This is a genomic window from Candidatus Amarolinea dominans, from assembly GCA_016719785.1.
Lineage (GTDB): Bacteria > Chloroflexota > Anaerolineae > SSC4 > Amarolineaceae > Amarolinea > Amarolinea dominans.
Map to the genome: position 1 here is coordinate 1 of JADJYJ010000004.1, position 230,686 is coordinate 230,686.

The 230,686-nt window shown below is 62.6% G+C and carries 198 protein-coding genes, 1 tRNA gene and 5 pseudogenes (1 of these 204 cut by a window edge); 68 read left to right on the forward strand and 136 right to left on the reverse strand.

The annotated features are described in order from the left end of the window. Positions 1-87: 87 nt before the first annotated feature. Positions 88-1,344, reverse strand: coding sequence for a PD40 domain-containing protein (locus tag IPM84_06540; GenBank protein ID MBK9092426.1), 1,257 nt, complete (start codon positions 1,342-1,344; stop codon positions 88-90). An 805-nt stretch (positions 1,345-2,149) separates the two neighbouring features. Between IPM84_06540 and IPM84_06545 the strand changes: the two genes are divergently transcribed. From IPM84_06545 to IPM84_06575, 7 genes are all read left to right on the forward strand, one after another. Next, the gene (locus tag IPM84_06545) at positions 2,150-4,774 is read left to right on the forward strand and encodes a right-handed parallel beta-helix repeat-containing protein (protein MBK9092427.1); all 2,625 of its coding nucleotides are present in this window, start codon (positions 2,150-2,152) and stop codon (positions 4,772-4,774) included. Beyond that, positions 4,771-9,426, forward strand: a complete 4,656-nt coding sequence (locus IPM84_06550; protein ID MBK9092428.1) for a right-handed parallel beta-helix repeat-containing protein — start codon at positions 4,771-4,773, stop codon at positions 9,424-9,426. The genes IPM84_06545 and IPM84_06550 overlap by 4 nt, the downstream gene beginning before the upstream one ends. Then, positions 9,347-10,060, forward strand: coding sequence for a CRTAC1 family protein (locus IPM84_06555; protein MBK9092429.1), 714 nt, complete (start codon positions 9,347-9,349; stop codon positions 10,058-10,060). The genes IPM84_06550 and IPM84_06555 overlap by 80 nt, the downstream gene beginning before the upstream one ends. Further along, on the forward strand, positions 10,047-10,946 hold the full coding sequence (locus IPM84_06560) for a hypothetical protein (protein ID MBK9092430.1): 900 nt from the start codon (positions 10,047-10,049) through the stop codon (positions 10,944-10,946). Before IPM84_06555 ends, IPM84_06560 begins: the two co-directional genes overlap by 14 nt. Before the next feature lie 29 nt (positions 10,947-10,975). Next, complete coding sequence (locus tag IPM84_06565; GenBank protein ID MBK9092431.1) at positions 10,976-11,425, forward strand: hypothetical protein; 450 nt, start codon at positions 10,976-10,978, stop codon at positions 11,423-11,425. 158 nt (positions 11,426-11,583) lie between these two features. Beyond that, the gene (locus IPM84_06570) at positions 11,584-12,582 is read left to right on the forward strand and encodes a peptide ABC transporter substrate-binding protein (GenBank protein MBK9092432.1); all 999 of its coding nucleotides are present in this window, start codon (positions 11,584-11,586) and stop codon (positions 12,580-12,582) included. Beyond that, positions 12,543-13,625 carry a hypothetical protein gene (locus IPM84_06575; GenBank protein MBK9092433.1) on the forward strand — a complete coding sequence of 361 codons (1,083 nt, stop codon included), beginning with the start codon at positions 12,543-12,545 and terminating at the stop codon, positions 13,623-13,625. The genes IPM84_06570 and IPM84_06575 overlap by 40 nt, the downstream gene beginning before the upstream one ends. Before the next feature lie 349 nt (positions 13,626-13,974). Here IPM84_06575 and IPM84_06580 read toward each other — a convergent pair whose 3' ends face one another. The 7 genes and pseudogenes from IPM84_06580 to IPM84_06610 form a co-directional block, all read right to left on the reverse strand. Continuing rightward, positions 13,975-14,349 carry a hypothetical protein gene (locus tag IPM84_06580; protein MBK9092434.1) on the reverse strand — a complete coding sequence of 125 codons (375 nt, stop codon included), beginning with the start codon at positions 14,347-14,349 and terminating at the stop codon, positions 13,975-13,977. A gap of 551 nt (positions 14,350-14,900) precedes the next feature. Continuing rightward, a complete protein-coding gene (locus tag IPM84_06585; GenBank protein ID MBK9092435.1) occupies positions 14,901-16,133 on the reverse strand; it encodes an MFS transporter in 1,233 nt (410 codons plus the stop codon). Beyond that, positions 16,114-16,577: pseudogene (locus IPM84_06590) on the reverse strand (chromate resistance protein). Before IPM84_06590 ends, IPM84_06585 begins: the two are co-directional and overlap by 20 nt. A 91-nt stretch (positions 16,578-16,668) precedes the next feature. Then, a complete protein-coding gene (locus tag IPM84_06595; protein ID MBK9092436.1) occupies positions 16,669-18,267 on the reverse strand; it encodes an AAA-like domain-containing protein in 1,599 nt (532 codons plus the stop codon). A gap of 250 nt (positions 18,268-18,517) precedes the next feature. Beyond that, positions 18,518-18,862, reverse strand: coding sequence for a DUF2442 domain-containing protein (locus IPM84_06600; protein ID MBK9092437.1), 345 nt, complete (start codon positions 18,860-18,862; stop codon positions 18,518-18,520). Positions 18,863-18,979: 117 nt separating this feature from the next. Beyond that, positions 18,980-19,336: pseudogene (locus tag IPM84_06605) on the reverse strand (transcriptional regulator). Between the two features lie 85 nt (positions 19,337-19,421). Next, positions 19,422-22,230: pseudogene (locus IPM84_06610) on the reverse strand (class I SAM-dependent DNA methyltransferase). Positions 22,231-22,448: 218 nt separating this feature from the next. On the opposite strand from IPM84_06610, the gene IPM84_06615 reads away from it, so the two are divergent. Further along, positions 22,449-23,858, forward strand: coding sequence for an ATP-binding protein (locus IPM84_06615; protein MBK9092438.1), 1,410 nt, complete (start codon positions 22,449-22,451; stop codon positions 23,856-23,858). Positions 23,859-23,919: 61 nt separating this feature from the next. Here the strand turns inward: IPM84_06615 and IPM84_06620 are convergent, their stop codons facing one another. From IPM84_06620 to rsmD, 14 genes are all read right to left on the reverse strand, one after another. Next, positions 23,920-24,495, reverse strand: a complete 576-nt coding sequence (locus IPM84_06620; GenBank protein MBK9092439.1) for an HAD family hydrolase — start codon at positions 24,493-24,495, stop codon at positions 23,920-23,922. Positions 24,496-24,531: 36 nt separating this feature from the next. Next, positions 24,532-26,019: a CHAT domain-containing protein gene (locus IPM84_06625; protein MBK9092440.1), complete on the reverse strand. Its 1,488-nt coding sequence runs from the start codon at positions 26,017-26,019 to the stop codon at positions 24,532-24,534. Continuing rightward, on the reverse strand, positions 25,989-26,981 hold the full coding sequence (locus IPM84_06630; GenBank protein MBK9092441.1) for an SIR2 family protein: 993 nt from the start codon (positions 26,979-26,981) through the stop codon (positions 25,989-25,991). Before IPM84_06630 ends, IPM84_06625 begins: the two co-directional genes overlap by 31 nt. An 11-nt stretch (positions 26,982-26,992) precedes the next feature. Next, positions 26,993-28,246, reverse strand: coding sequence for a glycogen debranching protein (locus IPM84_06635; GenBank protein MBK9092442.1), 1,254 nt, complete (start codon positions 28,244-28,246; stop codon positions 26,993-26,995). A 142-nt stretch (positions 28,247-28,388) separates the two neighbouring features. Next, positions 28,389-29,288, reverse strand: a complete 900-nt coding sequence (locus IPM84_06640) for an ABC transporter permease (GenBank protein MBK9092443.1) — start codon at positions 29,286-29,288, stop codon at positions 28,389-28,391. Then, complete coding sequence (locus IPM84_06645; protein ID MBK9092444.1) at positions 29,285-30,220, reverse strand: ABC transporter permease; 936 nt, start codon at positions 30,218-30,220, stop codon at positions 29,285-29,287. The genes IPM84_06640 and IPM84_06645 overlap by 4 nt, the downstream gene beginning before the upstream one ends. A gap of 251 nt (positions 30,221-30,471) precedes the next feature. Further along, entirely contained in the window at positions 30,472-32,205 is a 1,734-nt protein-coding gene (locus tag IPM84_06650; GenBank protein MBK9092445.1) for a peptide ABC transporter substrate-binding protein, read from the reverse strand. A 142-nt stretch (positions 32,206-32,347) separates the two neighbouring features. Continuing rightward, a complete protein-coding gene (locus IPM84_06655) occupies positions 32,348-33,412 on the reverse strand; it encodes an SPFH domain-containing protein (protein MBK9092446.1) in 1,065 nt (354 codons plus the stop codon). A gap of 116 nt (positions 33,413-33,528) precedes the next feature. Then, positions 33,529-34,044, reverse strand: a complete 516-nt coding sequence (locus IPM84_06660) for a hypothetical protein (GenBank protein ID MBK9092447.1) — start codon at positions 34,042-34,044, stop codon at positions 33,529-33,531. Between the two features lie 87 nt (positions 34,045-34,131). Beyond that, entirely contained in the window at positions 34,132-34,761 is a 630-nt protein-coding gene (locus IPM84_06665; GenBank protein MBK9092448.1) for a hypothetical protein, read from the reverse strand. Continuing rightward, a complete protein-coding gene (locus IPM84_06670) occupies positions 34,715-36,643 on the reverse strand; it encodes a DUF2207 domain-containing protein (protein ID MBK9092449.1) in 1,929 nt (642 codons plus the stop codon). Before IPM84_06670 ends, IPM84_06665 begins: the two co-directional genes overlap by 47 nt. Before the next feature lie 146 nt (positions 36,644-36,789). Then, a complete protein-coding gene (locus IPM84_06675) occupies positions 36,790-37,605 on the reverse strand; it encodes a universal stress protein (GenBank protein ID MBK9092450.1) in 816 nt (271 codons plus the stop codon). A gap of 175 nt (positions 37,606-37,780) precedes the next feature. Then, entirely contained in the window at positions 37,781-38,818 is a 1,038-nt protein-coding gene (locus tag IPM84_06680; protein MBK9092451.1) for a hypothetical protein, read from the reverse strand. A gap of 20 nt (positions 38,819-38,838) precedes the next feature. Next, a complete protein-coding gene (gene rsmD, locus IPM84_06685) occupies positions 38,839-39,402 on the reverse strand; it encodes a 16S rRNA (guanine(966)-N(2))-methyltransferase RsmD (protein MBK9092452.1) in 564 nt (187 codons plus the stop codon). A 265-nt stretch (positions 39,403-39,667) separates the two neighbouring features. Here rsmD and IPM84_06690 point away from each other — a divergent pair, with 265 nt between their 5' ends. From IPM84_06690 to IPM84_06715, 6 genes are all read left to right on the forward strand, one after another. Then, positions 39,668-40,237, forward strand: coding sequence for a hypothetical protein (locus IPM84_06690; protein ID MBK9092453.1), 570 nt, complete (start codon positions 39,668-39,670; stop codon positions 40,235-40,237). A 44-nt stretch (positions 40,238-40,281) separates the two neighbouring features. Next, positions 40,282-41,637, forward strand: coding sequence for a glycoside hydrolase family 1 protein (locus IPM84_06695; GenBank protein MBK9092454.1), 1,356 nt, complete (start codon positions 40,282-40,284; stop codon positions 41,635-41,637). Between the two features lie 36 nt (positions 41,638-41,673). Further along, positions 41,674-42,519 (forward strand): sugar ABC transporter permease, encoded by an 846-nt coding sequence (locus tag IPM84_06700; GenBank protein ID MBK9092455.1) that lies wholly within the window; start codon positions 41,674-41,676, stop codon positions 42,517-42,519. After that, on the forward strand, positions 42,512-43,336 hold the full coding sequence (locus IPM84_06705) for a carbohydrate ABC transporter permease (protein MBK9092456.1): 825 nt from the start codon (positions 42,512-42,514) through the stop codon (positions 43,334-43,336). Before IPM84_06700 ends, IPM84_06705 begins: the two co-directional genes overlap by 8 nt. Positions 43,337-43,370: 34 nt before the next feature. Then, positions 43,371-44,663, forward strand: a complete 1,293-nt coding sequence (locus IPM84_06710) for a sugar ABC transporter substrate-binding protein (GenBank protein ID MBK9092457.1) — start codon at positions 43,371-43,373, stop codon at positions 44,661-44,663. A gap of 164 nt (positions 44,664-44,827) precedes the next feature. Continuing rightward, the gene (locus IPM84_06715) at positions 44,828-47,617 is read left to right on the forward strand and encodes a proprotein convertase P-domain-containing protein (protein MBK9092458.1); all 2,790 of its coding nucleotides are present in this window, start codon (positions 44,828-44,830) and stop codon (positions 47,615-47,617) included. A 319-nt stretch (positions 47,618-47,936) separates the two neighbouring features. On the opposite strand, the gene IPM84_06720 is transcribed toward IPM84_06715, so the two are convergent. From IPM84_06720 to IPM84_06830, 23 genes are all read right to left on the reverse strand, one after another. Beyond that, positions 47,937-48,149 carry a heavy-metal-associated domain-containing protein gene (locus tag IPM84_06720; GenBank protein ID MBK9092459.1) on the reverse strand — a complete coding sequence of 71 codons (213 nt, stop codon included), beginning with the start codon at positions 48,147-48,149 and terminating at the stop codon, positions 47,937-47,939. 31 nt (positions 48,150-48,180) lie between these two features. Continuing rightward, a complete protein-coding gene (locus tag IPM84_06725; GenBank protein ID MBK9092460.1) occupies positions 48,181-49,371 on the reverse strand; it encodes a sulfite exporter TauE/SafE family protein in 1,191 nt (396 codons plus the stop codon). An 84-nt stretch (positions 49,372-49,455) separates the two neighbouring features. Further along, entirely contained in the window at positions 49,456-51,210 is a 1,755-nt protein-coding gene (locus tag IPM84_06730; protein ID MBK9092461.1) for a substrate-binding domain-containing protein, read from the reverse strand. Positions 51,211-51,399: 189 nt separating this feature from the next. After that, the gene (locus IPM84_06735; GenBank protein ID MBK9092462.1) at positions 51,400-51,822 is read right to left on the reverse strand and encodes a type II toxin-antitoxin system VapC family toxin; all 423 of its coding nucleotides are present in this window, start codon (positions 51,820-51,822) and stop codon (positions 51,400-51,402) included. Further along, a complete protein-coding gene (locus IPM84_06740; GenBank protein MBK9092463.1) occupies positions 51,819-52,070 on the reverse strand; it encodes a hypothetical protein in 252 nt (83 codons plus the stop codon). Before IPM84_06740 ends, IPM84_06735 begins: the two co-directional genes overlap by 4 nt. A gap of 117 nt (positions 52,071-52,187) precedes the next feature. Next, entirely contained in the window at positions 52,188-52,370 is a 183-nt protein-coding gene (locus IPM84_06745) for a hypothetical protein (GenBank protein ID MBK9092464.1), read from the reverse strand. 317 nt (positions 52,371-52,687) lie between these two features. Next, the gene (locus IPM84_06750; protein MBK9092465.1) at positions 52,688-53,089 is read right to left on the reverse strand and encodes a hypothetical protein; all 402 of its coding nucleotides are present in this window, start codon (positions 53,087-53,089) and stop codon (positions 52,688-52,690) included. 210 nt (positions 53,090-53,299) lie between these two features. After that, entirely contained in the window at positions 53,300-55,342 is a 2,043-nt protein-coding gene (locus tag IPM84_06755; GenBank protein ID MBK9092466.1) for a hypothetical protein, read from the reverse strand. Between the two features lie 624 nt (positions 55,343-55,966). Beyond that, a complete protein-coding gene (locus tag IPM84_06760) occupies positions 55,967-56,359 on the reverse strand; it encodes a hypothetical protein (protein MBK9092467.1) in 393 nt (130 codons plus the stop codon). Positions 56,360-56,387: 28 nt separating this feature from the next. Next, positions 56,388-56,840 carry a hypothetical protein gene (locus tag IPM84_06765; protein ID MBK9092468.1) on the reverse strand — a complete coding sequence of 151 codons (453 nt, stop codon included), beginning with the start codon at positions 56,838-56,840 and terminating at the stop codon, positions 56,388-56,390. 251 nt (positions 56,841-57,091) lie between these two features. Continuing rightward, on the reverse strand, positions 57,092-58,324 hold the full coding sequence (locus IPM84_06770) for a hypothetical protein (protein MBK9092469.1): 1,233 nt from the start codon (positions 58,322-58,324) through the stop codon (positions 57,092-57,094). A 251-nt stretch (positions 58,325-58,575) separates the two neighbouring features. Continuing rightward, positions 58,576-58,887, reverse strand: coding sequence for a hypothetical protein (locus tag IPM84_06775; GenBank protein ID MBK9092470.1), 312 nt, complete (start codon positions 58,885-58,887; stop codon positions 58,576-58,578). 102 nt (positions 58,888-58,989) lie between these two features. Next, complete coding sequence (locus tag IPM84_06780) at positions 58,990-59,724, reverse strand: hypothetical protein (protein MBK9092471.1); 735 nt, start codon at positions 59,722-59,724, stop codon at positions 58,990-58,992. Between the two features lie 41 nt (positions 59,725-59,765). Further along, positions 59,766-60,032 carry a hypothetical protein gene (locus IPM84_06785; protein ID MBK9092472.1) on the reverse strand — a complete coding sequence of 89 codons (267 nt, stop codon included), beginning with the start codon at positions 60,030-60,032 and terminating at the stop codon, positions 59,766-59,768. A gap of 6 nt (positions 60,033-60,038) precedes the next feature. Further along, positions 60,039-60,590, reverse strand: coding sequence for a hypothetical protein (locus IPM84_06790; protein ID MBK9092473.1), 552 nt, complete (start codon positions 60,588-60,590; stop codon positions 60,039-60,041). A 586-nt stretch (positions 60,591-61,176) separates the two neighbouring features. Continuing rightward, complete coding sequence (locus IPM84_06795; GenBank protein ID MBK9092474.1) at positions 61,177-63,258, reverse strand: SH3 domain-containing protein; 2,082 nt, start codon at positions 63,256-63,258, stop codon at positions 61,177-61,179. Positions 63,259-63,331: 73 nt separating this feature from the next. Further along, positions 63,332-65,482 carry a protein kinase gene (locus tag IPM84_06800; protein MBK9092475.1) on the reverse strand — a complete coding sequence of 717 codons (2,151 nt, stop codon included), beginning with the start codon at positions 65,480-65,482 and terminating at the stop codon, positions 63,332-63,334. Positions 65,483-65,497: 15 nt separating this feature from the next. Continuing rightward, a complete protein-coding gene (locus IPM84_06805; GenBank protein ID MBK9092476.1) occupies positions 65,498-69,304 on the reverse strand; it encodes an SBBP repeat-containing protein in 3,807 nt (1,268 codons plus the stop codon). A 90-nt stretch (positions 69,305-69,394) separates the two neighbouring features. Next, complete coding sequence (locus IPM84_06810) at positions 69,395-71,374, reverse strand: PD40 domain-containing protein (GenBank protein MBK9092477.1); 1,980 nt, start codon at positions 71,372-71,374, stop codon at positions 69,395-69,397. Positions 71,375-71,414: 40 nt separating this feature from the next. Then, on the reverse strand, positions 71,415-72,086 hold the full coding sequence (locus tag IPM84_06815) for a zinc ribbon domain-containing protein (GenBank protein ID MBK9092478.1): 672 nt from the start codon (positions 72,084-72,086) through the stop codon (positions 71,415-71,417). 73 nt (positions 72,087-72,159) lie between these two features. Then, complete coding sequence (locus tag IPM84_06820; GenBank protein ID MBK9092479.1) at positions 72,160-72,474, reverse strand: hypothetical protein; 315 nt, start codon at positions 72,472-72,474, stop codon at positions 72,160-72,162. 30 nt (positions 72,475-72,504) lie between these two features. Next, the gene (locus tag IPM84_06825; protein ID MBK9092480.1) at positions 72,505-76,887 is read right to left on the reverse strand and encodes a carboxypeptidase regulatory-like domain-containing protein; all 4,383 of its coding nucleotides are present in this window, start codon (positions 76,885-76,887) and stop codon (positions 72,505-72,507) included. A gap of 19 nt (positions 76,888-76,906) precedes the next feature. Next, positions 76,907-78,163 carry a hypothetical protein gene (locus tag IPM84_06830; GenBank protein ID MBK9092481.1) on the reverse strand — a complete coding sequence of 419 codons (1,257 nt, stop codon included), beginning with the start codon at positions 78,161-78,163 and terminating at the stop codon, positions 76,907-76,909. A 534-nt stretch (positions 78,164-78,697) separates the two neighbouring features. Between IPM84_06830 and IPM84_06835 the strand changes: the two genes are divergently transcribed. Beyond that, positions 78,698-79,090, forward strand: coding sequence for a hypothetical protein (locus IPM84_06835; GenBank protein ID MBK9092482.1), 393 nt, complete (start codon positions 78,698-78,700; stop codon positions 79,088-79,090). Between the two features lie 356 nt (positions 79,091-79,446). On the opposite strand, the gene IPM84_06840 is transcribed toward IPM84_06835, so the two are convergent. Further along, complete coding sequence (locus tag IPM84_06840; protein MBK9092483.1) at positions 79,447-79,938, reverse strand: hypothetical protein; 492 nt, start codon at positions 79,936-79,938, stop codon at positions 79,447-79,449. A gap of 148 nt (positions 79,939-80,086) precedes the next feature. After that, complete coding sequence (locus IPM84_06845; protein MBK9092484.1) at positions 80,087-80,872, reverse strand: zinc ribbon domain-containing protein; 786 nt, start codon at positions 80,870-80,872, stop codon at positions 80,087-80,089. Positions 80,873-81,043: 171 nt separating this feature from the next. Between IPM84_06845 and IPM84_06850 the strand changes: the two genes are divergently transcribed. Then, on the forward strand, positions 81,044-81,520 hold the full coding sequence (locus tag IPM84_06850; protein MBK9092485.1) for a PIN domain-containing protein: 477 nt from the start codon (positions 81,044-81,046) through the stop codon (positions 81,518-81,520). Next, positions 81,517-81,747 carry a hypothetical protein gene (locus tag IPM84_06855; protein MBK9092486.1) on the forward strand — a complete coding sequence of 77 codons (231 nt, stop codon included), beginning with the start codon at positions 81,517-81,519 and terminating at the stop codon, positions 81,745-81,747. Before IPM84_06850 ends, IPM84_06855 begins: the two co-directional genes overlap by 4 nt. A gap of 123 nt (positions 81,748-81,870) precedes the next feature. Here the strand turns inward: IPM84_06855 and IPM84_06860 are convergent, their stop codons facing one another. Next, on the reverse strand, positions 81,871-82,461 hold the full coding sequence (locus tag IPM84_06860; GenBank protein MBK9092487.1) for a hypothetical protein: 591 nt from the start codon (positions 82,459-82,461) through the stop codon (positions 81,871-81,873). Positions 82,462-83,056: 595 nt separating this feature from the next. On the opposite strand from IPM84_06860, the gene IPM84_06865 reads away from it, so the two are divergent. From IPM84_06865 to IPM84_06885, 5 genes are all read left to right on the forward strand, one after another. Continuing rightward, positions 83,057-83,464 (forward strand): aspartate 1-decarboxylase, encoded by a 408-nt coding sequence (locus IPM84_06865; protein ID MBK9092488.1) that lies wholly within the window; start codon positions 83,057-83,059, stop codon positions 83,462-83,464. Positions 83,465-83,472: 8 nt separating this feature from the next. After that, complete coding sequence (locus IPM84_06870; GenBank protein ID MBK9092489.1) at positions 83,473-84,387, forward strand: DUF2520 domain-containing protein; 915 nt, start codon at positions 83,473-83,475, stop codon at positions 84,385-84,387. Positions 84,388-84,534: 147 nt separating this feature from the next. Further along, positions 84,535-85,470 (forward strand): 3-methyl-2-oxobutanoate hydroxymethyltransferase, encoded by a 936-nt coding sequence (gene panB / locus IPM84_06875; protein MBK9092490.1) that lies wholly within the window; start codon positions 84,535-84,537, stop codon positions 85,468-85,470. Continuing rightward, positions 85,467-86,300 carry a pantoate--beta-alanine ligase gene (locus IPM84_06880; GenBank protein ID MBK9092491.1) on the forward strand — a complete coding sequence of 278 codons (834 nt, stop codon included), beginning with the start codon at positions 85,467-85,469 and terminating at the stop codon, positions 86,298-86,300. The genes panB and IPM84_06880 overlap by 4 nt, the downstream gene beginning before the upstream one ends. 87 nt (positions 86,301-86,387) lie before the next feature. Next, a complete protein-coding gene (locus IPM84_06885; GenBank protein MBK9092492.1) occupies positions 86,388-87,161 on the forward strand; it encodes a type III pantothenate kinase in 774 nt (257 codons plus the stop codon). Positions 87,162-87,273: 112 nt separating this feature from the next. Here the strand turns inward: IPM84_06885 and IPM84_06890 are convergent, their stop codons facing one another. The 11 genes from IPM84_06890 to IPM84_06940 all read right to left on the reverse strand — a co-directional run bounded on the left by IPM84_06890 (position 87,274) and on the right by IPM84_06940 (position 96,442). Beyond that, positions 87,274-88,068: an enoyl-CoA hydratase/isomerase family protein gene (locus IPM84_06890; protein ID MBK9092493.1), complete on the reverse strand. Its 795-nt coding sequence runs from the start codon at positions 88,066-88,068 to the stop codon at positions 87,274-87,276. Between the two features lie 31 nt (positions 88,069-88,099). After that, entirely contained in the window at positions 88,100-88,789 is a 690-nt protein-coding gene (gene rpiA, locus IPM84_06895; GenBank protein ID MBK9092494.1) for a ribose-5-phosphate isomerase RpiA, read from the reverse strand. An 8-nt stretch (positions 88,790-88,797) separates the two neighbouring features. Continuing rightward, a complete protein-coding gene (gene zwf, locus IPM84_06900) occupies positions 88,798-90,264 on the reverse strand; it encodes a glucose-6-phosphate dehydrogenase (GenBank protein ID MBK9092495.1) in 1,467 nt (488 codons plus the stop codon). Beyond that, entirely contained in the window at positions 90,264-91,226 is a 963-nt protein-coding gene (gene gnd / locus IPM84_06905) for a decarboxylating 6-phosphogluconate dehydrogenase (protein MBK9092496.1), read from the reverse strand. The genes zwf and gnd overlap by 1 nt, the downstream gene beginning before the upstream one ends. Next, positions 91,198-91,509 (reverse strand): zf-HC2 domain-containing protein, encoded by a 312-nt coding sequence (locus IPM84_06910; GenBank protein MBK9092497.1) that lies wholly within the window; start codon positions 91,507-91,509, stop codon positions 91,198-91,200. Before IPM84_06910 ends, gnd begins: the two co-directional genes overlap by 29 nt. A gap of 11 nt (positions 91,510-91,520) precedes the next feature. Beyond that, positions 91,521-92,177 carry an RNA polymerase sigma factor gene (locus IPM84_06915; protein MBK9092498.1) on the reverse strand — a complete coding sequence of 219 codons (657 nt, stop codon included), beginning with the start codon at positions 92,175-92,177 and terminating at the stop codon, positions 91,521-91,523. A 364-nt stretch (positions 92,178-92,541) separates the two neighbouring features. Then, positions 92,542-92,802 carry a GlsB/YeaQ/YmgE family stress response membrane protein gene (locus IPM84_06920; protein ID MBK9092499.1) on the reverse strand — a complete coding sequence of 87 codons (261 nt, stop codon included), beginning with the start codon at positions 92,800-92,802 and terminating at the stop codon, positions 92,542-92,544. 37 nt (positions 92,803-92,839) lie between these two features. Then, positions 92,840-93,196 carry a hypothetical protein gene (locus tag IPM84_06925; protein ID MBK9092500.1) on the reverse strand — a complete coding sequence of 119 codons (357 nt, stop codon included), beginning with the start codon at positions 93,194-93,196 and terminating at the stop codon, positions 92,840-92,842. A 216-nt stretch (positions 93,197-93,412) separates the two neighbouring features. Then, positions 93,413-94,078 carry an SOS response-associated peptidase gene (locus IPM84_06930; GenBank protein MBK9092501.1) on the reverse strand — a complete coding sequence of 222 codons (666 nt, stop codon included), beginning with the start codon at positions 94,076-94,078 and terminating at the stop codon, positions 93,413-93,415. Positions 94,079-94,121: 43 nt separating this feature from the next. After that, positions 94,122-94,844 (reverse strand): glucose-1-phosphate thymidylyltransferase, encoded by a 723-nt coding sequence (locus IPM84_06935; protein MBK9092502.1) that lies wholly within the window; start codon positions 94,842-94,844, stop codon positions 94,122-94,124. A gap of 65 nt (positions 94,845-94,909) precedes the next feature. Next, positions 94,910-96,442, reverse strand: a complete 1,533-nt coding sequence (locus IPM84_06940) for a DUF348 domain-containing protein (protein MBK9092503.1) — start codon at positions 96,440-96,442, stop codon at positions 94,910-94,912. Positions 96,443-96,581: 139 nt separating this feature from the next. Between IPM84_06940 and IPM84_06945 the strand changes: the two genes are divergently transcribed. Continuing rightward, positions 96,582-98,186 carry a LysM peptidoglycan-binding domain-containing protein gene (locus IPM84_06945; GenBank protein MBK9092504.1) on the forward strand — a complete coding sequence of 535 codons (1,605 nt, stop codon included), beginning with the start codon at positions 96,582-96,584 and terminating at the stop codon, positions 98,184-98,186. Between the two features lie 176 nt (positions 98,187-98,362). Here IPM84_06945 and IPM84_06950 read toward each other — a convergent pair. The 9 genes and pseudogenes from IPM84_06950 to IPM84_06990 all read right to left on the reverse strand — a co-directional run bounded on the left by IPM84_06950 (position 98,363) and on the right by IPM84_06990 (position 111,805). Then, positions 98,363-99,941: pseudogene (locus IPM84_06950) on the reverse strand (ABC transporter ATP-binding protein). Between the two features lie 578 nt (positions 99,942-100,519). Next, entirely contained in the window at positions 100,520-101,527 is a 1,008-nt protein-coding gene (locus tag IPM84_06955) for a BMP family protein (protein MBK9092505.1), read from the reverse strand. Positions 101,528-101,646: 119 nt separating this feature from the next. Then, entirely contained in the window at positions 101,647-102,576 is a 930-nt protein-coding gene (locus tag IPM84_06960) for an ABC transporter permease (protein ID MBK9092506.1), read from the reverse strand. After that, the gene (locus IPM84_06965; GenBank protein MBK9092507.1) at positions 102,572-103,720 is read right to left on the reverse strand and encodes an ABC transporter permease; all 1,149 of its coding nucleotides are present in this window, start codon (positions 103,718-103,720) and stop codon (positions 102,572-102,574) included. Before IPM84_06965 ends, IPM84_06960 begins: the two co-directional genes overlap by 5 nt. Positions 103,721-103,811: 91 nt before the next feature. After that, positions 103,812-106,397, reverse strand: coding sequence for a selenium-dependent xanthine dehydrogenase (gene xdh, locus IPM84_06970; GenBank protein MBK9092508.1), 2,586 nt, complete (start codon positions 106,395-106,397; stop codon positions 103,812-103,814). Between the two features lie 239 nt (positions 106,398-106,636). Next, complete coding sequence (locus IPM84_06975; GenBank protein ID MBK9092509.1) at positions 106,637-107,857, reverse strand: ABC transporter permease; 1,221 nt, start codon at positions 107,855-107,857, stop codon at positions 106,637-106,639. Between the two features lie 24 nt (positions 107,858-107,881). Further along, positions 107,882-109,537 carry an efflux RND transporter periplasmic adaptor subunit gene (locus IPM84_06980; GenBank protein MBK9092510.1) on the reverse strand — a complete coding sequence of 552 codons (1,656 nt, stop codon included), beginning with the start codon at positions 109,535-109,537 and terminating at the stop codon, positions 107,882-107,884. 28 nt (positions 109,538-109,565) lie between these two features. Continuing rightward, positions 109,566-111,047 carry a biotin/lipoyl-binding protein gene (locus tag IPM84_06985; GenBank protein MBK9092511.1) on the reverse strand — a complete coding sequence of 494 codons (1,482 nt, stop codon included), beginning with the start codon at positions 111,045-111,047 and terminating at the stop codon, positions 109,566-109,568. Then, the gene (locus IPM84_06990) at positions 111,044-111,805 is read right to left on the reverse strand and encodes an ABC transporter ATP-binding protein (protein MBK9092512.1); all 762 of its coding nucleotides are present in this window, start codon (positions 111,803-111,805) and stop codon (positions 111,044-111,046) included. The genes IPM84_06985 and IPM84_06990 overlap by 4 nt, the downstream gene beginning before the upstream one ends. Before the next feature lie 411 nt (positions 111,806-112,216). Here IPM84_06990 and IPM84_06995 point away from each other — a divergent pair, with 411 nt between their 5' ends. Next, entirely contained in the window at positions 112,217-112,450 is a 234-nt protein-coding gene (locus IPM84_06995) for a DUF2892 domain-containing protein (protein ID MBK9092513.1), read from the forward strand. A 1,171-nt stretch (positions 112,451-113,621) separates the two neighbouring features. Here IPM84_06995 and IPM84_07000 read toward each other — a convergent pair. From IPM84_07000 to IPM84_07055, 12 genes are all read right to left on the reverse strand, one after another. Beyond that, positions 113,622-114,920: a 6-phospho-beta-glucosidase gene (locus tag IPM84_07000; protein MBK9092514.1), complete on the reverse strand. Its 1,299-nt coding sequence runs from the start codon at positions 114,918-114,920 to the stop codon at positions 113,622-113,624. Between the two features lie 138 nt (positions 114,921-115,058). Beyond that, the gene (locus IPM84_07005) at positions 115,059-116,039 is read right to left on the reverse strand and encodes a hypothetical protein (protein ID MBK9092515.1); all 981 of its coding nucleotides are present in this window, start codon (positions 116,037-116,039) and stop codon (positions 115,059-115,061) included. Further along, positions 116,036-116,875, reverse strand: a complete 840-nt coding sequence (locus IPM84_07010) for a ChbG/HpnK family deacetylase (protein ID MBK9092516.1) — start codon at positions 116,873-116,875, stop codon at positions 116,036-116,038. The genes IPM84_07005 and IPM84_07010 overlap by 4 nt, the downstream gene beginning before the upstream one ends. 87 nt (positions 116,876-116,962) lie before the next feature. Continuing rightward, a complete protein-coding gene (locus tag IPM84_07015; protein ID MBK9092517.1) occupies positions 116,963-117,721 on the reverse strand; it encodes a prolipoprotein diacylglyceryl transferase in 759 nt (252 codons plus the stop codon). Between the two features lie 34 nt (positions 117,722-117,755). Beyond that, a complete protein-coding gene (locus IPM84_07020) occupies positions 117,756-118,316 on the reverse strand; it encodes a TlpA family protein disulfide reductase (GenBank protein ID MBK9092518.1) in 561 nt (186 codons plus the stop codon). 2 nt (positions 118,317-118,318) lie between these two features. After that, a complete protein-coding gene (locus tag IPM84_07025; GenBank protein ID MBK9092519.1) occupies positions 118,319-119,632 on the reverse strand; it encodes a GAF domain-containing sensor histidine kinase in 1,314 nt (437 codons plus the stop codon). A 318-nt stretch (positions 119,633-119,950) separates the two neighbouring features. Further along, positions 119,951-120,334 carry a holo-ACP synthase gene (locus IPM84_07030; GenBank protein ID MBK9092520.1) on the reverse strand — a complete coding sequence of 128 codons (384 nt, stop codon included), beginning with the start codon at positions 120,332-120,334 and terminating at the stop codon, positions 119,951-119,953. 73 nt (positions 120,335-120,407) lie between these two features. Continuing rightward, a complete protein-coding gene (locus IPM84_07035) occupies positions 120,408-121,682 on the reverse strand; it encodes an insulinase family protein (GenBank protein ID MBK9092521.1) in 1,275 nt (424 codons plus the stop codon). 19 nt (positions 121,683-121,701) lie between these two features. Continuing rightward, the gene (locus IPM84_07040; GenBank protein MBK9092522.1) at positions 121,702-122,988 is read right to left on the reverse strand and encodes an insulinase family protein; all 1,287 of its coding nucleotides are present in this window, start codon (positions 122,986-122,988) and stop codon (positions 121,702-121,704) included. Next, positions 122,988-124,277, reverse strand: coding sequence for an insulinase family protein (locus IPM84_07045; GenBank protein ID MBK9092523.1), 1,290 nt, complete (start codon positions 124,275-124,277; stop codon positions 122,988-122,990). The genes IPM84_07040 and IPM84_07045 overlap by 1 nt, the downstream gene beginning before the upstream one ends. Before the next feature lie 18 nt (positions 124,278-124,295). After that, entirely contained in the window at positions 124,296-125,297 is a 1,002-nt protein-coding gene (locus IPM84_07050) for a flippase-like domain-containing protein (protein ID MBK9092524.1), read from the reverse strand. A 232-nt stretch (positions 125,298-125,529) separates the two neighbouring features. Then, on the reverse strand, positions 125,530-125,799 hold the full coding sequence (locus tag IPM84_07055; GenBank protein ID MBK9092525.1) for an SWIM zinc finger family protein: 270 nt from the start codon (positions 125,797-125,799) through the stop codon (positions 125,530-125,532). Positions 125,800-126,234: 435 nt separating this feature from the next. Here IPM84_07055 and IPM84_07060 point away from each other — a divergent pair, with 435 nt between their 5' ends. The 4 genes from IPM84_07060 (at position 126,235) to IPM84_07075 (ending at position 130,081) form a co-directional block, all read left to right on the forward strand. Continuing rightward, a complete protein-coding gene (locus tag IPM84_07060; GenBank protein MBK9092526.1) occupies positions 126,235-126,660 on the forward strand; it encodes a phasin family protein in 426 nt (141 codons plus the stop codon). A gap of 166 nt (positions 126,661-126,826) precedes the next feature. Beyond that, positions 126,827-127,450 carry a pesticidal protein Cry15Aa gene (locus IPM84_07065; GenBank protein ID MBK9092527.1) on the forward strand — a complete coding sequence of 208 codons (624 nt, stop codon included), beginning with the start codon at positions 126,827-126,829 and terminating at the stop codon, positions 127,448-127,450. Beyond that, entirely contained in the window at positions 127,447-128,736 is a 1,290-nt protein-coding gene (locus tag IPM84_07070) for a patatin-like phospholipase family protein (protein MBK9092528.1), read from the forward strand. Before IPM84_07065 ends, IPM84_07070 begins: the two co-directional genes overlap by 4 nt. 43 nt (positions 128,737-128,779) lie before the next feature. Continuing rightward, positions 128,780-130,081, forward strand: a complete 1,302-nt coding sequence (locus IPM84_07075; protein ID MBK9092529.1) for a hypothetical protein — start codon at positions 128,780-128,782, stop codon at positions 130,079-130,081. 104 nt (positions 130,082-130,185) lie between these two features. On the opposite strand, the gene IPM84_07080 is transcribed toward IPM84_07075, so the two are convergent. From IPM84_07080 to IPM84_07115, 8 genes are all read right to left on the reverse strand, one after another. After that, on the reverse strand, positions 130,186-130,413 hold the full coding sequence (locus IPM84_07080) for a hypothetical protein (protein ID MBK9092530.1): 228 nt from the start codon (positions 130,411-130,413) through the stop codon (positions 130,186-130,188). Positions 130,414-130,773: 360 nt separating this feature from the next. Next, complete coding sequence (locus IPM84_07085; protein ID MBK9092531.1) at positions 130,774-132,969, reverse strand: serine carboxypeptidase; 2,196 nt, start codon at positions 132,967-132,969, stop codon at positions 130,774-130,776. A 453-nt stretch (positions 132,970-133,422) separates the two neighbouring features. Next, on the reverse strand, positions 133,423-133,839 hold the full coding sequence (trxA, locus tag IPM84_07090) for a thioredoxin (GenBank protein ID MBK9092532.1): 417 nt from the start codon (positions 133,837-133,839) through the stop codon (positions 133,423-133,425). 144 nt (positions 133,840-133,983) lie between these two features. Continuing rightward, positions 133,984-134,391, reverse strand: a complete 408-nt coding sequence (gene trxA / locus IPM84_07095) for a thioredoxin (protein ID MBK9092533.1) — start codon at positions 134,389-134,391, stop codon at positions 133,984-133,986. 72 nt (positions 134,392-134,463) lie between these two features. Then, positions 134,464-134,775 (reverse strand): metal-sensitive transcriptional regulator, encoded by a 312-nt coding sequence (locus tag IPM84_07100; protein ID MBK9092534.1) that lies wholly within the window; start codon positions 134,773-134,775, stop codon positions 134,464-134,466. 164 nt (positions 134,776-134,939) lie between these two features. After that, on the reverse strand, positions 134,940-144,788 hold the full coding sequence (locus IPM84_07105) for a DUF11 domain-containing protein (protein MBK9092535.1): 9,849 nt from the start codon (positions 144,786-144,788) through the stop codon (positions 134,940-134,942). A gap of 159 nt (positions 144,789-144,947) precedes the next feature. Continuing rightward, positions 144,948-145,514, reverse strand: coding sequence for a hypothetical protein (locus IPM84_07110; GenBank protein MBK9092536.1), 567 nt, complete (start codon positions 145,512-145,514; stop codon positions 144,948-144,950). A gap of 527 nt (positions 145,515-146,041) precedes the next feature. Beyond that, a complete protein-coding gene (locus IPM84_07115; protein MBK9092537.1) occupies positions 146,042-147,124 on the reverse strand; it encodes an alanine--glyoxylate aminotransferase family protein in 1,083 nt (360 codons plus the stop codon). A gap of 305 nt (positions 147,125-147,429) precedes the next feature. Between IPM84_07115 and rlmN the strand changes: the two genes are divergently transcribed. Continuing rightward, positions 147,430-148,515 (forward strand): 23S rRNA (adenine(2503)-C(2))-methyltransferase RlmN, encoded by a 1,086-nt coding sequence (gene rlmN, locus IPM84_07120; protein MBK9092538.1) that lies wholly within the window; start codon positions 147,430-147,432, stop codon positions 148,513-148,515. Positions 148,516-148,582: 67 nt separating this feature from the next. Here the strand turns inward: rlmN and IPM84_07125 are convergent, their stop codons facing one another. Further along, positions 148,583-148,765 (reverse strand): 50S ribosomal protein L28, encoded by a 183-nt coding sequence (locus IPM84_07125; protein ID MBK9092539.1) that lies wholly within the window; start codon positions 148,763-148,765, stop codon positions 148,583-148,585. Positions 148,766-149,021: 256 nt separating this feature from the next. Here IPM84_07125 and IPM84_07130 point away from each other — a divergent pair, with 256 nt between their 5' ends. From IPM84_07130 to IPM84_07225, 20 genes are all read left to right on the forward strand, one after another. Continuing rightward, the gene (locus IPM84_07130; GenBank protein ID MBK9092540.1) at positions 149,022-149,384 is read left to right on the forward strand and encodes an Asp23/Gls24 family envelope stress response protein; all 363 of its coding nucleotides are present in this window, start codon (positions 149,022-149,024) and stop codon (positions 149,382-149,384) included. Between the two features lie 34 nt (positions 149,385-149,418). Further along, positions 149,419-151,131, forward strand: a complete 1,713-nt coding sequence (locus IPM84_07135) for a DAK2 domain-containing protein (GenBank protein ID MBK9092541.1) — start codon at positions 149,419-149,421, stop codon at positions 151,129-151,131. 21 nt (positions 151,132-151,152) lie between these two features. Continuing rightward, complete coding sequence (locus IPM84_07140; GenBank protein ID MBK9092542.1) at positions 151,153-151,998, forward strand: DegV family protein; 846 nt, start codon at positions 151,153-151,155, stop codon at positions 151,996-151,998. 1 nt (position 151,999) lies between these two features. Further along, positions 152,000-154,960 carry an ATP-dependent DNA helicase RecG gene (recG, locus tag IPM84_07145; GenBank protein MBK9092543.1) on the forward strand — a complete coding sequence of 987 codons (2,961 nt, stop codon included), beginning with the start codon at positions 152,000-152,002 and terminating at the stop codon, positions 154,958-154,960. A gap of 4 nt (positions 154,961-154,964) precedes the next feature. Further along, entirely contained in the window at positions 154,965-155,444 is a 480-nt protein-coding gene (gene coaD, locus IPM84_07150; GenBank protein ID MBK9092544.1) for a pantetheine-phosphate adenylyltransferase, read from the forward strand. Between the two features lie 169 nt (positions 155,445-155,613). Then, a complete protein-coding gene (locus IPM84_07155) occupies positions 155,614-156,072 on the forward strand; it encodes a hypothetical protein (protein MBK9092545.1) in 459 nt (152 codons plus the stop codon). Positions 156,073-156,234: 162 nt separating this feature from the next. Continuing rightward, on the forward strand, positions 156,235-156,777 hold the full coding sequence (locus tag IPM84_07160) for a DUF177 domain-containing protein (GenBank protein MBK9092546.1): 543 nt from the start codon (positions 156,235-156,237) through the stop codon (positions 156,775-156,777). A gap of 18 nt (positions 156,778-156,795) precedes the next feature. After that, positions 156,796-157,002, forward strand: coding sequence for a 50S ribosomal protein L32 (rpmF, locus tag IPM84_07165; GenBank protein ID MBK9092547.1), 207 nt, complete (start codon positions 156,796-156,798; stop codon positions 157,000-157,002). A gap of 150 nt (positions 157,003-157,152) precedes the next feature. Further along, positions 157,153-158,097, forward strand: coding sequence for an ACP S-malonyltransferase (gene fabD / locus IPM84_07170; protein ID MBK9092548.1), 945 nt, complete (start codon positions 157,153-157,155; stop codon positions 158,095-158,097). Between the two features lie 26 nt (positions 158,098-158,123). Next, on the forward strand, positions 158,124-158,873 hold the full coding sequence (gene fabG / locus IPM84_07175) for a 3-oxoacyl-[acyl-carrier-protein] reductase (GenBank protein MBK9092549.1): 750 nt from the start codon (positions 158,124-158,126) through the stop codon (positions 158,871-158,873). Between the two features lie 46 nt (positions 158,874-158,919). Further along, the gene (locus IPM84_07180; GenBank protein ID MBK9092550.1) at positions 158,920-159,369 is read left to right on the forward strand and encodes an Asp23/Gls24 family envelope stress response protein; all 450 of its coding nucleotides are present in this window, start codon (positions 158,920-158,922) and stop codon (positions 159,367-159,369) included. Positions 159,370-159,404: 35 nt separating this feature from the next. Further along, entirely contained in the window at positions 159,405-159,842 is a 438-nt protein-coding gene (gene nusB, locus IPM84_07185) for a transcription antitermination factor NusB (protein ID MBK9092551.1), read from the forward strand. A gap of 84 nt (positions 159,843-159,926) precedes the next feature. Beyond that, positions 159,927-161,231: a GTPase gene (locus IPM84_07190; protein MBK9092552.1), complete on the forward strand. Its 1,305-nt coding sequence runs from the start codon at positions 159,927-159,929 to the stop codon at positions 161,229-161,231. 12 nt (positions 161,232-161,243) lie between these two features. Then, a complete protein-coding gene (locus IPM84_07195) occupies positions 161,244-161,888 on the forward strand; it encodes a hypothetical protein (GenBank protein MBK9092553.1) in 645 nt (214 codons plus the stop codon). Beyond that, entirely contained in the window at positions 161,824-162,795 is a 972-nt protein-coding gene (gene rocF, locus IPM84_07200) for an arginase (GenBank protein ID MBK9092554.1), read from the forward strand. The genes IPM84_07195 and rocF overlap by 65 nt, the downstream gene beginning before the upstream one ends. Positions 162,796-162,897: 102 nt before the next feature. Next, positions 162,898-164,769, forward strand: coding sequence for an AMP-binding protein (locus IPM84_07205; GenBank protein MBK9092555.1), 1,872 nt, complete (start codon positions 162,898-162,900; stop codon positions 164,767-164,769). 21 nt (positions 164,770-164,790) lie between these two features. Continuing rightward, positions 164,791-165,048: a DUF2442 domain-containing protein gene (locus tag IPM84_07210; GenBank protein MBK9092556.1), complete on the forward strand. Its 258-nt coding sequence runs from the start codon at positions 164,791-164,793 to the stop codon at positions 165,046-165,048. Between the two features lie 196 nt (positions 165,049-165,244). Continuing rightward, positions 165,245-165,589 carry a hypothetical protein gene (locus IPM84_07215; protein ID MBK9092557.1) on the forward strand — a complete coding sequence of 115 codons (345 nt, stop codon included), beginning with the start codon at positions 165,245-165,247 and terminating at the stop codon, positions 165,587-165,589. Positions 165,590-165,621: 32 nt separating this feature from the next. Beyond that, positions 165,622-165,861 (forward strand): DUF4160 domain-containing protein, encoded by a 240-nt coding sequence (locus IPM84_07220; GenBank protein ID MBK9092558.1) that lies wholly within the window; start codon positions 165,622-165,624, stop codon positions 165,859-165,861. Further along, a complete protein-coding gene (locus IPM84_07225; protein MBK9092559.1) occupies positions 165,858-166,253 on the forward strand; it encodes a hypothetical protein in 396 nt (131 codons plus the stop codon). Before IPM84_07220 ends, IPM84_07225 begins: the two co-directional genes overlap by 4 nt. A gap of 220 nt (positions 166,254-166,473) precedes the next feature. Here the strand turns inward: IPM84_07225 and IPM84_07230 are convergent, their stop codons facing one another. From IPM84_07230 to modA, 5 genes are all read right to left on the reverse strand, one after another. Further along, positions 166,474-167,232 carry a hypothetical protein gene (locus IPM84_07230; protein MBK9092560.1) on the reverse strand — a complete coding sequence of 253 codons (759 nt, stop codon included), beginning with the start codon at positions 167,230-167,232 and terminating at the stop codon, positions 166,474-166,476. A 237-nt stretch (positions 167,233-167,469) separates the two neighbouring features. Further along, positions 167,470-169,695 (reverse strand): hypothetical protein, encoded by a 2,226-nt coding sequence (locus IPM84_07235; protein ID MBK9092561.1) that lies wholly within the window; start codon positions 169,693-169,695, stop codon positions 167,470-167,472. A 14-nt stretch (positions 169,696-169,709) separates the two neighbouring features. Then, positions 169,710-170,384 carry a DNA alkylation repair protein gene (locus IPM84_07240; protein ID MBK9092562.1) on the reverse strand — a complete coding sequence of 225 codons (675 nt, stop codon included), beginning with the start codon at positions 170,382-170,384 and terminating at the stop codon, positions 169,710-169,712. Between the two features lie 94 nt (positions 170,385-170,478). Next, complete coding sequence (gene modB / locus IPM84_07245) at positions 170,479-171,258, reverse strand: molybdate ABC transporter permease subunit (protein ID MBK9092563.1); 780 nt, start codon at positions 171,256-171,258, stop codon at positions 170,479-170,481. A gap of 45 nt (positions 171,259-171,303) precedes the next feature. Then, positions 171,304-172,101, reverse strand: a complete 798-nt coding sequence (gene modA, locus IPM84_07250; GenBank protein ID MBK9092564.1) for a molybdate ABC transporter substrate-binding protein — start codon at positions 172,099-172,101, stop codon at positions 171,304-171,306. 353 nt (positions 172,102-172,454) lie between these two features. Here modA and IPM84_07255 point away from each other — a divergent pair, with 353 nt between their 5' ends. Continuing rightward, positions 172,455-173,807, forward strand: coding sequence for a VCBS repeat-containing protein (locus IPM84_07255; protein ID MBK9092565.1), 1,353 nt, complete (start codon positions 172,455-172,457; stop codon positions 173,805-173,807). An 80-nt stretch (positions 173,808-173,887) separates the two neighbouring features. On the opposite strand, the gene IPM84_07260 is transcribed toward IPM84_07255, so the two are convergent. The 21 genes and pseudogenes from IPM84_07260 to tatA form a co-directional block, all read right to left on the reverse strand. Next, positions 173,888-176,434, reverse strand: coding sequence for an efflux RND transporter periplasmic adaptor subunit (locus tag IPM84_07260; GenBank protein MBK9092566.1), 2,547 nt, complete (start codon positions 176,432-176,434; stop codon positions 173,888-173,890). Positions 176,435-176,671: 237 nt separating this feature from the next. Then, positions 176,672-177,601: an ABC transporter ATP-binding protein gene (locus IPM84_07265; protein ID MBK9092567.1), complete on the reverse strand. Its 930-nt coding sequence runs from the start codon at positions 177,599-177,601 to the stop codon at positions 176,672-176,674. Beyond that, a complete protein-coding gene (locus IPM84_07270; protein MBK9092568.1) occupies positions 177,598-178,581 on the reverse strand; it encodes an ABC transporter ATP-binding protein in 984 nt (327 codons plus the stop codon). The genes IPM84_07265 and IPM84_07270 overlap by 4 nt, the downstream gene beginning before the upstream one ends. 3 nt (positions 178,582-178,584) lie before the next feature. After that, positions 178,585-179,682, reverse strand: a complete 1,098-nt coding sequence (locus IPM84_07275) for an ABC transporter permease (protein ID MBK9092569.1) — start codon at positions 179,680-179,682, stop codon at positions 178,585-178,587. 57 nt (positions 179,683-179,739) lie between these two features. Then, positions 179,740-181,056 carry a 4Fe-4S binding protein gene (locus tag IPM84_07280; protein ID MBK9092570.1) on the reverse strand — a complete coding sequence of 439 codons (1,317 nt, stop codon included), beginning with the start codon at positions 181,054-181,056 and terminating at the stop codon, positions 179,740-179,742. Between the two features lie 105 nt (positions 181,057-181,161). After that, positions 181,162-182,574 (reverse strand): aminotransferase class V-fold PLP-dependent enzyme, encoded by a 1,413-nt coding sequence (locus IPM84_07285; protein MBK9092571.1) that lies wholly within the window; start codon positions 182,572-182,574, stop codon positions 181,162-181,164. Between the two features lie 120 nt (positions 182,575-182,694). Then, positions 182,695-182,997 carry a hypothetical protein gene (locus IPM84_07290; GenBank protein ID MBK9092572.1) on the reverse strand — a complete coding sequence of 101 codons (303 nt, stop codon included), beginning with the start codon at positions 182,995-182,997 and terminating at the stop codon, positions 182,695-182,697. 36 nt (positions 182,998-183,033) lie between these two features. Further along, complete coding sequence (purH, locus tag IPM84_07295) at positions 183,034-184,560, reverse strand: bifunctional phosphoribosylaminoimidazolecarboxamide formyltransferase/IMP cyclohydrolase (GenBank protein MBK9092573.1); 1,527 nt, start codon at positions 184,558-184,560, stop codon at positions 183,034-183,036. Beyond that, positions 184,557-185,192 carry a phosphoribosylglycinamide formyltransferase gene (purN, locus tag IPM84_07300; GenBank protein ID MBK9092574.1) on the reverse strand — a complete coding sequence of 212 codons (636 nt, stop codon included), beginning with the start codon at positions 185,190-185,192 and terminating at the stop codon, positions 184,557-184,559. Before purN ends, purH begins: the two co-directional genes overlap by 4 nt. A 137-nt stretch (positions 185,193-185,329) precedes the next feature. Beyond that, positions 185,330-186,358: a phosphoribosylformylglycinamidine cyclo-ligase gene (locus IPM84_07305; protein MBK9092575.1), complete on the reverse strand. Its 1,029-nt coding sequence runs from the start codon at positions 186,356-186,358 to the stop codon at positions 185,330-185,332. Between the two features lie 234 nt (positions 186,359-186,592). Then, positions 186,593-187,873, reverse strand: coding sequence for a phosphoribosylamine--glycine ligase (gene purD / locus IPM84_07310; GenBank protein MBK9092576.1), 1,281 nt, complete (start codon positions 187,871-187,873; stop codon positions 186,593-186,595). Further along, positions 187,840-188,223 carry a nucleotidyltransferase domain-containing protein gene (locus tag IPM84_07315; protein ID MBK9092577.1) on the reverse strand — a complete coding sequence of 128 codons (384 nt, stop codon included), beginning with the start codon at positions 188,221-188,223 and terminating at the stop codon, positions 187,840-187,842. Before IPM84_07315 ends, purD begins: the two co-directional genes overlap by 34 nt. Before the next feature lie 61 nt (positions 188,224-188,284). Continuing rightward, complete coding sequence (purF, locus tag IPM84_07320; GenBank protein ID MBK9092578.1) at positions 188,285-189,772, reverse strand: amidophosphoribosyltransferase; 1,488 nt, start codon at positions 189,770-189,772, stop codon at positions 188,285-188,287. A 32-nt stretch (positions 189,773-189,804) separates the two neighbouring features. Beyond that, a complete protein-coding gene (locus tag IPM84_07325) occupies positions 189,805-190,287 on the reverse strand; it encodes an AIR carboxylase family protein (protein ID MBK9092579.1) in 483 nt (160 codons plus the stop codon). A gap of 379 nt (positions 190,288-190,666) precedes the next feature. Further along, positions 190,667-191,416, reverse strand: a complete 750-nt coding sequence (locus tag IPM84_07330) for a phosphoribosylaminoimidazolesuccinocarboxamide synthase (GenBank protein MBK9092580.1) — start codon at positions 191,414-191,416, stop codon at positions 190,667-190,669. 196 nt (positions 191,417-191,612) lie between these two features. Further along, positions 191,613-193,037, reverse strand: a complete 1,425-nt coding sequence (gene purB / locus IPM84_07335; protein ID MBK9092581.1) for an adenylosuccinate lyase — start codon at positions 193,035-193,037, stop codon at positions 191,613-191,615. Further along, positions 193,034-194,300 (reverse strand): annotated as a pseudogene (locus IPM84_07340) (adenylosuccinate synthase). The gene purB and the pseudogene IPM84_07340 overlap by 4 nt, the downstream one beginning before the upstream one ends. A gap of 115 nt (positions 194,301-194,415) precedes the next feature. Next, positions 194,416-195,774, reverse strand: coding sequence for a TrpB-like pyridoxal phosphate-dependent enzyme (locus IPM84_07345; protein ID MBK9092582.1), 1,359 nt, complete (start codon positions 195,772-195,774; stop codon positions 194,416-194,418). A 96-nt stretch (positions 195,775-195,870) separates the two neighbouring features. Beyond that, positions 195,871-196,704, reverse strand: coding sequence for an endonuclease/exonuclease/phosphatase family protein (locus tag IPM84_07350; protein MBK9092583.1), 834 nt, complete (start codon positions 196,702-196,704; stop codon positions 195,871-195,873). Continuing rightward, complete coding sequence (locus tag IPM84_07355) at positions 196,689-197,462, reverse strand: endonuclease/exonuclease/phosphatase family protein (protein ID MBK9092584.1); 774 nt, start codon at positions 197,460-197,462, stop codon at positions 196,689-196,691. Before IPM84_07355 ends, IPM84_07350 begins: the two co-directional genes overlap by 16 nt. A gap of 51 nt (positions 197,463-197,513) precedes the next feature. After that, a complete protein-coding gene (gene tatA / locus IPM84_07360; protein ID MBK9092585.1) occupies positions 197,514-197,693 on the reverse strand; it encodes a twin-arginine translocase TatA/TatE family subunit in 180 nt (59 codons plus the stop codon). A 219-nt stretch (positions 197,694-197,912) separates the two neighbouring features. Here tatA and IPM84_07365 point away from each other — a divergent pair, with 219 nt between their 5' ends. From IPM84_07365 to tatC, 4 genes are read left to right on the forward strand one after another with little or no spacing between them, the layout of a single operon-like run. After that, entirely contained in the window at positions 197,913-199,319 is a 1,407-nt protein-coding gene (locus IPM84_07365) for a lactate utilization protein (GenBank protein ID MBK9092586.1), read from the forward strand. Further along, positions 199,312-200,007 (forward strand): LUD domain-containing protein, encoded by a 696-nt coding sequence (locus tag IPM84_07370; GenBank protein ID MBK9092587.1) that lies wholly within the window; start codon positions 199,312-199,314, stop codon positions 200,005-200,007. The genes IPM84_07365 and IPM84_07370 overlap by 8 nt, the downstream gene beginning before the upstream one ends. After that, positions 200,004-200,357, forward strand: coding sequence for a twin-arginine translocase TatA/TatE family subunit (locus IPM84_07375; protein MBK9092588.1), 354 nt, complete (start codon positions 200,004-200,006; stop codon positions 200,355-200,357). The genes IPM84_07370 and IPM84_07375 overlap by 4 nt, the downstream gene beginning before the upstream one ends. Next, complete coding sequence (tatC, locus tag IPM84_07380; GenBank protein ID MBK9092589.1) at positions 200,335-201,072, forward strand: twin-arginine translocase subunit TatC; 738 nt, start codon at positions 200,335-200,337, stop codon at positions 201,070-201,072. The genes IPM84_07375 and tatC overlap by 23 nt, the downstream gene beginning before the upstream one ends. Before the next feature lie 392 nt (positions 201,073-201,464). On the opposite strand, the gene IPM84_07385 is transcribed toward tatC, so the two are convergent. The 15 genes from IPM84_07385 to IPM84_07455 all read right to left on the reverse strand — a co-directional run bounded on the left by IPM84_07385 (position 201,465) and on the right by IPM84_07455 (position 212,766). Beyond that, positions 201,465-201,677, reverse strand: coding sequence for a DUF2283 domain-containing protein (locus tag IPM84_07385; GenBank protein MBK9092590.1), 213 nt, complete (start codon positions 201,675-201,677; stop codon positions 201,465-201,467). Continuing rightward, entirely contained in the window at positions 201,665-201,979 is a 315-nt protein-coding gene (locus IPM84_07390; protein MBK9092591.1) for a DUF4258 domain-containing protein, read from the reverse strand. The genes IPM84_07385 and IPM84_07390 overlap by 13 nt, the downstream gene beginning before the upstream one ends. Before the next feature lie 235 nt (positions 201,980-202,214). After that, entirely contained in the window at positions 202,215-202,508 is a 294-nt protein-coding gene (locus IPM84_07395) for a helix-turn-helix domain-containing protein (protein MBK9092592.1), read from the reverse strand. Positions 202,509-203,226: 718 nt separating this feature from the next. Then, positions 203,227-203,703: a hypothetical protein gene (locus IPM84_07400; protein MBK9092593.1), complete on the reverse strand. Its 477-nt coding sequence runs from the start codon at positions 203,701-203,703 to the stop codon at positions 203,227-203,229. Between the two features lie 553 nt (positions 203,704-204,256). Further along, a complete protein-coding gene (locus tag IPM84_07405) occupies positions 204,257-204,424 on the reverse strand; it encodes a pentapeptide repeat-containing protein (GenBank protein MBK9092594.1) in 168 nt (55 codons plus the stop codon). Next, positions 204,406-205,269 carry a pentapeptide repeat-containing protein gene (locus tag IPM84_07410; protein ID MBK9092595.1) on the reverse strand — a complete coding sequence of 288 codons (864 nt, stop codon included), beginning with the start codon at positions 205,267-205,269 and terminating at the stop codon, positions 204,406-204,408. Before IPM84_07410 ends, IPM84_07405 begins: the two co-directional genes overlap by 19 nt. A gap of 147 nt (positions 205,270-205,416) precedes the next feature. Continuing rightward, complete coding sequence (locus IPM84_07415) at positions 205,417-206,352, reverse strand: pentapeptide repeat-containing protein (protein ID MBK9092596.1); 936 nt, start codon at positions 206,350-206,352, stop codon at positions 205,417-205,419. Continuing rightward, entirely contained in the window at positions 206,349-206,708 is a 360-nt protein-coding gene (locus IPM84_07420; GenBank protein MBK9092597.1) for a pentapeptide repeat-containing protein, read from the reverse strand. Before IPM84_07420 ends, IPM84_07415 begins: the two co-directional genes overlap by 4 nt. Before the next feature lie 634 nt (positions 206,709-207,342). After that, positions 207,343-207,564, reverse strand: coding sequence for a hypothetical protein (locus tag IPM84_07425; protein MBK9092598.1), 222 nt, complete (start codon positions 207,562-207,564; stop codon positions 207,343-207,345). A gap of 235 nt (positions 207,565-207,799) precedes the next feature. Then, positions 207,800-208,543, reverse strand: a complete 744-nt coding sequence (locus IPM84_07430; protein MBK9092599.1) for an FRG domain-containing protein — start codon at positions 208,541-208,543, stop codon at positions 207,800-207,802. A gap of 153 nt (positions 208,544-208,696) precedes the next feature. Beyond that, positions 208,697-209,197, reverse strand: a complete 501-nt coding sequence (locus tag IPM84_07435; GenBank protein MBK9092600.1) for a hypothetical protein — start codon at positions 209,195-209,197, stop codon at positions 208,697-208,699. Positions 209,198-209,583: 386 nt separating this feature from the next. Then, positions 209,584-209,655 (reverse strand) — tRNA-Arg (locus IPM84_07440). A 64-nt stretch (positions 209,656-209,719) separates the two neighbouring features. Next, positions 209,720-210,901: a sigma-70 family RNA polymerase sigma factor gene (locus IPM84_07445; protein MBK9092601.1), complete on the reverse strand. Its 1,182-nt coding sequence runs from the start codon at positions 210,899-210,901 to the stop codon at positions 209,720-209,722. 88 nt (positions 210,902-210,989) lie between these two features. Next, entirely contained in the window at positions 210,990-211,433 is a 444-nt protein-coding gene (locus IPM84_07450) for a hypothetical protein (GenBank protein MBK9092602.1), read from the reverse strand. Continuing rightward, on the reverse strand, positions 211,423-212,766 hold the full coding sequence (locus IPM84_07455; protein ID MBK9092603.1) for a S1 RNA-binding domain-containing protein: 1,344 nt from the start codon (positions 212,764-212,766) through the stop codon (positions 211,423-211,425). The genes IPM84_07450 and IPM84_07455 overlap by 11 nt, the downstream gene beginning before the upstream one ends. A gap of 351 nt (positions 212,767-213,117) precedes the next feature. Between IPM84_07455 and IPM84_07460 the strand changes: the two genes are divergently transcribed. The 4 genes from IPM84_07460 to IPM84_07475 all read left to right on the forward strand — a co-directional run bounded on the left by IPM84_07460 (position 213,118) and on the right by IPM84_07475 (position 217,423). Next, positions 213,118-213,681 (forward strand): GNAT family N-acetyltransferase, encoded by a 564-nt coding sequence (locus tag IPM84_07460; GenBank protein MBK9092604.1) that lies wholly within the window; start codon positions 213,118-213,120, stop codon positions 213,679-213,681. 82 nt (positions 213,682-213,763) lie between these two features. Beyond that, entirely contained in the window at positions 213,764-214,810 is a 1,047-nt protein-coding gene (locus IPM84_07465; GenBank protein ID MBK9092605.1) for a homoserine dehydrogenase, read from the forward strand. A gap of 81 nt (positions 214,811-214,891) precedes the next feature. Then, complete coding sequence (gene fbp, locus IPM84_07470) at positions 214,892-215,938, forward strand: class 1 fructose-bisphosphatase (GenBank protein ID MBK9092606.1); 1,047 nt, start codon at positions 214,892-214,894, stop codon at positions 215,936-215,938. Positions 215,939-216,037: 99 nt separating this feature from the next. Further along, a complete protein-coding gene (locus tag IPM84_07475) occupies positions 216,038-217,423 on the forward strand; it encodes a tryptophanase (GenBank protein MBK9092607.1) in 1,386 nt (461 codons plus the stop codon). A 3-nt stretch (positions 217,424-217,426) separates the two neighbouring features. Here IPM84_07475 and IPM84_07480 read toward each other — a convergent pair whose 3' ends face one another. Further along, positions 217,427-218,020 carry a hypothetical protein gene (locus IPM84_07480; GenBank protein ID MBK9092608.1) on the reverse strand — a complete coding sequence of 198 codons (594 nt, stop codon included), beginning with the start codon at positions 218,018-218,020 and terminating at the stop codon, positions 217,427-217,429. A 185-nt stretch (positions 218,021-218,205) separates the two neighbouring features. Here IPM84_07480 and IPM84_07485 point away from each other — a divergent pair, with 185 nt between their 5' ends. Then, positions 218,206-219,465: a DUF1730 domain-containing protein gene (locus IPM84_07485; GenBank protein ID MBK9092609.1), complete on the forward strand. Its 1,260-nt coding sequence runs from the start codon at positions 218,206-218,208 to the stop codon at positions 219,463-219,465. A 45-nt stretch (positions 219,466-219,510) separates the two neighbouring features. Continuing rightward, entirely contained in the window at positions 219,511-220,140 is a 630-nt protein-coding gene (mog, locus tag IPM84_07490; protein ID MBK9092610.1) for a molybdopterin adenylyltransferase, read from the forward strand. A gap of 172 nt (positions 220,141-220,312) precedes the next feature. Here mog and IPM84_07495 read toward each other — a convergent pair whose 3' ends face one another. From IPM84_07495 to IPM84_07515, 5 genes are all read right to left on the reverse strand, one after another. Further along, positions 220,313-220,666 carry a nucleotidyltransferase domain-containing protein gene (locus IPM84_07495; GenBank protein MBK9092611.1) on the reverse strand — a complete coding sequence of 118 codons (354 nt, stop codon included), beginning with the start codon at positions 220,664-220,666 and terminating at the stop codon, positions 220,313-220,315. Next, positions 220,659-220,889 carry a type II toxin-antitoxin system HicB family antitoxin gene (locus IPM84_07500; protein MBK9092612.1) on the reverse strand — a complete coding sequence of 77 codons (231 nt, stop codon included), beginning with the start codon at positions 220,887-220,889 and terminating at the stop codon, positions 220,659-220,661. The genes IPM84_07495 and IPM84_07500 overlap by 8 nt, the downstream gene beginning before the upstream one ends. Positions 220,890-220,953: 64 nt before the next feature. Continuing rightward, positions 220,954-221,229 (reverse strand): hypothetical protein, encoded by a 276-nt coding sequence (locus IPM84_07505; protein MBK9092613.1) that lies wholly within the window; start codon positions 221,227-221,229, stop codon positions 220,954-220,956. Between the two features lie 538 nt (positions 221,230-221,767). Beyond that, positions 221,768-222,871 (reverse strand): formylglycine-generating enzyme family protein, encoded by a 1,104-nt coding sequence (locus IPM84_07510; GenBank protein ID MBK9092614.1) that lies wholly within the window; start codon positions 222,869-222,871, stop codon positions 221,768-221,770. Positions 222,872-222,878: 7 nt separating this feature from the next. Continuing rightward, positions 222,879-223,790: a serine/threonine protein kinase gene (locus IPM84_07515; protein MBK9092615.1), complete on the reverse strand. Its 912-nt coding sequence runs from the start codon at positions 223,788-223,790 to the stop codon at positions 222,879-222,881. A 359-nt stretch (positions 223,791-224,149) separates the two neighbouring features. Between IPM84_07515 and IPM84_07520 the strand changes: the two genes are divergently transcribed. The 8 genes from IPM84_07520 to IPM84_07555 all read left to right on the forward strand — a co-directional run. After that, positions 224,150-225,784 carry an iron-containing alcohol dehydrogenase gene (locus tag IPM84_07520; GenBank protein MBK9092616.1) on the forward strand — a complete coding sequence of 545 codons (1,635 nt, stop codon included), beginning with the start codon at positions 224,150-224,152 and terminating at the stop codon, positions 225,782-225,784. Positions 225,785-225,923: 139 nt separating this feature from the next. Further along, positions 225,924-227,768, forward strand: a complete 1,845-nt coding sequence (locus tag IPM84_07525) for an aldehyde ferredoxin oxidoreductase family protein (GenBank protein ID MBK9092617.1) — start codon at positions 225,924-225,926, stop codon at positions 227,766-227,768. 60 nt (positions 227,769-227,828) lie between these two features. After that, on the forward strand, positions 227,829-228,608 hold the full coding sequence (locus tag IPM84_07530) for a patatin-like phospholipase family protein (protein MBK9092618.1): 780 nt from the start codon (positions 227,829-227,831) through the stop codon (positions 228,606-228,608). A 374-nt stretch (positions 228,609-228,982) separates the two neighbouring features. After that, positions 228,983-229,321, forward strand: coding sequence for a nucleotidyltransferase domain-containing protein (locus IPM84_07535; GenBank protein ID MBK9092619.1), 339 nt, complete (start codon positions 228,983-228,985; stop codon positions 229,319-229,321). A gap of 3 nt (positions 229,322-229,324) precedes the next feature. After that, positions 229,325-229,633: a hypothetical protein gene (locus tag IPM84_07540; GenBank protein MBK9092620.1), complete on the forward strand. Its 309-nt coding sequence runs from the start codon at positions 229,325-229,327 to the stop codon at positions 229,631-229,633. A 263-nt stretch (positions 229,634-229,896) separates the two neighbouring features. Further along, complete coding sequence (locus IPM84_07545; protein MBK9092621.1) at positions 229,897-230,217, forward strand: nucleotidyltransferase domain-containing protein; 321 nt, start codon at positions 229,897-229,899, stop codon at positions 230,215-230,217. Between the two features lie 17 nt (positions 230,218-230,234). Next, positions 230,235-230,609 carry a HEPN domain-containing protein gene (locus IPM84_07550; protein ID MBK9092622.1) on the forward strand — a complete coding sequence of 125 codons (375 nt, stop codon included), beginning with the start codon at positions 230,235-230,237 and terminating at the stop codon, positions 230,607-230,609. Continuing rightward, a protein-coding gene (locus IPM84_07555) for an SLC45 family MFS transporter (GenBank protein ID MBK9092623.1) crosses the window boundary here: on the forward strand, positions 230,599-230,686 show its start. The gene runs 1,115 nt beyond the window's last position; the window shows 88 of its 1,203 coding nt (coding positions 1-88); it begins with the start codon at positions 230,599-230,601; its stop codon lies off the right edge, out of view. Before IPM84_07550 ends, IPM84_07555 begins: the two co-directional genes overlap by 11 nt.

Below are 230,686 nucleotides of genomic sequence, written 5' to 3' on the forward strand. Positions count from 1 at the left end.
AGTGGTGATCGCATGTCCATCCAGGGCGACGTATCGCGGCCAACCCGCCCCCGGCGCCTGGTGAGGCACAGGCAAAGAAACTAGACTTCATTCCAACCCCAACTGCCGCCGTTCCGCATCCGTCAGCAGATGCGCCGGGCGCTGGATACGCGCCTCGGCCAGCGCTAACAATTCCTCGATCGTCGAAACCCAAATGCGCACGCTGCCGTCGTTACTGGCCGAGACGATGCGTTTGCCATCCGGGCTGTACGCCGCTGACCCGACCACGTACGTGTGGCCCGCCAGCGTAGCCAGCAGCGCACCCGTCTCACCATCCCAAATGCGCACGCTCTGATCGTCACCGGCCGAGACGATGCGTTTGCCATCCGGGCTGTACGCCGCGGACCTGACCCGGCCCCAGTTGGCCTCAAGAGTGCGCAGCAGGTCACCCGTCTCGCCATCCCAAATGCGCACGCTCCGATCGGCACTGGCCGAGACGATGCGACCGCCATCCGGGCTGTACGCCGCGGACCAGACCCCGGCCGTGTGGCCCTCCAGCGTGCGCAGCAGGTCACCCGTCTCGCCATCCCAAATGCGCACGCTGCCGTCGTCACTGGCCGAGACGATGCGTTTGCCATCCGGGCTGTACGCCGCGGACAAGACCCCGGCCGTGTGGCCCTCCAGCGTGCGCAGCAGGTCACCCGTCTCGCCATCCCAAATGCGCACGCTCTGATCGTCACTGGCCGAGACGATGCGACCGCCATCCGGGCTGTACGCCGCGGAACTGACCCAGCCCGTGTGGCCCGCCAGCGTGCGCAGCAGCGCACCCGTCTCGCCATCCCAAATGCGCACGCTGCCGTCGTCACTGGCCGAGACGATGCGTTTGCCATCCGGGCTGTACGCCGCGGACCTGACCCCGGCCGTGTGGCCCGCCAGCGTAGCCAGCAGCGCACCCGTCTCGCCATCCCAAATGCGCACGCTGCCGTCGTCACTGGCCGAGACGATGCGTTTGCCATCCGGGCTGTACGCCGCGGACCAGACCCCGGCCGTGGGGCCCTCCAGCGTAGCCAGCCGCGCACCCGTCTCGCCATCCCAAATGCGCACGCTCTGATCGTCACTGGCCGAGACGATGCGACCGCCATCCGGGCTGAAGTGGGCGCTGTTGACCGCACCTTGATGGCGCTGCTGCGCCGACGGCAGCGTCATGCGCCAGGTGGCATTGTCCACCGCCGTGCGCAGGGCGGCATCAGCGTTGACAGTGACATAACCATCCAGTGTCAGGGTGGTCAGCACGGCATCGCGCGCCACGATCAGTGCCGCATCGCTGGTATTGCGTTTGGGGTCAATCAGATTCTGAGCCAGCACGGAAAGCTCACTGACTATTCCTTTTCCAAACCTGCGCCGTACCACAGATCGCTTGCGCCACCGCACGGCATATGCTTGCAACTGCGGTAGTCGGGATAGGCGTCAGGTGCCCCGGCGCCAACGCTAACTCCTTATCCAGGGGGAAAAACCCGGTTCCACACACCGGGCATACTCCGTACCGCCGCTCCCCCTTGCCTCGCGGCTTCAACACCTCATGGCAGTCCGCACACCGCGGCCCATCCGCACTCGCCTCCCACTCCCGGGCCTGGCTCGCCAGTGCCGTATCCTCCAGCATCCTCCCCCGTAGCCGCGCCAGCCGCGCGTCCAATGCTCCTTCAATCTCCCGCATCGTCGCCCGCGAATGTTGCACCCGCCACTCCGCCATCCCCATGATCACTTCTACACGCGCTTCTTGCCACTTCTCCTTCAACTCCTCAGCCTGCATCTTCCTATCCCCTTTCTCTTGATCTCCCCCTATTTTACTCCTTCCTCCCAATTGTAAAAAAATGACGCCCACCCCACCACATGCGATCCCTTGACAGGCAAACAGGCTGCTATTATAATTGTAGCATATTTCACAATTGTCTCGTTGTTTTTTCTGGCGTCACTCTCAGTGTCCAACCACGGATTCCTGCCTGTGATCACTCCGTCATCTATACCACATAGATGCGCACAAAGTAACGGTTAGGCCACGAGGGCGGGAAGAAACACTCGTACCGCTCTGGCCCAATTCATCATGACGTTGCGCATCATCTGCGCATCCACAGCCTATAATCTGCTGTTTTGTCCAAAGGAGGACAGACCAATGAATCAGCGCATCATTTCCCGAACAGTGGGTCTGACCATCATCGCGGCGTTGGTGGCGCTTGTAAATACCCCGTCGAGTCTCGGCGCTCCGATTGAGCAAGTTTCCATTACCGACGCTGAACCGGGCGCAACACTTGTTGTCACGAGTACGGCTGACAGCGGACCCGGAACCCTGCGTCAGGCGTTACTAGACGTACACACCGGCGATACGGTCACCTTCTTGCCCCTGGTGTTCCCACCAGCGAATCCGGCCACCATTTCTCTGACCAGCGGCCCGTTGCCCGATCTGGACGACGGTAATGTGACCATTGATGCCAGCACAGCGGGCGTGATTGTGGACGGCATCGGGCTCGCTGACCCCGAGGCCGACGGGTTCATCGTTTCGTCAATTGGCAATACGATTCGTGGTTTACAGGTGCGGGGATTTCCGCGCATCGGCATTCACCTGGACTCAGGCGCCGACAATAACACGATTCGCGACAATACGATTGGGGACAACGGCGACGCAGGTATCTACATCGGCGGCGGCCAAGGAAACATCATTACGGGTAATCGGATCGGGACCGATGTTGCGGGAACCATCGCTCGCGGCAATCACATCGGGATTCTTCTTAGTGAAGGAGCAAGCAGCAATCGAATTGGCGGAGTTGCCTCCGGCGAACGCAATATCATTGCCGCCAATCAGACAAGCGGAGTCCAGATCATGGACGCCGGCACGACGCAGAACCTCGTATTGAGAAACTACATTGGCACCGATACCACTGGGCTTGCTTCGTTGCCGAACGGCGGTGATGGGGTTGCCATCTTCGATGGCGCCCATCACAACACCGTCGGCGGGACGACGGCGGCCGAACGCAACGTCATCGCCTACAATGGCGGTAGCGGCGTGTTGATTTCAGGGAATGGAACGACTGGCAACACGGTGAGTGGAAATTGGATCGGCTTCGGCCTGGGGTCGGTGCGGCAGGCTTACCCGGTTGACCAGGCTGTGTCTCCGGCCTATACCACTGACTGCACGATGTTCGTCGCCAGCCTGACGACAGGCGTCCACAAGACGACCGATTGCGGCGCGACCTGGTTGGAACGCAATTCCGGCCTGAGCGAAGCACGCCTGCTGCAAATCGAGATCCCCCCCGACGCCACGAATGCCTCCGTCGCCTATGTGCTGGCCGAGAACGGATATCTCTTTTCGACCAGCAACAGTGGGGCGTCCTGGAGTCTGAGCAGCACCGTACTGGAGCAAATCGATCGCCAGAACCTGGTGCTGTCGACCGGGTTCAGCGCAGATCAAACAATGTACGCTGCGGCGCGCAACTGGAGCTGGGACACGCTTGGCGGCGGTCCGGGCATCTTCAAATCGACCGACGCAGGGGTGACCTGGACGCGCCAGGTCACAGGAATGAGTGATCCGCACGTCTGGAAGGTCATCGCCTCGCCTGACGCAGCGCTCAAGAGCACGCTCCTGGCCCTTACCAACAGCGGAATCGAGAAAACGACCGACGCGGGCGTCACCTGGAGTTCAATACCCAGCCCCGATTCAAGCCTGATCGACCTGGCGTTTTCTCCTGCGTATGCCATTGACCAAACCTTCTTTGCCAGCGCCAATTCAGGCCGGATCTACCGATCCACGAATGGGGGCGTCAGTTGGACCGGCTTCGATGCCCTGCGCTGGGATCCGCGCTTCCTGGCGGTTTCACCCGATTACAGCAACGATCATGAAGTCTATCACGGTGGCGGCTGGAATGACACGGTCTACAGGTCAACCGACAGTGGCGCCACCTGGACCCAAGCCAGCACCGGCCTTCCCGGATGGCTGCACGACGCGGGCAGCGGGATTGTGTTTTCGCCGGCGTTTGCTTCCGATGGCACTTTGTGGGTCGTCAGTGTTAGTGGCATGGCAAGATCCACGAACCGTGGCGCCACGTGGGAAGTGATGCGCAGTCTGCACAGCCCGGGCAATACCCAGGGTATCGTTATCAGGGATGGGGCAGAGCAAAATACCATTGGTCCGGACAATGTGATCGGAAACAACGGTAACGGCGTCGTTCTCGAGTCAAATGTCGGCTATAACGTGATCACCGGCAACCTGGTCGGTACTGATACGACCGGCACGGCGGCGCAGGCCAACGTCCAAGACGGCCTCAGCATTTCCGGTCACCACAACACGATCGGAGGCAGCAACGGCGGCAATCTCGTGAGCGGAAACCTGATTGACGGAATTCGCCTGGCCGGCGATCAGGCCACAGCCAACATCGTTGCGGGCAACACGATCGGAACCACGCTCGACGGTGCTGCGGCCCTCGGCAACCGTGGAGCCGGCGTGTCCATCCACAGCGGCGCGTTTCTGAACCTGGTGGGCGGCATGACCGCAGACGAGCGCAATCTCATCAGTGGCAACGGTTACGGCGTTGGGCTGTGGGATACGACGACGATGAGCAACACCGTATCCGGCAACTATATCGGCACAAATCGTACCGGGACGGCTGCACTGGGCAATGGTAGGGGATCGATATTCACGGCGGCGCTCACCATAATGCAATCGGCGGCACGACCGCCGGCGAACGAAATCTCATCAGCGGGAACAACGAGCGCGGTGTCTCGATTGATAACAACGACACGATGAGCAACACCGTTAGCGGCAACTACATCGGCGTGGATGCGACCGGCCTGCAAGCCCTGCCCAACAGGCAGGAGGGCGTGACAATCGGTGACCAAGCCAGCTACAACCGCATTGGCGGACCCACGCCCGCAGAACGCAACGTCATCAGCGCCAATGGAATCGACTGTCCCTGGTGCGACGGCATCTTCCTAAGCGACGATGCTCATCATAACACCGTTGAGGGCAACTACATCGGAACGGACGCGAGCGGAACCGCGGCCCTCGGTAACTCGAGCCAAGGGGTTGACCTGTACAATCGCGCCAGCGACAACCTCATACGAGGGAACCTGATCGCGGGGAATCGCGAAAATGGTGTTACGATCTGGAACAGTGCCAGACGCAACCTGGTCGAAGGCAACCTGATTGGTACTGACGCCAGTGGGTCACAGCCGCTGCCCAACGGCACATCATCCGAGAAGGTGGACGACTCCGCGAACCTCGTGGCGACCCTGGCATCGCGGGGTCTTTCCTGCTCGCCGCCCGAGCGCTATCCGCCGAACCTGGTCGCGCCCGGTACGGAGCCAGCCGAGCCCCGCACCGTGTCGCCGTTCTGCACCCGGGTGTCGTCGAACGCCAGCCAGGCGCTGGCGGTGGAAGCGAACGATCAGAAACAAGAATCGGCGGTGCAGCCGAGCGATCAGAAAGAGTTGCGGTCGAACGGCGACGGGGGCATCTACATCGCGTGGGATGCCAGCGACAACACGGTGGGCCCCAACAACACCATTGCCTTCAACGCTGGCCACGGCGTGCAGGTGCAAGGGAACGATGCTGTCCGCAACCGGATCACGCACAATAGCATCTTCCACAACGATGGCGCCGGCATTGCCCTGACCGATGGCGGCAACAGCAGCCTGGCCGCGCCGCGCGTCACGGCGGTTAATCTGGCGGCCGGTACGGCCAGCGGCGCCGCCTGCGCCAACTGCACGGTTGAGGTGTTTTCCGACGACGACGAGGAGGGCCGCACCTACGAGGGAAGCACCACCGCCTCTGCCGGCGGGCAGTGGGCGTTCAACGCAGGTCACGCATTGATCGGACCGAAAGTTGCGGCGACGGCCACCGATGCAGCCGGCAACACCTCGGCCTTCTCGCCGCCGTTTAACTTGCTCGTTTTCGACCTGCACGTACCGAACACGCTGCAGGCCCTGGACCGGCTCGGGATCGCGTATACGCTGGTGGATGCGACCCAGTTCGCCACTGTCACCCTGGCCGACTACGACGTGCTCTTTGTCGGCTTCACCGGCAACGATCCGCAGCCGCCCGACCTGCTGCAGCCGTTGCTCGACCGCCAGGCCGATATCGCAGCCTTCGTGCAGAACGGCGGCGGGCTTGTCGTCAACTCGGAGGACGGCGTTGTTGCGACGCCGCTCGACTGGTCGTGGGTGCCCGTGCCGGTGACCCACCGGCAATCAGAGGGGAGAAGACTGGATCTGCCGCACCCCGCGCACCTGCTGATGCAGGGCATCACCCAAGACAATCTGCATGCCTGGCCGACGTTCCATAACATCTTCGTATCATGGACCTGGCCAGCTGCGGAAATCCTGCTCAGCGATGCCGAGACCGGGGAAGCCGTTCTCCTGGCCGGCAACCATGGCGCCGGTCGGATGATCTTCAGCGGCGCCGATCCCGATTATCACGGCGATCCGGGAGCGGTTCAGTTGCTGTCCAATGAATTGGCCTGGGCAGCCGGCGTGCTGACAGACACGCCGCCGCAGGCAGACCGAGTGCTGCCACAGCCCAACACCGTCACGGCGCCCCAGGCGATCGTCAAGGTCACGTTCAGTCAACTGCTCGACCCGGCTACGGTGACGCCGGGCATCATCACGGCGAGCGGCAGTACCAGCGGCGCACACACCGGTGTCAGCCAGGTCGTAACCACGACCGCGCAGGTGCTCTTTGTGCCGGACATCGGCTTCAGCCCGGGCGAAGAGGTCACAGTGACGGTGCATGCCACGTTGGAAGACCTGACCGGCCACGGGCTGGACGGCAACCGGAACGGGATCAGCGAAGGATCGCCGCTCGACGATGTTTCCTGGAGTTTTACCGTGCGCGGGGGTCAGGTGCTGGAAGTAGTCACAACTGCCAACGAGGGACCCGGATCATTGCGCCAGGCGTTGCAGGATGCCCAGCCCGGCGACACCATCACCTTCAACCTGCCCCCGGTTGACGACACACAGGCGGCCACGATCGTCGTAACCGGGAATCCACTCCCGTCGCTGTGGCAGGGCTACCTGACGCTCAACGGTGGGGGTGTCACGTTGGACGGCAATGGGCTGGCCTGGGGCAACGGGTTGGAGATTGACGCCGATCGCAACGTGGTCACGGGTCTGCGCATCACCGGCTTTCCCGACGCGGGCATCGCCTTGCGCGGCACGTACAATACGATCGGCGGCGCCAACGCGACACCCGGCGGGGCATGTAGTGGCGACTGTAACGTTCTGAGCGGCAATCAGCGATGGGGCTTGACGTTGGGGTCTCCCGGGACGCAATTCAACCGTATACGCGGCAACTACATCGGCACCGATGCCGCCGGGCTGGCTGCCTGGCCCAACGGGGAAGACGGCATCCGTTTCGACTTCGGCGCGGAGCAAAACACGATCGGCGGCGCATCCCCCGGCGCCCGTAACCTGATGAGCGGCAACAACTATCGAGGCCTGTTCGTGGCCACGGCTCGATCTAACACGATCATAGGCAACTTCATTGGCGTGGATACAACCGGCCTGGCGGCGCTGCCTAACCTACAAGGTGTTCATTTGTACGCGGGCTCCCATGGTAACCAGATTGGGGGCGCTGCTGCAGGCCAGGGCAACGTCATCTCCGGCAATCCGCAAGGTGGAGTCTATATCTCAGGCTCGAGCCAGAACCGGCTCGAGGGTAACGTGATCGGTCTTGACGCGACCCGATCGGGGGCGCTGGGCAGCAACGACGGCATCCGTATCTATGTGGAGAGAGACGCGCCGTCGGTCGACAATGTGATCGGCGGTGCGGCAGCCGGCGCCGGCAACGTGATTGGCGGCAACGGCAGCGGGATTTTTGTGCAGAGCGCGGCCAATCAACGCAACACCATCAGCCGTAACAGCATCTACGGCAACGGCAACCGTGGTATTGATCTCAACGAGGGCGGCAACGCCTCGATCCCGCCGCCGGTGGTCGTGACTTTTAACCCAGGTGCAGGGACAGCCGCGGGCACAAGCTGTGCCGGCTGTACGGTGGAGATATTCTCGGACCAAGACGATGAAGGACAATGGCTCGAGGGCGCGTCGGTGGCCGATGGGGCCGGTCACTGGTCGCTGGCAGCCGGCCATTCCTTCACTGGCCCGAACGTGCAGGCCACCGCGCGTGATGCCGCCGGCAACAGCAGCGAGTTCAGCGGCCCACCGCCGGTCGTATCGGGGGTCGCACCTGATAGTGCCGCGCCCGGCGCCACAAATTTGGTGATTGCGGTGTTCGGCGCCAATTTCCGCGACGATGCCCCGCTCACGGCGAACTTCGGCCCGGGAATCACCGTTTCTGGCGTCCACTTTTCACACCCCGGCCAGGTCGAGGCCACGGTGATCGTACCTCCGGGCGCGGCACTCGGCCCGCGTGATGTGACCGTCACCAACCAAGATGGGCAGAGCGGCACGGGCAGCGGGATCTTTCAGGTCGTCGCGGTCACGCCGTTTGGACCCCCGACCCTTCAGCGTATTCTCCCCGACCGGGTCGCCAACCTCGACCAGACCGTACGACTGCTGATTCATGGTAGCCAATTCGTGAACCAACCGGTGGTCGCACTATCGCCCGCAGTCCCTGGGCTCAGTATCGACAATGTGCAGTTCTTCGGTGACAATTATCTGGAGGCCGATCTCCACGTGTCCGCCGCCGTGCCCCTGGGTTCGGTCAGTGTGGGGATTACGAACCCCGACGGACAGGGCATGGTCCTGAGTCACGCCATCACCATCGTGCAGCCACTCTTCAGCGATGTGGCCCCGACTGTGGGGCTCGCCGTCAGCAGCGGCGAGCATGGCGCGGCGTGGGGTGACTGGAACGGCGACGGCTGGCTCGACCTGGCCATCGGCAACGGCAGCCTGTATAGCAGCGCGGCTGGCGCTGCGTTCACAAACGTGACCGCGTCGGCCGGGCTCGACTTGGTTTGGTATCGAGGCGGCGTCGCCTGGGGCGACTACGACGACGACGGCGACCTCGACCTGTTGTCCAGCTGGCGTAAAGCATATCGAAACGATGGCGCCCTGCCCTTCAGCAAGGTTTGGGATGGCGGCGCCCAGCAAACGACGGTGGCCTGGGTGGACACCGACGTGGACGGAGATCTGGATGCGTATGCCAGCGGCCGGCTCTATCGCAACGACGGCAACGACACATTCGTTGACGTCACCAACGGCGCCGGTTTGAACACGGCCGGCTGGCTGATGGGCCAGCGCCTGGGCCGATTACGACGACGACGGCGACCCCGACCTGTACTTGACCAACAACGGCGGCCCGAACCGGTTGTATCGCAACCATGGCGACGGCACGTTCACCGACGTCAGCGATGCGGCGGGGGTGGCCGACAGCGGCTCAGGCCACGGCGCCGCCTGGGGCGATTACGACAACGACGGCGACTTCGATCTGTTTGTAGCTAACAATAACGGCCAGTTCAGCACGTTGTACCGCAACAACGGTGACAGCACGTTCGAGGATATGAGCGCGGCTGCTGGCCTGCACGACCGGCAAGGCAATGCAACCGGCGCCAATTGGCTCGACTACGACCTGGACGGGCGGCTCGATCTGTTTGTCGTCAACCGGGATGACCAGAACCGGCTCTATCACAACAACGGTGACGGCGCCTTCACCGATGTGGCGCCTGGGGCCGGCGTTGCGGATCGCCGGGACAGCGACGGCAGCACGATTGGAGACTACGATAACGACGGCGATCCTGACATCTTTGTCGTCAGCGGCATTTGGGGCCAGGGGACGCCCAACTTCCTCTTCCGCAACGGTACGGGTGCTGGCAGCGCACACTGGCTGAAAGTTCGCTTGCAGGGCGTCATCAGCAACCGCACCAGCATCGGCGCGCGCGTGCGCGTGTACGCAGGCGGCCTCATGCTCACGCGGCAGATCGCCGGCTCCACTGGCTACATGAGCCAGGACGCGCCGGAGGCGCTCTTTGGCCTGGGCAGCGTCGCCGGCCCGGTCGTGGTGGAGGTCACCTGGCCAGAGTGGGATTGTGCAGACACTGCCGGAACAAAGCATCGACCAGGTCTTGCTCGTACATGAACCGCCGCGTGACCAACACGATATGGCTCTGTTTGCCATCAACCAGCCCAAGGGCCAGGCAGCGAAAGGGAGTACGATCGCACCCCAGGCCACCGTGCGCAACCAGGGGACGCTGGCCGAGACCGACGTGCCGGTGCGCCTGGTCATCGCACTGGCAGGCAACCCGGTCTACGACCAAACCGTCGTCGTGCCTGTCATCGAATCGTTGCGCGATGCGGTGGTGACCTTCCCGAGCTTCACCTTCACGGCCGTGGGACAATATCGCTTCACCTTCACCACGTTGCTTCCCGGCGACCAAGACCCGAGCAACGACCAGAAAGTGCAGCTTGTGCAAGTCAGCCCTTCCTGGGTTGATGTCTGGACGAAGGACTACGCCGGCGACACCGGCAATGTGCCGACCACGGACTGGTGGCAGAGCCCCGACCTCTGGGTACGGCGTCAGAACGATGGCGGGCTGCTGCACCAGGACCCCGTGGCCGGCGTGGTCAACTACGTCTATGTGCGTGTGCGCAACCGCGGCAACGTCGCGGCGACCAACGTTAGCGTGGACACCTACTGGCACGGCCCGGCCGTGGGCATCATCTGCGGCGACTGGAACACCATCGGCTCGACGACGGTATCGTCGCTGCCGGCCGGCGGCAGCAGCATCGTCGTCATGCCTTGGGTGCCGACCCGGTCGGGGCATACCTGCCTGCACGACGTGGTATACAACGCAGCTGATCCGGTCAGTTCACCGTGTAATGTGCCCGGCGACAACAACATCGAGCAGCGCAACGTCGAGATTCTGGCGCGGCCGGCGGAGGGCGAGGGCGTGTCGTCGATTGACCAGGCGGTGTTCCAGGTGGCCAATATCTACGCGCATCCGCGCCAGTTGATCTCAACCTGACGCGCGGCGCGTTCCCGCTCGCCGGTAGCATGGTGCTGCGCTTGAGCGCCGATCTCTTTGACCGCTGGTATGCCGCCACCGGGGGGGAGGTGCTGGGCGGGTTAGCCGACCCGGCCACGCGTGCGATCACGTTGACCGACCCGATTTCGGCCACGGTACGCGGGCTGCCGATGTACGCGGAAGAGCAGGCCGCGGCCACACTCGACCTCAGTGCCAGCCAGGCCGCGAGTTTCACAATCGAGGTCACCGAGTTCATCAACGGGAGCGCCGTGGGTGGCAGTCTCTACACCGGGCACACCTGTCGGGCCGAGGACCTGGACTGCAACGGGCGCGTGGACGTGTTGGACCTGCAGCGCGCAGCGACGGCCTGGAATAACCGTGTGGGCGACCCGAATTATGACCTGTGGGCCGACCTGGACCAAGACGGCATCGTGACGATGGTTGATATCATGCGAGTAGCGGGTGCGTGGGATGCGTGATGCAGCACTTCATGGTGGCCTCTTCCAGTGAGAATTAGACATGAGTCAGATGGCCAGTTCGATACGTGAGCGGTGGTTTTCAGCCGCCAATGGTGATCAAATCGAATTCTGATGGAAGCGCAGCGAGCCTGTGCTCCCGAGCGAAAGGAGCATTTTCCGTGAAAGAGAAACCGATCGTGCTGGCAGCGGTTGTTCTGACCGTCACTGTCATGCTGACTTTTCCGTTAACCTCCATCGTGGCTGCACCGACTGATACCCCCCTCACGCTTAACCTCAATCTCGGCGCTGAGCCAACCACGCTGGACCCCGCCCTGGCCGCCGATTCCGCGTCAAACAGCGTGATCGAGCAGCTCTTTGTGGGCCTGGTGGACATGGACGATGAGACAGCCGAAATCAGACCAGAGTTGGCCACGAGCTGGCAAATCTCTGCAGGCGGCACAGTCTATACATTTGCCCTCCGCTCTGACATCGTGTGGACGGACGGCCATCCGGTCACGGCGCAGGACGTCCGTTACGGCATTCTGCGTTCCCTTGACCCAGCAACCGCCGCCGATTATGCGTATGTCCTGTTCCTCATCCAGAACGCCGAGGAATATCACAATGGCGCCATCACCGACCCGAACCAGGTGGGTGTCACGGCCCTGGACGACACGCACCTGCAGGTCACCCTCGACTACCCCGCCAGTTATGTGCTCTCTATTCTGGCAATGCCCGTTGCCCGCCCGACAGCGCAGTGGGCGATCGCACAGTGGGGTACCGCCTGGACCGAGCCGGGGCATATCGTCACCAATGGGGCCTATCGTCTCAGCCAATGGGTGCATAACGACCATATTCGGTTGAACAAAAATCCAACCTATTACGACGCTGTGCATGTGCAGATCGAGCAAGTCAAATGGTGGATGGTGGATGGCGCCACCGAATGGGCCATGTACCTGAACCGGCAGCTTGACTCGGCCTCCCCGCCAGCCGGTATTACGCTGGACCCCATACTTCGTCAAGAACTGCATCGCGTGCCTATGCCATACAACTATTACTACGGCTTCAGCACCTCGCAACCTCCGTTCAACAACCCCCTTGTGCGTAAGGCGTTCATTGCCGCCACGGATCGCCAGGACTCATTGACGCTGTCCTGGGCGGCGTTCACCGTCCGGCGCTAACTTTTACACCGCCCGGGGTCTTCGGCTATGTGGACGGATATGCCGAGGGTGTGGGTATCCAATACAACCCGGTCCGCGCACGGCAGTTGCTGGCCCAGGCCGGGTATCCGAATGGCCAGGGGTTGCCGCCCATTACCCTCTGGTTCAATACCAGCAGTGGACAGCAAGCCATCGCCGAAGCGGTCCGTCAGAGTTGGCATGATGCCTTGGGCGTCGACGTGAGCCTGCAGAGCCTGCCCTGGTCAGAGTATCTGCAGCGTGTTCATGAAGGACGATTCCAGGTGTGGCGAATGGGTTGGGGCGCAGACTACGCAGATGCCTACAACTTTCTGGGAGGGGGCATCGGCGAGCAGCGGGATTCGCTTGGCGGATGGAACAACCCGAACTACGCGAGCCTCCTGGACCAGGCGCTGCTTACCAATGCCGCTGCTGCTCGCCGATTGCTCTACAAGCAGGCAGAGCGAATCCTTGTCGAGACCGATGCGGTCGTGATGCCGCTGGTCCACTACGCATCCCTGGCGGCGACCAGGCCCTATCTGCAGCGAACTTACACGATCAATGGCTGGCACGATATTGCCACCTGGCGGATTACTCGCGTCAGTGCCACGATCAGCCCAGGCAGCGGTGGCACATTGACCTCGTATGCGGGGGATACCACAATTGGGATTCCAGCCGGAGCGGTGAGCGATACAGTGGTGTTGACCCATGAACCTGCGTATGGCATGCCGCCGGGAGGCAACCTGACGGGCATCGGTCATGTCTTTGACCTTACAGCCGTGGACAGCGCTGGTCAGCCGGCACAACTAGTTCCTGGTCATACCTACGACATCACCGTACGATACACCGATGTCGAGCGCGGGGCGGCCATCGAGAACACACTCGCGCTTTACTATTGGGATGGCGGCGCATGGGTGCGCGAAGCCAATAGCCAGGTCGATCCCGCGGCCAACACGGTCAGCGCGACGCCGAATCACTTCTCGCGCTGGGCGGTGTTGGGTGAAACCAGGCGGGTCTACCTGGCGCTTACGCTGAAGAATCGCTGAGGCAGAGGGAAAGGTGTGTTTTGGCTGCGGTGTACCGCTTGCATGCCGGTGTGCCTAGGACAACTCCATATGTGAGGCTCACGAGTGGAGTTGTCCTGGGCGGCTGCGAGACTGTCGGCAGGAACAGGCCGACAACGAAGTTGAAGCACGATGTTGACACGAATTGGGCTTCACGGGCTCATTCGATGTGGCAGGGATGGGCATCATGGGGTGACAAGGCAAACAGGTGCATATGGAGGAAGACTATGAACCTGAGTCAACCGGCTTTTCACAGCGTGCGATTCATCGGTTTACGGTGGATTTTGTGTCTGATAATGTTTGCGTTAGGTGCGTTCACGGGACCGATTGGCTATCTACCGGCGGCCGCGACCCCGACCAGCGACACCTTGACTGTCGGTACTATGGCGGATGTGGTCAGCCTTGACCCGGCGAACGTAGAAGACGGCGAATCACTCCGGGTGACCAACCAGTTATTCGATACATTGTTTTTTTTTATGAACCGAGCCGTAATATGCAACAGATCGTAGGTCCAGACGTCCACGGCCAGATAGACATACATCCAACGCCGCATCTTGCTCGCTGGCTTGTCATTCTTGGGCACCAACACGTACTTCTCGTCCACGCCCACCACGTCACTCGACCTGACAACGCCAAAGAGGGCGGCAACCGGCAGCAGAGCATAGCCCCTGGCGCTCACCCAGCGCCAGGTAGCACCCCATCGCAACCAGCGACTCGTACCAGCACCCCCGTCGCCGTCTCGGCGCCAGCCCTTCCCGCCCGAACCCCGCAGGCACTGCAGGTTTTACCAGCCAGCCCGCCACCTCGCCCGGTACTTGCCCCAGCAACGCCAGTCCGATCAGGCTCACCACGGCTAAGCCGTGCAACAAGACCAGTCCCAATTGATAATATCCGTGTCCTGTGGTACCTTGCATCTGAGCCAACCTTTCTCTGGTTGTGTTTTTGCAAGGTACATTATGTACCAACTAGCGGCAGGTTGGCTTATTCTCTTCTTGTCCCCAGCGTGTTGCGCTCTCGCCAGGGTCAGCGGGCGCATTTCAGTCTCTTACCAATTGACTTCTTGCACAAAAAGCAAGGATTTTCCTGCCACGAATTTCACGAATTGCACGAAGGCAAAGGGGTCAATTCGTGAAAATTCGTGTAATTCGTGGCAGAGACCGCCCTGTTTGGCTCCGGCTTGTCCGGGTTAAGGTGGGGAAGACCCTTCGTCGTGACGACTTCGGTCGCTTCCCGGGGCTCGAAAGACTGAATTCGTTATTACACGTCGAAAACCGCCTCTTCCGGCGGTTCGAAGGCGCGGAAGCTGCGATAGAGGAGCAAGTCGTAGGCGATCTTCAGGCCGCCGGCGAGGAGAAAGGGCGCAGCAAAATAGCCGCGGGCCAGTAGCAGTCCGCTGAGCCAGGGGGAGATGGATGCACCCACGGAGCGGGCGATGGCGGTCACGCCGGAGGCGGCCGCGCGCTCATCGGGGCTGACGACGGCCATGGTGTAGCTTTGGCGCGCCGGCACGTCCATCTGCGAGATGCTGAAGCGCAGCAGCAGCACCGCGATCGCCAGCGGCAGCGTCGGCATCAACGGCACCAGGCAGAGCAGCACATTCGAGGGCAGATGCGTCATCACCATGGTGTTGATCAGTCCGAAGCGGGCCGCCAGCCGCGCGGCCAGCAGCGCGGAAGCGCCGGCGAGGAGATTGGCGGCAAAGAAGATCGCGCCCAGCGCAGCGGGACTCAAGCCGAACCGGGTGTAGAACCAATAGGCGACGATGCTCTGAATCACAAAGCCGCCGGCAAAGGCATCCAGGGCAAAGAGGCCGCTCAGTCGCAGGACGATCGGGCCTGAGCGATGCAGGCCGAAGCGGCGGCGCACGGATGCAATCCCGGCCGAGGGGGAAGGCTCGACGGCCGGCGACAGGTAGAAGAACCAGGCGATCAGCAGCAGGCCGCACAGGGCATAGCCCAGCAGGACCGCCTGGTAAGCGTTTACGGAGGAGCGGCCGTCGCTCTGCAGCGCCTGCACCAGCAGCCCGCCAGCGAGGGCGCCGGCGGCCGTGGCCAGCGAGCCGACCAGGTTGTACCAGGCAAAGACCTGCGTGCGCCGCGCATCCGGCAGAATCTGCGCCAGCCCGGCCTGTTCGATCGCCAGAAAGGGGCCGATCTCGTTGCCGCTGGGGCTGATGACCCCGATGATGGCAGCGAGCAGCAGCAGGGTGGGCTGTCGGGTCAGCAGGAAGGCCGCGCCGGCCAGCGCCATCAGCGCGGCGCCCAGCATCAGGCTGCGCCGGCGGCCCAAGCGGTCGGCCGTGGTGGTGATGGTCAGGGTGACCGCAGCGTCGCCCGCCAGCGTCAGCGAGAACAGCAGGCCGATCCGTCCCTCGTCCAGGCCGATCGCGGCCAGATAGAGCGCCAGGACGACCGACAGCGCGCCATAGGCGAACAGCCGCGTGATGCGCGTGGCAAAGAGCAGCCCGACGTCAATCCTTGAACGCGCCATCGGGCCGGCCTTGCTTCACCATCTCCTGGCAGTAAGCGTACAACGCGTCGTACACGATCCACTGCGCGGCGTTGATGGCGTGATCGTCCGCGTAGCCCAGGTGACGGAAGCCCTCCGCCAGCGCCTGCAGGCCCGGCCCCTCGGGCTGGTTCCAGAGCGTATTGTCGGTATCCGCGCCGTTGACGATCTTACCCAGCAACAGCAGGGCCGGGTCGCCGGTCAGGTCGTACCTGTGCAGGATCGCCTCGAACGAACATGCCTGGCCGTGGTGGCCTAACTCGACGCCCTTGACGTCGAAGGGAATCGCGCCCAGGCGCGCGGCCTCGGTCAGCACCTGGTCAGCAGGGACGAAGAAAAACGTGGCGTCCGGGTCAACAAACTTCTTGATCAACCAGGGACAGGCCCGCGGTCTACTTTGACACGTGCTCGTGTAATCCAATTCATCGGTATAACCTCCTCATGCACTGACCAGCCATACGCCGCGCAGGAAGAAGGGGATGGCGCCGCGGGTGTGGATGGTTGTGCCTGACACGCATCACATGCCCCACACGGTGATCGGCCGGCCCTGGATGGCTTCCTCTCGCCGGAAGATCTTCTCCTCCCAGGGTTTGTCCGGCGTGCGGTCGAAGATGACCAGGTGTGCCTCTGCGGCGCCGCAGCGGTCGGCGTACTCCCAGGTCTGCACCACGCCCTCGGCCAGGGTTGCCTCCAGCGATTTGTGCAGCACTTTCAACTCGATGACGCCGCGCTGGACGTGCTCTTTGCCCTCGACGCCTGGCTCAGCAACCGGCCAGAGTACCAACAGGTCGGTGCGCTTGCGCCCCAGACCATACTCCCGCTCGACGCGGCCACCGCCGTTGACGATGCGCTGCAGAAACGCCTGTAGGAGCAGTTGCGGCCCTGCCTCCTTGTAGTCGAAACGCTCGACCCAGCTCTCGGAGTGCTCGCGGAAGAACTGCTGAAAGGCAGCCAACAGCTTCGGCAGGTCGAGCTGGCCATCGGACCGGATGTACCAGGCCAGTTCCTGGACGATAAAATCCTGCGTGACGCTGGTCAAGGCGCGGGGAATAATCTCGCGATAGATCGGGTTAGCAATCACCACGTTTGGCGTGCGCCGGATCAGGCCAAGGTCAGCCACGTACTGCAGGTCATCGTCAGGTAGCTCGAGCGGCGTCTCCCCGCTCACCAGCAAGGCCTCGATGACTCGGCGTACCCGCGGCTCTCGCAGCTTGTCGGTCAGTTGATCCAGGTGCGTTTCGCGGCGCAGGATCAGGTTCTCCTTTGCTTCCTGAATCATCTCGGCGGTGATGGGCTGGGTGCGGTCGCGGCCGGCGCGCATCGTGAAAGTGGTCTCGTAGGCCAACGCGTTGACCAGCCAGGGCTGTCCCTGCGTCAGTCCCCAGACCGTCGCCAGGGTGTCCGCCTCGAAGACCTGACCGGTCTCGGCCGTATGCTGCAACAGCAGCCGCTCTACCTCCGGTTGCGTGAAGTCACCCAGGCGCAATGACACCGCCTTGATGTTGAACGCACTCCCCCCAGTGATGATCGTCTGACTCTGGCTGGAGTGAATGCGGTAGTCGCGCACGTCCCGCACCCCACAGAGCACGACGGTCGAGGGGAAGTGGCTCGGCCGCTTGTCGTAGCCGGCGCGCAGTTGGCGCAACACAGCAATCAAGGTGTCACCCACCAAGGCGTCCACCTCATCCAGCAACAACACCAGGGGCTGCATACTGCGTTCAGCCCAACGGGTCAAGATCTCTCCCAATGCGCTGTGTGGCCCGCTTTCTTGCAGGACTTCCTGGGCAATCGTCTTAAGAAATGGCTCATCCAGGAAGTCGCGCGCGCGAGAGGCGATTTCGTTGACGATGGCGCGCATCGCAGCCGCGATATCCTCACGCGCCGACTGCCCTACTTCCAGGTTGGCATACAACGCCCGGTAGGGGCCGCGGCGGTTGAGATGTTCCATGAGCGCCAACAGCGCAGATGTCTTGCCGGTCTGTCGCGGGGCATGGAGCACGAAGTACTTCTTCTGCTCGATCAAGCTCAGGATGTCGGCCAGGTCGAACCGCTCCAGCGGCGGCAGGCAGTAATGATCCTCGCAGTTGACCGGCCCGGCCGTGTTGAAGAAACGCATAGACCTCTCCCTGTGCTCCAATCCGCCAAGAGACCACCCAGACAGCCGCGCTCGACGCGCAGCGATGTCGGCACCAGCGTGGGTTTCAGTCAGCACTCCGTTGCTCTGTTGGCGGTAACGAGTATAGCACAAAATTGTAATGGGTACCAGCAGCCTCCGTTCTTGGGGCAACCTGGCAATCTACATTGGAAACGGCACGTTTCGTCGCGGAGATGATGGGGGCCTGGAGTATTCAGGATCCAACGTTCCGTCACTGGTTGGCAGAGGAAGCCAGCCTGTATGACACGCCGTTCTCAGCGTCCTCGGCCCGGCTCCAGGGCGGATCGCCATCGTAATACAGCACGTCAGGGTCAATATCGGCCCCGTTCGGCCAGGTCAGCGTTTCTGTTTCAGGGTCAACGACCACCTGCGCAAAAAGCTGAGGGTCCAGGCGGATTGGGTCGAACAATGGCCCGTGCAGATACGGCTCCAGATCAATGTCCCTGGTCGAGCCGTCGCTGAACGTGACATAGACAACCGAGCTGTCGCGGACGCACACCGAACGAACCGACACCAGATCTGGGTATTCCTCGTTGGCAACGATCTCTTCTATCATGATAGACCCTCGACTGCATTTGTTTCAGCGCGACTGGCGCACTGCTGCAACCATCTTACTTGTGGAGTGCGCTATTGGCGTCTTGCGCGCCGGTAGTTCGAGGTTGTCTTGTTCCGTAGGGTAAGATCGGATCAGAACCGAGCCAGGAATTCCCGTGACCTGTTCAAGACGGCGAATCATTGGCAACGTCAGGGGCCGTTTGCGGCCCAGAATTTCTGAAACACGTCCTCGGCTGCCGAGGTACGGTTCCAACTGCTTGCGTGTCCAGCCGCGGCTCTCCATGAAATACTCCAGCGCGGCGATAGGATCGGGCGACGGCAAGTCGTAACGATCCCTTTCGTAGGCTTCGACCAGCGTTACCAAAATATCGAGCGTATCGCTTTCCGGCGTGCCCGGCTCAGCGTCCCAAAGCTGCTCGATCTCCTGCAGCGCGGCATGGTTGTCTTCGTCATTCCGAATGGGTTTTAGCGCCATAGTTCATCTTATACTTCATGAGTGAGAATTCGACAAACCCTGTGGCTGCCTCGTTCGATCCAATAAACGCCTGGCAGCCAATTATCTACGCTTGCAGGCCGACTCCTGCCCGCGCCAGGTTGAGCGCCAGCAGCCGCGCCAGGATGTCCTCGTCTGTGAGGCCGGTCGGCCAGCCGTACGCTGCCAGCACGGCCGCGTCCAACTTGCGATGCGCGTGGTCCAGCCAGGTGGGCCGCGCGTTGTACAGGTTGGTCAGCGTGCGCTTCTTCAGCTCCGCCTCGCCCGCGCCCGGCGGATTGAGCCACGCGTCGCGCAGGCGCACCAGCTCCTGCGCCGCCGCCGCAATCGCCTGCACGCGGCCATCGTCCACCGGCTCCTGCCCCGGCGGCCACGGTAAGGGAAAGGTCTCGAAACAGGTAGTGGGGGTGTAGCGGGAACCGCTTTCGGCCTCACGCAGTTGGGTGCCCATGCGACGCGCCCACAGTTCGTGCATACGAGAATGCAAAACGCCGAAAAAGTAGTCATCGTCGCGAGCTACGACAATGAGAACTATGCTGAAACACATCTGATCCTGCCAGGCAAACAAAGAAATGCTTGGACACCATTGAAGTGCCGATATAGCGTCTTAGCGGCTGCAAAGCCGCGCGCATGGCCGGTCGCGCTTCAGCATGCAACCACCATCGTTCACGATAGGCCTGACGATTATTCTTACTGCGTTCGGGTTGCACATGCTTTCGAAGATACTCAAACGGAATCTCATACAGCGCGGCTTCGGCTATGGGTGTATCAAGACCGTAGTCAATAATCCATACGTTTCGCGGTCGTCGCGTGAGATCAATACCATTGAAATAAGGTCGCAGCACATCTTTGTTTGACCTACCGTTTGGGTTCAATGGCAGGGCAATCCATTCGCGTGCCTGGGACTCTGGCACATCGAAACTACCGGCTGGCGTGACCCCCATGAACGAAAGTCCGAAGTTCTCTGGGAGTCGCTGGGCAGCGGTCAAATCGGATGTTGCTGTCAGATCGGCGTTGATTACCGTCACGGCTTGCCCATTGAGCATACGGGAGGTCTCGACGCCAGCATCGAATCCAACCATCGAAACGTGAACAGTAGCGCCATCCAATATCCAATCACGATCCGACTGCGCCCAGAAAATATCGCCCGAAGCTTTGATACGCTCAAGCACTTTGCGATTAGCGCCGCCGCGAATACCCTGGGTTGCTAAAAGACCCGCCCGCTTTGCCTTTCCTTGCTCAATTTGTGTGCGCGCTTTCTCAAACCAGTAGCAGACCAAATCGGCTTCACGCGGAACTCGACCGCCATACAGGTCGAATAGTTTGTTCACGTAGACGTCACCCAACTCGCTGCGCAGCCGTTTGCCGCCCAAAAACGGCGGGTTGCCGATGATGACATCGGCCGGCGGCCACGCCGGCTCCACGGGCCGGCCGGCCGCATCATAAGCCAGGATGGCGTCCATGCGGCGCACGGTTTGGATGGGCTTGAGGATCGGTTCGGGCGGCGCGCCGAAGCCGTTGGCGCGCAGCCACTGGATGTAGCCGATCCAGATCGTGGCCTGCGCCAGTTCATGCGCATACGGATTGACCTCGATGCCGTAGAGCTGCCCCGGCGTCGGCGCAATGCCCTCCAGCGGCGACACCGCCGTCAGCCCCAACGCCAGCATCCGGTCATAGACCTCTTTCCACAGGTCGAGCAGCGAGAGCAGCGCCAGGTAGAGGAAGTTGCCGCTGCCGGCCGCAGGGTCGAGCACGCTGACGCGCGCCAGCTCCGAGGCAAAGTCCACCAGCAGGTCTTGCAGCTTCTTGTGCAGGCTGCTGCGCTTTGGCCCTTTGGCCTGATCGCGCTGGCCGGCCAGCCCCTGGGCCTGTTCCTGCACCGTGGCCCAGCGCCGGCGCAGGGGCGCCATCAGCACCGGCTCCACGATCAGCAGGATGTCCTCGCGGCTGGTGTAGTGCGCGCCCAACTGGCTGCGCTTGGCCGGGTCCAGCCCGCGTTCGAACAACGTGCCGAAGATGGTGGCATCAATGACCGACCAGTCCGCGCCCACGACGCGGGCGAGTACGTCCAGCCCGGTCGCGCTCAGCGGCAGGACCGCGGCGTTGTCGAAGAGACCGCCGTCGAAGTGGGGAATTTGCTCTGTGCCGAACCAGCCGCCGCTCGCCATCGCGGCGAAGAGCTGGCTCAACTGCCCGGCAAACGCGGCCGGCTGCGACTGTGTGCGCATCACCAGGCGGGCAAAGAGTCCCTCCGGCAGCAGCCCCACATCCTCGGCGAAGAGGCAGAAGAGCAGGCGGATCAGAAAATGGGCAATCGCCAACGGTTCATGGCCGTCCTGACGCAGGAGGTCGGCCAGGCGCGCGAACTCCGCCGCCACCCGCCGCGTGACCATCTCCGGCGTCTCGGCCGTCTCGAAAAAGGCGGGGTGATAGAAGATGGCGCGCAGCCGCTCCAGGCCGGCCGGCGTCAGCAGATCATCCAGGGTGAGGGTGGTGGGCGTGTTGGCGCGGTTGACGAAGTTGGGGTGAATGACGATGGTTTCGATGTCGCTGACCACCAGCAGCGGCGGATTGTGCAGCGCGGCGCGGTATTGCAGCAACTGCAGGTAGGCCTTGTCCAGGTTGGCGTGCTTGCCTTTGTACTCCCAGCCGAAGAAGCCGCGCTTGAAGACGTCGGCAAAGCCCTGGCCGCCGCCCAACTTGGCCGCGCCGTACTCGAAGGTGAAGTGCGTGCCCTCAGCATCGGCCGCGGCCGGCGTGGGATGTCCCACCAGGCCGCACAGGTCGAGAAAATGCTCCTTCGTGGCCGCGCTCTCCTTGAGCGTGACCTTTCGCCATTTCGCGACGAAGGCTTGTGGGGTAAGGGTGAATGGCATGATTATTATCACCTGGCATGGATCGGACGCCTGACAAGATCGGCCTGGCCCGGCCGACATCTGGGGTTATTGTACCATACGCCGTACTCACTGTAAGATCGTTGGTAAGACCGTAAGACCTGGTCTCGCGTGTGGTCTGGAGTTGTTATATTATACGAATCACGATTATAATAATCGCGATTCGTATTGTTCCCCACGGCTCGTCACGAAGGAAAACGATGTTCATCAACCGCCATGCCGAACTGATTAATCTGGAAACGCATTACCGTTCCGGACGCGCCGAGTTGTTCGTTCTCTACGGCCGGCGACGGGTGGGCAAGACCGAGCTTGTGCGCCATTTCTGCGCAGACAAGCCCCATATTTTCTTCATTGCCACCCTCAGCGCCGATAACGATCAGCTCGCTTCCTTCTCCCAGGAGATTTGGCGTTTCACGCACGCCAATATCTCCGATGGCTTCACCTTTCCCTCGTGGGAGGCGGCTTTCCGCGCCCTGGCGGACCTGCCCGGTCGCCCTGTGGTCGTGCTGGACGAGTTCACTTATCTGATTAGCGGCAACAAGACCATTCCCTCGATTTTGCAGAAGGTGTGGGATGAGCTGTTGCGCAACACCCAGGTTTTTTTGATCCTGTGCGGCTCTTACGTGGGCATGATGGAACGGGAGATTCTGGGCTACCAGGCGCCGCTGTACGGTCGTCGAACTGGCAGTTATCTTCTGCCAGCACTGGAATTACCGGCCGCGGCCGTTTTTCTCCCCGCCTACACCCCCATCCAGCAGATCGAGGCTTGGGCGGTCTTGGGCGGCATGCCCTATTACCTGGCCACCTTCTCGGATCAGGCAGACATCTTCGCCAATATCCGCGCTCGCATCCTCGATAGCCAGGGGATGCTGCGTCGCGAACCGCAGATGCTGCTCATGGAGGAACTGCGGGAGCCCCGCAATTACTTTTCGATCCTGCGCGCGCTGGCACAAGGATCCACGCGACTGAACGAGATCAGCCAGGGGGCGCGCGTGGGCGACGCAACCACGACAGCGCGTTACCTGAATATCCTGCAAGATCTGCGTGTGGTAAACCGCAATGTGCCTGCCACCGAGAGTCGGCCCGACAAGAACAAACGCGGCCTTTACCAGATCACCGATGCCTTCCTACGCTTTTGGTTTCGCTACGTGCATCCCAACCAGGGATCGCTTGACCTGGGCCTGGCGGACGCGGTGCTGGCGCAGCGCGTGCGGCCGACCTTCGATCAGTTCGTCAGTTATGCCTTCGAAGAAGCGGCGCGGGCTTACGTCGCGCGCCTGGCGCGTGCGGGGCAACTGGCCTTCTTGCCCGAGCGGATCGGCTCTTGGTGGGACAGCACGGGCGAGGTGGATGTTGTCGCGGTCAGCGAGGCAGACGGCGCGCTGCTGCTGGGCGAGTGCAAGTGGTCGGTCAACCCCGTGGGGACGGACATCCTGGACGATCTACAACGCAAGGCGCGCCTGGTTGATCCCCAGGGCCGCTGGCCGGCCGTTTCCTACGCGCTGTTTGCCAAGTCCGGTTTCACGCCCGCCCTGCTCGCCCGCGCCGCGGACGAGAATGTGCGCCTGGTTGCGGCGGAGGCGCTGGTAACGGATGATCCTGGAAGCTGAATCTGTGGCCTGACAGTGTGATCTTTGCCTGGCTGAGCAGTTACAATGCACCTGTGGTTCCTTAGCCCAATCCCAGGTCTGCTGCAATGCCTTGCAGCGCGCTGAGCACGGTCTGGATGTGTTCATCCAGCGGTTCGCCCAGCTCGGCGGTGTAGTGCTCGATCTCCTGGCGGCTGATGGCCGCGGTAAAGGCTTTGTCCTTCCACTTCTTCCTGACCGACCGCACCTCGACATCGGCCAGGCTCTTGCTGGGGCGCACGTAGCCTACGGCCATGATGAGGCCGGTCAGCTCGTCTACGGCCAGCAGGGCTTTGTCCAGGCGGCTGACGGACGGGACGCCCAGGTAGGTGGCATGCGCTTCCACGGCATGGATCAGCTCCGGCGGCCAGTCCAGGGCGCGAAAGAGGCGCAGCTCGGTGCGCGGATGCCCAGCGGTCTGGTCATCCATGTTGGGGAAGCGCTCGAAGTCCAGGTCATGCACCAGGCCGGTGATGCCCCACAAGTCCTCGTCTTCGCCGTATTTGGCCGCGTACGCACGCAGCGCCGCTTCCACCGCCAGCATGTGCTTGCGCAGGCTGTCGGCCTTCACCCATTCGCACACCAGCGCCCAGGCTTCGGCTCGGGTCGGTAATGACATCGTTGGTTTCTCTCCTTCCACGAATGACAATTTTCTTCATTTGAACAGGCGTCCATCGGAAACGCGTGTGGTCAGCACCGGAATGGCCCAATCGAAGCTGCCGAAGCCGGCTTTGACAAACACCCCGCGCCGGCCCTCCCCCACGCAGTCGTCCAGCGGCAAACCCTGTGCCATCCCGCTGTAGAAATGCCTGGCGAACAGGGTCGCGTAATCGTCGCGCACGGCCGTCTGCATGGCGACCACGGCCGGCACCCCCGCCTTGACCAGGACATCGGCAATGCCGTAGGCGTCTGTGCTGTTGGCGGTCTGGCTGGTTTCACAGGCGTTGAGGAACACCAGGCGCATGGTGCTGCCCGCCAGCAACTGACCCAGGGTTTTGGCGTCAACCGGGTCGCTCAGGTGGTCTTCGTTTTCCAGGATGAGATTACCTGTGCTGCTGGACACATCGAAGAGGCCGTGGCCGATGAAGTGCAGGATGTGGAAGGTCTCGCGCAGGCGGGGCAGCAGGTCGCTGACCTGGACGTGATCTATCTCGACCAGTTCGATGCGGTTGCCCAGGGGCGCCAGCGCGCTGCGCACGAGCGCGATCTCGTCGGCCGTCTTGAGCGTGCGCTGGTCGGTCGGCCCGGCCACGGCCAGCAGGATGCGCAGCGGCGTGGGCGAGGCCACGGCCGTGGCGGTCCTGCCCACGGGCGGGAAGCGCACAATGGACCGTTGGAGGTTCAACCCCCAGAATTCAGGCGCAACGCCAGGCGCGGCGTCGGTCAGCAGTTCCCAGGGCAACGCCGCCAGTTCAGGCGGATCGAGGCGCAGGCGGATGCGCAGGCTGTCATCGTCGCCCAATTTGCCCTGCGCGGTCAGCAGGCGATTGTAGACGGCCGTTGGAAAGGCCAACTGCTGCAAACGGTAGCCGAGCAGGGTCAGGTCCTTCTCGGCCGGCGGCTGGCTGGGGCGCACCGGGCCGGGGGTGCGCGTGGCGGATGCGTCCACAGGCGCTTCCGCGGAAAAGCCGCGCAGGATGCCGAAACGGTTGAGCAGGCGCGTGAAATCCACGTCGGCCGGGTCGAAGGTCACATCGGCCTCGGCCTGGCCGCCCAGCTCGCTGCTGGTTTCAACGCTGTACTGGCCGGCGGCAGCGCCGCGGCGGATGCGTAGGTCGAAGTCGTGATAGGTGATGCGGCGGACGGACGCGGGGGTGGGAGGAGGCGGGGGGGTCGGGCCGGGTGACGCATTGCCGCCTTGCCCGGAGGATGACGTCGAGCCGGTGGAACGCCCTGGCGGCGGGACGCCCATGATTTCAAGATAGCCGGTCGAGTTCAGGTCATAGATCAGTTCGAGGAGGCGAGGCACTTTCACGCGCTTTTCGGCGAATTCGATCAATTTGAGGCGCAGGCTATGCAAGTTCGGCCCTGCGCTGTCGCGCACACCCTGGAAGTCCTGTTCCAACAGGATGATGTCAATATCCTGCGCCGTCAATTTTTGCAGCAGTTTGTTCAAGGTGATTGAATTGGGCAGCGTAGGCATGGGTGTTGGCTCCTTTGCGGGTGTGGGGGATGGGCCGGGGATTGGAGACCGGAGATCAGAGGCCGGAGATTGGGGATCGGAGACCGGAGATCGGAGACCGGGGATCGGGGAGATTGGGGGTCAGAGACCGGAGATTGGGGATCGGGGGTTGGAGATCGGAGATCAGAGACCGGAGGGAGGGGCAGGCCGAGGAGGCTGCTGAGGACGGCGAGGGGGTCGGCGTCAATCAGTTCAACGTTGCGCTGCTGCCAGGTCAGGCGCTGGTAGGGGTCCAGGCCGGGCTGCACGGCAAAGGCGCGGCGCATCAACGGCCCGGCGGTCGTCAGCACGTGGGTGTAGAGCAGTTCGAAATCCACGTCTGACAGGTCGTAGCCGATGAAGAGCAGGGTATTGACGCGCATGATCGTGCGCACATAGTTGAGCAGGCCGGCGTTGGCCGGATCGTTCACCAGGCGCAGATGGGCGTCACGCGTCAGCACCAGGCTCTGCTGTTCGCGCACGCGACCGTACAGCCAGATCAGCGTGGGCAGATTGCCGTTGAGCAGGTCCAGATTGCCCACGCTGACGCCGGCAATGATCGGGTAGTTGTACGGGCGCCGCTGGTCACGCAGGGCGTCCTCGAGCAGGCCGTCGTACGCGGTAACAATGTAGTGGCTGGCCGGCAACTGCGCGGCGAGCCGGTGAACAAGCTGCGGTTGGTGGCGCTGCTCGTCCAGTTCACGGACGATGATCCGGTTCAGTTCATTGGTAAAACCGTGCTGGCCGGCCGCGAAGGCCTGCGCGACCGCTTCCAGGGAGTTGTCACGGCCCTGGTAGTTGATACGGGCCGCCAGGCGCTGCGCCAGGTCCTGCCGGCTGGGCAGGCCGGTCAAGGCCTGCGGCAGATCGCCGCCCCAAAAAATAACCAGGTTGCGGTGCGCCAGCGCATCGCTCAAATCAGGTGACAGTTGCAGGTTTGCCATCTCGAACCTCGTCAGGGTTGGATCAGATCATCGAACAAGGGCAGGCGTCGCTGCTGCAAGGCCTCGTAGGCATATAGATACATGCCGGCCGACCAGGCCTGGAGCGGATAGCCCATGGGGTTGCCGGTTTCGCCGTGCAGCCATTCGTTGAATTCCCACGGCTCATAGGCGCCGCGCTGATTGGCCGCGGCCAGATCGCGCAACAGATGCTCCGCATCATCCATCCAGCCCTGGCGCACCAGCGCGGCCACGTGAAATCCGCCGATGAAGGGCCAGATACCGCCGTTGTGATACTGGTGCGGCAGGTTCAGGTTGCGGCTGCGGTAGTATTCGCGCCACTCCGTCTGGCCCGGATAGATGACGGGATGAATGGCCTTGCTCGGATAAGGCCTGCCCGCGCCCACCTGGTAGAGGTGGCGCAAGATCAGCTCGCGGCGCCCGCTGTCGGCCACGCCGGTCAGGATGGCCAGGGTGTTACCCAGCACGTCGCAGTAATCGCCAAACTCGCGGAAGGCGACCCAGGGCAGGTAGAACGGACGGCTGGAGATGGTGCCCACGTTGTGATAGAGCATGTACCATTCCAGGCGCATGGCCTTGAGACGGGCCAACTGTTCGGCCCAAAGCTCTGGCTCCCAGCAGCGATTGACCCAGAGCAGCAGGTTGAGCCGTTCCTGCACCCCATCCGCCCCCGCCCGCGCCCCGCCCGCCTCAGCGCCGCAGGCTGCGGCCATCTGCGCAAAGGCATGCAAGCTGGCGAAGTAGAGGACGTTGTCATAGAGGACATTATAACGGACCGAGAGCAAATCCATCCAATCGCCGGCCTCGGGCACTTCGAGCAGGCCGCATTCATTCATGTCCTGATAACGCAGCCAGACCAACGCGCGCTGCAGACGGGCAAAGTTGTCGCGCAAATAGGCATCATCGTGCGACAGCAGCCAGTGATAGTAGTGCCCCAGAATGAACCACAGGTTGGCGTCTACCGCGCCGGCATTTTCGGTGGAAACGGTGCGGCTGGCCACGTCCACGTTGAGGGGGATCAAGCCCAGCGGTGATTGAAAGGCGCCCAGGGTATCGAGCGAAGCGCGGAAGGGCGGCAGGAAAAGCGTCGGCTCAGCCCAGGCCGCGCCCAGCGCGGTGATGATGCTATCGCGCGCCCAAACATGCGGATAGCCACGCGTCAAGCCAGACGCTTTGAAGCCAATCGGGGAACTACAGCGCTGCAGCACCTCAACAGCCCGTTCGCGGGCCTCGATCAACAGGTCCATCGCTTCTCCCTTCGACCATGAGCCGCCGAATGAATTCGGGGCGAAAGAGCGTTCCGCCGGGCGTCCACCTGCGTGGACGCAATCCGGGTCGGCGCAGGCCGACCTTGCGGCGGAACGCCCATTAGGTGCGATTTCAATCGCTTCACTCCGATTTCGGATCGAACGCGTCGCGCAGCCCATCACCAGCAAAGGAGAAGGTGAGCACCATGACCATCAAGGCCAGGCTGGGGAAAAGGGCTTGCAGCCAGTTCATCTCCAGGTACGGGATGGACTGCACGATCATGCCGCCGATGCTGGGCGCCGGCGGCTGTACGCCCAGGCCTAACAGACTCAATACCGCTTCGTTGACCACCACGCCGGCCACGTCCAGGGTGGCGCTGACGATGACCATGCCCATCACGTTGGGGAGCAGATGGCGCCAGAGGATAGTCCGATCGCGGGCGCCGACGGCGCGCGCGGCTTCGATGAACTCGCGCTCGCGCAGCGCCAGGGTGATGCTGCGCACGGTGCGCGCCATCAGCGGCCAGCTCACCAGGCTCAGCGCGCCGGCCACGAGGAGCAGACGGCCAATCCCGCCAAAGGTTTGCGTGATGGCAGGGCCGAACACGCCGGCCACCAGGATCGCCAGCAGCAGGCCGGGAAAGGCAAAGAGCATATCCGCCAGGCGGCTGAGCAGTTGATCGAGCCAGCCGCCGAAATAGCCGGCCAACAGGCCCAGGGTGGCGCCGAGCACGATGTTGAGCGTTTCTACGTACACGGCAACCAGCAGGGAGACGCGCAGGCCGCGCAGCAGGCGGGCCAGGGTGTCGCGCCCCAGGTTGTCGGCGCCCAGCGGGTGCGCCGGCGTCGGCCAGGCGTTGATGGCGTCATAGTCCTGATCGGTGGCGCTGAGCGGCCACAGATCAGGGCCGACCGCGGCCAGCAGCAGCAGCAGGACGATCACCGCCAGGCTGAACAGCGCCAGGCGATTGGCGGCAAAGCGTGCGCTCAGCGTGCGTGAGCGGTCGCCCGCGGTCAGAGTTGCAGTGATGGCGTTGCTCACGTCATCCGAATCCGTGGGTCGAGAAACAGGTAGGTCAGGTCGGTGGCCAGGTTCATCACCACGACGGCCGCGGCCAGGATGATCGTCGTTCCCTGCAACACCGGATAGTCACGCTGACCGATCGCCTGGATCGCCAGGAAGCCGATGCCGGGCACGGCGAAGAGGTTTTCGACCACGAACGCGCCGGTGACCAGGAAGGCGAGCGATGGGCCAAGCACGGTGACAATCGGCAGCAGCGCGTTGCGAAAAGCATGGCGCCAGGTGATCTGACGCGGGAAGAGGCCCTTGGCCGCGGCCGTGCGCATGAAGTCCTGGCGCAGCACTTCCAACATGGATGCGCGCGTCAGACGCGCCAGGTAGCCTGTGGTGCCCGCGGCCAGCACGATCACCGGCATCACCCAGTGGGCCGGGGTTCCCCAGCCGGCCACCGGCAAAAAAGGCAGCCCGCTGCGGTAGAGCCAGGTATCGGCCACGCGCAGGATGGGAATCAGCACGAAGCTCGGAATGGCGTAGAGGGCCAGCATGAACGCCAGCAGGCCACGGTCGAGCCAGGAATTCTGCCGCAGCGCGGCCAGCACCCCAGCCGGGATGCCGATAACCAGGCTGAGCAGAAGCGCGACGCCGCCCAGCGCCATCGAAATCGGCAGGCCGTGACGCAACAGATCAAGCACCGGGCGTCCCTGGTATTTGTAGGACAAGCCCAGGTCGCCCTGCAGCAGCCCGCCGACATAGCGCAGATACTGCTGCCACCAGGGCAGATCAAGTCCATACTGGTGCAGCAGCCGTTGATAGATCACAGGGTCACGACGCGAGCCCATCATCACCAGGATGGGGTCTCCTGGCGCCAGGTAGCCGATGATGAATGTCAGCAGGGTAATGCTGAACACCACAAAAATCAGACTGAGGATACGACGCAGAACGATGGATACCATAAGATGAATGCTATAGAATGGGCGGTTCGTTTCGTGCCACCGAACAGGTCCGGTGGGTGGCGGCGCAAGTTGTCGGGCAGTTCGTAGTTCGTAGTGACGGCTTTAGCCGTTTCTGCTATCACGGAGCGACTGAAGTCGCCACTACGAACCATCTGAACTCGTTCGGCGCTCACAGTCCGGCGTTCGGGGTCCCAGGGAACGCCGAACGGAGAGTCGGGGAACTCCCCGTTCGGCGCTCCCGCGGGGCCGGTCTACTGCGTCTTACCGCGGACAGCCGACCAGTCGGGCACCGTGATGCCCTGGCCGGTAAAGACAAAGCCAGAGACATAGGGTCGCATCAGGACATTGAGCGTCGGATTGAAGAGCGGCAGCCAGCCCACTTCATCCACGGCCAACTGCTCAGCCTGGTTATAGAGCGTCATCCGTTTGCTATCATTCCCGACGATGACATCGGCCTCATCCACCAGTTTGTCAAAGGCTGCGTTCGACCAATGGCCGTTGTTGTTGCCCACATCGGTACGCAGTTGCTGCGAGATGAAATTTTGCGGGTCGGGGTAGTCGGCGCCCCAGATGCTAAAGTACATCTGAATGCCCTGCTCCGGGTGTTGGTAGGTGGTGTTCAGGCGCTCGCTGAAGGTCGCCAGTTCGAGCGGTTCCAGGGTGATCTGAACGCCCAGGTTTTGCTTCCACTGCTCCTGCAAGAAAGTCACCACCCGCTCATTGTCGCCTTCGACGCCGTAGCTGAAGGCAATGGGCGGCAGTCCCTTGCCGTTGGCAAACCCCGCGTCCGCCAGCAGTTGCTTGGCTGCGGCCGCGTCGAAGGTCAACCCCTTGATGGGCAGTTCGGAGCCGGGCAAGCCGCCGGGCAGGATGCGGTCGGAGGGGCGCACACTGCCGCCCAGCACCTTGGTGGCCAGCGCCTGCTTGTCAATGGCGCGGGCGAAGGCCTGGCGCACCTTCACATTGTCGAAGGGTGGCAGCATATTGTTGAAACCGATATAGCGGACGGCAAAGGAGGAAGCCGCACGGAAGTCCGGCAGGTCGCTCACCTCGGCCAGGCGCGCCGCCGGCACGCCGTTCTGCTGGCTGCCCATGATGTCCAGGCCGCCGGTGCGGTACAGTTGGAACGCGGTCTCGCTGTCCTGGAAGAAGGGCATCTGCAGTTCCGTCACCTGGATGGGGCCATTCCAGTAGTAGGGGTTCGGCTCCAGGATCAGGGCCTGGTTGTGCTTCCATTCCTTCAGCTTGAAAGGCCCGGTGCCGATCGGGCTATCGGTCCAGTTGGCCGGGTTGGCCGTCACCTTCGCCTCGGGCACAATGAAACCGCCGGCAAAGGTCAACTGCTTGAGGAAAAAGGCAGACGGCTGCTTGATCTTGATTTCGACGGTAGAGGCATCCACCGCCTTGACCCCAGTCAGGGTGGAACTGGCGCCGCTCGTAACATCGTCAGAGCCGACGATGTTACTCAGATAGAAGGGGCCAGTCCAGCCGCCGGTCGCCGGATTGAGCGCCCGCGTCAGCGAGAAGACCACGTCGTCGGCCGTCGCTGGTGTGCCGTCGCTGAAGGCCAGGCCGGGGCGCAGCTTGAAGGTGTAGGTCAGGCCATCCGGCGAGACCGTCCAACTGGTCGCGCCGTCCGGGGTCACGCGCAGTTCCCCGTCCAGGCGCACAAGGCCGGCGAAGAGCATGTTCACCGCCAGGATACCCTGGGAGTCACTGGCCTTGGGCGGATCAATCGAAACCAGTTCGTTGATGCCCTCGATGGACCAGCGCAAGACCTGGGGTCTCATCGCCACCGGCGTGGGCGTGACGACAACCTCTTTGGTCACCTCTTTGGTCACTTCTTTGACCACTTCGACGGTCTCTTTGACCACGACCGTCTCTTTTTCGATAACCGTCACCGGCGTGGGTGTGGCTACACACGCCGCCAACATCAACGCCAGCGCCGCTGCGCACAGGGTGATCATGACAAATCGCCGCAACATAGAATGTTCTCCTCCGTTTCTCATCTTTTTTTCATCTTTTCATCAGGGGCATGGACATCAGCCCGCCATAATCAAAGACACGGAGACCGCAGCACCGATGGCAGTCTCCGTGTCTGGATTGCATCTACCAGGGGAGGGGTAACTAGCCCTTCAAGAACTCGTCCAGCGCCGCCCGGCCGACGCGATACTGAGCGCCGATCTTGCGCGCCTTGAGATCGCCCTCTGCGATCAGAGCCAGGACATCGGCTTCGGACACCTTGAGATACGCCGCGGCCTCGGCCGTGGTCATCACATCGGGCGCCGCGGCGGCCGCGGCCGGGGCCGCGCCCGGCTGCTGCTGCCCCGCGGCCATGGCCTGGGTCATCGCTTGCGCCATGACGCCGCCCAGACCCATGCCCGCGCCCAAGCCCAGCCCGGCGCCGGTCAGGCTGCCCGCGCCGCCGTCGCCTGCCTGCGCGGCATCGCCCAAGGCCCGCGCCGCCTTGTACTGCATGTAGGCCTGCATGTTGCCGATGGCGCCCATCGAGGCGCGCTCGTCAATGGCCTTCTGCGTTTCTTCGGTCGGGCTGACCGACTGGATGAACATCTGCTTGAGCGCGATGCCCAGGGCGGCAAAATCGTCGGCCAACCTGGCCTTGATTCCCGCGCTCAGTTCATCGAACAGGGCCGGCATGTCCAGGAAACTGGCGCCGGAAGAGGCCAGCACATCGGTCATGCGGCTGATGATGACCCCGCGCAGATACGCGTCAATCTGCGCCGTCTGATAGAGCCCCTGCGTTCCCACGATCTTGGTGACGAACAACTGCGGGTCGCTCACCTGCATCGAGTAGTTGCCAAAAGCCCGCAAGCGCACCATGCCGAGGTCCTTGTCGCGCAGGGTGATCGGTTCCGGCGTGCCCCATTTCTGCTCCAGAAACTCGCGCCGGTTGACGAAATAGACCTCAGCCGTAAAAATGTTCTTGCCGCTGGAGAAAATGCGCTCCAGCAGGTTGGTGATGAGTGGGATATTGGCCGTGGTAATCGTATGGCGGCCCGCGCCGAACGAGTCCAGGGCCTTACCGTCACGGAAAAAGACAGCCGTCTGGCTTTCGCGCACAATGACCTGCGAGCCGATCTGGAAATCGCCAGAACCGGACTGCGGTATGCGCACCACCATGTCGGCCGGCCCCTGGTCGGGGGCTTCAATCACATCAATAATTCGTGCCATTTTCTCCTCCTGCGTAGAGTTGGCAACTCTGCTTGTCAGGAACGAGAATTAAATAAGTGTCCGAACATAGCCACCCCGTGGGCCGCTAAACCAGACAATTAAAAAATTCTCGTTCCTTAGCTATTCAGAATTGCATCCTGGCGATGGCCCCACACGGTGTTGAGCATCGCCACATGATCGGCCAACGCATTGGCAGCGTCGCCAATGCCCTCGCGCGCGCTGACGGCCGCGGCCAACTTGTCCACTTCGGCTTGCAGGGCGCCCACGCGCTCCACCATCTGCTCGTCGAACTGCGCCAGGGCATCGAGCTGCGCCTCCTTGACCTTGACATCATCGAAGAGCGGCGCATAGCCATAGCTGGCGGTCTTGATCCGATCCCCCAGGGTCTGCAGCTTCGTGACCGCGCGCTCCACATCATCTACCCACTGCAAGCCGCCCGCGCCGAGCAGGTCAACCTGCAGGCCCTGCAGGCGTTGGCGTTGCTCGTCCAAGTCGCGCGCCAACAGCTCGCGCACCGTCTTGTCCGCCTCGCGGCGCAACTCTTTTTCCTTGTACCCTTTAACGCCGGGCAAACCGGCGAAGGTGCGCTCCAGGGCGCCCCGGGCAGCTTTTGCCTTCTCGATCAAATCCATAGTTTGTTCCTTTCTCTGCCAGAATACATCATTCGCCCCTCTGCACTGATCCTGCGCCGGCCGGTCGCCTGACCGGCGGCGACGGAGCTACTGCGCAAGGAAAATCTCGCTGCCACAGAACGGGCAACTGATCACGCCCTTGCCAGTGAGTTCCAGTTGGCCGCCACAGTTGGGGCATTTACCGCCCTCTCGCATCTGTGACGCCTGCCGGGAATAAAGAATACCATCCTTCCAATTGACATAGCCGCTGAACAGGCCTTTGCCCACCAGGTCATAGATCCACGCCTTGACCTGCTCGGCGTCAGTGCCCATCTCCAGGACGATATCAGAGATACTCGCCTTACCCCGTGTCATGATGATATTGAGGATTTTCTTCTGCTTAGTCACTTCGGCCATCTGTGCGGCTTCAGCACGCCCGCGCGTGAACAGATAGCCGCCGACGCCAACGAAGAGCAGAGCAGGCAGTGCGCTGAAGGCGATGCCCAGCACCATGCCGCCCGTATTGCCCTGCTCACCCGCGGCCTGCACCGACGTGATCGCAAGCGCGCTGCCGATCAGGCAGGTCAGGATTCCGATCACGATGAGAATCAAGCCCACCACGCGGCCAGAACCGATCATGTATGCCTCCTTGTGTGTATCAAAACCAGGGGAAGTTAGCGATTGCGCCAGATCAACCGAACCCACCGCCGCCACCGCCGCCGCCACCACCACCGCCACCACCGCCGCTCCCACCACCGCCGCCGCCCGACCAGCCCGAACTGCTGGATCCGGAGGAAGGCTGCGGCGCCGGCCGACTGGTCAGCGCGGATGCGGAGGATGACAGCATGGTGCCCAGGCCGGCGCTCATACCGCTCAACCCACTGCCCATGTCGCGTGACATATCGCTCAACGTCGGCGCCGAACGTTCCGCGCTACTGATCTTCCCTGCGCCCGGCAGGCCGACATCACCGCCGCCCACCGTCGCGGGGTAATGTCCGCGCGAATGACCGTAACCTGAGTACGGCGTCCACCAGGTGGGCACCGGTGCGTCCACCTGGGCGAACTTGTTGATCCAGGTGCGGTCAAGACCAAACGCCACCGCATAAGGCAGGTAGGTCTCGAAGATCGCCTTGCTCTCTTCCAGGTTCGTGTACTTCTCGATCTCCTGCAAATAGCGCTTGAAGGCCCGCCAGCGCGCTGCGGCATCGGCGCCCTTGTCAGTCTTGCGCGGCATGAAGCGCGCAATGGACATGAATATCAGCGCCGTAAGTCCCATGCCCACGACAGGCAACCACGCGGTGTCGGTGTACACCGTCGCGAAGGGAAGGACAAAGCAGCCCAGGATGCCGGTCACAGCCAATACGGCGACACCGCTGGCGCCATAGGCGTTGCGCGTGCGTTCGGGGCTGCGCATGAAGAATCCTTCAGCCACCACCTCGTCGTACAGTTGGCTCTTGATCTTGGGAATCGTCGTGTAGAACTTATTCTTCAACTCCGACAGTTGGCGCTCCGTCGTGTCGCCCTTGAACATGCGATCCACCAATGTCTGTTCGAAGGATCGCAGGCCCGCGGTCTTACCCACCAGCCTGTAGGTAAAATCCTTGCCTTTCTCCTCGCGAATGGTAATCACCTTGCGCCGGGCCAGATCAATCAGGGTCGCCATGATGTCCTGCAGATCAGCCGTTTCATCCACCAGCGTGCCGGCGATGCCCGGTGGCAACGCGGGGTCGGGCGGCTCGGCCAGATAGTCGGTTGGCAACATCACCGGCAGGTCGCGTCCCTTCTGATACCAGAGCAGGTAGACCAGCAGCGGCCCGCCGATGAGCAGCAGCAGCCCCAAGGCGAACACCCCGGTATTGATGAGCGGTCGCGTCTGGCGATCATACGCGGCGCGCTGCTCAGTGGCCGCCGCGTCTGCATCGGCCTCTGCCTGCCAGCTTGAGGGGCTGCCGGCCACCACACCGTGAGTGAACTGCACGCGCACCTCGATCTGCTCGCCCGGGTTGATGGCCTCGCTGGAGGTAAATTCCATCGTCTGGGCATCGAGCTGAGTGGCGGTGGCGCGCACGCCGTAGTTATCGAAGTTGGACACCGTCGCCGGCGCGGGTACGCGCACCGTCACCGTGGACGAGCGCACCGGGAAGCTGCGCTCAGGCCCCACCACGCTCCACCAAAACTGATCGCCGCCATCATAGTAGCGCAGCGCGCCATCCACCGTGTAGCTGAGCACATAGACGTGACGGCTGTCAGAGACTGACCTGGGAAAAAACCACTTGACAATAAAATCTCCGCTGCCATCGGAGGTGACAACGAAGGTGCCCGCCGTTTCACCGCTCGACGCGCGGCGCAGCGCCTGGCCGTCGGCCGTCACCTGCACCCCGGTGATATCACGCAGACGATCTGTCTTGATATTACGGGTGCCAAAGCGGAAGGAGCCGGACGTGAACACAATCTCCTGGGTTTCGATCACCTTGAACGAACCATCCGCATCAATGGTGATATCGGCATCCCATCGCTGCCAGTAGAGTTGTTTACTCTCTTGGGCCAACGAGGGTGCGGCCGTTACCCACAGGATGAGAAACCACAACCCAACTGCCGCTCGCATCGTTCTGGAACGCATGGATCCTCCAACACAGATAATGGTTGACAACGGGGCGACGTCGTGACATGCTGCAAATTATCCCGATTATAGCGCAAATGCCCGAATTTTCCCAACGCGCACAAATCGCTGACCGGCGCCGCGCGGGGTGTGGCTATCAACGGCCGCTAACGCACTACCAGCGTCGTAATCGGGCTTTTCTGCACCAGGCGATCGCACAGATCATCGAGCAAGAGACGATTGACACCGGACGCCGCATTGGCTCCGAGCACCAGGAGGTCAATGCTCTCTGTCTCCAGCGCAGCCAGCACACGTTCCTCGAGCAAGCCCTCGCGCAACAGTAGACGATCGAAGGCATCGGCCTGCTGTAGAATGCTCACCGCTTCCTGCAGAACTTCGCGGGACTCCGGTTCGATGGCCAACAGCTCATCAGTGGTGTGATGCCCTTCCCCGGCCGTCAGCCCCTGGAAAAACAGCGGCAATTGCGAGACCACGTGCAGGATCGTGGCCCTGGCGCCTAGCGCCTGCGCCCAATGCGCGGCCACCTCGACCATCTCCAGGCTCTGGCGCGTGCCGCCCACGCTGACCATCATGCGACGAATGTCGGTCAACGGTGCGCGCGCCACCAACACCGAAGTATTGCTCTGACGCACCACCTGGGCCACACGCGAGCCGTGCAGCAGACGACTCAGGCCGCGGCGTCCGGCCGGCGCCAGTAGGATCAGGTCGTACGTTTGGGCAGCTGATTCAGCCAGAATGGCCTCTTCGGCCGACCCGGGCTGCGTTACATCGCGCAAGGTGCCCACCGTGGCCGTCAACAGTTGTTCACGCGCACGCGTCAGCCACTCGTGATCGGCGCCCTTGCCGCCCTCGGCCACCAGGAGTGTCAACTCCGTCTCGAAGTGCCTGCTGACCACCAGCGCCACCTGCAGCGCCCATTGACTATTGTGTGAACCATCCACATACAACAAAATTCGCATCATAGACTGCTTGACTCCATCATGAGGAGGGCTTGCTCAGAGTCTGTGAAAATATCTCCGGGGTGCGTAACACCCCTGCGATGGCATACAGCATGTAGTAGTTTTCGAACACCAAGCCACTACAGGTTGTGGTCATGATGCCACCTCCGAACTGCCGCCAGGATATTTTCACAGACTCTCAGATCAACAATAGAAACACGGGGACAATAAAAATAATGGCCAAAAAAACCATCAGGCGCCGATTATCACGCATAATCCACTCCAGGCACCACTCAATGCTACGCCGATAACCGTTGTAGTTGATGAACAGGGCCAGCAGCGACAACAGGGCCACACTCGTCATTTCAGTGAACACAATCGTAAAGGCGCGTGGTGTGTTGAGAAGGAGCGCAGCCAACAGGGTGTCAATGAAGGTGGTGATGTTGGCGCCCATCATGTAGGGTATCAGATTTTCACGGCGCACATAACCCCGCGCCGACAGGGGCACCAGGATCGTCAAAGAGACAGAGACGGAGAGCGTGACCGCTGTCACCGCCATGCCAATGATGAACATGACCCAGGGCCGATAGACCAGGTCCGACACACGCTGGAAACCACTGCTCTCCGGTGATATTTCGGGCAGCGCACGGTCGAAGATATTGAAGGCGAGCAGCAGGATGCCCAAACCCGCAAAGAAGAGAAGCCAGCCAGGGAGCAGCGACACCAGCAGATGCACGATGGGGTCATACACCACGTCAATGGCCGAAGCCAACGCCGTGGGCGCTCCAAAGCGTACATCGTCGAACCAGCCGTTGACCAAGATCAGGTAGCCCAGGGCCATCGCGGGCAAGTAGATGGTGGCTGTGGTGAGCAGGGCCAAAACCCCGATCGAGATACTGGCCACGCGTTGGCGTCCGCGTAGGTACGACACAAAGCCGACCAGTAAGACGATGAACGAGGCGCCCAGTCGCGAGCCGGTGATCATGGCAAAGGCCTGCACATCCGAAATCAAATTACTGCTGAACAGGGTGAGGGAGACCGCAGCCACGGGCGATCCGCTGAGGACCATGTAGGCCATGAGCCATCCCATGCCCAGGGTGTTGGTCATGGAGTCAACGGACAGCGTCTTGAACAGCGGCTGCAGTTCACGCGCCCCGGTCTTGAGGAGTTCCAGCGCGAGGATGAAAACGGCTACGCCGGCCACCGCCAGCAGGACTTTCTTGATTCGATTCAGCAAAGGCATCCTTCCTCATTCCCTTATTCTTGTGGAGCATGGCCGTAGAACACAAGCAGGGTGCTGCCGTACGTGCGTTCATCGAAACGGCGCAGGGAGGCCAATGTCAGGGGGCGATCTTCCTTCGGGTGAATCTGGACAACAACCTGCCCAGCAGCGGTCAGCAACTGCGGGCATGCATCTACCAGCAGCAGCGCCTTTTCCCACAACTGGCGGTATTGCGGCGGGGCGATGTAGATCAGATCGAACGCCGCGGCATCCGCACGTTGCAGAAAGGCGAAGGCATCACCGGCCACCACGCGTGCCTGGGCGGCCAGCCCGGTGTGCAGCAAGTTTCTCTGTATCGTGGCGAGCGCCCGGCGATCCTTCTCGCAAAAGACAGCCTCGGCCGCGCCGCGACTGAGGGCTTCGATACCGACGGCGCCGGTGCCGCCGAACAGGTCCAGGAAACGGGCATCCTCCACCGCGCCCTGGGATTCAAGGATCGAAAAAAGCGCCTCTTTCACGCGATCGGTCACGGGCCGCGTCGAATCGCCGGGGACAGGGAACAGGGTTCGGCCTTTGGCCGATCCGGTAATGACGCGCATGGCTGCTTACTCACCCTGATAGCAAGGATTCGGAAACGCGGGCTGAATGTATCACAGCCCGGCAGCTTTGGCAACTACGGACTTGCAGGCACAGTTTTGCTATTTGTTCGATCTTTGTGTACACTTCACTCCAGGTTCCGGACGCACCTCAACACAGGTTCGTGTCTTGCTTCTTGGAGGTTCAATGTACTTGTTGCGTTTATGCCGTTCTCCCCATGGTATTCGAAGCCTGATGGCGCTGTGCCTGGCCATTGCTGCCCTGTTCATGATGACGTCTCACTCTCAAGCCGCCATTCCCGATGACGAACTGCTGGTCAATGGCGATTTCGAGCTTTATCACGTTGGTTGGACCGAAACCGGCACCGTCATCATCCGCCCCACGGGTTCTCTGCCACGCCCCCCATACAGCGGTGTTTACGCAGCCTGGCTCGGCGGCTACAACGACGCCGATGACGAGATGTTTCAGAACGTTGATGTGCCCGCGAACATCAACTTCGCCAAACTCCATTTGTGGTATTGGTCGTTCACCCCCGAGACAGCCTACACCGTGGACTACTTCACGCTGCAACTGGTGAACCCCGTCAACGGCTCCCATTACGTGGATGCAATCACGCTTGATGCCGTGCCCCCCACCAATCAGTATCAGCCCCACACCTACATCCTCAACTCAGCCGATCTGGACGCCATTCGCGGCAAGACGGTGCGCGTCCTCTTTCGCGTCTACACCGACGCACGGCTCACGTCGAGCTTCGTTGTGGATGATGTGAGCTTCGATTTCGGCAGCGACCTCTCACGCCATCTGTACCTGCCGACCACGCCCAGAACCGCACACTAGCGCAGCCCTGCGCCGAAACAGAAGGAGCCAGACGGAAAATCTGCATGACCCACGTAACGGCCCGGCACTTTCCGGCTGGCTTCCTCTGGGGAACGGCTACCGCCGCCCACCAGGTGGAGGGCAACAATCGCAACAACCAGTGGTGGGCCTGGGAGCAAATCCCCGGCCACATCCACCAAAATCAGCGCTCCGGTCTGGCCTGCAACTGGTGGACGCCAGGCGGCGCCGAGGCTGATCTCGATCGCGCCCAGGCCCTGGGCCAGAACGCCCATCGCCTATCGGTTGAATGGAGTCGTCTGGAGCCAAGCGCCGGCGTCTTCGATCCGGCCGCCTTTGCCCGCTATCGCGAGATATTGACTGCGCTGCGCGCCCGCGGCCTCAGCGCCATGGTCACCCTGCACCATTTCACCAACCCGCTCTGGTTCGAGGCGCAGGGCGCCTGGCTCAACCCGCGCAGCGTGGCGCTCTTCCAGCGCTTCGTGGAGCGCGTGGCCGGTGAACTGGGTGACCTGGTTGACCTCTGGTGTACCATCAACGAACCCAATGTGGTCGCCACCCTGGGCTACCTGGTGGGCGAATTTCCACCAGGCCAACGCAGCCCGCTGGCGCCCTTTCGGGTAACGCGCAACCTGTTGCTGGCGCACGCGGCCGCCTATCACGCCATCCATCGTCAAGACAGCCAGGCGCAGGTGGGCCTGGCGCTGCAACTGCGCCCCTTTGTCCCGGCCAGACCCACGGCCCGCCTCGACCGTTGGGTCGCCAGGATGCAGGACTATCTGTTCAACCAAAGCCTGTTGACTGCCATCCGCGACGGCGTCCTGCGCCCGCCTCTGGGCCTGGGCGAAACCGTCGTTGCGCTGGTTGACTCCAGCGACTTCCTGGGCATCAACTTCTACACGCGTGAGCTGGTGCATTTCGACCTGCGCGTGCCGGGCGATCTGTTTGGCCGGCGCTCCTTCTCTCCAACCGGCGAGATGAGCGACCTCACCAGCAGCGGCGCGCCCTACAGCGAGTGCGTACCCGACAGCCTGGAGCAACTACTGCGGCAACTAACACCCTGCGGCAAGCCGATCTACATCACCGAATGCGGCCTGCCTGATGCCGATGATGACCAACGCCCTCGCTTCCTCATCACCCACCTGGCCGCGGTACAGCGCGCCATCCAAGCCGGCGCGCCCGTCGAAGGCTTCTTTCATTGGACCCTGGTAGACAACTTCGAATGGGCCGAGGGCTGGCATCTGCGCTTCGGCCTGATCGAGCTGGACACCGCCACGCAGGCACGCCAGCCGCGAGCCAGCGCGCAGACGTATGCCGACATCTGCCGCACCAACGCCATCACCCCCGCGGTGGTGCAGCGCGACGCGCCGGAAGTCTTCCGGCAGACGTTCGGCGAAGCGTAGAGCCGATCCATGCGCCCACCTTCCTTCCAGGCCCAAATGCGCCTCTTCCTGGCGCCCTTCCTCATCGGCATGGCGGTGCTCGTTGTCCTGCCGGCGCTGGCTACGCTCGTTCTGGCCTTCACGCGCTACAACGCCCTGCAGCCGCCGGTCTGGATCGGCCTGCAAAACTTCAGCAAACTGCTGGCGTCGCCGCTCGTCGGCCTGTCGTTGCGCAACACACTGCTCTTCATCGGCCTGGCGGTGCCCCTACGTTTGATGGCCGCGTTGGGGCTGGCGCTGCTCCTGCGGCCGTCCGGCCGCCGCTTTGCCATCCACCGCGCCGTGGCCTACCTGCCAACCCTGATTCCCGAAGCAGCCTACGCCTTGATCTGGCTGCGGATCTTCAACCCGCTGTATGGACCGCTCAACCATCTGCTGGCCCTGGTGGGGTTGCCGCTGCCCACCTGGTTGACCGACCCCACCTCCGCGCGCCTGGCCATCATCATCATGCTCGTTTTTCAGATGGGTGAAGGCTTCCTGGTCCTGCTGGCCGGGTTACACAACACGCCGCAGGTCTATTATGAAGCGGCGCGCATGGACGGCGCCTCAGCCTGGCAAATCCTGTGGCGCATCACCCTCCCCCTGTTGCTGCCCTGGATTCTGCTGCTGACCTGCCGCGACATCCTGGCCAGCCTGCAAGCCACCTTTACCCCCACCTACATCCTGACCTACGGCGGCCCTTACTACGCCACCATGTTCTTTCCCCTGCTGATCTACGAATTGTCCTTTGATTTCGTTGACTACGGCCTGGCCTCTGCCCTCCTGGTGATGATGTACGCGCTCATGGCGCTTCTCATCGTGGCTATCCTGCGCCTGGCGCGCGCCGGAGGGGTTGATGTCTGAGCGCCTGGCCCGCTTCTTGCGCCACGCGCTGGCCGTACTGCTGAGCGCGCTCTTCCTGCTCCCGCTCTGGTGGGTCATCGTGGCATCGCTGCGCGAACCGGGTCTGCCCCCGCCCAACACGGTGCAATGGTGGCCCGCGGCCCCCTTCTGGGACAACTACCCCGCCATCTTCCGCGTGGTGTCCTTTGCCCGCTATGCGCTGAATTCCGTCATCGTGGTCGCGGTAGCGGTGCCGCTCACCCTCATCACCGCCTCCCTGGCCGGCCTGGGCCTGGCGCAGTTGGAGGGCGCCTGGCGCCGGCGCGTGCTGATGATCACCATCGGCCTGCTGATCGTGCCCTCCGCGTCCGGCTGGATGTTCCGCTTCCAGTTACTGCGCTGGCTGCATCTGCTCGATTCGTTGTGGGCCTTGATCGTGCCGGCCCTGGGCGCCAGCAGCCCGTTGTTCGTCCTACTCTTCACCTGGGCCTTTCGTCACACCCCCGCCGAGGTGTACGAAGCTGCCCGCCTGGACGGAGCAGATGGCCCGACCCTCTGGTGGCATATCGCACTCCCGCTGGCGCGCCCCACCGTGGCCGCGGTCACCGTGCTCAGTTTCGCCCTGTACTGGAGCGATTTCGTCAGCCCGGTCCTTTACATTTTCGACCCCGAATGGTACACCCTGCCTGTGGCGCTGCAGCTCCTGCGTCAGGTGGATGCTACCAATTGGCCCTGGTTCCTGGCCGGCGCCGTCCTGCAGATCGCGCCGGTTGTCATCATCTTTGCCCTGCTGCAACGCTCCTTCCTGCGCAGCGCCCTGCTCGATGTCGAGCGTTGACCACCGCACCCCCACTTTTCAGCGAGGTGCCTGTATGCAAAGAGTGTTCGCGCTACTTCTCAGCCTGTTCGTTCTGCTCAACCTGCCCGGCTGCGCCAGCACGCCAGCCCCCGGCGGCGCCGTGTCGTTCATGGTGTTCGGTGATCCGATCGAGCTTGCCGCCTACCGAAAGCTCGTAGATGCTTTCCACGCACGCTACGCCTCCATTCGGGTCGAGCTGCGCCATGTACCGAATGAGAGTGACTATCGCCGCCAGTTGACGGCCGGCTTTGCCGCGGGTGCGCCGCCGGATATCATGCTGCTCAATTTTCGTCGCTTTGCCGCCTTTACCGCGCCGGGCGGCTTGCAGCCGCTCGGCCCCTACCTGGCACGCAGCAGCGTCGTTCACGAAGCCGATTTCTATCCCCAGGCGTTGGAGGGCTTCCGGCTTGACAATCAACTGTGGTGCATCCCGCAGAACATCTCCAGCCTGGTCGTCTACTACAACCGTGATCTGTTCGACGCGGCCGGCCTTTCCTACCCGGCCTCCGATTGGACCTGGGACGACTTTCTGGCCGCGGCCAAGATCTTGACCCGCGACAACACCGGCGACGGTCGGCCTGAGCAGTACGGCGCGGGCATGGCGCCCAGCCTGATCCGCCTGGCGCCGTTCATCTGGGCCAACGGCGGCGACATCGTGGATGACGTCAACCATCCCACCCGCATCACGCTGGACACGCCGGAGGCGCAGGCCGCGTTCCAGTGGTTCGTCAATTTGCAGGTAAAAGAGGGAGTCGTGCCCGACGCCGTGGCCGAACAGGGCGAAAGCAGCGAAAATCGGTTCCTCAATGGACGCCTGGCCATGTTCTTCAACAGCCGCCGCGGCGTGCCCACCTACCGCGCCATCAAGACCTTCACGTGGGATGTGGCGCCGATGCCGCAGGGGCAGCAGGCGGCCACCATCCTCCACGCCGACGCCTATTGCCTGGCAGCCGCAGCACCCGACAAGGACGCCGCCTGGCAGTTCATCGAATTTGCCAACTCGGTGGACGGCCAGAAGATCATTGCCGAAACCGGTCGCACCGTGCCCTCGCTGCGCCAGGTGGCTGAATCGGCCGCTTTCCTCGATCCCGCGCAAGCACCGGCCAGCAGCCGCGTCTTTCTCAGTGTCATCCCCACCATCCGCCGCCTGCCGCTGCTGCCCAATTGGGTGGGCATCGAAGAGACGGTCAATCGCGAAATCGAACGGGCCTTCTATGGCCAGGCCACGGTTGAGGAGGCAACCAACGCAGCAGTTTCACAAACATTGTCCTATTTCCAACTTGCCGTACCCGAAAAACCGAAGTAAAATCAGAGTCACAACGAACTTCGTCGCGCCGAACTCGTTCGGCGCATTTCCAAGTCACTTTCCCATGCGCCCAGCGCGCAACCGTGAATGAAAATGTCTTTCGCCTCTGCGCCTTTGCGTAAAGACAGTTCAGTTCAGGCAATTCGAAGGAGGATTAGCCTATCATGCATCGCTATCTCAAGTTGCTCGGTACGTTCAGTGTCTTGCTGCTCGCCGTGGTACTGCTGTTTTCTACCCGGCTGGCTCGCGTCGCCACATCCACCACGCTCCGTCCGCAAGAAGGCGGAGTCACTCTCTACGTCAGCGAAGAGGTCAAGCCGGGTCTCAGCCGCCCTGTCAGCGAGCTGCCAACCGTGGAGCCAGCGCCGTTGAAGCTCGATCGTGAGATCAACCCACGCCAGAACAAGTCCACCTTCCTGCAAGGGCCGGTTGATCTGCCCAACGGCGGGCCAGACCCCTTGCTCGATCGCTCCAACAACAACGGCGCAAACACCCCCGGCCTAATCCTCAGCTTCGACGGCATCAGCTATGCCACGGGTGGCTCCGGCTCCCCGCCAGACACCAACGGCGATGTCGGCCCCAACCACTACGTGCAGATGGTCAACAGCACGTTTTCCATCTTCAACAAGAGCGGCGCCCTGCTGGCCGGCCCAACCGCCATCAACCAACTGTGGGGCGGCGCGGGCACCCGCTGCGGCACCCGCAATGACGGCGACCCGGTTGTGGTTTACGATCAGATGGCCGACCGCTGGCTGCTGAGTCAGTTCGTCTCGGCCAGCCCCTACTACATCTGCGTCGCCATCTCGCAAACGGCCAATCCCCAGGGCGCCTACTACACCTACGACTTCTCGGTGACCGAGCTACCTGACTACTTCAAGTTCGGCGCCTGGCCTGACGCCTACTACATGTCATCGAACGAGTCCACCTACGGCGCGTATGCGTTCAACCGCACGCGCATGTTGCAAGGTCTGTCCGCCACTTATGTCAAGTTTACCGGCCAGACCAATTTCCTGATGCCAGCCGATGTGGATGGCCCCACGGCGCCGCCCGCGAACGCGGCTGGCACCTTCTACACCTTCAAGGATAACAGTTACAGCGGGCATGGTGGCGGCGTGGACCGGCTGGAAGTGTTCCAGTTGGTGCCCGATTTCACCACGCCGGCCAATTCCACCTTCACCCTGGTGTCCACCATCCCCGTCTCCAGCTACACCTATACCGTCTGCGGCTTCTTCGTCATGAACTGCATCCCGCAGCAGGGCACCACCGCCAAGCTCGACCCGCTGTCCGAATGGCCCATGTTCCGCCTGGCCTACCGCAACTTCGGCAGCTATGAAGCGTTGGCAGGCAACTTCACCGTGGATGTCGGTTCGGATCGCGCCGGCATCCGCTGGTTCGAACTGCGCCGCTCTGGCGGCGCCTGGTCACTGTACCAGGAAGGCACGCAGGCGCCCGGCGCCGAACATCGCTGGGTCGGCAGCATCGCCATGGATCGCAACGGCAACATCGCCCTGGGCTACAGCGTTTCCAGCAGCAGCATGTACCCGGCCATCCGCTACGCCACGCGCCTGGGCACCGACACGTTGGGCACCCTGCAAACGGAAGCCACCCTGCTGGCCGGCACCGGTTCGCAGACCGCCACGCACAACCGCTGGGGCGACTACGCCGATATGACGGTTGACCCCACCGACGACTGCACCTTCTGGTTCACCACCGAATACTTCTCGACCTCCGGCTCATCATGGAAGACCCGCATCGGCAGCTTCAAGATGGCCGAGTGTACATCCGGGCCGACGCCCACCCCCGGGCCAACCTCGACAGCCACGCCGACCGCGACGGTGACGCCGACCCCGCTGCCCACCACCTGCACCACGTTTGCCAGCAGCGACGTGCCCAAGACGATCTCCGCCAGCGGCACGCCCACGGTCAGCTCAGTGCTGGCCGTCAGCGGCAGCGGCGCCATCAGTGACATCAACGTGCTGGGCCTCAACGGCACGCACACCTGGATCAACGACCTGGACTTCAACCTGCAAAGCCCACTCGGCACCCTGGTGCAGATCATGGCGCGCTCGTGCAGTTCTGAGGACAACTTCAACCTCAACCTGGATGACGAAGCCGCCGCCGGCAGTTGGCCCTGTCCGCCGATCGGTGGTGGCACCTATCGTCCGAGCAACGCCCTCTCCGCGTTCGACGGGCAAAACGCCAACGGCGCCTGGACCCTCATCATTCACGACAACGCCAACCTGGACGGCGGCAGCCTGAGCGGCTGGAGCCTGCAGATCTGCGTGCCCATGAGCCAGACGCCCACCGCCACGCCCACATCGGCGCCGCCCACTGCCACACCAACGCCCGCGCCGGCCACGGCCACGCCAACGGCAGCGCCGCCGACTGCCACCTGGACACCAACGACAGCACCGCCGACCGCCACCCCCACCACGCCTCCGGGCAGCACCGGCTTCCTCAGCCCGGCCTCCAACGCGGCTGAGACCGGCGGTGACAACAACGGCTTCGAGGTCAGCCCCACCAACGCGTATGCCGATGACGGTCTCTTTGCCGTAGATAACAACAGCGGCGCCGGCACGGCGACCTCCTGCGGCAACGCCAAGAAGGACCGCCAGCGCTTCTACACCTACGGCGTCAGTCTCCCCGGCGGCGCGACGGTCAAGGGCATCGAAGTACGGCTGGATGCCAAGGTGGACAGCACCTCCGGCTCGCCCAAGTTCTGCGTACAACTGTCATGGGACGGCGGCGTCAGTTGGAGCACGGCCAAGTCAACCGCCACGCTGACCACGGCTGAGGCCAGCTACGTGCTCGGCGGCGCCACCGACACCTGGGGGCACACCTGGACCACGACGCAACTGAACGATACCAACCTGCGCGTGCGCATCATCTCGGTCGCCGCCTCCACCGTGCGCGACTTCTCGCTCGATTGGGCTGCCCTGCGGGTCTCGTACTGACATCCAAGACAGGTCTGTAACCGAGCACCCGGCGGTTACAGACTCGAACCGCCTGAAAACAGAGGGGCCGGTCATCCCATGATGACCGGCCCCTCGCCGTGTCTACCCCCGTAGGTCACGCCTCCGGCGTGACAACGCCCCTCTACCCCAGATCACGCCCCCCTGCACCCAGCGCCATCCGCCCGTAAGTCACGCCTCCGGCGTGACAACGCTCTCTTCCCCCCTTCTCCTCTCCGCCGCGCGGAGAGGAGAAGGGGTCGGGGGTTGAGGTGAGGCCACCCGCATTTACATCCGCGATTGCGCCCCCAGGCAAGGAGACTCACGCCGGAAGGGCATCATAGCCGAGCTGTTTGGCCGCGGCGATGATCCTGGCCTCCGTCAGCCGGCGTTCGTCGTACTCCACTTCCATCGTCTGCTTGTGGTAGCTGGCATTGACGGCCTTCACGCCGTCCAGCTCATCCTCAAGCCCCTCCAGCGCCATAGCACAGCCGCTGCAGCGCATATTCGGCACCCGAAAAACCTTCTTCACCATCTCGTCAATCCCCTCCGCTCACCAGAGCAATCTATTCGAAGCGGATTTGCCCGCCGTACATGCCCATCGAACAGGTGAAACGCAGGACGCTGCCGGCCTTCTGCGGCGGCAGATCAATACTGGTCACACCTGAAGGGGGCAACAGGCGTTCGATGCGCAGGGCGGGAATCACAAACGCCTGCGCACAGCTATAGGTCTTGTCGGTCACCAGATCGAGCCGCACCGGCTGCCCCGCCTTAGCCCGCGTCGAAGCCGGGAAATAACCATCGTTGAGCGCACGCACGGTGATGGTATTCTCGGTGTCGGCCTGTCCCGACTCAGTGCTGGCTCCCCCATTCGCCGCGCACGAGGTCAGCTTCGGATCGCATTCGATGGCGCTCAGATCGGTGACGGAGCCGGTGGTTGCGGGTACGGCCGCAGCGGGGAGCAGGGCGCGGGCGACATTGTTCAACGAGAGCGGCGAACCGAGCAGATTGAGGCCGGTGTTGACCGAAATCAACCCAAGCACCAGGACGGCGATGGCCGCGACCTTGAGAACACGCGCCTCCAGCGCGCCGCCCAGGCGCGTTGCCAGGTAGGCCAACGTGAAGAAGGTTGGGCTGGTGCCCAGGGTGAACGCGGCCATGATCGCCGCGCCGGCCAACGGATTGCCGCTGCCAACCGCCAGCGCCATCATCGCCTGGGTCACACCGCAGGGAATCAGCACCGTGAGCAGCCCCAGAAAGAGCGGGGTGATCACCTCGCTGCTGCTGTTCTTGGCGGTGCGGCGGATGAAACGGGTCAGGCTGCGCGGCGGCTCGAAGACGAAGTAGCGGAAAATCGGATGCACCTCGAACATGCGCAGGGCGTTGCCCACCATGTAAATGCCAATCGCGATCTGCAGAATGCCGCGCACGGTGGGCGTCAATTGCAGAACCGATCCCAGCCAGCCCAGGAGCGCACCGAGCAGCGTGTAAGCCACCAGTTTGGCGCGCAGGAAGAGGGCAATCGGTCGCGCCACGTGCTTGGGTCGCGCCGGCGCGATTGGCGTCGCTTGAGCCAGCGCCTGGCGCCGTTTCTTGCCTTTGGGCAGCGCCGCTGGTTTGGCGACCAGCGTAGCCTGCACATCCTCCTCCACCTGGCGCGCAATCGAACTGGCGAGCAGGCCGCCTTGCACCGCCAGACAGCTCAGGCCGCCGGTGGTCAACCCGGTCACGAAAACAACCACAAGATCAGTCATCATGCCACCCCGATCGTCATGCTGGACGCTATTGTAGCACAGGCAGGGGCTGGGCGCGCAATAAAGCCGCCAATACGCTAATACCGCCTACTGTTCCGCGGAAATGGAGAGATAAACATCGCTGATGGAGGCGGGATCGGCCGTGTAGAGCCGCCCACCGGTCACGCTGGCCATGCGACCCAGCACCTCCTTGTCCGCATCGCTCCCAAACGCGATAGAAAACAGCTTGATGCCGTCCGTCTCCGCGTTGGCCGGCAGGCAGGTTGCAAACATCTGATTCTCCGTCACTTTGCCGGCGGTGTCCCTGCCATCGGACAGCAGGATCACGCCGTACAAGCGCGCATCGCCCGCGGCGCGATCCGCGCGGCGCTGATCCTCCAACGCCCTGCTGGCCTGGCAGACCGCTTCGTACAACGCCGTGCTGCCGCCGCTGGTCAGGCTCAGCACGCGCTGCGACAGGCCTTCGCCCACATCGCCCGTGCGCTGCGGGTCTTGCAGTTCAGTCACGCGGTCGCCAAAGATCAAGGCGCCCACCCGATCCTCTGGATCAAGCCGGCGCAGGAATTCGGCCGTTGCCGTGCGAGCAGACTGGATCTTGGCGCCGGACATGCTGCCGGAAACATCAATCGCCACATAAATCGTGGCCTTGCGCTTGGTGATCTTGAACAGGTCAATCACGGCCGCGCTGATGTCGGCGTTGGGGCTGGGCAGCGCGGGAATCGTGGCCGGGCTGACGCGGGGGTCCGTGCCGTGCGCCAGATCGAGCGGCGCGTGGAGAGGAATGGAGCGATCCAGCGGCCGCAGGTAACTGTCAATCGCCATCTCCTGCTGCTCGCGCGCAAGTAAATAGCTGCGGAAGATGCCCGCCGCTTCGGCCTGCTCAGGCGTGACCCAGGGCGCGTTGTCCAGAACACAGTAGGGATGGTCGGCCCAGATGGTGCCCGCGGCCGGGAAGATGAAAGCCAGTGGAAAGCTCAACTCGGCGCCGCGCTCCACATTGAAGCGCACCGCCTCCGCCTCCGGCACGGCCGCCGCGTGCAGGTAGCTGGTGCCCTGGCGTGCCATCAAATCGAGGATAGCCGGCGCCTCACGGCCGTACTTGGCCGTGTTCTGTTCCAGCAACTGCATGGCCTCCTTGACCTGCGGCGCATAGACATCGGCTACGGTCAGGGTGTCCTGCTTGCCGGCAATACCGTACACGAAGGTGGTCATGGAGAGCAGACCAGAATTGGCATAGGCGGGGTGAGTATGACCAAAGGTAAAGCGGCCCCACTCAGGACGGCCGCGGCTGGCCCAACCGTCAGGATCGGCGGCCAGCGCGACCATCGTATCCCAGCCGATCGGCTTGTCCGGCCAACCGAGCGCCTCGGCCATCGGCCGCCACATGGCAAAGCCAAGCGGCGCAAAGATGGTGGCCGGGCATGTGTCGCTGGCGAGGGGGCGATTGCCATGCTCGCGCGCCCACGCCGTGTTGGCCTGCTCCACCCAGGATGGGTCGCCGGGACTCCAGGCCACCGGCTGCAGCGTGCCGGCCAGGATCGCGTTCAGCGAGGCGCCGGAGGTCACGTGGCTGACCTCCACCACGATCGCATTGCCGGCGGCCGTCTTCTGCCGCGCGGCGTTGAACCCCTTGACCACCTGGTCGAGCCAGACCTTCTTGGTGTTGGACGACGCCAGGGTGACGCGGACCGTGCCCCTGGGCAACGGCGCGGTGGTGGCCGTCGCAGTCCCCGGCCCGTTACCCCCGCCGTTGCCCCCGCCGTTGCGGCTGATCGCCGCGACGAGCACGATCAGGAAAGCAAAGCCCACAATAGCCAAAAAGAGCACGCGTGTTCGGTTCATGGTTTCATTAAGTCCTGATTGTCCTATCGGTGTATACACGGCGCGGGGGCGTTTGTTACGCAACTGGTTGCTTCTCTGCGCACACATACCAATTGTGCGGCATGTCGGGCATCAGCGTGGGGATGATGTTGAGCCCATCGTTCACCTCGGCGGGTTGGATCAATCACTCATTCGTCTATCGAAGGACCATCAGGAGTAAGCCGGGAGATCCGACAACAGGTTCGCGAACCCGGCCTGACCGAAGTGCCGGTCGGTCGTCAACACTTGCATCATGTTTCGCTCCTGCATCACGACGAAGGATAGGCAGTCGGTCAAACCCCATTCCTTGTCCATGCGATCGCCGTACAACGTAAGGGCACGTTCGAATAGGGCGGCATCCACAGGCACGACTTCAATGTGGGGATCGGCGCGCAAATCCTGGATCGTCGCGTAACCTAAGGCGCGCCAGCGAGCGCGGCTCAGGGCATTGCCGATCTCCGTCAGCACAGCCTCAGTGGTGAGGAATGGCGGCTTGATCTGGCGCGCAGCCGCAGCTGCGCGGCCGTGGTGCTCATCGGCGGTGTTGATCAATGCCAGGATGTAACCGGTGTCAATGAAGATCGGAGGCTTCATTGCTTCTCGGTGCCGTAGAGATAGTGGTCGTGTTGTTCAGCAAGATCGCTCACGCCCAAGTCGGTGGCCCGGTCAAGAATGCGCTGGAACGCGGTGGTGGATGGCTCAGCCTGCGTCCGCGGCGCCGTCGCCAAAGCAGCCAGGCGGCTCAGGAGCACCACCACGTCAGTGCGCTCTTGCTTCGCCAGGGTGTCCAGCCTGGTATAAAGGTCTTTGGGCAGCTTGACGGTCACAGTCCCAACAGTCATAGCCTTGTCTCCTTGATGTTCCTTGATGTTCCTTGATGTTCGTCCTTGATGGCTCGATTATAGCATAGGAAAGAGGATTTTCATAGCATTCCCAATTTCCTTGAAGAACAAATCCCGTCACGCATCCAACTTTGCGCCAAGCTGGAAGCCATGATTCGCCGCGCCCTCCGCACCGACCTGCGTCTCCGCACCGGGGTCGTCGAACAGCCGGTCGTCACGCGCACTCTCCAGCACGCGCACGCTCGCCGTCCAGCGCGCGGTCGCGCCGAGCAACTGATCAGGTGTGGGTGTCGTTGACATATTTGTCCTCAACCCGACTTGATTCCTGGGCGTATCGTGGACCAGGCAAGCAGGCGTCAACGAAAGCGGTGTGAACTCACATGATTGGGCCAGGGGTGAGGCGGGTTTCAACCGATCAGTGGCGGTTGCGAGCGGCTTCTTCCAGGAGAGGCCTGATGACGGCCATCCAGCGTTCATATCCCCGCGCGTTGGGATGCAGCCGTCAATCCGGTAGAGGTATGGCAGGCTCCCACGCGTTAGGGTCGCCGGCCTGCGAGCGCAGGACACCGGCGATAAGGTTGAACGTATCGCTGATCTGTTCCCAGAGTTTCATCGTGTCACCGTTGATGACCAAACATGCGCACAAACAATCGGCGTATGGCGCCCATTCGCCGATCGTTGCCTAACGGATAAGCCTTCAGGCCAGCTTTCATGGCCCCGACGACTGTTCCGTCCGCATGTTCAGAGCCTGGGAAGAACCAATCATGAGAGTCATATTGCTCGTTACTATATTTGTAGATCGCAAAAGTCCAATCATTCATGCCGCCTTGATACGTCAGGCGAGCGATCGGCCCCACAGCGCCATAGTTGCGGCGATCCAAATAGAGGAAACTCCCTCGATACCGGGGAACGTAAGAGCACTCAGAGTTCTTGATCACTACCTGGTTGAAGTCAGTCACAATCCGGGCGACTTGCTCCCGAACAGATTCTGGAATAGGCAGGCGCTTGGAGCCACTCATATTCTAACTCACCGTTTCTTTCACTTGCAGACTGGATATCGAGGGTGACGTAATGGACGGTCAGCGCCCCATTCTCGAGGCCGTGCGGCGAGTCAACAGGAGGCTAACCGTCAATTCAGCGCGGCCTATGATACTCCTTTTAGCGGCAAAGGGGAAAATGAGCGCTCGACCAACGCACTCAAGTGGATCGTTCGGCTACGGAAGTGCATATCAGTGGTCAACTCGTCTGCGAATTACCGGCAGAAACCAACTCATGGCAGTCGGACTCCAGACCGCAACGTAGGTGGACGGTTTGCCGCCAGCCGTACCGAATGAACCCGCCGCCCAAAGCTCGCCCGCGGTGTCTATCGCGAGATCGCTCACGTAACTTGGGTATGGAGATTCTCCCAGCCCAGTGCCCAAAGCATGCCATGCGCCGCCATCCCAACGCGCTACCAGGTGCGCCAATACGCCTCCGGCGTAGAGAAAATTGCCAGCAGCATAGACGGACCCATCAATGCCTGCTGCCAGGGCATTCACAAAGCCATACACGCCAGTACCCAGAGGGTACCACGACGTGCCATCCCAGGAGGCAATACGATTGACCACCATTCCGCCTGCGATGGTGAAATAACCTCCGGCATAGAGCAGGCCGTCTTGACCCATGGACAGAGCCAAGACACTGCCATCTGTACCGGCACCCAAGGGATGCCACGAGATACCATCCCAGCGAGCCACATGCCCGGCCGCTGTCCCGCCGGCATTATCGAAGCTTCCACCTACATAGAGTGAGGCATCCGCGTCAAAAACCATGGAAGCCACCCCCCCATTCATCCCACTACCGAGCGGATGCCAAGAAGCACCATCCCAGCGAGCAACGTGGTTGACTTCTACGCCACCGGCGTTGGAGAAGTTCCCCCCGGCATAGAGATGGCCGTTCGGGCCAAACACTAGGGCGCTAACCGGGCCATCCATTCCACTGCCAAGGGAGTGCCATGAGGCACCATCCCAGCGGGCAATACGGTTGGCTGCTGTTCCGCCTGCCGTGATGAACTCGCCCCCAGCGTAAAGGAAGCCATCTGGACCTACGACCAAAGAGTAGACACCACTGTAATCTAAACCGCTCATTCCGGTGCTCAAGGGATGCCATCGGCGACCATCCCACTGAGCAACATGATTAGCTACCACGTCGCCAGCAGTCGTAAACGATCCTCCGGCATAAAGCGAACCTTCCGGACCAAGAACTAAGGACCCGACGCCAGTGCTCATTCCACTGCCATTCCCCATGGAGTGCCACGAAGCGCTATCCCAGCAAGCTATGTGGGTGGCCACCACTCCATCTGCGGTAACGAATCTTCCCCCGGCATAAAGAGAACCGTCTGTGGCAACCACCAGCGCGCCAACCAAATTGTCTAACCCGTTGTTCAAAGAGCTCCACGAGGAGCCATCCCAACGAGCAATGTTGTTTGCGACCATACTACCTGCGGTGGCGAAATAGCCTCCGGCGTAAAGCGAGCCGTCTGGTCCGAACGCCAGGGCAAGGACGTCACCATTCATGCCGTTGCCCAGAGCATGCCACGTTGTCCCATCCCAGCGTGCGCCGTGGTTAGCCTCCAATCCGCCAGCTGAACTAAACCTTCCTCCGGCATAGAGTGAGCCATCGGGGCCAATCGCGAGGGCCTGGGTGATGTCATTCAATCCGCTGCCTAGAGACTGCCACTGAGTGCCATTCCAACGAGCGATGCGACTGGCAGCCGCATCACCTGCAGTGCTGAACCATCCTCCGGCATAAAGTGAGCCGTCCGATCCCACCACTAAGGCCTCAACGGGAGCATCCATCCCACTTCCCAGGCTATGCCAGGAAGAACCATCCCAACGAGCGATGTAATTGGCTGTCACTCCGCCAGCGCTGATAAAGAGCCCTCCAGCGAAAAGGGAGCCATCCCGTCCCACGGCCAGAGATCGAACTTCACCTGTCATGCCAATACCTAAGGGATTCCACGAGGACCCGTCCCAGCGAGCAATATGATTAGCGGCTACTTCGCCCGCGGTCGTAAACCATCCACAAGCATAGAGGTAACCGTCCGGCCCCAAAGCGAGATCGTAGACACGGGGCCAGGCGACACCCCCCATTCCGGTGCCAAGATGATCCCAAGCATTGCCGTCCCAACGAGCGATATGGGCTGCCACCGCCTCACCAGCGGTGGTGAACTCGCCACCCGCATATACGAATCCATCAGGCGAAACAGCCAGAGCCGAGACAGTTGCGTTCATTCCTGGCGCGTTAAAACCACGCAACCAGTGTTCACCACCTGGGACGTGAGACGACTCTGGACTTACGATCTTCGTGATTGGTTGCTCCGGCAAGCCCGCGACAAGTGCGGCAGGTCCAAGCAACGTCACGAGTAGGACCACTATTGTCCCCAGTCTAGCCACTCGGTACACCGGCAGGTCTCGGTGTTTAGGGACAAGTCTTGATCTCATGTTTCCTCCTGTGGCAGCTTTTATAGCTCAGGCGTGTAAATCTGAATCTTTTCCCGGGATGAATTGCCCTCGGCTGGCGACAGATTTTCCGGTTGGCCATCCGGTCCCATCGCACCCGGCCATGCTCCGTTGTAAACCTCGGACTCGTAAAAAGAATAGTTGTTCATTTGCGACGCGCGCGCGCATTAAGATCCCCACGCATTGCGCATTATGGGAGCCTATCTGATAACCATAGTCACCTGGCGCGCTAATGGAATACCAGTAACCAGTGAAATTGCTACAGTCGCTGGACCATCCAACAAAATGTCGAGTAGCGTAGGCAGCTTCCCAACGAATGATAACGCGGTCATAGCTGCTACCACCGATGTTTACCCACCACCATTCATCGCCGAGCGTGCTGCTGATTTGCGAAGATCAACGCGTTCCGGCATTTCCACCGTTTCCAGCACTTGCAGGATAAGAACTGCTTTCCTGTGACGTTGCCCAAGATGGTCTGTTTCGGGCCAGGTTATTGTTGTTACCGGCACTGACAGACTCGATGCTGTCAACGCAAAAGCCCCAGGCGGTCGCTGAACCGTCCGAGGTCAGTTGCACCTTGACCGTGCGCCCCGGCACCGTCGCCGACCACGTGTCAGAGCGATTGCCGTCGAAGCGATTGATCTGGTTGCCGTTAGCATCACGCACGTAGACGTAATCATATCCTGATTCGGTCTCGATGCGACTGAAGTGAATGCGCGTCGCCGTGGCGCTGCTGTTGGGATTCGTCAGCGTCCAGGTGTTATGGACTGTTATACACTTCTCGGTCACTCAATTCATGTCAGGTTACGTAAGTGCTCTATTTTGATTCGTTGAGGTTGAAAACACCTCCAACGATTGCGCCTATGTAGCCTACGACTACGCCCCACAAGCCAAACTGGGACTCAAACGTATATCCTTGTTGATGGGCTTGTTCTTGCCTAGAATATTGTGCCAGTAGCACAATCAAAGGTAAAACCCCAAGTCCAATGAGGCCATATCCATCTAGCCCCGTTAGCATTCCGCGCTTATATGCAAGATATGCCAGTGCAATGACGGCAATACCGGCAATTAGTACCAAAAAAAGTATAGGTTTCCCTTCAATTGGCTGGCCTCCGATAGAAGTTCCAGCGGATAACTCCCATCCGCTCAACGCCTGTTGCCCGCCGCAAGATACAAGAATCCAGGGCAGAAAGAAGCACAAGATAGCCAGAGATGCTCCTAATGAGCCTAATTTGTGGCCTTTGGAAGTCTTTTCGACGATGTCGTTCATGTCTCATTCTCCTTGTTTTTAGCGATTGTGTGGACTATCAAGAATTAGATGCGTTTTATGGTGGCTGTTCGCTCGGCCTTCGGAATGACTTCCGGGTCCGGCGTGTTGACTGCATCGGCCCCACGCTGGTCGTCATGACTGGCTTGAACAGTCTTTTCGTCTGACATGTACAATTCTCCCTATCTGAATCGTACACTAATTTCGACCGCTCAACTGTCTCAGCCTTCATTGGCACAGTGGGTAGGCACAACTCACCAATGCGGTCTGAAGAGCATCAGGGGGGGTGCAGTGTTGAAGGCCGTCTGTATCTGATCACCTTGCAGAGTCAGACTATCTCTTGTTAGATCGACAATGGTAAAGACCATGTCCATGACAGGAGGCTGTGGTGGTGGGTAAGTGCCTGAGATCTCATCGATGGTAATATACAATCTGTTGTCCTCCACGCGATATGTTGCAGGGTACAGATACATACCTGACGCACCGGCCCCCAATCCCCAGCCACTTACCCCGGCTGTTCCATCCGCGCTCAAGTGAATGCCGCCATTGCCACCTCCCCCGACCATCCAGTCACCCTGCACAGTGGTAGGGCTTGGCGTTAACCGTTCGAGGGGCGGCGTTGTCACATCGGTCGCGATTGGTGCATCGATAGCTGGAGCTCGCAGATACTTGAGTAGCACGTTGTCGGTCGTGCCCAGGACAAGTTTGGCGTTCGTCAATAGGACAACCCGGCAGTTTGCTTGTATGTTGGCAAAGGGGTCACCATCCGATCCGTGGGGTGTCTTGTCTGCTGAGACGCTAAGGTCAGGTGGTCCTGGTGGTCCTGCATCGAATTGGCCCTGCCATGTGGACTCAAACCGGTCTTGCATGGAAAGGGTCTCATCCGCGCCGAAGGTGATTTCCGTGGGCGAGTAGGAATCGACGCTACCCGCGATGCCTTCCTGATGATCGGTAACCAGGCATCGCTCCGCTGGTGGCTTGTTCTCACCGCCCATAATTGCTCCCAGCAAATCAAAGACATCGGAGAGTGCACCGCGAATGGTTATCGAGTCATCTTGGTTGCCAAGAGAATCGTGAGATATGGTCCAAGTCCCGGCGAGATTGGCAGGTGTTGGATCAAGATCCTTGTAGGGCTTCAGAGTCAGAGTTATTATCCCGTCACTCAGGGATAGTACGTTGTCCGCGAGGGAGTATTCAACGACATCCAGACGCCCCGTAGAATCTTCGATCTTCAGGTGAGTTGGGTCAGGGAAGGAATACTGCATAGTCCCAGAGTCGGACTCACTGCCGGTTATCTTGAGCTGGCCTTTGCTGAGAAACTCGATCTCGTCGCCAACTGTGGAAGGCAGAGACTGGGCCAATCTCTTGGACACGTCTCCGGCCTGCGCGACTACTTCCCACCTTCCATTCGGCTGGCGCATACTCGTATTTCCGCAGCCTGAGACAATTCCGCCCACGAGGGCCAAAATCATCAGGGTGACGACCATCCCGAGACTGCGCTGGTTTAGCGATGAGCGTGAAGATGCTATCATGAACATGTCCTTTCTACCGTTGATCGTGGGTATGATTAATTCTCGGGGCTGCGCACGTCCCACTTGCGTTGAACGCCTGCGTAGCAGGGGCAACAGCTATGCCGCGAGCTGGACCAATGCCAGCAAGGTTCCCAGGGCAGGACTGTGAGCAGCACCGTGACGGCGCCGGCAACTTATCGGGGGATCATATTCGCAAGTTGGCCAAGCTAGACCTGGTCTTTCGGGCGCATCAACAGCCAAATGACCAGGCCAATCGGGCCAAAAATGAGGACCAATGCTATTGGCATACACCCTGACTGTCCTCGCTGGGCTGCATCCTTGCGAATCCAGAGAATCATCCAGACGTAGACAGCCACAATGGGTATCACAATCAGGCAGATGGCCCCCAAACTGAGTCCCACGCCCAACGTATCACCTCCCTGGGCAAACGCTGGTGAAGCCAGTGCAAGCAGTAAGATGATAACTGCCACGACGATTGGTCCGATCTTGAACCATTGCGAACCAGACTTGCGTTTCATTGTTACTCTCCTTGTGAGTGTTGGTGAAAAGGGTTCCGAGACGGGTAGCTAAAAGAGATGGTGCTCTGCCAGACACATTCTTGGTGTCGACTCGCCACCGGTTCATGCCGCACGCTTACGTAATAGTGACAGCATCCATATCACTGGCGGAATCAACGCGATCAAAATCGCCAGGTCGGGCGCGTTGGTGCCTACGAGACCCTGCCAGACCTCCTGCCAGGCTGCTCGTGTTTGATCCAAGACCCACCAGATGATGAGGCTTTCAATGATCGCCAACATGAGCCCGACCAACGATGCAGAAACTCGCCGCCAGACCACAATAATGATAACCAGCAGGATGATGGCAACGAACCACTTGATTACTTCTGCTTGTGCATTCCACCATGAGCGCATCCTCTGCAGCATGTCTCCAACATCGCCGGTTGGAGTAGGAGAAGGACTGGGCGCGGGTAGGGGAGGCGATGGAGGATCGATCGGCGCGACAGTGGCGGGTGGCGGGTTGGTGCAGTCAGTGTCGTTCCAATCGGCCATAACCCAGCCTGTACCACCGCTCACATCGCCGGCTGCCCTTCGGCTTGTATCGTACCACGTCTTGTCGTTGGCTTGGCGTGGCCCGTCCATGACCATCACGATCCAGTCATTTTCTGGGACGCGAGTATGTGCGCGATAGTTGAGGCCGGGGCCTTCGCGAATGCAGGTGCCAGCCCGCAGCCCGATGAGCTTGCCGCGCTCCCAACCATCGGATTGAGCCTGTGTCATACTCACGGCAACAAGCCAGACTGCGATGCAGATTGCTGGTACGGCAACAAGAGTCTCAATTTGACGTTTTTTGTACATTCGACATCGACCTATCGAGTGCGGCGTGACAACTACGACGATCAGCAGAAGTCAATTCCTCGCGCTACTCGCCGATCCACCCGCGTCGCAGCGACGGGCGATTCTGGTTCCGTAGTGCGAAAGCCTGCCATGTGCTTCTGGTATACATAGTCCAGGTTCTCTGCCCCGTGATGGATAGCGGCGCCGTGGATCGGTATTTCGTCATTACTGTTGTGCGGACCGGTTACCAGTGCGTCGAAGGCGATCTGTTTGCCGGACACCGAGACCTTGTCGCCTGGGCGGAGTAACCTGAATTCAGAATCGTTCATGGGGTGTCACCGTTTCTCCTTCTTCCACTGGTCGAAGACCTCGTCGGCAATCTGCTTGGTCTCCGCTGAGATCTGCCCGCCGAGGTTTCCTGCTCGACGCTGGGCATCATCGCGCAGGTCCATCACCTCCCAGGACGCTACTTCTGCCTGGTGACGTTGCTCAGGGAACAATGCTCCTAACACGGGACTATACTTTGCTTTCGCCGCCTGCAAGGCGCGATCTGCGATCTCAGATTCCTGTCGTGCTCGCAAATAATCTGCCGCCTTCTGCAATTCATCCATGGTGACTAACTCTCCTCTTGAATCAGGGTTTGACCCCAGTGCCACGGCAGGATGGGCATTTCGATCCTGCATCATAACCCCACCCATCGCAATTTGTGCAGCGGGTAGTTCCTCCATGACCATCCGGCATAACGGAATTTGTGCCGCGAGGTCGATTGTTGTGGCACACAGGGCACTCACCATAACCTGTACCGCCACAGCGAGGACACGATTCTCCACTAAGACTTGGCATTTGAGTTGCTCCTTTATGAGCAAACAGGAATCCAGTAATTCCATAACAACCTATGGCGTTCATCGGTGGTCACCATAGCCTGGCCGTCCTTTCTGCTGAATCAACATGCATGCTGTTCCTCCAATCTATCGAACGCATTTGCCTGCCGTAGCACTTCCCAACCGTTCTTCACCTCGGTTGAGTTCTCGTGCTGATTTCCTGGCACGCTTTGACAATCAATCAGCTGACCTCTTCGTCAATTAGATTGCGCCCCAGGACAATGGAATGTGGACCGCACCCGAACTCGAGAATATTCACTCGCGCAGGTTACCTGTACACCCTCCCCACGGTCCGATAGCGCGTCGAGCCGCAGTTCGGGCACTCACGCCCGCCGTTGCTGCCGGGGCAGCGGTGGCAAAATTCCCTGCGACAGCCGTCACACTGGTAGACCTCCATGTGCGAAGCGAGCCAGGCGGTGGGCTTGCTTCCGCAATTCGGGCAACTATGATAGTCAGCCATGAGTAACCTCCATCTGGATATTGGTGGCGCCATGGCGAGGTGCGTTGTGAGCGTCCGCGACCTGCGCCATCGCGTTAGCATTATACACCCAATACTCTCTCACAGGTCTTCCAACCTTCTGTCAAAACCCTGTCAACTTTGCGCAACATTCACGGATTGCACGGCTGTTATGACTTGACATCCAGTGTCTGTCAACGACATGTCACCTGGTAAAAATCCACCAGGATGCGAATCTTCGCCCAATCGGGATATTTCACCCTCGAATTTGGGACTGCGAATGTTGGTCCCTTTCAGCCAAATGGTGTAGGTGTCCACCGTGAGCGCGGTGATGCTGTAGCCGCCGCCAGCATCTACGCCAAATTCCCGCACGTAACGATTCGTCGCCGGCGGGCCTTCGATGCGGACAAGCGCGCCGCGGGGGCCAAACTGCTTCCCTTGCAGGTTATAGACCAGGCCGGCAACCTCGGCGCAGCAGCCCTTGTGCTCTTCGTAGTGACGCACCCGCGGCTCGAAACACAAGGCGGCGGCGGGGCGCGACGTTGGTGTGGGAGTGGGCAGCGTCGGTTTGTCAGCCCACCCGACCGGCGGCGACTGATCGGCCCCGTCCGTATGCTGTAGTTCGATGAGCGGCTCAAAGACGGTGTTGTCATCCCGGTCATCGTTGCGCGCATTGGCAATGAAATAGATGACATCGCCGGGCTGCGCGTTGATGCTGACATCGAAGCGGGTACCGGTCGTATCGGAGCCGTTCAGATCAACCTGCCAAACCGTTGTTTCCTTATGCACGATGCGCAGATTGACCCCGTTGCCGCCGCGGCCATCCTTGTACGCGCGCCCGGAAATGCGCAGCGATCCCTCATACGGTGAAACCCACTCACGCGCCACATCGTGCGCCCGGCTCGGATACATACCATTGTCGGAGATGCGCATCCGTGGATCGTAGCGCGCGTCACAGCACCACCGCCACCAGGAACCCCCATCCCACGGCATTTGTTTGAACTTCAGGCTGCCCGCAGATTCCGAGATCAGATAGTACCAGGAGCGATAGCCCTGCTCCGGCGAGAAATCTTGCAGCGCTTGCGCCACCTGCACGCTCTTCAAAAGAGGCGGCGTCGCCTGCACGGGCACGGCCGTGAATGGATAAGATGAGGTCAGGAATTCGGTGCTGACCCAACCGCGGCGCGCCGCATCAACCTGGATCGCGACCCATGCGGCGTCTTCGGTGCGACCGGTAATCGTCACCGTGGTGTTGGCCTCAAGGCGGCCGAGAACAAGGTAACCGGGTCCGGGTCCAGCCCGCACGCGCAGGACTGTCGTGTTGGCAACTACGGCCAGATGAGGACCAGGGAACGGCGTAGGCGTGGGCGTCGGCATCGGCGTCGGTTGGCACGAGGCAAGATGGGCGTCGGCCTCCGGACGATTCAGGTCAATGATGCGCGCAGCAACAAACTGCGCCTGACCGTCCTGCAGATTCTGCTGCGCGCACAGGGCACCGCCATGAGCGATATGCGCATCGTACAGCTTCGTTTTGAGATCGGCGTAATCAGGTTGGGCTGCATAGATCGGCTGCCAGGCCGCGATGGCGCCGGCGTAGTTCTGAGCATTCCAGGCTGCCTGGCCGACCAGATAATCTTGGGCAGCCTGACTTCCCCGGCGCCCGGCGGAGGATGCCGTATCCTCTTCCAGGACGCAATCCCACCATCCCTGTGCCGCGGAAACATCCGCGGCGCCTTCTGCGGCCTGCGCCAGGTTCGTACACGCGGTGATGCGCAGACTCTTGACCGCCGTCGGTTCGAAGTTGGCATCACGCAGGCGAATGTCGGCGATCAGCCCCAACGCCTTTTCAGGGTCCCCGGCCGTCAAGGCGGACTGCGCCGCCTGCCACTGCTCGACCACGGCCGCCTGCGCGACCGCGCGTTGGCTCTCGTCCCGTTGTTTCAGCAGGAGAAGCGTTCCCGCCGCGCCGGCAACGATGAGCAAGAGGGCAACCAGGCCGATCAGCATGGGCAAGCGATTCGATCGGCCCCGCGCCGGCGCCGGGGGTACCGCCTTCTGGTCGCCATTACCGGTCGTGGCGCGCGTGGCGCTCGCCTCCGCGCCACACTGGATACAGTACTTCTGCCCCGGCTTCAGACTGGCGCCGCACTGTGGGCAGAGGACCACTGCTGCCTGCGACGTTCCACACACGTTGCAGAAGCTTGCCTGATCAGGCAAAGGGGCGGAACAGTTTTGACATTGCATAAGCGTCCTCGTGGGCGGGGGTAAGTCAACGTTGTCTTCTTGTGCCCTATTGTTCAGGCGTCTCGACTGGTTCTTTCGTCTGCGTCGCCTCCGGTGTATTGGTCGGCTCCTCTGGCGTGTTCGTTGGTGGTTCCGGCGTGTTGGTTGGCGGACGCAGTGTCGGTGTTTTAGTGGCCGGGCGCCGCGTCGGTGTCCGGGTTGGGGTTGGGGTCAGCGGGTAACGCGTGGCCGTGGCAATCACGGTTGGGGGTGCAGAAACAGAGGCGCCGGGCACCCAGCCCTGGGCACCGTTCGTAGCGCAGCACACCTCGTACCAGATGCGTTGTCCGGTCTTGGTCCGTTCAAATGCACTGGAGATAACCCGCAGCGCACTGCCGCCTGTCGCTTTGCCCACGACAGGGAAATTGCTGCCCGGCCCGGCGCGCAGGTCAAGCACAGAAGGCGTCACGACAACCACCGGGGTAAGAGGCGCCTTAGTCGGCGTAGGCGTCAGCGTGGGCAGTGGGGGTTTGGTTGGGGTGTTCGTAATAACCGCAGGCATATTCGTTATCCGTGGCGCGGAGGTTGCATCGTCAGGAGGCGTAGTGATTGGCTCGGACGGTGTCTTCGGCTGCGTACCCTCGACCAGACCGCTGGCCAAGTCGGCTGGGGTCTTGGCATCCTTATACACACCGCCGCTCTTTTTTGCCACGCAACTCAACTGTGTGCGCGCTTGGTCGTCCAGGTTGAGGCCGATCACATTGACGGTAAAATTGAGACCCTGCGCCTGCAGGGCTTCGATTTCCTGGCAGGGATCAATGCCGCAGGTTTCCTTGCCATCGCTGATCAACACCAGGCGATTATCCCGCTCTGGCGCCATGATAAAGTCAGCCGCTGCCTGCCTCAGCGCCAATCCAATCGGGCTCATGCCTTGCGCCTGCATCGAGCCAAGCCAATCGGCAATGCGTTCCCCTTGTCCACGAACCACGGGAGCAATCAGTTCAACATCCTGGCAGCTGGCCCTAGTGTCGGCAAAGGGAATGCGATGACCGTAGACGCGCAGGCCGAGATTGGTGTCTATCGGCTGCTGGAGCATGTGTTCGCCCAAGTCCTCTTTGGCCATGTCTAACTTGGTGCGTTCACCCAGCGGTTCCTGCATGGAGCCAGAGGCATCCAAGACATACTCAATGAAAAGGTTGCTGCCGCCGGTGCGCGCCGGTATTTGGGTAACCAAAGGAGGGAGGGTTGCGTCTGGCGGCTGTGTGACGTTGCCCATGATGGCCGGCGTGGGTGTTGGGCTGGCACCTGGCCGCGACTGAAGCGCTGCCCAGGTCACCAACAGCACCACCAGCGCGCCGATGGCAACCAACGCCGCCGGCAGCAGGCGTGATCTACCTGTATGCACGGCTGTGGCTTCACCACCCAGGGCGGCCATCAGATCACGGACGAATTTTTCGGCGCTGATCGGACGTTGCGCGGGGTCCTTCGCCAGCGCCTGCAGCAGGAGGGTGGCCGCCGTAGAGGATAAGCCGGGATTGATCTGGCGCGGGTCAGGCGGCGCCGCCGAAGCATGTTGCGCGGCGATAGCAGCCGGTATGGCCGCTGTAAAAGGCAAACGGCCAACCACGATTTGATACAGCATGACGCCGAAGGCATAGATGTCGGTGGCTGCGGTGATCGGCTGACCGTTGACTTGCTCTGGTGCACTGTAGGCCGGCGTGCCCAAGAAGCCAGATTGCGAGTGCGTGGTCTGCTCCAGGGCACGCGCAATGCCAAAGTCTGTCAGTACGGCGCCGCGGCCGGGCACCATCAGGATATTGCCCGGCTTGACATCGCGGTGAATGATACCGCGCTGATGTGCATAATCGAGCGCGGCGCCGATGCCGACCAACGCCTTCAGCGCGGTGACAGGCGTTTGCCGCGGGCCACGCAACCATTCATGCAGCGTGACGCCCTCCAGGAGTTCCATGGCGATATAGGGTATGCCCTGCGCGTCGCCGACTTCGTAGATGGTGATAATGTTCGGATGGTTCAGCCCGGCCGCCAGCCGCGCCTCGCGTTGGAAACGATCGGCCGTTTCGCTGTCCACAAGGGACCCATGGGGTGTCTTGAGTGCCACGCGGCGTTGCAGGGCGGGATCGAAAGCCCGGTAGACAATGGCAAAACCGCCGCGCCCGAGTTCGGCCTCGATCTGATACTTACTGATTGTTGCTGGCATGGTCATGCTTCCTCCTCAGTTGAGCGGGACGGGTGGCTTGTCAGAATCGCTTGGTTCGGTCTCTACCGCCGAGGCTGCGCCCCACACGATGTGCAGACGGTAGGCTTGATCGCTGCGTCCCGCATAAGGGTACACACGGATATAGTAGCGCCCGGCTGTGATGACCTTGACGATCCGTTCTGCGACAATGCCGGTGTTGCGCGATTCGGCAATGGGAGTGCCCCCCGTGGACGCATAAAGGAGCAAATCGTAGTCAGTGCCGGCGGGCAAATTGTTCAAGTCGAGAGTCAACGTCGCCCCTGCCGATAGTTCGATGTAGTAAAAATCATCAGGATCACCAGTACACAAGGCGGCTTCCATGGTCTGACCGTTGGCCAGGGGACCCGTGGCTGTACCTAACGTGTTGTTCGGCTCATAGCGCTGACAAGGTTGCGGGTCCGGCGGCGCCGCGATGACCACATAATGCGGTCCGCGCATGGCCCATTGACCGTCCGTAGACCGCCGCGCGTACAGGTACAGGCGATGGGTGCCATAGCTCAGATTGCCCACGTTCCAGACCAGTCGCCAACCCGAAGGCGTGAAGCGGGCATTGCCATAGCGCGTGCCAATGTCAGGGCGACTCAGGCCGTATTCAGCCTGTCCCAGGAACGTTCCCGTCCCATATGGGCCATCCAAGTAGAGGTGGACCGTGTTCACCCCCGTGCCAGTCCGACTGTTGCGGTCAATCGCATACCCCGAGATGGTCACCGAGCCTGATACGGCGGCGCCGTCCTGTGGCGTTTCGATTGGTGCGATTACATTGGGCGCATAGGTAGGGGTGGGCGTCACCGTTGGCGTGCGCGTCGGTGGGCCGGCCACCGTGATGTTATGCGGGCCAAACAGCGACCAGCGATTATCGGTGGTGCGGTGCGCGTAGAGGTAGAGGCTGTGGGCACCAGGAGTAACGCCCGTAGTATTCCAGGCTAGTTGCCAGCCCGAGGGAGTGAAGCGCTGGTCATGGTAGTAGTTGCCGACATCAGGTCGGCTCAGCCCGTACTGCGCCGCGCCGATGATATGACCGGTGCCGTAGGGGCCGTCCAGGTAGATATGCACCTGATCAATGCCGGTGCCAGTGCCACTGTTGAGATCAATGGCATAACCGAATATCGTAATGCTGCCGGTCACGGTGCTATTGCGGGGAGGACGATCGATTGGCGCAATCACCCGCGGGGCAGTTGGTGGATTCGTGCCCCCCACTGCTAGCTTGACCACGAAAGCATCACTGCCGCCGTTGTAGGTCGTGTCGAAGCTACCCGGCGTGGTGGGAAAGTTAGTCGAATCGGTACGACCTGTGAAATAGGCGGAACCCGCGGTATCCACGGCAACTCCTAGCGCCTGATCGCTGCTGGAGCCGCCGAAAAAGGATCCGAAAGTCAACCCGCTCCCGTCCGGCTTGAACTTAACCATGAAGCTGTCCTCACCTCCATTGTAACTGAGATCAAAGCCGTTGACCGTAGTGGGAAAGTCTGAGGACGAGGTACGCCCGACCACGTAAGCTGCGCCGGATGCGTCGGCCGTGATCACGCACTCCCGATGAATCCCGGATGTTTCACAGTCTGAGCCGCTCCCACCCAAATAAGTGCTGTAAACCAGAGCATGCCCGGCGGGACTGATCTTTGCGACAAATCCATCCCACAACCCGCCCAGGTTGCTGTCATAAGCGCCACTAGCGATGGTGAAGTTACGTGAACTTGTCTGACCAGCCACGTACGCAGCACCGGATACGTCTATCGCGACGGCCTGCCCTTGATCGTCCTCTGTTCCACCCAGAAGTCCGCTGTAGACCAGATTGTTGCCAGAGCCACTAAGCTTGGTGACAAATACATCTTTGTCACCAGCAAAAGTGGTATTAAATGCCCCGACCGTGATAGGAAAATTGGTGGAATTCGTCCAACCCACTACGTAAGCATTGCCGTGACCGTCAACGGCGACGCCATTTGCATAATCCTCGTTGGTATCACCGAGAAACGTACTATACGCCAGGGCGCCGCCGTTCGGATTGATCTTTGCTACAAATGCGTCACTATAGGGCGAGCCACCGTTCCAGGTCGTGTCAAAAGCCCCAGGCGTGGTAGGAAAATTAGACGATACTGTATAGCCAGCCAAGTAGGCTGCGCCAACTCCGTCAATCGCCAACCCAATGGCTTCGTCGGTTGCGGTGCCGCCCAAATAGGTGCTGTAGAGCAGTGCAGTGCCGGTGGTGTTGAGCTTGACCACAACTACATCGGTGTTCCCATTGTAGGCGGTATCGAGAGCACCCGGTGTCGTGGGAAAATTGATCGAGGAGGATGAACCCGTTAAGTAGATCGCCCCACCCGCATCTACCGAGAGTGCATAAGCTCGATCATCGCCGCTGCCACCGATGAAGGTACTAAACGCCAGCCCATTGCCTGTTGTCTGCAACTTGGCCACAAAAATGTCCCGACCCCCGTTGGAACTCCTATCGAATGCCCCAGGTGTGGTAGGGAGGTTGCTCGAGCCGGTCTCTCCAGCAACATAGGCGATGCCCCCGCCACCGGCAATGATGGCATGTCCAGCATCCACACCACTGCCACCCAAGAACGTGCCATAGGCTGCCGTCGCCACAGACGTGATCGTATCCGCGCAAAAGCCCCAACGCGTGACACTATAGTCTGTCGTTAGCCGCACTTTCACAACTCGACCGGGCACGGGGTCGCTCCACAAACCGCTGGGATAATCACCCGTGACGGATTGGATGATGTTGCCGTTCTGATCGAGAACACGAACCTGGTCACAACAGCTTTCGGTCTCCACGCGCGAGAAATGAACGCGTGACCCGGAGGCATGGATATCAGGATTGGTTATCGTCCATGTGTAGTCAAAGTGATTGGCGTAAGGATGCTGTGACTCGGCTAAGCAAGTAAGCGAAACCGTGACACTGCCAATTAGGCTCTCATTCTGCCGGCGCTCAGGTGCTTTGTCCGATGGCTCGACTGGCTTGAACATCACAGTGTTGCCTTCAACCTGAGCTTGGACTGATGTACGGTCTTTGATCAACACCACAGCCGGACCGTATACTCTGCCGAAAGCCACATCCATGATCAAGTGGCCCGAGTCATCAACGGAGAGATTCTCGGCTCCTTCGATCTGCAAACGAACCTGATCGAGACTTCCTTTGTCTTCTGCTACTAACCGCCACACTCCTTCGTTGTTTCGCTCAAGCAACTCCAGATCAACACCAGGATATAGACCCAAATAGCGGACACCTGCCCACGCAGGTACGTCTGCATGCCAGTCATTCGGATCGTTACCAACGAAGTAGGACACTTGCGTATCCAGGCGGTCGAAAGGTTCCAGGCGTGGATGTTGATTTGCGCCAGCGAAACTCACTCTGATGTTGTTTCCCGCCCGAGTTGTCTCTGCGCTTGGTGAATTTGAAAACTGAGGCGTGGGCCTTGGCTCCCCATGCTCTTCTTCGGTACTGCGAGACTCTAGCAGAGTCAACCATACAGCATTGTCGGTCAACCATACGGTCCCGTTGCCGCCCCGGAGCTGGAAGTGCGCGTCATTAGCCCACTGACCCACGTTCTCGATGAACATGACGTCCGTGTTGCGCGTCGCAATTGAGCCTTCCGGTATCGTGGCTTCCTCCGCATAACGATTGCCTGCCTGTAAGTTGGGAGCCATAGATGAAGTATCAAGCGTCGGGTTCGTGTCTGCCAGAGTTGTGCGGTTGGCATTGGACAATCCGGGAAAGGTCAAGGCAATCAAGAGAATAGTGGTGCCGATGAAGATCAGCAGACGAGGAGATGGTGTAGACATGATATTCCTCCTTCACACACGAATCTTGAATGAACACTTGTCAGTTGGTCAACTTTGCCGTTGCCCGTGAGCACAGGAGATAACGGCAAGTCAGCGCACCCAGTCCGGCGACCAGGCATTGTAAGTCGCTGCGGTCAACTGGTAGAGCCGCCTGCCGCTGGCGTCTGCGACGAACAGGATCTGCGGATCGCCGGCCGGTTTGTAGATCAATCTTCCGCCGTCTGGACTCCACGCCGGGCTGTTGCCATCCTCGATCAGGCGCCGCGCCTGACCGGTCGCCGCGTCGACCACGAATACGCTGATCAGGCCATCGCCGTCATCGTCTGCGCCGAAGGCGAGCTGTACGCCGTCGGGCGACCAATCGGGGCGGAAGACATACCGCCCTGGATCGTCACGCTGCTTGGTGGACGCAAAGCTGAACAGGGCGCGGCGGTTGCTTCCGTCCGCGTTCATCAGCATCAGATCAAGGCCAGGGTAGGACGCGTTCTGGGCCACGTAAGCAATCTGCCTGCCGTCAGGTGAAACAGCGACAAAACGGTTGTCGCCGCCATCCGCGGTCAGCCGGCGCACGTTGGAACCATCCGCATTCATGCGATAGACCTCCCAGCCGCCGTCGCGGCGGCTGGCGAACGCCAACTCGCCATTCCTGGGGAACCAGGCAGGATGATCGTCCTCGGCCGGGTGATTGCTGATCGCTCGTGCGTTGCTCCCATCACTGCGGGCGACAAAGACTTCGGTGTTGCCGCTGACCTTGGACACAAAGGCCACAAGCGTGCCATCATTGCTGAAGATCGGATCCCAGAAATACTCGCTGCCGCTGGTCAGTGCGGTCATGCTGCGCCCATCCCCGCGTACTCTGAAGATATGCGCAAAACCGTTGCGATCGCTGCCAAAGACCACTTTTCCGACCACAGGGGTCGGCGTGGCGGGCGCCGCGGTCACCGTGGGCGTGGCGGTCAGGAGTGGCGTCGCGGTCGGCCCCGGCTTTGAGGCGATACTGACGCCCAGGAGATTCAGAGCCGGATCGAGATCACCGACCGTCTCGGCGCTAAGATCGAGCACTTCGACGCTGACCAATCGGCTTGATTGTAGCTCTGGCGGTAGAGGCACGCGCAGCATGTCAATCACGGCCACGCCCGCATCGAAGCGGTTCGCCCCGCGCCAGACCTCGGCCAGCTCCGGGCTGCGCGTGCGGCCGATGACGTCGCCGGACTGTTTCCACTCGCGCAGGTTGTGCCCCGCCACCAGATCCACGGCGTGCGTCTTGCCGTCGCCAAAAATCAGGCGCACCCGGCCGACGGTCAGCCCGTCGAAGCGGCTGTAGAGATTGCCGCCAGTCAAGAGCAGATAGACAGCCTCCGGCGCGGCTGTATCGACCGACAATGAGATACTCTCTGGATTGCCAGGGAACGGTGCGGCCTGCGTGGTGACGCTGCCGCCTCGGCCCAGGCTGAAACGCACGCCGGAGAGGACGACATCGCCCAGCGGCGGATCAATGTAACCGTCCGTGGTCATGGCGTTGACAACCCCTTGCAGCGAGACGGCCACAAACCGCTCTGAGGTGGCCGGCGGCGCTGCTGTCGGGGTTGCGCTCGGCGGTAGCGTCGCCGTGGGCGATGGGGTTGCGGTCGGCCGTAGCGTCGCGGTAGACAGCGCGGTAGCGTTGGGCGGAATAGCGCCGGTCGCTGATGCTGCAGGCGTCGCGGTTGGCGCCACGGAGACGATCTGAGTCGGGCCTACGGTCGCGTCGCCAGGCACGGCTCGCGCCAAGGCAGGAGGGGCGATCTCGGTCGCGTCCGTCCGAATGCCCGCCAGGAGGTCACCGACCCGACTGCGCGCCGGTTCCCAGGCCAACAAGACCAGCGCCACGACTCCCACAAGAAACAGCGGCAGCAGCCACCATGCACTCGGTCGCCGTGGTTCCTTGGGCGCGGGCGCGACGGGCGCGGGCGCGACGGGCACAAGTGCTGGGGCCGCCGGGATTGGCTGCCCGCAGATGTGGCAAAAACGCGTGTTCAGCTTCAGTTGCTGCTTGCCGCAGTGGGGACAGAAAGTCACTTCGTCTGGCATGACACGATTACTCCAAAATGCCGTGTATGGTACGGATGTTTCACGAGAGCAGCTTGCCGCAGTGCAGACAAAACTTGCTGCCGGTCTGCACCGGCTGCCCGCAATGCATGCAGAAGGCCGGCGAGGCAGATCGTGCTGACGACATCGTGTCGGCAGGTATTGCCTTTTGTTGGCTCCCGCGGCGATAGATGAAATAGACGCCAACTGCAGCGGCTGCTAACAGGATAAGTAACACCCACCACAGCCCACTGGTGCGTCCGCCAGGCGTTTGGCCGGAAGATGCATCTTGGCTTACCTTAAAGCACCAGGTCGCAAGCTGATAGGGCGTCCCGAGCGGATCGCCCTGCACAAAGCAGTAGCCGTCCGGTTCGAGCACGCCCTGGGGACGGAGTTCCAACAGCCCATCGGCCTTGGGGGCAGTGTCATATCCCACAAGCTTTCCCTCACCGTAGCCTGAGATGAGCTGAAGCCACTGCGGGTTAATGCGGTTGTGCCAGGCGACGATTACTGGCTGCACGGTCAGCGCCGACGGAATGCCCTCAGTCTCCCCATGGTCAGGCGACCCCGCAAACTCTTTCATCTCGACCAACTTCGTGCCGCTCTTTAGGTAGAATCCAAAATGCGGCGGCTTCGCGTCTGCCCCAGTACATGCTGACAACATGAGGGCAATAAATGCCATAAGTGTGCAGGCCGATAGGATCTTTCGTGTCATGATCGAACTCCCTTGTGCATGATGTCTGGTCGCCGGCAATTCGCAGCAACCCAAATTCATCAAGGCGCCTCTCTTACCGTTCGAGGACACCGCGTGTGTACAGCCACCCCACGAACCCCAACAAGACCAGCGCGCCGATCACATCGGCGGCCTTGACCCAACCAACGGAGTAGGAGTTGAACAGCGCAAAGAGGCCGCCCAGGATCCGGCTGACCGGGCTGTAGACCAGCGCGCCCACTGCCAGCACGACCAGCAGGCGCACGCTGGCCGGCAGATTGAAGCGCCGCGGGATGTCCAACTGGCGAAGGGCCGAATTGGCCCACCAGAGGCAGGCGATGAATGCGGCCGTGTAGATGAGACTAATGGTGACACTTAAAAAGGTACTCATGGTTTTCTCCTTAAACTGAGTAAGTTCATACTAATGGCCTCGTGAAACCGTCGGCAAAAACAACCGATGCCCGGCCGACAGCCGGATCGTCGCGACAGCCGTGTTGCCATCCGAATCGGTTGCGGTCAACGTGATCACGTGCTCGCCCGGCGAGAGGGTGGCGATGAGCAGCCCGCCTGTGCCGAGCCCGCCGTCGCGGTTCGATGTCCAGCGCAACGCCGCGTCGTCCAGCGTGCCGTCTTCCAGATCGAAGGCGCGGCCCTCCAGCCAGATTGCGGTGCCGGGGAAGAAGCGCGCGCCGTCCTCTGGCGACAGGATGAACGCCTGCGGCACTTTGCGGCCTACTGTGAACGGTCCATCGGACACATCATCGGTCGTGTTGACGCCATCGGTGGCGCTGATCCGCAGCAAGACCGACGTTCCGCCGGGTAACATGCTGACGTCCAGCGCGTGCTGCGTGCCGGTGCGGTCCAGGCCAGTCTGGATCCACGACGCGCCGCCGTCGGTGCTGTAGGCGAGTGCAAAGTGCAGAGGGTCGCCGTCCAGATCGCCGGCCGTCCAGGTGACGGTGTACGCGCCACTGCCGACCCACGTCTCGCCGCCGTTGGGAGAGATCAAGCGGACAGTGGGCGCGTGAGCGCTGATGGCGCGCGTGGCGATCGACGCGCCCAGGTGGGTCAATACAACTCGTGCTGTATCAGTTGGATACGGAATAGATAGCGCAAAGCTATCCTCAGCCCCAGGCGTGTTAGAAGGACTAAGGCTCACTTCGGAGTGATCGAGACCCCAACCAAAACGCCGACCATCAAGACGGCTGCCGTTAGCAGCTAGCGCCTCAAGACAATAGTCGCTGCCCATGTTCGGACTGGGTGGAACCGCTGAGATCACAGCATAGAAGGGGTCGAGGTCCACCTGCATAGTCGGGCTGTAGACCATGCCCGAAACCAGCAGTTGTCGAATAGACACCACTGACTGCGTTCCTGTAGCATTGAGGTTGGGAGGATCCTCGAAGCCGCCAAGCAGCCTTTCGTAGTTTGTAGGAGAGGCCCAACTGGGTTTGCAGTAGGACATGAGGTCATAAGTGTGCTGAGGATCGAGCACCTTGAGTTTCACCACGTCCAGTCCGTGAGCAATGATTGAACCCTTCGGAGTTGCGTTTGGATAGGGTCCAGTTTCACCCGTCGCGGCAAAGCAGTCACCGCCCGCATCGTTTGGAGTATGGCGGAGTTCATCATGGCTGTTTAGTACGTGTCCGATTTCATGCGCCATGACTTCATCGGGTGATATGTTCTTTGCGGCTCCGCCGAGCGTCTTGTCGCAGGCATCCGCACCTATTGCTACTCTTCCGTTTCCTTCGTCCCAGACAGGATCGGCCACACCACAGGTTTCATAGGGATCACGCGCTATCCCAGGTATCCACGCATAGAGGCGGTCTGGTGTGCCTCCAACCCAACCAGACGAACGACTGACATCATTCCAGAAACGGTTAACAGCCCTGCGGTACGAAGCCTCGTGGCCGTTTAGCTTTACAGAGAGTACCTCAGAGAAGCCTGGCTGAAAGAAATACTCCACGTCGCCAGCCCCAACTGGGTAGATTTGTCTAAGTGCTTTGTCCCCCCTTGCAGCAATGGATGGGTCGGCAAGATGAATGAAGGGTGCCTGCAGATTGGCGTAGCCTAGACTCATCCAAGCGATCCTCAGTGGATCACCTGTTGGCTGACCAGATCGGAATGGCCTCATAATATTCCCGTCAATGTTGTTATCTTCATTACTCTCGACAATGTAGTTGTTCGGATCCACCGTAGCCCAGAACGTCATGTTGCCCAGGAGCAGGTCTGGTGGTGGACGGAAGTTGATCGTATCCTGCAAGTGATTGGGATCAGGATTCTGCCCTGCTTGAACAGGCCATGGGTTGACAGATTGGGTGATGGTGCGCTCAACGCCGAAGGCATTTCGCATGTGCAGGTGAGCCGTGACACCGTAGACCGATGGCGCGCCGGACACGCCAACAAATACCCGCACGAGCGTGTCTTTCTTGGCGATCAAGGAAATGATAATCTGGCTGGTTGGATCTCGTTCCTCCACAAACACCTGCGCAACCTCGATGTGGGCAACGCGGAGATCGGGTGGTTGAGCAGCGAAGTTTATCCCGCTCGCATTCGGAGGCACTGTGACTGTGCGAAATGCCGGCGAGAAGACATACGGATCCTTATCTGGTCTGATGCCGTACGTCCCCGCCGGCAGTTCTGTGAAGGTGTAGTCCCCATTCGCATCAGTCGTTGTGTTGCGCGGGGAGCCGGCCCAGACGGTCACGCCGAGGATGCCGTGGCCGCTGGCGTCGGTCACGCGGCCGGAGATGGTGTAGGTGACGCCTGTGAACCGCAAGACGAACAGACCGCCCCCGTTCATGTAGCTTCCGTAGGCGACGACGTGGACATACCCCCCCGCCACGGTCACGCCCTGGGCAGATCCTGGCGTGTCATAGAAGCCGACCTCAGTCGGGGCGGCCGGGTTCGCCACGTTGATCACGCGCAGGCCGCGATTATAATCTACAACGTACGCGTAGCTCCCTGCCAAAGCTACCTCGTAAGCATACCCTGGCGTGTCATAGAAGCCGACCTCCACCGGGACGGCCGGGTTCGCCACGTTGATCACGCGCAGGCCGCGACTATTATCTGCAACGTAGGCGTAGTTCCCTGCCACGGCTACGCCCTGGGCATATCCTGGCGTGTCATAGAAACCGGCCTCCACCGGTGCGGCCGGGTTCGCCACGTTGATCACGCGCAGGCCGCTAACCCCATCTGCAACGTAGGCATAGCTCCCTGCTACGATGACACCGTGGGCAGATCCTGGCGTGTCATAGAAGCCGACCTCCACCGGGACGGCCGGGTTCGCCACGTTGATCACGTGCAGGCCGCGATCATAATCTGTAACGTACGCGTAGCTCCCTGCCAAAGCTACACCGTAAGCATACCCTGGCGTGTCATAGAAGCCAACCTCCGCCGGGGCAGCCGGGTTCGCCACGTTGATCACGCGCAGGCCGCGATCATAATCTGCAACGTACGCGTAGCTCCCTGCCAAAGCTACGTCGTAGGCACGCCCTGGCGTGTCATAGAAGCCGACCTCCACCGGGACGGCCGGGTTCGCCACGTCAATCACGCGCAGGCCGTACCTTTCATCTGCGGCGAACACATAGCCCCCTTGTTCCGCTACGGACAATGCAGAGTCCAGCGTATCATAAAGGCCTATCTCCATGGGTCGGGTTGGATCCGTGATGCTGATCACTCGCAGGCCGCTCTCACCGTGTGTGAGATAAGCATGATCGCCGATCAGTGCTACATGTAACTCATAATCAGTTGCGAAGCCCGGCGCCCTCCAGAGGCCCACTAAGACTGGCGCAGCCGGGTTCGCTATGTTGATGATACCCAAGCCGCGTTCATACGCTACGTAGGCATAGCCTGCCCTTACCATCACGTCGTAAGCGTTCAGTCCCGATACTGCGCTGATCTCAACAGGGACGGCCGGGTTGGTGACTCGGATTACTCGGAGTCCGTTGAATTCATCCGCGAGATAGGCATAGCCGTTTGCTACAGCTACAGCCATAGCTCTGAAAGTCTGACGGAAACCAACTTCAGTCGGTGCGGTTGGGTTCGCCACGTTGATCACGCGCAGGCCGCGCTCCTGATCTGCAACGTAGGCATAGCCTCCTGCGACGGCCACACCCAGGGCATACCCTGGCGTGTCATAGAAGCCAACCTCCGCCGGAGCGGCCGGGTTCGCCACGCTGATCACGCGCAGGCCGCGATCCCCATCTGCAACATAGGCGTAACTCCCTGCCAAAGCCACGTCGTGGGCAGTTCCCGGCATGTCATAGAAGCCGACCTCCGCCGGTGCGGCCGGGTTCGCTACGTTAAACACGCGCAGGCCGCCCCCATCTGCAACGTAGGCGTAGTTGCCCGCCACAGCCAAGTCTGCCAAACCAATTGGTAGATCAGCTGTCTGTCCGATGACGATCGGGTGCGCGGGGTCAGCTATGCTCAAAATCACCAAGCGTAGGCCGACACCGATGTACGCGTAGTTGCCCTGCGCGGCCACAGCGTAGATTTTGCCGCCGATTTGACCAACCAGTTCGACGTTGTGTGAGTCAAGAGGGTCGGTGGCTTTCACGGAACTGCTGCTACCTGTTGCCTGAGCTCCGTCGCGCTCGTCCCGTTTGTCTAGGCTCTCGATAGACATCAGCGCATCGAAGCGAAAGGCATCGCCGGCAGCGGCGGAAGATGGTTGAACGCTGATCGACGCCTGTAGGACAGCGATTGGCGCCTTGCCCGCGGTCAGCGCCAGGGTGAGCATCACGACTAAGCCCAGCAAGGCCGGGAGTCGGTGCAGGGGTTGGGTAGATATGTTGCCCTTCATTTTCTCTCTCCGCCTGGCTCTACTGCCAGGATATCACGAAGTCTTGCTGCGCAATGAGTTCCTGATTCCAGCAAACCTCGACGCTCACTGAATGGTTGTCGTCGGATGTTGACCCGAAGCTGGTCGTGTACCGGCCATCACGACTGAGTCCCACGCTGTAGCAGCCCCATCCACAACTGAGCTTTACCTCGGCGCCATTTACCGGATTGCCGTATGCGTCCTTGATGTCAATGGTGATATCCGCACTGCCGCCACCTCCTGAACTGCGCGAGGCCTTGGCATCGAACAAGATCTGCAACGGCAACGCAGGTGGTGGCGCCGGATTGGGCGTCGGCGTGAATGTCGGCGTGGCGGTCGGGAAAGGATGCTGCTCATCTTCGAACTCTATGGACGCCACCACGCGCGAGAACTCAAGTCTGTCCTGCTCGCTGATGTCTTCCAACTCATCTTCAAGCCATGCTAGCACGCACTCACCAGACTGGGTTCGCCAGTCCAAAATGATCTCGCGGGTTTTCCTGCGCGCGAGGACGCTGGCAACTTTTGGCCCCTCCAAGTTGTACGTTGTGTCGAACTCCCCATAGGTGGCGGGGATGATAAGCGGCCACGTACCACCACTGACAAACACCCTCTTCATCTGTTCATATGAAGTCCACATTCGTTTGACGGACTCTACGCTCGCCTGACTGCCTGGATCGCCTTGCGCCCTGCCGCAGTATCCACTATGGATTTGCACTCGCATAGCAGTCAGCGGATTGATTGAAGAAGATGGGACTCGGAAATAACTTGCACCCTGATGCTCCTGGACCCAGGTCGGGGGAATTCTGAGTTTGAAGTGAAGTTCCTTGCTTCCGCCGAGATCGTAGTAGTCCTTCCAATCGGCTGGCAGGTTCAGCCCGAGGGAGAGCGGCGTTGGAGTCGGGGTCGGCAGGATGCCCTGATGCCAGGTAGGTTCCACCTGGCGGACCATGCTCCCGTCGGACGGATTGTACAGATAGAAGCTTTGCCCGGTAACGACGGCCAGCAGTCTCCCGTCGCGGCTGAAGCCGAGATCACTGGGCCTGGTTGCGATTGACCACGATTGGCCACGCGTCCCGTCGGCCTGCCAAAGCTGAATGGTTCCTCCTTCAGTTTTGGGCCCTGCCGAGTGGAGCGTTGCGAAAGATACGCCATCGGGCGCAAAGTCAACGCGATAGACTGCCGGGCTCCTCGTTGTGTCGGTAGGACCGATAAGCTGCCGGATAAGCGTTCCGGTCATGGCATTCCAGAGGCCCAGCATACTTTCGCTTCCGATATATGCCATCGTGCTGGTACCCGGACGGAACGCCAGATCAACGCCATAGGCCGACCATAGGGAGTCTTGGGGCGCCTTGAAAGCACTCCACCGTCCGCAACGCGGGAGACGACAAAGCCGTCAGCCTCCCCCGCCGTCGTAGCAATCAACTGCCCATCAGAGGAGAAAAACACGTCCTGAAGTACGCCGTACTCTCTGCCTGTGGACAGCTCGCGCACAAGCTGGCCGTCGCTCACACGCCAGAGCCGAAGCCTGGCGGAGCTGCCTCCATACCCATTATCTGTGGCCCATAACCCTTCAACCGGGCTGGCGGCGAGCAGCGTAGACGCTTCTAGCTCATAGGCCAAGCTGCCGTCAGCCACCCACCAAACCTGGACCACGCGCCCCCGGGTAGCAAGCAACGTGCCATCAAAGCTGAAGGCCGGGCCCTTGGCGGCGAAGGACCAAGATCGGTCGCCCACCTCCATCGGAATGAAGCGGGCTTCCCGCCACGTAGCTGTGTCGTAGAGATACACGCCGGTGGCCGACCCGATGGCCAGCAACATGCCATCTGGCGACCAGGTGAGACGCGATAACTGCATCGGCTGGGGTGTGACAGGCGTAGGAGTCGGCTCCGGCAAGGAAGAAGGCGACGGTGTAGGCGTCTCAGATGGCGAGGGCGACGTGGATGCGACGCGGTCCGTAACAGCCATTTGCGTCGCAGTTGGTGTGACCGGCGCCGAGGGTGTGGTGGACACGGTCTGCGGGTTGAGAGCGGCCGGAGCGCTGGCCGTCGGCCCCGCCAACTGCCAACGCATCAGTAAGACGCCCGCGACGATGATGATAGCGACTGAGACCAGCACCGGCGCCAACCAGGGTGCGGCTCTCCCACGGCGCGGTGTCGCAGACAGGATAGACTGTCCGCACCGGTAGCAGAACCGGGAGTCAGCCGTCAATTGCTGGGCGCCGCAATGGATGCAGAAAGGTAGATGGTCGGCCATAAAGCCTCACGAGGGGGCTTGACACGCGCCCCCAAAAGCGCAATACTACGTTCAGGTAAAGAGCCGTCAAGCTTTCTCCCACCCCGCGAAAAGTCGCCGAGTGTGGCGGCCTACCCCCTTCTGTGCGAAGGATCGGGCTAGCGGGGCGGGTTATTTTTCACTATCATTCGGAACTCTCACACCTGCCTGATGTTCCCTGCCACATATTCATAGGCTTCGGCGTTGACCTTGGCATCCCGCGGCAAGGCTGCCCCTGCCACAGGATCGGCCACTCTGAGACTCCCGGTTCTATGGCTCCAGCTCGACGCTGACCCCGCCAACCCAGCCGGCGGCCACGTTGTAGATGAGCGCGGCGATGACAGTGACGATGCCCTGGACAAAGGCGCCAACGACAACCAGCAGGACGTAGAGTACCACGGTGGCGATCATGCCTCCGCCAAGAATCCCCAGGCCGTCGCGGTCCCCGGCCAGGCTCCCAAGCAGGCTGCTGCCGAACAAGCCAGGCAACAGCACGAACAGACAGCCGAAAAAGCCGAACAACAGACAACTAACCACGAAGGCAACCTTGAACACCGAGCCCGCGGCGATGTGGCGGATCGTGGTGAGAGAGCCGCGCGCGATCGGAGAGGGTATGGGCGCGGCCGCGCTCCGGGGCGCCGCCGAAACAGCCGCCGCTGACGGTACGGCCAAAGGCGCTAGCGCTGGCGACACAGGCGCCGGCTTCGGCGTCACCGATGTTTGTGTCGGTGCGGGCGCCGGCAGGCGATACCCACATGACATGCAAAACGGTCCTGGGCCAGGATTCGGGGTACCGCAATTGGGACAGGTCATCGTGTCTCCTTTCAGACGGAAATTAAGCTTAGCAGTGCAACGATGGTTCATTTCAACCTCCACATTGTGCATGCCGTCACCGCTCAGGCGCGGTGTTTTATTCTTCGATAGCTTCGGCGGGTTTCTCTTCTGCGGGCGCTTGCTGCCGAGAACCGCATTCAGGGCAGAAGGTCGCCTCGATGGGCAATTCTGCCTGGCATGAGGCGCAGCGTTTTGTGAGCGGTTGCGCTGCTTCGGCAGCCTCGGCCTGGGTCGCAACCATCGTTGGAGCAGCAGAAAGGACTGCCGGCTTCGGCTCAGACGACGAACCGGGGGGCGCAGACGTGCCTGTCCGCGTTCCGCAATCGGGACAGAACACCGCGCTGATCGGCAGCTCTGCGCCGCAGCCCGTACACCGTATCGTCTGCGGCTGGGCAATTTTGCGTCCGCCACAAGTGGGGCAGAACTGCGCGGCAACCGGCCTGGAGCTGCCGCATGACTGGCATATCTCCTCGGCCGGAGGCGCCTTGGGAATCTTGAAGCCGCACAGCGGACAGAAGGCGGCGTCAGGCGGGATGAGTTGACGGCAATTCGGACAAGGAACACCGATTTGGGCCATCGGGGCGGCCAACCTCTCGGCGCGAATCTGCTCGACGCGCGCCTCGCGCTGGCGTATCTGCAGTTCAATGCCTTCGATTTGTTGGCAAATGGCGTTGAGTTCAGGCTGAGCAAGCCCACGGCTGCGATAGGCGGCCAGAGTTGTCACCGCCAGAGCATCCAGTTGCGTCTTGATGTCGCGCTGTAGCTGTGAGATTACTGCCTGCTCGCCGTGAATGCGAATAAGTTTGTCTGCCTCCAAGCTGGCACGGTCCGCTTGCTGACGCACAGATTTAATGAAACTCATGGCCTGTGTCTCCTGTTGATCCTTGAAACATACCTGTCACACTACATTATACACCCAATACTCTCTCACAGGTCTTCCAACCTTCTGTCAAAACTCTGTCAACTTCGCGTACTCCCCACTGCCTTGCATCAACTGCTCACCGGTAGTACAATCAGGACAGGAGTTAGAGTCATGGCAAATACAGAGTCGGCCTCACTGCCGCCGCTCAGGCGTGTCTACCTGGATGTATGCGCCCTCAACCGACCGCTTGACGATCAGAACCAGATGCGCGTTCGTCTCGAGTCCGATGCGGTGTTGCTCATCTTGAGCCATGCCCAGGCGCCTACTTTATGCATGGTGGTCTCACCGGTTCACGCCGCCGAGGTAGCCGCCAACCCTGACCTGGCAAAACGCGAACACATCCAACTCTTGCTCGAAGATGTTGGGACAGAGGTCGTTGTTGACATGATCCAAGTTCGGAGCCGCGCAGAACAACTGTACGAGCTGGGGCTTGGCGTAGCCGATGCTGCTCATGTGGCGTTTGCCGAGCTTGCGGGGTGTGATTTTGTGACTGTTGACGATCGCCTGCTTCGTCAATTGCGACGCGTCGGCTCCAGGGTCTGGTGCGGCGCTCCGACGACCTATTGTGACAAGGAAGACCTGCGATGAGCACACAAACCTATCTGCCGGAAGAGACGATGGTACGTCGAGGACTGGAAGCGCTGATGACTGCGCTAGGCCCGATTGAGACAGCCCGTTTTCTCAATCTGCCTCGCTCCCGCTTTCCAGACTACGTGGAATGGCATCGGCAGTGGCAAACTCGCCTGTCCCCGCAGCCATTCTTCGATGAGGTCTTTGGTCCCGCGCCCGCCGTCGAGCTGGCTGCTGACCACTAATGCCGCTGGCTCGAAGTGGTGCGCCGATGCATCCCGGGGAAGACAGCATCTCGAACTGCTGACGGCAGCGAACAGGCTTTGCGAGGGCAGCAACTTGTGCCAAACCGGACACCTGGTCTGCGTTCAGCCCAGTCTAAGCTGAAACATCTCTCGCACCAACTGGCTGCGTTTTGACCCCACCGGCTCCGATTGCAATTGCTGGCAAATTTCGATATACCGGTCCCGGACTTCCTGGAACCTGGGAGTGCGATACATCTGCCCGGCCCATTCCAAAGCTGGCTCATCCCACAAAGAGAATATTTCGGCTGGCGCATAGTCAATGTAGCTCTTCTCCGCCCAATTGTCGCCATGCCATATCTCAAGCCAGTCTTGCTTCAGGCCGAGTAGGGCAGGGAGCAGATAGAGATTATGCAACATGGTTCGAAGCAGTTTTCGGGAAGCGGCTTCTGTGTCGCCCGCCCGATACAAGGCCAATGACCAGCACAAGTGATCAAAAGGCTCTCCCATGTCGTCTGGAAGGACTTGTTCGAGCCACTTGTATGATTGGACTGCTCCTTCAGCATCGCCCAGTATCAAATAGAGTGCCCCAAGCAGGTATCGCTTGCCAGCGCCATCATCAATGAAGCCAAAGGCCCTGATATCCTTGCGCAGCGCGCGTTCGTAGCGCCGGATCCGCTCCATGATTTTCTTCGGCTCTGTTGGGAATGCATTCATCGTTGTTGCGGTTCATCATTCAATGGAATCATCAGGCTCTGACAGCTCAGCACTTGCGTAGCAAATCGTTCAGGGAAACCCACCGGTCCCGCCAGGCGCGGAACCCTCCATGGCGCTGTCATTGAATGCAGTATACTCCCCGACACCTTCTCTGTCAAGGGTGTTTTTGCCTGCAGCAGCCATTCCAACCGGGCGCACATCCAAACACAAGGAGCGCAACGACGCATCCAGGCCCGTCGCAAGGCGCGATTCGGCTGCCACCTCCGCGGTGAATACGCCTGGAAATGCTATCTGTAGCCATTCCTACTTGCCACCCGGCGCAGGTATGCTATAATCCTTTCTGCTGTTGACCACTGCGGTGGCGGCAAGCAGATGTGGATCGCAAACATCATAGAGTTCGATGTCGCTTGGATCGCACGACGACCGAGACGGCGAGGTAGACTGGGGCTGATTAAGCAACCTCTCGCACGTCTGTGCGAGAGGTTTTTTGTTTTTGTATACTGTAAGCGGGAATAGACCTCGCTTTTCTGCCTACGGAAACAGGCACAATTCGTGCCCGCTTGCAGTATTACCATTGCGGAGGGTGAAACGAATGTTGGTACGCACGATGTTCAAGAGTAAGATTCATCGGGCCACGGTGACGGGCGCGAATGTGCAGTATATTGGCAGCATTACGATTGACGCCGACCTGCTGGCCGCGGCCGATTTGGTTGAATACGAAAAGGTGCAGGTGGTGGACGTGGACAACGGCCAGCGCCTGGAAACCTATGTCATTGCCGGCGCGCCCGGCAGCGGCGAGGTCTGCCTGAACGGCGCCGCGGCGCGCCTGGTCTCGCCGGGCGACAAGGTCATCATCATGTCCTACGCGCAGGTGCAGGAGCCGATCCCCCAACCCTGGACGCCGACGGTGGTCTTCGTGGATGCGGACAATCGCATCGTGCAGGTGACGGGCGAAGAGAAGGCCAACACCCGCTTCGCCGATTATGTGCCGGAGATGAGCTGAATTAAACGATGAAGACCGCAAGCGCAGCCGAGTTCAACGAGATGCCGCGCCCCACGCTGGCGATTGCCGGCGCGGGCCGTGTGGGCAGCGCGCTGGCCCTGCTGCTCGCCGGGCGCGGCTGGACCATCCGCGGCGTCTGGAACCGTTCGCCGGACCCGGCCGGCCGTCTGGCGCAGCAGGTCGGCGCAGCCGCGTGGACCGATCCGGCGCGCCTGGCCGAGGCGCAGTTGGTACTACTGACCGTACCCGATGGCGCCATCGCAGCCTGCTGCCAGGCGGTGGCGCAGGTCGGCGGCTGGCGCAACGGGCAGGGCGTGGTGCATTGTTCCGGCGCGGTGGAGGTGAGCGCGCTGGCGCCCGCGCAGGTCGCAGGCGCGGTCATCGGCGGGTTCCATCCGCTGCAGGCGTTTGCCACCGTCGAGGCTGCGCTGACCGTGCTGCCCGGCAGTTTCTTTGCCCTGGAAGGCGCCGGGCCGTTGACCGCCTGGCTGCCGGCCCTGGCACAATCGTTGAACGGAACCTGGCAGTGGCTGGCGCCGGGCGCACGCCCGCTCTATCACGCCGGCGCAGTCTTTGCCAGCAACTACGTGGTGACCTTGTTCAGCGTGGGCGTGAATCTGCTGACCCAGGCCGGCCTGACGCCGACCCAGGCCTCCGCCGCGCTGCTCAGCCTGACCCAGGGCGCCGTGCATAACCTGGCGGCCGTCGGTCTGCCCGGCGCCCTCACGGGCCCCATCCGCCGCGGCGATGCCGACACCGTGATCCGCCACCTGGACGCCCTGGATGCCACGGCCCCCGACCTGTCATCCCTTTATCGCGCCCTGGCCCGCCAAACCCTCCCCCTGGCCCAATCGCTCAATCTTGACCCCCAGGCGCTGGACGCCGTAACGCACGCTGTGAGGACAGAAATCCCAACCCGATGAATTCTGAATGTTGAGCTTGCACTCCCGACGTGCGCACGAAAAATTCCCTGGCGTTGCCTATTCAGCATTCCGAATTCATCATTCAGCATTGATGCCCCCGCCACTTTGTACTCTGCACTTTGCACTTTGCACTAAAAGGAGCCTGTTATGCGCAAAACCATTCGTCATTTTCAGCAGATGAAGGACCGCGGGGAGCGCATCCCCATGGTCACGGCCTATGATTACACGAGCGCCCGCCTGGCGGAGGCCGCGGGTTTGCCGATTCTCCTGGTCGGCGATTCGCTCGGCATGGTCATGCTGGGCTATGAATCCACCGTACCGGTAACGCTGGAGGAGATGATCCATCATGCCAAAGCCGTGGTGCGCGGCACGCAGGTCGCGCTGGTAGTGGTGGACATGCCGTTCATGACCTATCACCTCAGCCCTGAGCAGGCGCTTGCCAACTGCGGTCGCGTGATGCAGCAGACGGGCGCGCAGGCGGTGAAGATCGAAGGCGGGGCGCGCATGGCTGAGACAGTGCGCCGCCTGACCGACAATGGCATTCCGGTGATGGGCCACATCGGCCTGACGCCGCAGTCGGTCAACCAGTTTGGCGGCTACCGGGTGCAGGGGCGCAGCCTGGACGCCGCGCGCCAGTTGCTGGCCGACGCCATCGCGCTGGAAGAAGCGGGCGCGTTTGCCATTGTGCTGGAACTGGTGCCGGCCGAACTGGCCGCGCTGGTCAGCAAGCGCGTGCATGTGCCCACGATTGGCATCGGCGCCGGCCCCGGCTGCGACGGCCAGGTGCAGGTGTGGCACGACATGCTGGGCCTGTTCGAGGACTTCGTGCCCAAGCACGCGCGGCGCTTCGGCGAACTGGGCAAGGCGGCCCGTGAGGCGCTGACCGCGTATGCGGCCGAGGTGCAGGCCGGCAGCTTCCCCACCGAGGCGCACAGCGTCAGCATGGACGCCGCCACCTGGTCGGCCCTGCTCGCCGCGACCGATGCAGGCCCGGCCGGCGAAGGGATGATCGCCGGCGCGGATGCGGCCAGCAGCGAGGCGACGGTCGCCATCTACGGGGGCAACGGTAAGCGCCGATCATGAAACAGATCAGCACAACCGCAGAAATGCACGCGGTGCGGCGCAGCCTGAGCGGAACCGTGGGCCTGGCGCCGACGATGGGCTATCTGCACGCCGGGCATGTGGCCCTGGTGAAGGCCGCCCGCGCCGAAAATGAGCATGTCATCGCGACCATCTTCGTCAACCCGACTCAGTTTGGCCCCAACGAGGACCTGGCGGCCTATCCGCGCGATTTCCCGCGTGATTTTGCCCTGTTGGCCGAGGCCGGCTGTGACATCGTCTTCACGCCACCCCCCGATGCCATCTATCCGCCCGGCTTTCAGACTTATGTCACAGTGGAGGAGGTGGCGCAGCCGCTGGAAGGCGCCCGCCGGCCAGGGCATTTTCGCGGCGTCGCCACGGTGGTCGCCAAGCTGTTCAACCTGACCCGCCCCACGCGCGCTTACTTTGGGCAAAAGGACGCGCAGCAGGTGCGTGTCATTCAAACGATGGCGCTCGATCTGAACTTCGACCTGGAGATCGTGGTCTGCCCCACGGTGCGCGAGCCGGACGGGCTGGCGATGAGCAGCCGCAACGCCTATCTGACGCCGGAGCAGCGCCGCGCGGCGCCGGCGCTCTACCGGGCGCTGACTGCCGGCCAGGAGGCGTGGAACCACGGCGAACGCGAACCGGAGCGGCTGCGCCGTCAGATGGCCGAGGTGCTCGTCGCGGAGCCGCTGGCGCTGGTGGAGTACATCAGCGCGGCCGATGCCCGCAGCCTGGCCGAACTGCACGAATCGGCGAGCGAAAATGTGCTGTTGTCGCTGGCGGTGCGCATCGGCCGCACGCGGCTGATTGACAACCTGGTGTTGTGAATGTAGACGGGCGACTGCAAGTCGCTGCAACGATTGCAAAGTCCACCTGCGTGGACTAGCATCGGTGATGGCAGAAACGGAGAGGATATGCTACTGGCCGTTGATATTGGTAATACGAACATTGTGTTGGGCCTGTACGCGGGCGAGACGCTCAAGGCCCATTGGCGCTTGAACACCGTTCAAGGTAAAACGGCCGACGAGTATGCGGTGACGGTGCTCAGCCTGATGGAGCGCGCCGGCTTCGAGGCGCCCGGCAGCGTGACCGGCACGATCATCGCCAGCGTGGTGCCAGCGGTGACGCAGCCGTTCGTGGAGTTAGGCGAAAACTATCTGCACAGCAAGGTGCTGGTGGTCGGCGCCGGGGTGCGCACAGGGGTGCGCGTGCGCGTGGACAATCCGCGCGAGGTGGGCGCAGACCGGGTGGTCAACACCGCGGCCGCGCACAAGCTGTACGGCGGGCCGGCCTGCGTAGTGGATTTTGGCACTGCCACGACGTTCGACGCGGTCAGCGCGGAGGGTGATTACCTGGGCGGGGCCATTGCGCCCGGCCTGGCCATCGCGGCCGATGCATTGGGTCAGCGCGCCGCGCAGCTCTTCCGCGTGGAGCTGACCGCGCCGCCCGATGTGATCGGCAAGAGCACGGTGCAGGCCATGCAGTCGGGCCTTTTCCTGGGCTATGTTTCGCTCGTCGAGGGCCTGGTCGCCCGCTTTCGCGCCCGCCTGGGGCCAGACATGAAGGTCATCGCCACCGGCGGCCTGGGCGAAGTGATCGCCCGCCACACCGATGTGCTGGAGATCGTGGACCCCTGGCTCACCCTCGCGGGTCTGCGCCTGATCTGGGAGTTGAATCAGGCGGGCTGAGGGAGGGGGGTTTGGGGGGGGGGGGGGGGGGGGGGGGGGGGGGGGGGGGGGCGGGGGGGGGGGGGGTTACTCACCCCCCGGGCGGGGGCCCCCCCCGCGCGGGGGCATCCCATCACTTGCCCTTGAACTGCGCGGGGCGGCGCTGGAGCATGGCCTGCACGCCTTCGCCAAAGTCCTGCGTAGCGATCAGTTGACTCTGCGCCCAGCCTTCCAGGGCCAGGCCGCGTGGGGTGTCGAACATGCCATTCAGCAGACGCTTGGCCATGCCCACGGCCAGCGGCGCGCACTGCATGATCTCCGCCAGCAGCCCATCGAGCGCGGCGTCGAGTTGATCGGCCGGCGCCACCTGGTTGACCAGGCCCCAGCGCTCGGCCAGCGCGGCGTCAATCTGGCGGCCGGTGAAGATCAGCTCTTTCGCGCGCACCAGGCCGACCGCCTGCGCCAGCCGCGTGGAGCCGCCGACATCGGGCACGATGCCCAGCCGGGCTTCGGGCAAGCCCAGGAGGGCGCCTTCGGCCGCGAGGCGCAGATCACAGGCCAGGGCCAACTCCAGCCCCAATCCCAGGGCGAAGCCATGCAGCACCGCAATCGTCGGCAGTTCCACCTGCGCCAGGCTGTTCAGCAGCGCCTGGAACTCCTCAGTAATCTCGCGCATGTGACGCTGCCAGTCCGGGCCATACGCGGCGGGCAGCTCGAAGAAGGCGTTCAGATCAATGCCGGCCGAAAAGCCCTTGCCGCTGCCGCGCACGACGATGGCGCGCACTCCCGCCGCACGTCGCGCTTGCGCCACGGCGCCGGGCAACGCCCGCAGCATGGGCCAGTTCAGCGCGTTGCGCTTGTCCGGCCGGTTCAAGATGATCTCGAAGACGTTGTCGCGTTGCTGGGTCAAAATGAGTTCTTCTGTCATACAATCTCTGATCTCCGATCTCCGATCTCTCTCATCCCCGCGTCACGTGCCTGACGCCATGCGCGCCGGCCACGATGAGGTCTGTGGTCAGGCCGATGAACAGGCCATGCTCCACGATGCCGGCGCGGCCGGCCAGCCGGTCCGCCAGGGCCGCCGGGTCGTCCAGCGGGCCAAAGGCGCAATCCAGAATCAGGTTGCCCTGATCGGTGTGAAACAAGTCGCCACGGCTATCGCGGCGCCATGTCACCTGCGCGCCGAGAGATTGCAGAAAGCGCGCCTGCGCGCCCGCGCCGAACGGCGTGACCTCCACCGGCAGGGCAAAGCGGGTGCAGAGCGCGGGCGAGAGTTTGCTTTCATCCACCACGATGATTTCACGACGGCTGGCCTGCGCCACGATCTTTTCGCGCAAGAGCGCGCCGCCGCCGCCTTTGATCAAATTCAGCGCCAGGTCCACCTCATCGGCGCCATCAATCGTCACATCCACCACGGGATGCTCGTCCAGCGTGGTCAGCGGAATGCCCAACTGCTGCGCGGCGTCGGCGGTTGCGATGGAGCAGGGAACGCCGACGATGTCGCGCAGGTCGCCCTGGCGCAGGCGTTCGGCCAGGCGATAGACGGCAAAAATGGCTGTGCTGCCAACCCCCAGGCCAACGACCGTGCCCGATTCCACCAAATCGGCGGCGAGTTCGGCCGCCTGTCGTTTCAATGTCGTGCTATCCATGAATTTGCTCACTTGCCGGCGCCGCAGACGGAGCGCCACACCCGTTCGTCGCGGGCCATGAACATGTCGGCCTCAGGTGGCCCCCAGGTGCCCGCCTCATAGAAGCTGAGCGGCGGCGCCTGTGGCGTGACCCAGGCGGCCATGATCGGATCAATCAGGCGCCAGGCCTGCTCGATCTCATCGCTGCGTGTGAAAAGAGAGGCGTCGCCCGCCAGGGCATCGAGCAAAAGGCGCTCATAGGCGTCGGGCAGCGGACCGTCGCCAAAAGAGGAGCGAAAGTAGAATTCCATGTCCACAGAGCGTGTGTCCTGCACAGAATCGGGCACCTTGGCCTCGAAGCGCAGGTGTATGCCTTCGTTGGGCTGCAGGCAGATGGAGAGCAGGTTCGAATGCAGCAGCCGCTCCGGTGGGAAGTTGAACATGACGTGCGGCGGGCGCCGGAACTGGATGATGATCTCTGACATCTTGGCGGGCATGACCTTGCCGGAGCGCAGATAGAAGGGCACGCCTTGCCAGCGCCAGTTGTCAATGTACAACTGCAACGCGGCGTAGGTCGCGGTCTGCGAACCGCGCGCCACGCCGGGCGCGTCGCGGTAGGTGCGATACTGCCCGCGCACCGTACGGCCGGCCACGTTTGCGGGTGTAATTGGGCGCACCGCGGCCAACACCTTGACCTTTTCGTTGCGCACGGAATCGGCATTGAACGAAGCGGGCGGTTCCATGGCAATCAGCGTCAACAGTTGCAGCAGGTGATTCTGGAACATGTCGCGCAACACACCGGTCTCGTCATAATAACCGGCGCGATGCCCCACGTCCACGCTTTCGGCCACGGTGACCTGCACGTTGTCAATGTAGTTGCGGTTCCAGAGCGGCTCGAAGATGGTGTTGGCGAAGCGGAAGAAGAGCAGATTCTGCGCTGTTTCCTTGCCCAGGTAATGGTCAATGCGGTAGACCTGCGATTCCTGGAAGACGGCGTGCAGCACCTCATTGAGGTGTTTGGCGGAGGCAAGATCATGCCCGAACGGCTTTTCGATGACGATGCGCCGCCAGGCTTCATCCTCGTCAGCCATTTGATTGGCGCCGAGATGCGTGACCGCGGGAATGTAGTATTCGGGCGCCGTCGCCAGGTAGTACAGGCGATTGGCCGGCCCGCTCTCCAGGTCATTCAAGGCCTGGTGCAGCGTGGCGTAGTCGGCTCCCGTGCTCAGATCGCCCCGCACGTAGAACACGTTGGCGCCAAAGCTCTGCCAGGCCTGCTCATCGTACGTCTCGGCCGCGTAAGCCTGCATGCCGTGCAGCAGATGCGCGCGGAAATCATCCGGGTTCCAGGGACGGCGCGCAAAACCGACGATGCGAACATGAGCCGGTAGCCGCCCTTTGCGGTACTGGCTGAAGATGGCCGGAATCAGCTTGCGTTCGGTCAGGTCACCAGACGCGCCAAAAATGACAATGGTGATTGGCAGAGAGTTGTTCATCACGCGGCCGTTTTGACAGCATGACCACCGAATTGATTGCGCATGGCGGCCAGCAGCTTAGCGGCGTAGCTCTCGTCCTGGCGGCTGACAAAGCGCATCAGCAACGACAAGGTGATGACCGGCGCCGCCACATCGAGGTCAATGGCCTCGGCCACCGTCCAGCGTCCCTCGCCGCTATCCGCGACCCAACCGGCAATGTCGCTCAGACTGGCATCCTGCGCCAGCGCGGCCGCGATCAGGTCCAGCAGCCAGGAGCGCACCACGCTGCCGTTGCGCCAGATTTGGGCAATCTGCGCCACGTCCAGGCCCAGCTCCTGCTTGCTGCGCATGATCTCGAAGCCCTCGGCAAACGCCTGCATCATGCCGTACTCGATGCCGTTGTGTACCATCTTGACAAAATGACCGGCGCCATGCGGCCCCACATGACCCCAGCCCTTGTCAGCCCCAGGCGCCAGCGTCTGGAAGATGGGGGTCAGACGCTCAACCACTTCCTTGTCGCCGCCGATCATCAGGCTGTAGCCTTCGGTCAATCCCCACACGCCGCCGCTGGTGCCCACATCCACAAAGTGAAAGCCGCGCCCTTTGACTTTACCGGCGCGGCGCTGCGTGTCGTGGTAGTTGGAGTTACCGCCATCAATGATGATGTCACCAGGGGTCAGCAAATCCAGCAAGGTGTCAATCATCTGCTCGGTGGCGTCGCCAGCGGGCACCATCACCCAGGCGACGCGCGGCGCGGTCAATTGCGCCACCAACTCCGCCAGCGCTGTCACAGGCTCGACGTTTGGCTCGGTCTGCGCCAATTCCAGCGCCTTGTCCGGCGTGCGATTATAAGCGACGATGCGATGGCCGCCACGTGCCAATCGCCGCGCCATGTTGCCGCCCATGCGGCCCAGGCCGATCATAGCTAGTTCCATGATGTCATGTCCCTCTGTGTCATTTCTCTTTTGATGACGTCCCGCCATTTGAATGAGTGGGCGCGGCGCCGTTGACGGGCGGCGCCTGCCGGTGCTTCCAGGTACGAAAAAGCTGCAAAAGATCACGTCTGGCCTGCGCATCCAACGAGGCCTCCGTCAACCTGCCCAGCGTCTGAATCGTGCGCCGCATCTGTGCGAGATATTCCGCGCAGTGAGGGCACATCGCCAGGTGCGCCTCGAAGCGCGCCCGTTCGGGTGCAGACAGCGCGCCTTCCAGGTAGTCGGTGACCAATTCTACCAACTGCTGACAGGTCAATTCTTGGGCAGGCATGGCTGTTCTGTTCAAGTGCGATCTCCCCCCGCTCGCTCCAGGTACTGCTCCAGGGCTTTACGGGCTTTGGCGCGGGCGCGATGGAGCAGAACACGCTGGTTAGTCTCGCTGAGATGCAGGGTGTTACAGACCTCTTGGGCGCTCCAGCCATCCAGGTCGCGCAGTGAAATCACCGCACGCTGCTGAGGAGGCAGTTGTTCGATGGCCTGCAGCAATGCAGCGTGCAGCTCGGCAGACAGATAGAGTTCTTCGGGTATGCCCTGCCAGGAGCGAGGCGGTTGCGTCCAGTGGCCGGGCCACTGCGGATGGGTGGCAGATAAGAAGCGATCTGGTTCCACGGTTGGCTCATCGGCGTCCGCAGAGTCAGGAGCAAGAGCGGAGAAGGGGATGGTGCGGCCCTCGCGCTGACCGCGGGTCTGCGCGCGATTCATCAGGATACGAAAGAGCCAGGTCTTGAGGGAGGAACGGCCCTCGAAACGCTGAATGCCTTGCAGCACGGCCAGCCAGGTTTCTTGCACCACCTCCTCCGCCACGGCGCGGCTGGAAACGTAAAGCAGCGCGGTGCGGATGAGCGCCTGGTGGTAGCGGTCGAGCAAGAAGCTGAAGGCCGCTTCATCGCCGCCAGCCAGCGCCCCGACCAATTGGCGATCATCGGAAAAATCAGGCATCGAAACATCAACTCTGGGGGAGCGAAACAGCAGGAGCACGATAAAAATGAGACCTCACCTCAACCCCCGGCCCCTTCTCCTCTCCGCGGTGCGGAGAGGAGAAGGGGGGAAGAGAAGGGGGGAGGAGAGCCGGGGGAGGAGAAGGGGGGAAGAGAGCGGCGGTCCCCGCAGGTCCGGCCGTCCTGGCCGGGCGGCGCTGTCACGCCGTAGCGCAAGCCGCCGGCTTGCAAGCCTTCGGCCCAGGGCCGCTGTGGGAAGCCAGCCTCCCGGCCGTCACGCCGTAGCGCAAGCCGGCGGCTTGCGCGCCTGGCGCAAACTTGCAGCCCGGCCGTAAACGGTTGGACGGGTTTGGAGAAAGTTATTTCTAGCGGCGAGCAGCCATGCGTCCCATGACCCACTTGGCGGCCAGGACGAAGACGAGCGCGCCGATGAACGTCTGAATGACGTAGACGCCGTAGAGGGTTAGCCCCCACTGGCCCAGGACGACTTGACCGAGGACGCCGCCGATGAAGCCGACTACGATGTTGCCCACCCAGCCGTAAGGCAGGTTGGTTTTGGAAACCATTTCAACGGCAGCCACGATGACGATGGTGACGAGCAAAGCAGCGATCCAACCACACAACATAAGGATTCCTCCTCTCGCGCACAAGCCTACGGGGGTTTTAGCGCAGCCAGGCCACCAGGCCCGCCACCGCCAGCAGCAGGGGAAGGGCGAGCGCCATTCCACCGCAGCCAATGCATCCCTTCTTGGCCATCACTTCCGAAGGCGTGTAGTAACGCTTCTTCGGGCCTTCGTCGTCGGCCGGGGCTTGCGTTGTCAGCGGCGGCTCGGCCGCAGGGCGCGCAACCGGCAGTGGATCGCTGCGCTCAGGGCGCGCCGCGGCCGGCTGCTGGGGCTGATCGTCGCCCTCGCTCCGTGAGCCAAAGGCGCCTCCGAGATCACCGGTATCTTCGCCCGCTTGCGCTGACGATTTTTCATGCGAGCCAAACTGCCCGCGCAGACTGCTGTTGTCAGCCATGAACACCTGCCTCCTTCCTCTTATCTCATTCCTCGTATCTCATTCGTTCCCACTGCCTGTTACCGGGTTCCGGCGCTGAGCGGGAGTCAATCTTCGGCCGGGCGCCGCAGCCAACAGGAATGTTGATTCACGCTGCTTGCGAGCACTGTGGGAACGGACAATGCTCACGCAGCCTGGTTGAATTATAGAACTTGTCCACGAAAAGCGCAAGCAAACTCATCCTGGCGCAATGCAGGCCGGGCTGTCGTTGGCCGGCGCGTTGACCGTGCGCGACACCGGGTAGAGCGCCATTTCGCCGGCCGGATAAGAAACCAGCAGCGGGGCCAAATCGGTCGGGGCCAACGGCGCAGGGTCGAGCCAGGCCGCGTACGCCGCGGGCGGCAGGATGACCGGCATGCGGTCGTGCAACGCCGCGATCAGGCTGTTTGGCCCGGTGGTGATGATGGTGCAGGTGGGAAGCGCCACGCCGTCCGGGGTCTGCCAAACCTCCCACAGGCCAGCCAGGGCAAACGGCCGACCTGAGACCAAATGAATGAAGAAGGGTGTCTTGCCACCGTTGTCCTTGCGCCATTCGTAGAAGCCATCGGCCAGGATCAAACAGCGCCGCTTGCGCAAAGCCGTGCGGAACGACGGCTTCTCGGCCAGGGTCTCGGCGCGCGCGTTGATCATGCGGCTGCCGATGCTGGGGTCCCTGGCCCAGGAGGGAATCAGGCCCCATTGAAAAAGCTCAACCCGGCGCGCCGCCGCGTGGTTGGCGATGACGGCCACCGGCTGCGTCGGGGCAATGTTGTAGCGCGGCGCCAGGTTTGCCGGCGGCTCGGCCAGGTCGAACTCAGCCTGAATCGTTTCAGGCGAAGCAAAAAGGGTGAAACGCCCGCACATGATCGTTCCTCCTCAGCGCCCTCAGAGATAGCACGCCACGGCCCTACATCCGCGGCAGCATGCTGATCCCTTGCTCCAGTTTGACGATGGTGTCGGCCGGGTAATAGCCCTTACGCAGGCTGACATTGGCGTAGATCAGCGTGCGCGGGCCGATGATGCAGCCGGGGTTGAGGACCGAGTTACAGCCGGTCTGCGCATCGTCGCCCATGATCGCGCCCATCTTGGCCAGGCCGGTATCCACCATCTGGCCGTTGACCTCCAGCCGGATGGTGCTGCGCTGGCGGGTGGTCGGGTCTTTCTGGCTGGTCAACGCCAGGTTGCTCAGCTTGGTGCCTGCGCCCAGGTTGACGCGATTGCCCAGGATCGAATCGCCCACATAGGCAAAGTGGGGCGCATGCGCGCCGTTCAGGAAGATCGAATTCTTGACCTCGCTGGCATGGCCGATGATGCTATCATCGCCAAGAATGACATCGCCGCGCACGTACGCGCCGTGGCGAATCTCACAGTGCCGGCCGATGATGCAGGGGCCGGCCACGTAAGCGCCTGGCTCGATGATGCTCCCCTCGCCCAGGTAGATCAACTCCGGGTTGACAAGATAGGCGCCGGTCGCGACGGTGCCGAGCAGCGCCGGCTGATAGGCCGTAGCCAACTGCGCCCGTGCATAGGCGCCAATCGCCGGCAGTGCCTGCCAGACGAACGCCAGGTCATCGAACAAGGCCGCATGAGCAAAGGCAGATAGATCGAAGAACAAACGTGGTTGTAACATGCACATACCCTCGCACAAAAAGTGGTTTCAAGAAAACTAACGCCACAACTCAACCGCCGGCCATTTCAACGACGCCGGTCAGGATACTTGGGCCAATCTGGCAACACCCAGCGAATTTGATAAGTTGGGGGGGGCGGCCACAACAGATAGACATCACTCCACCAGTGCCACGATTGGTACTCGCCCTCGGAAAAGCCGAGGTCAACGAACTTACCCTTGACCCCGCCACCGGTGTCGCCGGCCAGGCCCTTGCCGTAGTCGGGGACATACACCCATGAACGCAGCGGAATCACGGTGGGGTCCACCGCGACGATTCCGGTGCTGAGCGGCAAGCCGATGCGGGTGCGGCCGTAGGAGGGGCTGCTGCGCGGCACGCCCGCACTGGAAGCGGTGTAGGACGTGGTGTATGCACGCAGCTTGCGCCAATAGATGATCGGACCCTCTGGCGTATCCAGCGTTTTCTGGGTAATCTGGCGACCGTACGCCAGCACCCGTGTGATCGGCTCTTGCGCCACCCAACTTTCCTGCAGCGTCCGCGCCACCACCTGGTTGTCCTCGTAGCGCATACGGTAGCGCTGGCGCTGGATGCCATCCTGGCCGGCCACACTGACCCGGCTGCGATCAATCTCCAGTTTATCGTCACCCACCCAGATGGAAATGAACGGCACCACCTGCTGCTCAATTTCCAGGACTTCACGCACGCGAATGACCCGAATGGCCAGGTTGGGCACCAGGGGCGTCGTCAAGGCCGGCTCCACCTGATCCAGCCCGACCACCACGATCCCCTGCTCGGCCAGGGCGTCACCCACCGTGTACTGGCGGGTGCGCGTTTTCAAGGTCTCGCCATCGGCAAAGAACACCACGGGCGTCGAGCGCTGGATGAAGACCCGTCCGCCGGCGCGTACCGGGCTGCCCAGACTGGGCTGCACGACATCCCCCAGGTAGAGAACGAACTGCTCGCGGCGCAGCGCTTCCCCAACTGTGGGCGCCGTGGTCATGAAGGTCAACGGCAGCCCCTCGTCCAGCACCGTCAGCGGCACCGCGCGGCGCAGCGTGAGCGTGAGCGGCGCCGGCTGCTTGCCCACCCACGGCCGCCCGGCCCGGTAGCGCGGGGCCACGCCAGGCTCGATCACAGGGACAGGCAGCGCGGTTTGATCGGTCACGGGAACCCCATCCAGAAAGCGCTCGTCCATCCCCGCAGGCGTGATGCCCGCGGCCGGCCAAATGTCACCCACCCGCTGGCTGTGCGTGCGCACCAGGATTTCACGGCCGTCCGCAACGACCAGCAGTGGCCGCGCCCGCGTCACCTGGACATGCAGTCCAGGCGCAATCGCCTGCTCCAGCGCCGGCGTCATGTGATCCCCGGGCGCCAGGGCCAGGTTCAGCTCAGCCAACAGCTCGCGCACGGTGCGCTGATGGGTGAAGACGCGGTCGGCGTAGCCGTCCACCTGCACGGTGACGGGGGCCAACGTGGCAACAAAGCACCAGACCAGGCCGGCCATCAACAGCACGACGGCCAAGCGCGCCAGAACCGTCTGCGGCCTGACCGCGACGGCGCCAGTTTCCAGGGCGTGGGCAGGGAAAACACGATCGCTCATAGGTTCATTATAACCTGACGCGCCTGCAAGAGCCAAACGCGGGCCTGATTCTGGTATTTGCCCATCCTGGTGTATAATAGCTGCACCCGTCGTGCTCGGGCACAAAAAACTCAGTGGCTTGATTTTCGGAGGAAAAGAAATGGCCGGTCAACTTCGTCGTCGAACTTTCGTCGTGGTCGTTGTATGCGTCGCCTTGCTGACCCTGGCGCTCAGCAGCATGAGCGCGGCTGCATCAACGACACCCAACGGCGGTCAGTGCAGCCAGATCGTAACGCCGCGAGCTGGCGATGGCTGGGGCAGCGTGGCGCAGCGCTACGGCGTCAGCGTGGCCGCGCTCAAGGCCGCCAACGCGCGCTACATCCGGCGCAACAACCAGCTCTGGCGCACCGACCGACTCTGCATCCCGGGCGACGGCAGCAGCGGCCCGGCAACCACAGTCACCCCGCAGCCAACCACCGGCGCCACCTACACGGTACGCCCCGGCGACACCTGGTATGGCATTGCGGCGCGCACCGGGGTGCCCTTTGCTGCCCTGTGGAACGCCAACCCCAAGCTGCAGCGCCGCGGCAAGGTACTGTTCATCGGCGATCGCATGGTCATTCCGGGCGCCAGCGCGTCCACCCCCGGCAGCAGCACGGCAACACCGGTACCGGGTGGCAGCGCAACCAAACCGCCAATCGCCGGCATGCCTGCGTGCCCCACGCAGTTTGCTGACTACACCACCGGTATCCATGACGCGCTCAACGCCAATCCTGTGCAACTGTTGGATTGGTTGCGAACCTGTGGCGCAGTGACCAGCGCGCACGGCGGCGTCACCATCCAGGACATCAACGGCGACAAGCTCGATGACTACATCATCGTCATCACCGACCCCATCTCCGCGGCCGCGGTGCCCACCGGCGACCTGTTGATCTTCCATGCCGGGCGCGACAGCAAGGAACTGGCCTACCAGGCCGGCGCAGCCGGTGACGTCGCCCTGCTCGACACCAGCGACATCAACGCGGACGGCAAGATTGACATCTCCTGGACCGATACCACCTGCGGCGCGCACACCTGCTTCGGCACGGTTCACATCATCTCCTGGGACCCGGCCAGCAGTTCGTTCCAAAACTGGATTGACGGCAACGCGACCATGGCCTATCCCACGGTCAGCTTCAAGGACATCAACGACGGTTCAGGCCAGGAGCTGCTGCTGCACGGCGGCATCATCGCCTCGGTGGGCGCCGGGCCACAGCGTTCATGGAACGAGACCTGGTCATCGCTTGCGGGCGCGCCGTACAGACTGACCGATCTCATGTATGATCCGTCCACCTGTCTGTATCATCATCTGCTGGATGCGAATCAACTGATGCTCACAGGGAAGTATGCCGAGGCGGCCATCGCCTACGATGCCCTGCTGAACGACAGCGCCCTGGAGAAGTGCGGCACCCGCGATAACGAACTCGACGAACTGCGCAGTTTCGCCCGCTATCGCCTGGCGCTTGCCTACGCGTACAGCGGAGAAATGGAAAAGGCGGAGGTCACCGTCGTCGAGTTCCTGGCGGCCGAGCCGGTCAACCTGTATGCCCAGGTGGCCGATCTCTGGTGGCAGGCATACGAAAAACCCCAAGATGCAGTGGCCGCCTGCGCCGCAGTGACCGCCTTTGCCAAAGACAACCCGGACACATGGCTGATTCTGTTCGATTTCGGCTACGCCAACCCAACCTTCAGCGAGAGCGAGGTCTGCGTCGCACCGGCGGCGTAGAAACCAGGCGTCAAAAAGACATCCGATTTCTCTCAGAAATCGGATGTCTTTTTTTGTCCGGTGGCGAGCGATTGAAATCGCGCCTGATGGGCCTGGCGGCCGGGCGGCCACCTGCGTGGACGCGATGCCAGTCGGCGCAGGCCGACTTTGCGGCGGAACGCCCCTTCGCCCCGAATTCATTCGGCGGCCTGGCGCACACCAGCCATCATCAGCCCCAGCTCCTCAGCGTTCGTCTCATCGCGCTGGACAACGCCCATCACCTCGCCCTCGTACAGCACCGCAATGCGGTCGGAAAGGGCCAAAATCTCGTCCAGGTCTTCGGAAATGAGCAGAATGGCCGTGCCCTGGCTGCGCTGATCGAGCAGGCGCTGATGAATATATTCGGTCGCGCCAATGTCCACCCCACGCGTGGGCTGCGCGGCAATCAGCACCGTGGGGTTGTTGGACAACTCACGGGCCAGGATCACCTTCTGGATGTTGCCGCCGCTCAGGTTCTTGATCGGCGTGTCAATGCCCGGTGTCTTGATACGGAACTCCCGCACCAGGTCCTGACTGCGCCGGGCAATGGCCTTGAAATCGAGGAAACTGCTCTTGCTGAAGGGCGGCCGCACATGGTCCTGCAGGATGATGTTTTCAGCCACGGAGAATTCCTGAATGACGCCATCGTGCATGCGCTCCTCAGGAATGTAGCGCAGACCCGCCTCGATGCGTTGCCCCACTGACCAGGCGGTGATGTCGGCGCCCAGGAGGGTGATGTGACCATCGCGCAGGTCGCGCAGGCCGGCGATGACCTCGGCCAGGGTACGCTGCCCGTTGCCGCTGACGCCGGCGATGCCCAGGATCTCACCGCCGCGCAGCGTTTGCGTCAGGTGATACAGCGCGCGTGCCCGTGATCCGGTAGGCTTCCACATCGTTGAGCGAGAGCAGCGTCTCGCCCACCTGCACCGGCACGCGCTTGCGTTCCAAAAGCAATTCCCGGCCCACCATCATGCGCGCCAACTGCTGCCGCGTGACGCCTTCGTTGGGCACGGTGCCCACCAGCGCGCCGCCGCGCAGCACGCTGATGCGGTCGCTGAGCGCCAGCACCTCGCGCAGTTTGTGGCTGATGAACACCAGGCTGTGGCCTTCTCGGGTCATCTGGCGCAGGGTCACGAACAGGTCGTCCACCTCCTGCGGCGTCAGCACAGCCGTCGGCTCGTCCAGAATGAGCAGCGCCGCGCCGCGATAGAGCGCCTTGATGATCTCCACGCGCTGACGCACCCCCACCGGCAGCGTCCACACGGGGGACTTGGGATCAACCTGCAGGCCATAGGCGGCGGACAGCACACGGATGCGCGCTTCCACCTTGTCAAGATCGAGCAGCGGGCCGCGGCTGGATGGCAGACCCAGGGCGACATTTTCGGCCACGGTCAGCGTGTCCACCAGCATGAAGTGCTGATGCACCATGCCGATGCCCTGACGCAGGGCGTCGGTGGGAGTGTGAATCTCCACCGGCCGGCCATTGGCGCGAATCTCACCGCCGTCCTTGTGATAGAGGCCGTACAGCACCTTCATCAGGGTGGACTTACCGGCCCCGTTTTCGCCCAGCAGCGCATGCACCTCGCCGGCCTTCACATCGAAGTCAATGCGGTCGCAGGCCAGCACACCAGGGAAGCGCTTGACGATGCCGCGCATCTCCAGCAAGTCAATGCGCGGCAACCCGGTTGGCAGCAGCGCGGGAGAAGAAAGTGAAACCGGGGCGGTCGAGTTCGTCATAAAATACCCTGACACAAAAGTAAGACTCCCCACGTAGGTCACGCCTCCGGCGTGACAACACCGTCTGCCGCATGCCACACCCACTGACGCCCCGAATTTATTCGGGGCTACAGTCACGCCGCTCTCTCCCCCCCTTCTCCTCTCCGCCACGCGGAGAGGAGAAGGGGCCGGGGGATGAGGTGAGGCCGCTCTCCCCCCTTCTCCTCTCCGCACGCGGAGAGGAGAAGGGGCGGGGATGAGGTGAGGCCGCTCTCTCCCCCCTTCTCCTCTCCGCCACGGAGAGGAGAAGGGGCCGGGGGTTGAGGTGAGGTCCCTCTCCCCCCCTTCTCCTCTGCGCCCAGCGGAGAGGAGAAGGGGCCGGGGGTTGAGGTGAGGCCCCTCTCCCCCCCTTCTCCTCTACGCCCAGCGGAGAGGAGAAGGGGCCGGGGCATGAGGTGAGGCCGCTCTCTCCCCCCCTTCTCCTCTCCGCCACGCGGAGAGGAGAAGGGGCCGGGGGATGAGGTGAGGCCGCTCTCTCCCCCCCTTCTCCTCTCCGCCACGCGGAGAGGAGAAGGGGCCGGGGGATGAGGTGAGGCCGCTCAAGGCAGCGGCTTGATCTTCCCGTCCTTGATCGCCTGGATCGCCTGCTCGGCCGCCTTCTTGACATCGTCAGGCACCGGAGAGCCGGCGTTGAAGACAATCTTCAGGCCGCCGTTGGACAGGGTCAGGGTGTAGGCCTTGCCGCCCATCGTGCCCTTCTGGTGCAGATCAATCATGTCCTTGACCACCGCGGTCCAATCGAAGACCTGGGTTGCCACGACGGCATCAGGCGCCAACGAACTTTGATCGCTCTGCGTGCCCAGCCACTTGACGCCCTTGCTCTTGGCCACACCGATCGCGCCCACCACCTGCTGCGCGGAACCGGTGAGCACGTCAGCGCCGGCCGCGATATGGGTGTTGGCCGCTTCGGCTGCCAGGGCGGTATCGCCGAAGGAGCCGGTGTAGCTGATATTGACCTTGATGTCCGCCTTGGTGGCCGTGGCTCCGGCCACAAAACCGTCAATGTACAGCTTGGCATCGCCGGCTTCCACCGGGCCAACGACGCCCAGGACGCCCGATTTGCTCAGCATGGCCGCGATCACGCCGTTGACGTAGCCGCCTTCTTGCGCGTTGGCCTCGTAGGCAAACACATTCTTCAGGTTCTTACTGGCGCCGGTGTCGGTGGCCGTGCCCCAGGCAAAACTGGTGCCGGGGAAGTCCTTGGCCACATCGAACATCGAGTTGCCATACTGGGTGCCGTGCGCAATGACCAGGTTGTAACCTTCGGTGGCGTAGTCACGCAGGGCCGCCGCTGCATCGGCCACCTGGAACATGTTGTCGGAATAGGCAAGCTGCAGCTTATCCTCGCCCATTTCCTTTTGCACGGCCTTCAGGACACCGTACATGGCCTGGCCCCAGGCCATGTCTGTGATCGGGCTGGGCAGCACGATCGCAATCTTGAAGGGGCCTTTGCTGACGGCTGCCGTCGGCTGGGCAGCCTGGCAACCTGTCAACAACACGCTGATGACCAACAACAGCACGAGCACAGTGGTGATTGAACGACGCATACGATTCTCCTTTGACTTTCTGCTGACTCACAAAAAACTCAACAATCCGCCGAACAAGTTCGACGCCTGATGGCACTCGATTTTTCGAGTGCCTTTCTCAAGTGATTTCATATCTGCCATCAACCGCTGCGCTCGAACGGCTTATCGAGCGCAGCCGGCTGTTTGATCTGGTTGGTGGCAAAGATCAGAACAATAATCGTCAACAGGTACGGCAGCATCACGGCCAGATCAGACGGGATGGGGATGCCCTTGACCTGTACCCACAACTGCAGCGAGTTGACGGTGGCGAAGAGCAGCGAACCGAGCAGCACGCCCACGGGCCGCCAGCCGCCAAAGTAGACCAACGCCACGGCGATGAAGCCCAAGCCATTGGTCATGTTCTCCTGAAAAACGTTCAGGGTGCCGATGCTCAGGGACGCGCCGGCCACGCCCGCCAGCGCGGCGCCAAAAATCACCCCGAAGTAGCGCACACGGTTGACGCTGACGCCGAGCGAATCGGCCGCCTCTGGATTCTGGCCGACGGCCCGCACCTTCAGGCCCAGCGTGGTCTTGTCGAACAGGAACCAGATCGCCGGCACCATGAGATAGGCCAGGTAGACCAGGATGTTATGGTTGAAGAAGATGTCGCCCACGACCGGGATGCTACTCAGGACAGGGATCTTGATCTCCTCGAAACCGCTGACCCCCACGACTGAACCGATCAGGACACGGAAGAGCAGGCTGCTAAGCCCCAGGCCGAACAGATAGAGACCGATGCCGCTGATGCCCTGTTCGGCCTGAAACGTCACGCTGATGACCGCCATCAACAGGCCCATCAACGCGCCCACCACAAGCGCCGCGCCGACGCCCAACCACAGGTTGCCGGTTTGGAAAACCGTGAAGAACGCGGCAAACGCCCCCATCAGCATGATGCCGTCCACGCCCAGATCAAGCACCCCGGACCGCTGGGAGACCGCCTCACCGAGTGCGGCCAGCAGATAGGGCGTGGCCAGGCGGATGCCGCTGTGCAGGATGCCGATCAACACCGCGGTTGTGAGCAGATCACTAATCACCGGCCGCCTCCTGTGGAGGGATGACAGGGGAAATCTCGGCGGTCGGGGCCACGGGCGCCACGCGGCGCAGGGCGCGCCGTCGCACAAAATAGTCGCTGGCCACCACGAAGAGCACAATCAGGCCGTTGATGGCCACCACCAGCGAACTGGGCACCTGCACCGTGCGCTGCATCTTGTCGGCGCCCACCAACAGGCCGCCAAAGATGATCGAGGCCGGGATCGCCCCCAGCGGGTGCAGCTTGCCAAAGAGCGCGGCCACAATGCCGCTGAAGCCATAGCCGCCCGACAACCCTTCGATCATGCGATGATGAACCCCCGTCACTTCGACGGCGCCGGCCAGGCCGGCAAACGCGCCGCTGAGGATCAGCGCCAGGGCCATGTAGCGCCGCACCGGGATGCCTGCGTAGCGCGCGGCTGAGGGGTTGAGACCGACTGCGCGGATACGGAAACCGATGGTGGTGCGCCACAGAAAGATGAAAACCACCACCGCCAAAATCACCGCCAGAACCAACCCGGCATGCAACAGGGTGCGCGGCACCAGGCGCAAGAGCCACACCTGATCCGGCAGCGTGGCGCTCTGGGGAATGTTCGTGCCGGCGGCAATTTGCTCCGGATCAAGCATGGGGCCACGCAGCAGAAAATTCATCAACTGCAGCGCGATGGCGTTGAGCATGACGGTGCTCAGAATCTCGTTGACCCCAAAGCGGGCCTTGAGCACGCCGGCGATGCCGCCCCACACGGCCCCACCTGCCACCCCCGCCCCCAGGGTCAGCGGCACCAGCAGCACACCGGGCAGAGTGGGCAAGGCCAGAGCGACGGCCGCGGCCGCCACGGCGCCGATGATGATCTGTCCCTCGCCGCCGATGTTGATGACCCCGCCGCGAAAGGCAATACAGATACCGAGCGCCACCAGCAGCAGCGGCGTGGACTTGGCCAGGGTCTGGGTAAAGCCGCTGACCGTGCCAAACGCCCCGCGCAACAGTGAGCCGTAGGCGGTCAGCGGGTTGACGCCCAAGATCGTCAGCAGAACGGCCCCGACGACCAGGGCCAGGATCGTGGCAAAGAACGGCAGGAGCGCATCGAAGAGCCGGCTGCTGTTCAGCCGCCTCGCCAAGCCACTCTGCTCACCTGGTTCGCTCATGAAAAGCCACCCCTATCATCATTAGGAACAGTCCCCGACAAGTCGGGGACTTCGGATCGGGAGCGCCGACATGGTTCGGCGCATGGGCAGATCAACGCGCCCGCTTGGGCAGCGCCATCGGCAGCCGCGTGCGGCGCACGCCATCGAACTGACACAGCGCATTGGCCACCGCGCCGGCCGTCGGCACCAGGCCGATCTCGCCCACCCCCTTGGCGCCGTAAGGCCCGTAGGGGTCCGGCACCTCGACGCCGATCACCTCGATCTCCGGCATTTCTTTGGCGCGCAGGATGCCGCACTGGCGCAGGCGCGTGCTCTTGAAATAGCCGCCTTCCATCGGCAGATCCTCGCTGATCGCATAGCCCAGCCCCATGTGCAACGAGCCTTCCACCTGGCCCTCGAAAAGCGTCGGGTTGAAGATCTTGCCCGCGTCATGCGCCGCCACAATCTTGGCAATCTGCCCGTCATCGTTCAAAATGACAAGTTGCGTGGCGTAGCTATACGAATAGTGGGTGGCGATACGCTCCGGGACCCCGGAAGTCTCCGTCGCCGCCTTGACCGGCGTTGTCCATTCCACGCGCCAACTGCCCTCGTAGGCGCGGCCCACCAGGGGATCCAGGCGGCCGCCGGTCTGATCCAAATCGGCGCGCAGTTTGCGCGCCGCGTCAATCATCGCATTGCCCACCAGCGATGTGGCGCGCGACGCGGTGGTCATGCCGGCCTCTTGCCCGGAAGCCGTGTCTACCCGCATCTCGACAATTCTGGGGTCAACGCCGGTCTCGGTACACAGAGTCTGCAAGGCGACCGTGTGTACGCCCTGCCCCATCTCGGTCCAGCCGTGGTCAACCACGATCCTGTCGGCCGCCAGCACACTGATGCGCACGCGTGAGGCATCGGTCACGCCGTTGCCGATACCGGTATTCTTGATGCCGCAGGCCAGCCCGGCAAACCTGGCCGCACGAAACTCGTCTTCGACGGCCAGGAGCGTGGCGCGCAATCCGGCTCCGCCCTCAATCACCTGTCCCGTCGCCGTCATGCTGCCCTCAGTAATCGCGTTGTCATAGCGGAACTGCCAGCGGTCGAAGCCCCCCTGCTGGCACAGGTCGTCAATGCAACCCTCGATGGCAAAGGCCGCTTGATTGACGCCAAACCCGCGCATGGCGCCGCACGGCACGTTATTGGTGTACACTGCCACCGCCTCGATGTCCGCGACCGACACATGATACGCGCCCGTGGCGTGACCAGCGGCCCGCTCCAACACCTTGGCGCCGACCGACGCGTAGGCCCCGGAATCGCCAATGATGCGCGCCTGCACAAAAGTCAGCTTGCCGGCCGCATCGCAGCCCACGCGATAATCCAGCACCATGGGATGGCGCTTTGGGTGCATCCGAATGGACTCATCCCGCGTCAGCTTCACCTTCACCGGCCGGCGCAGCAGATAGGCGATCAGCGCCGCGTGTCCCTGCACCGACAGATCCTCCTTGCCGCCAAATCCGCCGCCGTTGGGCACCAAAATCACCCGAATTTGTTCTTCCGGCATGCCCATCAGCGCCGCAATCTGCGTGCGGTCTTCGTAGACGCCCTGGCTCTGCGAGAGCACGGTGAGTCCGTCCTCCTCCGGGTAGGCGATGGCCGCTTCCGGCTCCATATAGCCATGCTCGATGCGCTGGGTTTGATAGCGATCCGAGGAAATGAAGGCCGATGCCCGCTGCGCCGCCTGCAGATCACCACGCTTGATGATCGTGCTGTCCAACACGTTGCCGGCGGGGTGCAACTGCGGTGCATCGGGCAGCAGCGCCTCGAAGGGATCGGTCAGCGGCGCCAACACTTCGTAGTCAACCTCGATCTTGGTCGCCGCCAGGCGGGCCGCCTGCTCTGTCTCTGCCACGACCTCCGCCAGCACATCGCCGATGTAACGCGTCTCTTCGCCCACCGCCACCATCAACGGCCAGTCCTGCTGGATCAACCCCACATGCCGGCGCCCCGGCACATCGGCCGCGGTGACGATGCGCAGCACGCCCGGCACCTGGCTGGCGGCCGTGGTGTCCAGGCGCCGGACGCGGGCGCGTGGATAGTCACTGAAACGCAGCGCCCCATGCAGCATGCCTTCGATCTGGATGTCATCCACGTAAGGACGTTGACCAAGCACGGCGCTGTAGGAATCGTATTTGGGATGGCGATCGCCCACATGCCCTGGCGTGACGGGCTGTGGAACCTCTTCCTCGTGCCAAATGGCGCCCGCGGCCACTTCAATCGCATCTACAATCTTCTTATACCCCGTGCAGCGGCACAGGTGCGGCGTCAGCGCCCTGGTGATCTCGTCGCGGTTGGGCTGCGGCTGGCGATTGATGAGCGCATTGGCCTGCATGACCATGCCAGGAATGCAGAAGCCGCATTGAATGCCGCCAGTGGCCACAAAGGCGTGCGCAAAGACCCGCTGGCGATACTCGCCCAGGCCCTCTGTGGTGGTAACCTGCCCACCGTCCGCCTTCTTCATGGGCGTGACGCAGGAGAGCACCGCCTTACCGTTGAGGTCCACCGCGCAGCAGCCGCAGGCCGCCTGGGGTGAGCAGCCATCCTTGGGCGAGATGATCCCTTCATGCTGGCGCAGGTAGGTCAGCAGCGGCAGATCAGGGTCACCCTCGAAGTGCTTGAGTTGACCGTTCAGAACGAAGTTCATAGCGCTTTCCCTTGTTTCGGTGAAAAGTCGTCAGCGTTTCAGATCGGCATGCCAGGCCGGTCGGGGCATTTACAACCGAGGAATCAAACTCCAATTATCTTACCCCAAAGGCGTATCAAATGTCAAACTGGCCGCCCAAAATAGTGAGGGGAAGCGCCTGAAAACAACAAGCCACGCCGTCAGCAGATTGTTCTGCTGGCGGCGTGGCTTGCCTGCGGGGGGGACTGACGATCGGACTTCTATTCGTAGCGCAGCGCGTCGATCGGATTCAGACTGGCGGCGCGGTTGGCCGGGTAGAGGCCGAAGAAGACTCCGATCGCCAGCGAGACGGCCAGGGCCAGCACCACACTTTGGCTGGTCACTACGGCCTGGCTGCTGCCCAGCAATGGCGTGATGATCTGGGCGCCGACGACACCGAGCGCCACGCCGACCACACCACCCAGGGCACTCATGACAATCGCCTCCGTCAGGAATTGCACCAGGATGTCCCCGCGCTTGGCCCCCACGGCCTTGCGCAGACCAATCTCGCGCGTGCGTTCGGTGACGCTGACCAGCATGATGTTCATGATGCCGATACCGCCCACCAGGAGCGAGATGGCCGCAATGCTGCCCAGCAAAGTCGTGAAGGTTCCCGATGTCTCCGCGACGCTGCTCAGGATGTCGGCCTGGTTTTGCACCAGGAAGTCGTTATCCGCGCCGGTTGCCAGGCCATGCAGGGTGCGTAGAATTGCCGTCACCTGCGCCTGCGCCAGGTCCATCTCCTCGGCCGTGCGCACCTGCAGGTTGATCGAGCGCAGGGTGATGGTGCCCGCGCCGCCCAGCTTGAGCTGCGCGGTGCGCAACGGCATGATGATGATGTCATCCTGATTTTGCGGCCCGCTTTGCCCCTTGGACTTCAACACGCCGATCACTTCGTAGTTCTGGCGGTTGATGCGCACCGTCTCGCCGATGGCATTCACCTCACTACTGCCAAACAGATCCTCCACCACCGATGTGCCAAGCACGACCACCATCGCCACGTTTTCATTGTCTCCCTGCGTCAGGAATCGTCCGCGTGTGACGGTTGTGTTGCGCACGGTGGCATACTCCTCAGTGACACCGTTGATGGTCGTCGAGGTCGTGCTGCCGCCATACGTCACCGTGGCGTTGGCGCTGTACAGCGGCGCCACCTGGCTAACCGACGTAGCCAGACTCTTGATCGCGTTCACGTCGTTCATGGTCAACGTGCGGCTGCTCTGCTGCAGGCCGCTCTGTGAGAAGCCAAAGTTCGACATCGCGGTCACAGTGACCAGGTTCGATCCTAACGATTGAAACTGGCTCACCACCTGCGCCTGTGCGCCTGTGCCTGCGGCTACCAGGGCGATGACCGCCGCGACACCAATCACAATTCCCAGCATGGTCAGCACGGTTCGCATCGTGTGTGCGGTCAGCGAACTCACGGCCACGCGTAACACCATCATGAGCTTCTTCATCGGTGACTCCTTTTAGCGCCCACCCAACTGCCGGGTGACATTCATCATCATACTGCCGCCGGAGCCGCCTCCGCTGCTGGCGCTGCTCGTGGTGGAGGCCATCTGCACAACAACCTGGTCGCCGGGGTTGAGACCCTTGACGATCTGCGTGTAGATCCCATCGCTCAGCCCCACCTCGACCGGCACCGCCACCGGATCGCCATTCGGATCGGTGGTATTCGGCACGAGCACCTGGTAAAGGCCGTTGGCTTTGGTCAGGGCCAGAGTGGGCACCAACAGGGCATCGGCAGCCTGACCGACCTGGATTTCGACGTTGGCGGTCATGCCGACGAGGAGGGCCAGGTTGTCGGCGCCGCTGAGAGAGACCGGCACGGCGTAGACCATGACCCCGCCTTGCAGCGAGCCTTGCAGGGGCACGGTGAGCACCTTGCCCTGCAACGACTGGCCGGGGAAGGCGTCGAAGGTGATGGTGGCATCCTGCCCGGCGCTGATCTGGCGGATGGTCGTCTCGTCCACCGAGGCGACGACCTGCAGGGTCCCCAGATTGGCGAGGGTGAGGATGGTCGTGTTGGCGGTCACCTGGTCATCCACGTTGACGTTGGTTTGCAGGATGGCGCCGGCGAAGGGCGCCAGCAACCGGGCGCCGGCGAGGGCGGCTTCGGCATCGCCCAGGGTCAGCCGTTTCTTATCCACGGCGGCCTGGGCAGCGGCGATCTTGGTGGCATCGGCGCCGGCGTCGAGGTCGGTGCGCGCTTCCTGGGCGGCCTGCAGCGCGACTTCGGCCTGGTGCAGGGCGAGTTCGGCCTGCGCCAGCGCCAGCTTATCGCCGCCGGCCTGTGCCTCGGCCAATGCCTCCTGCGCATCCGCCAGCACGACGTTGGCCTTCGCCGCCTCGGCCGCTCTGGATTGGCGCGCCAGCTCACGCTCAACCTGCACGCGCGCCAGGTCAACCTGCGCCGCGGCCAGCGAAACCTGGTCGTCGGGAATCTCAGCGATCTGCTCCGCGTTCGGGTTGCTCAGCGCCTGCAGCTCGGTAATGCGGCGCTGATACCAACTCACGGTGTACTGTAAATCGCGTTCGCTCTTGGCCAGTGATTCATGGCCGGCCAGCGTGGCCTGAAGTTGCAAGAGAGCCAGGCTATCCTGCGCGTCTTGCACGGCGCTGCGCAGGCTGGTCAGGTCCGGCGACTTGAAATCGGCCAACTTGTCATTGGCTTGGGCCAACGCCTGCTTCGCCGTGGAGACAGCCACATCGGCCTGGGCAATTGCCAGGGTCGTGGCCGGCGTCTGCAGATCGCTCAAGGCTTCCTCGGCCGCCTGCAGATCGCTCCGGGCCTGATCCCGCGCCTGCTCATACGGCGCCGGGTCAATCGTTGCCAGCACCTGCCCGGTTGTCACCACGTTGCCGGCCTGCACCGCCAGGGTGAGCAGATTGGTTGTCCCGCTCATCTGCTCGAAGGCCAGATTAGCGCTCTGCTTGGCCTCCAACTGCCCCACCACACTCAGGCTCGAGTTGAGAGATCCCTGGGTCACATCCACAATCTGTGTGTAAGTTTGACCGCTTGCGCTGCTGGCCGTGGTCGCGGCCCGGCTCTGATAGAACCAATACCCACCTGCTGTCACGGCAACCAGGACGGCTGCCAATAAGATTCTGATCGTGCGTTTCATGTTTTTTACCTCTTTTACCTCGCTTCGGTTACGGGCGCGTGCCGCCCGCTGATGATGGCGGCGCCGGTGGCGCCCCGCCGTCCATCGCGCCCATGCCGCCTGGCCCGCCCATCATCTGCGGGCTACTGGTGGTGGAGGCAATCTGGACGACGACCTGGTCGCCGGGGTTGAGGCCCTTGACGATCTGAGTGTAGGCGCCATCGCTGAGACCGATTTCCACCGGCACAGCGACCGGATCGCCATTCGGATCGGCGCTGTTCGGCACGAGCACCTGGTAAAGGCCGTTGGCTTTGGTCAAGGCCAGGGTGGGCACCAGCAGGGCATCGGCAGCCTGACCGACCTGGATTTCGACGTTGGCGGTCATGCCGAGGGTCCCCAGATTGGCGAGGGTGAGGATGGTCGTGTTGGCGGTCACCTGGTCATCCACGTTGACGTTGGTTTGCAGGATGGCGCCGGCGAAGGGCGCCAGCAACCGGGCGCCGGCGAGGGCGGCTTCGGCTTCGCCCAGGGTCAGCCGTTTCTTATCCACGGCGGCCTGGGCAGCGGCGATCTTGGTAGCATCGGCGCCGGCGTCGAGGTCGGTGCGCGCTTCCTGGGCGGCCTGCAGCGCGACTTCGGCCTGGTGCAGGGCGAGTTCGGCCTGCGCCAGCGCCAGCTTGTCACCGCCCGCCTGCGCCTCGGCCAATGCCTCCTGCGCATCCGCCAGCGCCTGTTGACTGCGGCGCAGCGTCATCTGCGCCTGCAAGGCGCTCACCTGGCGGCTGATCTGATACGTCACGCGCGTGTCCTGCGCGTCCATCATCTTGTTGTAGGCCACCTGCAGCCGGTCCCGGTAGTAGTCGTCGGTGTACTCTTCCACGGCCAGCCGTTGATAATCAGCCGTTGGGGTTGCCTCGGCCGTTTGCAGCCTTGCCAGTTGTTTCCTGGCTGCGCTGTCCTCTTGCTGTGCCAGCACATCGGCCTGCGCCGTGGCCAGCGCGCTCTGCGCACTCGCCACGGCCGCCTTCAGGCTGGGCAAATCAGGGTTTACCAACGCATCGAGTGCGTCTTGCGCTTGCTGCAACTGAACCTGGGCTGCCGCCACGGCCACGTCGGCCTGGGCAATTGCCAGGGCCGTGGCCGGCGTCTGCAGATCGCTCAAGGTCTCCTCGGCTGCCTGCAGATCGCTCCGGGCCTGATCGCGCGCCTGTTCATAGGTCGCCTGGTCAATCGTCGCCAGGACCTGCCCGGCGGTTACCACGTTGCCGGCCTGCACCGCCAGGGTGAGCAGGTTGGTTGTCCCGCTCATCCGCTCGAAGGCCAGGTCGGCGCTCTGCTCGGCCTCCAACTGACCGACAACGCTGAGGGTGGCGTTCAACCTTCCCTGCGTCACCGCCACCACCTGCGTGTAGGTCCGCGCACTCACGCTGCTGGCGGTCGCTGCGCGACCGAAAAAGGTCCAATATCCGCCGCCGGCGACGGCCAGCGTGACGATGACAATCCCAATCATCAAACGCCCATTGTGTTTCATACATAGCTCCCTTCGGCTGTTTGGGCGGTTCCCGCACCCTTCACTTCGATGTTGGCATGCCCGTTTGTGCCCGCGCGTCGCGGCGCGCTGACGGGTGTATCGCTCACGATCAGGCCGTCCTGCAGGCGCACGATGCGCCGCGTGTGGCTGGCGATGTCTGGCTCGTGGGTGATAAACATGATCGTGATGCCCTTCTGTTCGTTCAACTCCTGGAAAATGCGCATCACCTCTTCGCCGGCCTTCGAATCGAGGTTGCCGGTCGGCTCATCGGCCAGGATCAGGCTGGGGTGATTGACCAGGGCACGGGCAATCGCCACGCGCTGCTGCTGGCCGCCGGAGAGTTCGTTGGGCTTGTGATGCAGGCGATCGCCCAGCCCGACCATCTCCAGGGCCGCGACGCAGCGGTCGCGGCCCTGGCTGATACCGGCGTAGATCAAGGGCAATTCCACATTGGCCAGGGCCGAGGTGCGCGGCAGCAGATTGAAGCTCTGAAAGACAAAGCCGATCTTCTGGTTGCGAATTTCCGATAATGCGTTGGGGGCCATCCGACTGACATTCTGCCCGGCAAGCAGATAGGTGCCACCGGTCGGCACATCGAGCGCGCCCAGGATGTTCATCAGGGTGGTTTTGCCCGAACCGGATGGCCCCATGATCGCCATCATCTCACCGGGGCGAACTTCCAGCGAGACCCCGCGCAGCGCCTGCACGGTGACCTCGCCCATCTGATAGGTTTTCGTCACGTTTTCGATTGAAATCAGAGCCTGGTCTTGACTCATCGCGTGTTCTCCTCTCGTTTCATGTCGGTTACGGAAAGCGCACCTGGCCTTCCTTACACGACCATTGTCACGCCGGGGCCTGAGACACGGCTAAGCGAGAACTGAGGAGAGACTGAGAAGAGAATGAGAAGAGACTGAAAAATGGAGAATCCATGTCAGAGTAGGGGCGCACCCTTGCGGTCGCCCACGCGGGCAGGTCGCCCACGCGGGCAGGTCGCCCACACGGGCAGGCGCAAGGCCATGCCCCTGCCCCGGATTATTGAGTCTGAGAGGGTCGTTGTTGCGATCCGACAAAAGTCGGAGAACCAGGGTGACTGACATGCTATCCTGAGAATCTGTCAACCGACAAACTCCCGTTCGTCTATTGTGTGTATCATGTGCAGGAGGTTCAAGATGCAGTTCGTCAAGTTTATGACCAGTGGCATGGGGCGCGCAGCACGAATCGTGCTGGGTCTCGTCATTATGAGCGTTGGGCTGTTCGTTGTGAAGGGTACGATGGGCACGGTCCTCGCCATCGTGGCGTTGGTGCCCATGTCCGGAGGCCTATTCGATTTTTGCCTGATCGGCCGCGCCTTGGGTTATCCGCTCAGCGGCGCGTCCGCGCGCAAGCAGTTGGCCGGTAAGTAGTCGGCCTCCCCCTTGCGCAGGCTGGCTGCTCCACGCAGCGTCGGGCAAGCCCCGTGAATGAATTCACGGTCTGATACACCAAAACCTGCTAAAGCAGGTTGGTATTGGGTGCGACGACTCAATTCGTGGCAATTCGTGGCAGCGGCCCGGCGCGGATGCCGTGCGCCTCTGAGCCCCGTGAATGAATTCACGGTCTGATACGCCGAAACCTGCTAAAGCAGGTTGGTATTGGGTGCGACGACTCAATTCGTGGCAATTCGTGGCAGCGGCCCGGCGCGGATGCCGCGCGCCTCTGAGCCCCGTGAATGAATTCACGGTCTGATACACCAAAACCTGCTAAAGCAGGTTGGTATTGGGTGCGACGACTCAATTCGTGGCAGCGGCCCGGCGCGGATGCCGTGCGCCTCTGAGCAAGCCGGGCAAGTGAATGAATTCACGGTCTGATACACCAAAACCTGCTAAAGCAGGTTGGTATTGGGTGCGACGACTCAATTCGTGGCAGCGGCTCGGCGCGGATGCCGTGCGCCTCTGAGCCCCGTGAATGAATTCACGGTCTGATACACCAAAACCTGCTAAAGCAGGTTGGTATTGGGTGCGACGACTCAATTCGTGGCAATTCGTGGCAGCGGCCCGGCGCGGATGCCGCGCGCCTCTGAGCCCCGTGAATGAATTCACGGTCTGATACACCAAAACCTGCTAAAGCAGGTTGGTATTGGGTGCGACGACTCAATTCGTGGCAATTCGTGGCAGCGGCCCGGCGCGGATGCCGTGCGCCTCTGAGCCCCGTGAATGAATTCACGGTCTGATACACCAAAACCTGCTAAAGCAGGTTGGTATTGGGTGCGACGACTCAATTCGTGGCAGCGGCCCGGCGCGGATGCCGTGCGCCTCTGAGCCCCGTGAATGAATTCACGGTCTGATACACAAAACCTGCTAAAGCAGGTTGGTATTGGGTGCGACGACTCAATTCGTGGCAGCGGCCCGGCGCGGATGCCGCGCGCCTCTAAGCCCCGTGAATGAATTCACGGTCTGATACACCAAAACCTGCTAAAGCAGGTTGGTATTGGGTGCGACGACTCAATTCGTGGCAATTCGTGGCAGCGGCCCGGCGCGGATGCCGTGCGCCTCTGAGCCTGTCCTCTTGCTGCAGCCCTGCGAGGGGGACGTGCGGTTACGCCTGGAAAAACTGCGGCAGATAGGCCCGGTTCGTCTCCAGCAGATCATCCAACAGCGCCTGCACCTGGTCGGCCTGCGGTCCGAGCGGATGAACGAGCAGGGCTTCGTAGAGGGCGTTGCGGTCGCCATGCACTGCGGCTGCGACGGTGAGTAGTTCGACCATTTTGATGGCGGCCAGCAGGCCAAAGCAGACCGGCGGCAGGGGGGCTGCGGGCAGCGGATGAATCCCCTGTGCATCCACCCTGGCGGGGAGCTCCAGCACCCAATCGGCCGGCCAGCCACTCACCGCGCCGTTGTGACGGGTGTTGAGCACATGGATCTGGCCGAGATCGTTGTAATGGCTGACAATGACCTGCGTGGCGAGGGTGGAATACCAGGCGCCGCCGCGCTGCATCAAACCGGCTGGCGGCGCCGTGAGCGTTGGATCGGCGTACTGGCGCAGCAGGTCGCCTTCGATGCGCATGACCTCTTCGGCGCGCGAGGGCGGCCATTGATCTTGCGCGGCGAGCTTGCGTTGGCGGTAATAGAAGTATTGCAGGTAATAGTTCGGAATCATGCCCAGCGTCTGCAAGGTTTGGATATCCCACTCGGGATGCGCCTGCGCCTTGAGTTCGTCCAGGTAGGCGGCAAAAAACTGCGGCCAGACCTGTTCGCCTGCAACGAACAGGCCGCGATGCCAGGTGAGGTGATTCAGCCCCAGCGTGTCGAGCTGCACGTTGTCAGGGTCAACGGTGCGGCCCGCGATTCTTTGATACAGACCCAGAAATTGCATCTTGGCCGTGATGCCTGAGTTGCACACGCCCACGGCCGTCACGTCGGGGGCGTAGCGCGTCAACGCCTCGGTCACCAGGCCCGATGGGTTGGTGAAGTTGAGCAGGAGGGCATTGGGCGCGACCTCCGCCAGGGTCGCGGCGATGTGCAGCACGACCGGAATGGTGCGCAGAGCCTTGGCGATGCCGCCTACGCCGGTCGTTTCTTGTCCGATCAGGCCGTGGCGCTGACCCAGGTATTCGTCGGCGCGGCGGGCGGCCATCATGCCTACACGAAATTGGGTGATGACGTAGGAGGCGCCGGCGATGGCCTGGCGCAAGTCCTGGCTGAGCACGACCCGAAAGGGCGAGCCGTGGGCCTGCGCGATGCGCTGGGCAAAGCCGCCGACGATTTCCAGCCGCTGCGGGTCAATGTCCATCAGGCAGAGTTCGGTCAGGGGCAGGCTGGTGAGCCGGGTCAGGAAACCTACGACAAGCTCAGGAGTGTAGGTGGAACCGGCGCCGATCACGGTAATCTTGAGCATTCTGTCAACTCCTGGCAGCCGCCGAATGAATTCGGGGCGAAGGGGCGTTCCGCCGCAAGGTCGGCCTGCGCCGACCGACATCGCGTCCACGCAGGTGGACGCCCGGCGGAACGCCCATCAGGCGCGATTTCAATCGCTCTAAAAGGTCACAGGGGCCTGCGTCTGCAGGGCGAGCAGGGCCTGGCGAATGGCGTGCGCGGGGCGTCGGGCGCGCTCCATCGCCAGGATGACCGCGCCGATCACCGGCGGGGCCTGCATGGACACAAAGGTGACGCCGGGCATCTGCGGCCGCACGCTGGCTTCCACCAGGTCTTGCAGCGACGGTGTACCCTTGAACAGACCACCGATCAACACCACGTCGGGCGCGGCCTGCTGCACGCCGATTTGCCGGGCGACGGTGATGACCATGACGCCCAGTTCGTCGCCTGCCCAGTGCAGCAGCTCCAGCGCGGCCGCGTCGCCCTGCGCCGCGCAGTCGAAGATCAACGGCGCGTGGCTGGCGTCGAGCACGTAACGATTGATGGTCAGCCCTGCGACGAGGTCCTCCAGGTCTTGCGCGCCGGCGGCCGCGATGAAGGCGTCGCTCAACGCGGTCGGCCCCTCGCGTCCGGTCCAGGCATAGGCCACCCGGTGCAGCGCACGGGCGATCAACTCGCTGCCGCCCGCGTACTCGCCCAGGATGTTGCCGGCGCCCGTCATGTGCCCCATCTGCCCGGCCTGGTTGCGCCCCCAACAGTTGCAGCCGGTGCCGGCGACAAGCGAGATGCCCCAGCCGCGCCGCGCATTCGCCAGCAAGCCCAACACCGCGTCGTTGACCAGATCACAGGGCGCGGTCAATTCCAGTAGATCCAGCGCGGCCAGGGTGAGGCCGCGCTGCGAGGGCCAGTCGTAGCCGGCCACGCCGAAGCCGGCCGCGCTGATCTGCGGCATGGTGATGCGTGCCTGCGCCAGCGCCTGCCAGGTTGCGGCAGCGACGACCCTGCCGAACAGCTCGTAACTGGTCATCGTGGGGTTGCCGCCGCCGGCCGTGCCTTTGCCGAGGAGATTTCCCTCTGCGTCTGTGATCAGCGCGTGGGTCTTGGTGGCGCCCACGTCCACGCCCAGGAAGTAATCGGTCATCGCGCCAACGCCTGCATCTGGGCAAAGGTCAGGCGCACGATGCCGTTGGCCTGGATTTTTTCGACCATCAGCGGGTGTGTGAGCAGCGCCAACTCTGCGACGCGGCCGCTGTGGTAGCTGGAAATCTGCGGCAGCGCGTCGTCGGCCACGGCTGGATGGCACATCACCTCGGTCACGCCGTCGGGGAGGGTGTCCAGCACGTCGGTGAGCACGGCCAGCGTGGCCCGGTCGCCGTAGAAATCATCCACGAAGCGGTCAGGCGCGGCCACGCCCATCTGCCGGGCGCGTGCCTGTGGCGAAAAGCCGGCCGGAAAATCGGCCGGCAGCACGCTCGCAGCGCCGGGGCGGGGCGCCCCGAACGGCAGTCGGATCGCGCAGCCGTAGTCGGTGGCCAGGGCCAGCATGGCCTGGAAGAGCGGATAGGTGACGTAGGATGAATTGTGGTGGCTGTCCAGGTGATCGGGCGCTTTGCCCGTCAGGTGGATGAAGCGCTCGATCTGGCCGCGCCATTCGGCTGCCACCTCGTTGATGGGCAGGTGCGCCGCGGCGGCCCGCAGCGCAGGTTCACGCGGGAAGCGGCCGCCGTCTCCCAGGCGCAGCAGCCCAGGCAGTTGCGACGGCGGCAAGAGCGGCGTCCCGGCCGTCAGGTTGAGATGGACGCCCAGGCCCAGGTTGGGGCACAGCTCCGCCGCCAGGCGCAAGGCCGGCTCCGTATCGGGCATGTTCATCATGACCGTGGTGGAGGTCACGATGCCTTGCAGGTGGGCCTGGCGAATGCCGGCCGAGACCGACGCAGCCAGGCCATAGTCATCGGCATTGACGATCAGGTATTTCATGCGAATCTCCCGGCGAGCGCTCTCATTGCGCTTGCGTTCAGCGCCCGCCCAAAAACTGCCGGGCCGCCCAGCAGGCCACGATCCATGTCACACGGACGGCGTGCTGACCTCGGCCTGCGGCGGCGCGGCCAGCGCGGCTGGCAGGGCCAACAGGGCCACCGCCAGGGCGCCGATCTGCTCGGCGCGGAAGCCGCCGGCCAGGATCAGGCTATCGCCGCGGAAGGCGTCGAATAGCAAACGGCTGAGCGCATAGAGGAAGAGGGTCAGCCCTGCGTTTTCTCCGAAAACGCACGGTTGACCCGGCCAGGTTGCCGGTCGGCGCAGCACCAGGAAAAGCGCCGCGAGTTGGGCGCCCAGTTGATAGAGCTGCACCGGATGGCGGCGGGCGCCCCATAACTCCACGGCCCACGGCAGCGTGGTGGGCGTGCCATAGGCGTCACCGGCCAGGAAATCAGCCAGACTCAGGATCGCCAGCCCAAGCAGGGCGCCCGGCGCGAGCGCGTCCAGCACCGTCGTCAGCGGCAAATGCAGGCGTCGGACGTAGAGCAACCCTGCCAACAGGCCGATGAGCAGGCCAGGCGTCCAGGCCAGGGTGCCCGGCCGCACGGAAAAAATGGCGAGCGGGTCTTGCTGATAGGCCGGCCAGAATTGCAGCACATAGGCCACGCGGCCGCCGACCAGCGCCGCAATGGCGCTGACGAAGCCCAGGTTCCAGAGGTGATCGCCGTCCAGGCCGCGGCGGCGCGCCAGGCGTGCGGCCAGCCATAGCGCCGCGTAGAGGGCGGCCAGCGCCAGCAGAGGCTTGAGCGGCAGGCTGACACCGGCAATCAGAATGGTTCTCAGCATGGTCTACGTTTTCTCCGAAAACGCACAGTTGTCCCTACTTCAGCAGGCTTTCTATCTTACTTGCCAACAGGGCCTGGCTCATGGGGCCGCCGATGACGATCTCGCGGATCACGCCATCGCGATCCACGAAGAAGGTGGTGGGCAGCGAGCGCACGCGGTAGAGCTGACTGACCGCCGCGTCGCGGTCGAGCAGCACGGGGAAATCCAAACCGAGGGTCTGCATGAACCCGGTGACCTGGGCGGCATCTTCGGCCTGGTTGATGCCTACCACGCGCACACCGCGCGACGCCGTGCTGAGCGCTATGCTCTGCAAGGCGGGCATTTCGGCGCGGCAGGGCGGACACCAGGTGGCCCAGAAGTTGAGCACCAGCGGCTGCCCGCGCAGGTCCGCCAGGCGCACGGTCTGGCCTGCCAAATCGCTGAGGGCAAAGTCAGGGGCAGGGAAACCGATCTGCGGGCTGGGTGGGCGCTGCCCTGGCAGGCCGAACTGGGCGGAGTCGCGGACCCGCGCCGCATTGATCCAGATCAGGCCGCCAATCAGCAGGAGCATCCAGGCCAGGCGGGGCAGGCGGGGCAGCAGCAGTGGAGATTTCATCTTCACTCACCGACGGGTTTTTGAGGCGCCAGCGGCAGGGCCAGGCAGAAGGATGCGCCGGGGCCAGGCCGCGCCTCGAGCCACAGGCGGCCGCCTTGCGTTTGCACCATGCGCCGCGCCAGGCTCAGCCCCAACCCCATACCGCCGTGACTGCGCCGCAGGGATGATCCAACCTGGTAGAATGGCGCAAAGATGCGCTCGCGTTCTTCGGAAGGCACGCCTGGGCCGGTATCCTGCACGCGCAGGAAGGCTTCGCCTCCTTCGGCGATCACGTTGATCTGCACCTGGCCCCCGGCCGGGGTGAACTTCAGCGCGTTGTCGAGCAGATGGCGCAAGATGCGGCGCAGGCTTGGCAGATCACCCAGAACCCAAACCGGCTCAGGCGTGGTCAGTGCCAGTTTCAGGTTGCGCACCTCCGCGACCGCCTGCGCTTCACGGACGGCAAAGCGGGCGCAGTCAGCCAGATCGAGGGTTTTGATATCAACGCCGGGGTCGAATTCTTTGAGCGATTTCAGGTAGTCGAGGTGGAAGAGATCATCTACGATGCGCTCCAACTGCCGCGCCTGGCTGTGCAGGGGATCAATCAGGTCTTGCATCTCCGGGGGCGCCATCTCGGCGAGCAGGCTGGCATAGCCAAGCACAATGCTCACCGGGGAGCGCAGTTCATGCGCGGCGATGTTGATGAATTCGGTCTTCAGGTGTTCCAGGCGCGACAGCTCTTCGTAGGCGGCTTCCATCTGCTTGATGAGGCGCGCGTTGACGATGGCAACCGCAGCCTGCCCCACCAGTACCGAGAGCAGCTCGGCATCGCCCAGGACAAACGGCGCTTCCAGGGTGGTCTTGGTCAGGTTGATGACGCCGATGACCTGGCCTTTGGCCGTGAGAGGCAAGGACAACGCGGAGCGTAGAACGCCACCGAGCATACTCTGGCGCAGGAATTCGGGCAGGTCATCGGGGCCGTTGACCACCAGCGGCTGGCCGGTCTTGGCGACCCAGCCGGCGATGCCTTCGCCGAGGCGCACCTGGGTCTGTGAGATGACATCGGTTGAAATCCCGACCGCAGCCTGAATGGTGAGATACAGGCGATTCTCGTCAATCAGCATGAGGGAGGCACGTTGCGCGCCGGTCTCGTTGACGGCGGTCTCCAGCACGCGGTGCAGCAGTTCGTCCAGGTCGGTCTGCAGCATGAACATGCGGCTCATCTCGTACAGTGGCACCAGGGCACGCAAGCGCGCCAGCTCGCGGCTGGAACGTCGCCGTTGCATGGCGCGCGCCACGGCGTCGCGCAGGGCTGCAGCGCTGACCGGCAGCAGCACGATCTCCGATAGTTCGTACTGGGTCAGTGGTACGACGGCCGGCAGTTGTTCGGGCGTTGCCAGCAGAAGTAAGACGGCCTCGGCCTGTGCTGCGCGCAGGCCCTTGAACCAGTCTGGCTCGCGCGGGGATTGTCACCTCAACCAGGAGAACGGCCACCGAACGGTTGCGCGCCAGGCTGAGTGTCACCTCATCAGGATCGCTACGCACGACCAGGCGACCGAAGTCCTGCAAGGCTTCTTCGGTTGTCTGGATCAGGCGGGCATCGTCGGCAATGAGCAGAATATCCGGGCCAGTCATCCCTACCCCTCCGCATTGCTTTATGCGTTTTCTCCGAAAACGCACTGGGCCACGACAAACGCCACCGCGTAGGCGGCCGTGTGTGACAAACTAATGGCCCACTGTCGTAATCCCATCTGTTCGGCCAGGGTGCGGGCGGCGCCATGCAAGGAGACGAGCGGTTGGCCGTGAGGGGTGCGCACGATCTCGATCTCCGTCCACTGGATGCCATCCCAACCACAGCCGAGCGCCTTGCTCACAGCTTCTTTGGCGGCCCAGCGTGCGGCCAGGGAGGTTGCCTGTCCCTGGCAGTCGGCCACTTCCTGGGGCGTGTAAACACGCGTCAGGAAGCGCGCCTGATGCCGATCGAGGATGGCCTGCACGCGAGACACGTCAATAATATCCACACCAACCGTCAGCGTCATCGAGCCTGTAGTCCTGTTTGGGGGCAGTGCGATCCCGGAGCGCCGAATAAGTGCGGCGCATTTCCAATTCAGATCAATCGGCCGTTGGTGGGCCGGCAATCGCGAGGGCGTGCTGGGCGGGGTCAAGGAAACGCCGCACGGCCGCCTGCAACTGCGCGGCGGTTAGTTGATTGATGAACGTGGGGTAGTGCTTGAGAAAGTCCAACCCCAGGTTGAAGTGCTCCATGTCAGAAATGGTATCGGCCACGCCCTGGTTTGTTTCCAAGCGTAGGGGCACGATGCCGGTCATGAAGGCTTGGGAATCGGCCAGCTCTTCCTGCGGGATCGGCTCGTCGCGCAGGCGCACGATTTCTTCCAGCACGCTGCTGATGGTGCGCTCCACATTGGCCGGGTTGACGCCGGCCGCCGCCATCCACGCGCCGGGGCCTTCGCCGCTTTCCACCGCGCTGTACGCGTAGTAAGCCAGCCCTTGTTTCTCGCGCACATTCTCACCCAGGCGCCCCATCATGCCAAAGCGCCCCAGGATGGTGTTGGCCAGGGACACGGCGTAGTAATCGGGGTCGTCGCGTTGTGGTCCCAGCCAGCCCAGCACAATGTCGGTCTGTGTTTTGCCGGCAATGGGCACGCTGCGCCGGACGATGTCATTGGGCGCGGTGACCGGCGGCAAGCTGGCCGTGACCGGCGGGTGATGCCAGCCGCCCAGCAACTGCTCCAGTTGCGCCAGCAACTGGTCCGTTTGCACATCACCTACGACGACCAGCACGCCTCCGACCGGACCGTAGGTGCGGCGGTAGAAATCCACCATGTCCAGTCGCGTGATGCCGGTCACCGTCTCACGTTCGCCGGCCAGGCTGCGGCCATAGGGGTGATCGGCGCCGTACAGCAGTTGGTGGAAGGTCAGCGAGGCCATGCTGCGCGTGTCATTGTCACGTTCCTGCAGGCCCGTCAGCACCTGCCCGCGCACCTTGTCCACGTGCTCCTCCGGGAAGATGGGGTTGGTCAGCACATCGGTCATGATGTCGAGCAGCAGCGGCAGGTCTTCGCTCAGGCACTTGCCGCCGAAGTCGGTAATGTGACGACCGCTGCCCACGCCAAAGGATGCGCCCACGGCTTCCAGGCTCTCGTTGATGTCCGCAAAAGAGCGGTTGATGGTGCCCCGGCGCAGCATCGAGGCGGTGAAGCTGGCCAGGCCGCTCTGGGCCGGCGTTTCCAGCAGCGAGCCGCCGCGCAGATAGCCGCTGAGGACCAGCGATGGGTTGGTATGATTCTCATGCACCAGCACTACCAGTCCATTGCTGATCTGCTGCCGGACGATGGATGTTGAGTCAGGGACGGCTAGTTTGTTCATAAGCGTTGTTTTGGTTTCCTCATGTCGGCAGCGCATCTGGAATGAAAATGCCGATCGTGCGCTGGTCCGCCTGCAAATAGGTGGCCGCGACCCGCTGCACAGCGGCCGGGGTGACAGCCGCCAGGCGCGCCAGGTAGCCTTCGAGCCAGTCCTGGGAAGCGACCACTTCGCTGAAGCCGAGCCAGTAAGCCTGGTCGGTGACGCTTTCGACGCCATAGACGAACTCGGCCTGCGTCTGCTTAATCGCTTTGGCCACCTCGGCCTGGCTGACCGGTCCGTCCACCATGCGTTGCACCTCGGCCAGCAGCGCCGCTTCGACCTCCGCGGGGGCGGTTGGGGCCTGCACCGTGGCGCTCACACTGTAAAGGAACGGCGCGACGGTGGGAATCAACTGCGAGCCGGCAGCAGCCGCCAGGCCCGTTTCCACCAGGGCGCGGTAGAGGCGCGAACTGCGACTCGGTTCGTCTTCGGCAAACATGCTCATGGCATGGGCGCCCCCCAGAATGGTGTCCATGACCACCAGCGGGAAATGGTCAGGATGCATGGCGCCCGGCACATGGTAAGCAATCTCGATGTAGACGGTGTCGCCCGGCCCGCGGCGGATCACGCGGCGCTCACCGGCCTGGGGTGGCTCCTGACTGCGCTCCGGTGGCAGCGCCGGCCCGGCTTCGATCTGACCGAAACAGGCGGCGATCCGTTCCGCAACCTCTGGGGCGTCGAAGGGGCCGACCACGACGACCACGGCATTGCGCGGCGTGTAGTGGCGCCGGTAGTGGTCGTAGAGGTCAGCGCGTGTCATCTGCTCCAGATCACATTGCCAGCCAATGGTGCCATGATGATAGCCATGCACCTTGAACGCGGCCGCCCTGATCTCCTCATCCAGCAGGAACTGCGGCTCGTTCTCCGCGCCCTGCCGTTCAGAGATGATGACGGTGCGTTCGCTGTCAACCTCTGCCGGCTCGAAACGGCTGTTGCACAGGCGGTCGGCTTCGATCTGCAGGGCCAGCTCGAAATGTTCCGCCGGCACGGTCTGGTAGTAGGTGGTGAAGTCAATCCAGGTCATTGCGTTGCGCACACCGCCGACGCGCGCGACCTGGCGATCGGCTTCAGCGGGCGGGAAGGCCTCGGTGCCCTTGAAGAGCATGTGCTCCACCCAATGTGAGGCGCCGGTGATGCCAGGCACTTCCAGCCGGCTGCCCACGCGATACCACAACCAGACACTGGCCACCGGTGCGGTATGCACCGGCTTGACCAGGATCGTCAGCCCGTTACTCAGCGTAGTTCTGAACAGGTCTTGGGTAAACATCAGTGGGCCGCCTGACGTGGCAGGTAGTGTCCTGCCGTACACTGGTCACGCCGCAAATAGTGCGCCGCCACACGGCGCACCTCCTCCACCGTCACCCGGCTGACCTGGTCAAGGTAGGTGCTGAGCCAGGCGGACGAAGCGACCACCGCGCTGAAGCCCAGCCAGTAGGCCTGCTGGGTGATGCTCTCGCTGCCATAAGCGAACTGCGCCCGCGCCTGCTTGATCGCCTTCTCCACTTCACTGGTGGTGAAATGACCCGCGGCCGCCTCGTCTACCAGCGCCCACAGCGCATCTTCCACCGCGGCAACGGCTTGCCCGGCGCGCACCGTGGCATAGAAACTGAACAGATGCGGGTCGAGGCTGGGCCGTATGTAGGAACCGGCGCCAGCGGCCAGCCCGGAATCTACCAGGCGGCGATAGATGCGGGCGCTGCGCCCCAGCGGCTCACCGCCGAAGGCCGAGGGCGACTTGGCGCCGCTGAGAATGGCATCGAGCACGGTCAGCGCGAAGAAATCGGGGTGCAGGGCCGTGGGCGCGCGGAAGGCGAGTTCGACATAGGCGACCGGGCTATCGCCCTCCACCGTGACGCGACGCATCCCGGTCTGCGCTGGCTCCTGGATGTCCATCAGCGGCACGGGCGCGGGCGCGGCCGGCGCAGGGCTGAACAATTCCGTGATGCGCGCCAGTTGTGCATCGCTGTCTACATCACCGACGACGACGGCGATGGCGTTGTTGGGCGCGTAGAAGGTGCGGTAGTGCTGCCAGAGATCGTCGCGGGTCATGCTGGTCAGGTCGGCACGCGAGCCGAGGACGGTGTGGCCGTAGGGGTGGGCGGAAAAGGCGGCCGCGTTCATGGCTTCATCGAGCAGAAAGCCCGGGCTGTTTTCGTGGCCGGCCCGTTCGGAGATGATGATCGTGCGCTCGGCTTCGACATCCTCAGGCGCAAAGCGCGCGTTGAGCATGCGATCGGACTCCAGTTGCAGCGCCAGTTCGATGCGATCCGCAGGCAGGGTTTCAAAATAGGCGGTGAAATCGAGAGAGGTGAAGCCGTTACGCGTGCCGCCCTCGCGGGCCACCAACTTGTGGACCGCGCCGCTGGGGAAGCGTTCGGTGCCGCGAAAGAGCATGTGCTCCACCCAATGTGAGGCGCCGGTCAGGCCGGGGCGCTCGTTACGGCTGCCCACGCGGTACCAGACCCAAAGCGACGCCACGGGGGCGTGGTGCATTTCCTGGATCAGAATCTGTAACCCGTTGGCGAGGGTGTGACTGCTAAAATGATTTGTGGTCATGCCATATTTCCGGTTGTATCATGAAGCCGAACTTGTCTCCCGCAACTGGGCGGCCGCGCCAAAATCGCGCCACGTGATCTGTTCGCGCCACATGAAGAAGGCGCCCAGGGCTGTGATGGGGAACCACAGCGCCACGTGCAGCACCAGGGTGTACGCGGCGGCAATCTCGCTAGGTACGTTGAAGGCACGCAGAACCGCGATGCCGGATGCGTCGAAGGTACCAACATAGCCCGGTGCGGCCGGTAGTGTCGTAGCCAGGTTTACAATGCCGTTCATCAACATCAAAACGATGAAGGAAACCGAGAAGTTGAACGCGTGCATGACGAACCAGTATTTGACTGTTTCGGCCAGCCAGATGACGATGGAGGTGGCGAAGATCATGAACACGTCGCGGCCGCGGCGCAATGACGACAGACCGAGCATGAAGCGGTCGAATAACTCGCTGACGCGAGGGCGCAGGCGTTCGGGCAGGAACCGGTTGGCCACGAAATCATACAGCCGCCGCGTGCGTGTGGGCGACGCGGCCAGGACCATGAACACGGCCAGGGCCACGAAGAAGATGGCGCTGAAGAAGATGACGGGCTGCCGGAAGTCCTGCAGCATGGGCGCAAAGGGGAGTGAAATGAAGACAAAGAGCAGCATCACCAGGCCATCGAACACGCGCTCGACGATGACCGTGGCCAGCGAGGCGCTCATGCTGATGCCCTCTTTGCGCTTGAGCACATACGAACGGATGATCTCGCCGGCGCGTGCGGGGTAGATGTTGTTACCCATGTAGCCGATGCAGACGATTGGGAACAGGCGCCCAAGCGGCACCGGTTTGAGCGGGCCGAGCATGTAGTGCCAGCGCCAGGTGCGCGCCCACACAGCCAAGAAATAGACCAGCACACCCGGAATCAACCAAACGTAACGCGCGGCCCGAATGTCCTGCCAGGCTTCGGCCATGTCCAGCCCGCGCAGTGCCAGATAGAGAGAGACAACGCTTATCAAGACACCCAACCAGAACTGCCAGCGCTTCAAGGTTTTCTCCAGAATGTTGTTTCAAGCGATGTTTCGCGACAACGAAACGGGCGGGTCAAGACCACCTGTCCCAACCCGCCCGTCATGAGCGAAGGACACAAGAGAGACGATCGCTTGTGCTGTGCGGTCGCCGATTGCCAGAGTAGATGCAGCGCGGCGCCGCTTGATTACATGCCGGCGCTGACGGGCCGGCGATGGCGGAACATAAGCCGGGGGTGAGGAGAACCCGCGCTCAGGCGGTCACCGGCTCACCGGCCGGGGTCGGCAGCGGCGCCGGCATCAGGTACCCGGTGAAGATGGTTTCCAGCGCAATGACGTGACTACACAAACCCCAGTGCTGGAACGAACCGCAGTCACAGTTCCATGCCCCTTCGTTGTACCCCACCTGGTGTTCGCTGTGCTCACCGTGAAAATTCACGCGCAGTAAGGCCACGTGTACGCGATCAGCCTCCTGTGCATACCGTTTGCCTTTTTCGATCTTACCGATCAAGCCTGAATCCATCAAAGAGCCTCCTTGTCAAAGTGGTTTCGATAACTTCTGTATCTAAGCAAAAAAGGCGCCAGAGCGCAGACGCGCCCCAGTGCCTTCACAGGGTTTACGAGTACGGCTGATTGCCGCGGCCAGGAATTTCATAGCAGCGTCGTCCATCCTTCATCTGCACGGGGGGCCACGGTCTCTGCACGGGGGGCCTTATCGTCTCGACTCAAGTATACCTGTGCCCATGACATTTGTCAAGCAAATCCGCAGGCGCAGGCGACTGCAAGTCGCTGCAACGACTGCAAAGCCGACCGGCGTGGGCTGTTGCTTGACATCTCCGGGGAGCCGTGCTATAATCGCTTATGACGCGATGCGTTATAAATTAACCACCGTCGCGATGAAACTAAGCGTCTGCACGAACATAGAGGCAGGCGCGTGACTATGATAAGGAGAAACAAAATGGCACAGAAGAAAATTGCTGAACAAGCTGAACAGGCCGTGGAAGTGGTCAAGACCGAAATCGCCGAAACCGCCGAGAAGGCGACACCGCTGTTTGAAACCGTACACCGTGTCCTACTGGCAGGCGTGGGCGCCGTGGCGCTGACGACCGATGAGATTCAGGATTTTGTAGATCGCCTGGTCGAGCGCGGCGAAATCGCTGAGCGCGATGGCCGCAAGCTGGTCAAGGACGTCATTTCCCGTCGCAACGGCGCGGAGAAACAGGTTGAGAAGAGCGTGGAGAACGCGTCCAACATGGTGGAAGATCAGATCGAGAAGATCCTCAACCGGCTGAATGTGCCCACCAAGCACGACATCGAAGAACTGGGCAAGAAGATCGCTCACCTCACCAAGAAGGTGGACGACCTGAAGAAGAGCACCGCGTAAATGGCACCCCCCCCCCGGTGTGCGTCATCGCTCACGATTGACAACCAGGTCTCCGGCCGCTCTCAGAAAGCGCCGTGAGGCCTGGTTGCTTTTTGGGTGATTTGTTTGACACATCGCGGCAAGAACGTTATAATGCTATCAAGGGCTGTGATAAGGGAGTCAGGCAATGCTCGTAATCAAACGTTATCCAAACCGTAAGTTGTACGATACAGAAGCCAAACGCTATATCACACTCGACGGCATTACGGAACTGATCCATCGCGGCGAAGATCTGCATGTGGTGGATCATGAGACCGGTGAAGACCTGACCACGGTTACCCTCTCGCAAATCATCTTCGAACAAGAAAAAAAACGTTCCGGCTTTTTGCCCAAGTCCATCCTCTCCAATCTCATCCGCACCGGCAGCGACACGCTGGACTATCTATGGCGTTCGCTGCAGGCCTCGACCAGCGCCGTTCGTTTGCTGGAACAAGAGATAAACCGCCGGCTGGACGCCCTGGTAGAACGCGGCGAATTGGCCGTGCCCGAGGCGAATCGCCTGCGCGCCGAGTTGGCGCGCTTTGCCCCGCCACACGCGGGCAGCAGGACAGCAGGCGAAACAGACGAGAGCATTCTTGGTCGCTTGAATATCCCGACGCGAGCGGACATCCTCGCCCTGCAGGCCCAACTGGAAGCCCTGACCACCGAGCTGGATGCCCTCATGTCTGCACGCCGGGATCGGCCCAACGCACCAGCAACGGACGCCGCCGCGGCGCCCAATCCGCGTACGCCAAAGGAGAGCAGCACATGACAGCCGAGCGCACCAGTAAAACCGCTCTGGTTCTGGCAGGCGGTGGCCTGACGGGCGCCGTGTACGAAATTGGCGCCTTGCGCGCGATTGATGATCTCCTGCAGGACCGGACCGTCAACGACTTCGATATTTTTGTCGGCACCAGCGCCGGCGCCATTGTGGGCAGCCTGTTAGCCAATGGCACATCGCCGGCAGCGGCCGGGGATGCCCTGGCCGGTCGCCATGCAGAGATACGCGCCCTCTGGGCCGGTGACCTGTTCCGGCCCAACTACCGGGAATTTATCGGGCGCCTGCTCCGGCTGCCCGCCACGGTGCAAAACGCCCTGCGTCACTACAGCCGCAACGTCAATGATATGAACCTGTGGGACTTCATCTGGACCCTGATGGAAGTCCTGCCCTCGGGCCTGTACGATGGCATGGCCCTGGAAGAATACATGGCCAGCGCGCTCAATCGCACCGGCTCCAGCAACGATTTTCGTGCCCTGACACGCGAACTGTACATCATTGCCACCGACCTTGACACCGGGCAGCGCTCCGTCTTTGGCACCGACCAAAACAGTCACGTTCCCATTTCGCTGGCGGTAGCCGCGTCATCGGCCGTGCCGCTCATGTACAAACCGGTGCGCGTCGGCCAGCGCGAATACATTGACGGTGGCATGCGCGGCAACGCCAGCATTGACCTGGCCATCGAGCACGGCGCCAAACTGATCGTCTGCATCAATCCGTTGGTGCCGCTCAACAATCAACGCAAGCGCGGCGTGCCCTTGCTCGGCCCTGACGGCACCTTCATCAGCGAGAGGGGCATGCAGGCCATCGGTTCGCAGGTCATCCGCATCATGATGCGTTCCGGGCTGAATTACCACATCAAGACGCTGCGACGCCGTCATCCTGACGTGGACATCATCCTCATCGAGCCGCGGGCCGATGACTACCAGATGTTTTTCTACAACATCATGCGCTATTCTGCCCGCTTGTTGGTGGCTGAGCACGGCTACCAGTCGGTGACACTCGATCTGGCCGACCGCTACCACGAGTTCAAAGAGATTCTGTCACGCCATGACCTGCACATCTCACGGCGCCGGGTGATCCAACACCTGGAGAGTGTGAGCCAGGGCGAAGATGCCGAGCACCTGGTCCTGCCAGCACCGCCCAGCACGCCGGCCGCGTCGTTCAACCCAAACCCGGTGCTGAGCCAGCTGGACCAAGCGCTCAGTTCGCTCGATGATACACTGATCACCCTGCACAGCAGCGGCAATCGGGACACGGGGAGAAATGGGGACAGCTAAATGGGGACAGCTAAATGGGGACAGCTAATGGAGACAGCGATTGGTGACTGACGCATCTCCTGGTGATGTGCTGACCACGGCATCGCAGCGGTCAGTTCCAGCGACGGCGGGCCAGGGTGCCCGCCGTTGTGTTTGCCGGCGGCAGTGCGGCGCGACGTTGGCGCTGCTGCTCCTGTTGGCGGGCCTGCTCAGCGGCTGCCTCCCCGGCGAGCTGTTGACACCGCCCCCCACGCCGGAGCCTTTGGTCCCCACCGCGCCGCCACCGGTCGCTTTTTTTGCCCCCACCTCCACGCTGACGCCTTCAGCGCAGCCCACCACCACGCCGTTCGTCACCCCCGCGACCGGCGTCATCAGTCCCACGTTGACCGTGCCAGTCGGCGCGACGGCAACAGTCACCGTCAGCGTCCCGGCTCCGGCCCCTGCCCTGCCGGCTGACTGGCGCCAGCGCATCGGCATTGGCGTCACCAACGGCAGCTTCGAGCAATACACGTGGGGCGAGGCGCTGCCAGGTTGGTACCTGGATTGGAAAATTCACCTGACGCCCGCGCACGCGCCGGGCGTGGAATTTGCCCAGATGGTGCGACTGAAGCAGGGCGAGCCGCTCAACGCCCTGGCCGACGTGAAGCGCGTGGCCCAGGCCAACCCCGGCTCGCTTTGGCTGATTGGCAATGAGCCGGATGTCGCCTGGCAGGACAACTCCACGCCGGCGCAGTATGTGGCGGCCTATCATGATCTGTATCGCCTGCTCAAGACGAGCGATCCCACCGCGCGCGTGGCAATCGGCGGTATCAGCCAAGTGACGCCGCTGCGACTGCGTTATTTGCAGGAAATTTGGGACCTCTACCGGGCGCGCTATGGCGAGGAGATGCCCGTTGATGTGTGGAACGTGCATACGTTTGTACTGCGCGAAGAAAAAGGGTCATGGGGCGTTGGCCTGCCGCCCGGCTTCGAAGCTGCCACCGACGGGACGCTGTGGGACATCAGCGAGCACAACCGGCTTGACCTGGTGCATCAGCAGGTCGTCACCTTCCGGCAATGGATGGCGGCCCACGGCCAACGCGAGAAACCGCTGGTGGTCAGCGAATACGGCATCCTGATGCCGGCCGATTACGGCTTTCCGCCAGAGGTGGTGGCAGCCTACCTGACCGCAAGCTTCACCTACTTCGCCACCACCAGCGATGCGCAGATTGGCTACGCGGCCGATGACAATCGCCTGGTGCAGCGCTGGTGCTGGTACAGCACGTCCGATGACATCTACCCGACCGGCAACCTCTTCGCTCTCCCCAACCTGACGCCAACGGCGATCTTCCGCGCGTACAAAGCCTACCTGGCCGAGGCGCGGTGAGGGAGAGCGGAGAAGGGGAGAAGGGGAGAAGGGGAAGAACTCCCTTCTTCCACGAAACCCGATCTCCGATCTCCGATCCCTGATCTCTGTTCTTAGACCGGAGATCAGCGCAGGCCCATCTCTAGCAGGACTTGGGGATACTGGCGTTCGGCTTCCTGAAAGAGTTCGCCCAGTTGCATCGCCTTGAAGACGTAGCCTTTGGTGGCAATCTGGCCGCCGAAGAAGGCGTCGCGCAGGCGCACTTCACCAAGCCAGATGCGATGCAGGGTATCCGCCTCCAGGTTCAGTTCCAGATCCGCCTTGCCCACCTGGGGGCCGAACAGCGCCTCCACCGGCCGCCACGGCCGTCGAGCAGAATCTGCGCGTTGGGCTGCCGCGTGTTGAGCCGAATCACCATGTTGGAGCGGGCAAACTGATTCGTCGCTTTGGCGTCCTTCATCAAACGGCCAAAGAGCCGGTCCATGACCGCGTAAAACTGTTTCTCATCCCGATAAAATGCCATCATAACCCCCTTTACGATCAGCCGCCGAATGAATTCGGGGCGAAAAGAAACCTGGTACGACTGCGCTCGTCTGTGAGGAGACGAGCGCAGTTGCATGAATTCAATCCAGAAATTCTGCCGTCGCCTCGGACGCGGCCGCTTCCCCCAGGCTTGGGGGAGGGGGCCCTGATGCAGACTTTTCAGCGATTTCCTAGCGCCCTGTCTTGCGCCGGCTGAAGAAAAGACCGCCCACAAGGGCCACCAGCGCGCCGGCCGCGGCGCCCACTGTTTGGGGCGACAGACTGGCGGGGAAGCCTTTTGGCTTGACCGCGTCGGCCACGCTCACGGCCTCGCGCGAATGGCGGGCATCGGCCACCAGGCGCTGCAGGCGCGCCGGATCACGGCGCAGTTCGTCGGCAATGGCGCGCTTGCGGGCAATTTCGTCATCGGTGACATACTGATCGAACGAGCGCATGCCGGCCAGTTGGAAGCCGTGCTTCTTGAAGAGGCGATAGATCTCTTTGACCCGATCCATTTCGATCTCGCGCCCCAGGGTGTAGTCCTCGAAAATGCCTTCCATCGCGAGGAGGGTCGTTTCAGCCAGACAGGCGTAGGCGGTCTTGGGCGGCAGGCCAATGTCGAAGCCAAAATCAACATCGCCGGGAATCAGAATCTCGCCTGATTCGATCACCAGGACGTCAGGGCGCAACGCGGCCTCTTCCTCGGAGATGTCCGGCGGCCGTGCCACGTCACAAATGACCGCGCCCGGCTTGCAGCGGGTGATGTCAATGATACGGGTCTTGAGCGCGGTGGTTGTCGTCACAATCAGGTCCACATCGCCCAGGTACTCATCTGCACGCGTCGCGATCGTCACCACGGCCTGGGGCGTTTCGGCTTCGATCTGACGCTTGAGTGCGATCAGGCGCTCTGGCCGCGGGGCCACCAGCACGACGTTGTAGATGGCCTGGGCCAGCAAGCGGGCGCAGACGGCGCCGATGGAACCGGTCGCGCCCACGATCATGGCCTTACCCTGGCTCAAATCGGTCGCGCCCATCTTGATGACCGCCTGCTTGCCGGTTTCCAGGGTGGCCGCGACGGTGAGAGAGTTGCCAGAGGTGATGGCAATGTCAACCTTCTGCGCGACGGTGATGCCGGCATCGCCCACCACCGAGGTGAACGCGCCCAGGCCCATGATGCGCGCGCCCATGCGCTCGGACATGCGCGCGGCCTTGATCAGGCGGCGGTAAGTGAAGCTGGGATCGCGGCGCATCAGCTCGCGCGGGGTGGCGCCCAGGGTCAGGAGAATGCCTTCGACGCGCTGGCCGGTGGCCGGAGAGACCGCGCCGGTGATGCGCGAAAGATACATGGGCGAAATCTCGGCAACGTAATGCTCGACCAGCTTTTCAGGCAGGAAGCGCAGATAGCGCAGGCGTTTGTCCTTATAGATGTAGCGCGTGCTGAGCGGATGGATCACAAAGGCAAAGCGGTTGACTTGGGCGCTTTCCTCCTTGAGGCGCAAAATTTTGGGCGTCCACACCAGGTCGGCCATCAAGTTGAGATAGGTATCTTCGTTCAGCGGCGCGGCAGGATCTGGACGCAGCGCCACAAAAATGGCCTCGATGACCGGGGAGGGCAGGCGCGCCAGGTCGTTGTTCTCCCACGGCATGGTGGTAATCACCATCTCAGCGCCGCGGCCGCGCAGGTCGGCGATATCCTCATCGCTGGCGCTTTCCACCACGATGATCTTGCGTTTCAGTTCGGCGGGTGCATAGCGGCGAATGGCGCCCATGTCGCCGGCCAGCACATCGGCGTGCTCGAAGGGCGCCGCGGTCCGCGCCACACCGGGCGTGCCGGCTAGCGGGAAGAGGCGGCGGAACGGCTCATCCTTCAACTGCGCCAGCACCGGCCCGGCGCCGCGATCAAGCCCCACATAGCTGCCCAGCGGCGTCGGCAAACGGAAGTAGATGATCGAATCGGCATAGTTGACCTCGACAGCCTTCTCCTCCAGCGCGGCAGCCAGGCCGCGGTGATTGAGTCCGGGAACCATGAGGACATTCTTCTGGCTGAAAAGGCCGGGCTGTGCCTCGCTCACCAGGCGCACCGCCCAGCGTTCCAGCGCGCCCCGAATACCGTTGCCATCCAGCACGGGCGTCTGCGTGGCTGACTTGCGCAACTGATCGCCCACGGCATGGGTGACGGAGGCGGAACCGAGGCTCAACTTGGCGGACATGCCTTCCAGGGCGATGGCGTCCACCTTGCCATCGAATTCACGGATGAGGTCGGCCACGCGCTCCTGGTTGCCGTCGGCGCCGATGCGGCGCACGGAAAGCGTCTGACCCAGGAGCTTGACCTCCTGAGTCGTATCGCCAACCGGGCCGAGGTGCAGGCTGAGTATTTGTTTCGTCATAATCTACTGATTCCTTTTTTCTTCCCAATTGCGGTCCCATCTTTGGCCGCCACATCGTCATTTTCACCTGACATTCTGCGCACAGCGGCTGGAGGGGTTGAGCCATATCGGGCCGTGATAACGTCACGCGCGGTCAGGTTGTGCATCTATTATACTGGTACCAGTGTCCAGCGTCAAAGCCTCTGGGCAGCAGTTCCAAATGTAGCACACATTCAACCGCAAAGAGCACAGAGAACACAAAGAAACGGCAGATCAGACGCAAATCGGCAACTTCTCTGCGTTCTTTGTGATCTCTGTGGTAAAAAACCAGGCCACATTTGGAACTGCTGGCCTCTGGGCGGCAAGAATAAGAAGACCCTCTCGGCCACGTTGGGCGACCGAGAGGGTCGTGCTTTCGGGTGTTCACGCGACGGCGGCGCGGCCGGGTCACAGTGAACCGGCTGCATCCAGGCCTTACGCCGGTTCAGGCACGGGTAGCAGGGGAAGGGGAAGCAGGCGGGCGGTCAGCTCTTGATAAGATTTGACGCCCACGACACGGTCCACCTCGACGCCGCCCTTGAAGTAGATCAACGTTGGAATACCCATGATGCCGTAGGTGCTGGGCGTGACGGGGTCATTATCCACGTCGAGCTTGGCGATGACGGCCTTGCCGGAGAACTCGGCCGCCAACCGCTCCACGGAGGGTGCAATGTAATGGCATGGCCCGCACCACTCGGCCCAGAAGTCAACGATCACCGGCAGGTCAGCCTGCAGCACGACCGACTTGAAGTCACTGTCAGTCACATGCAGCGGCAGCGGCCGGTTGGGATCATCCAAAATCGGGTCACGGGGCGCTTTGTCACTGCCCAGAATTCGCCTGAAAAAACTCATGGTAACACCTTTTTCTATGTGTACTGCAAGCGAGAATTGACTTCACTTTTCCGTCTGAGGAAACAGGCGCAATTCGTGCCCGCTTGCAGCATAAAATGTCGCGAACCGGTCAGGAGACCGGCCCACGACATGGCGGATCGGCCCCTAGGCCATTTCTGCAACCCGGACAGGCGCGGGCGCGGCGCTCAGGAAGCTGTCCACCTTCTGCTTGAGAAACGGATAGGGGACGGCGCCCACGATGGCGTCCACGGCCTGACCGTCGCGCACCAAGAGCATGGTGGGAATGCTCTGCACGCCGTACTGCCCGGCCCACACCGGGTTCTCATCGGTGTTGACCTTGGCCACACGCAGCTTGCCCTCATACTCGGCCGCCAACTTCTCCAGCGAGGGGGCAATCATCCGGCAAGGACCGCACCAGGGCGCCCAGAAATCTACCAACACCGGGACAGACGATTTCAATACTTGCTCTTCATACATCGCGTCACTGATATGCATCGGTTTCGTAGTCATTTTTGTTCTCCCAAAATTGCTCTTTCTCGAGCGTTTCCACATTGATTCTTGGACGATACTTCTGTTTGTCTCGTCACGCTGTTGGATGTTTCACCAACAGCCGTCGCGTTCGCATCATGCGGGGATCAACGAGCCAGCAGCCACAGCCGTTGTCATGGGCAACCCGCTGAGCGCATCCACCAGCTCATCCACCAGCTTCTCGGTGGACATGCCTGGTGCAGGATTCAGCAAGCATTCCGTAGCATGCGCTCTGACCAGCAGCAGGCTGGCCTGCTGCACGGCCGCGCGAATGGCCGAAAGCTGCTGCAAGATCGCCCGGCAATCGCGATCATCGTCCAGCATATGCTGAACGCCCCGCACCTGGCCTTCGATCCGTTTCAGGCGCCGGTGCAAATCACCCTTGACTTCGCTATTACTAATTGGCATTCGACACCTCAACTACAATACTGGAGTATAGTATATCACGCCATGCAGATGTTGTCAAATGGAGAGGGAGAGAGGGAGAGAGGGAGACCTTTGCGTCCTTGCGTTAAAATTCAACGCAAGGACGCAAAGAGGCAAAGACGCAGAAGAGGCGGGGCGGTCGGAGGCTAGGGCGTGGCTTCCGTACTCACGACGGTTTGCGCCACCGCGCTGTTGTCGCCCAGGTCAGGGTCTGGTTCGGCTGCGGTCACGGTCACGGTGTTGGTCAGCGTACCGGCCGCGCCGGTCGTAATCACGATGCGGACCTGGATGCTGGCCTGGCTGGCGAGCGCGCCCAGGCTGCAGCTCACCACACCGCCGGCCTCGCTGCAGGTTCCCTGATCGGGGATGGCCGTCACGAAGGTCACGCCGGCCGGCAGCGGGTCGCTCAAGACAAGCGCGGTCGCGCCCAGCGGGCCGTAGTTGGTGATCGTGACTGTGTAGGTGAGCACTGCGCCGGGCTGCGCCGGATCGGGCGCATCTACGATGGCGAGCGCCAGGTCGGCATCGGTCGGCGAGACGCAGAGGTCCTTGCGCAGCCAGGGGTCATAGAGCACATTGCTGCTGACGCCGTTGCCGCTGCCCGGCCCACTGCCGCCGGGGCCATCCGCCGCTCCCCACCAGTTGTAGCGCGCGTCCACAGAACTGGCGCTCGTGTTGCGCAGGCCGTAGCTGCCGTTGCCGCTGAGCGCCGCGCCGAGCACATCGAAAGCGCCGCCGGTGATGTAAACCCCGTCGCTGCCGTTGCTCGAAGCGCCGCCGCAGCGCATACTGGCCTGGCCGTTGTGAAGGCGCAGGCCGTAGCCACTGTTGCTGTCAAAGCGCGCCGCGCTGAGGGTGATTTGCGAGCCGGCGCCCGTCGCGTAGAGGCCGTAGTCCGCGCTGTTGTTGCCGTTGCTGGTGAAGAGGGTGTTGCTGATCGTCATATGGCTGTTGTCCACGTACAAGCCGTAATCTGCATACTGATATACACCTGAGGTGGCCTGCACCAGGCTCACCACACTCTCCTCCAGGCGCACCTCGCCGGTCAGCACGTTGCGCACCGCAAGGTTGCTGCCCGGCGAGTTGGTGGCCGTGCCGAGGATGCTGTTGCCGTTACCCGCCCGCTTCACCGTCGCGTAGCGCAGATACCCCGTGCCGCCGTCGAACACCAGTCCCTGCCATTGGTCGCGGCCGCTGTCCACATCCGAGGTGAAGGTGATCGGCTGGCCCGGCTCGCCGATCGCTGCCAGGTACCCCAGCACACGCAGCTCCGCGTTGTCACGCCCGCGCACCGTCACCCCGGGCTGCACCGTCAGGGTGACGCCCTGCCCCACGGTGAAGTCATCCGCCAGTTCGTAGCCGGCGAAGCCCGTGTGCGGCGTCAGCGTCGGCCCGTAGGCCAGCGCGCCCCCCGCGATCAGCACACGATTGTTGCTGTTGCCGCTGAAGCTGTTACCGCTCAGCGTCATCGTACTCGACGCCCCCTTGATGATCATCGCATAGTCCGCGCCGTCATTGCCGTTGCCGCTGAAGAGGGTGTTGCTGATCGTCACGTGGCTGCTGTCCACGTACAGACCGTAGTCCGCATAGTGATACGCGCCGGATGTCGCACGCACCCCGCTCACCACACTCTCCTCCAGCCGCACCTCCCCGGTCAGCACGTTGCGCACCGCAATGTTGCTCCCCGGCGAGTTGTTGGCCGTGCCCAGAATGCTGTTGCCGTTGCCTGCATAGCGCACCGTCGCCTGCCGCAGGTACCCCGTGCCGCCGTCGAACACCAGCCCCCGCCACTGATCGCCGCCGTTGTCCGTGTCTGACGTGAAGACGATCGGCTGCCCGACCGTCCCCTGCGCATCCAGGTGTCCCAGCACCGTCAGCTCCGCCGCGTCACGGCCGCGCACGATCACCCCCGGCTCGACCGTCAGCGTCACCGTCGCCGGCACCGTCACGCTGTTCGGCAGCTCGTAGCCGGTCAGCCCGTCCTGGTAGCGCAAGACCGCCCCAGGCACGACCGCACCGCCCGCCACCACCACCCGGTCGCGCGTGCCGCCTGCAAACGTGTTCCCGCTGACCTCCTGCACCAGCGCCGCCGGCACGCCCACATCCCACGCCGCATTGGCCTGGAAGCTGTTCCCCACTACCGTGATCTCGCTATTTCCGCCGGTGACATAGAGTGCATAATCCGCACTGTCGTTGCCGTTGTTCGTGAACAGACTGTTGCTCACCACCACCCGGCTGTCCAGCGCATACAGACCGTAGTCCGTGTACTGATACACCCCGTTGGTGGCCAGGGCATCGCTCACCACACTCTCCTCCAGGCGCACCTCGCCCGTCAGCACGTTGCGCAGCGCAAGGTTGCTGCCCGGGGAGCTGACGCCCGTGCCCAGGATGCTGTTGCCGTTGCCCGCCCGCTTCACCGTCGCGTAGCGCAGATGCCCTGTGCCGCCGTCGAACACCAGCCCCTGCCATTGGTCGCGGCCCGTGTCAACTTCGGAGGTGAAGATGATCGGCTGCCCCGCCGTGCCCTGCGCCTCCAGGTGGCCCAACACGCGCAGCTCGCCATCGAGTCGGCCCATGACGGTGACACCGGGGGACACGGTCAGGGTTCTGCCCACAGGCACGATGTAATCGGTGCGCAGCTCATACGATGTCAGGCCGGTGTGCGGATTGAGCAGGATGTCGCCCGCGGTCATGGCGTCGCCCTCCAGCAGGATGCGATTCTGGGCGTTGCTGACGAAGCTCAGGTTGCTGCGCGTGACCGCGCTGTTGGCGCCCTTGATGTACATGGGGAAGTCCGCGCCGTCATTGCCGTTGCTGGTAAAGAGAGTGTTGCTGATCGTGACGTGGCTGTTGTCCACGTACAAGCCGTAATCTGCATACTGATATACACCTGAGGTAGCCTGCACCAGGCTCACCACACTCTCCTCCAGCCGCACCTCGCCCGTTAGCACGTTGCGCACCGCCATGTTGCTTCCCGGCGAGTTGGTGGCCGTGCCGAGGATGCTGTTGCCGTTACCCGCCCGCTTCACCGTCGCGTAGCGCAGATGCCCCGTGCCGCCGTCGAACACCAGCCCCTGCCATTGGTCGCGGCCGTTGTCCACATCCGAGGTGAAGGTGATCGGCTGGCCCGGCTCGCCTATCGCCGCCAGGTGTCCCAGCACACGCAGCTCCGCATCGACGCGGCCGCGCACCGTCACCCCGGGCTGCACCGTCAGGGTGACGCCCTGCCCCACGATGAAATCATCCGCCAGTTCGTAGCCCGCAAACCCCGCGTGCGGCGTCAGCGTCGGCCCGTAGGCCAGGGCGCCGCCTGCGATGAGCACACGATTGTTGCTGTTGCCGCTGAAGCTGTTGCCGCTCAGCGTCATCGTACTCGACGCCCCCTTGATAGTCATCGCATAATCCGCGCCGTCATTGCCGTTGCTGCTGAAGAGCGTGTTGCTGATCGTGACATGACTGCTGTCCGCGTACAGACCGTAATCCGCATACTGGTACACGCCGGATGTCGCACGCACCCCGCTCACCACACTCTCCTCCAGCCGCACCTCGCCCGTCAGCACGCTGCGCACCGCAATGTTGCTCCCCGGCGAGTTGTTCGCCGTCCCCAGAATGCTGTTGCCGTTCCCCGCATAGCGCACCGTCGCCTGGCGCAGGTACCCCGTGCCGCCGTCGAACACCAGCCCCCGCCACTGATCGCCGCCGCTGTCGGTATCGGAGGTGAAGATGATCGGCTGCCCGACCGTCCCCTGCGCATCCAGATGCCCCAGAACCGTCAGCTCCGCCGCATCGCGACCGCGCACGATCACCCCCGGCTCGACCGTCAGCGTCACCGTCGCCGGCACCGTCACGCTGTTCGGCAGCTCGTAGCCGGTCAGCCCGTCCTGGTAGCGCAGGATCGCCCCAGGCGTCAGCACACCGCCCGCCACCACCACCCGGCTGCGCGTGCCGCCTGCAAACGTGTTCCCGCTGACCTCCTGCACCAGCGCCGCCGGCACGCCCACATCCCACGCCGCATTGGCCTGGAAGCTGTTCCCCACCACCGTGATCTCGCTATTTCCGCCGGTGACATAGAGTGCATAATCCGCACTGTCGTTGCCGTTGTTCGTGAACAGACTGTTGCTCACCACCACCCGGCTGTCCAGCGCATACAGACCGTAGTCCGTGTACTGATACACCCCGTTGGTGGCCAGGGCATCGCTCACCACACTCTCCTCCAGGCGTACCTCGCCCGTCAGTACGTTGCGCAGCGCAAGGTTGCTGCCCGGCGAACTGGTGGCCGTGCCGAGAATGCTGTTGCCGTTCCCCGCCCGCTTGACCGTCGCGTAGCGCAGATGCCCGGTGCCGCCGTCGAACACCAGCCCCTGCCATTGATCGCGGCCCGTGTCAGCTTCAGAGGTGAAGATGATCGGCTGCCCCGTCGTGCCCTGCGCATCCAGATGGCCCAGCACGCGCAGCTCGCTGTTGATGCGCCCCTTGACGATCGTGTCGGGCGCAATGGTCAGCGTCACGCCGCTGGTGACGACCACGTCCGCGGTCAGGACGTAGTATTGGCCGCGCCAGGTGGTGTCCTGGGTGATGACGCCGCTGACATAGGCTGGGGTAACGTTGGCTGTCTCATCGAGATAGTTATCGGTGAGATTCGTGTCCGGTTCGTCGGCCTGCACACTGGCGCTGTGAACGATGCTGCCGGTGTAGAAAGGCGCGAAATGGGTGGCGACGGTTGCGAATGCGCCGGGCGCCAGCATGCCCAGGGAACAGGTCGCGACGCTGCCGTTGAGCGTACAGGTTCCCTGGCTGGCGGTCGGCAGGGTGGCTTCGACGCCGGCGATGGGCAGTGCATCGCTCAGCGTCACGTTGGTGGCTGCATTGGCGCCGTTGTTGGTCACGGTGAGGGTGAAGCTCGTCGTCGCGCCGATCTGAATGGAGGCGGGCAGACCGGTGGAGGTGAGCGTCAGGTTGACGGGCGGCGGCGGGGGCGGCAGCGTGATCAGGCTGACCGTGACCGGCGCGGTCCAGGTCACATTGCCGCCGGTGTCGCTAGCGCGGGCGCGGATGCTGAAGGTCGAAGCCGAAAGGGGCGGCGTGGTGAAGTAATAGGCGAAGGGATAAGCGCCGTCCGTAGCTACCTTCTGCCCATCCAGGTAGAACTCGACATTGCGCACCTGGACATCATCGCTAACCGTGGCGCCGATCCAGGACGGGGTGTTGGCCGGCGCCTGCGCGGGGTTGAGGGAGAAGCCGGCCGCCAGGTCAATCGTGGGCGGCGCGCCCTGGCTGTCGTACGCCAGGTAGTTGATGACCTGCAGGCCGCTGTTGTGATCGGCCACGTAGGCCAGGCCGTTGTAGAGCGCCACCGCGTCGGCGTGGCCGGGGGTCAGGATCGTCGCCAGGAACTGATTGGTCACGGCCGGATTGCTGACATCGTAGAGCGAAACATTGTGCGAGCCGTCGTAGTTCAAGGCAGCGCCTACGGCCGCCACGCCCAGACCCGCGCCGTTGTCCACGATCTGTCGCCAGCCGAACTGCGCGCTGTTGCTGGCAGCCACGAGCACAGGCCGGCCAGGGTTCGCCAGGCTGAAGGTGTTGTAACCCTTGTTGTGAATGGTGTACAGCGTGCTCAGCCCCACGAAGAGGCGCTTGTTGCCGACGGCCACGTAAGGCGAGGGCGCCAGGCCGGTCAGCGACATGACTCCCTGATTCAGGAGCAGGGCAAAGACGCGGTCGTTTACCAGCGCGTAGAGGTAATCGCCGCTCAGCCCCAGGTCGTTGATGCCGGCCGTAGTCAGGGTATTCTGGTTGAGAACGGCGCCGGTAGCCATGTCTACGGCAACCACGTGGCCGTTGGCAAGACCGGCATAGGCGACATCGCCGCCGGCTGCCACCGCGTTGACCGTGCTGCCCAGGGAAACCTGGTGCAGGATGTGGGCCGCAGTCGGGTTGCTCACATCCAGGATGGCCAGGCCCGAGCTGCCGTCGGCGACCGCCACATAGCGGGCGGCGCAGGCCACGCGCAGTCCGCTGCCCGTCGTGTTCACCTGGGCAATGATCGTCGGATTCGTGCCGCGGTAGATGTTGAACAGCGTAATCCCGCTGGCGGAGTCGGCGACAGCCACCAGGTCATTGAAGGCGCAGACATCAACGGCCGTTCCGGGCGTGTCTGCACTGGCGATGATGCCGGTGCGGGCCGGCAGACCGCTGAGCGGGTCGGTATTCTGCTGAATTTCGGCCCAGTCGCTGATGCCGTCGCCGTCGCTGTCAGGGTTCGAGGACGAGGTGCCCACGACCGTTTCGGCCACATCGGGCAGGCCGTCGCCATCCGTATCGGTTTCGGTCTCCAGGGGGTAGAGCAACACCTGGGGAATGTTGGTCACGCGGCCGGAGCGTTCAGAGACGAAGGAAACGTAGCCGTAGCTGAAAGTCGTGGGGTCGAAGTAGGAGACGCGGAAGAAGGTGTTGGGCGCGATGGCCGCAATGTCGAAACGGCCGTCGCGGCGCATGCGGCCGCGCAAGACCGGACTGCCGCCCTCGCCGCCGGTCTCCAGGCGGTAGTAGATGCGCGAGCGGTCGCTGATGTCGCCCGGCACGGCCAGGCGCGCGGTGGTGACGGCGCGGAACTCGGTAAAGGTCGCCAGGTAGCTGAACTGCGAGCTGTTGCCGGCCAGTTCCAGCTGCGAAATGGCGGCCAGCACGCGGGTGATGGCCGTTGTCAGCGCCTCGCGGTCAATGAAATCGCTGCGTCCGGCCTGGGCGTGCGTGAAGAGACCCTGGTTCCACAGGTCAACGGTCAGGTTGAGCCGGTCAATCAGGGCTTGCACATCGCCCTGGGCCAGGCCGGCCGGCCGCGGCAGGGCCAGGATGGCGGCCGCCTCGCTCGGAACAATGAACAATCCGCCGGCCGAGTTCTGCGCGGTCGCGGCGTAGGTCTGCACCAGGATGGCCTGGATCTGCTGGTCAATGAGGATCGAGGCGTCGGGCGGGCCGATGCCGGTCTCGACGCTCGTCCAGATGGCCGAGCCGGTGGTTGTGACCACATAATCCTGGAATGTGGTCATCAGGTCGAGCTGCGCCAGGTAATGCACATCGGTGGCGCCGCTGAACGAGAGGGAGTTGAGCTGCCCCGGGGTGCCGAACAACCAGTTCTGGTTGGCGTCCTGGCCGTTGTACAGGATGCCGTTGTTGGAACCCCAGTTGATGTCCATGTCCACGGTGGCGGCCGAGCGTCGCTCCAGGGTGCGCAGCGCGTCCTCGCTCATTTCGCCGCCGGGCCAGGGGCCGCCGTCGTTGTTGGCCGTGTCCATGATCTCGTTGGCCGCGTTCATCAGCACAAGGCGCTCGCCGTAGGTGCTGAGCGCGCCGCTGAAAATCTTGTCGGCCGTGATGTCGGAGAGGGTGTTGTCGTCGTCGCGTTCCAGGAGGTAGTAGCCGTTCGCGGCAATCGTGCCAGTCAGGGCAATCAAGGGGACATTGCCCGAGCCGCGCAGGGTCCAGCCGGCAAGGTCAATCGCGTAGTTGCGCGTGTTGTAGAGTTCGATCCACTGATCCGCAAACGACGCGGCCGTGCCGGCCCAGGCCACCTCGTTGATGACAACGGTGAGCGCGTTGTTGTTGGGCACGCCGGGGGTGGCGGTCGGCGTCGGCGTGCGCGTAGGGGTGCGCGTAGGCGTGAACGTGCGGGTGGCCGTCGGCGTATGGGTGGGCGGGCGCGTCGGCGTCGCGGTGGGCGGCGGGGTGAACGTGGCCGTCGCGCCGGGCGGAGGCGTGTCGGTCGGCGTGGATGACGGGCCTGGCGTAAAGGTAAAGGTAGCCGTCGCGGTGGGCGGCGGCGTGGGGGTGTCGGTTGGCGTGTTCGTAGGCGCCGGGGTCGGTGTGTCGGTCGGCTCCGGTGTGTCGGTGGGTTCAGGGGTGTCAGTGGGTTCGGGGGTGTCGGTCGGCGGCGGCGGTGTGGGCCGCGGCGGCCGCGGGGGCGGATCGGAGTCAGGCTGACAGCCGCAGGCATCGGCCAGGCCGGCCAGGCCCAAACCGCAGGTGATCAACTGTGAGATCTTACCGTAGCCCGCACAGCCGGAGATGCCGCTGGCCATATTTCCTGCGGCGCTCATGGCGCAAGCCTGCCAATTGGACGCCAGCACGCAATCGCGTCCCGTGGCGAAGGCGCCGTAGAGGCCGCCGCCAATACAGCCGAGGGGCGTGAAGGCCATCGCGCAGTCGGCCGCGGCCGTGTACGCGCCCCAGGCGCAGCCGGCCGCATCACGCTCGCAGGGTGGGCCGTCATCGCCCGAATCGGGAGTGGTGCCGGGCATGCTGCCGTGCCAGCCAGGCGCAATGATGCCTTCGCCGGGGTCGGTGCAAACGACCGTGCCATCGGCGGAGACGTGCATGCCGCCCACGACCTGGAACTCGCCAATGTCGTGGTTGAAACTCCACAGCGCGCTTTCCGCGCCAGGCGGCAGGGGCTGGCCGGTGGCCGGCAGGGGCAGGTTGGGGAAACAGGCCGCAACCGGCAGGTCGAAGTTGCTCGGGCCGCTGGTCTGCACGGTGATGACGATCGGCAGGTCGAGGCCGGGCGGCAAGGGGCCGGGCAGGCGGTCGGCGGGCACCGGCGCCATGCCAACCAGGCCGCCGCGCACGCCGTTGTCGGCAAACAGGTTGTTGGGGGGGACGACGATGTGCGCCAGGGCAAACTCAGGGTGCGCCGCGATGACCGAGGGGGCCACGGTGATCGTGGTCGGCTCGGTGGTGCTGATGTTTTGCAGGGTGCCAGGCTCGATGAGGGGCAGGTACACGTTGCCGATGTCGGTGGTGTCGCCGGGGACTGAATCCCAGCGCTTGCCGACGAACGGATAGTAGGCGCCGGGCGGCACGTTGTTGACGGCGGTGCGGCCGTCAATGTGAACGAAGAAGCTGCCGGCGGGCGCGGGATCGAGGCAGAAATCGCCATTGACGTCGGTGGTGTCGCGCAGCGTGGCTTCCGCGCCGTCCACGGTGATGGTGGCGCCTTCCAGCGGGACGTTGACCGAGCCGCCGCCGCCAGGCGCAAGTTCGGAGGCAAAGACATGGCCGCAGACCACGGTGTCGGGCAGGATGGTCAGGGTGAGGGTGTCGAAGACGAGGGTGCCGTCGCCGCCGGCCGCGCCGTCGCCATCCAGGTCAATGGCGTAGCCCTGGGCATCGGCCAGGGCATCGCCATCAATGGTGATGGTGATGCGCGCGTTGGCCGGCAAATACTGGTCGTAGAAGAGGGTGACGGTCCTGGCGTCGGCTGAGACGTAGAGGAAATAGCTGAGCGATTGGCCGGCGAACTGGGCCGTGAAGGTGGAGGGCACGACACCGGCGATGTCCAGGGGCGCGCTGAAATGGAAGATCGTTTCGCGCGTCACCGCGACATCGCGTTCACTGTAGGTGGGGCTGGTCCATACGAGCGTGGTTGTGGTGTGATGCCAGGCCTGGGCGACGATGGAGATGTCGAGCACGTCAATGGCCTGGTCGCGATTGAGATCGGCCGGGTCGCAGCCAGGATCTGTGGGGGAGCGCATCCAGCAGGCGGTGACCTGTTGGATGTCGCGGATGTCTACCTGACCATCGCCGTTCAGGTCGGGGTTGACGGGCGTCAGGGGCGAGGCCGCGAAACCGACGTTGACCAGGGCGGAGACGGCCCATTCGGGCACAAGAGAGCGCCAGTTGCGCAGATCGTGCGGGGAAGGGCGCAAGAGCGGCCACATGAGCGCACCCCAGAAGAGGGGTGAAAGGATGAGCACGGCAAACACGAGCTGCCGGGTGCGGCGTGCGGGGCGCGGCTTGGTCACGCGCGGCGCGCCCGGTGCGTTCAAGGCCAGCCAGAGCACGGCCCCGGCCGCCACCAGGGCCAGCACAATGACCAGTTCTGCGACCTCGGTGCCGTACGTTGTGGAGACCACCTCGTGCGCGGAGGGGCCCATGACGAACCACAGCAGCAAGCCAGCCGCCAACAGTGCCAGGGCGGCGAATAGGTGTTTCATCGGTCCTCCTTGTAACGCAAGCCACCTGCTTGCCTCGTCGCCGTCACGCAAGCTACCTGCTTGCCTCGTCGCCGTCACGCCGGGCGTGACCTCGGTTGAAGCGAGTTGGGGAGGCCAGGCGCGGACCGGTTTATTTCGATGACGCCAAATCTACCGTCTCTAATGTGCCCTGCGCGGTTGCAGAGGCTGGCTTCTGCGAGAAGTAACGACACGCCAGGGTTGGAAACCCACGAAGGCAACGATCATGGCCGTTGTCAACACGGTGTTGAGGAAGAAATGGAATTCGAGTACAGGAAAGATGCGACCCAGGATGCCCGGTGCGGGCGAGGGCACCCCCTGCAGGTATTGCAGGACGCGGATGTAGTGCTCGAGGACGTGGTAGCCCTGGAAGTAGAGAAGAAAGGCCAGCATGGCGGCCGCCAGCGCGCTGTCGCGCCACATGGCAGGATTCTTGGTGTAGAGTATCCAGGTGGCCAGCAGAGATAGAAAAATAGCCAGGTTCAAGAGCAGATGAATCCACTCGAAATCGAACCAGGTACCCAGCAAACCGGGAAAACGGGTCAGATGCCAGACGTACTTCTGGAGCATCTGCATGATATGTTCGGAGGCGTGAAATGCCTGGATGACCAGGGTCACGATGAAGGTGACGAAGCCCAACAGAGCCGGATCACGTGCCAAAGCGGATGACGACGATGACGATGACGACGATGACGACGATGAGGACATGGAAGGCGCCTCCTGTCATGCAGTGTTTGTGGGGAGACCGCCCAAGCGCCCGCGTCCTCTTTCAACGCGCCGCCTGGCTGGGCAAGTGCTTCAACTGCAATTTGTGTTTACGATTGTTGCACTGATTCAAGGAGAAGAACGGATGGTATGCTGCAAGCGGGCACGAATTGCGCCTGTTTTCTTAGGCGGAAAAGTGAAGTCTATTCCCACTTGCAGCATACATTATAGTGAGTCGCAAACAGGCTGTCAAATGAAGCTTTTGTCACGGGTCCCTCGACCGCGACAAGCCAGGTTTTCAAGGACCTCAACAAGCAGCGCACCGCTTACTTGTCCAGTCCCAGGCCGTGGCGCCGGCCGAGTTCTGCTCACCCTGCAGGCCGATTTGGACAGGATGAACAGGATTCTTGCTCCGTGGTGTGCGAAACTGCTACGAATGACACGAATTGAGTCGTCGCACCCAATACCAACCTGCTTGAGCAGGTTTTGGTGTATCAGACCGTGAATTCATTCACGGGGCGGCTGATTACTCAGACGAGCTGGAGTATCTGCCGCAGGGCGTCGAACACCGGCTGGATGTCCGCTTCTGTCACCTGGCCCATGTGGCCGATGCGGAAGATGTCGTTCTTGAGCGCACCCTGACCGCCGGCCACCTCCTGGCCGAACTCGTCGCGCAGCCGTGCCCGCAGTTTGGCCGCTTCGACGCCAGGCGGGACGCGAATGGCGGTCACCGCGTTGGAGGCGAAAGCTGGATTGGCAAACAACTGCAAGCCCAGGCCGCGCGCGCCCTGCCGCGTGAATTCACCTACGCGACGCTGGCGGGCGTGAATGACAGGCAACCCTTCCTCGCGCATCATGATCAGCGCCTCGTGCAGGCCAAAGATCAGCCCCACGGCCGGCGTCCAGGGCGTCTGCCGGCTGGCGGCCGATTTGCGCGCCTGGCGCAGATCGAAATAGAAGCGCGGCGAGCGGCACTGCTCGATCACCGGCCAGGCCCGCTCGCTGACCGCCACGAAGGCCAGGCCAGGCGGCAGGCCCCACGCTTTTTGCGAACCGCTGACCACCACATCGAGGCTCAGTTCATCCATCGGCAGGGGCAGGCAGCCAACGCCGCTCACGCCATCCACGATGGTGAGCGGACGCGCCTCACCCAACTCATTCAGAACCAGGGCGATCTCACGCATGGGATTGGTGACGCCGGTGGAGGTCTCGTTATGCGTCACCAGCAGCGCATGGAAGGGAGGATTCTCCTGCAGCGCCTGGCGCACCTGACTGACGTCTATCGGTTGGCCGGCCAGCGCGTCCAGCGCGGTCACCTGCGCTCCGTAAAGACGGGCCAGTGTGCGCAAACGCTCGCCAAAATTGCCGATGCTCAGCGAAAGGACACGGTCCCCCGGGCTGACGATGTTGGCGACGGCCGCTTCCAGGCCGCCAGTGCCAGAACTGGTCAGCACCAGCACCTCCTGGCTGGTCTCGAACGCCCAGCGCAGGCCGTCGGCCACTTCGCCAAAAAGGGCGCTGAAACGGGGGCCGCGATGATTGATCATCGGCTGATTCATGGCCGCCATCACCCGCGGGTGAACCGGGATGGGGCCGGGGATACGCAGATTCATGCTCAGTCTCCTTTGTTTGACATTATAACGATCACAGGCCAGGTTGTCAACGAAACGCCGGCCATGCCCTGGTTGCGGTCGGCGGCCCCCTCGACCCCGCTCTCGAGATGATCAACGCGACCATCGTTGACTTCCTGGTCGCACATCTCGCGGCGACAACCCCCTGAACGAGCCAGACACAAATTCGACCTCTTTTTGACTTCCCTTTCGGCGTGCGGTATACTCGTTGGCGTTTGGACGCGGGCAAAAAACGCGTAGCCCAGGGAAAGTCGCCATCTGCCAGCAGATTTGGCAACCGTGATAGCATGATTCGTCTACTCGATCTAACATTAGAGCAGTTGCGCACGCAGGTGCAGGCCTGGGGTGAGCCGGTTTTCCGGGCCGATCAGCTCTGGCACTGGCTCTATGCACGCCAGGCCAACGATCCGGCCGCCATGTCCAACCTGCCGCGCACCTTGCAGGCGCGCATAGCCACGGATGCCACCATCGAGCCGCTGAAGCCGGTGGCCCAAACGGCATCGGCCGATCTCCTGGCGCACAAGGTGCTCTTTCAACTGCGCGATGGGCAGACGGTCGAAGCAGTGCTGATGCTGTACGACCGGCGGCGCACGCTGTGCATCTCCACGCAGGCCGGTTGCGCCATGGGCTGCACCTTCTGCGCCACCGGGCTGGCCGGGCTGGCGCGCAATCTCACGGCGGGTGAAATTGCCGCCCAGGTGCTCTATTTTGCGCGTTGGATGGGCGACCCGGAGGCCGGCGGGACCGATTCGCTGCCGATCATGCGGCCGGCGCAGGTGACCAACGTGGTGCTGATGGGGATGGGCGAGCCGCTCGCCAACTACAGGGCAGTGTGGCAGGCCCTGTATACCCTGACCGACGCCCAGGGCTTTGGGCTGGGCGCTCGGCATTTCACCCTGTCAACCGTGGGCCTGGCGCCCATGATCGAACGCATGGCCGGCGAGTCGTTGCAGGTCAACCTGGCCGTCAGCCTGCACGCCCCCAGCGACGAGCTGCGCAACAGGCTGGTGCCCATCAACAGGCGCTATCCGCTGGCCGTGCTGCTGGCCGCCTGTCGTGCGTATACCGAGCGCACCCACCGCCGGCTGAGCTTCGAATACGCGCTGATGCGCGGCATCAACGACAGGCAGGAGCATGCGCAGCGCCTGGCCCTGATCACGAAAGGCATGTTATGTCATGTCAATTTGATCCCGCTCAACCCGGTGCGCGGGTCGGCCTATCAGCCTTCAACCAAGGCTGACACCGAGGCCTTTCTCGACACCTTGCAGCAGGCTGGCATTTCGTCCACGCTGCGCCTGCGCCGCGGCGTGGACATCAACGCCGGTTGTGGGCAGTTGCGCCAGCAGGTGCAGTCACGCGATGGGGCAGGCTAAACAAAAACGCCAACCGTGGTTAAACGGCTGGCGTTCTTGATCGCTCGCTAAATAAAGTGCTGAGGCATCAGGCCTTTTTCTGCAGCGTCTTCAGGCACTTGGTGCATGCACGAACCCGGCGTGATTGACCATCCACCATAATGGTCTTGCGCTGGATATTGACCCGCCACATGTGACGAGTGTGTCGGGCCGAAAAGCTCACCCGGTTACCAAACTGCGGCTTCTTGCCGCACATTTCACACATTGCCATGTCGAACCCCCCAAGGACGTGGCGCCGGTTTCACCTATGCTCTTGCAGCGAGAAGCCGTCGCACTCTGATTCTTGCGCCTGACTGTCGGGCAAAATAAACGCCCCGCAAAGTTGCAGGGCAGTTGGCCCAAAGTCGTGCCGTTCACTGAGGGTCATCTTACCACACGATGGCTTTTTCGCCAAAAGGGTCAGTAGGCGCGGTATGCACGTGGAGAAACCAGGTTCGGAAACCAGGATAAGGCGAATGAGAGAAATCATGGAAGAAACCAAACGAGGACGCATCGAGATTTCACCGACGGCCATTGCCACCCTTGCCAGCGAAGCGGTCTTGGAGTCGTACGGCGTGGTGGGCATGGCCAGCCGCAACTTGATTGACGGCATCAGCGAGATGCTGCAAGGTGAGCGCGCGCGCCGCGGCGTGGCCGTGCATATGGACGACGATCGTATCACGATTGACCTCTACATCATCGTCCAATACGGCACCCGCATCTCCGAGGTAGCCCAAAGCGTGATGAATCGCGTTAAATTTACCCTGGAACAGACCCTGGGGCTGCCGGTGCAAGAGGTCAATGTCCATGTGCAAGGCCTGCGCATGAACGGCGGCGACCACTCGGCGTGAGAGAAGCACGCGTGACAGACAGGAGATTCCAGGTTTGACAGGAACATCTTTACCACAGAGCCAACCTGCGCCCCGGCTGGCCGACAAGTACCCTCCGGGGGCAGATGTGGCCAGCATGGATGGGGCCGATTTTCGTCAGTTGTTCGAAGCCGGTTACGCGTGGTTGGCGCAGCACCACGAAAGTGTCAACGCGCTCAATGTCTTCCCGGTGCCCGATGGCGATACCGGCACCAACATGCTGCTCACCATGCAATCAACCTGGGAGGAAATCGTCAAGGTGGATGGCGGCCACCTCGGCAAGATCATGCAGGCCGCGTCCCACGGCGCCCTGATGGGCGCGCGCGGCAATTCCGGTGTGATCCTGTCGCAAATTTTGCGCGGCATGGCGCGGGGCCTGGAACAAAACACCACCTGCAACGCCAACCAACTGGCGCATGCCCTGCGGCTGGCATCCGACACAGCCTATAAAGGCGTCGTCAAGCCGGTAGAAGGCACCATCCTGACGGTCATCCGCCTGGTGGCCGATGCAGCCGAGAAGGCCGCGCAGCTCGATCATGACCTGCGCTTTGTCTTTCGCCGCATCACCCACACCGCGGCTGAGGCCGTGGCCAAAACCCCCAGTCTGCTGGCCGTTCTGGCGCAGGCCGGCGTGGTGGATGCCGGCGGCAAAGGCCTCTTTTATCTTCTGGAGGGCATGACGCGTGCCCTGGAAGGGGAACGCGTGACACAGGACAGCAGCCGGCAGGTCGCGTTTGCCGGTCAAGCCGACGCGCTGGAGGGCGAGTACGGCTTCGACATTCAGTTCATCCTGCAAGGCAGCAACCTGGACGTGGATGAGATTCGCCGTGTGATTACGGGCATGGGTGAATCGGTGCTGGTGGTGGGCGACCGGACTGCGGTCAAGGTTCACCTGCATGCCGGTGAGCCGGGCGCTGCCCTCAACTACGGCGTCAGCGTCGGTCATATGAGCCGCATCATTGTCGAAAACATGGATGCCCAGTTTCAGGAGTTTGTGCATGGCGAGGGCAGCGGTGACGGACCGTTGGCCGGCCGCAATCCGGCTCACACCGATGCGCAGCCGCTGCCCGCCGCCAGCATTGCCACGATCGTGGTGGCGCCGGGTGTGGGTCTGCAGCAGGTCTTCCAGAGCCTGGGCGCCAGCCAGGTCGTGGCCGGGGGCCAGACGATGAATCCGAGCACGCAAGAGCTGCTGGCCGCGGTGGAGGCAAGCGCAGCCGAGGATGTCATCATCCTGCCGAACAACAGCAACATCGTGATGGCGGCACAGCAGGCCAGCAGCCTGGCGCACAAGCGCGTGCATGTTGTCCCAAGCAAAACCATTCCGCAGGGCATCAGCGCGCTCATTGCCTTTCAGCCCGCGGACAGCGTCGCAAACAACCTCGCGGCCATGACCCGCGCCCTGGCCGCGATTGACACGGGTGAAATCACGGTGGCTGTGCGCAGCGCCACCTTCGATGACATCCGGGTCGCAGCCGGTGAAGTCATCGGCCTGCTCAACGACGTGCTCACCGCCCATGGCCACCAGGTGCAGGAAGTCGCCCTGGAGTTGCTGCGCCAAATGCAGGCAGAAACCCGCGAGATCATCACGATCTACCACGGTCAGCCGGTGACCGCAGCCGAGGCGACGGCGCTGCAGGCTGTTCTGCGCGTCACCTATCCTGACCAGACCATCGAACTGGTCAACGGCGGACAGCCGCACTATCATTACATCCTTTCGGCCGAATAATCGCTGCCTGGAGTCGTTCCTGTGTCTATGGTAAAAATTGTCACCGACAGCAACGCCCAACTCACGCCCGGAGTTGTCGAGCGCCTGGGTATCCATGTGGTTCCTCTGCGCATCCAACAGGGCAAACGGATCAGCCGTGAAGGTGTGGACGTCACGGCGCAAAATTACTTCTCGCGCCTGGAGCGCAGCAATACCCTGCCGGTTGACTTGCCGCCGCCGCAGCAAGAAATGGCCGACCTCTACACGCGCTTGCACCGCGAAACGGATCAGATTCTATCGCTGCACCTGTCAGCGCGCATCAACGACACCTGTGGCGTCGCGCGTGCCGCGGCCGCCAACCTGCTGGGCCGTTGCCGGATCACGATCCTCGATTCGCAGATGGTCTCTTTTGGTCTTGGCATCCTGGTTGAAGCCGCAGCCGAAGCGGCCGCCGCCGGCACGCGACTCGATGAAGTGGTGCGCCTGGTACGCGGCATGGTGCCGCATCTGTACGGCGCCTTCTTTGTGGAAACACTCGGCTATCTGGAGCGCAGCCGGCAGATCAGCAAAGCCCAGGCCCTCCTGGGAACCATGCTGGGCATCAAGCCTTTGTTGACCGTGGAGGACGGGGAGCTTTTGCCGGCGGAAAAGGTGCATACGCGCGAGCGTGCAGCCGAAAAGCTGGCCGAGTTCATCAGCGAGTTCTCGACCATCCACAAGATGGCAATCCTCCAGCATGGTTTCAACCCGGAGGCAGAGACCCTGCTCAAGCATCTACACGATCAATTGCCCAATCGGGAAATCCCTGTCTACACCTACAGTCCCTCGCTGGCCTGTCATCTGGGGCCAAGCGCCATCGGTGTGATTGTCTACGAAGGTCAGATTTAGCATGACAAGCAAGTCGGAGCTACCAGGTGCGTTCGAGCGCCTGGGCAAGATTCTGGCGTTAGAAAAACGCCAGGGCTATCGCAACAAGGCCGTCATCGGCGGTCTCGACAAGTTTGCCGCGCGCTGGGAACAGGATGCACGCCAGGAGATTCCCAACGGCGCGCCGCTGATTGCGGAGATCGTCTCCCTGCTCACCGGGTATCCGACCATGCCGGACCCGGAGGCGCGCGCGCGTGTGCTAAACGACATCGTGCTGCGCATGGGCCTGCCCGCGTCCCCGCCAATCACTGCCCAACCGGTCAGCCCGCGGCCGGCCACCGCCCAGGAAACCGGCGGCAAGGTGCAACCGCCGCGCCCGGCCACCGCCCAGGAAACCGGCGGCAAGGTGCAGCCGCCGCGCCCGGCTACCGCCCAGGAAACCGGCGGCAAGGTGCAACCGCCGCGCCCGGCCACCGCCCAGGAAACCGGCGGCAAGGTGCAACCGCCGCGCCCGGCCACCGCCCAGGAAACCGGCGGCAAGGTGCAACCGCCGCGCCCGGAGATGCGCCAGCAACCTCAGCCTGCGCAGCCGCCCGCGCCAAAAGAAAAACCGGCGCCGGCGCAGACTCAATCCCCAGTCAGGCCACCACGCGGCCCGGACAAGGCCGCGCCGCCTGCCCCGCCGCGGGCCCAACCCGCGGCCGCCAGGAAGCCGGTCCCACCGCCCGCACGACCCGCGGCCGGCGGCAAGGGGGGACAGAAACAAGTTCCGGTCGGCACGAAGCCTGGGGGGCCGCCGGCCAAATTCAGCCAGCCTGAGCGCCCCGCCGCCCCGCCGCGCCCGGTCCCTGAGCGCCGCCCACCGGCGCGCCGCGCGCGCGGCCTCTCCACGGGCGAATTCAACCTGGGCTTGCAGGCGCCGGTCACCAGTTTGCCCAGCATCGGCCCTCATTACGCCGAGCTGTTGGAGCGCCTGCACATTGCCACGGTCGAGGATTTGCTCTGGCACTTTCCCCATCGCTACGTTGACTACAGTCACCTCAAACCCATTGCCTCGCTGACCCGCGGCGAAGAGGTGACCATTCTGGGCACCGTCTGGGAGGTGCAGGAGCGCTCCCAGTTCAACGGCCGCCATGTCATCCAGGCCATTGTGGCCGATGCCAGCGGCACGATTCAGGTGACCTGGTTCAATCCTTACGTGAAGAATCAGGTCAAGCCCGGTCGCGTGCTGGCCCTCAGCGGCAAAACCGACCTCTACATGGGGCGGCTGGTGATGAACAGCCCCCAGTGGGAGCCGCTGGATCAAGAACTGGTGCATACGGCCCGCCTGGTGCCCATGTATCCGCTGACCAAAGACCTGAGCCAACGCTGGCTGCGGCAGCGGATCAAGCAGGTGGTGGATGCCTGGGCCAGTCACATCACCGACTTCCTGCCCGACCGGATCCTGGCCTCCACCCGGCTGATGTCACTGGCCAAAGCCCTGGCCCAGGTCCACTTCCCTGACAGCGCCGAGCAACTGGAGCAGGCCCGCCGGCGGTTGGCCTTCGACGAGCTGTTCATGATCCAGATCGGAGCGCTGCGTCGCCGCAACCTGTGGCGCGGACAACCGGCGTCGCGCCTGGTCGTCACTGAGCCAGACCTGGCGCGTTTCCAGGCCTGCCTGCCCTTCACCCTGACGGCTGCGCAGCAGCGCGCCCTGGGCGAAATTCTGAAGGACATGCAGGACATGCGCCCGATGAGCCGCCTGCTGCAAGGCGATGTTGGCTCTGGCAAGACGGTGGTGGCCGCCATCGCCATGTGGGTTGCCGCGCAAAATCAGAGGCAGGCCGCGCTGATGGCGCCAACGGAAATTCTGGCCGAGCAACACTTTGCCGGCCTCACGCGCCTGTTTGCACGGCTGACCGAACAGGGCCTGGAAGCGCCGTCGCTGGCGCTGTTGACCGGCAGCCTGAAGGATGCAGACAAGGAGGCTGTTGTTGCCCGCCTGGCCAACGGGGAAATCCAGGTGGTCGTTGGCACCCATGCACTGATTCAGCAGGGCGTCACCTTTGCCAACCTGGGACTGGCTGTGGTAGATGAACAGCAGCGCTTTGGCGTGGAGCAGCGCGCCGCGCTCAAACAAGCGGGACGCGCCCAGGAGCAGCCGCTGACACCCCACCTGCTGGTGATGAGCGCGACCCCCATCCCGCGCTCGTTGGCGCTGACCGTTTATGGCGATCTTGACCTGTCTATTATTGACGAGCTGCCGCCCGGTCGCCAGCCGATCAAGACCTATGTGATTCATCCGGACGAACGCGAGCGCGCATACGGCTTCGTGCAGTCCCAGGTGGCCCAGGGCCGCCAAGTTTACATCATCTGCCCGTTGGTTGAGGAATCGGAACAGACGGAGGCGCGGGCGGCGGTCGCCGAGCATGAACGCCTGCAGCGCGAGGTCTTCCCGCGGCTGTCGTTGGGCCTGCTGCATGGCCGCATGAGGGGCGACGAGAAGGAAACAGTAATGCAGGCCTTTGCGCGCAACGAAACGCAAGTGCTGGTCTCCACCTCGGTGGTAGAGGTTGGCATTGACGTACCCAATGCAACCGTCATGTTGGTGGAAGGCGCCAATCACTTTGGCCTGGCCCAGTTGCACCAGTTCCGCGGGCGCGTCGGCCGCGGTGAGTTTGCCTCCTTCTGCCTGCTGCTCGTCGAGCGTACCGATCAGACAGAAGATGAACGGCTGCGGGCCATGGTGCAGACGCAGGATGGCTTCAAGCTGGCCGAGATTGATCTGCAACTGCGCGGCCCCGGCGATTTCCTGGGGACACGCCAGAGCGGCCTACCCAGTCTGCACATGGCCAGCCTGGGTGATGTGCGCCTGCTGGACATGGCACGCAGCGAAGCGCAGCAACTGCTGGAGCTTGACGCGACCCTCAGCCAACCGGAACAGCGCGGCCTTGCCACACGGCTTGACCACTTTTGGCGCGATCAAGGAGATGTGAGTTAGCACCATGACCATTGCCCTCTATCCCGGCACCTTTGATCCGATTCACAACGGGCACATTGACATTGCGACACGGGCGGCCGGCCTGTTCGAGCACGTCATCGTTGGCCTGTACGACCGCCCCGCCAAGCGTCTGTTATTCAGCGCCGATGAACGCGCGCAGATGGCACGCCTGGCGCTGGCCCATCTACCCAATGTCACGGTGCAGTTGTACAGCAGCTTGACGGTGGATTTTGCCGGCCAGATCGGCGCCAGCGTGGTGGTGCGCGGCCTGCGCGCCATTTCTGACTTCGAATTCGAGTTCCAACTGGCCTTGACCAACAAGAAATTGGCGCCCGGCGTGGAGACCGTCGGCCTGATGAGCAGCCTGGAATACCTGTTCCTCAGCTCGACCATTCTCAAGGAAGTGGCCTTGCTCAACGGGCCGGTGAGCGATCTGGTGCCCCCTCACGTCGAAGCAGCGCTGCAGCAGAAAGCCGCCACATGAGATACTGCAAGCGGGCACGAATTGCGCCTGACCCCTTAGGCGGAAAAGTGAAGTCTATTCCCGCTTGCAGTAGAGATGCAAACTCGGGGAAAGTTGGCGTCTCTCGCCCCGATGACATCGCCCGCTGCATCGGAGTCAAGAGATAGAGATCGGAGAGGTGGAGATTGGCATGGAAATTCTGCAGCTCGTAGACCAGTTCGAGAGCATGCTGCACAACAGTTGGCGCGTCCCCCTGACCAGCCGGCTGTTGGTGAGCGAGGCCGACTGCATCCGGCTGATTGATCAGATGCGCATGACGGTGCCAGAGGTGGTCAAACAGGCCCAACGCACGGTGCAAGAGCGTGAGCGCGTCCTGGCCCAGGCCAAAGAGGAGTCCGAGCGCATCGTGACGCGTGCGCGTGAGCGGGCGCTGGAACTGGTCGCCGAGCATGGCATCATGCAAGCGGCGCAGCAGCGGGCCGCGGCCGTGGTGCAGGACGCCGAGCAACAGGTGGCGCAGTTGCACCACGACGCCGATGATTATGCCATCCACTCGCTGCAAAACCTGGGTGAGCACCTGGAGCACATGCTGACCGAGGTGCGCAACGGGATTGCCGTGCTCAAGCCGGACAGCGGCCCGAACGAATGAATTCGTGACGACGAAGCGTTTTCATCTCCGGCAGGTGTGCCCACTTTTCTTGACGACCGGCGCACTCTCGCCTATAATGTCATGCTGATTGGCAGCCGGTGATGTGTTCCTGCCGATCAGCAGAGGAAGTGATGGCGTCCCCCGCGGTCGAAAAGGTGTGCGATGGATCTAAAATTCAATGTGGCACAGCTTCTCAAAGAACCGGTTGGTGCGACGCGGCGGTATGAGTTGGAAGAGGATGTACAGGAGCTGCTGGCGGAATTACCGCTGGTTGCCCCTGTCTCGGGACGTGTTCAGCTCTTGCACATTCCCGGCGGAGTGCTGGCCACGGGCACGCTGCAAACAACTGTGGCCACCGAGTGCAAACGCTGCCTGAAGCCGCTGGCCCTTGCGACTGACTTCGAAATGGAAGAGGAGTTCAAGTCCACGGTGGATGTTTTGACCGGGACACCGCTGCCGACGGCAGCCGAGGAAGATGCGGCCTTGCTCATCAATGCGCATCACATCCTGGACCTGGGTGAAATCATCCGCCAGGATTTGCTGTTGACGGCCGCACCGGCGGTCTTGTGCCAGCCAGACTGCCGGGGACTGTGCCCGACCTGTGGAAAAGATCTCAACGAAGGCCCTTGCGAGTGCCAAACGGAAATAGAAGACCCGCGCTGGGCGGACTTGAGTCACCTGTTAAAAAAGACATCAAAAAAGTAAAGAGGAGATTGTCAACCAATGCCACCATTAACGAAACATCGGTTTTCACACGGCCGCACTCATCGCCGCCGCGCGCATGACGCCCTGACCCTGCCCCAATTGATCGAGTGCCCCCATTGCAAGACGCCCCGCCTGGCACACCAGGTTTGCCCCAGTTGTGGTTTTTACAAGGGCGTGGAAGTCGTCAAGCAGGAAGCGAAGGACAAGAAGAAGCCGTCTGCGTAAGTGAACCGGACGACTGCAAGTCGCTGCAACCTGTAGATGAAGTAGAAGTAGAAGTAGATACAGTAGATGAAGCAGATGAAGGACGAAGCGTAGCTCCTGGCAGCGTAGATTCGTCCTTCATCTTTCGTAGCGATCGCTTGACAACCGACTATGCCACACCTTGCCTACATCTTCCCTGGTCAGGGATCACAGGCTGTCGGAATGGGGCAGGCTCTGGCCGCCGCCCATGCCGTAGCCGCCGCCACCTTCGCCGAAGCAGACGAGATTCTGGGTTTCGCCCTGTCGTCGCTCTGCTTCGATGGCCCCGCTGAGGCGCTCAACCATACCATCAACACCCAACCGGCCCTACTGGTGACCAGTGTCGCCGCATGGCGCGCGGTCGCGGCTGCGCTCGGTCAGGCGCCGCCGGCCCGTTTCGTCGCCGGGCACAGCCTGGGCGAATACAGCGCGCTGGTGGCCGCGGACGTGCTCAGTTTTGCCGATGCCGTGTCCCTGGTGCGCCTGCGTGGCAAGCTGATGGACGCAGCCGATGAGACGGCCCCGGGCGGTATGGCCGCGATCATTGCCCTGGATGCCGACACGGTGGACGCCGTCTGCGCGGACGTGCGCGGGCAAACGGGCGGCGTGCTCCAGGTCGCCAACTACAACAGCCCCGGCCAGGTGGTCATCTCCGGCGACGAAGCCTCCCTGACGCTGGCCCTACAGATTGCCAGGACCTATGGCGCGCGCAAGACCATGCGCCTGCCCATCAGCATCGCCGCCCATTCGTCGCTGATGACGCCGGCCGCCGAGGAAATGGGCCGGGCGATCATGTCCACCCCCCTCAAGCCCCCGCGCGTGCCCGTGGTCAGCAATATCACCGCCCTGCCGTTGACCAGCGTGAATGAGATTCGCCGCGAGCTTGTGGGGCAACTGACGGCCGGTGTGCGCTGGGAGGATTCGGTGCGCATGATGGCCGCCGCAGGCGTTGACTTGTTCATCGAGATCGGCGCGGGCAACGTGTTGACCGGGCTGGTGAAACGCATTGTCAAGGACGTGGGCACACTCAGTGTCAGCGATCCGGCAGGCATCGAGCAGATGCGCACACTCGTGTGAACTCATAACCAAAAGAAAGGCACGCTATGAACTCGCTTGACGGTCAAGTTGCCATCGTGACCGGCGCCTCACGCGGTATTGGCGCGGCCGTGGCCCGGCTGTTGGCCGCGCGCGGCGCCAAAGTGGTCATCAACCACCGCGCCAGCGCCGACACAGCAGAAGCGCTGCAGGCTGAAATCAGTGCGGCCGGCGGCGAGGCCCTGGTGGTGCAGGCCGATGTGAGCAACACCACTGAAGCGGCCGCCCTGGTCAAGGCAACCATCGGCGCCTATGGCCGCGTCGACATCCTGGTGAACAACGCCGGCACGACGCGCGACAATCTGATCATGATGATGAAGGAAGCCGACTGGGACACGGTCATCACCACCAATCTGAAGAGCGCGTACAATTGCGCCAAAGCGGTGCTGCGCCCCATGCTGAAGCAGCGGTCCGGCCGCATCATCAACATCACCTCGGTGGTGGGCCTGGCCGGCGCCGCCGGTCAGACCAACTACGCCGCGTCGAAGGCAGGCATCATCGGTTTCACGAAGAGCCTGGCCAAGGAGGTGGGTTCGCGCAACGTCACGGTCAACGCCGTGGCGCCCGGCTTCATCCCCACCGCGCTCACCGACGTGCTGCCCGCAGAGGCGCGGCAGCAGACCATCGCCGCGACGCCGCTAGGACGCCTGGGCACCGCTGAAGACATCGCCGAAGCGGTGGCCTTTCTCGCCTCCAGCGGCGCCAGCTTCATCACCGGCCAGGTGCTCAGCGTGGATGGCGGCCTGGTCATGCAGTAGGGGTTTGCCCCAACGATGCTTGAGGCGGACGCGGAACAAGGTGCTTATGAAACAAGAACCAGAACCCACTGAGATTGTCACCAGCGAATACGGCGCCAGCAACGACAGCGGACACCTGGGCCATGTGACGATCGTACCCGCGGTGCTCCTGAGCATCGTGCGCCAAACGGTTCTCAGTCAACCGGGCGTGGTACGTCTGTCCAGCCGCAACATCGCCCGGCGTGCCGGCAGCGGAAAGACGCGCAGCGCCAGCGCCAAGGGCCTGCGCATCGAGATCGCCCAGGACCACAGCGTAGGCGTAGATGTGTACCTGGTGGTATCAGGCCAGACCAACATGCGCGAGCTGGCCGAAACCCTGCAGAGCGAGATCACGCGCGCACTGCAAACGATGGTGGATATGACCGCGCGCGAGGTCAACGTCCATATTGATGCTGTTGACCTGGGCAGCAGCGGCGCTCAAGAAACCGCCACAGAGCCTCGTACACACCGTCGCTGAGGCGGCGGGTCAAGAACAACAGAGGAACTAACAGCGTGAAAGCAGCCCGCCGGCAGGCCCGGACCATGGTGCTCCAGGCACTCTATGAAACGGACAGCGTCCATCACGACCCACAGCAAGTCATTGACAACCGCCTGGCCGAGGAGCCGCCGGATGTCGAGAGAGAGTCGTTCACGCGACGCCTCTTCTTTGCCGTGCTGCAAAATCAGGTCAAACTGGATGCCATTATTCAACAGCACGCACCCGAATGGCCGTTAGACCAAGTGGCGGTCATTGACCGCAATCTCCTGCGCATGGCCCTGTGTGAAATGATGATCACCGGCGACGCGCCGGTCAAGGTCGTCATCAACGAGGCGATCGAATTAGCCAAAGATTTCGGCAGTGACAGCAGTTCACGCTTTATCAACGGTGTGCTCGGCAGCATCGTCAACAAGGGCGTGGTCGTCGCTGAGCGCAAAGGCAAAAAACCCTGATATGACGTGAGTCGGCACGACCGTTGTCGAGAGATGCAAAGCAGCACCGACTCGGAACCGTCCACCGGAAAGGACCAACATTCAATGGCGAAGCAACGAGTTCTGATCATGGGCGCCGCTGGGCGCGACTTCCATAATTTCAATGTTTACTTTCGCGGGCGCGACGATTACGAAGTCGTCGCATTCACCGCCACGCAGATCCCCAATATCGAAGACCGCCGCTACCCTGCCGCGCTGGCCGGCCCGCTTTATCCCCATGGCATCCCAATCTACCCTGAATCCGACCTGACCCCCCTGATTGCCCAGTTGGCGGTTGACCAGGTGATCTTTGCCTACAGCGACGTGGCGCACGCGTATGTGATGCACAAGGCGTCGCAGGTGCTGGCCGTCGGCGCCGATTTTCGCCTGCTGGGACCGCACGCCACCATGCTGACCGCACGCAAGCCGGTCATCGCCATCGGCGCGGTGCGCACCGGGGCAGGCAAGAGCCAAACCACCCGCCGCGTGTGCGACATCCTGCGCAGCCAGGGCAAAAAAGTGGCGGCCGTGCGTCATCCCATGCCGTATGGCGACCTGGTCAAACAGGCGTGTCAGCGTTTTGCCTCCTATCAGGACCTGGACGATCATCAGTGTACGATCGAGGAGCGTGAGGAGTACGAGCCGCACCTCGATCGCGGGGTTGTGGTCTACGCAGGCGTGGATTATGAGCGTATCCTGCGCGCGGCCGAAGAAGAGGCGGACGTGGTGGTGTGGGACGGCGGTAACAACGATTTTCCCTTCTACAAGCCGGACCTGTTCATTGTGGTGGCCGATCCGCACCGCGCCGGTCATGAGCTGGCCTATCACCCCGGCGAGGCGAATCTGCGCATGGCCGACGTGGTGGTGATCAACAAGGTTGACACGGCCGACCTGGACGCGATCAGCCGCGTGCGCGACAACGTGCGCAGCGTCAACCCGAAGGCGATCATGATCGAAGCGGCTTCACCGATTACGGTCAGCGATCCTGCGGCCATCCGCGGGCAGGCGGTGCTGGTGGTGGAAGATGGGCCAACGCTGACGCATGGCGAGATGGCTTACGGCGCCGGGGTGGTGGCGGCGCGGCGCTTCGGCGCAGCCAAGATCATTGATCCGCGCCCCTATGCCGTGCGCACGATCGCCGATACCTACGCCAAATATCCGCGCACCGGCGCCGTGCTACCCGCCATGGGCTACGGCGATGCCCAGATCGCCGACCTGGAAGAGACGATCAACAATACCCCGTGCGACCTGGTCATTATCGCCACGCCCATTGACCTGAGCCGCGTGATGCGCATCAACCGCCCCACCCAGCGCGTGGGCTACGAACTGCAAGAGATCGGCAGCCCGACGCTGAACGACGTGCTGAAATAAGAGGGATACGTCATGTCAACAGGTGACGAACTGGATGGGTTTGCCGAGATTCTGGCCGAGATCACGCGGCGCATCAGTGATTTGAACGAAGAAAGCTTGGTGCGCTTGTCCGAATTCGTCAGCTTCCTGAAATGGCAGGAGGAGCAGTGGCGTTCGCCGACGCTGGAGGAGCTGGACGGCAGCCAGCCGCAGGTAGTCTGGCGCTTCGACCTGGTGGAACAGTTCGCCAGCGCCCGCCAGGCCTCCACACAGGCTCCGGCCGGCATGGAGATCAAGATAGGGCCGGCCTCCAGCGGCGGCGAGCTGCGCCCGGCCATTTGGGAGCACCCGCCCGTGGCAGGCGCGGCCGTGGTCGAGTATCAGTTCACGGTACCCATGGCCGTGGAGCGGTTGCACTTCCGCGGCAGCGTCGGTGTGCGTGACGGCGCCTTGATTTCGGACAACAACCCGGTCGCTTTCCGGCTGGTCATCAATGGGCACAAACTGTGGAGCACGCTCAAAGCGTCCTGCCGCTGGGATCCCGTGGAGGTCGTGCTGCCATCGCTGGCCGGCCGCGAGGTCACCGTGCAACTGGTGACCGACGGCCTGGGCGATGCGCGTTGGAATTGGGCCGTGTGGGGCGATCCCCAGGTGGTGGGCTTTGCGTCAGCAACCTGAGACTGCGGGGGGGCGCGGTGTGCGCATCATCGGCGTACCCATGGATTTGGGCCAGCAGCGCCGCGGGGTGGACATGGGGCCGAGCGCGCTGCGCTATGCCGGCATGCAGGCGCACCTGGAGCACCTGGGCTACGAGGTGACCGATGAGGGCAACATCAATGTGCCGGTGCCCGAAGCCTCCACCGAGACGATCACCGGCGTCAACGGCCTGCGCCATCTGCCGGCCATCGAGCAGGTGACGCAGGAGTTGTACACACGCGCGGCCGCCCTGGCGGCCGGGCCGGATACACCGATTTTCCTGGGCGGAGATCATTCGATCGCCCTCGGAACCGTCGCCGGCACCGGCAGCGTGGGAACGATGGGCCTGCTCTGGATTGACGCACACGCCGATTTCAACACGCCGGAGACCACGCCCAGCGGCAATATCCACGGGATGCCGGTGGCCGCGCTCCTGGGCCGCGGCGCAGCCAGCCTGACCGAGATCGGGCGCCGCAGCCAACTCAAGCCAGCGCAGATCGTCATGATCGGCGTGCGTGACCTGGATCTCGAGGAGCGGCGGCAGCTCAAGCAGAGTGGCATCACGGTCTTCACGATGCGCGAGATTGACGAACAAGGCATGGCGCGCATCGCCCGCCGCGTGCTCGACCGCCTGGCCGCCTTCCCGCGCCTGCACATCAGCCTGGACATGGACGCGCTCGACCCGGACTTCGCGCCCGGCGTGGGGACCCCGGTGCCCGGCGGCCTCAGCTACCGCGAAGCCCACCTTCTGATGGAACTGCTCGCCGAGTCCGGCCGCGTGGCCGCCGTTGACGTGGTTGAAATCAACCCGATCCTGGATCACGGCAACAAGACCGCGGAACTGGCGGTGGAGTTGGTCTGTTCGTTATTGGGAAAGCGGATTTTGTGATCGGAGATCGGTATGCCTGATGAATTTTCGTTTGTGGGCGGGGGGGAGATTGTCTGGCGGCCATCGGCTGAGGTGGTGGCGCGCAGCCGGCTGCAGCAGTTCATGAACCGGCACGGCCTGCGCTCGGTAGAAGAATTGCACCGGCGCTCGACCGACGACATCGGCTGGTTCTGGGAAGCAGTGCTGGCCGAATTGGGCATCGAGTTCGACGTGCCCTACCGTCAGATCGTGGATACGAGCCGCGGCATCCAGTGGCCGGTGTGGTGCGTAGACGGCATGATGAACATCGTTCACAACTGCCTGGATAAATGGCAAGGCACCGCCACGGTCAACCGCGCCGCGCTGCGCTGGGAAGGCGAGGAAGGCCAGGTGCGCGTGCTGACCTACGGCGACCTCTATCGTGAGGTCAACCGCATGGCCGCGGGGCTGCGTGCGTTGGGCCTGGGTAAAGGTGATGCCATTGGCCTCTTCCTGCCCATGATTCCCGAAGTGGTGATTGCCCTGCTCGCGATTGCCAAGATCGGCGGCGTCATTCTGCCGCTCTTCTCCGGCTATGGTGCAGGCGCGGTGGCCAACCGCCTGGCCGACGGCGAGGCGAAGGCGCTGTTCACGGCCGACGGCTTTTTGCGCCGCGGCCGCGTGGTGCCGCTGAAGCCCGTGGCCGATGAGGCGCTCCAGCACGTTCCGAGCGTGCAGCACGTGATTGTGGTCAACCGGGCGCAGCACGAGATTCCCTGGACGGCCGGCCGCGATCACTGGTGGGCCGACGTGGTGGCCGGTCAACCACAGCGGGCCGAGACAGAGCGCACCCGCGCCGAAGACGTGGCCATCCTGATCTACACCTCCGGCACCACCGGGCGGCCCAAGGGCGCGGTGCATACGCACTGTGGCTTTCCCATCAAAGCTGCGCAGGACATGGCCTTCGGTCTGGACGTGCATGACGATGACACCGTCTACTGGATGTCGGACATGGGCTGGATGATGGGGCCGTGGCTGGTCTTTGGCACGCTGCTCCTGGGCGCCACCATGCTGCTCTACGACGGCGCGCCCGATTTTCCCGGCGTGGATCGCACCTGGGCGCTGGTCAGCCAGCATGGCGTCACCGCGCTCGGCGTCTCGCCCACGCTCATCCGCGCCCTGCGACCGCACGGCGCGGCGCCGGTTCAGCAGCACGACCTCTCCACCCTGCGCCTGGCCGGCTCCACCGGTTCACCCTGGGACCCGGAATCGTGGCTGTGGTTCTTCAACACCGTGCTGGAGGGCCGCAAACCGATCATCAACTACTCCGGCGGCACCGAAATCTCCGGCGGCATTGTCATGGGTCATGTGTTAGGCCCGCTGAAGCCCTGTGCGTTTACGGGGCCGGCGCCGGGCATGGCGGCCGATGTGGTGGATGACCACGGCCGCTCCGTGCGCAACCAGGTGGGCGAACTGGTCGTGCGCCAGCCCTGGATCGGCATGACGCGCGGCTTCTGGCGCGATCCGCAGCGTTACCTGGACACCTACTGGTCGCGCTTCCCGGACGTGTGGGTGCATGGCGACTGGGCCGCGATTGATGAGGACGGCCTGTGGTACATCCTGGGACGTTCGGACGACACGATCAAAGTCGCGGGCAAGCGCCTGGGGCCGGCCGAGATCGAATCGGTCCTGATTCGCCACCCGGCCGTGATCGAGGCGGCCGTCATCGGCGTGCCGCACGAGATCAAGGGCCAGGAGGTGGTCTGCTTCTGCGTGTTGCGCCCGGAACAGGAACCCAGTGAAGCTCTGCGCCAGGCGCTGCAAACGATGGTGATTGCGGAGATGGGCAAGGCCCTGCAGCCCAAGGCGATCAAGTTCGTCAGCGCGCTGCCCAAGACGCGCAACGCCAAAGTCATGCACCGCGTCATCCGCGCCGCCTACCTGGGTCACGACCCCGGCGACCTGTCATCGCTGGAGAACCCCGCGACGGTCGAGGCGATCAAACACGCGGCGTAGAGGGTTCTTGGAGTCTGTACTATGTACGCTGGAGTTGCCGAAGTTCATGCAACAAACGATTACAAACTGGTATTGACATTCGACAATAAGGAGCGCCGGTTGTTCGACATGACGCCGTACCTGGACGTTGGCCGGTTTGCGGAACTAAAGAACATCGAAATTTTCAAGCAGGTCAGTGTCTCTTTTGATACCGTAGAATGGGAAAATGGACTGGACTTGGATCCGGAATTCCTGTACACGCGTAGCGTTGGCTCGATAGCCGCCAAACCAAGGGCGTAAACGGCAATAACCATAGTTGGCAGATATTCTCCTGTGCGGTATGATAACAGTATCCATAGGTCAGGTGACGATGTCTATACCGCAGCGGGACAAACCGATGCGGGACGTTATCTAATCGTCTTCTTTGTTCACAAGCGATCTCATACAGCGCTAATCCTGAGCGCACGCGATATGGATCAGAAGGAGCGAAGATACCATGAACGAAAGTAAAGCTACAGTACGACGCACAAGCATTTCCGAGGCCGAAACGCTAGAGGAGATTGCTGAGTTTTGGGATACGCACAGTCTAGCCGACTACTGGGACCAGACGCATGAGGTAGAGTTCACGGTGAGGGCGACGCGCCGGCCGCGCGTAACGTTGGATCCAGATCTCTTCTTTCGGATTGAAACCGAAGCGCGTAAACGTGCCCTCTTGCCAGAGGCGCTGGTCAACTTGTGGTTGGACGAGATTGCGCCTGTCGCGGGCCGTGACATTTTTCTTTCGCTAAAGACGTGCGGTGGTGTTCCCCATCGCATTGAATGGGCTCATAGCTGTGATTAGTGTGGGTAAAAGTTCGATTCGAGGTGCGTCCCGTGCCTGTGATTTTTCGCTATAAGGGTTATGTTTTCTTCTTTGTGATGTTCGACCTGAATGAACCAATCCACGTCCATGTGCGCAATGGACGAAACGAGGCGAAATTCTGGATAGAACCTCTGGCGTTGGCCTGGAACCAAGGCTACCGAAAACACGAACTCAACGAAGTCGAACGGCTCGTTGAGGAAAAACGTTCCTTGATTGTGGCAACCTGGCAAAAAGAGCTGAACAAACGATGAACACGATTCATATTAAGGCAGCAATTCATCATAACGGCGACAACCAGACAGTTATTGCGCCTGTCTCGACGCCCGATCTAATCGAAGTCCGTCTGTTGGCTGAACGATTGCACGTCGAAGGGCAAGAATATAGGGGCATGGCTTGGGGGTGGCCGGCTTATTATGACCCCGAATTAAGGGAGGAGGCCGCAGAATTTCAAATCCTGGATGAACAGGGAGAATATCGAACAGAGATTCGTCCGTTTTGGAGTCCGGCGAGCTTTACGATTGGTGAGAGCGGCGTCTGGTTCTACTCACTGCTGTGGGAGCTTGGCCGCGATAAACCTCCTGTTGAATTCCTGGATGATCAGGCGCTGGCAACATCGTTCACAAGCAAGCCCATACAGCGCTGATCCTGAGCGCACGCGATATGGATCAGAAGGAGCGAAGATACCATGAACGAAAGTGAAGCTACAGTACGATGCACAAGCATTGCCACAAACGAGAAAAGTCCCGACTCCAGGCTAGGAGTCGGGACTTTTCGTATGTTGGGCGCTGTGACTGCTCAATGAGGCGCTGAGCCACTCGCTCGCTCGCTCGCTGCATCGCGACCGCAGCGGGCGACCGAGTGAATCAGCGAACAATCCGCGGGAGAAAGAGATGTTGGCTTGGGGTGCTGACGGTGGCGATGCGAGGCCCAAAAAGCACGGGGCCTTCAGCATAATTGAACTCCAGCCAGTAAACGTGGTTGCCGGGCGTTGCGGTCACATCATACCAGGAGTAGACGGTGAGAACACCGTGGGGCGCCAGCGGTTGGGCCGTCAACAGAACGAAGTCAGAGCCGTCGGGCGCGCTGCGGTAGATATTGAAGTTTTGCACTTCGTTCTCATTGCCCGTGCGCCACATGATCTCGACGAACGGGGCGCCAACCGTCACGCTGAAGCTGACGAGCGCCTGGGTGGTGGGCGTCACAAAACCAAAATCTACGACGGCCGTGGTCTGTGACTCGCGGATGCCGACCCAGCGCTGCTCCGGGGTGCTGGTCAGCAGAGTCGTGGTGCTCTGCGCTGACACCTGGTAGAGGCCTGGGAGCAGCCCGCCCGCCACATAGCGGCCCTGCTCATCGGTAGTCACCATGCCAGCCAGGGTGCCGTTGTTGTCGGTCAACGCAACGGTGACATGGGCCAGGGCTTGGGTTTCATCGCTGTTGCGCACACCGTCGCCGTTGTTGTCTACCCAGACGGTGCCCATGACCTGACCGCCGGTGGCAGCCGCCGCGGGAGTCGCCCAGGCCAGCGTCGCCACCAGCATGATGCCCAGGCTGGCGAGTGTGACCAACGCGGCCGCGACACGAACGATCCCCTGCTGCTGCCGATTCTGCGTGCAAATCATGTAATTCACTCCCTCTTCTTCCCTGGTTCAAGTGACCGTTTCCGAATGCGGGAATGATAGCACAAGTTTTGCCAGATGTGCTTTACAACTACCTTACAGAAACCGCCGCGGCCTTTCCTGGTAAAGCCACAGCAGCGTGGACGCGATTCATCTCAACGCAGGGACGCCAGGGCGCAAGGGTGCTTCAAGGTGGCGCTTGCGTCTTTGACGTCTTTCGTGTTGGTCATCAGCCGCTGCTTAGGCGCCGATTCTCAGGGCACGCCAGCGCAAACCCAGGACGGCGTGCTCGCCAGGCGCCAGGCTCCACGAGAACTGCGGCGCCAGGGTCAGGGCAAAAAGGCCATCGGCGCCGGACACGTCGTCAGGCGCAGGCTGTGCCTGGAACACCACCAGGTAGTTGGCGGCCCGATTCAACACGCCGCGGGTGGCCGCGTCCGCGTCGGCCTGCGGGAATCCGCCGGCCTGCCAGTAGGTGACCGCGGCGCGACCGGCGTCCAACAGATCAACGCTGGCCGGGCACAACTCATTTTCGATCACCAGGCGCACGGAGGTCGGCGCCGCGCCGGTGTGGTGCAGGCGGTAGACGACCTCCAGGCCATCCTGGTACAGGCTGATTTGTTTGCTGAGCGCCAGCGCAGGCGGTAATGAAGGCAGGCCGAGCGCCTGGGAAAATGTCACAGAGCGGTCGCTCATCTGCACCTCCCACGCCACGTTTTGGCCGGGCTGCAGCACGAGCTGGTCATCCACCCACAAGTAATCGGCCAGGGCACGCGTCTGGCCGGCCAGCGGTTGCCACTCGGCAGGCTCCGCGGCAGCGAGGAGCGGAGCGAAATAGGCCGGCAGGGTCTCCGGTTCGCCGGCCCACCAGTCATTGGGCAAGAAGCGATCCCACAACGCCCGCGGGTTGGCAGCCTGCGCCACGAAGCCGCTGACATTCGCATCCACAGTCGTCGGCAGCCAGCGCCGGGGCCAGGTGCGGGTCACGACCGGGTAGGCGCCGTCATGGCTGAAACGGGCGGGCGACATGGCGTTTTCGTTGCCCACCCACGACACGCCCTCCTGCAGGTCGAACGCGTAGAGGAGACGCCCGCCCAGGGCGGTCAGCACGGTAAAGACACGGCCGCTGGCCAGGCAGATCTCTTCCGCGCCATCGGCATTGACATCTTCACACCACAGCCTGCTCTCCAGGGCGGGCGCCGCGTCGGCCGCGAGAGCCAACTGCTGGCGCCGGGCGTCGCGCCAAGCAAACGGGCTGTCCGCGGCGGGCGCAGGTGCGGCAGCCAGCGTCTGCTCCTGCGCCGGGGATGGCAGCAGAGCCGTGGCAGCCAGCTCGGCCGCACGCAGGCAGACCAGCGCGGCGCGGGCCATTTCCCACTGCCGGTCGCCCGGCTCACCGATGCCAATGCAGCCAAACTCGAACTGATGGGTGGCCAGCGCCAGGTGCGCCTGGGCGATGAGGCGCACGGCGGCCGCGTTGGCCGGCGGAGCGACCTGGCTGGCTTGCAGGCGCGCCCGAATCTGCGCATAGAACTGGCGGAAGTAGGCCAGTTTGGGCGAACGGGCGTTGAAATCAAACCAATCACGAAAGCCGTCCTCGTGATACGGCTTGCCGGTGGCGCGCAGTGAGGCCACCATCCAACTGGCCTGCCCGTCGGGCACGGTGGGCAAATAACCCTGGGGCGCCGGTGCGTGCGCTGGCGCAGTGATAGCCAGCCACGGCTGCTGCTCCAGCTCGGTGAGCAGGCGATCGAGATTGGCCCAGGCCGATTGCGGCAGGACGCCGTCGCTGTAGCCCCAGAGGCCAACGGCTTCGGCATCTTCGGCATACCAGACGTAGTAGGCGTCGCGATCAGGTTGGTCGGCCAGGGCGCGCAGGTAGGCGAGGGCGCGGGTCGTGCGGCCAGTCCAGATGGCGTAGTTGATGGCGTCCTTCAGCGGTTGGTCGTCGTTGAAGAGGGTGATGCTGTGCCCATCCTGCCCGGTTTGCCAAACGGCATGGGGTTGGGGACAGCCAGCCTGGCGTAGAAAATCGCCCTCGATCAGGGTGTGGGTGTAACCGCCGGCCGCGAGGACAGGCGCCAGGTTCTGGCGCCAGCAGCGCTCGGAGTTCCAAAAGAGGGTCGGGCTGACGCCAAAGTTGCGCTGCAGAACCTCGCGGTGCAGGGTCATCTGCAGCAGGTTGTCCCAGTCATCGCTGGCATACGGGACGTTTTGGGCGTAAGTGCTGCCCAACAGCGTGAACTGTCCGGCGTTGATGCCATCAGCCAGCAGTTGCAGCGGCTCCGGGTCGAACCACTGCAGGGCATGAACGAGACTGCCGGAGATGTGAATGGCAAAGGGCAGGCGCGCATGACGGCGCAGCACGTGCAGCAGCCCCCGGTAGCAGACCTGGCTGGCCAGGTGGCTGAACTGATTGAGATTCTGATTGAAATGAAAGAGGAGCGCAATGCGCAACTGGCTCAAGGATGCCTCCATTCTCAACGCAAGCGCGCTTGTACGGCGTCGCTGGTCAATTCGCGCAGGGCGTCAGCGGCCACCCAGCGCGCGGTTTTGTCTGGCATGGCCCCAATGGTCTGCGCCGTCGCGATGGCGAGGGTATTCAGGGCACGGTTGCGCTTGCCGATGCCACGCAGCGCCCAGTTGACCGCCTTCCTGACAAAATTGCGCGCATCGTCGGCCTCACGGGCGATGATGGGCAACAATGCCTCGAATTGCTGGTCAGATGCGCGTTTGTCATGCACGGCCAACGCGGCCATGAGCACAAAGCCGGCGCGCTTGACGAACTCCTCCGGCCGGCTGCTCCAGGCGACGGTTTTGCCCCAGGCGAAGGGCGTGCGGTCGAACAGGTTGCTGCACACCTGGTCGCACACATCCCAGGAATCGAACGCAGTGACCCAGCGTTCCATCTGCTCCTCGGTCACCCAGCGCGGATCATCCACGAGCGCGGCCAGAACACGCGCCTCATGGATGCCCGATTCCCACAGCGCGGCCGCCAGCGCATGATCGCGGCCCGCCCGCTTGGCCAGTTCGCGCACCACCGGGATCGAAACGCCCAGCGTGTCATGCGGATTGATGCCGAACTGCGCCATCCCCGCCACAGCAGCCGGGTTCGCATGGCTGCGTAATTCGGCGATAAGTTCTATACTTGTCATGTCTCCAATCTCCGATTTTCGGTTTTCGATTTGCGCCCTTCGCGCCTTCGTGCCTTCGTGCTTCGCGCCTTCGTACCCCTTCGTGCCTTCGTGCTCATCTCTCATCCATCCGTCGCAGGATGGCGAGCAGGGCCAGGGAGACAGCGAGCAGCATCACGGAGAGGGCAAGGGCCACGCCGAGGCTGCGCTCCAGACCCAGGTAGATAGCCAGGGGCATGGTTTGGGTGCGCCCTTCCAGGTTGCCGGCAAACAGGATGGTGGCGCCAAATTCGCCCAGGGCGCGGGTCCAGCAGAGAATGGCGCCTCCGAGCAAGGCGCGTCCGCTCAGGGGCAGCATCACGAAGCGGAACAATTGCCATTGGCTGGCCCCTTCGACAAAGGCCGATTCTTCGAGCTGCACATCAATGGAACTGAAGCCGATGCGCGCCGCGCGCACGTAGAGCGGTGCGGAGACGAAGGTCTGCGCCAGCACAACCGCCGCGGTGGTGAACGGCAGGCTGATCCCCAGGGCGCTGAGCGCGGCGCCAAAGGTCCCCTGACGGCCAAAAGCAATCAGCAGCGACAGGCCGGCCACCGAGGGCGGCAGCACCACCGGCAGATCAAGCAACAGATCGAGCCAGGGCCGCCCCCGAAAACGCCAGCGCGCCAGGAGATAGGCCAGTGGGGTGCCGGTGGCCACCGCGACCGCCACGCTGATCGTGCTGGTGAACAGACTCAGGCGCAGGGCAGCCAGGGCCGAGGGCGCCAGCACATAGCCCAGAAAATCGTCCATCAAGGCCCGGCCCACAAGGGCCAACAGCGGCAGGAGCAGCAGGCCCACCAACGCCGCGGCCGGCAGGATGAACAACCACGCGCTGCGGCCGTGAGGCATCATGGTTGCGCCGCCGAACGGCGTGGCCGCGGCTGCGGGCAGGTGTCGTCAATCAACCGGCGTAAACCCCCACTTCCTGAGGATCGCCTGACCGTCCGGCGCCAGCACCATCTGCACAAACGCGGTCGCCAGGTCGGGTTGCGCGGCCGCGCTGAGGACGGCGATAGGATAGCGCGCCACGACGTTGGCTGAGGCTGGAATCGCCAGCGTGCGCAAGGTGGGCGCGGCCACCGCGTCCGAGGCATAGACGATGGCGGCGTCGGCTTCACCCAGCTGCACTTTGGCCAGCGCCTGGCGCACGTTATCTTCGTTGGACACCAAGTTCGCCAGGACCTGCGCCTCATAGCCCGCGCCGAAGATGGCGTCGAGGTTACGCAGCAGCACGCGCGCATACTGGCCTGCGGGCACCTCCGGCGCGGCCAGCACCAGCTTCAACCCCGGCCGCGTCAGGTCGGTCAGGCTGTGTATCTGCGCCGGATTGGCGGCCGGCACGATGACCACCAGTTGGTTGGTCATGAAGATACGCACGCTGCCGGATGTCACCAGAGAGGTCGCCACGGCTTTGTCCATCTCGGCCAGGTTGGCCGCGGCGAAGACATCCGCAGCTGCGCCCTGCTCCAATTGGGTGCGCAGGTTCTGCGAGCCGCCAAAGTTGAAGACAACTCGAACGCCGGGATGCTGCGCTGCGAACGCGGCGCCGATGTCGTCGAAGGCTTCGGTCAGCGACGCGGCGGCAAAAACCACCAGCGCGGGCGGCCGTTCAGCCACGGGGCGTGCGCACGAGCCAAGCAGCAGGCAGACGGCCACGATGCCGGTCAGCCCTGGGCTGCAAAGCCCCGATCCCATCCGGGGACTCTTCATCTGGCTAACTTTCATCTGACGACTCTTCATCTGGCGAACCCTCATCTGGCGACCCTTCATCTGGCGCGGGCGCTCATTTCCCTCACCGCGACGCCGTGCCCACGCACCGGCTCGGCAGTCGTAGCATTATAGCCGAGGGCAAGCCGGCGCCCCAAATTCATTGACGCCTGTCGGTTTCGATGTTATGATGCAACCGGCAAGGGCCTACCGCGCTCTCCCAATGGGCGCGTGCGCATGCGGCTACCCTCGGCCTGTGCTACCCCAGCGAAATGGCCCGCCGGCGAGAGCGGGCGCGACACAACCACGCCGGTTGATGGCGCTCCACGTCAGGAGGAACGATGAACAGCAATATACGTAAGCGCATGGCCGCCCTACCCGGGCAGATGCGTCGTCTGAGACAAGCTTCGTTGCCGGTGGCGGTTGTGCTGGCGATCATGCTGGCCGGTTCAACGCTGGCCGCGGCCACTCGGGTGCGCTTTCGCCCACAGGTAGCGTATGAGATGGCCGGCTCAGAGCCAAAGCGCATCGTCGCGCAAGACTTCGACGGTGATGGACACCTGGACCTGGCGGTCACGTCCTACCTGGGCGAAGAGAATCTAACGGTGCTGCTGGGCAATGGCGCCGGCAATTTTGGCGACAATCAGCCGTTCAGACCGGGCATTACCGCCTGGGGTCTGGCGGCCGGCTATCTGAACAGTGACAACGTGCCCGACCTGGTGCTCACCCAAGGCGGCCATGACAGCACGCTGGTCCAGATCCACGCCGGCAACGGCGACGGCACCTTTTCACTGCTCGATACCACCACGGCCGGCCGTTTCCCCGTCGCGGTGGTCATCGGCGACTTCAACGAGGACACCTACCCCGATCTGGCCGTCGCCAACAACGTGCTCTTCGGTTTGTCGGTCATCACCGGCACGGCCCAGGGGACATTCGGCGCACCGTCACACATGCCCAATTGGGCGAATATGCAGGCCACCGACCTGGCGATGGGCGATTTCGACGGCGACAATCACCTTGACCTGGCGGTGTCGCACTACAACGGGGTGCAGACCTTCCTGGGCGCAGGCGATGGAACGTTCAGCGCGGGCAGCGCCGCCGGCAGCAATTTTCTGACCGAGGCCGTGGCCGCCGGGGATTTGAACGGGGACAGCACGCTCGACCTGGCCTCTATCGAGATCTACGGCAGCCGGTTGCTCATCAACCTGGGCACCGGCGCCGGCGCCTTCGCCGGCGCTGCGATCTATACCACCGGCAGCTTTCCCCGCGACGTGATCTTCGCCGATATGAACATGGATGGCAAGCAGGACATTGTCGTCGCCAACCAGAGCAACAACAACGTGGCGGTTTACCTGGGCAACGGCGATGGCACGCTGCGCAGCCCGCAGACCTTTACCACGGGAACGCAGCCAGGCGCCGTCAGCGCGGGAGACTGGAACGAGGATGGCTATCCCGACCTGGCCGCGCCCTACCGCAACCTGGGCGAGACACCCTGGGTCTCCATCTTGCTGCAAAGTTGTTGCGACGTCACCGGAGACGGCCAGACCACGTCCGCCGACATCGCCGCGGTCGCGCAGGCCGTGGGCGATGCCTGGAACGGTGCGCCGTACAACGGCGACCTGGACATGGCGCCAGACGGTGTGCTGGATGTGCGCGATGTCATGTTCGTCGCTGCGCACCTCGGCAGCCCGTAGCGGTCGGTCCGGGAGTCCCGAACTTGTTCGGGAAGTCCGCATCCTCAGATGCGGACTCCGCAGGATGCGGCAGCCCCCCTCTACCTGATCTGCGCGGGCATGCCAGGCTTCAACCGGTGGCCGGCGTTGTCCAGGCTGAGCTTGACGGCCAGCACCAGGTTGGCCCGGTCGGCGCTGGTCTGCACGGTCTTGGGGGTAAACTCCGCCTCGGCGGCAATCTCGCTCACGCGGGCGCTGAAAAGCTCGCCGGGATAGGCGTCCACGGTCACGGCGAAAACCTGCCCGATCTGCACCTGACCGAGCTGGCCGGCCGGCACGTAGACCCTGAGACTGACCCGGTCGAGATCAGCCAGGCGCAGGAGCACCGCGCCCGGCACGGCCAGTTCCCCCAGGCGCGCCGCCTGCTCCAAGATGACGCCTGTGCGCGGCGCGGTCAGCGTCAGTCGGGCCAAGCGGCTGTGGATGGTAGTCAGGGCGGTCTCGGCCTGGTTGACTTGCGCCTGGGCCACCTCAACCTCGGTGGCGCGCGGCCCGGCCTGGGCCGCGGTCAGCCGCGCCGCGGCCACCTGCACGGCGGCCTCGGCCTGCCGATACGCGGCCTGCGCCGCGTTGGCCTGCGCCTGTAGGGCCAGGGGGTTGGCGCGCAGGGCCTGCAGCAGGGCCAGTTGACGCCGGACGCCGGCCAGCTCGGCCGCGACCGCGGCCTGATTGGCCTGCGCCGCGTCCAATTGCCTGGCCGCGGCTTGCGCACGGGTGCGGTCGTCATCCGTCGCCACGTGACGAAGAGCTTCGTCGCGCTGGATTTCCGCGGTCTTGACGCCTGCCTGCGCCGCGTCTACCTGCTGCACCCACAGCGCGACCTGGCGCCCGGCCGCGGCCACGCGGCTGTTCAGTTCCAACGGCTGCGTGATCACCGCCTGCACTGACCGCCAGACGGTGTACGCGCCGTCACGGCCGGCCTGCGCTTGCGCCAGCTCGGCCTGCGCCACCGCGATGGCTTCGAGCCGCGGCGGCGCAGAGATATGCGCCAGGTTCGCCTGGGCCGTGGCCAGCGCAGCGTCCGCCTGATTCTCTTGCGCCAGCAACCAGGTGCGATCCAATTCGATCAACGTGGCGCCCTGCGTGACGGTCATTCCCTCGGCGGCATGGAGCGCGACGATGCGCCCGCCCAGCTCGCTCGTCAGCGCCAGCACATCCGCTTCGATGGCGCCTGAGCCTTGCACGCCCGCGCCGCTGCCTGCGCGCGCTGCCGGCTGGCGGTCAGCCGGCCCCGGGCCGGCGTCAGCGCCAAAGCCCACATCAAAACTTACCTCTGCGCCCATGCCCGGCTTCAGGGCATGGGCCGGGTTGCTGATGCGCAGGCGCACGGCAAAGACCGTTTGCGCACGCTCATTTTGCGTCTGCACATTCTTGGGCGTGAACTCGGCCCGGTCAGCGATCCAGGCCACCTCCGCGCGAAACGGGGCGTCCGGGAACGCATCGGCCCACACGGTGATGGCCTCGTCCAGATGCACCGCGCCCATGCTCGGCTCCGGCACATAGACGACCAGGTCAACCGTGTCGAGATTGCCCAGGCGCAGCAGGGTCACGCCGGGCATGGCGGTCTCACCCACGTGTGTACTCATCTCCAGCACCTGGCCGGCCGCGGGCGCGACCAGTGTGTACTTGGGGCGCAGGGCTGCCAGGGCCGCAGATGCGGCGCGGGCCTGCGCCACCCCGCGTTGGGCCACGTCGCGTTGGGTGGATGATGCGCCGGCCTGCATCTGCGCCAGCGCGGCCTGCGCCACCGGCACGGCCGCCGCGGCTTGCCGATAGCCGGCCTCCGCCTGCGCCACCTGGATGGCCGCGCCCTGCGGGTTCTGACGCACGGCCAGGAGACTGGTCAGGGCCTGCTGTGCAAGATCGCGCGCGGCGCCGGCCCGATTGAGATTGGCCCACGCGCTCCAGACATCGGCCGTCGCCAGGTTCCAGTTTATGTCAAGCTGATGTTTGACGGCATCCCCCACGACCGGCGAATCGCCGATCGTGGCTACCTGGCGCTGGCGGACGCTGGCCAGCAGCTCGGCCGCGTCCTTCAGCGCCGTGGCCTGCAAGAGGCGCCCCTCCGCCACCGCCACCTGGCTACGGGCGTTGGCGATCTGCAGATCAAGCTCTTGCGGGTTGGCCTGCAAGGTCAGGGCATCCTGCCAGGCTTGCCAGGCGCCATCCCGCCGCGTCTCCGCCAGCGTCACGGCCGCGGCGGCCACATGCATCTCCTCGGCCCTGGCCCCGGCCTCGATGCGCGCCAGTTGGGCCTGCGCCACGGCCACCGCCGCGTCGGCTTCGGCCAGTTGGGCAGCCAGCAGGGTCGTGTCAATCTCAAGCAGGGGTTGGCCGGCGGACACGGTGTCACCGGCGCCAACCAGCACGCGCGCAATTTCACCGCTGACTTCGCCGGCGACGGCCACGGTGGGGGCTTCGATGAAGCCGGATGCCCGCCGGTCACTCGCCGCCGGTCCGGCCACCGTCAGACCCAACCGGCTCAAGGCGGCTGGGATCAAAGCAGGGTGCTGCCAGGCATACCACGTGCTGCCCAGCAGCACCAGCAGCATGATGCCCAAAGCTGGGCGCAGCAAACGATTTTTCATAAAGCAACTCCGCGTTTTCGTAACAACTCAGCCTGCCCCCGGCATCGGATGAATCCAACGCCTGATACCCCTGGAAACCCGCGGAAGCGGGTTGCGGGCGGCGTTTCGAACCTGCTTCAGCAGGTTTCCGCCATTTCAGCCGCCGATTTCAATCGTTGGCGACGGATGGCTGAGTAGTTACGCGTTTTCTGCGAAAACGCCTCCGGACCGCATGGCGCCGCAATCCGGCGGATTGCGTTACACGTGCCGCGCACCACCAACGCTGGCAATAAAAACGTCTTCCAGCGAGGGGGGGATGACGGCCAGGGCCAGCACGTGGACGCCGGCGGCGGTCAGCGTCTGCGTCACCACGGCTTGTCGGGCCGCGGCGTCAGGCGTGATCACATGCAATTGCGCGCCATAGAGCGCCACTTCTTCGAAAATCCCCAGCCTGCGCAGCGCCACCACAGCCGCATCGGGCTGATCGCAGGTGACTTCCAGGACCTGGCTGTGCATCTGCGTCTCTTTGATCTCCTGCGGTGAGCCGCTGGCAACGAGGCGCCCGCGCTGAATGAACGCCAGCGCCTGGCAATTCTCGGCCTCATCCATGTAGTGGGTGGTCACCAAAATAGTCACGCCGGCGGCAGCCTGCTCATAGAGCAGGTTCCAGAACGTGCGGCGGGAGAGGGGATCAACACCGGCAGTCGGCTCATCCAGGAAGAGCATCTCCGGCTCGTGCAGCATGGCCGCGCCCAGGGCCAGGCGCTGCTTCCAGCCGCCGGAGAGGTGGCGCGTGAGGGTGCGCTGGCGCCCGACCAGGCCCGCCATCGCCAGAATATCCGCTTTGCGCTGCCGCAGCCGCGCCCCGCGCACGCCGTAGACGCCGGCGTAGAAGTTCAGATTCTCGTCCACCGTCAGGTCGTTGTACAGGCTGAATTTCTGGCTCATGTAACCGATGCGCTGGCGCAGGGTTTCGGCCTGACGCTGCACGTCAAGCCCCAACACCGTGGCGCTGCCTGCGCTGGGGCGCAGCAGACCGAGCAGCATACGGATGGTGGTGGTCTTACCCGCGCCGTTGGGGCCTAGAAAGCCAAAAATCTGCCCGCGTGGCACCTCGAACGAGATGTCGTCCACCGCCACAAAATCGCCAAAACGTTTGCTCAGTTGATCCACCTTCACCGCGATCATGCTGTTCCCTCGCCAAGTCCCTGCTGCCGGCGGATCAGCCAGATGAAGGCTTGCTCCATGCGGGCGGTGGTGGTGCGCAAGCCGGCCGGCTCGATGCCGTGACTGCGCAGGGCCTGGGCCACCACGGGCATGCCACGCGCCGCATCTTCCACGATGATGTGCAGCAGGTTGCCGTAGGTTTGCACCTCGATGACGCCGGGCAGGCTATGCACCAGCGCCTCGGCGCGGCGGATCAGGTTGACGCCCTGGCCGGCGCCCTGCGGGCAGACCTCGATGATCTCACCGGTCACCAGGCGCTTGATCTCGGCGGGTGTGCCGCTGACCACCAGGCGTCCTTCGTACATCAGGCCGATGGCGGAGCAGCGTTCAGCTTCATCCATGTAGGGCGTGCTGATCACCATCGTCACCCCTTGCAGGTGCAACTGGGACAGAATATCCCAAAACTCGCGCCGCGCCAGCGGATCCACCCCGGTCGTCGGTTCGTCGAGCAGAAGGATGTCGGGCTGATGGATGAGCGAGCAAGCCAGGGCCAGCTTCTTCTTCATGCCTCCGGAAAGCTGACTGGCGCGGCGCTGCGTAAATTCGGTCAGGCGGGCGAAGTGGAGCAGGCGCTCGATGCGCTCACGGCGCACGCGACCACGCACGCCGCAAATGTCGGCGAAGAAATCGAGGTTCTCCTGTACGCTCAGGTCGCCATACAGGCGAAATTCCTGCGCCATGTAGCCGATACGCTCCTTGATCGGCTGCGCCGCGGTCATGGTATCGAAACCGGCCACTGTGACCCAACCGGTCGTCGGCGCCAGGATGGTTGCCAGCATGCGCAGCGTGGTCGTTTTGCCGGCGCCATCTGGCCCCACCAGCCCAAACACCGCCGCGCGCGCGATGGTCAAATCGAGACCGGTCACCGCGACGATGGAGCCGAAGGCACGGCCAAGATTTTTGGCGACGATCACGGGGTCAGCGACTGCGACAGCGGGCATCGTCTACTCCAGGCGTTTGCGAAAACGAACGGTGGCGAGGGTCAGGATGCCGACGCTGAACAGGCCCAGGATGATGACCTCACGCCAGAGCATGTCCAGCCCGACGCCTTTGAGGACCACCGACCGAATGATGGTCAGCAGGTAGCGCAGGGGCACGAACTGGCTGACGAACTCCAGGGGCGCGGGCATGGCTTCCAGGGGAAAGATGTAGCCGGCCAGAAAAATGGAGGGCAGGAAGAAGAAGTAGGTTAACATCATGGCTTCTTGCTGAGTGTGCGCAATCGTTGAGATCAGCAGGCCCAGGGCCAGGGACGAGATCATGGCGAAAGCGATCAGGAACAGCAGTAGGGTCACGCTGCCGTGAATGGGCACCTGGAACCAGAGGACGGCCAGGACCAGAACCGCACAGGTGTTGATGAAGACGATCAAGGCGTAGGGTGTCACCTTGCCCAGGATCATCTCGACCGGGCGCACGGGGGTGACGATCAACTGCTCCATGGTGCCTTGCTCGCGCTCGCGCACGATGGCGAGGGCCGTGGTCATCATGGAGAGCATCTGCAGGATGATGCCGACCAGGCCGGGCACCATGTAATTGGCGCTGCGCATCTCCGGGTTGTACCAGACACGCGGGCGCACATCAACGCCAGGCTGCTCTTGGCGGTCACTGTGCAATAGTTCTGTCAACACCTGAAGCGAGAATGCCTGACCCACGCTCTGTGCGGAGGCAAAAGCGGTGTTGGCAATGGCCGGGTCCGAGCCATCAATGATAAACTCGATGGCCGGCCGCTCGCGCCTGGTTAGGGCTGTGCCGAAGCCGGGAGGAATGACGATGCCGGTGCGCACTTCGCCGCGGTCTATCAGGCGCCCCAGGGCCTGACGATCGGCCGGATAGATGACAATGTCGAAGTAGTTGGAGGCCTGGTAAGTGGCAATCAGGTCGCGGCTCTGCGCGGATCGGTCGAGATCGAGGACGGCCGTCGCCAGGTGCTCGACGTTGGTGTTGGCCGCATAGCCCAGCAGGATCAGTTGCACGATGGGAATGGCAAACAGCGTGGTCAACGTGCGCCGATCCCGAAACATGTGGCGAAACTCCTTGCGCATCAGCGCCAGAGTACGAAATACCACTGCCGTCTTTCTCCGATTTACACGATGCGTTAATTACTGAACATCCGCGCTGGCCGGGCCGGCCGCCAGTTTGATGCCGCGCACGACGGTGTCAAGGAAAATGGAGCGCAGCGGTTTGATGGCCAGGGCCGCTTTATACGGCGGTGATTTCTCCAGGACCTGGATGATGCGACCGACGGCCTGATAGCCCAGCCCTTCTGTGTTGTCCAGGATCAAGTCGGCGAGCTTGCCGCGCTCGATGGCCATGGCCACCATGCGATCGAAGGTGGACTCCGGCGTGAAGACGCGGCGCGGCCGTGGGTTCATGGAGAGCGCGCCGTGGCGGCAGGCGCTGTAGCAGACGCCGCAGCCCAGGCAGAGATCGGCATTACGGACGGCCCAGCGCTTGCGCCGGTTGGTCAACTGCTGTTCCTCGATGGTGATGGCGTTGACCGGGCAGACTTTGGCGCAGCGGCCGCAGCCGTTGCAGTGGCTGAGGTCAATGTCGCTGATCCAGTTCGAGGTGACGATGGCGCCGCGCAGGTCGAAGCGGCGAATGGCGTTCATCATGCCGCAGCAGTCACCGCAGCAGTTGCAGATGTAGCCGACGTTGCGCTGCACATTGTCGGCCGTCTGCGCCAGTCCATTGACTTTTGCCAGCTCCAGGATGTCCATGGCCTCGCTATTGGTGATACGCTCGGCCACGCCGTTGCGCACGAGCGTTTTGGCGCCGTAGTTGAACGACAGGCAGGTGCGCTGCGGCCGGCCGCAGTCTTCGTTCAGGTGGCTGGCATGATGCCGGCAGGCGCACAAGGAGACGGCGGCATCGGTCGCCGTTTTGACAATCGTGCTGGCCCGCTCCCAGTCCAGAATTTCGACGTGCTGACCGCTGACGTCAGCCGGCAGCGCCTCTTCACGCACCAGCGAGCGTCCGATCTGGGTTTCGTGCTGAAAGATCGCGCGTGCGAAGCGATCATCCTCTTTGAAGTAGGCATCGAACAGGCGCGCCAGTTCGGGCAGCGGGGCGTCCGGGCGCAGGCGCATGAAGGTGAATTCGAAGAAGCCAATGACAACCGGCGCCAGCGAGAAGTAACGTTGGCCGTGGCGTTCGATGTCAATGACGCAGCCGCGCTCCGCCATGCCGCTCAGGATGTCGAGCAACTCGGCTTCGGGTAGATGCAGCTTGCGGGAAAGGTCCGTCAGCCCGGTGAAGTTGGTCGGCAGTTGACGGGCGATCTCGGCATCGGTCGGGGAGAAGAGGAGCTTGAGGATTTGCATGAAAGCCGGTGTTTCCGGCGCGCCGGTGACATTGCGATCCAGGCGCTGCTGCAGCAGGTGGTAGGATCGGTCGGGATTGACGATGTGACCCATGACATTCTCCTTCGAAGCGCAATCCATACGAACGGCCTCACCTCAACCCCCGGCCGCTTGCGTCGTGGGCGCTGCAATCCGGAGAATTGCGGTACAAGGCTATTTTTAGGTCAGAAACGACCTGAAATCGGGCTGCCAGCCACTGGGCACATAGTCGCCAGAAGTCTGATCTTGCACGTAATGACCCTTGTAGTCGCCGCGGGCGATTTTGCTCAACGCTTCCAGCAGGTAATCCACTTCGGCCAGGGTGTTGTACAGGCCAAAACTGATGCGCACCAGTCCCGGCATATGGGCGCGGTCATGGGCCAGCATCTCATCGCGCACCTGCTGCGTCTGCGCCGCGTCGAGGCCCAGGAGGTGCAGGATGTACGGATGCGCACAGAAACAGCCGTTGCGCACACCGATGCCGAATTCGTGGCCCAGGATGGAAGCTACCAGAAAATGCTGTACGTGGCGCACGTTGAACGGAATGACGCCCAGGCGCGTGGCTGCGCGTGCAGGGTCAGTGTCGCCGATGATTTCGAGGCCCTCAACCTGGGACAAGCGACGCAAGGCATAGGTCGTCAACTCGGCCTCGTGGCCGGCCACGTTGTCCATGCCCACCGTTTGCAGTTGCTCGATAGCTGTCGCCAGCGCCACCGCGCCCACGACGTTGGGGCTGCCGGCTTCGTCCCGCTCCGGCGGATCGCTCCACCAGACGCCATCCTCGGTGACGATCTCCACCGTGCCGCCGCCGCGCACATCGGGAGCACCCTGGGCAAAGGTGTCACGCCGGCCGATCAGGGCGCCGGTGCCGAAGGGCGCATAGAGCTTGTGCGCGGACAGGGCCACGTAGTCGAAATGACCGGGGTCGTCCAGGCTGCCCATGGTAATCGGACGGTGCGGCGCCAGTTGCGCGATGTCGAGCAAAAACTGCGCGCCCGCGGCATGGGCTTGCGCGGCCAGGCGCGGCGCCGGATTGATGATGCCGGTCACGTTGCTGCCGCCGGTGATGGCCACCAGCGCCACTCGCCCGGCATACTGCGCCAGCTTGCGCTCATAATCGGCCTCATCCAGGCTGCCATCTGGCTTGATGGCGACATGGACGACGTTGGCCACGGCCCGATAGGGCAGATCGTTGGAGTGATGCTCCATCATGGAGACCAGGATGGTGTCACGTCCCGGTGCAAATGGCAGACGCCGCGCCAGCTTGTTCAGCGCCTCGGTGGCATTCTTGCCAAAGATGCAGACGTGGGTGTGAGGGTCCGCGCCAACAAAGCGCAGCGTCGCCCGGCGAGCATCCTCGTAGGCGAACGTTGCCAGTTGGCTCTTGAAGCCGCTGCCGCGGTGGACAGAGGAATACCACGGCAAGAAACGATTGACCGCAGCCGTGACCGCCCGCAGCGGCGGCGTGGAAGCCGCGTTGTCGAAATTGACATAGGTACGCGTGCTGCCGTCCAGCAGGGGCACTTGTTGTTCTACATCGAACAGCCGGCGCCAGTCATGGCTCTGACCGGTCGCGGCATCTGTGACCGCCATGGTTCACAACCTTTCCGGGCAATGCTGAACGATGAAAGCTGAATGAGGAATGTTGCACCCCCGGCGTTTTCGCAGAAAGCGCCAAGCATTCAGCTCTGAGCATTCAGCATTCAGCATTCCTCACTCTTCTGCTTCCTCGTCGCCCTCTTCCAGCCACTCCAGGGTGATCGGCTGACCCCAGGCGATGTCTTCGTAGCTCACTTCGGCGGCTTCGTCAACCAGGTCCTCATCGCCGTAGTAATTGATGTCGTCGTTGCTATCCACGTAGACCAGGACACTTGGCTTATCTTGTGCGAGGATCCAGTCATTTTCTTCGACCGCGTCCCACAGTTCCTCTTCGCCGAAATCTTCGACGTCATCCATCTCCACGGCCACGAGTATGAATTTCTCGTACACCGCCACACCATGACTTGTCGTAAACATCTTTCCCCCTTTTGCTTCGAGATTTGCAATTCCTATCTAATGCTTGAAATGCCTCACCCCGGTGAAGCACATCGCCAGCCCCAGGCGGTCCGCCGCGGCGATCGTCTCCGCGTCGCGCATGGAGCCGCCGGGTTGAACCACGGCAGTGCAACCGGCCGCGGCCGCGGCCTCCACGCCATCGGGGAACGGGAAGAAGGCGTCTGATCCGACCACCGCGCCTTTGGCCCGCTCTCCGGCCTTTTGGCTAGCCAGGCGCACCGAGTCCACGCGGCTCATCTGCCCGGCTCCCACCCCCACCACCTCGTTGGCCGTGGTGAAGACGATGGCGTTCGACTTGACGTGTTTACTCACGCGCCAGGCGAAGTCCAGCGCGGTCATTTCGTCTGCCGTCGGCTGGCGCTGCGTCACCACCTGCCAGGTGTTTGCCGGCTCGATCGTGTCATCAGGCGTCTGCACCAGCAGCCCACCATGAACGGTGCGCATGGCGTAGGGCAGGACCGCCTCCGGTTTGACCTCCAGCACGCGCAGGTTCTTCTTGCGCTTGAGCGCCTTCAGCGCCTCTGGTTCGTACGCCGGCGCAGCCAGCACTTCGACGAACAGTGCGCCGATAGCTGCGACGGTTGCCAGGTCCAGCGGGCGATTGACGGCAATCACGCTGCCAAACGCGCTGACCGGATCGGCCGCCAGGGCCAACTGATACGCCTCGACCAGGCTGTCGGCGCTGGCCAGGCCGCAGGGGTTGGTGTGCTTGATGATGGCCACCGTCGGCCGGGAAAACTCTTGCGCCATGCCCCAGGCAGCGTCAAGGTCCACGTAATTATTATAACTCATTTCCTTCTCACCGCTTAGTTGGGACAGGGCACGCGCGGCATCGGGCCAGCGGTAGAAGCCGGCGCGCTGATGGGGATTTTCGCCGTAGCGCAACACCTGCGCCAGCTCGGCGCTCAGCGTCAGCACGGCCGGGAAAGTATCGGCGCCCTCGACCTGGCGACCCAACCAGGTGGCAATCGCGGCATCGTACGCGGCCGTGTGGCGGAAGGCCTTCAGCGCCAGGTGACGCCGCGTCTCGGCCGGCACGGCCTCGCTCTTCTCTACATGCAGCGCCACGGTCAGATAGTCTTGTGGATCGCACAACACCGTGACCGACTCGAAGTTCTTGGCCGCGGCCCGCAGCAGGGTGACGCCGCCGATGTCAATCTCCTCGATGGCCTCGGCCTCGGTCACGTCGGCGCGGGCCACGGTGCGGGTGAACGGGTACAAATTACACACCACCAGGTCGAACGGCTGCATCCCCTGCTTGCGCAGATCGGCCAGGTGCTGCGGCGTGCGGCGGGCGAGGATGCCGCCGTGAATAGCAGGGTGCAGGGTCTTGACGCGGCCGCCCAGCATTTCAGGAAAATGTGTGACCTCTTCAACCGGGGTGCAGGGCAGATCGGCCTGCGTCAAGGCGCGCGCGGTGCCGCCGCTGGCCACAAGCTCAACCCCTTGCGCGACCAGAATGCGCGCCAGGTCGAGCAGCCCTGACTTGTCGTACACGCTCAGTAGAGCACGTTGAATCGTCATGAAGAAATATATCTCCTTTGGGGGCGAGTTGCCAGCCAGCGCTGAACGGCGCGCACCAGCAGGGTGTGTTCGTGGGCGTGCAGCCGTTTGGCGAAATCATGGAACTGGTCACGGGGATCAAAGGGCACAACGACAAAATCAAGCACGGGACCGGCGTCTACCTCCGGTACGACGCCATGCACCATCGCGCCGCTGACTTCGATTTCGCCGGCCTGGTAGGCCGCGAACGCGCGCTCGATGGCGTGCGTGCCCGGAAACTGACCGGGTAGAGCCGGGTGCAGATTGATGAGACAATCGGCGAAGGGGGTGATGAAAATCGGCGTCAAGACCTGCATCCAGCCCGCGCACACGATCAGATCGGGCTGAAAACAACTGATCAGCGCCGCCAGGTCGCGATCATAGGTTTCACGCGGCAGGCCCTGATCGCTGTACGGTTTGAGCGGGAAGTAGAGGGTGGGCACGCTGGCCTGCTGCGCCCGCACCAGCCCGTACGCGTCACGTCGGTTGGAAACCACGGCCGCCACCCGCGCCGGCAAACGACCGTCCTGACAGGCGTCGAGCAGGGCCTGCAGATTGCTGCCGCTGCCTGAAATCAGAACGACCAGGCGGGCCAGGGACACTGTTTCAGACATGGCTTCCCCTCACAACAAGCCGCCGAATGAATTCGGGATGCAAGGCGTGCCGCCGCCATGTCGGCCTGCGCCGGCCGGCATCGCGTCCACGCAGGTGGGCGCCCGGCGGAACGCCCACCAGGCGCGATTTCAATCGCTCAAGCGATGATGACACGCGGCCCGGCGCCCGACCAGGGCATCACACGACCGATAATGTAGGCATCCGCGCCCAGGGCCTGGCGCACAGCAGCAACGGCGTCTGGCGCGACCACGATGACCATGCCAACGCCCATGTTGAAGGTGCGGAACATGTCGTCGTCCGGCACCTCACCCAAACGGCGGATCAGCTCAAAGATGGGCGGCGCGGGCCAGGCGCCGGCTTCGATCCCTGCGCCCAGGCCAGCGGGCAGGCTGCGCGGCACATTGTCCAGCAACCCGCCGCCGGTGATGTGCGCCATCGCTTCGATGACCACCCCGGCCGCCCAAAGTCGCTCCACCTCCGGCAGGTAGCAGCGATGGACCAGCAGCAGCGCGTCGCCGATGCTGCGCCCGGAGCCCAACTCCGGGTGCGGCGCGGCCCAATCCAAGCCGGCAAGCACGCGCCGCGCCAACGAAAAGCCGTTGGTATGCAAGCCATTGCTGAGCAGGCCCATCAGCACGTCGCCCACCTGCACGTCGCGGCCATCCACGATGCGGCTGCGCTCGACCACGCCGACGATCGTGCCGGCGACATCGAACTCGCCTGCCTGATAAACGCCGGGCATCTCGGCCGTTTCGCCGCCCAGCAGCACACAGCCCACGGCCCGGCACGCGTCCGCCATCCCGGTGACTACGGCCGCCACTTCTGCCGGCGCCAGCCGGCTGGCCGCGATGTAATCGAGAAAAAAGAGCGGCCGGCCGCCCTGCACCAGAATGTCGTTGACACAATGATTGACCAGGTCCGCGCCGATGGTGTCAAAACGCTGCATCTGCGCGGCCACCTTGACCTTGGTGCCCACCCCATCGGTAGAGGCCACCAACACCGGCGCGGTCATCGTCTGCAGCGCCGCCGCGTCGAACAACCCGCCGAACGCACCGATGCCGGCCAACACAGCCGGGGTATACGTGGCCTGCACGGCCGCCCTCATCAGCGCCACCGCCCGATTGCCCGCCTCGATGTCAACCCCCGCGTCTTGATACGTCGTCATCTCATTCCTGCCTCAGCCAAAGAGAGATCAGGGATCAGAGACCAGAGACCGGGTGTGTGGAAGGCGGAAGTTTCCCGGTCCTGAGTCTCCAATCTCCGATCTCCAATCTCCGATCTCCGCTCTCCAATCTCCACCCTTTGCCACGAATGACGCCCATTGACACAGGGACAATTCGTGAGAATTCGTGTAATTCGTGGCAAAAAACTCCTTGCGCTCTCCGATCTCCGATCTCCCTCAACTCCCAATATCTCTCCTAAAATGCATTCCCTCGAAATGAATCTGCTCCATCCCGCCATAGGCGCGACGCCGGGCTTCATCGAAGTCCGCGCCGGCGCCGGTGACGGCCAGCACGCGGCCGCCGTGGGTTAGCAGGCGTTCGCCCTCGCGCCGGGCGCCGGCCTGAAAGACCTGTACGCCCGGCAGGGCGTTGGCCGCTTCCACGCCGGTGATGGGATCGCCCTGCGGATACGCGCCAGGATAGCCGGCCGCGGCCGCGACGACGGTGACGGCTGCGCCCGCCTTCCAGCGCAGCTTGCACGCGGCCAGGCGCCCGTCCAGGCAGGCGTCGAAGACATCCAGCAGGTCGTTTGCGAGCAGAGGCAGAATGACCTGGGTTTCGGGGTCGCCGAAGCGCACGTTGAACTCCAGCACGCGCAGGCCAGCCGGCGTGAGCATCAGCCCGGCGTAGAGCACGCCCACAAACGGAGTACCCTGGGCCGCCAGTCCATCCAGCGCGGGCTGCAGCACGGTGCGCACGGTTTGATCTACCAGGGCTGCGGTCAGGCGGGGCGCGGGTGCGAAAGCGCCCATGCCGCCGGTGTTCGGTCCGCGGTCGCCATCGGCCACGCGCTTGTGATCCTGCGCCGGCAGCATCGGCGCCACCGTCGTGCCATCACAAAAGGCCAACAGCGACACCTCCGATCCAACCAGGCGCTCCTCGATCACAATCAGGTCGCCGGCCTCGCCGAACACGCGGGCGCGCAGCATATCGAACACGGCCTGCTCCGCGTGCAGCATGTCATCGCAGACGATGACCCCCTTGCCCGCGGCCAGACCGCTGGCCTTCACCACCAACGGTCGCTCGACCTGGCGCACATACTCAAGCGCAGCCTCGTAGTCATCGAAAATGGCATAGCCGGCCGTGGGGATACCGGTTTCCCACATGAAGTCCTTGGCAAAGGCTTTGGAGCTTTCCAACTGCGCGGCGGCTTGGGTGGGGCCAAAGATGCGCAGTCCCGCGGCCTGAAAGAGGTCTACGATGCCGGCTGCCAGGGGCGCCTCAGGGCCAACGACGGTCAAATCCACCGCGTGGCTCTGCGCGAACGCCAGCAGCGCAGGGCCATCCGCGGCGTCGAGCGCCACATTCTGAATGACGCCAACGAGGTCCGTGCCTCCGTTGCCCGGCGCCACCCAAATCTGTCCGACGTGCGCTGACTGCGCCAGCTTCCAGGCCAGGGCATGTTCACGCCCGCCGGAACCAATCAGCAGAATCGTGCGCTTGGCGGCGTCATCCATAAGCTTACTCCGTCTTGCTCGATGTTGCGCGTCAACAGAAGTCCCTGGCTGCGCATTTTGGCATAGATCGCGGCTTCTTTGATGATCGGTGATATTACGACGTTATACTCCAATTCGACATCACACGCGATATCAACGATCTCGTTCCAGTAGCGCCGATACTCACCGCTGCGCATCGAAACAACGACCAAAACATCAAGGTCGGATTCGCTGTTGAAATCGCCTCGCGCCTTCGAACCGAAGAGCACCACACGCTCCAAGTCGCCGCCGTAACGCTGGTGCAGGCGTCTAACCAGCGCACCTAGTGCAGCGCGTTCGTGTCGTGCAAGGTGTGTCTTTTTGGCTGACATCTGACATCTCCGCTTGCCAATCCTGAGCATGATACCTGAAATGATTATACGCCACAGCGCGTCAAACAACAACTTGCCCGTTGCGCTTGGCCCACCATTCCTCCAGGCGCACGGGGTACTGACCGGTGAAGCAGGCGCGGCAAAAGCCGGCCTGTGAGGTCTGGCCTGCGTGAATCGCGGCCATCATGCCGTCGTGCGACAGATAGGCCAGGCTGTCTGCGCCGATGATCTCGCAAATCTCGGCGACAGTTTTGGAGGCGCCGATGAGCTGCTCGCGCGTCGCCATGTCAATGCCCATGAAGCACGGATGCTGCACCGGCGGTGACGACACCCGCACGTGTACCTCGGCCGCGCCGGCCTGGCGCAGGAGCTGCACCAGCGGCCCGGCGGTGTTGCCGCGCACGATCGAATCATCCACCATGACGACGCGCTTGCCAGCCAGATTGGCCGGCAGCGGGTTGTACTTCAACGCAATGCCGGCCTTGCGCAGACGGTCATCGGGCTGGATGAAGGTGCGTCCGATGTAACGATTCTTGGTGAAACCTTCACTGAACGGAATGCCCAACGCCTGCGCATAGCCAATCGCGGCCGGCGTGGAGGAATCAGGCACACCAACCACCACATCGGCGTCAGCGACCGGCGCCTCGCGGGCCAGTTCGCGGCCCAACTGCTGGCGCACCTGGTGGACCGTCTGGTTGTCAATCGTCGAATCAGGGCGGGCGAAGTAGACCAGCTCGAAGATGCAGAACGCGCGTGGCTCCGGCCGGCGACCCTGGGTGGATGTCATCCCCTGGCGGTCCAGGCGCACGATCTCGCCCGGCTCCACATCGCGCACATACGCCGCGCCGATGGTCGCCAGCGCGCACGATTCAGAGGCCGCGATCCAGCCGGCGCCATGACCGTTCAGGTCGAGGCGTCCCAGGCACAGCGGCCGCAACCCCCACGGGTCGCGCACCGCGAAGACTGCGTCGCGGGTCAGAATGGTGAGGGAATAGGCGCCTTCCGCGCGCTGCATGAACGCGGAGATGCGATCCTCCCACGTGCCGGCCGGCATGAGGCGAGCGAATGGACTGCCGGCGCCGGAGGGGGTGGCCGCGGCCAGCAGTTGGGTGATGACCTCGCTGTCGCTGCTGGAGGTCAGGCCGACCCCGCGTTCCAGCATGTCGCGGCGCAGGGTCAGCGCATTGGTCAAATTGCCGTTGTGCGCCACGCCGAGCGGCCCGTGGATGGTTTCGATCAGGTAGGGTTGGGCATTGCGCAGAAACGAGCCGCCGGTGGTGGAGTAGCGGGTGTGACCAATCGCCAGGTGCCCTTGCAGGGGCGCCAGGTTGTGCTCATCGAACACCTGGGCCACCAAACCCATGCCCTTGTGCAAGGCTGCTGCGTTGCCATCACTCACCGCAATGCCCGCGCTCTCCTGCCCGCGGTGCTGCAAGGCGTACAGGCCAAAAAAAGTGAGGCGGGCCACGTCTGCGCCGGGCGCACAGACGCCAAAGACCCCACACGCATCGCTAAACTTGTCGCTACTCAACTCATCTACATCGTTCATAAAACGACACTCGTTCTCCAAAAGCCGGGTTTCTAACGCAAGTCCCGGTCGTCGGCTTCGATGGTGGCGCGCAAGGCGGCCTGATAGGCGAAGACGCGCTCGCGCAGGTCCTCATGTCCAAGCGCCAGAATCTTGGCGGCCAACAGCGCGGCTGCCTCTGGCTCCAGCACGGTAGCCGGCGCCACACCGCTGGGCATGCGCAGGCTGGAGTAGATGTCCGCGCCGCCAAAACGGTCCGCGTAGGGCGGGCAGGCGATGACGGGCGCGGTCACATTGGCATCTACAAACCCACTGAGCGCATTCGAGCGACCGGCGATCGTGATGTACACCTTGGAGCGAGGATCGGCTTCGTAGTGTTCCAGAATGTGGAGGACGTGCAGGGGCGCCTTGTGCGCGGAACCGACGCGCAGTTCGCTGTGAATGCCGAGCGCAGTCAGCGCCCTGGCAATGGCCTGCGCGTGGCTCAAATCCGCTTTTGACCCCATGATGATGGGGACGATGATGTCATGGCTCATGCCCTTGTCCTCCGAGTGTCGTGCGATCAGCGCGGCTGTGGCGTCAGGTTTCAAGCCCGGTCCATACGATCCAGCCATTCCAAATCCGAACGAGTTATTGACCACAAAAAGCACAGAGAGCACAGAGATGAAGCCAATTTGCGTCTGATCTGCCGCTTCTTTGTGTTCTCTGCGTTCCTTGTGGTTGAATAGAGTTTATGCACAATAAGAAGCCGTGTAACGGCATCCCTCCACCGCCCTTGAATCGTCCCAACTGCTGGGGCGTACACGCCATTTCAACGCACATTTCTTGATGTCAGTGGGGAAAAACCTTATTGGTCATAAACTCTAATGTGCGCTAAATTTGGCATTGCCGCATACGTATCGAACAGTCGCATGGCTAAAACCGGGCTGTCAGCGCGGCCACGGTCTCGTATTTCTCCATCAAGTCGGTCAGCCCCTTCTGCGTCACCACCTGCATGTTGCGATAGAGCTGCTTGTCGAGCATCTGCGCCTTGTCGCCGCCCGGCCAAAGGCGCCAGGAATCGTTGTCAATCACATCGGCCACCACCAGGTTGTCACTGCTGAAGCCGAGCAGGCGGCCGAACTCGATCTTCAGATCCACCAACTGGATGCCCAGCCTGGCCCAGGCCTGTTCCAGCAGCTCGAAGACCTGTCGGCCGGCTTGGATGAAGAGGTCCACCTCGACATCGCTGGCAATGTCGCTCTTGACGATCTCCAGACCCGAAATTTGCGGATCATGGCGTGCATCATCCTTGAGAGAAAACTCGACCAGCACCGGGTCGAAGCGATGGCCCTCGGCCGTATCGGGATGGCGCTTGAGATAGGAGCCAGTCGCCAGGCGGCGCATGACCACTTCGATGGGAATCATGGTGCAGCGGCGCACCAGGGTGACGTCCGCGGCCGGCGCGGAGACGAAATGGGTCGGCACCTCGTGTCGGTTCAGGTAGGCAAAGACGTTCGCGGTGGTCTGTCCCGCCACCTGCCCCTTCCCCTCGATGATGTTGCGCCGGGCGCCGTCGCCGGCCGTGATATTGTCCCTGTGAACCAGGTAGGCCAGGCTCGGATTATCCGGGTGTGCATACACAGCTTTCGTTTTGCCTTCGGCTAATTTCACGCCAAATTCCATGATCTCCTCCTCCGGTCGTTGCTTCTTTGCGTAAAATCGGCTACAATACGACTCGATGAATTCTTGTCAGGGGGACCGTAATGTCTATTCCCCTGCATGGCAGAGATGTCTTTGCGCAATGGCGCACCGAATTCGAACACTGGCAAGCGCTCGGTCTGCGACAGGTTCCCGCCTGTTGGATATTACCTCCCGTACTTCAGCCTGCATGACTGACCATTGCGTGTTGGCGGATCTTTGCCGCCAGCGCCCTGGCCCGCACCGGCGCGTCGCCGACGTAGTGCGACGCGTCGAGCAGGGTCTCGATCGTGTCTGGCGCCAGTAACGCCTGCAACTGCGCATCAGCCACGAGGCGTGCGGCCAGGGGATTGGGTTCGCCGCGCTGCACGGCCAGCCACGCGGCCAGGCTGTGTTCGCGAATCACTTCATGCAGCGTCTGGCGGTCACCGCCCGCCTTGACCGCTTCCATCAACAGCCGTTCGCTGGCCGCAAAGACGCCGTAGGTCGCCAGGTTGCGGGCGATGGCCGCTTCGTTAATCACCAGCCCTGTTAGCAAACGTAATGCCGTCTGCACAATCTCGTCTACGGCCAGGAACGCGTCGGGAAAGAGCACGCGCCGATTGGCCGAGTCGTCCAGCGTCCGTTCCAGCAAGCTGTGCGCGGCGTTGTCCCAGGCCACGCGCGGCAGCGCGGCCACGAAGCGCGCCAGGCTGTCAATTTTCTCCGCGTGGATCGGGTTGCGCTTGAAGGGCATGGCCGATGATCCCACCTGCTGACGTCCAAACGGCTCCGCCCATTCGCCCAGCGGCGGCGACTGCAGCAGGCGCAGATCAAAGGCAAATTTGTACAGGCTGCCGGCCAGCCCGGCCAGCGCGTTGAGCACCAGCCAATCCTGCTTGCGCGGGTAGGTCTGCGTCACTACGTCATACTCAGGCAGATCAAGGTCCGCCATGACGCGCGCCGAAAAATCGGCCGCGCTCATGCTGGCGCCGGTCAACAACTGTTCGTACGAGGCGGCCGTGCCCACCGCGCCGCGCAGACCCTTGCCGCGAATCCCCTGGCGCACGCGTAACAGCTCGTCCCAATCCGTCAGCAGATCCTGACCGGTCTGCGCCAGCCGGTAGCCCAGCGTGGTGGGTTCAGCCGGCTGCAGATGCGTGAACGCCATGCCGGGCAGATCGGCGTAGCGTTCGATCTGCCCGGCCAGGACAGACAGGCAGCGCCCCAGCCCGGCGATGATCAGATCCAGGGCCTGGCGCAGGCGCAGCGCCTCGACATTGTCCAGGATATCCATGCTGGTGGCGCCCAGGTGAATGATCGGCCCGCCCACGCTGCACTGTTCGGCGAACACCCGAATCTCGGCCATCAGGTCGTGCTGAATGATCGCTTCGATTTCCTGGGCGCGGCCGATGTCAATCTGATCCGCATGCGCCTCCAGGTCGGCCACCTGCGCGGCGGTGACCAGGCCGGCCGCCATCTGGCCGCGCGCCAGGGCCACCCACACACGGCGCAGCAGGCGGCGCTTGTGCTCCTCGGACCAGAGCTGGCGCATGGCCGGGCTGCCGTAACGCCAGGTGAAGGGCGAGATGAAGGTGTCGTGGGCAAAGACCAGATCAGCGCTCATACGGCAAAGATCTTGTCGCGTTCAGGGCTGACCGAGACCCAACGGATGGGGACGCCCGCCAGGTCTTGGATGCGGCGCAGATAGGCCTGTGCGGCCGCGGGCAGTTCGTCCCAGGAGCGGCAGTTGGTGGTGGGCGCCTGCCAGCCCGGCCATGATTCGTAGATTGGCTCGGCCTCTTGCAGGAGCGGGGTATCAGGCATGTAATCTATCATGCGTTCCCCGATCCGGTAGGCAACGCAGATCTTGAGCTCAGGCAGGGTGTCGAGCACATCGAGCTTGGTGATGGTCAGGTGGGTGAAGCCGTTGAGCCAGGCCGAATGGGCCAGGGCGACGCCGTCGAACCAACCGCAGCGCCGCGGGCGCCCGGTGGTGGCGCCGAACTCACGGCCGATCTCACGGATGGTTTGGCCGGTTTCATCGAACAGTTCTACCGGGAATGGCCCGGCGCCGACGCAGGTGGAGTAGGCCTTGACCACACCGATGATCTCATCGAGCGCGGTGGGCGGCAGGCCCGCGCCCACCGCGGCAAAGGAGGCCAGCGGATTGGAGGAGGTGACAAAGGGATAGGTTCCCCAGTCAATGTCGCGCATGATGCCGAGCTGACCCTCCAGCAAGATGAACTTGCCGGCCCGGTACAGGTCACGAATCATGGGTATGGTGTCCACGATGCGACCGTAGAGAGCTTCGTGCCAGGTCATGCACAGGTCATAGACATCATCCACGCTCCACGGCGGCTGGCCGTAGTGTTGCAGCACCTGATTCTTGTGCGGGAGAATCTGTTCCAGACGCTCGCGCAGCCAGGCCTGATGCTTGAGATCGCCCAGGCGCACGCCCCAGCGCGCGGCCTTGTCCGCGTAGGCCGGGCCGATGCCGCGCTTGGTGGTGCCGATGGCGCGGCCCCCGCGTGCCATCTCCTCCAGGCCGTCGAGCTCGACGGTGGTATGGCATGAGAATCTGCGCCCGGTCCGAAAGCCACAGGTTGCCCAGGTCAACCCCGGCGGCCGTCAGCTCGTGCATTTCGTCGAGCAACGCGGCCGGGTTGACAACGGTGCCGGTGCCGATGATGTTGACGGTGGCCGGGTTGAAGATGCCCGATGGCACCAGGTGCAGGCGAAAGGCGCCAAACTGATTGATGACAGTGTGACCGGCGTTGTCGCCACCCTGAAAACGAATCACGCAGGCGGCATCCTGGGCCAGGAAATCCACGACGCGGCCCTTTCCTTCATCGCCCCACTGCGCTCCCACGATGGCAACAACGGTCATGGTAAATCTCCTCTTGAGTCTCGGTATCTTGCAATCCGGCGGATTGCGTTACGGGGGGTGCAATCCGGCGGATTGCGTTACGGGGGGTGCAATCCGGCGGATTGCGTTACGGGAGTTATCCGACAACGGGCAGGTGCTGTAACGCCTCTGCCACCGCATCCGCCGGGTATTCGTAGTCAACCAGGTTGCCGGCCAGGTACTGGTCATAGGCGGTCATGTCGAAGAAGCCATGACCACTCAAATTGAAGACGATGACCCGTTCTTCGCCCTTGGCCTTGGCATCCAGGGCTTCGTCAATGGCCGCGACGATGGCATGGGCCGATTCGGGCGCAGGGATGATTCCTTCGGTGCGGGCAAACTTGACGGCGGCCGCAAAGACCGGGTTCTGGTGATAGGCCACCGGGGTGATGTCTCCGGTCGCCACCAGGGCCGAAATAAGCGGCGCCATGCCGTGGTAGCGCAGACCACCGGCGTGAATACCGGCCGGCATGAAGGTGTGACCCAACGTGAACATCTTGACCATCGGTGTCATGCCGACGGCGTCGCCGAAGTCGTAGGCGAATTTGCCCTTGGTCAGGCTGGGGCAGGCGGCCGGCTCCACGGCCAGAAAGCGCGTCTGGCGACCCTGGGTCAGGCGGTCCTGCAGGAAGGGGAAGGCCAGCCCGGCAAAGCTGCTGCCGCCGCCCACGCAGCCGATGACCACATCCGGGTAATCGCCAATGGCGGCCAGGGCCTGCTTGGCCTCCTGACCGATCACGGTTTGATGCAGGAGCACGTGGTTGAGCACCGAACCGAGCGCGTAGCGGGTGTCCGGATCGGACGCGGCCACTTCCACCGCCTCGGAGATGGCGATGCCCAGGCTGCCTGGCGAATCCGGGTGTTCAGCCAGGATGCTGCGACCCGCATGGGTGTCGGTGGATGGGCTGGCGACGACGCGCGCGCCCCAGGTATGCATCATCGAGCGCCGGTAGGGCTTCTGATGATAGCTCACCTTGACCATATAGACGAGACATTCCAGTCCGAAGAGCTGGCAGGCAAAGGCCAGGGACGAACCCCATTGCCCGGCGCCTGTTTCGGTACTGATACGTTTGACACCCTCTTTGGCGTTGTAATACGCCTGGGGCACAGCCGTATTCGGCTTGTGGCTGCCGGCCGGGCTGACGCCCTCGTACTTGTAGTAGATTTTGGCCGGCGTGCCGAGCGCTTTTTCCAGGCGCACGGCGCGCAGCAGGGGTGTGGGCCGCCAGAGTTTGTAAATCTCGCGAATTTCTTCGGGGATTGGGATGTAGCGCTCGGTGCTGACTTCCTGCAGAATCAGCTCCATCGGGAAGAGCGGCGCCAGATCGGCCGGCCCAATGGGCTGGCCGGTGCCTGGATGCAGCGGCGGCGCAAGCGGAGCCGGCAAATCGGCGACGATGTTGTACCAGTGCGTGGGGATATCCTTCTGGCTGAGCATGAAACGCGACTCGGACATAACTGAGAACCTCCTGGAATGATGATCGGACAGGTCGGATGCCTGTGGCGAATCGTGCGATCGGTGAATTGGTCCGGACGGCAGCGCTGGCGTCTCTCACCACGCAAACTCGGTCAACAGGGGGAAATGATCGGACGCCAGGCGGACATCATCGTCGTCCAGGCGGCGGCAAGCCGTGACCTGGTCGGCCAGGGGGCCGGCGGCCAGGCAGTAGTCAATGCGGATCTTCTCATGGGCGGTGCCGTAGGTTAGCCCAGTGCCTTGACCCGCACGTGCAAAACAGTCATGATAGCCGGCCTTCAACAGGCGCGGCAGGACCTGCATGCCGTCACGCACGAGGTGTGCGGCGATGGCGTCGGCCTGCAGATGGGCCACAGCATCTTCCTGGCCGACATAATCTGCAGGGGCGAGGGAATTGAGATCACCCAGGAGCAGATGCGAGCGGCCGCGATCGCGGCCGGCCCAAAGCAGCAGGGCCTGCACCTGGCCCATGCGCACGGCCTCGCTTTGGTGATCCAGGTGGGTCGCGTAGACCGTGAGTGAACGGCGGTCGGGCAGGAGCAGACGCGCTTCAAGCAGTACACGGGCGGGGTGTCCGGCCGGGGTGGTCAGCCGATGGCCGGCAAACGCCAGGATGGGATGGGGGCTGAGGATGGCATTGCCGAAAGCAGTCTGCGGGTCGTCGAAAGGGCCGGGGGGGAGGGTGGGGGCAAAAACAAAATTCATGCCGAGACGCGCGGCCAGGCGCGCCAACAGCGGTTGCGCAGCGTCCGGCTGGACGAATGGATGGTAGACTTCATTCAATGCCACCACGTCAAGCGCCGCCGCGTCGGTGGCAGCACCGGCGATGATACGTGCCAGGCGCTCCACATCGAACCGCCCGTCCATACCCTTCCAGCCGTGGATGTTGAACGCTAGTGCATGTAGCACGAGTGTAAATCCCACTCCAACAGTAGAGGCAGATGATCGGACGCGATGCGCGTCAGATAGTTATCGAGCACCTCGGCATAGACCAGGCGATTGGCCCAGCGCGTGGGCACGAAGGCGTAGTCAATGCGGAAGATGGGGCGGCGTGCCGGGAAGGTGGCGCCCAGACCACGGCCCACCTGGGCAAAGGCATCTACATAGCCGGCCTCACGCAGGTGGGTGAGGGTGGCGGGCACCCAGCGTTCCCGGCGCGGGGTGTGGGTGTTGAAGTCGCCAGCAATGAGATGCGGATACTGAAAATCACGGGCTTCGCGCAGCAGGCCGCGAATCTGCCACAGGCGCACCGCTTCCAGCGCATGATCCAGGTGCGTCACCCCAAAGGTGAACGCGTGTTGCAGTCCTTCGACGGCGATGTGCGCGAGAAGCATGGAGCGCTGTTGGGTGCCGGGCAGGCGCGGCAAGAGGTGGTTGTTGAAATCATGGATGGGGTGACGGCTGAGAATGGCGTTGCCTACCGGCCCGCGCCAATCCACGCCCTCGATGTGGCGGCTGCTGCTGCCAAAGGACCAGTGCATGCCGACCGCTTCTGCCAACTGCACCAAGGGGAACTCCAGATGCCCGCGCCGGCGCACAGGATGCACTACTTCGTTCATCGAAACCAGGTCGGTCTTGCTCTGTTCGATCACAGCCGCCAGGCGTTCGATGTCGGCGCGGCCATCGCGCCCGTTCCAGTGATGGATGTTATACGTCAGGATTTTCATGAGTGGATGGCCGAAACCTGGTGCGCCCTGGTTGCCGGGTAGCGCACTGAATCAGGAGGCCGACGGGTCTGGGGGTGTCTTCGTGATACTGTCATCGGTCCGATTTGCATTGCGAAACTCGGCCAGGCTGCGGCCGATCGCGCCACCGATCTCGGGGAGTTTGCCAACGCCAAAAAAGATGACAACAATGACCAGGATGATAATCAGTTCGAACGGGCCAAGTGATGGCATTGTCTTTTCCTTCGTACTTGTGATGATTCCCTGTGTACCAGGTTTTTCGACCACGACTCTACCCTCCCCAGAAGGTGGAGGCGTGAACGTGTCAGGGATATGTGTACCCTGCCTTGTGTGCTGGATTATAGCACGAATCCGATACGCCTACAAACAGGCAACAAGTTGCCATTCCCACCTCTTTAGACAACCAATCCGTGGCGTGGTATACTCTGGCGCATGTCACGCACACCGGTCTCCTTCGAAGCACGCAGCCACCAGACGCTGCACCTACACAGCCAACGCACCGCTCTCGTGCATACCACCGCCACCCTGGCGGCACGTCGTCGCGCCGGAATGGCGGCTGAACCGGCCTGGCACGAGTTGACCGCGCGCAGTCAGGCGGTGCGCAGGCAGACCCTGTCCAACCTGGGAACCTATTTGCAGCAATTGGAGAGCGCCCTGCAGGCACGCGGTAGCCAGGTGCTGTGGGCGCGCACCAGCGCTGAGGCGTGCCAGTTCATCGTTGACCTGGCGCGACGGTCGGGCGTGGGGCACGTTTTGCAGACCCAATCGGCCTTGCCCCTGGAAATTGGTCTGGCCGCTGCGTTGCAGGGCGCCGGTTTCACCCTGTCCCCCACGAACCAGGGCGAATTCCTGGCCGCGCTCTCCGGGCAGCGGCCAACACACCCCAATGCCGGTGCGGCTCATCTGCGCATTGACGACATGGTGCGTACGCTGCATGCCAGGCTCGACATGCCGGTGCTCCTCACTGCTGACGCAGCCAGCCACGTCATTCGCGGGCGTGTGCGCCAGGCGGCCCTGCAGAGCGGCCTGGCGGTGATGGGCATTGACCTGGCGGTGGCTGAAACGGGCACCCTGGCGCTGTTCAACGATCAGGGCGATGTACGGCTGACTGCGGCCCTGGCGCCGGTGCAGGTCGCGATCATGGGGCTGGAGCAGGTTGTGCCGACGCTGGATGACCTGTGGCTTCTGCAGCGCGTGCGGGCACGCAGCGCCAGCGGACGGGCAACCTCCACTTATGTGGAATTGCTCAGCGGCGCCGCGGCCACCGGTCGCGAATTCTACCTGATCCTGCTGGACAATGGGCGTTCACACCTGCTGACCGGCGCGGAGGCGGAGATGCTGGCGTGTATTCACTGCGGCGCGTGCCTGGACGTGTGCCCGGTTGCCCGTCGCGTCGGCAGTCAGCCCTACGCGTGGAGTTACCCCGGCCCGGTTGGCGCGGTGATGGCGCCCCTGCTCTTGTCAGCGGAATTCGGTGATGTGGCCGACGCCAGTACCCTGTGTGGCGCGTGCCGCTCGGTGTGCCCGGTGGGCATTGACTTACCCCGTCACCTGCTGGCCGCGCGTGAACGCCGCGCGGCCAGCGGTCGCGGGCAAGTCCGCGCGCCGGGTCGCCTGCTCGTGCGTACCCTGCATACGCCGGCGCGCTACGCGACCCTCAGCGCGATCAATCGCCTGGGCCGGCTCCTGGTGGGCGCACAGCAGACCCGCCGTTGGCTGGCTCCCTGGCTGTGGCGTTGGACCGCGGCGCGCAACCTGCCCGCGCCGGCCCCTGAGACATTCCGGCGACGTTGGGCACGGCAGCATGCCCCGGCCGCAGGTGCTGTGGCCAATGCCTGACGATGCTCGCCGCGCGATCCTGGCCGCGCTGGCCTCAGCGCCAACAGTGCCCTTGCCGCCCGCCCCCTGGCCGCAGACGCCGGCCGCGGCGACGGTGGATCGAGAGACCCTGTTGGCGGATTTCACGACCGCGGCGGCCGCGGCCGGCGCAACCATCACCTGTGAGTCGGGGGTTGCGGCAGCCCGGCTGGCCGTTCTCTCGTTCATACGCACGGCCGAGGTTCGCCAGGTGCTGGTGTGGGAACAGGACGACCTGCCGGTGCCAGGCTTGCTCGATGCGCTGCAGATGCTCGGCGTCGAGACATTGACGCCGTCAGCGGCTGCTGCACGCCAGCGGGCTGCGCTGCGACAGGACAAGCCTGTGAGCCTGGGCATCACGACTGGCCTGGCCGGCCTGGCCGACCAGGGTAGCATCATCGTTCGTTACCCGGCTGTGACCCACATGCTGGCGGTCATCTGGCCGCAGACGCAGATCATCCTGCTGCCGCTGGACCGCCTGGCGCTGTCATTTGCAGGGTGGCTGGCGGCGGCACGCCGACAAGGGCAATTGGCCGTCTGGCTGCAGGATGACATGACGATCATCAACGGGCCGAGCCTGAGCATGGATATTGAGCAGACACCGGTGTGGGGGGCGGCCGGCCCGGCACAGTTACGCATCTTTTTGATTGGCGAAGATCGAATCCTATGAACCTTTTTGGCATTGGTCCGTTCGAATTGGCCCTGGTGTTGATCCTGGCCCTGGTGTTTCTAGGCCCGGAGGAGTTACCCAAGGCTGCACGCGCCCTGGGCAAAGCGCTCTATCAACTCCAGCACATGACCGAACCGATCCGCGCCGAGGTGGCGCGGGCCATGCAACCGCTGGAAGAGGCGAAGCAGTCCATTGCCCAACCGCTGACCGATCTGCAGCAGCAGATCCAGCACCCGCTGACGCCGCGGCCGCCAGAGTCTGCGGTCAAGGTGACGACGGCCAATTCGCCGCAGACAACATCCGGTCCGGGAGTGGGTGACAACGCTGATGACCGTGCCGAACGACCGTGAAGCGGTGATGTCCTTCACGGGGCATCTCATGGATCTGCGGGCTCGTCTGATCAAAGCCGTGGCCAGTGTGCTCGTGGGTACGGTGTTGGGGACTATTTTTGCGCGTTCCTTTTTGACACTCCTCATCCTGCCGATGGGCGAGGCGCGACCGCAATCGTTGCGCCCAGCCGAAAATATCATCGTCTATTTCAAGGTCGCCTTGATCCTCGGCTTAGTGCTGGCCATGCCGGTCATCCTCTATCAGATCATCGCCTTCATCGTGCCAGGACTCACGCGCGGCGAAAGGCGCGCGCTTTATTTCGTCATTCCCGCCGCGACGCTTCTGTTTGCCATCGGGGTGGCCTTCTCATCGCTGGTCATGCTGCCCTTTTCCCTGAACTACCTGAGCAGCTTTCTCAGCGATTTGATCGAGCCCCAGTATTCGATTGACTATTACATCTCGTTCGTCTTCAATTTTGTCGTCTGGATCGGCCTGAGTTTCGAGACACCCCTCCTCATCGCGTTCATGGCGCGCCTGGGCGTTGTGAGTCCAACCCAATTGGGCGGCGGCCGGCGTTACGCCATTGTCATCCTGGCCCTGGTGGCAGCCATCATCACGCCCACGCCAGACCCGTTCAATATGACCCTGGTGATGGTGCCACTCTACATCCTGTATGAATTTGGGATCATCCTCGCGCGCTGGTTCTACCGCCCACGAAGCACGTATGGGGGATAACGCCGCGGTGAACTGGTTGACCGCCAGCCAGCCGTTGTTGTCCGGTGTGTCGAAGTCAGGCATTCCTCCCCATAATTTGCTCCGCAGCCGGCGTCCGCAGTTCGCCGGAGAGGAGCTTGGCAGCAGCGCGTCGCGCAGCGCGGCGAGGGTGCGGGACTCCTCGTTCCCGCAGTTCACACAACGCGCAAGCTCGCCTGCGAAGCGTTCAAAGTGTCCGAATAATTCTGCAGGCGGAAGAACCTGGTTGCTCATGGTCGCGAGATTTCGATTGAGCCCTGGCACCGCTGAGTCAGCCCCAAGCGAAGCAAGATCATGGGTTCGGACGAAGAACGTTTGTTAAACCGTAGCGTAAGGGCAGTCGGCTTCATCCCGTGTTAGGCCGCTCTGTATTATCACACAGCCAGCGTTTCAAATGCAACCCGCATCGGTTCAGGCGTTACAATCGAGAAATTCAGTTTCTCAAAACCAATAACGCGCCCGGTTTTGTTCTTCATCAAAACAACTTCATCACCTGTTTCTTCGCAAATGTACTCGTCTTGTGGGTCGCCAAACCAAACGGTAAGCGTGTTGCCTACTCGATCATAATACACTTTCACTTCGGCCATATCCGCACCCCCTCTTTAATCGCATCCGTTGGATAGGTCGTAATCAAAAACCCATCCCCATTCAATTGCCTGGCTACCGCACAAACCCATCGCCCTCTTCGTTCTGATGAGTAAAACAAGTATACATCCGGGTCACTCCGGCTCAGTCGAATTTCGTCTGGATTCTCTAGCGTATCTTTCACATCCAATTCGCGACTTGCCATCGCCGGGTGTTTGATCGTGATGATCAAGTGCCAGTAGGGGCGACTTACCCGCACGCGGAAGCCAAGTGGCGTCAGAGCTTCGAACAATAAATCGTTCATGGTTATCTCACTCATAGTCACTGGTGTTCTTTGTCACTTGCGTGTTCAATCGGCAACGCCTCTACATCGCTGCGACGCATACGGTTGCGACGGTCCACCGCGCGACCGGCGTAGCGTCAGGTGGAAGCCAATATCAGGCTCGTGATCCTTGGCCATGCCCGCCACCCTCTGCCAGCCCACGGACGGGCCCGCATGAGCGTCGTGCCAATGATCCTGTTATGCGGTCAGCTTTGCGTCAGGCGGGACGAACGACATCCCAAACTGCGTCTGGGTGCTTCGCCGCTACTTGGAGCAGAATTCGGGCCGGACCGTCAGGCGCACGACGTCCTTGTTCCCAATTGCGTAAGGTAGCAACGCTGATGCCGATCAGAGCGGCGAACTCGCTTTGTGAAAGCTTATAGCTGGCACGAATGTGCTTCACATCCGGGGCCGCGATGCTGAATTTTCGCGCGGGCGCCACTTCGCCGCGCAAGATAGCCCCGCCCTCACGGACACTGGCGACCAACTCCTCGAAAAGTTCGTCTTTCATCGGTATTCCTTTTCCACGATCGTCCGCAGCAGCTTGATCTGTGCCGCCGTCAGGTCATCACGTTCATTCTTGGGGTAGATGTCGTGCTGAAAGTCTGAAGCGAGTATACGCCAATGGCGTATATTTGTCAAACGTGGGTTATGTAGCAAAGGTCAGTTTAGCTGAACTGTCTCAGGCTTCATTGGCACAGTTGGGTCACGCCGATCTCTATCCGCCAAACTGGAAGGAGATCAGCAAGCGCATCCGTGCGCGGGCTGGTTGGAAGTGTGAGTTTTGCGGCGCGGAGAATTACAGGGCGCATCCTCGTACGGGGTCGAGGGTGGTGCTGACAGTGGCGCACCTGGGCCATGATCCGATGAATTGCTCTGAGGATAATCTGCGTGCGTTGTGCCAGGGTTGTCATTTGAGGTATGACGCCAGGCAGCACGCGGCCAATGCGGCGAGGACGCGAGGGCGGAAGCGGCTTGCGAGTGGGCAAGCGGAATTGCTGTAAAAAATGCCCTGGCGGAACCTATCCCCAGGGCTTTTTGATTGACGTTTGGGCTAACGGCATCGAGCTAAGCTGCCCAGTGGAAACTGGCAGATCCTCCCCCACTCTACGTCACGCCAGTAAGCTGGGCAAGCCCCACATTCGGCCCGGGCCGCCCGGTCAGCTTCAGCGAGTTGTTGGGCGGCCCCCTCCCTTGCCGCGACGCGTAGGACGACAGGGAGAGACACGCTAGAGGTCGTGGGCATACGCCTGGATGTCGGCCCGCGATGATAGAGCCCCGATCTGGTGGAGGGCAATCTTGATTATCGGGTCAAGCCGACCAAATATGGCCGTGTAGTCGTACGAATTCTTTCTCCAAAGGGTGGGATGGGCGAGCATCTTGTTGACCACCCAGCACGGACTGTCCTCCCTTGATCTACTACCATACTCGCGTTTGAGGGATTCAACGGTGGAAGCGAGCTCAGTGCTTTCAGACCATAGAGGGATTAGGTGCTCCAGGCGTATAGTGTCCTTCTCCGAGCCGCGACTGAGAATGATGTCCACGAGAACACGCGTATGCAGCAGGGCGCTCTCAACAAGAGCATTCATGAGGATTTGGTCGGGCTCTTTGGTGCCGACAATTCGTTGGTGTACGACGCGAGTGCAGACGTACATCTGGGCCTCGTAGAAGAAAACGACCCAAGGATCGTTTGCATTGGATGACATCTGGGAACCCCCTTGTTAGGGGTGCCGCTGCTGCCGCGGCGATCACGACGTGGCCGCCGAAAGCGGAATATAGGTTATGCGGCGGCAAACAAGACAGCATCGCACATTCCGTAACGGTCGAGCCGCCGTATAACCTGAGTTGAACTGAGCCGTCCGCAAAGACTGGCCGCCTAGGCTGTGACCGACACGCTTTACCGCCTATTATCTGACGAGCTGAACACCCGATGAGTTGATGACCGCGCTACCATCGTCGCGTTGCAGAATCAGGTACAAAGCCAGGCCGAGAAGATCACCGCCTTAGAGCAGCGCCTTGCAGAACTGGCAACCGCTACTTTCGGCAAGGATCGCTCAGGAACGTCATCTTAACGAGCCGCCTGCCACGTCTGCCTTGCCACCGCGGCCGTTGCCGCAGGTGCTGCCACCATGCTCCCCGTCAAGCCGCCGTCGTTGTGGCGCTGGCTGTTTGGTGGTTAGTCCTCGACGAAGATGCACCCCGCCCTTTGTGGGTCAAAGCCGTCAGGCCATTTCGTCTTGGGGTTGTACCAGGCTCCGCTCAGGTTTGCCCGCGCAGGTCGGCCCCGCTTAGGTAGGCATCGTACAGGTATGCCCTGCTCAGGTTGGCCCCGCTCAGGTTGGCCCGACGTAGGTTAGCCCTGCTCAGGTTGGCCCCGCTCAGGACGGCATCGCTCAGGTAGGCATCGCTCAGGTTGACCCCGTGCAGATCGGCTTCCGTACAGGTAGGCCCCCGCTTAGGACGGCATCGCTCAAGTCGGCATCGCGCAGGTCGGCCTCGTGCAGATCGGCCGCGCTCAGGTCGGCCTTGCGTAGGTCACGTCCTGCGGCGCCTTGGTTGATAATCTCCCAGACTAGTCGCCATTTGTCATCAATTTGAGTCTTGTCATCCAACTTGGTCCCTACCACGTCGGCCCATCTCAGATTGGCCCCGGTCAGGACGGCCTCGCTCAGGTCGGCGTCGAACAAGTAGGCCCAGGTCAGGTCGGCCCTGCTTAGGTTGGCCCCGCGCAGGTTGGCTTGGCTCAGGTCGGCCCAGGTCAGGACGACCTCGCTCAGGTCGGCCCCGTGCAGATCGGCCCCGAACAAGTAGGCCTCGCGCAGGTCGGCCTTACGCAGGTCACGTCCTGCGGCACCTTGGTTGATAATCTCCCAGACTAGTCGCCATTTGTCATCAATTTGAGTATTGTCATCCAACTTGGTCCCGATCAGGGCAGCCCCGCGCAGGTTGGCATCGCGCAAGTCGGCCCCGCGCAGGTTGGCATCGCGCAGATTGGCATCGCGCAAGTCGGCCCCGCTCAGGTCGGCCTCGCTCAGGTCGGCCTCGCGCAGATTGGCCTCGCGAAGGTTGGCCCCGCGCAGGTCGGTCTCTCGCAGGGCCGACCTGTGCAGGTCGGCCATAAAGCAATTAGGTGGACATCCAGCTGGCGGTGCCGATATCGGTTCCGGTATCGGTTCCGACGTCGGCGTCTGTGCTGGTCCCCCACAACCGACTAGGACTGCAACTGCTGCCCCTAAGCAGAGAGCCACCATTGCTGCTTTCGTTGTAAACATTTTTCCACCCAGGTCCTTTCGCGGTTGTTGGTCCAGGCCTCTGTGTCTGTCACCGTATTTTCGGGCAGGTTACGGCGCGCCGCCGATCACGCCCGCCGTTAGGCCGGCCAGGCCGCGCTCGTCGTAGTGGCGCTGGTTGTTTGACGGTTAATCCTCGACGAAGACGCAACCCGCCTTTTGTGGATCAAAGCCGTCAGGCCATTTGGTCTCGCTATTGTATTGGGCCCCGCGCAGGTCGGCCGCGCTTAGGACGGCCGCGCGCAGGACGGCCCCGTTCAGGTTGGCCCCACTCAGGTCGGCCCCGCGCAAGACGGCCCCGCTCAGGTCGGCATTGCGCAGGTTGGCCCCGCCCAGGACGGTCGCGCTCAGGTCAGCCTCGGTCAGGTTGGCCCCGGCCAGGTCGACTTTGCGCAGGTCACGTCCTGCGGCTCCTTGGTTAACAATCTCCCAGACCAGTCGCCATTTGTCCTCAATCTGAGTCTTTTCATCCAACTTGGCCTCGTGTAGGTAGGCCCAGCGCAGGTCTGCCCCGCGCAGGTCTGCCGCGCGCAGGTCTGCTGCGCCCAGGTCGGCCGCGCGCAGGTCTGCCGCGCGCAGGTCGGCATTGCGCAGGTCGGCCAAGACTAGGGCGGCCCCACTCAGGTTGGCTCCGCGCAGGTCACGTCCTGCGGCTCCTTGGTTAACAATCTCCCAGACCAGTCGCCATTTGCCCTCAATCTGAGTCTTTTCGTCCAACTTGGACCCGCGCAGGTCGGCCCAGCGCAGGTCGGCCGCGCGCAGGTCGGCCCCGCTCAGATCGACTCCGCTCAGTACGGCCGCGTTCAGGTCGGCCCCTCTCAGGACGGCGTTGCGCAGGTCGGCCCCGACCAAGGCGGCCCCGTTCAGGTTGGCCCCGGTCAGATCACGTCCTGCGGCTCCTTGGTTGACAATCTCCCAGACCAGTCGCCATTTGTCCTCAATCTGAGTCTTCTCATCCAACTTGGTCCCGAGCAGGAGGGCCCTGCTCAGGACGGCCCCGCGCAGGTCGGCCCCGCGCAGGTCGGCCCCGCGCAGGTCGGCCCCGCGCAGGTCGGCCCCGCTCAGGTCGGCCCGCTCAGCTCGGCCAAGACCAGGTTGGCCCCGTTCAGGTTGGCCCCGTTCAGGTCACGTCCCGCGGCTCCTTGGGTGACAATCTCCCAGACCAGTCGCCATTTGTCCTCAATCTGAGTCTTTTCATCCAACTTGGCCGCGCGCAGGTAGGCCCAGCGCAGGTCGGCCGTGCGCAAGTCGGCCCCGCGCAGGTCGGCCGCGCGCAGGTCGGCACCACTCAGGACGGCCCCGCGCAGGTCCGCATTGCGCAGGTCGGCCGCGCCCAGGTCGGCCCCACTCAGGACGGCATTGACTAGGTTGGCCCTCATGCAATTAGGTGGACATCCAGCTGGCAGTGTCGATATCGGCATCGGTCCCGCAGCGGTCGGTGTTGATATCGGTCCTGATGTCGGTTCCGGTATCGGTGTCAGTTTCGGTATCGATCTCAGTGTCGATATCGGTGTCGGTTCCGGTATTGATGGCGGTTCCGGCGTCTGTGCTGCTCTCCCGCAACCGACTAGGACTACAACTGCCGCCCCTAGGCAGAGCGCCACCATTGCTGTTTTCGTTGTGAACATACCACCCAGGTCCTTTCGCGGTTGTTGATCCATGCTTCTATGCCTGCCATCGCATTTTCGGGTAGGTCACGGCGCGCCGCCAATCACGCCCACATTTAGGCCGGCATGACTTCCCGCCATCTGTCCCAGGGCAAGCATTTCAATATCGCTCGTCTTCATTGTGGAGCATATCGCCCGGACACATCGACGTATGGAGCAGGCTAAGTGACAGAATGTACTCTCGCGCTTACCCAGTGGGAGACCACTTCTCAGCCTGCATCAGCCAATACGCGCCATCCTGGTCGTCTGCTATCACTTCCCGTACCTATACATGAGTTTGCGTCAGGTCGGCCCAGGTGAAAGGGGGATTACTCTCCTGACAGGTTCTGCCGTCAGTAAAACACCTGGTACTTCAGTAAGCCCTTGTTAGCTGGCGCTCCGCGCATAATCAACGCTGATCCCGTCGTTCTTCGACGGCGCGTGCCCAGAACCGAAGCCCGCCGTTCGTGGCTTCGAAGTCGTTGACGTGAACGCCGAGCCCCTCGAGCCTGCGATGCCGAACGTCCTCGATGACCATTCCGTGCGTCGCCTGCGCACCTTCCTCCAGGGTAAGCTGTTGCGGCGACCAGAACCGGAGCACTCGTTGCTCGCGGTCTCGTTGCAGCGTCAAATCAAGAAAGGGCTCGTCCTCGTTGTCAGTTGCAGGTTGAGGCCAACAACATCGTATTCCCATGTCCGCGGGAGGATAGGATGCTCGGGATCTCTTATCATTCGCGCCTCCTGCTATCGGAAGATTGTCCCGCTAACGTGTGGCCGTTCAGCGGCGGGCGAAACCCGTCCGCTGCAGCGGCAGGTTAGGCGGGCCGTTGCGTAGAGCGCAATGCCGGTCTTTGCAGCCGGAGGGGTCATGGAACTTGGGTTGCCCAGGCTAAGTCCAGCGCAGCGGCCGCAAACCCATGCATGCCGGGAAAGACGGCAACTCCGTCAACGCCCCGTCGTGCGAGTTCATTCAGAAGATCGCTTGCTTTAGAGGCCGGTAGTTCCAAGCGGATGCAGCGTGAGTCCAGACGGTCGGTCACGTTCTCGTCTGGGCGATTGACCTCCTCCTCATACTGGTCGCGCCAGTAATCTCTGCAAGTCCAATCGTGTTTGATGAGGACGCCATGCTGGGCTACGAGGTTCTCGTTACCCCCACTGGGCAGACTAGGGATGACAGTTTCTCCGATTTTATGAGACATGCTTGTTATGCCGGCGATCGCGAATACCGCCATGGGACTCCCAGTCCATCGCTCCAGCGCGCCCGAACCAGCAAAGTAGGCTGCGACGAGAGGAGAACGCGACCAATCGAGCATTCTTGTAGGAGCACCGTAATGCTGAGCCACTGCCAGGAGATAGTCGTCGTTTGACAGCAGCCTCTCAGGCAGGGTCGAACGCATTCCCAAGCAGCCTCGAAGGCCGTCTAGCAGGGCGCGCTCAAAGGCCTGTTCGGCCTGTTCGTCGCCCAATAGCCCTCGAAACAACGAAGGAACGAGCCGCCAGGACGCGTTGGCTTGTCCACGGAAGTACCAAGGTCCCGACGATCCCACGCTCTGGAGAGCGTGAAGCATGCCAATGAAAGCTATCGGATCCGTGTATTTTGTTACTGGCACGAGATGTTCTCCGTCTAACGGTCAGAGTTCACCTGCGGCTACACCAGCGAGCCTCCCGCGGCCCACAGCGCGACTGGCGCAGTCGTCAAGTGGAAGCCACTGTTAGGCCCGTGGCCCCGAACCGTGCCCTGTGCCGCCGAGCCCACAGTGGGCTTATTCCCTTTTGCGCTGCGCCGGTTTGGCGCGACGGCGCTTGGGTGACTTGGCTTGCACCTGCGACAACAACTCGGCATCCAGCAAGTCTTGGGGGCGTCCCGCGGCTCGCTTGGCCATGATGAGGTCGTCGCGCCCGATGAAAGCTACCTCTAGACCGTCGAAGTCCACGGTCATACGTTTGGGCCAGGCTTCCTCGAAGGTTACACCAGGGATGCCCATCAGGATAGCGACCCGTACAGGCGGCACACCCATCTGGTAGAAATAGCCTTCCTGGGCAAAATCGGCTTCAGACAAGTCCGCCAAAGGCGCGCCGAATTCGCGCAGCGCATCGTAGACGGCCTTGGCGTTGGCGGCGTCGGTGCTGATCCACAGATCCAGGTCCTTGGTGTAACGTGGTTCGGCGTACTGGATGAGGGCATAGCCGCCGATGACGAGATACCTAACCTGGTTGGCGTTGAAAAGACTCAACAGATCGCTGAAGTCGGAGTTGACGAACATCGCCGCCTTTGATCCTATACGCATGCGCAATCAACTCCCAGGCAGCGTCAAAGCGCGCCTGGGCTGGTTGGTCTTGCCAGAACTTCAGATCGAATGACCGATCAAGTTCTGCCAGCTTGCCATATCGTTCGACAAATCCCGTTCTCATCGCTCGCTCATGTTAGTTCTTTTTCTGATGTGTACTGATTTGCCTGCATGCTTGAAGGCACCTAGAGAGAAGCCAGAGTGTGCTAGGCTACTGGCGCAGTGGGCAGTAGGCAGTGACAAAAGAAGCAGGATAGAAAAACAGCGCCCTAACTTGGAAGTGGCGGCGCTGTTTTCCTTTCTATTTTGCCCAATCCATTGTTGTCTCGTCGCGGAACTTTAACAACTTGGAGTATAGCAAGTACCCCCAGCAGGACTCGAACCTGCGCTTTCGGCTTCGGAGGCCGACGCTCTATCCTCTGAGCTATGAGGGCGGGTACAGGTCAAGTGTAGCACACCTGCCTGCTTTTGGCAATCAGCACGCCGGTGTGCTGTTGATTACTCCAGGTAATCGCGCAGCAGGCGACTGCGGCAGGGGTGACGCAGGCGGTTGAGGGCCTGCGCTTCGATCTGGCGAATACGCTCGCGCGTCAGCCCCATCTTGCGTCCCACTTCTTCCAGGGTGTACGTGCGCCCATTGTGCAGTCCGTAGCGCAGGCGCAGGATGCGTGCTTCACGCGGCGGCAAGGTAATGAGAACTTGCTCCATGCGCTCACGCAGCAGCGAATCCATCACCGCATCGGCCGGTTGGATTGATTCGGTGTCCTCGATCAGCGTCCCCAGCTCGCGCTCTTCCTCTTCACCCACTGGCTGCTCCAGTGATGTCGGATGCCGTGACACCTTCAGCAGCCAGCGCACCCGTTCTGGGGTGGTGTTCAGAATACCCGCAATTTCCTCTGACGTGCCGGTGCGCCCGTAGGTCTGCTCAGCTTCTTGCAGGACACGGTATAACTGGCGCACCTTGTCTCCCATGTGTACCGGTAGACGAATGGTGCGCCCCTGGTCAGCCACCGCACGGCTAATGGCCTGCCGAATCCACCACGTGGCATAGGTGCTGAACTTGAAGCCGCGGTGGTAGTCGAACTTCTCCACGGCTCGCATCAGGCCCAGGTTGCCTTCCTGGATCAGATCCAGAAACGGGACGCCCTGGCCCATGTAGCGCTTGGCAATGCTGATGACCAGGCGGGTGTTGGCCTGAATCAGCCGCGCTCGTGCCTGCTCCCCTTCCTCCACCCGTGAGCACAACTGCCGACGTTTGAGAACCGGCAAAGACTCAGGTCGGGTCAGACGCTGCTGCGCCAGGCGACCTGACTCCACCGCGCGTGCCAGCATCATCTCTTCTTCAGCCGTCAGCAGTGGCTCCTTGCTCATCTCGCGGAAGTAAAGATCGGTAATGTCCCCGGCGCCCAAATTGGCAAAAACATCGGCCACGGACGCGCCGTGCTCACTCCCCTGCACGGCACTCGTGTCGCCGCCGGTGCTCTCGAGCGCCACCATCACCTCATCTTCCGTCTCGTAAACCGGCAGATTCTCCTCTTGTAGCTGCGCAAACAGCGTCTCTAACTCAAGCACCTTGCTTTCTGCATTCGGTACCAAACTGAGGATGTCGTCGTAGGTTAAGTAACCTTGCGTCCGCGCTTGTCTGATCAGTCTTGCCAACGTTTCCTCGACGATGCGCATCCTATCTTTCATGTCACCATCCTTACAGACCTTTGTTGCTGGTGTGTCATTTGGCTGGTGGGCGATACCGGCCGTTGGCCCCGTATCCTTACGGGCTGGTCGAGCGGTTCCAAATCGTGTACGTATAGATAAAGACCTTACGCTCGGGCGACTTATCCGTTTCCTCCTGAGTGACAATGGGCGCGGCCGCGGGACGTTGGGCAATCGCTGGCGCAGGGGGTGACGATCGCGCGGCGCCGGCTGCGACCGGTGTCGTTGAAACCGGCCGCGGGGCATGCGTGATGATGCGCTCCCGCCGCCGATGCGGGGGGCCATTCTTACCTTCAGGCCCATTCTCACGGCGCGTCTCGGCGCGGGGTGCTCTTTCAGCAGAGCGGCCTGGCTGGCGTTCGACAGGGCGGGGTGTTTTGTTACGCCGTGGTTCAGGCTGTGCCGTCTTGTCGGCCGGCCGGTCAGCCTGCCGCTGGCCGTGTCCTGGCGCCTCGTCCCGCGCTGATGGCGCCCGGCTTGCGGGCGGTGGTTTACCCGTCATGGGTATCTTCCTCTGTGTTAGTTGCAGCGCCCGGCGCTTCGATCCACTGCGGCGCCTGGCGCAGGCTCAGCGACACCCGCTCGTGCTCACGGTCAATGGCCAGCACCCGCATGGTGTAATCCTGACCGCGCTGCACGACCTGGCGCGGATGTTCAATGTAGTCATCGCTCAGTTCCGAGATGTGAACCAGCCCTTCTACGCCTGGCTCGACAGTGGCGAAGGCCCCAAAACTGACCAGGTTCGTGATACGGGCCGTGATGAGCTGGCCTGGATGATAACGAGCCTCGATGTCCGCCCACGGATCGGCCTGCGTATGCTTCAGGCTGAGACCCACACGCCCGCGCTCGCGTTCCACACGAATCACTTCCAGCACCAGTTCCTGCCCAACCTTGACGACCTCGCGGGGATGTTTGATCCGTTTCCGGGTCAACTCGCTGAGATGCACCAGGCCATCGGCGCCGCCAATGTCCACGAAAACGCCAAAACTGGTCAGGCTGCGCACACGGCCTGTCACCCGCTGTCCAACCTGCAGCTCGCCCAAGATATGATCGCGCTGCTTATCGCGCCAGGCCCGTTCGGCCAGGCGTTCAGACAACACCAGGCGCCGGCGCTTGCGTTGCACCTCGATGATCCGTACTGGGATCATCTTGCCCACCAGTTTACTCAGTTCATTCTGCTGCTGCTCCGCATCCATCTCAGGCTGAATCGTGCTGAGGTGCGAGTTAGGGATGAAGCCCCGCAGACGCCCCAGGGTGATGGTGACCCCGCCCAGGTTATAGCCGGTGACCCGCGTCTCGAAGACCTCCTGCGCATCCATCAGTTCCTGCGCATGAGTCCAGTCTTCGTCGGCCGCCGCCTGATTACCCGGCTCGCCGCCTGGTTCGCTCGCCTGCTGCACAGCCACCGGCGCCGGGTCAGTCAACCCCGCCTCCACTTCCACAGCTCCCGCGGCGGCCAGTGCCCAGATAGACGGTCGTCGCTGCTGCCGCGTCCGGATATCCAGGAGTGGCTGGTCAGGGTCGGCCAGGGCCGTCATGGCTGCGCGTAGCTCAGCACGCGTCGCGCCGTCCAGGTTTTCGACCGGTAGTAGCGCAGCCTCTGGCGCAGCCTCTGGCGCAGCCTCTGGCGCAGCCTCTGGCGCAGCCTCTGGCGCAGCCTCTGGCGCAGCCTCTGGCGCAGCCTCTGGCGCAGCCTCTGGCGCAGCCTCTGGCGCAGTTGTCGAATCGGCAACCGCAGTGCCGGTCGAATCGGCCGGCGCCGCGGCAACCGTCACGTTATCCGCCGGCTCGACGCCCTCATTCTGTTCGGTCTGGATCAGATTTGAATCACTCATAACTGGTATGAGCTCCTTACAGCCCTCTACAACCTACCCTGTGTCGCTTGGCCCATGCGCTTTGCTCAATGGTGTCTGCCGAAAATTGACTTAGCCATACCTGACGGCGGTAGTTGGATCGGGCGATGATGTACGATGCGTGTGGTCATGTTGGAGCATTGATTGACACCCACAAAATGCGTCCAGGAAACAAGCCCCACCATTTTAGCATGAGTTGCAAAAAATGTCAAGGGTTGCCGGTTTCGATATTTGGTTTACTGGCGCCTCAGGACGTTGCAGAATTGGGCATCTTGATGTATGATTCATGCAGTAAGCTTGGCTCGAGGTGGATTGGGAGGGAAAAACAACCGAATGGAAACTTTTACGACACGCAATGGCCAGTGGTTGACCGTGCGACCCTTGACGGAAGACGATGCACCTTTGCTGGTGGACCTCTTCCGTCGCCTATCGCCCAACTCACGTTATCAGCGCTTCCATATTCCCATGGAGCACGTGAGTGACGAAACAATCTGGCAGGGTGCGTCCGATATGGCACATGTAGACCAGATCAATCAGGTGGCGCTGATCGCTCTGCTTGCCAGCGACGAGGGTGAGCAGGTCGCCATTGCCGTGGCGCGCGCGCATCGTCAGCCCGGCGGCACAGAGGCCGAGGCGGCCATCGTTGTGCGCGACGATTTTCAGAGCCAGGGCGTGGGCCGGCAGATGCTCGGGTACCTGGTCAACGCGGCGGTGGCTGTGGGCATCACCACTTTCAAGGGCTACGTCCAGGCCGACAACCACCAGATGCTGCATCTTCTGCAAACCATCGGTCTTCAATATTCTCAACACATCGAGCACGCCGAAACCTACGTGCTGATCCAGTTGCATGAGGTGCCTGCAAAAGGCAGTGCAGGAGCAGTTCCTCCCCGCAGGTAGTCACCAGGGCACGCCGCGCCAGCCCTGGTTGGCCTGGCCGCCGAACACATTTTTGCGACGCAGTACACGAGAAGGAGAATTCGTGAAGCACAAAGTGGCATTGATCGGTTTTGGTACTGTCGGCCAGGGGCTGGCGGAGATCTTGCAGGCACGCGCGACCGCATTGGAGGTCAACAGCGGTGTGACCTTTGTCGTCGTCGCGGTCAGCGATCTGCTCAAGGGCAGCGTTTACCAGCCGGATGGGCTTGACCTGGGCCTTTTGCTCGACCTGGCCCGCCGGGGCGAGCGCCTGGATGCCTATCCCGATGGCCCAGGAATGATCAAAGGCTGGGACAGCCTGACCACCATTAGCGCCAGCCAGGCCGACACCGTGGTGGAGGTGAGCTGGACCGATGTCAAGACCGGACAGCCGGCCATCAGTCATGTCAAAGCAGCGTTGGCCAGCGGCAAGCATGCGGTGCTGACCAACAAAGGCCCCATCGCCCTGGCTTACCACGAGCTGCAAGCAGCCGCGGACGCGGCTGGCCGCCTGCTGCGCTTCGAAGGCACGGTGATGAGCGGTACGCCTTCCATTCGCCTGGGGCGGCAGGCCCTGGCCGGTTGTCAGATCAGCGAGATCAAGGGCATTCTCAACGGCACCACCAACTACATCCTGACTCAGATGGAGGCAGGAACCAGTTACGCGGACGCGCTGGCCTCGGCGCAGCACCTGGGGTATGCCGAAGCTGATCCGACGGCCGACGTGGAGGGTTTCGACGCGCTGGCCAAGGTGGTCATCCTGGCTAATGCGCTGCTGGGCGCCCATGTCAACCTGACAAGCGTGCCTCGCCAGGGCATCACCGGCCTCAGCCAGGCCGACATTGCCGCGGCCGCAGCGGCCGGCGAGCGCTGGAAGCTGATCGGTCGCGTCACCCGACAGGCCGATGGCACGGTTGCGGCCAGCGTGCAGCCGCTGCGGCTGCCATTCGCTCACCCCCTGGCCGGCGTGAGCGGTGTGACCAACGCCATCACCTTCACCACCGACCTGCTCGGCGATGTCACCCTCGTGGGGCCGGGCGCCGGGCGTCAAGAGACCGGTTTTGCCGTCTTGAGCGATCTCCTGGATATTGCGCTGCACAGCCGGTCGTAGGTCATCCTGACCCGCTGTGCCCGCAACCCGTCAATTGTCAAGTTCCAAGCGCGTGACAGTACCCAGTAAGGAGGAGAAACAATGGCGTCATTCCTACCCAGAGGCCCGCTGCAGACCATCGAGCGCCACATTTTGGAGCAGCAGAAGTTCCATCCCGAGGCCACCGGCACCCTGACCGGCCTGTTGTACGATATGGCCCTTGCCGGTAAGATCATCGGCAGCCATATTCAGCGCGCCGGCCTGGCTGAGATTCTCGGCACGACCGGCGAAGAGAACGTGCAAGGCGAGGAGGTGCAGAAGCTGGACGTGTTTGCCCAACGCACCATCTATCGCCTGAACGACCACACCGGGCGCCTGGCCTGCATGGGCTCCGAAGAAGAACCTGAAATTATCGCGATTCCAGAACGCTTTCCCCAGGGCAAATACGTCCTGCTCTTCGATCCGCTCGATGGTTCATCGAACATTGACTCGAATGTCAGTGTCGGCACCATCTTTTCCATCTATCGCCGTGTGACGACCGCCGGCCCCGGGACGAATGAGGATGTTCTGCAGCCCGGCAACCGCATCGTCGCCTCTGGCTACATCATCTACGGCTCCAGCACGATGCTCGTCTACAGCACAGGCTATGGCGTTCATGGTTTCACCCTGGACCCCATGATTGGTGAGTTCCTGCTTTCCCATCCCGACATTCGCGTCCCGGAGAAACCCAAATACTACAGCGTCAATCAAAGTAACGAGATTCACTGGTCGGACGGGATACAGCGTTTCACCCGCTACATGCAGGGCATGGACAACGGCTTCAAGGGTCTTTCTGCCCGTTACATTGGTTCGATGGTGGCCGATTTTCACCGCAATCTGTTGCAGGGCGGCATCTTCTACTACCCGGCCGATCTGAGGGACCCCCAAAAACCGACGGGCAAGCTGCGTCTGCTGTATGAATGCGCGCCGCTGGCGTTCATTGCCGAAAACGCTGGAGGGTATGCCTCCAATGGCCGGCAGCGCATTCTCGACATCCAGCCCACTGCGCTGCATCAACGGGTGCCGCTCTACATCGGCAATCGCAGCCTGGTGGAAAAGGCCGAAGAATTCATCCGCTCGTACGACAAACATACGACAAACACTAATTGAAGTGGCGCGTCGGAAACCCGGTCCTGCCTGGCAGGGGCCGGGTTCCCGCGCCATGATCCGGAGTCTGACCGCTGCCCCTGGTTTCAATTTGGAGGAGCCGTGCATCCACATTTCAGAACGATTATCGAACCGTTTCGCATCAAAACGGTCGAACCGATTCAATTTACCACTTGGGAACAGCGCGCAGACATCATCAAGGCGGCCGGCTACAACCTGTTCCTGGTACGCGCCGAAAATGTGCTGATTGATCTGCTGACCGATTCGGGCACCGGCGCCATGTCTTCGTTTCAATGGGCCGGCATGATGCAGGGCGATGAGAGCTACGCCGGCGCGCGTTCGTTCTACAAATTCGAAGCGGCCGCGCAGCGCATCACCGGCTTCAAGCACATCATCCCCACACACCAGGGGCGGGCAGCCGAGCGCATTCTGTTTGGCAACGTGTGCAAGCCCGGCTACGTGGTCCCTAACAACACCCATTTCGATACCACCCGCGCCAACGTGGAGTGCCAGGGCGCGCAGGCGCTCGATCTGCCCTGTGCCGAGGCGCATCAGCCGGCGCTCATCGCACCGTTCAAGGGCAACATGGACGTGGACGCGCTGGCGCACACCCTGCAAACCGTCCCCCGCGACCAGGTGCCGGTCGTCATGCTGACCGTCACCAATAACTCTGGCGGCGGGCAACCGGTCAGCATGGCCAATATCCGCGCGGTCAGCCAGGTCTGTCATGCGCATGGCGTGCCCTTTTTCCTGGATGCCTGCCGCTTTGCCGAGAATGCCTTCTTCATCAAGCAACGTGAGCCAGGCTACGCGGACAAGACGGCGCTGGAAATTGCCCAGGAGATGTTCTCCTATGCCGACGGCTGCACCATGAGCGCCAAGAAGGACGGCATGGCGAACATCGGCGGTTTCCTTGCCCTGCATGATGATGACCTGGCGCAGCGCTGCAAGAACACCCTGATCCTGACCGAGGGCTTCCCAACCTACGGTGGCCTGGCCGGCTACGATCTGGAGGCGATTGCGGTTGGCCTGGAGGAGGTGCTGCACGAGGACTATCTGCGCTACCGCCTGCGCTCGATTGCCTACCTGGGCGAAAAACTGGACGCGGCCGGCGTGCCCTTCATGAAACCGACCGGCGGCCACGCGCTCTACCTGGATGCCGCGGCCATGTTGCCGCACATCCCGGCCAGCCACTACCCGGCGCAGGCCCTGGCGGTGGCGCTCTATCAGGAAGGCGGTATCCGCAGTGTGGAGATTGGCAGTGTGATGTTTGGTCGCGTCCACGCCGATGGCAGCGAGGAGCCGGCCGCCCTGGAACTGGTGCGCCTGGCCTTCCCGCGGCGGGTGTATACGCAGAGCCATGTGGACTATGTCGCAGAAGTTGTCACCTATGTCGCGCGCCTGAAGGACAACCTGCGCGGCTACCGGATTAGCTGGCAGCCGCCGCAGTTACGCCACTTCTCGGCCCAGTTCGAACCGCTGAGGTGAAGATCAAAGCGGACGCACGGTATACACGATGCGTCCTTCCTGCACTTCGACATCTTCCACATAATAGCCGGTGGTGCTGCCAGTCAAAACCCGCTCCAGCAGGCCGGGGATTGCGGCCGTCAGCAGGTTGTTTGGCTCGACGCTCTCGGTGTTGAAATGGGCCACGCCATCGGTTGCCGTCACCGTGCCTACGACCCTGAGCGATCCCATGTTCAGGATGCCATAGCGCAGACTGTCAACCGTCAAAATCACTTTGCCGCCGGTGAAGGTCGCGTCGAAGTTCTCGGTCTGAACTTGCTCCTGCATCTCGTCGCTGTTGACCGAGTCCTCCAGGTCCTGTTCGGTGACGATGAACTGCTGGCTCTGGTCCGCACCCTCTGTCGGCGGCGTGGCGGCGGTCAGGGGGGTGGGTGTGGCGCGTGCCAGCGTAGGCAGCGGTCGCGGGGTGGGCGACGTTGTTGCTGGCGGCGGGTCGCTTGGCCCCGACGGGGTCGCGGTCGGCGCGACGGCCGTGCTGCGGGCGGAGAGCGAGCCACAGGCCAGGATGAGCAGCAGCGCGCTTGCCGCCAGCAGAAGAGCAGACAGGCGATTTTTCACAGGCAGAGTCCTCATTTCACAAGAATCGCAGGCGGCTTAGCGCCTGTGCGGTTTTGCTGACGTCGGCGCATCACCAATCGTTCCGGCGCAGAGCCATGATTATAGCCGAATGCGCCGCCGGGTCAAGCGCCATCTTTGACAAGCCACGTGAAAGGGCTACCATACGGCCACCTATGCACGTCTCCATGATAACACCACAGCTAAAAGCCCTGACGCAACAGTTGAAACAGCGCGCCCGTGACCTGGGCTTCGACCTGGTTGGGATTGCGCCGGCCGGACCCGCGCCGCAGGCAGATGCCTACGCGCGCTGGCTGGCCCGCGGTTACCACGGCGCCATGGGCTATCTGGCGCGGCCAGACGCCGTGGCCGCACGCGCGGAGGTGCAGCAGCGCCTGCCCAACGCCCGCTCACTGGTCGTGCTTGGCATCAGCTACGCGACAGGCGCGCTGCCAGAGCTGCTGGCCGCGGACCCGTCACGCGGCCGGATTGCCAGCTTTGCCTGGGGTATGGATTACCACGATCTGCTGAAGCCGCGCCTCTACGCGCTGGATGGCTGGCTGCGCGGTCGAACGGGGCGCACGACGCCGGGCAAGGTGAGCGTTGATTCGGCGCCGGTGCTCGAACGCGGCTGGGCGCAGCAGGCCGGAATCGGCTTCAGCGGCAAGAACACCTGCCTCATTCACCCCCGGCTCGGCTCCTGGCTGCTGCTGGCTACCCTGCTGGTGCCAGAAGAGCTTGAGTTCGATGAGCCGGCGACCCTGACCACTGACGTAGCCGCGGCAGCGCCGATTGCCCTGTTGGACATCGAGCAGCAGACCCCGCGCGCGCCGGCCTGGCGGTTTGCGGACGGCGCACGCGGCGGCTGCGGTGGCTGCACCCGCTGCCTGGCGGACTGCCCAACGCAGGCCTTTGCGGCGCCCTTCGTCCTGGATGCTCGCCGTTGCATCTCGTACTTGACCATCGAACTGAAGGGCGCCATCCCGCGTGAACTGCGGCCGCGGCTCGGTAACTGGATTTTCGGCTGCGACGTGTGCCAGGCGGTGTGTCCCTGGAACGGGCGCCGCTGCCAGGCCGATGCGGCCAGGGCGACGGCCCTGTTCGCCCCGCGGTTGGATGACCTGGCGCCCCCCCTGCTCGACCTGATCGAACTGGATGATGCGGCCCTGCGCGCACGTTTTCGCCGCAGCCCGCTGCTGCGCGCCGGCCCGCGCGGCTTGCTGCGCAACGTGTGCGTGGCCCTGGGCAACTGGGGTCATCCCGTGGCTGTGCCGGCGCTGGCGCGGCGCCTGGCTGATCCTGAGCCGCTCCTGCGCAGCCATGCGGCGTGGGCTTTGGGGCAGATGGATGATCCCGCGGCGCGCCTGGCCCTGGCCCGCGGCTGGCGGACCGAGACTGACCCTGACACGCGTCTGGAGATCAGCCTGGCGCTGGACAAAGCGCGGTAAGAACGCGGCCGCACGCCTCTTGAGAAAGGAACCAACACCATGCTTATGCGAGTCGGAGTCTTGACCGTCAGCGACCGGACGGCACGCGGGGAAACAGAGGACGCCAGCGGGCCGTTGTTGCAACAGATGGTGCGTGAGCGCCTGGCCGGCCTGATCGTGGCGACCGCGGTGGCGCCCGATGAGCGCAACGTGATCGAGGAAGTGCTGCGACGGTGGGCGGATGAGGAAGAAATAGATCTGATTCTGACGACCGGCGGCACCGGCTTTGCCCTGCGCGATGTCACGCCGGAGGCCACGCGCCACGTGATCGAGCGCGAAGCGCCCGGTTTCGCGGAGGCCATGCGCGCAGCCAGCCTGCAAGTGACGCCGCACGCCATGCTCAGCCGGGCTGTGGCGGGCATTCGCGGGCGCACACTGATCATCAACCTGCCGGGCAGCCCCAAGGCGGTGCGTGAGAATCTGGAGACGATTCTACCCGCGTTACCGCATGCCATCGAACTGCTGCAGGCGCCCCCCGCGGCCACCTACGCCTTCGCGCAACCGGGCGAGCATCAGCCTGCGCCAGCGCAAACACCTGCACCCGCCGGCGGCGCACCGTCCCCGGCCTGGGCGAGCCAGTTCGAGGCTTACCTGGCGCAGAAGAAGGCGCGCTCACCGCACACCGACGACGATTAGCCCTGTAACGCAATCCTCCGGATTGCAGCCTGACCCTGTGGAACCAGGCCTGTGAGTAGCGGGCAGCCTCGCAGGCGGTGGAGGAGCAGCCATTGCAGATGTGTGGGTGATTTTCACCGCGGAGGTCGCAGATAGCGCAGAGGAGATGAGTAGGGCAGGAAGCAGATGGCTGTCATTGCACGAGAATACCGCGTGTCTTGACTTCCCAGGCCAGCGGATGTTCATCGCGGAACTGTTCGGGCCGGAAGCCGATGACTTCGAAGCGCGCATCGAGTCGCGTCGCCAGGGTGGTCAGGCGCACCCAGTCCTGTAAGCGGTCCCCCGTCAAGTCTGGCGAGATCACCGCGACATCAATGTCGCTGTCGGCGTCAGCCGTGCCAGCCGCGTAAGAACCGTAGAGATAGACCGCGGTCATATCCAGGTCCTGTGCGCACAGGACGCATCGCAATTCCTGCACCTTGAGGATGACCTGCTCTTGTCTTATGACTCCGCTTTTGACTCTCGCTGCAATTCCCGCTTCAGCCATGATGCAACCTCTTGTGCGGTTCAGGGATGGTCATGTTCTGCTCCAGGGCCACGGTCAGCCAACCCTGCATCGCTTCGCGGATCATCGCCAGGGCTTCGTCCGCGCTGTCACCCTGACTCATGCACCCCGGCAGTTCCTTGACGCGCACAAACCAGCCGTCTTCTGCGTCCTGCTTGAGTTCAATCGTGTAGGGTAGGCTCAAATAGGGGGTTGTCTTTTTCATCGGATTCTCTTTCATTCGTCCTGCAGCGCCACCAGGTTTTCCTCCAGCCACCGCTCGAAGCGCGTCACGGCCTCCTGCCTGCGCTGGCTGTGCGCCGACCGTCGCGGACAGATTCCTGTGGAAAAAGGGCAATCAGGGTGCGCAGTGCGCGATTCACCGAATCGGAATCAGGGAAATAGCGCAGGACATCTGGGTCGAGGATCACTGCTCCCTGGGTTGGCTTGACCTCACGCGTGACCGTCGCACCGTCCGCGGCATGAATGATGATCGTATATCCGCCCTGCATGGCCGCAGCATGCTTTCCGCGTACGCCCCGCGAGAAATCATACTCAGATCGCATGTCGTCATCTATGGTTTGCACGTTGTCACTTGTCGCGTTGCTCACAGTTCATTTCCCTGATCTTCGACCACATCAACCGGATTGAATGAAATCTAGCGTGCGTGAGGCATTATAGACGATGCCTCAAGAATGAACAAGCCAACCGATGAACCGGCGTTTGGACGTTGTCAAGCAACAAAATCATGCTTGCAGCGTCAACGGCGCAAGCCGGAGGCTTGCGTTACGAAGCCGTAGGTCACGTCTCTGGCGTGACGACGCCGTCTCCAACAAATCATGCTTGCCTTATCCCTGTCCGTAACTGCTCAGGCCTCGTGCGCCGACTGCGGCCGCCGCATGAATTCGGGCCGCAAGGGCGTTCCGCCCCCAAGTCAGCCTGCGCCGACCGGCATTGCGTCCACGCAGGTGGACGCCCGGCGGCACGCCCATCAGGCGCGATTTCAATCGCTCAACCTCAACCCAAGCAGCGGGCCGCTGCCCCCTGCACCCCCGCTCAGCTCTGTCTCGCCATGCTGTTCCCTGACTTACACCCAGCACGTTATCAATAGGACTCAGAAATCCAGAGGCCCCAGAGTTTCAGAGGCCGGGGACGCCACCCGAAAACCATCGTAAACAAAGCGGTAGCGGGGACATGCCCATCCCGACAGGCGGAGCGCACATACATCGCTTGATTGTTCCAACTCCCGCCCCGCAGGATACGAACATCCGTGCTATTCTGATCCTCTCGCCCATCATCACTTCTATAAGGGTAACTCCCATATTGACTACTCACCCACTCCCACACATTACCGGCCAGGTCATGCACTCCGTAAGGACTCACCCCATTGGCATAACTCTCCGCCGGCGCTGTGACGGCATACTCATCGTTGACGCCAGCATCCTTCGATTTATACCGGCAATTCTTATCACAAAAGTTCAGCCGCGTCCCGTCCCAGGTATTGCCCCACGGATAGAGGCGGCCGTCCGTGCCGCGGGCCGCCTTCTCCCATTCCGCCTCCGTCGGCAGACGTCCCCCGGCCCAACTGGCATAAGCATAAGCCTCGTACCAGCTCACGCACACCACCGGTTGCTGCGCCTGATTGAAGTCGCTGTCGCCCCAGCAATCTGGCTGCGTCACGTTGTTCTGCTGTCTCCAGGCCCAGCCCGCGTCGGTCCAGTACTGCTTCTGGTTGTAACCCCCGGCATCCACGAACTTCCGGTACTGCGCATTCGTCACTTCCGTGCGGTCTATCCAGTACGCAGCCACATTCACCGTGTGCTGCGGTTTCTCACTGCCGTCCGCCTGGCTGTCGCTATCGGCCGATCCCATCGTGAACTCGCCTGCCGGCACATACACCATCACCGCCCCGTCAACTGCACGCGTGCGCGTCGTTCCGCCGCTCAGCGCCGGCGTATTGATTGGTGTAGGCGTATCTGTCGGCGTCGCGGTATTACTTGGCGTAGACGTATCGCTCGGCGTCGGCGTGTCCGGATCCTTCGGCAGCGGCGTCGCCGTCAGCGGGGTCACGGTCACTATTGGTTTCGCCGTCGCCCGGCCGACGACCACGGTCGGCGTGGGCTTGCCGCGGCCGCCCAACGCCCCCACCCTCAACACCAACAACGTCACGGCCAGCGCGCCGATCCCAATCAACGCCCAGGCTGACACGTTGCGTTCACGCCGGCGCTGGCGCAGGCGCGGCGGGAGGCGACGGCCGGCCAATGACCTGGGTGGGCGGGGCAACCGGCGCCGGGGGCGCGGGGCGGGCCGCTTTGGCCGCGCCCAGGCCGGCCTCCAACTCCTGACGCAGCGCGGCCACGCTCTGCGGCCGGTTGGTGGGCTGCGTCTCCAGGCCGTGCAGCAGCGCCCGGTCCAGCGCCGGGCTGAGGGTGGGATTCAGGGCGCGCGGCGGAGTCAACGTCGCCGTCCCCACTGCGCGCTTGACGCTCTCCGGCGGCGCTTCCCCGGTCAGCATCGCGTACAGGGTGGCCGTCAGCGCGTAGACATCGGTGCGCTGATCGGTGTGCGCGCTGCCGTACTGCTCCAGCGGCGCATAGCCCGCGGTCACGCCCAACGCGCCGCTGGCCGTGCTCTGGTAGGTTGAGCCCACCTTGCTCAGGCCGAAGTCCACCAGGAAGGCGTGCCCCTCCGGCGTGATCTTGATGTTCTGCGGCTTGATGTCGCGGTGAATGATGGGCGGGTTCTGGCTGTGCAGGTAGGTCAAGGCGTCGCACACCTGCCCCAGCCAGCTCAGCACCTCGGCCGGCGCTTGACGACGGCGCGCGGCCAGCAGCTCAGCCAGGTTGATGCCCTCGATGAAGGTCATCACCAGGTACTGCGCGCCGTCGGACGTGATGAAATGGTCGGTCACCGTGGGCAGGTTGCTGTGGTGCAGCCGCGCCAACGTCAGCGCCTCGCGCTCGAACTGGACGCGGGCGTCGGGCGTCACCAGGCTGTTTTCCTTCAGCGCCACGGCCATGCGCAGGCGTTGATCGAACGCCTTGTAGACCGCGCCCATCCCGCCCTGACCAAGCAGCGCTTCGACGCGGTAACGGTTTTCCAGAATCATGCCAGGTTGCAGAGGCATCGGGTACACTCCTTCGATGTTTTTTTTCTCTGCCACGAATTTCACTAATTTTCACGAATTATTCTTCTGCCTTCGTGTCAATTCGTGTAATTCGTGGCAAAAATCCGCTTAGCTTTCTCTGCCACGAATTTCACTAATTTTCACGAATTGTTTTCGTCTCATTCGTGCAATTCGTGGCAAAAAATCCTGACGCCATTATAGACGACTGCACCGGAATGAACAAGCCGCCGAGCGCGGGGCGCCGCCCGCCAATGCGCCCCTGCGCTTTGTCAGCAGGCCAAAAGCATGTTACAATGACCATATCGCAGTGCGTCATCTTTGCGCTGCGTCCATTGGATCACATAAAGGAGTAGCGAGCGATGAAACTTCCGTTTCCGAGCGAGGAATGGGCAAAGCAGTTGCAGGTGGAACTGAACCAGAGTCAAAATTACGCGGAGGCTGCGGCCACGTGGGAAGGCGACTTCTATTTTATTGTGGATGCGGGCCAGGGCATCGCCAAAGAAGAGGTGATGTACCTGGACCTGTGGCACGGCAAATGCCGCGAAGCCGGCATGCTGGCCGATCGCACGGTCAAGACCCCGGAATTTGTCATTGCCGCGCCGCTGGCCGCGTGGAAACAGGTCATCGGCCGCAAAATTGACCCCATCCAGGCCCTGGTGACGCGCAAGCTGAAGCTGCAGGGCAACATGCTCAAGATCATGAAGTCGGTCAAAGCCGCCAATGAGTTGGTGCGCTGCACCACCTTCATCCCCACGCAGTATCCCGGACGAGGCGTAAGACCGCACGCGAGGCGGACGGCCTGCGGTCCCCAACAGGAGGCGGTTATGTGGTTTTTCAAAGCGCCTGAGATCGTCTACGGCGAGGATGCCCTGAGCTACCTCAGCCAACTGCAGGGTCAGCGCGCCTTCATTGTCACCGATGCCGTGTTGGCAAAACTGGGCTATCCGGAGATGGTCATCGCCCAGTTGAAGGAGGCCGGCATCCCCGCGGCCGTCTTTTCGGACGTGGAGCCGGAGCCTTCGCTGCAAACCGTGCGCAAGGGCGCGGCGGCCATGCTGGAGTTCGAGCCGGATTGGATCATCGGCCTGGGCGGCGGCAGCGCCATGGACGCGGCCAAAGCCATGTGGATCCTGTACGAATACCCCGACATCGAGCCGGCCGCGATCAACCCGATCGTGCCCATCGGCCTGCGCAGCAAGGCGCGGCTGATCGCCATCCCCACCACCAGCGGCACCGGCTCCGAGGCGACTTGGGCCACGGTGTTGACCGATGTGGAAGAGCGGCGCAAACTCGGCCTGGCCTCGCGCGAAATTTTGCCTGACCTGGCGATCGTGGACCCGGCGCTGACGGCCAACCTGCCGCCCCGCGTCACCGCAGACACCGGCATAGACGTGCTCACGCACGCGATCGAGGCCTACACCAGCTCCTGGCACAACGATTTCTCCGACGGCCTGGCGCTGAAGGCCATCCAACTGGTGTTCAGCTACCTGCCTACCGCGGTCAGCCAGGGCGCCAGGGACATGGAGGCGCGCGAGCGCATGCACAACGCCGCCACCATCGCCGGCATGGCCTTCGGCAACGCGCAAGCGGGACTCGCCCACTCGCTGGGCCATACCCTGGGCGCCAGTTTCCACATCCCGCACGGCCGCAGCGTGGGCATGTACTTGCCCTATACCATCGAATACTGCGTGCGCGGCGAGGACCCGACCCGTTACGCGGACATTGCGCGCTTCCTGAGCCTGCCGGCCGCGGATGAGGCGCAGGGCGCGGCCAGCCTGGCGGCCGCCATCCGTGACCTGGAGCGCCAGATTGGCCTGCCGCTGTCCGCGCGCGAGATGGGCATTGACCCCGCGCAGTACGACGACGAAATCAGCCGCATGGTGCTGTTGGTGGAAGGCGACACCTCGGTAACGATGTCTGCCCGCGTGCCCAATCAGGCCGACACCGCCAAACTCCTGCGCTACACCTTCGATGGCACACCGATTGACTTTTGAGCGCATGCGCGCCTGAAACCGCCGCGGCCTGGTGACGGTGATCGTCGCCAGGCTGGCGGGCGGGATGACCTGCCCCGGGTGAAAAACCGCTGCCGACCCTGCGATCTGGGCAGCGCCTGACGAAAACGAGGACACTCGTATGACCACCCTCCCTGGCTATCTCGGCCACATCCTGCGGGTTGATCTGACGCAGCAGCGCACCTGGATCGAACCGCTGAACGCAGACTACGCAGCCCGTTTCCTGGGCGGCAGCGGCCTGGGCGCGCGCTATCTGTGGGACTATATCACGGCTGACACCGACCCCTTGGGGCCGGACAATCCGCTCATCTTCATGACCGGCCCCTTCGTGGGCACCACGACGCCGGCCGCGGGCCGCTTCAGCGTCGTGACACGCTCACCGGCCACCCGCCTGACCGGTGAGGGCAACAGCGGCGGCTTCTTCGGCCCGGCCCTGCGCCAGGCCGGCTTCGATGGCATCATCATCACGGGCCAGGCGCAAACACCGGTCTACCTGAGCATCCTTGACGGTGCAGCGCAGTTGCACGACGCCAGCCACCTGTGGGGTCTCGACAGCTACGCGGTGCAGGAGCGGGTCAAGGCCGAGATCAGCCAGCCCAAAGCGCGCGTGGCTTGCATTGGGCCGGCCGGGGAACGGCTGGTCAAATTCGCCGCGGTGATGAATGACCACGGCCGCTGCGCCGCGCGCACCGGGCTGGGCGCGGTCATGGGCAGCAAGAAGCTCAAGGCCATTGCCGCCTACGGTCGCGCGGAAATCCCCCTGGCCGATCCCAAAGAGTTCAAAGAGACGCTGCGGCGCACGATGAAGTTCGTCATCGAAGACCTCCTCACGCAGGCGCTGCGCGTGGGCGGCACCGTGCTCAGTTTGGATGCCGGCTTCATGTACGGCGACGTGCCGCGGCGCTATTACACCGCCAGCGAATCAGCACACCTCGAAAATAACGTCAACATGAGCACGATGGCCGAAACCATGCTCACCCGCCACCTGGCGTGCTTCCGCTGCCCCATCGCCTGCAATCGCGAAGTCCACCTGGACAACTATCAGGAGCCGGTGGTGGACGGGCCGGAATACGAAACGGTCGCGGGCTTCACCACCAACCTGGACTCGCCCGACATGCAGGCGGCCGGCATGGCCGGGCACCTCTGCAACCAGTTGGGCATGGACACCATCTCCACGGCGAGTACCATCGGGCTGCTCTACTACCTTTACAATGAAGGGATCATCAGCGCCGAGCAAATCGGCATGGCGCTGCCCTGGGGCGACCCCGAACCGGCCATTCGCCTGACGCGCATGATTGGCAGCCGCGAAGGCATTGGCGACATCGCCGCCGAAGGCGCCCTGGCCGTCGCAACGCACTTCGGGGTCCCCGAACTGGCCGTGCAGGTCAAGAACCTGGAAGTGCCGTTCCATGACCCGCGTGCGTTCATGGGGCAAGGCTTGGTCTATGCCACCGGCAACCGCGGGGCGGACCACATGTCAGGCGATTGCTACGAAGTGGGGCGCGGGCGCATCATCCCCGAACTGGGCCTGGACTTACTCGACCGCTTCGAGCAGTCAGAGGCGCAGGCGCTGATGGCCGCGCGCACGATGGACTATCGCAGCTTCACCAACAGCGCCATCCTCTGCCATTTCGAGGACCCGCAGATTGATAACCTGGTCAGCCTGCTGCGCAGCATCGCCGGGATCGAAGCGGACTATGCCTGGATCGCGCGCATGGGCGAACGCATCACCAACCTCAAGCGCGCGCTCAACTGCCGTTTGGGCGCCACGCGCGCCGATGACACCCTGCCCAAGCTCCTGCGCACCCCGCTGGTCAAGAGCAACACCGAGGGTAACAGCCTGGACTTCGAGATGATGCTGCCGATCTACTACCGGCTGCGCGGTTGGGATTGGGAAACAGGCAAGCCCCTGCCGGAAAAACTGAGCGCGTTGGATCTGCCAGAGGCAGTGGCCGCGCTGTGGTAGCAGACAGAAACCCGGCTTCTGCGAGAAGCCGGGTTTCCTGTGAGATCGAGTCGGAAAACAATGAATTGGTCAAGTAACAAGCGAATCGGACTGGTGTTGGGCGGCGGCGTGGCCCGCGGCCTGCTCCATGTCGGCGTGCTGGAAGTGCTCGAGGGCCAGGGCGTTCCCATTGATTTCGTCGTGGGGGTCAGCTCCGGCGCGATGGTCGGCGCGGCCTATTGCGCCAGTGGGAGCCACGAACAGGTACGCCAAGTCTCTGAGTTGATGCGCTGGGACCGCATTGCGCGGCCATTGCGTCCGTCACGCGCCAGCGGGTTCGGCGTCACCTTTGCACGCCTGGAGCGCTGGGTGGAACAAACCGCCGGTGTCACCACCTTCGAGCAGCTCAAAACGCCGTTGATCGTGGTGGCCAGCGACCTGATGAGCGGTAAGCCGGTCGTCTTCCAGCACGGGCCGTTGGCGCCGGCCGTGCGTGCCAGTTCCTCGGTGCCTGGCATGGTGGAGCCGCTCAAGCTGGACGGGCGCCTGCTGGTAGACGGCGGGATTACCAACAATCTCCCCATCTCGATTGCGCGTCAGTTCGGAGCCGATGTGGTCATCGCGGTCAACTGTTTTCCGCCGCCGCGCGCCATGCCGCGCAGCATGTTCTGGCAGGGCGTGACCGCCATCACCTGGCTGCTCCTGCAGGCCGGGGATGATCCCCATTCGGCCGATGTACTGGTGGAGCCTGACCTTGACCAGGTGAGCCTGCTGCGCCTGGCGAGCGCCGACCTGCGCCACCGCGGCGCCCGCGCGATGATTGCACAACTTCCGCGGCTGCACAACCGTTTGTTCTCCTGACCTGGGCCAATCCTCCCTGCCACGAATTTCACTAATTTTCACGAATTGTTCTGTTGTTTTCGTGTGAATTCGTGTAATTCGTGGCAAAAGACTCTACGGATTCTCTGCCACGGATTTTCACGAATTGACGATAGCCATTACAATTGCATGTCACCCATGCAAATCCACCTTCACTGCCGGGGGGGGGGGGGGGGGGGGGGGGGGGGGGGGGGGGGGGGGGGGGGGGGGGGGGGAGAAGACCAACAGCTCTTTTTGGATGAAGTCAACGACTTCAACCTGGAAGTGAGATACCCCGAATACCGCAGCGAGTTTTACAAGTTCTGCACCCAGGAATTCGCAGAGAGCTATTTCATCAGAATCAAGGAGTTTGTCTCATGGCTGAGATCCCAAATCACGTTCGACGAATCATCGCACAATATCTGACTTCGCTAAGAGACCATGGATTTCAGATTCAGGACGCAATCTTGTTTGGTAGCTATGCCAGCGGCCAGGCGAATCAGTGGAGTGACATTGATTTGGCATTGGTATCTAGCGAATTCGAGGGCATTCGTTTTGCAGACAAGAACAAAATTCGGAAGATCACCATTTCGATCAGCACGGATTTGGAGGTTTTGCCCTTCAATCCGAAAGATTTCACGCCAAGCAACCCACTGGTCAAAGAGATCTTGGACACTGGTATACGAGTCGTTCGATGGGGTGTAGCGCGCCCCTGAATCATGAAGTTTGACTGGAAAAAGACGTTCGTTCTCGGTTTTGGCTTTCTGGGCATCAGCGTGGTCTGGCCGCTGTTCAACATCAACTCCCTGCCGCTGGTCTACGACGTGGGCGGCAATCACGCCATCGGCGCGTTGACCGGGCTCTACTACTTCGCCTCATCGCTGGCCGCCATCGCCGGGCCGATCATTGCCGGCGGGGTGATTGACCTCACCTCGTACAGCGTCATCTGGCTGTTTGCCGCGGTCTTCATGGTGCTGGCCCTGGTGATGATGAGCCGCATTCGGGTGGCGGCGCCTGTGCGCGATTAGCGTTTTTTCGTAACTGCTCAGGCGGCCCCCCTGCCCCCCAATCTTGGGGGGAAAAGCATTCGGCTCCCCCAGGATTGGGGGGCAGGGGGGGCACTCCGGGCGCTATCGGGACCATTCTCACTGCCTGGCTGAGCAGTTACTAATTTTCACGAATTGCCCTTCTCCGATTTCACAAAACTGGCTGTAGCCGTTACAATTGGACACGAGAAGACGTGCTCCAGGGAGTGTGAATTGTGACAAGAAAAAACCGCAAGTCACTCAGAATGTCAAAAGCGACCACCGCTGCGCTCCAGGAAGTAAAGCAGGCCTTGATTGACCTGTATGGCGTGCGTTTCAACCAACTGGTCCTGTATGGGTCATACGCGCGTGGAGCAGCGACTGCTGCCTCGGACGTTGACCTGATGGTGGTGCTGAATGACGATGTCAACCCTGCCACTGAGATCGAACGCCTCAATTCAACCGTTTCCGATATTTGCCTGCGCCACGATCTTCTCATCTCAACGTTCCCTGTTTCACTGGTCTGGTTCGAACAACAACGTAGCCCGCTATTCTTAAACATTCGTCGCGAAGGGGTACCGTTGTGACTTTCCAGGAAAAGGCCTTGCTCGAAAAAGCCGCGCGGTTCATCGCATCAGCCGTTCTACTTATCGAAAACGACGATTATGATTCGGCTGTTTCGCGACTTTATTATGCCATGTTTTTTTGCGCAGAAGCGCTGTTGCTAAGAAAAGGATTGACCTTTTCAAGCCATGCTGGGGTAATCGCTGCTTTTGGTAAGCATTTTGCCAAAACCAAAGAGTTGCCACCAGAAATGCACAACTGGCTACGCGAAGGTTTTGACAAACGACAGTTAGGTGACTATCAAGCGGTGTCAGTGATTGAGCAACCCCACGCTGACAGACTCATGGGGTTTGCTGAACGATTTCTGAAGTTGGCGCAATCGTATCTCATCGAGGGAGGCACGCATGAAGTTTGACTGGAAAAAGACGTTCGTTCTCGGTTTTGGCTTTCTGGGCATCAGCGTGGTCTGGCCGCTGTTCAACAGCCTGATCC

Coding starts and splice junctions, on each gene's coding strand:
- IPM84_06545 (MBK9092427.1), top strand. CDS start 2,150: ATGAATCAGCGCATCATTTCCCGAACAGTGGGTCTGACCATCATCGCG.
- IPM84_06550 (MBK9092428.1), top strand. CDS start 4,771: ATGAGCAACACCGTTAGCGGCAACTACATCGGCGTGGATGCGACCGGC.
- IPM84_06565 (MBK9092431.1), top strand. CDS start 10,976: ATGGTGCTGCGCTTGAGCGCCGATCTCTTTGACCGCTGGTATGCCGCC.
- IPM84_06585 (MBK9092435.1), bottom strand. CDS start 16,133: ATGGCGCGTTCAAGGATTGACGTCGGGCTGCTCTTTGCCACGCGCATC.
- IPM84_06595 (MBK9092436.1), bottom strand. CDS start 18,267: ATGCGTTTCTTCAACACGGCCGGGCCGGTCAACTGCGAGGATCATTAC.
- IPM84_06600 (MBK9092437.1), bottom strand. CDS start 18,862: ATGATAGAAGAGATCGTTGCCAACGAGGAATACCCAGATCTGGTGTCG.
- IPM84_06615 (MBK9092438.1), top strand. CDS start 22,449: ATGTTCATCAACCGCCATGCCGAACTGATTAATCTGGAAACGCATTAC.
- IPM84_06620 (MBK9092439.1), bottom strand. CDS start 24,495: ATGTCATTACCGACCCGAGCCGAAGCCTGGGCGCTGGTGTGCGAATGG.
- IPM84_06625 (MBK9092440.1), bottom strand. CDS start 26,019: ATGCCTACGCTGCCCAATTCAATCACCTTGAACAAACTGCTGCAAAAA.
- IPM84_06630 (MBK9092441.1), bottom strand. CDS start 26,981: ATGGCAAACCTGCAACTGTCACCTGATTTGAGCGATGCGCTGGCGCAC.
- IPM84_06635 (MBK9092442.1), bottom strand. CDS start 28,246: ATGGACCTGTTGATCGAGGCCCGCGAACGGGCTGTTGAGGTGCTGCAG.
- IPM84_06645 (MBK9092444.1), bottom strand. CDS start 30,220: ATGGTATCCATCGTTCTGCGTCGTATCCTCAGTCTGATTTTTGTGGTG.
- IPM84_06650 (MBK9092445.1), bottom strand. CDS start 32,205: ATGTTGCGGCGATTTGTCATGATCACCCTGTGCGCAGCGGCGCTGGCG.
- IPM84_06655 (MBK9092446.1), bottom strand. CDS start 33,412: ATGGCACGAATTATTGATGTGATTGAAGCCCCCGACCAGGGGCCGGCC.
- IPM84_06660 (MBK9092447.1), bottom strand. CDS start 34,044: ATGGATTTGATCGAGAAGGCAAAAGCTGCCCGGGGCGCCCTGGAGCGC.
- IPM84_06670 (MBK9092449.1), bottom strand. CDS start 36,643: ATGCGTTCCAGAACGATGCGAGCGGCAGTTGGGTTGTGGTTTCTCATC.
- IPM84_06675 (MBK9092450.1), bottom strand. CDS start 37,605: ATGATGCGAATTTTGTTGTATGTGGATGGTTCACACAATAGTCAATGG.
- rsmD (MBK9092452.1), bottom strand. CDS start 39,402: ATGCGCGTCATTACCGGATCGGCCAAAGGCCGAACCCTGTTCCCTGTC.
- IPM84_06690 (MBK9092453.1), top strand. CDS start 39,668: ATGATGACGTCTCACTCTCAAGCCGCCATTCCCGATGACGAACTGCTG.
- IPM84_06695 (MBK9092454.1), top strand. CDS start 40,282: ATGACCCACGTAACGGCCCGGCACTTTCCGGCTGGCTTCCTCTGGGGA.
- IPM84_06700 (MBK9092455.1), top strand. CDS start 41,674: ATGCGCCTCTTCCTGGCGCCCTTCCTCATCGGCATGGCGGTGCTCGTT.
- IPM84_06705 (MBK9092456.1), top strand. CDS start 42,512: ATGTCTGAGCGCCTGGCCCGCTTCTTGCGCCACGCGCTGGCCGTACTG.
- IPM84_06710 (MBK9092457.1), top strand. CDS start 43,371: ATGCAAAGAGTGTTCGCGCTACTTCTCAGCCTGTTCGTTCTGCTCAAC.
- IPM84_06715 (MBK9092458.1), top strand. CDS start 44,828: ATGCATCGCTATCTCAAGTTGCTCGGTACGTTCAGTGTCTTGCTGCTC.
- IPM84_06720 (MBK9092459.1), bottom strand. CDS start 48,149: ATGGTGAAGAAGGTTTTTCGGGTGCCGAATATGCGCTGCAGCGGCTGT.
- IPM84_06725 (MBK9092460.1), bottom strand. CDS start 49,371: ATGATGACTGATCTTGTGGTTGTTTTCGTGACCGGGTTGACCACCGGC.
- IPM84_06730 (MBK9092461.1), bottom strand. CDS start 51,210: ATGAACCGAACACGCGTGCTCTTTTTGGCTATTGTGGGCTTTGCTTTC.
- IPM84_06735 (MBK9092462.1), bottom strand. CDS start 51,822: ATGAAGCCTCCGATCTTCATTGACACCGGTTACATCCTGGCATTGATC.
- IPM84_06740 (MBK9092463.1), bottom strand. CDS start 52,070: ATGACTGTTGGGACTGTGACCGTCAAGCTGCCCAAAGACCTTTATACC.
- IPM84_06745 (MBK9092464.1), bottom strand. CDS start 52,370: ATGTCAACGACACCCACACCTGATCAGTTGCTCGGCGCGACCGCGCGC.
- IPM84_06750 (MBK9092465.1), bottom strand. CDS start 53,089: ATGAGTGGCTCCAAGCGCCTGCCTATTCCAGAATCTGTTCGGGAGCAA.
- IPM84_06755 (MBK9092466.1), bottom strand. CDS start 55,342: ATGAACGCAACTGTCTCGGCTCTGGCTGTTTCGCCTGATGGATTCGTA.
- IPM84_06765 (MBK9092468.1), bottom strand. CDS start 56,840: ATGAACGACATCGTCGAAAAGACTTCCAAAGGCCACAAATTAGGCTCA.
- IPM84_06770 (MBK9092469.1), bottom strand. CDS start 58,324: ATGGTCGTCACCCTGATGATTTTGGCCCTCGTGGGCGGAATTGTCTCA.
- IPM84_06775 (MBK9092470.1), bottom strand. CDS start 58,887: ATGAAACGCAAGTCTGGTTCGCAATGGTTCAAGATCGGACCAATCGTC.
- IPM84_06780 (MBK9092471.1), bottom strand. CDS start 59,724: ATGTACAAAAAACGTCAAATTGAGACTCTTGTTGCCGTACCAGCAATC.
- IPM84_06785 (MBK9092472.1), bottom strand. CDS start 60,032: ATGAACGATTCTGAATTCAGGTTACTCCGCCCAGGCGACAAGGTCTCG.
- IPM84_06790 (MBK9092473.1), bottom strand. CDS start 60,590: ATGGAATTACTGGATTCCTGTTTGCTCATAAAGGAGCAACTCAAATGC.
- IPM84_06800 (MBK9092475.1), bottom strand. CDS start 65,482: ATGCCAGCAACAATCAGTAAGTATCAGATCGAGGCCGAACTCGGGCGC.
- IPM84_06805 (MBK9092476.1), bottom strand. CDS start 69,304: ATGTCTACACCATCTCCTCGTCTGCTGATCTTCATCGGCACCACTATT.
- IPM84_06810 (MBK9092477.1), bottom strand. CDS start 71,374: ATGCCAGACGAAGTGACTTTCTGTCCCCACTGCGGCAAGCAGCAACTG.
- IPM84_06815 (MBK9092478.1), bottom strand. CDS start 72,086: ATGACACGAAAGATCCTATCGGCCTGCACACTTATGGCATTTATTGCC.
- IPM84_06820 (MBK9092479.1), bottom strand. CDS start 72,474: ATGAGTACCTTTTTAAGTGTCACCATTAGTCTCATCTACACGGCCGCA.
- IPM84_06825 (MBK9092480.1), bottom strand. CDS start 76,887: ATGAAGGGCAACATATCTACCCAACCCCTGCACCGACTCCCGGCCTTG.
- IPM84_06830 (MBK9092481.1), bottom strand. CDS start 78,163: ATGCTGGGCCTCTGGAATGCCATGACCGGAACGCTTATCCGGCAGCTT.
- IPM84_06840 (MBK9092483.1), bottom strand. CDS start 79,938: ATGTCATGTGGGTATCGCCTGCCGGCGCCCGCACCGACACAAACATCG.
- IPM84_06845 (MBK9092484.1), bottom strand. CDS start 80,872: ATGAGTTTCATTAAATCTGTGCGTCAGCAAGCGGACCGTGCCAGCTTG.
- IPM84_06850 (MBK9092485.1), top strand. CDS start 81,044: ATGGCAAATACAGAGTCGGCCTCACTGCCGCCGCTCAGGCGTGTCTAC.
- IPM84_06855 (MBK9092486.1), top strand. CDS start 81,517: ATGAGCACACAAACCTATCTGCCGGAAGAGACGATGGTACGTCGAGGA.
- IPM84_06860 (MBK9092487.1), bottom strand. CDS start 82,461: ATGAATGCATTCCCAACAGAGCCGAAGAAAATCATGGAGCGGATCCGG.
- IPM84_06870 (MBK9092489.1), top strand. CDS start 83,473: ATGAAGACCGCAAGCGCAGCCGAGTTCAACGAGATGCCGCGCCCCACG.
- panB (MBK9092490.1), top strand. CDS start 84,535: ATGCGCAAAACCATTCGTCATTTTCAGCAGATGAAGGACCGCGGGGAG.
- IPM84_06880 (MBK9092491.1), top strand. CDS start 85,467: ATGAAACAGATCAGCACAACCGCAGAAATGCACGCGGTGCGGCGCAGC.
- IPM84_06885 (MBK9092492.1), top strand. CDS start 86,388: ATGCTACTGGCCGTTGATATTGGTAATACGAACATTGTGTTGGGCCTG.
- IPM84_06890 (MBK9092493.1), bottom strand. CDS start 88,068: ATGACAGAAGAACTCATTTTGACCCAGCAACGCGACAACGTCTTCGAG.
- rpiA (MBK9092494.1), bottom strand. CDS start 88,789: ATGGATAGCACGACATTGAAACGACAGGCGGCCGAACTCGCCGCCGAT.
- zwf (MBK9092495.1), bottom strand. CDS start 90,264: ATGAACAACTCTCTGCCAATCACCATTGTCATTTTTGGCGCGTCTGGT.
- gnd (MBK9092496.1), bottom strand. CDS start 91,226: ATGGCGGGACGTCATCAAAAGAGAAATGACACAGAGGGACATGACATC.
- IPM84_06910 (MBK9092497.1), bottom strand. CDS start 91,509: ATGCCTGCCCAAGAATTGACCTGTCAGCAGTTGGTAGAATTGGTCACC.
- IPM84_06915 (MBK9092498.1), bottom strand. CDS start 92,177: ATGCCTGATTTTTCCGATGATCGCCAATTGGTCGGGGCGCTGGCTGGC.
- IPM84_06920 (MBK9092499.1), bottom strand. CDS start 92,802: ATGTTGTGTGGTTGGATCGCTGCTTTGCTCGTCACCATCGTCATCGTG.
- IPM84_06925 (MBK9092500.1), bottom strand. CDS start 93,196: ATGGCTGACAACAGCAGTCTGCGCGGGCAGTTTGGCTCGCATGAAAAA.
- IPM84_06930 (MBK9092501.1), bottom strand. CDS start 94,078: ATGTGCGGGCGTTTCACCCTTTTTGCTTCGCCTGAAACGATTCAGGCT.
- IPM84_06935 (MBK9092502.1), bottom strand. CDS start 94,844: ATGTTACAACCACGTTTGTTCTTCGATCTATCTGCCTTTGCTCATGCG.
- IPM84_06940 (MBK9092503.1), bottom strand. CDS start 96,442: ATGAGCGATCGTGTTTTCCCTGCCCACGCCCTGGAAACTGGCGCCGTC.
- IPM84_06945 (MBK9092504.1), top strand. CDS start 96,582: ATGGCCGGTCAACTTCGTCGTCGAACTTTCGTCGTGGTCGTTGTATGC.
- IPM84_06955 (MBK9092505.1), bottom strand. CDS start 101,527: ATGCGTCGTTCAATCACCACTGTGCTCGTGCTGTTGTTGGTCATCAGC.
- IPM84_06965 (MBK9092507.1), bottom strand. CDS start 103,720: ATGAGCGAACCAGGTGAGCAGAGTGGCTTGGCGAGGCGGCTGAACAGC.
- xdh (MBK9092508.1), bottom strand. CDS start 106,397: ATGAACTTCGTTCTGAACGGTCAACTCAAGCACTTCGAGGGTGACCCT.
- IPM84_06975 (MBK9092509.1), bottom strand. CDS start 107,857: ATGATGGTGTTACGCGTGGCCGTGAGTTCGCTGACCGCACACACGATG.
- IPM84_06980 (MBK9092510.1), bottom strand. CDS start 109,537: ATGAAACGCACGATCAGAATCTTATTGGCAGCCGTCCTGGTTGCCGTG.
- IPM84_06985 (MBK9092511.1), bottom strand. CDS start 111,047: ATGAAACACAATGGGCGTTTGATGATTGGGATTGTCATCGTCACGCTG.
- IPM84_06995 (MBK9092513.1), top strand. CDS start 112,217: ATGCAGTTCGTCAAGTTTATGACCAGTGGCATGGGGCGCGCAGCACGA.
- IPM84_07000 (MBK9092514.1), bottom strand. CDS start 114,920: ATGCTCAAGATTACCGTGATCGGCGCCGGTTCCACCTACACTCCTGAG.
- IPM84_07005 (MBK9092515.1), bottom strand. CDS start 116,039: ATGACCGATTACTTCCTGGGCGTGGACGTGGGCGCCACCAAGACCCAC.
- IPM84_07010 (MBK9092516.1), bottom strand. CDS start 116,875: ATGAAATACCTGATCGTCAATGCCGATGACTATGGCCTGGCTGCGTCG.
- IPM84_07015 (MBK9092517.1), bottom strand. CDS start 117,721: ATGCTGAGAACCATTCTGATTGCCGGTGTCAGCCTGCCGCTCAAGCCT.
- IPM84_07020 (MBK9092518.1), bottom strand. CDS start 118,316: ATGAAATCTCCACTGCTGCTGCCCCGCCTGCCCCGCCTGGCCTGGATG.
- IPM84_07030 (MBK9092520.1), bottom strand. CDS start 120,334: ATGACGCTGACGGTTGGTGTGGATATTATTGACGTGTCTCGCGTGCAG.
- IPM84_07035 (MBK9092521.1), bottom strand. CDS start 121,682: ATGAACAAACTAGCCGTCCCTGACTCAACATCCATCGTCCGGCAGCAG.
- IPM84_07040 (MBK9092522.1), bottom strand. CDS start 122,988: ATGTTTACCCAAGACCTGTTCAGAACTACGCTGAGTAACGGGCTGACG.
- IPM84_07045 (MBK9092523.1), bottom strand. CDS start 124,277: ATGACCACAAATCATTTTAGCAGTCACACCCTCGCCAACGGGTTACAG.
- IPM84_07055 (MBK9092525.1), bottom strand. CDS start 125,799: ATGGATTCAGGCTTGATCGGTAAGATCGAAAAAGGCAAACGGTATGCA.
- IPM84_07060 (MBK9092526.1), top strand. CDS start 126,235: ATGGCACAGAAGAAAATTGCTGAACAAGCTGAACAGGCCGTGGAAGTG.
- IPM84_07065 (MBK9092527.1), top strand. CDS start 126,827: ATGCTCGTAATCAAACGTTATCCAAACCGTAAGTTGTACGATACAGAA.
- IPM84_07070 (MBK9092528.1), top strand. CDS start 127,447: ATGACAGCCGAGCGCACCAGTAAAACCGCTCTGGTTCTGGCAGGCGGT.
- IPM84_07085 (MBK9092531.1), bottom strand. CDS start 132,969: ATGACGAAACAAATACTCAGCCTGCACCTCGGCCCGGTTGGCGATACG.
- trxA (MBK9092532.1), bottom strand. CDS start 133,839: ATGAGTTTTTTCAGGCGAATTCTGGGCAGTGACAAAGCGCCCCGTGAC.
- trxA (MBK9092533.1), bottom strand. CDS start 134,391: ATGTGGAAACGCTCGAGAAAGAGCAATTTTGGGAGAACAAAAATGACT.
- IPM84_07100 (MBK9092534.1), bottom strand. CDS start 134,775: ATGCCAATTAGTAATAGCGAAGTCAAGGGTGATTTGCACCGGCGCCTG.
- IPM84_07105 (MBK9092535.1), bottom strand. CDS start 144,788: ATGAAACACCTATTCGCCGCCCTGGCACTGTTGGCGGCTGGCTTGCTG.
- IPM84_07110 (MBK9092536.1), bottom strand. CDS start 145,514: ATGTCCTCATCGTCGTCATCGTCGTCATCGTCATCGTCGTCATCCGCT.
- IPM84_07115 (MBK9092537.1), bottom strand. CDS start 147,124: ATGAATCTGCGTATCCCCGGCCCCATCCCGGTTCACCCGCGGGTGATG.
- rlmN (MBK9092538.1), top strand. CDS start 147,430: ATGATTCGTCTACTCGATCTAACATTAGAGCAGTTGCGCACGCAGGTG.
- IPM84_07125 (MBK9092539.1), bottom strand. CDS start 148,765: ATGGCAATGTGTGAAATGTGCGGCAAGAAGCCGCAGTTTGGTAACCGG.
- IPM84_07130 (MBK9092540.1), top strand. CDS start 149,022: ATGGAAGAAACCAAACGAGGACGCATCGAGATTTCACCGACGGCCATT.
- recG (MBK9092543.1), top strand. CDS start 152,000: ATGACAAGCAAGTCGGAGCTACCAGGTGCGTTCGAGCGCCTGGGCAAG.
- coaD (MBK9092544.1), top strand. CDS start 154,965: ATGACCATTGCCCTCTATCCCGGCACCTTTGATCCGATTCACAACGGG.
- IPM84_07155 (MBK9092545.1), top strand. CDS start 155,614: ATGGAAATTCTGCAGCTCGTAGACCAGTTCGAGAGCATGCTGCACAAC.
- IPM84_07160 (MBK9092546.1), top strand. CDS start 156,235: ATGGATCTAAAATTCAATGTGGCACAGCTTCTCAAAGAACCGGTTGGT.
- rpmF (MBK9092547.1), top strand. CDS start 156,796: ATGCCACCATTAACGAAACATCGGTTTTCACACGGCCGCACTCATCGC.
- fabD (MBK9092548.1), top strand. CDS start 157,153: ATGCCACACCTTGCCTACATCTTCCCTGGTCAGGGATCACAGGCTGTC.
- fabG (MBK9092549.1), top strand. CDS start 158,124: ATGAACTCGCTTGACGGTCAAGTTGCCATCGTGACCGGCGCCTCACGC.
- IPM84_07180 (MBK9092550.1), top strand. CDS start 158,920: ATGAAACAAGAACCAGAACCCACTGAGATTGTCACCAGCGAATACGGC.
- IPM84_07190 (MBK9092552.1), top strand. CDS start 159,927: ATGGCGAAGCAACGAGTTCTGATCATGGGCGCCGCTGGGCGCGACTTC.
- IPM84_07195 (MBK9092553.1), top strand. CDS start 161,244: ATGTCAACAGGTGACGAACTGGATGGGTTTGCCGAGATTCTGGCCGAG.
- rocF (MBK9092554.1), top strand. CDS start 161,824: ATGCGCGTTGGAATTGGGCCGTGTGGGGCGATCCCCAGGTGGTGGGCT.
- IPM84_07205 (MBK9092555.1), top strand. CDS start 162,898: ATGAACCGGCACGGCCTGCGCTCGGTAGAAGAATTGCACCGGCGCTCG.
- IPM84_07210 (MBK9092556.1), top strand. CDS start 164,791: ATGTACGCTGGAGTTGCCGAAGTTCATGCAACAAACGATTACAAACTG.
- IPM84_07215 (MBK9092557.1), top strand. CDS start 165,245: ATGAACGAAAGTAAAGCTACAGTACGACGCACAAGCATTTCCGAGGCC.
- IPM84_07225 (MBK9092559.1), top strand. CDS start 165,858: ATGAACACGATTCATATTAAGGCAGCAATTCATCATAACGGCGACAAC.
- IPM84_07230 (MBK9092560.1), bottom strand. CDS start 167,232: ATGATTTGCACGCAGAATCGGCAGCAGCAGGGGATCGTTCGTGTCGCG.
- IPM84_07240 (MBK9092562.1), bottom strand. CDS start 170,384: ATGACAAGTATAGAACTTATCGCCGAATTACGCAGCCATGCGAACCCG.
- modB (MBK9092563.1), bottom strand. CDS start 171,258: ATGATGCCTCACGGCCGCAGCGCGTGGTTGTTCATCCTGCCGGCCGCG.
- modA (MBK9092564.1), bottom strand. CDS start 172,101: ATGGGATCGGGGCTTTGCAGCCCAGGGCTGACCGGCATCGTGGCCGTC.
- IPM84_07255 (MBK9092565.1), top strand. CDS start 172,455: ATGAACAGCAATATACGTAAGCGCATGGCCGCCCTACCCGGGCAGATG.
- IPM84_07260 (MBK9092566.1), bottom strand. CDS start 176,434: ATGAAAAATCGTTTGCTGCGCCCAGCTTTGGGCATCATGCTGCTGGTG.
- IPM84_07265 (MBK9092567.1), bottom strand. CDS start 177,601: ATGATCGCGGTGAAGGTGGATCAACTGAGCAAACGTTTTGGCGATTTT.
- IPM84_07270 (MBK9092568.1), bottom strand. CDS start 178,581: ATGCCCGCTGTCGCAGTCGCTGACCCCGTGATCGTCGCCAAAAATCTT.
- IPM84_07275 (MBK9092569.1), bottom strand. CDS start 179,682: ATGCGCAAGGAGTTTCGCCACATGTTTCGGGATCGGCGCACGTTGACC.
- IPM84_07280 (MBK9092570.1), bottom strand. CDS start 181,056: ATGGGTCACATCGTCAATCCCGACCGATCCTACCACCTGCTGCAGCAG.
- IPM84_07285 (MBK9092571.1), bottom strand. CDS start 182,574: ATGGCGGTCACAGATGCCGCGACCGGTCAGAGCCATGACTGGCGCCGG.
- IPM84_07290 (MBK9092572.1), bottom strand. CDS start 182,997: ATGTTTACGACAAGTCATGGTGTGGCGGTGTACGAGAAATTCATACTC.
- purH (MBK9092573.1), bottom strand. CDS start 184,560: ATGACGATTCAACGTGCTCTACTGAGCGTGTACGACAAGTCAGGGCTG.
- purN (MBK9092574.1), bottom strand. CDS start 185,192: ATGTCTGAAACAGTGTCCCTGGCCCGCCTGGTCGTTCTGATTTCAGGC.
- IPM84_07305 (MBK9092575.1), bottom strand. CDS start 186,358: ATGACGACGTATCAAGACGCGGGGGTTGACATCGAGGCGGGCAATCGG.
- purD (MBK9092576.1), bottom strand. CDS start 187,873: ATGGATGACGCCGCCAAGCGCACGATTCTGCTGATTGGTTCCGGCGGG.
- IPM84_07315 (MBK9092577.1), bottom strand. CDS start 188,223: ATGTCAGCCAAAAAGACACACCTTGCACGACACGAACGCGCTGCACTA.
- purF (MBK9092578.1), bottom strand. CDS start 189,772: ATGAACGATGTAGATGAGTTGAGTAGCGACAAGTTTAGCGATGCGTGT.
- IPM84_07325 (MBK9092579.1), bottom strand. CDS start 190,287: ATGAGCCATGACATCATCGTCCCCATCATCATGGGGTCAAAAGCGGAT.
- IPM84_07330 (MBK9092580.1), bottom strand. CDS start 191,416: ATGGAATTTGGCGTGAAATTAGCCGAAGGCAAAACGAAAGCTGTGTAT.
- purB (MBK9092581.1), bottom strand. CDS start 193,037: ATGAGCGCTGATCTGGTCTTTGCCCACGACACCTTCATCTCGCCCTTC.
- IPM84_07345 (MBK9092582.1), bottom strand. CDS start 195,774: ATGTCCGAGTCGCGTTTCATGCTCAGCCAGAAGGATATCCCCACGCAC.
- IPM84_07355 (MBK9092584.1), bottom strand. CDS start 197,462: ATGAAAATCCTGACGTATAACATCCATCACTGGAACGGGCGCGATGGC.
- tatA (MBK9092585.1), bottom strand. CDS start 197,693: ATGCCATCACTTGGCCCGTTCGAACTGATTATCATCCTGGTCATTGTT.
- IPM84_07365 (MBK9092586.1), top strand. CDS start 197,913: ATGTCACGCACACCGGTCTCCTTCGAAGCACGCAGCCACCAGACGCTG.
- IPM84_07370 (MBK9092587.1), top strand. CDS start 199,312: ATGCCTGACGATGCTCGCCGCGCGATCCTGGCCGCGCTGGCCTCAGCG.
- IPM84_07375 (MBK9092588.1), top strand. CDS start 200,004: ATGAACCTTTTTGGCATTGGTCCGTTCGAATTGGCCCTGGTGTTGATC.
- tatC (MBK9092589.1), top strand. CDS start 200,335: ATGACCGTGCCGAACGACCGTGAAGCGGTGATGTCCTTCACGGGGCAT.
- IPM84_07385 (MBK9092590.1), bottom strand. CDS start 201,677: ATGGCCGAAGTGAAAGTGTATTATGATCGAGTAGGCAACACGCTTACC.
- IPM84_07390 (MBK9092591.1), bottom strand. CDS start 201,979: ATGAACGATTTATTGTTCGAAGCTCTGACGCCACTTGGCTTCCGCGTG.
- IPM84_07395 (MBK9092592.1), bottom strand. CDS start 202,508: ATGAAAGACGAACTTTTCGAGGAGTTGGTCGCCAGTGTCCGTGAGGGC.
- IPM84_07400 (MBK9092593.1), bottom strand. CDS start 203,703: ATGTCATCCAATGCAAACGATCCTTGGGTCGTTTTCTTCTACGAGGCC.
- IPM84_07410 (MBK9092595.1), bottom strand. CDS start 205,269: ATGTTTACAACGAAAGCAGCAATGGTGGCTCTCTGCTTAGGGGCAGCA.
- IPM84_07420 (MBK9092597.1), bottom strand. CDS start 206,708: ATGCCGATATCGACACTGCCAGCTGGATGTCCACCTAATTGCATGAGG.
- IPM84_07435 (MBK9092600.1), bottom strand. CDS start 209,197: ATGTTCGTCAACTCCGACTTCAGCGATCTGTTGAGTCTTTTCAACGCC.
- IPM84_07445 (MBK9092601.1), bottom strand. CDS start 210,901: ATGCGCATCGTCGAGGAAACGTTGGCAAGACTGATCAGACAAGCGCGG.
- IPM84_07450 (MBK9092602.1), bottom strand. CDS start 211,433: ATGACGGGTAAACCACCGCCCGCAAGCCGGGCGCCATCAGCGCGGGAC.
- IPM84_07455 (MBK9092603.1), bottom strand. CDS start 212,766: ATGAGTGATTCAAATCTGATCCAGACCGAACAGAATGAGGGCGTCGAG.
- IPM84_07460 (MBK9092604.1), top strand. CDS start 213,118: ATGGAAACTTTTACGACACGCAATGGCCAGTGGTTGACCGTGCGACCC.
- fbp (MBK9092606.1), top strand. CDS start 214,892: ATGGCGTCATTCCTACCCAGAGGCCCGCTGCAGACCATCGAGCGCCAC.
- IPM84_07485 (MBK9092609.1), top strand. CDS start 218,206: ATGATAACACCACAGCTAAAAGCCCTGACGCAACAGTTGAAACAGCGC.
- mog (MBK9092610.1), top strand. CDS start 219,511: ATGCGAGTCGGAGTCTTGACCGTCAGCGACCGGACGGCACGCGGGGAA.
- IPM84_07495 (MBK9092611.1), bottom strand. CDS start 220,666: ATGGCTGAAGCGGGAATTGCAGCGAGAGTCAAAAGCGGAGTCATAAGA.
- IPM84_07500 (MBK9092612.1), bottom strand. CDS start 220,889: ATGAAAAAGACAACCCCCTATTTGAGCCTACCCTACACGATTGAACTC.
- IPM84_07505 (MBK9092613.1), bottom strand. CDS start 221,229: ATGCGATCTGAGTATGATTTCTCGCGGGGCGTACGCGGAAAGCATGCT.
- IPM84_07515 (MBK9092615.1), bottom strand. CDS start 223,790: ATGCCTCTGCAACCTGGCATGATTCTGGAAAACCGTTACCGCGTCGAA.
- IPM84_07520 (MBK9092616.1), top strand. CDS start 224,150: ATGAAACTTCCGTTTCCGAGCGAGGAATGGGCAAAGCAGTTGCAGGTG.
- IPM84_07525 (MBK9092617.1), top strand. CDS start 225,924: ATGACCACCCTCCCTGGCTATCTCGGCCACATCCTGCGGGTTGATCTG.
- IPM84_07530 (MBK9092618.1), top strand. CDS start 227,829: ATGAATTGGTCAAGTAACAAGCGAATCGGACTGGTGTTGGGCGGCGGC.
- IPM84_07535 (MBK9092619.1), top strand. CDS start 228,983: ATGGCTGAGATCCCAAATCACGTTCGACGAATCATCGCACAATATCTG.
- IPM84_07540 (MBK9092620.1), top strand. CDS start 229,325: ATGAAGTTTGACTGGAAAAAGACGTTCGTTCTCGGTTTTGGCTTTCTG.
- IPM84_07545 (MBK9092621.1), top strand. CDS start 229,897: ATGTCAAAAGCGACCACCGCTGCGCTCCAGGAAGTAAAGCAGGCCTTG.